The following is a 230,686-nucleotide window of genomic DNA, read 5'->3' on the forward strand; positions in this document are numbered from 1 at the left end:
AGCACTTTCGCCAGCGCTGCGCCATATAACGAATGGTTGGCGCGTTGCCAGACGCGTTTTCCTGCGGGGTTAAAGAGCGCGAGGGGTTCCCCCGTTGGGGCGCTGACCGCGTAGTGAGTTTCGACTTCGCCTACCTCGCCCTCACTGACTCGGCATTCCTGTTGCGCTATCAGCTCCCAGCCATTAAACACCCAATGTCGGATTTTTTGCAACTCGCCCTGTCGATAATCGCGAATTTCAGCAATAACATCACCGTCCCATAAATAGCTCACACGGATGCCTTGCTGTTCACAGGTTTTGCTGATACGGCGCCCAAAGGCATCGTAACGGTAGCGCCAGCTATCACCATTTTGTTTGCGCAATTCCACCAGCTGGTTCTGGCTATTCCAGATAAATCGCGTGTATTCCGGTCGGAAGCCTTCCTGTTGCGTACGGCGCGCCGTCATTCGGCCAGCGGCGTCATATTCATACAGCTGATTACCAAGACGATTTAAACGATGGCCGCGGTGATAAATTTCATCCTCTGCGCCGCACTGTTGATCGCCCACCCGTCTGGGTAGTGGATAGCCGCTGGCGTCATAACGGTAATGCTCGCGCAGTTGATTACGTTCGCTGACCGAAATCACCTGTCCGTTGCCATTGACAACATAATTCAGTCGTTCAACATCATCGTTGATCGCAACCAACTGCAAACCAGCGTCATACTGATATTCGCGATCCAGTTCGGCCAACGTAGGCTGAGGAATGTCACTCAGTTCTTCCTGTCGGAATACCCGCGTATTGCGGCCTGCGCGTTGATGGATAACCTGCCCCATCAGGTCGTATTGCTGACGCAGCATAAAACCCGCCGCCGCTTCGCGTCCCGCTTCCTGCCCCGCGGCATCCCGCTGTAGCTGTAAACTTTGTCCGGCTGGCAATTCCAGCTGAATAAGCTCACCGGTGCGGTTTACGCCAATACGAGTCAGCCAACTGCCCGACTCGTGCCCAACACTGGTAATTTCTCGTTCCAACGTCTGGTTATCCGGATAACGACGCAGAATTTCACCGGCTACCTGAATCTCGCGAATCGGTCTATCCTGTTCGTCATACTCAAAGTGCAAAGTACTATCCGGTGCGGTAACGCTCAGCAAACGCCCCATCATATCGTATTGATACTGCGTCGCTCCTTCCGGGTTGCTCTGGGTCAGTAAGCGCCCGCAAGGGTCGTAGCTATAATGCGTGATATTCCCTAGCGCATCCTGCTTCTGGCTACAATTTCCCTCGGCATCGTAGCGGTAATACCACACCGCATCGGCGTAATCCCGTTCCTCTATGACCCGCCCTTCGCTATCCAACGTATAGCGGTAGGATTCGCCTTGGGGATTAGTCACTGCTATCAGTTGTAGCGTGTCAGCATCGTAGCGATAGCGCCAGATATGGCCTTCACCGTCGCGGCGGGAAATCGGTAGGTCAAAAGCGCCGTATTCCACCGTCCAACTAACCCCGTTGGCATCATGATATTGGGTCAGATTACCGTGACGATCGTGGGTAAAGTGCTCCTGACTGTTGTTCGGGCGATCGCTTACCGCCAGCCGTTGATGCCTGTCATAGCGCCAGCGCCATAAGGCTCCGCCAGGGGTGCTGAGAGTTTGCAGATTATCCCGGCTGTCGTAACGCAGATTCATCACCCGCTGTTCTTCATCGAAAATGCGGAACAGACGCTGGTGATGATCGTATTCCATTCTGCGCTGGCTACCGTCGCTGTGAATTTGCGTAGTCACCAACCCAAATTCATTACGTTCCAACGTGATACTGCTGCCGTCTGGTGCGGTAAAACTTTGGGGGTTCCCTTTTTCATCATACTGTTGCAGCCAGGTACGCTCTAACGGATCGGTAATGCCGAACAGTCTTTGGCTATCGTCATAACTGTATTGCCAGCAGGCGCCCATAGCGTTAGTAAATGAAGTCACCAGACCGGTATCTTTAAGGTAGCTCAGGGTAATTTGATGGCCTGAAGGAGTGATCTGCGACAACAGATTGCCGTAACTGTCGTACTCGTATCGGGTGATATTTCCGGTGGGAGAACGAACCTCGGTCACCTGATTCATCGGAGTAAAATAAAACTCGGTGGTTGCTCCTTGCGGGTTACTGACTCGCGTCAGCCCCGGCAAATAGTCAAAGTGCACCGGGTAATAACCGTCTGCGCCTATGCTGTCGGTACAACGTCCTTGCGCATCATAATGATATGCCGTCCAGGTTTGATCATTATCATGCCAGCGACTGATCCAACCCTGCGCGTTATATTCATAGAAAAGATGGTAGAACTCGGTGCTATCCGCTTCCGCCATAAAACCGCTGTCGTGATAGCGATAACTCGCCAGAACATCATATAAACCTTCGTCGGTGCGGCGAATTTCGGTCAGTTGCTGCGACGCATTCCAGATCAGCGTCAGTTCCGAACCGTCGCTGTGACAAATGCGTGTGAGCTGTTGCCTTTCGTCATAACAAAAATCGATATGATTGCCGTTAATGTCCTGATGAGCGCTAAGCAGAAATTTATTCCGATCCTTTTGCCCGACTAAGGCGAAATGACGCTGAATACCGCTGCGGCGATCCGTCAGGATGACACCCTTGTTGCCGCGCGTCACAGTGAAATCAGGGTGATCCGGATTAAAACTGAACGCATAGCCATCCGGTAGCGAAAAGTTCAGAGAACTGCCTTCCTGAGTGAAAATCTCAATACTGTCATTTTCAGGATCGATAACCGCGTATTCGCTGAAGCTATCCGCCCAATTAGCCCCTAATACCCCAAAACAGCCCTCAGCCCAGGTTCGGGTAAACGCCAGCGACAAGGTTTGGCCTAACATCAGATCGGTACGCTGCTCGACCAATTGACCAGTGACCACGTCAATAGGGTCACCCTTGACGAATTTCTTACCCGCTTCAGTAAAGCGTGCTATGCCTTTATGACTTTTAAATGCGGCAGTTACGCAAGATAAGGTTTTACCCGCGCATATTTTCGCAGCCTGTTTAGCACCCATGATTGCGCCTTTGGCTGCGGCTTTACTCCCCGCTTTGGTAAACAGTTTTGCTGTGCCGGTTAATAGACCTTTACTCGGTGGAACCAAGAATTCTACGGCGACCAGAATGGCTTTTTCCAGCATAGAAAATTCTTCGGCCACTTCTAGATAGCCACCCTGACCGGAACCGATAAATACCGTAGATGCGCCGGATTTAATGGTTGGACCGCAGGTCAATTTGTCCCCCACCCGCGCCGAGGGCATACCGTTGATGGCAACGCTTTCGCTGCCTTGGGCGATAGTCGCCGGCGCGCTGTGTTTGCTACACATAGCGGTATCGCCGGTTGCACGGGCAGCCGCTTTACCTTCGATAAATACATCGCCAGAGCCGCTGAGTAGAACGCCGTCCGTCGGGCCAACGCTGTCTACCATCGCGCTGACCGCCGAACTGGCCTTACTGATTATCCCTCCCATAGCAAAAGTCCCAGCTGTGCCTAACGCCAGTACTGCCACGGTCGCCAACCCACCGGTGCCCACCACCACCGCAGCAGCCACCGCAAAAATAGCTACGCTAATGAGTGCCCCAACCACGGCTCCGGCTAATGCACCGAGAAAACTGGCATGCTTGATAGGATCGCCCAATCGCGCCGCAGCCGGTCCGGGCGCGCCGGAACTGACCGGTTTGGGGCTGGCATGAATGGCCCCAACTCGGGCAATTCGCTGCACAATATCATCTGTTAACGACATGAAACGCCTCCCGCGTTACACACTTTTACGCAGCCTGGTAGCTATAAATAATCGCCAGCAACGCTGTTTTTTGGCTCTCCGCCAGTACTTTTGGTGAGGTGATGGTGAAGGTCAGTAACTTGGTGCCACGCACCTGCATCACCACGCTTTGGTGCATTTCCCCTTCGGGGCTTTTCCAAAAATATTCCAGCAAACGAGCCGGTTGTTCGCTCAACGTGACGGTCGTAAGGCTGCGCTCTTTATAACCGGGCAGACTGGTTTGAAATTGCTCGATAACCTGCGCGTAGTAACTTTCGTTATCCAGCCCGACCGGAACCGCCATACGGCTTACCACTAAATTGATTCCGCTGTCGTCGGGGGCAATAAACACATTCATGGTTTCATCGCGCCAGTTGGCTGGAATGGCTAAAGTGCCTTCATTGATTAGGTAAGCAGGGTGAGTCATATAGTCGCTCCGTGGCTTATAATTATTTGGTGAAGAATGTTCGTTAATTGAGGTTTATCGGGTTGCCTTTCAGCGTAATACTGGCGCCCTCAATGGTGATATTGCCTGCATTATCCAAAGTAATACTGGCACCGGCGGTGCCGATCTGAATCCCCTCGGCCGAAGACTGGATCATGATGCTGCCGGTGACTTCCAGACTGCTACTACCCTGAACCATGATGCGGCGCTGCTTGGTGATAGAAGTCACTTCGTTACCCGCAACTTCTTTATGACGATCGTTACGCACAGAAATCACCTGATCGTGACCGACGCTTTCGGTGTGATCGTGAACCACGGTGGTCACCCGATCGTTAAGCACATTGGTCGTCATATCTTTCTGCGCATGCATAAACAGCCCTTCACTGTTTTTCTCATCTTCGAAACGCAGTTCGTTAAAACCGTCCCCTTTGTGGGTTTTGGATCGGAACGCCATTTGGGTTTTACTGCCCGGCAGGGTTCCCGGCGGGATGTTATTGGCGTGATAAGTGCGCCCCGTCACGATAGGCTGATCCGGATCGCCATGAAGGAAATCCACCACCACTTCCTGACCAATACGCGGAATGGCTAACATCCCCCAACCTTGTCCGGCCCACGGCTGCGTTACCCGAATCCAGCAGGAACTGTTATCGTTGGATTTGCCATAGCGATCCCACAAGAATTGCAGACGAATTCGCCCGTATTGATCGCAGTAAATCTCCTCTCCCGGCGGCCCTACTACCATGGCGATTTGCGGGCCATCAACTACCGGTTTTGGCAACGGCGTTGGCCGCCAGCTTTGACTGGCCGGAATAAAGCTAAAGCTGTTAAACAGCACCGTCCCCTGATCGCCAGATTCCTGTTCCAGTGCCTGCATCTGCTTGCCGTGATGCTGAATGCTGACCAACTGCCATTTACGATTGAGATCGGCCCGAGGGTGGCTAGTCAGGGTAAAGAGCTGACCCGGTTGCAGCCGGAAATCATTACTTTCTCCCTGCCCAAGGTTGGCATCATTACGCAGGGCCTCCAACCGATAGCGAGTGAAATCCTGCCCGTGCTGTTCGTCTTTAAAACGACCGGGAAAATCGAAGTGCTCGTAGTCTGGACGCTGATTTTCCAGCTCTCGTGCCTGTTCGTTGAATTCCGCCGCCCAGTTTGGATTTTTAAAGGTGTAATCCTTTAACTGCACGCTGGCAGTCCGCACCTGCGCGCTGCGTTTAAAAGTGTTGATGCTGAGTTCTTTGGCCTGCGCCGCTTTGGTCGGGTTGTAAGGCAAAACGGCTCCCGGCGGTAGAGAGCCGACGTCATCGGCAAAAATCAGCGTGTTCTTACCGTTGGCGAATTCAAAGTAGTAAAACATCCCTTCTTCGGCGGTAAGTCTCTGAATAAAATGGAAATCAGACTCTTGATACTGCACGCAGAATTCGCGTTCTGGGTGCGGATTACGCAAAGCGAAGGCGAAGTCATTGATACCGTTCTCTTTCAGAAGCGAAGAAACGATGGTCTGAATGGATTGCTGCTGGAAAATACGGGAGTTATGACGTAGAGAAGTACGCCAAAAATCGGGGCGAATCACCATGCTGTAGCGCGTCTGACGAAAACCGGTATCGCCCTGTTCAAAGCTGGAGACCATACCGGTAATGCTGCGTTGCAGCTCGCCTTCACGCCAGATAAACAGGGTGGCCACTTCGTCTAGCACCGCGTCAAACGCGATGGCAGGATCGGCGCTGGCCAGACCAACGTGTAAAATAAAAGGTGATGACAATCCTTCGCTCAGGCTGAAATCCACCACCACGAAAGTCTGCTCCGGCAAACCACCGGCGGTTAGCGTAAATTGCAGCCCCGAAGGCTGTTTTATCCCGCCCAGTAAACCCGCTGCGCCGCTGAGGCCAGCTGCCGAGCCAGCCATCGCCGCCGCACGCCCGACGGTATTTTTGGCGCTATTCATCGCGCCGGTCGCTTGTGATGCTGCACCCTGTACGGTTTTCATCGCTTTAGATGCTGGGCCAGCAACGATATTTTGGGCAGTATCCAAAGCTCCGCTGGCGCTTCCACCGATATTTTTCGCCGCATCTACGCCTTTTGAGGCCATGCCCGCCATATTTTTCGCGGTATCCATCGCTTTCGAAGCCATACCGGAGGCATTTTTCGCGGTATCTACGGCTTTGCTAGCGGTTCCTGCCACTTTGGATACTTTCTCTGCCGCACGCCCCACGCTGCAACCGGCGACGCTGGCCACCATGCCAGCGCCGTCCGCCAGACCGGAAACGCCATCAACGGCTGCGGCTCCTAATGCATCGCTTGCGCCGGTTTTATCTTTTTTCTCATCACGACTAAACATGGTTATCCCTTCTCGTCGGCGTTAATGGGCTGGCTCAGTTTGAACCGTCAGTTGGTGGTAGCGGCTTAGTAAGGCATCGAAGCGGTCATCAATTTGTTTGATCAATACCGGCGAGACGCCTTTCTTCTGCTCCCGTTGCGCAGAGAACTGGCGCAATAGCTCTTCCAGCGGGATTTCGCTGTTAAGGTTGTTTTGAATGCGATAGAGCGCAGTTTTTAAATAAGAAATGGTCAGGCTGCCTTTCTGTTTTTCCTGCTCTAACAGTTTTTCAGAAAGCTGCTGAACGCCCATTTTGGCCTGATAGTAATGAGCGGAATCCTGATTGCTGCCCATTCTGGCTTGCAGTTGCTCCTGCCAGCGTTGGCTGACCCCGGTTTGCCGGGCATCTGCAGGCCATAGCTGCTGGGCGGTTTTCATTAGCGCATCTGGCCCACCTAACACTTCCAGCGGAGAACGTTTAGCCAGCCGATCCATTTGCTCGCCATAGGTCTCCAGCTCCGGCTGGTGTAGCCACAGTAAGGCTGAACCTTCAGGCTCAGCGGCCACAGCAGCCAGCTGTTGCGCCATTGGCCGCACTTGCATCAGATAGACCCCTGCGGCGATCAATAGCGAAAAACCAATGCCCAAATTGAAACCTCGCAGCGCCGACATACGCTTGGTCGGCACAAAGCGCACCTGCACTCGTGCATGTTCCAAATCGTCATGCTGTGGCTGGGGTGGCGCGGGTGGCACTTCCCGCGATGACGGGGCATCATCCGAAGCGGTCAGATACACCAACGGCGGCATTTGATAGGCCTGGATGGACGGCGCGGCGGCTTCAGTGGCTCGCTCCAGTTTTTTCGCGGTGTTTTGCATCAGATACAACATATTTTCGATGCGCGGCACTCGGCTCAGTTGCACCTGCTGCAGCTTATCGATCATGAGCTGCAAGGCACGTTCGGCGCGATAAATCAGTCGTAAATCTTCACTGCTGAACACCTGCTGACGCAACAAGTGACACAGTCGCGCGGTGAACCATTCCAGCATTTCAATACGTGCCAGCGGTTTTTCCGGCCACAGACGATCCCATTCGCTGACAATCAGGCTGGCCAACAGCTCGCAGCCTTCGGTGAAACCTGTCAGCCCATTCAGTTGAGTACGCGCCAGGGTGTAATACACGCCGGTTTGCAGATCGACGCCGTTACTGCGAAACAGCGTTAAGGCTAAAGACTCAATTAGCCGCCAATTAACCTGTGGCTGCGAGGGATGATTGGCTTTGTTAATTTCTTCACGGATCGCGGTGAATTCCGGCCATTGGCGCGGATCGCCACCGGTGCGGATAACCAATCCCTGTTTATTGTCGCTCACTAAAACTCTTCCTTAAAAAAAGCCCGACGACGCGCGTCGGGCATACTCATTAATAGAGCGTGTCCGGTAATTTGAATTTACTAAACAGTCCGCCAGCAAAGGGGTTATCCGACTCATCAACGGTAATGCGATAGGTCATATGGCCGCCGTCAACGTTAAAGCGCACATCGAAGGAATCTTCCCGTACATTGGTCAGTTCACCGGCGTTAATCAGCCGTAACTGTGCCCATGGGCCGCTAAAGGCGATGCTGCGCGGCGATTTACCAGAAGCATCCGGCACCAGAGTGATTTTGCTTTCCACACCCGAGCGCATGGAGTTAGGCCACACCAAATGCACCTTACTGCTGCGGCCGTGGGCGTAATCCAGCAATTGCCCGTCTAGATTCAGCACGCTGCGCCGTTTATTGACCGCCAGCGCCACCGGTTCAATAGCGAACTGCGTGCCTAACCCGTTCTGGCTGCTAAAGAAAGTCTCACGAATTTTCTGCGCTACCTGTAACTGTTGCAGGACGTCATCACGGATCAGCAACTCGCCGTCGCTGCCGTTGGTCAGATTGTTTTCGACGAAAGGTTTGAGGTTTTGCTGATAGAAGTTGTCCAGCACACCTTTTGGCGCGAAGAAACGTTCAAACTCGCTCAGCGGCACATCCTGTGTCGATTCAGGATTAAACGGATAGCGGCCCGCCAGATAGGTGCGATACTGTTTCACTACCGTGTCGTTCCATTCCACTTCCAGCGATTGAATCGCTTCCATCATAACAACATGCCAGGCTTGCTCCGCCAGATCGCCCACCCAACGATTCAGCGGCTCAGGGAGGTTTTTGGCCAATTGCTGTACTTCAAAAATCGGGTCGCTGTTATTTTGATCCAACCGAAGCTGAACCGCTTTCAACGCCGCTTTCCCCGGTACCGGCGAGTTCTGAATCGCCAGCATGTAGCGATGCAAATCCGTCAGTTTTTGATAGACGCTTTGCAACGTACTGCCTTTATCACCGTGTTCAATCAGCGCAGCAGTTTCCGGCGCAAACTCGCGGTTAATCCGCGACATCAGGCGGTAATCCGGCTGTTCCAGCAGATCTTTGGCATCAGCTTCGCCGCTGGCGGCAGGTAATTGCGTGTTGTTGCTCAGGGTTTGTAGCGCTCGACGGATCGGCTGTTCACCGCTGATCACTTGCTCAATGGCAGCGATCGCCTGTGGCAGATCCTCAAACTGACGGATCTCCAGGTTGTTGATCGCCGCACGCCATGCGGCGGTGTAATCGCCCAGATACTGCTCGGTAATCTGCCGCTGAATTTCTTTGCGATCGGTATCGCTGTATTCCACGTTTTTCGACAAACTCAAAACCCAGCTATCCATACTGGTCAGATCGATCAACTGGTCATTTTGCTTTACGAAGTAGCTTTGCAAGCCCTGACGCGTCAGGAACTGCGGTACCATCAGCAGATCTTCGTTATTGGCTACAAAAATGCCATCGAAGCTGGCACCGATTTGATCGCGTAGATTCAACGCAGGCGGTAAAACATCCTGCCCTTTGATACGTAGGTTTTGGTACACCCGCTGATACAGAGACAGTTTACTGAGTTCCTGCTGCGCGGCTTTTACCGCCGGAACATATGGCGCGAAATTCTGAATCGACAGCACATCGCCGTTATCCCGGCTGCGTTTCCAGTCGGTATGCTCCAACGCGTAATCCAGATGATCCATCAGCTGATTTTGCAGATTACGCTGGCCGTTAAACTTCTCGCTCCAGCGGTTACGCATATACTGCTCCACCAGCCCTTTATTACGACCGCTGCCGTCTTCCAACATGCGCATCACGCGCAGGATTTCCAGTTTCTGCTCACTGCCCGCCGGCGCAGCTTTTAGCTGAACCAATAACCCGCTCATCAGCGATGGCAAGAAGCGCTGCTCCAACAATTGCAGATAGGTATTTTCGACGTAAGGCCCAATTTTGCTGCCTTGATACAACCCCAGATCCGCTAACAGGCTATTGCGCTCATGGTAGTTACCGTAGGCCAGTGTTGCCTGCCGAATCGGGTCAAGCAGCGGTAACTGTAGGTTGCCATATTGGTCTTCACCTTGCGGAGGCGGAATTTCCAAGAAGGTTTTAGCCTGAGTCAACACCACTTGTCCGGCCCGATAGTTACTTTGATAATACTGATGCCAACCGAATAGCAACCCGACAATCGCCACCGCTCCGCAGGCGCTGAATACCATCATGCGGCGACGAGAATTGCGCAGCCATTGGCGACTTTCACCGGCCAGATTTGGCTCGGCCAGCAGGACATTATTAAATAATCCTTTGGCGAAATAAGAAGAAGTGTCACCCACCGGCCAGGTCGGGAATGCCTGCGGCCCAAGGTGATACTGCACCGCCGCCGATTGGGTAAACAGGTCGTCCATTTGTCCACGCTGCTGAGCCGAGGTCAGATAAACCCCGCGGAGCAGCGCCGGTTTGCTATCGCCGCTAAACAGCATACGATCGAGCATTTGCAGCACGTAATCATGCAAACCGTGAATCTGACGGGTAAAACTGAATAGCTGCGGGCGCTGATCGCTATCCACACCGTTAAACATCATCTCCGGCATGGCGTTGTTTAGTTGTGCCATCCACTGTTGCCAGAATTGATTCAACTCGCTGCGCCAGTGATCTTCATCCTGCGTATTCAGAGTGAAAGTCACGCCTAAAATCGCTTCGCGCTGGGTTTTATCCAACGACTGATACATCGCCTCAAAGCCGTACAGCAAATCCAGCTTGGTCAGCACCAAATAGACTGGAATCTGGCTGTGCAGCGTCATTTGCACATCGTGCAGACGCTGGCGCATATGGTCGATATAACTTTCCCGCCGATCTTTATTGGCGGTCAGCAACTGATAAACATCGACTGTAACGATGATGCCGTTGAGCGGTTGACGCTTACGGTTATGTTGCAGCCAGCCCAGCAGTTCCTGCCACAAGCGAGAATAAAGCTGAGGTTTGCCTTCCGCTCCTTCATCCGGTTGCTCGATAAGCTTTCCGGTCGGATCGACAACCACCGCTTTTTCACCGGCCCAGCAGCGCACCTGTAGCTGTGCGGCGTCATCGCCTTTGCTGGCGTCGGGGCTGTAGATTTCCGTCAGTTTATAACCTTCCCGCAGCAGCGTAGTTTTACCGCTCTGTTCGGTACCCAACATCAGATACCACGGCAGCTGATACAAATAGCGTGGCGTGTTGAGATAGCGCTGTAGCTGCTGCAACCAGCGAGACAGATAACCGTTCTGCCGATCCAAATCGATTTGCACCGGATCTTCTTCCCGCTGCTGTTGATCCAGTTGGAGTTTTTCTAATTCTTGCAGCCGTCGCGTAACTCGCCACGTCAGCCAGCACACCGCAACCAATACCAGCACAGCCGTCACCAGCCAACGACTCAGCTGTGATTCTAGCGGATGCTGTTCCCCCATTTGCCACAGTGGCCCCCACAGCCAAATCACTACCAAAGCGATGCACCAGAGCAGCCCCAGCAATATCGGTATTGAAGACTTAAAACGCGGAATAATGGGCTTCAATAAACGTAAAAATGAAGGCATCTTTGGCATTTTGGGTATTGAAGGCATTTTCATTGATTAACATTCCTGTGTCGCATCGTGGCTGTCATGAGTTCTGCCGCCGCTGTTTTTCTGATAACCCGGCAAAGAGCGAAGGCTCCCACTCCGGTAATGACAACTGTTTCCCTGCCAAATAAAGGCTCTGATACTGCTGTTGCGCCATTGCCGCCAGCCCGGCCTTTTCCAATAATTGCGCACTAAGCAACTGGCTATAGAAACGATCCCGAGGTTCAGTTTGTTGCTGTTGCTGTTGATCAACCGCAGCCAGAGCCGCTTCCAATCCCTGTTGCTCATAGCACTGCCAGATATCATTCTGATCCTCACGGGCGCTACCGGTAGTTACCGTCGTTTCCTGCGGTTGCAACCAAGCGGCGGTTTCCACAGAGAGAAACGGGGTTTTATCGGTAAAGCTCAGTTCCCGCAGGGCAGGCAGGCGAGCCAGGAAAGCGCGAAGCTCGCTTTGAATCGCCTGCGCCACCAGCGGATAACCCAAACGTTCAGCCACCTGCGCCGACAGAAAATGCCCGTCCAGCCAATAAGGAGCCAGCGTCAGGCTTTGCTCGATTTGCTGCCACAGCGCTAAATCGGCTGCCGGTAACGCAGCCTGATAGCTGGCGGTGCGATCCGCTGAAACGGCGGCCAGCGGCGTGCGGCCATCGCTCTGAGACTGAGGCGGCGTGGTGATAGTGCTAAAGACCGCGTGGCGTCGGAGTCGGTAGCCGCTGTCGCTGTCCGGATGGCGTTCACACAGCAAATCCGCCACTTTCAGCAGCGTTTGCCGCCACGCACGATCGCTGGAACTGTCCACCGTGACGCTGGCAATCGGCGCTTCCGTAACCGGCGCATCGACAGAAGAAACCGGCGCGCTGCCGCTGGATAAAGACGGGCTGCTGGTCTGCGGTGTATCCGCAACCTGAGGTTCTGGCTGATAGCGATAGGGGAAACTCAGCTCATCCACTTCTTTCGCCAATTGAGGCTCACTGTCGTGCCAACACTGTGCCAGTCGCGCCAGTTGCCCTAAAGCTTCCAGCCGTTGTTCACCGGTGGCTCGTTGGCTAAAAAGACTGGCTGCGGCGTCGAAACGTTTAACGATCTGCTGTGCCAAACGGCGTTTATGCAAACCATTGTGCGGCCAGGCTTCGGCCCAAAAATGGCTGACGTAATCACAAAGCAATTGCATCGCCAGCAAGATATTCTGCGGTTCGCCACCGTGCTGCAAAGTACGCAACAGGTGGGTCAGTAAGCGCATGTCTTTGCTTTCTTCGGACAGCAGCGTCATCGCCTGCTGCTGCAATTCAGCAATATTCAGACTGGCGTGGGTAAGCGAACCCAGCTTCACCATTTCGCCGTCGATAAACTCCCAGCGCGGGTTATCGTCTTTGAGCGCCAGCGCTGCGCGCCCGTCGGCTAACGGGGCTAGCAGCAAATTCCGCCAGGGATGTTGGGCGATAGCATTCATATCAACTTCACCAATGACAAGCGCTGCGCAGTGGCTTGATCGCCTCTGCCAGCGAGGAAATGTTGAAGGTCAGCCGCACTGCCGCCCCTTGTTTTGAGCTGATGGCCAAGGTTTCTCCATCCAGCAGTCGTTTGATTTCATCAATACCGGCCAGCCCGCGACTGGCTTCCAGCAGGAAACCCTCTTCGCGAACAAACCATTCGGTATCGAATTTAGTGCGGTCGGTAACAAAGGTGAGCGCGCCTTCGCCTTCCTTTTGCGGCGCAACCAGTGCCACCTGCATGCGGGTGATGTTATCGATACAGCTAAACATCAGAACCGGACGCGGAGGCGGCATTCCTATCGCCGGCGTGGTGATAATCACGGTCGGATTGTTGCCAGCGGACTGGCGGGTCAGAAAAGCCAGGGAATGTGCCTCCCGCCCTTTTTCCTGCACCATGGCACGACGCCAACCCGGCCCCATCATTCGGTCATCGGTTACGCCAACCGGACTGCTGGCCTGATCGTAACAAGCCAGTCGAACCAAGGGAGACGGCTCATTGCGACACTGAGTCAGCGCCGATAACTGAGGTGATTGTTGGGTAACGGTAGGTACATCTTCTGCAGCCATCAGACTGTGGCTGCAAGCCAATATCAATGTGGCTGTTAATATCAACTTTTTCATAACTGAAACCGATACTTAGCCAACTTATAGGCGAGCGTGCGTGGTGCCATATTCAGGCTGGCGGCGATGCGTTTTTTATCCGTGCCGTACATGCGCTGACGCTGACGCAAAATGGTGCATTCAAACTCTTCCACCGCTTCGGTCAGATCGTCTATTTTGCTGTAATCGTTAGATAAACCTGCCGGAGACAGGTTGTTATCCGATGTGCTGAGGGAGACCAGCAACTCATCCAGCTGCTTTTGTCGTTGCTGCTGCGCTTTGAATACTTCGCGAATCTGTCGCAGTTGCGCTCGCTGCTGTTCCAGTTCCTGCAATTTATTCAAACGATGCTGGAAAATATGGCAGTAAATGCTAAACATGCCGTTGGCGAGGGTGTAGTGCTCAATGTTTTCGGCAAATACCGCCACCACGCCGCAGGCCTGACCGTTGCAGTTGAACAACGGCAGCGCGTACAAACCACAGGCGCTGGGCAGTTCTTGCACAAAACCGCGAAAATCGGCGTTTTCGATACGCACACCGCGCTGTAAGGAATCCCACACTGCGGGGACGCCGTTACGTAAAACCTGTACCAGCGGATGGTTGATTTCATCAATTTGAACGTCGAGTTTCAGCGTCGCGCGCTCGTCCTGCCGAGGTAGGCTGTAACAATCGAGACGACTTTCATTGACGTTCAGCATGGTAACCAGCAAAGCATCGAAACGTTGCCGACGATGATTAACCTGCAAAAAGTGGTGTATCAGTTGCTCAATGGTGTCGTTATCCAATAGCGCCAATACGCTTTTTAGCCGCTGTTTCATACCTTGTCCTCTACCTCTGCAACAAAGCTGTGTCCGTCTACTGCGATACGAATAAAGCCAATGTCACTTCCCGCCGCCATTTTTTGCAGTAATAACAAAGAGACCGGCGGTAGCAGGACGCCATCAATAATGGACTCCAACATGCGCGCACCGTTTTCGGCGCGAGTGGTCCGCAGCAAGATTTCTTCCGTAACCGCATCGTCAATCACGACTTCGGCGTTAAATCGTTGACGCAACAAGTTATCCAACCGCTGCAATTTACTGGCAATAATCGCCAGCAGGGTTTCACGTCCCAGCGGCAAATACGGAATCACTTCCATACGCGCCAGCAGCGCCGGTTTAAAGAAAGCAGCCAGTTCGGGATACAGCAGATCGTTGATGGAATCCGCATCAGCGACGTTATCGACGATGGTTTGATAGCCGAGATTGGAAGTCAGGAAGAACACCACGTTTTTGCAATCAATAATCCGCCCTTCGCCGTCGGCCAGCTCACCTTTATCGAAAGCCTGATAGAACAGATTGAGAACGTCTGGATGCGCTTTTTCCACTTCATCCAGCAACACAACCGAATAAGGTTTCTGACGAATGGCTTCGGTCAATACGCCGCCTTCGCCATAGCCCACGTAGCCTGGAGGAGAACCAATCAGGCGGGATACGGTGTGTTTTTCCTGAAACTCAGACATATTGATGGTGGTCAGATAACGCTGGCCACCGAACAATAAGTCTGAAATTTGCAGTACGGTTTCGGTTTTACCTACCCCACTTGGCCCAACCAACAGGAAAGCGCCCAGAGGACGGCCGGGGCGGCGTAAATCGGCGCGAGCGGTCAACAAATGACGATGCAAATAAGCAATGGCGGTATCCTGCCCTTTGATCTGCTTTTCCAGATAAAGTGGCAGCTCAGTCACAACCGCCAGCTCACTTTGGGACAAACGATTCAGCGGCACGCCGGTCCATTCGGCAATCACCGCCGCAACCTGGGATTTGCTGACATGAGGAGAAACCAGCGACTGCACCTGTTGCAATGAATCCAGTTCATGACCCAAACGCACTAATTCCGCTCGTTCATCGGCGGTAATATCGTCTTGTTCCAGTAGAATGCTGCGCAGTGCAACAATTTGCTCAACCAACTGTTGCTGCTGCTGCCAGCTTGCCATCAGCGCCAATCGACGGGCGTCAATCTCTTCCCGCTGAGTCAGTAACGTTGCCAGGCGTTCACTATCGTCACTCAGCCCAATATGCAGCTCGCGCTCCAGCATCTGGATTTCCATAGCTAGCTGGTGCAATTCAGTCTGTAAAGCCGAAACCTCTCGCGGCGCACTGGTCAAATTGATCGCTACGCGGGCACAGGCTGTATCCAGCACATCAATGGCCTTATCCGGTAACTGGCGGCCAGATAAATAACGATCGCTGAGCGTAGAAGCCGCCTGTAGCGCTTCGTCGTCAATCAGTACGCCGTGGGCTTTTTCATAAATGGTGCGTAAACCGCGCAGAATCACGGTGGCCTCGGCGGCGCTCGGTTCGGAAACTTTAACCAGCTGAAAACGGCGAGACAGCGCGGCATCTTTCTCAAAATACTTTTTGTATTCGCTCCAGGTCGTAGCGGCGATGGTTTTCAATTCACCGCGCGCTAGCGCCGGTTTCAGCAGGTTGGAAATATCCAGACCACCTTGCTGATTACCTGCGCCAATCAAGGTATGGGCTTCATCAATAAACAGAATAATGGGCGTTTCAGACTGCCTAACTTCCGCCATAATGCCTTTGAAGCGTTTCTCAAACTCCCCTTTCACCGCCGCGCCCGCTTGCAGCGCGCCCAGATCCAGCGTCATCAATTCCGCACTCAACAATTTTTGCGGCACTTGCTCGGCCACAATTCGCAGCGCCAGTCCTTCGATCAACGCGCTTTTCCCTACGCCGGCTTCCCCTACCACAATCGGGTTGTTTTTGCGGCGACGGCACAGAATATCGATCATCAGATCGATTTCTTCATCGCGACACAGCACCGGATCAAGCTTGCCGCTGCGCGCCTGTTCGGTCATGTTGCTGGCGTAACGGGCTAACAAACTTTCACCGTTAGGTTGAACGGCAGAGGTTTGGCCTGCCGCAAGAGAAACAACCTGAGTTTCTGCGGAATCCGTCGTCCACTGACTAAAGTTTTGCCTTAATAACTCGCGGTTTACCGGAGCCAATAATTGAGCGGCACGTGCGGAAAGATAGCGCGCCGGGCTCATCAGCAAAGTCATCAGCATGACCCCGCTGCGCATTTCGCCGTGATCCATTTCCGTGGAGGACAGCAGCCAGCTATCCTGCAACCACTCGATCAATAGCGGTGAAAAGCTTGGGTAAGACTGAGTCACTACCTGATGACTGGGAACGCGGGTGTCCAACTGTTCCCTCAAGCTATCTTGGTCGATTTCAGCTTTATTGATAATTAAACGCACATCACTCAACGGCGTATTCAGCAATTGCAGCAACACCTGAGAAACCGTAATTTCGATTTCCTGCTCGCTGACACAGTGGGCGGCGGCCGTTTCCAGCGCATGTTTCGCGATGGGATTGAGGCGATTAACTAATGTGGGTAAATCTATGCGGATCATTTGGCCTTCCTTAGCTCAATAAGTTGTTTAGCTGCTGCAAGATATCTTGGGTTTGATCGTGTAAACGAATCAGATAAAACCCGTAGACCAGCGCTAACAGCCCTAATCCGCCCCACAGTAAATGTTTGATAGTTAAGCGCTTGCTTAACCGATAACGGCCGGAAGACTCTCCGGCGTTGAGGTGTAATACCGTCGGCGGCGCATCGCCGCGCATTTCATGCAATTGGTGATGTAACCGTCTGAATAAACGTTCAAATTCATCCCCCTGCGGCGCACTGACCTTATAGCGCCCTCGGTAGCCAAGACAGAAACACAGATAGATGAATTCCAACAAATCCTTGTAACGCTGCGGTTCGCCCATCAGGCGTTCCAGCAACACATAGATTTTTTCTCCCCCCCAGGTTTCGTTGTGAAACTGCACCAACAGCGATTGCTGTAACCAACCGTTTTGACTATTCCAGCCGTGTCCCAAAGCGGTTTCATCGATGAAGGTACACAGCATGTAGCGGAAAGAGACAATGGCACCCGGCTCATAGCCTTTGGTCTGTAAAAACTGTTCGATGGCGCGAATATCCGTCACCACCTGCTGATAAAGCTGCTCCGGCAACGCCTGATTAGCCATATTTTTCAGGCGCATCACCATACCCAGCAGTGGCGTAGCGGCATCTACCATCGGGTTCAAACTTTCGCCGCGCAGCTCCAATTGGTACTGGCGAGTCGTCGGCGCGGCTTCCGGCTCATCAAATAATGACGCAATATTCGGTGCGATTTCGCTCATGGTTAGCTGCTCCTGATCGCCCAGAACTGCATATCCAGCTCTGGGAAGTCGCCGGATACGTGGAACGCAATGGCATTACTTTGCTGAATGTCTTTCCAGGCCTGACTTTGCTGATCCAGCATGAAATAGGTGTATCCAGAATGGTAAGGCAACTGACGCGGCGCAGCAGATAACGCCACCAGCGGCACGCCCGGAAGCTGGACGCTGACCAGATCGCGGATTTTTTCCAGGGAAGTGATTTTAGTTTGCTGAATAAACTGGCGACGCAGTTGTTCCTGTGGAATCTGTGCCCGAATAGCCAACACGAAATCGGCGCTACGCAGCAGATCGCGGTCGTTAATCGTTGCCACCCGAATGCCGTGAGCCTGCACCATCAGTTGAATTGATATGGCGCGCGGCGTCAGAACGGTACTGAGCGCCTGACGCATCGCCAACATCAGCGGAACAAAACTGTCCGTCAGATTATCGTGGTTATACACCGGGAAAATACCGGCCAGACGCGACTCATCGGTAAAGGTTCTCAGCTCGCCGCAGGTTTGCACCAATTGGCAGTAGAACTCTTGCGGATGTAACGTGGAGAGATAGGCACTGTGGGTGAACAATGGCTGCACGCGGTTAAACAATTGCAGCATCATAAATTCGGCCACGTCCGCAATCCCTTGCTGGCCGGGGGAACCGATACGCTTAGCCAATAGTTTGGCGCGTTCTACCAGCGTTCCCTCAACTTCATCCATAAAGCGTTTGAGTTCAGGAGAAACCGAAATCGAAGTGCAGGTTGGAATAAACTCCGCGTCTAAAACAATGGCTCCGTCTGGACGCCTTTCCTTGATGCGACACAGCGGCAAAACGGTAAAAGCGCTGAGATCTTCGGAACCTTGCATCAAACGTGGCGCTAACTGCGCTAATGCCAGGTCGCTCACATCGCCGCCCTGAGTATGCAAGTCTCGCACGCTATCGCTGCGCTCTTGATATCGAACAGCGCCTACTCCGCTGCTTTGCGCGTTGGCCACTTCGTTTATTGCGTCGTTTTGCATCGGCAACGCCAGATAAATATCACGACTGGCGGCGTCATTCAGATTGTTCACATCCAAAGGTTTTGGGGTGTGATCCTGATTCGGAATATCAAATACCGAGCCGTCCGGCAGCGTACCGCTGGCTGAAGTAATGCCCACGCGCCCCAGTTTTAATAATTCGTGATTCAATACTAACGACCGAAATCCGTAGCCATAGTCCATTAATGAAGATAAAAGACTGTGCAACACATAGTCGTTATGGCGCTGTTGCTGCTGGAAATGCTGCGGCTTGATAAATAGCCCTTCTCGCCAAATCACGCGATTCTTGGTTGGCATCGCTATTCTTCCTCTTTCCTGAGATCAATTTCGTTCGCCCGAACATGCACTAACACCTGGTAGTTGTGCCCAACGCCGTCGATACGAATAATTTTTTTCCATTCGGCTTTTTCCGCGTCGGTGTAATGACCGACAACGCCGAGATAACGGTTCTCTGCTTTCAACTTAATCGGCGGCAAAGGTTTGTACTGACCGGGCAACAGGGTGTAGTCCTGATGGTCGATGTAGTTTTTGCCCAACACTTTTTCTAATTCTTCGCTGGTTAGCTGATCGTCATCGGCGGCCAATAATTTGGAATCTTCGCTCAGATAAATCACCTGAATCTCCAGCGGCGCAGCTTCGCCACTGTCATTGGGGTTAATATCCGCTTCGGCCAGCAGAGTGATTTGCACCGTTGAAGGCTGATCGTCCTTCACACCCACGGGAATACTGGGATCCCACATCACCTGACCAACTTTTTTCGTCGCTTCCCAAGTGCTACTGCATCCCGGCAATAACAGAACCAGCAACAACACGGCCAGTGAATGACTCGCGATGCGTGTCATTGCGCGCTCTCCTGCAATCCCTGACGTAAGGCGCGGTCATAAGATTGCGCATAAACTTCCCAAAACAGTTTCTCAAAGCCTTGCTGACGGCTGGAGGCCAATTCCTGGTAATAGCTGTTGTACATCTCCCACGCCCAGGCGGCGTCCATTTCCTGCCGTTCATTGCTGCGACGATAATGCGCAAAACGCGCCAACAAATGCTGCGGTGAAAACGCGTCCAGCATGGTTGCCAACGCCGCTCCAATTGCCGCCTGATTAGCCTGATGGTGTAAACGGACATTATTCAGGCTCTCCGCCACCGCCGCCGGTGCGGCCAGATGCACCGGGCTTTTCTGATCGGCAAACAGCACATTCATCGTGGTGTCGTAATCCAGATTCAGCCGTAGCGGGTTATCCTCAATCGGACGCAAATGTTTATCCGATAATCCGTGCTGCACCTGCTGTAACGCCAATAAGCCGTCGATGGCCGCTTTCATTGTTTTGCCGATTTCCTCCAGAAAATCATGGGCTTCCTGGCTATTATTAATCGGCAATTGCGCATCAATGCCACGCATCAGCGGAGTCATAGCGACGTGCTGTTGCTCACGCATTTCCAACGTTTCTGATTGATCAATGGCGGTAAGGCGGTTGATATGAGGCAGGTCGATAAATTCCTGATCCATGGCACTGTCCTTGGCGGTATCTGATAGCGGTGAAGAAAACAGAGGGCTGCTGTAGCGATCCTGCTGTAGGGATTGACTGGCATCGGGGTCGGTCGCGGGCGACTGAGTTAACGTCGTCAGGCTCTCACTTTGTAAAATACGCAGCGGATCCTGACTAAAGTCGTTGGAAACGGTCGCGGCCAGATTACCCTGATAAGGCGCTTCTGCACCGCGCGGCGGTTCGCCTCCTTCCATCATCGCCTCCAGCGGATTGCTATAGCTGGAAACCAATGATTCAGGAGATAACGTCAGCGGATCTTGCCGATCGGCCAGCGTATGACCGATGTGACAGCTCATGGCTAACATGCCAACGTTAATTTTGTCCCCCGCCTGTAGGCGGATAAAACCAGCATCGCGGGTTAAGCTGGCCTGATTAACCATGACCGGTTGCCCCAAAACGCGCAGGCAGAACGCGCCATCCTGCCATTCCACGGCAAACTGAGCGCCATCAACCGAGGACATTTGATCCTGAATCGACCACAAATTGCTGCTGCCACTGCCGACTCGGCCCCCCTGAATATCGAACAGGCAGCTGGCCGCTTTACCACTTTCCAATTTGTCGCTGTTTAGCACCCGCAGTGTGAGGGTTGGCTGTTGTTTTTCCATTTTCTCTATTCCTGAATGCGGGTTGTCATTCCATGACGCAGATGGTTACGTCGGGTTTCTCTTCCGGATCGCCTAAAAAACTGGTCCAACCGAGTAAATTATTTTGGTCTGCCCCAAGTACCATGCCACTGACCTGCTTGCTGGCGAGCCCGAGACGCAAATCCCACGCGAACTGATCGCGCATCACGAACGAAACAAACATCACTAATGGCTGATAGTTTTCGCCGTTAGGTAAAAAGGAAAGGAAGCGCTCGCGAGATAAATTGTTGATGCAAAGCATGAACTTGCCGCTGCGATCCGCGACGCGAGAACCGATAGTGAAATTGCTGCCCAGCACTGATTTTTCCAGATACTTTTTGCCGCGAATCTTCTCCCGTCCGCCCAAGCGATTTTGCTGAGACGGGTCGATATTGACCTGACGCAATTGCCAGCTGTGCAGTTCTACATCGGGTAAATCGAAACAGTGGGAAACCAGCCCGCAGATAACCTCCGGCGAACGCCCCGGACTGGCCAGCAAACCGGCGTAAGCCAGCATTTTGCTGTGATTAATTTGAAGTTTGTTGCGAATAACCTCACTACCCAGCCCCACCAGCGCAAACATGCGTTGAGAGAAATCATCCACACCGCCGTCTTCGAAACAGATGTGATAGCGGTATTTCCGCCACACCTGATGTAATAAAGTGATCAGGCGATGATTGAATACATTAAGGAAATCCGTCAGGCGGTTTTCATTCTGTGCATCTTCCCAGGCCAGTGAATCCAGGTAATAACCGGGCATCGGCGACTGACTGCCGTGCAAACCGAGAAAGGACACTTCCAACTGATATTGACCACGCTCCGACTTTTCCAGCGCCACCACATCCCGCGTTGGGAAAGCCAGGCTGGCGCTGGATCTGAAGCGAATACTCTCGCCCGCCGGGTAGGCTACCGCCTCCCCCTGCGAGGATAGTTTTTTACCCGAGAGCTGATTAAGCAGTTCTACCAGCTGAAAAAAGTTATAGCGGGAGACGTCTAGAGACTCGTCTCCGGGCACTACATCAACGCATGTTGACCTATCTGAACCGGCCATTCATAACATTCCTGATTATCGGTATTGACCACTTTCAAAATGTGAAAGGCATTGACGCTGGCATAGAGTGAGAAAAAGTGAGCCAGAATGGTGCTGAACAAATACAGCTCGCCTTCGGAGTTAAAGGCGCTTTGCGCCAGATACAGCGTGGATTGCAGCCCGCGTACCGGCACACCAGCAAACAGACGGTCCACCGGTTTGGTATCGATTCGCTGAATAGCATCCAGTTTTTTCTGCGAAACCCGTGCTGCTTGGCGGTTGTTCATACTGGGTAAATCGTAGGTGCGCAGAATCTGCTTCAGCGCATCTTTCTCCAGCAGAGACATATAGTTAAGAGACATATTTGACAGCAAAGACCAATGCAGGCTGCCGTCCAGTACCGGATAAAGCGGCACAGAAGGCCGGGTAATATTGCGGAATGAAGCAAATGACGGGTTATCTTTGGTCGGCTGATTGATATCCCCCACCCGCAGTAGCATCGGCAACTCACGGTTGGTACAGGTCATGCTGACGGAGACATTTTCTTCGGCGTGTAAAAGCTGAGATTCGTCTCCGCGAACAAAGGCGATGTAATGTTCGAAGCCTTTGCGGAATAAGGATTTTTTCACTCGTAGGTGGTAATAAAGAGCATGGCGTTCACCCACATGCTCGATTTGGTGATCGAAGCTTTCAAACGGCGTGTAGTTTCGCGCTCTTCCGCGGGAACGCCCTTTGCCGTCGCCCTTCTCACTTAGCCAGCTATCCACTTTATCGATGGAGAAAATATCGTAGCGATCGGGATGGTGATAACTGGCACGCAGCGGGTATTCGGCCTGAGTGCCATCCAGCGCAATGGCTTCACTATCATGCTGGAACAGGTTCACCGCCGGCGTACAGTGCATACGGAAGGTCGTTGGCCGCACCTTGACATCAGGCGGCAACGCCTGAGAAAAATGCAGATTAAGCGTAAATTCGCTGGCTTTCAGATGCCCCGGCAAATCCGGAATACCGCAAACATCAAAGAACAGAAAACCTTCCTGAAAACAGAAGTATTCCTGCAAAATTCGGTAGCCCATATAGGCATTTTTTGGGTACGGCAGCAGCGCATCCTGACGATCAAAACCCACCGGAACAAAGTCAAAATCCGGCATCGGGATAGTAATATCGTTAACCACCAGCTCCGCGCGCTCAAAATAGTGGCTGATCCACAGGTAGATTTGCGTACTGGTATAAGCTTCTTCGCCTAAATAGAAACGCAGCTTATTCAACTGTAAGTGTTGGAAATTTAGCTCGTTTTTAGCCTGGAAATTAATGCCAATAATGCCTTGCTCGTTACTATTGTTCACCGTGATATCGCGAATCGCCATCGGGAACAACCAGATGTCGCGACACAAAGTAAACACGCATTGCGCCCCAGATTTCGGGGAAGTGCTGACAAAATCCTCATCGGCAATCGGATTGCTGAGAATCTGCGTGCCACGTTTGACCAACGCCGCCTCGGTCACCACATTCTCATCAGGGGTGTATTCGATAATGGTCATGCTAGGCGTGGGCCGTAAATAGTTCGGCCACAGCATATTCAGCAAACCGTGGGTCAACTCAGGGAACTGATCGTCGATCTTAGCCCGTAAGTTCCCGGTCAGGAAGGCAAAACCCTCTAATAACCGTTCGACATCAGGGTCCGAACCCTGCTCAGATAAAAAGGTCGCCAGATGCGGTCTTTCAACGGCGGCATCTCGTCCCAGCTGTCTGAGATAGTCCAGTTCATCTCTGAAATATTTTTCGAACGACATTATAAATCCTGATCAAAACGGTAGTGCCGGTTGTTATCCAACTGAATATTGAACTCCACCAGATCGCCGATGTTGTCAAAGCTCACCTGCGCGCTGATACGGAAATTCAACAGCAGCGGATCGCCATCATTGGTTTCTGCATGCACGGATACGGATGAGATACGGGGTTCGTAACTCTCAATACAGTTTTTGATGGCGTGCTCAATGCTGCGCCGAAAATCCGTTGCCGTTGAGGTAGCATCATTGAGATCAATAACGCCTAGCTCTACCGAACTCTGGCAACCACCGGGGCGGGCATTGAGGACTTTGTTCAAATGTCCTTTTATTGAGACCAGCAAATCGTCTGCCCGCGCACGACGGGAAAGGCCGGAGCCTTCCCCCTGTATACGCTCAAACAAGCTGGAGGAGCTTCCTCGCTCCCAACTTAACAGCGCTGCCATGTCGGATTATTCCTTATCCAGACGGCCTACCAATGACAGCTCAAAACTTGCCCCCATATACTTGAAGTGAGGGCGCACTGACATCGCAACCTGATACCAGCCTGGATCCCCTTCAACATCCAAGACCTGGATTTGAGCGGAACGCAGCGGGCGACGGCTACGAACATCAGTCGGTGGGTTTTCCTGATCGGCGATGTACTGTTTCAACCAGATATTCAGTTCACGCTCCAGATCCTGACGCTCTTTCCATGACCCTATCTGCTCGCGCTGAAGCACTTTAATGTAGTGCGCCAAGCGGTTGATAATGAACATGTATGGCAATTGGGTCCCCAACTTGTAGTTGGTTTCTGCCATTTTTCCTTCGCGGGTATTTGGATAGTTCTTTGGTTTCTGCACTGAGTTAGCAGAGAAGAACGCGGCGTTATCGCTGCCTTTACGCATGGTTAGCGTAATAAAACCTTCTTCTGCCAGTTCAAATTCCCGGCGATCGGTAATCAGAATTTCGGTAGGAATTTTTGCCTGAATCTGACCCATTGCTTCGTACAGATGCACTGGCAAATCTTTCACTGCGCCGCCGCTTTGTGGGCCGATAATATTCGGACACCAGCGATATTTGGCAAAGCTATCTGTCAGGCAAGATGCCAGCAAATAAGCGGTGTTGCCCCACAGGAAATGCTCGTGATTTTTACTGACATCTTCGTGGTAGTTGAAGTTTTTAATCGGGTTTTCAACGGTTGAATACGGCAGACGCAGCAGGAAACGCGGTGTTGTCAGGCCAAGATAGCGAGAGTCTTCGGACTCACGCAGCGCACGCCATTTGGTGTGAGCCGGGCCTTCAAATACGGATTTCAGATCTTTAATGCCCGGCAGCTCGGTAAAACTACTTACACCGAAGAAATCGGGAGCCACAGACGACAGGAATGGCGCATGAGCCATAGCGCCCACGGCACTGACGTACTGCAACAGCTTCATATCAGGGGAAGAATTGCTGAACGCATAGTTACCGATTACCGCAGCGGTAGGTTCCCCACCGAACTGACCATAACCTGAAGAGTAAACATGCTTATAGAAACCGGATTGAACAATCTCTGGTGAAAATTCAAAATCTTCCAGCAACTCATCTTTGGTCGCATGCATAATATTGATTTTGATGTTTTCACGGAAATCAGTGCGATCCACCAACAGTTTCAGCGCGCGCCACGAGGCTTCCAGCTCACGGAATGCTTCTGCGTGAAGAATTTCATCCATTTGAGCGCTGAGTTTCTTATCCAGCTCAACGATCATTTTATCCACTAACAGCTTATTGATTGGCTCTTCATTAACGCCGGTATCAAGAATACTGGAGATAAATGCCGCCACGCCCTGTTTCGCAATATCATAACCGTCGTTTTCCGGTGCCATGCGTGCTTGAGACATAATCTCATCAAGCAAGGAAGTGGTACTCGCTGCCGGTGCAAGCGTGGCTGCGTTCTCTTCATGTACAGACATACTTAAAATTCCTTGTATCCAGACCAATTACTTTTGGTTAAGTATTTCCAGCTCTTTCAGAAGCTGTTCACGGACGCTTTGATTAGAAAGCAAGTCTTGCAGACGTGAACGGAATGCAGGGATGTTTCCAAGCGGGCCTTTTAACGCCACTAATGCTTCACGTAGTTCTAATAACTTATTCAGTTCAGGAACTTTCTTGGCCACATTATCCGGCGAGAAATCGCTAAGTGAATTAATAGGCAATGTCACCGGCATATCTTCTTCGCCGTTACCATCTAAACGATTCGGAACGTTAAAAGTAAGATTAATCCCAGCTTCATTCATTACGGAATTGAAGTTATTTTTGTTAATAGAAACAACCTGCCGTTCTTCAATTGGCGTATCTTCTCTAACCCCTTTCAGATCGCCGACTACCATCAGATTTAACGGTAATTCAACTTCCGCAACCTGGTCACCGGTATTCGGGACATATTTAATGTTGATCCTTTCCTTAGGAGCGACACTACTCGAATTATCCTTACTCATATCCACATTACCTTTCGGTTATAAATCCAAGAATTATCCTAAGAATTTAAGAAATAACTTATTTTTCTCAAGATGAGTCAATGCGACGCACAGGAATACTTAACCAAAATTTTCTTGGATATTCCTTAATCTCAGCGCTGATCGGGTCAGGCAGGTTATTTCCACATGATGCAAAAATTAATTAAATGATTGGGAAAAAATGCATCTCCAAGGGATTTTCCCTTATTTCACCGCAAAAAGTCCATAGAAAAAATAACTAGGTAACTATCCATCATTATTTATTTGAAGTTCGTCTCAATACACACATGATCAAATATTTTTTTAAATTTAATTTACAAAAAACATCAATAACAATGAGTTATAAATTATTTATTTTTTTGAATAAATAAGTTCGCACAAAATTAGATCTAAAAAAATAGACCATAAAGATGATTATTCTGATTTTGCAATTATTTTAATTTTTTAAACTAATGGTGTTTTTACTAATTAACTATCCTCATTGTGAGGTTTGGAGATTTGCTTTTGGCTGATTATAGTGGCGTCGACGATAAGGTCTTGCTCTGTGTATACAATGCAATAACCGGCACCTGGAATATTCAATTACAGGTTATTAGCGTCATTTAGGGTTCAATACCAACTCACTTTTATAGGATATTCTCAATGCCAACTCCATGCTATATCTCCATTACCGGTAAGACACAAGGCAACATTACAGCAGGTTCATTCACTGCTGAATCTGTTGGTAATATATTTGTACAGGGTCATGAAGATGAAATGCTGGTACAGGAATTTGAACACGTTGTTACCGTGCCTACAGATCCACAATCTGGACAGCCGTCCGGTCAACGTGCTCATAAACCATTCCGTTTTACAGTTGCATTAAACAAGGCTGTTCCTTTGCTTTATAACGCACTGGCTTCAGGTGAAATGTTGCCTAAAGTAGAATTAAAATGGTACCGCACTTCTGTGGAAGGTAAACAAGAGCACTTCTTCACAACTGAATTAGAAGATGCCACTATTATTGATATCGATTGCAAAATGCCACATTGCCAAGACAGCACTAAAACCGAGTTTACTCAATTAGTGCGCGTATCTCTGTCATATCGTAAAATCAACTGGGAACACACTACCGCTGGCACTTCAGGTGCTGACGACTGGCGTGCGCCAATCGAAGCTTAATATATATTTAAGTTTCAATGCAGGACGGAAGTTGCTTTCGTCCTGCAACGTAGCCGATCTCCCCAACGCCTCAGCTTTAACCGTCTTTTCCTCCCTAGAATTCATGCTTTAAACCTCTTCTAATAAAAATCTTATCCAATACAATGGAATTATGCATGTGTACCCGTAGACGATCGTTTATACCGGACAATTTCAAGGCGTAAAAAAACCCACAACAAAGTGTGGGTTAAGATCCTCGAGCAACATTTAGCGGAAAGGTGAATCGAGCGGTACTTCCGCATCAGGCTCATGGGTTATCCGGTTTCTTAAATCACGGCGGATCATTTCAATAGCCCAGAACCAGAAAATATGCCCAACTAATTCTGAGAGATATTCATCAAAAGGTAGACCTGATAGCGGTGGAGTTAATCCCAATAGAGGGAAACTAATCCAGTGCACGGCAACCGTTGCAATAATACCCGCCATTACCCCCTGCCATAATTTAACTTTAGGAAAGACTTCGGCGACCAAACAATAACCGATCGCAAAAACCAGAGAGAAAATGATATGAGTTACATGCACCGGATTAATGATGTGCTCAGAGAAATGATAGACAGCCTGAGTTGGGTCAATACCGAGATAATCTCTCAGAAATAAATAAGGGGGGTTAAATTCGTCTCGTCCGCCGGAGAATGTACGAGGTGGCAACGGGACCTCTGCGCCCCACTTTACAAAAGCTGACATTATGCCAGCAATAATACCAACAAAGAAAGCGACACCATATCGACGTCTTGAAGGCGTGCTCATAACAAAAAAGTCTTTAATTTTCATATAACACCCTGCGTTAAATTGATAACACAAAGATGATATTTTTGGTGTTCCAAGTATTTGATCTCGATCGCGTTTTTATTTATTTGTAAAGAAACCTAAATATTTTCTAATTATAAGATATACCATTATTAAAACTCATTCGCATTACCATAGTGAGCAATCCCCACACTTCATCCCATTATTTAAGCGCTAAATATGCCCCCCAACACCGCAACTGAAATTGATGTGTTGGGGCGAGGCTGGAGCCTGTTCTGGGAGAGTGAACTGCGGCAGGTGGAAGACGGTGTTCTGTGGCGTAACACCTATGGCGACTTCATTCCCTTCCCGGATATGCCCGCAGGCCACCAGACGCTCTGCCCTGACCAGCAGTGCTGGCTCACGCATCATGAGGAGTTAGTACATTTCTAGGATTATCTGATGAGAACACTGAACGAATCAGGGTTCAAAGTGATTGGGGGTAACAACAATCAGACGCTACCCCATGAGCCATGCTTCAGGCATTGCTGGTAAAAAAGGTTCTGTAGCATTAACAGAGCAGAGTCAGCAAAAGTTGCGCTGCCGATATTTTAGGCTGCCAACAAATAAAATTATTCCGCCGGTGATAAATGCGCACCCGCGGGATGCTGAAGTTGCTCTTTACGTATCATCTGTACCAACTCGATGCCTCTGCGCCCGCCGAAATGATTTAAATCCCAGCATCGGCCGTGTTCGGCGTTTGATATTCCGGTGATCCTACTCCATTAGGTTATTCAGATACTTGCTCTGCCTGATAGTCATCCTTTCTTCTTCTGGTTTGTTGGCGTTGAGTGTGGTCAGGGGTACCTGTAACATCCAGTTCCTGTTGACAGCACTGGAACTGGGCGCTGGTATATTGTGCCCTTTGAACGCTATAGAGCACCACAGACCCTGTGGGTCGTCGTTTATTGACCGCCAGCCTTAAGGCCCGAACAGTCAAGTCGCTGTCCGGCTTGTCTGAGAAGGGCCAACTCACTATTTTTCTTGAACATAGGTCCATCACGATAGCCCAATATAACCAACCCTGAGCGGTACGCAGATAGGTGATATCACCTGACCACCAAGTATTCAATGTTTCTGGATTACACTGCCGGTTCAACAGATTAGCGGCCACGACAGCGGATTTTCCGCCGCGTGAATAGCGATGACGCCCGGGGCATTTAGCAATCAGTAATAAGGTTTTCATTATCTGCCGAACGCGGTATCTGCCCACGTTAAAACCCTGCTCCCGTAACTCGATGCACATGCGCCGGCTGCCATATGTGGCATCCATTTCAGTGTGAACATGCTTAGCCGCCGCGTGCAACATCAGAACATCGGGCTTGATCACTGGCCGACGACTACGGGCATAAAACACGCTGCGCGTGAGCGATAAGCAGCGGCATACCTGTTGGATGTTTGCGCCGGCCTTCTTCAGTTTCACCGCGACTTTTTGTCGTTGTTCATTTCCATGGCGAAGAAGGCCGAAGCCTTTTTTAACAGGTCATTGTCGCTCTGCAACTGCCGTACCTGCTTTTCAAGTTCTTGTATTCGCCGTTGTTCCGGTGTTATAGCACTGGCTATCGGTGTGTTTCCGCGGATCTCTCCGCGATACTGCCTTAGCCAGCGTTGTAAGGTTGTAAGGTTGTAAGGTTGAAAGGTTGAAAGGTTGAAAGGCCAATATTCATTGTTTCGGCAGGCTGATTCACCGGGTACTTATGTTGAAGAACCAGATTGACGCACTCTTGTTTAAACTCATGAGTAAATGATTTTTTTCGCATTCTCACCTCGTTAGTGTTGCTCATTATATCTCTAACAAAGTGTCCGGAATGATTAGACCATTACGATGAGCCCACTCAAAGGCCCCCAGATACCACTTGATTTGGGTATAACTGAGTTGACCTCGGTAGAGTTCGGGACAGAAAAATCCAGTAATTTCAGGGAGTATAAAGGAGAAGAAGCGAATTCAGTAGAGGTGTGTTGACTTGAAAATGGTACGCCCTACAGGGCTCGAACCTGTGACCTACGGCTTAGAAGGCCGTTGCTCTATCCAACTGAGCTAAGGGCGCGTTGTTGATTTTCCACAGAATACTTGCTGCGGATGGTCAGTTGCGGAGTTGGATTATACGGGCAGACACCCGCGAGTCAATGGGTTTTCGCCTTACAACCACTCACCTGTACATTTATTCGTTATTCTACGCCTGACAGCACGCCTCGCTTCTGACAAAATAGAGGGATTCCCGCTTTTTTAATTGATGGACTCCTCCACTGATGTCAGCAAAAATTATTGACGGTAAAACGATTGCGCAGCAAGTTAGAACTGAAGTTGCTGCACTGGTTCAACAGCGTTTGGCGGCAGGTAAACGCGCCCCAGGCCTTGCGGTAGTGTTGGTTGGTGAAAACCCGGCCTCACAGATTTATGTCGGCAGTAAGCGCAAAGCCTGTGAAGAAGTGGGATTCCTTTCTCGTTCATACGATATGCCCGCCAGCACTTCAGAAGCCGAACTGCTGGCTTTGATTGATAAGCTGAACCAAGATCCAGAGATTGACGGCATTTTGGTTCAATTGCCGTTGCCTGCCGGTATCGACAACGTAAAAGTACTGGAACGCATAAATCCTGATAAGGACGTGGACGGATTCCATCCTTACAACGTAGGCCGCCTGTGCCAGCGTGCGCCAAAACTCCGCCCTTGTACGCCACGCGGCATCGTTACTCTGCTTGAGCGTAGCGGCATCAACACCTACGGCCTGAATGCCGTTGTAGTTGGCGCATCCAACATCGTCGGTCGTCCTATGAGCCTGGAGCTACTGCTGGCGGGCTGTACCACTACCGTCACTCACCGCTTTACTCAGGATCTGCGTTCACACGTCGAACGTGCCGATTTGCTGGTGGTTGCGGTCGGTAAACCGGGCTTTATTCCGGGTGACTGGATTAAACCGGGCGCAATCGTCATTGATGTCGGTATCAACCGTCTGGAAAGTGGTAAAGTAGTGGGTGACGTAGAGTTTGATGTTGCCGTTGAACGCGCTGGCTGGATCACTCCGGTTCCCGGCGGTGTCGGGCCAATGACCGTAGCAACTCTGATTCAAAATACCTTGCAAGCCTGCGAGGAATATCACGACATCAACACAAATTGATTTAAAGGATAGTCATGGAAATTTTTCAGTTGGAAAATCACCCTCATGTTGAACTGTGCGATCTGCTGAAGTTTCAAGGGTGGAACGACAGCGGCGCATCAGCAAAAATGGTGATTGCCGATGGTCTGGTCAAAGTTGACGGAAAAGTAGAAACGCGCAAGCGCTGCAAAATTCTGGCAGACCAAATCGTGGAGTTTCAGGGGATGACCGTACAGGTTAAAGCCTAAGCTTCATAAAGAGCATTGCGGTTACTGATAGCTATCAGCACCGCAATGTTTTCTTTGATATTTTTATTACCGCCACTCAAGGTTATTCAGCAAGATTCCACATCTTCAAAGATGGGAACCCACCGTTTACATCAAATCAAAACCACTTATCTGCTACTTACGACGCCAACTGGTGCCCTGCGGCCCATCTTCCAGCACGATACCCATTTCGTTGAGCTGATCGCGAGCTGAATCTGCCATTGCCCAGTCTTTACTGGCACGAGCATCGTTCCGTTGTTTAATCAGCGCTTCAATTTTGGTCACTTCATCATCATCAGCCTGTGCGCCACTTTGCAGGAATTGCTCCGGATCTTGCTCCAATAATCCGAGAACGTGCGCCAGTTTGCGTAGCTCTGCCGCCAAGCCGTTGGCCGCTGCCATATCTTCCGCTTTCAGACGATTGACTTCACGAGCTATATCAAACAGAACAGAATAGGCTTCCGGTGTATTAAAATCATCGTCCATAGCTTCACGGAAACGGGCTTCAAACTCAGCTCCGCCGGCTGGCGTAGCGTTTGCATCGGTGCCACGCAAAGCGGTGTACAAACGCTCCAGAGAGGCGCGAGCCTGTTTCAGATTTTCTTCGCTGTAGTTCAATTGGCTGCGATAGTGTCCAGACATCAGGAAGTAGCGCACGGTTTCCGCATCGTAATACGCCAAAACATCGCGAATAGTGAAGAAGTTGTTCAACGATTTCGACATTTTTTCTTTGTCGATCATCACCATACCGGAATGCATCCAGTAGTTGACGTAAGGGCCATCATGGGCGCAGGTAGACTGAGCAATTTCATTTTCATGGTGCGGGAACATCAGATCAGAACCGCCGCCGTGAATATCAAAATGCGCGCCCAACTGCTTGCCGTTCATCGCGGAACATTCAATGTGCCAGCCCGGACGCCCCGGCCCCCAAGGTGATTCCCAGCTTGGCTCACCCGGCTTGGACATTTTCCACAGCACGAAATCCATTGGATTACGTTTCACATCGGCAATTTCGACCCGTGCGCCAGCCTGAAGCTGTTCCAAATCCTGACGAGACAACAAACCGTAATCCGGATCGCTATCTACCGCGAACATCACATCGCCGTTTGACGCTACGTAGGCATGGTCACGCTCGATCAGGCGCTGCGCCAGTTCAATGATTTCAGTGATATGGTGAGTGGCTCGCGGCTCCAAATCCGGGCGCTGAAGGTTCAGCGCATCAAAATCTTTATGCATTTCAGCCAACATGCGGGAAGTCAGCTGATCGCAGGTTTCATTATTTTCTGCCGCGCGTTTAATGATTTTGTCGTCAACGTCGGTGACATTCCGGACATAAGTCAGAGAATAGCCTAAATAACGCAGATAACGCGCAACAACATCGAAGGCAACAAAAGTACGACCATGCCCAATGTGACACAGGTCATAGATGGTGATCCCGCACACGTACATGCCAACTTTCCCGGCATGAATAGGCTTGAATTCCTCTTTTTGGCGACTCAGTGTATTAAAAATCTTTAGCATCGGGACATTCCGTGGTTTTTTGCTAGGCGCGTACGCGTGAATATAAACAGGATATTACCAAAAATGGGCGCTTAAATAACCCAAGGATATATTGAAACGCGATCCTTATTGCATTGCAAGGTCAGCCATCGGTAAAACCTACTGAATAACGCAATTTTAAGCGGTTTGACGTTTAAAGGTGATGATAAAAAGCGCGGATGAAAGCGGTGAATTTATTGGGTTATAAATAGCTTTATTAATCAGCCACATTGCCCCACTAATGCTTTTCTGCCTCTCCTGGCCAGAGCGGGTTGGAAAGGCGCGAATACTGACTCAATCCGGCAGATGTGTTATAAGAGCCGTCTAAAGAGTAGCGACTCACTTTGTGATTCCACATATTACACTAGCAGGAATATTATTATGGTTACTTTTCATACTAATCACGGCGACATCGTCATCAATACTTTCGCTGACAAAGCGCCGGCTACCGTTGAAAACTTCCTGAATTACTGCCGTAAAGGTTTCTACGACAACACTATTTTCCACCGTGTTATCGATGGTTTCATGATTCAGGGCGGCGGTTTTGAGCCTGGCATGAACCAGAAAGAAACAGGTGCGCAAATCAAGAACGAAGCGAACAACGGCCTGAAAAACACCCGTGGTACTTTGGCAATGGCGCGGACTAACGATCCGCACTCTGCTACCGCTCAATTCTTCATTAACGTAGCTGACAACGACTTCCTGAACTTCCGTTCAGAGCGCGCTGACGGCTGGGGCTACTGCGTATTCGCTGAAGTGGTCGAAGGCATGGACGTTGTTGATAAAATCAAAAGCGTTGCAACCGGCCGTAGCGGCATGCATCAGGACGTTCCAAAAGAAGATGTGATCATCAAAAGCGTTACCGTTAGCGAGTAATTGCGACGGAATGCGCACGCTTTTTATAGCAGATTTGCATCTTAGCGTTCAGGAACCGGCAATTACTGCCGGTTTTCTGCGTTTTTTACAGCGCGAAGCCATTCATGCCAACGCTTTATATATCCTAGGCGATCTATTTGAAGCGTGGATTGGTGATGACGATCCGCTGCCGCTGTATCGTCAGGTCGCCAGTGCCCTGAAAGACTTGCACCATCGGGGAATTCCCTGCTACTTCATTCACGGCAACCGTGATTTTTTAGTTGGAAAACGTTTTGCTGCCGAAAGCGGTATGATGCTGCTGCCAGAAGAACAAACTCTCGAACTGTATGGTCGCAAAATTTTAATCCTGCATGGCGATACGTTATGCACAGATGATGCGGATTATCAGCATTTTCGTCGCCGGGTTCACAATCCCATTATCCAATGGTTATTCCTGTCCTTACCTCTTTCCTGGCGTTTACGCATTGCCGCTTCGATGCGGAAAAACAGCCAACAGAATAATAAAGACAAATCCGAAGCCATTATGGATGTGAATAACGCAGCTGTGATTGATGCTTTCCAACGCAATGGCGTGGAGTGGATGATTCACGGTCATACACATCGTCCAGCGATTCATCCCCTTAAACTGGCAGATAAAACCGTACATCGCGCCGTATTGGGTGCCTGGCATGTGGAAGGATCGATGATTTGCGTCACTCCTGAAGCTATCGAGCTGATCGAATTCCCGTTTTAAACCTTACTGCCAAATCCTGAAAAATCCTGCTTTTTCGTACAAAAACCAGCTACGCAACCGTTTTCCTTGCCTGTGGCTCATGGTATGCTCTACGCCCTCTTCGCCAGACACAATTCGCTCTGGCCGACGTTTGCACAATCACAGGAGCTTTACACCCATGGGAGCCAACCTCGATTCGGCTATCACAGCCGGGGTTAAAATCGCAATAGTTATGGGGTCTAAAAGTGACTGGGCCACCCTGCAGTTCGCTGCTGACGTGCTCACCGAATTGGATGTCCCTTTCCATGTGGAAGTGGTTTCCGCTCATCGTACCCCGGATAAATTATTCAGTTTTGCCGAACAGGCAGACGCTAATGGACTGGATGTGATCATTGCCGGTGCCGGTGGCGCAGCGCACCTTCCGGGTATGCTGGCGGCGAAAACGCTGGTGCCGGTGCTGGGCGTGCCGGTACAAAGCGCAGCGCTGAGCGGCGTAGACAGCCTTTATTCCATTGTGCAAATGCCGCGCGGTATCCCTGTGGGGACGCTGGCGATTGGCAAAGCAGGCGCAGCCAACGCGGCGCTGCTGGCAGCACAGATTTTAGCGCTGCACGATAAAGCTCTCGCAGGGCGTCTGGCTGCGTGGCGTCAAAACCAAACTGATGAAGTGCTGAATAATCCCGATCCGCGGGAGGATGCATGAAGCCGGTTTGCGTATTAGGTAACGGGCAGTTGGGGCGCATGCTGCGTCAGGCCGGAGAGCCGCTGGGAATCGCCGTTTATCCAGTAGGATTGGACGCAGAACCCGAAGCCGTGCCTTATCAGAATAGTGTGATTACCGCTGAAATTGAGCGCTGGCCGGAAACCGCACTGACCCGCGAATTGGCTACTCACAACGCCTTCGTTAACCGAGATATTTTCCCGCGTTTGGCCGATCGCCTGACGCAAAAGCAATTGTTGGATAGCCTGAATTTAGCCACCGCGCCTTGGCAATTACTCGCTAATGCCGAACAGTGGCCGCAGGTGTTTGCTTCTCTGGGTGAGCTGGCGATTGTTAAACGTCGCGTCGGCGGTTATGACGGACGTGGGCAGTGGCGTTTACGTCCCGGCGAGCAAGATAGCCTGCCTGCGGACGCCTACGGTGAGTGCATCGTCGAGCAAGGCATTCATTTTTCTGGCGAAGTTTCTCTGATTGGCGCACGTAGCCATGATGGGGAAACGGTATTTTATCCGCTAACCCATAATCTGCATGAAGACGGCATTTTACGTATCAGCGTAGCGTTACCGCAGCCAGATGCCAAATTGCAGGCTCAGGCAGAAAGCATGTTGTCCGCCATTATGAATGAGCTGGGTTATGTCGGCGTGATGGCGATGGAATGCTTTATCGTCGGCGACAACCTGCTGATCAACGAACTGGCTCCCCGCGTACACAACAGCGGTCACTGGACGCAAAATGGCGCGTCCATCAGCCAGTTCGAATTGCATCTGCGCGCTATTCTGGATTTACCACTGCCAAAACCGGTGGTTAGCACCCCTTCGGTCATGGTGAATCTCATCGGCACTGCGGTTAATTTGGCATGGCTTTCACAGCCTCTGGTTCATCTGCATTGGTACGAAAAAGAAGTGCGCGATGGGCGTAAAGTCGGGCATTTGAATCTCACCGATCCGGCGGAAAAACAATTGGCCGAAACGTTGAACGAGTTGTCACCCTTGCTACCAAATGAATATCAAAGCGCCCTGCGCTGGGCGCAGAAAAAACTGGGATAAGCAATAACGGAGATGCCATAAACGCCTCGGTTTTATCGCAGAGTCAGTTAGTAGAATCAGGGCAGCCAATGGCTGCCCTTTTCTTTATCATCTAACCAATGCTGATAACCGATATTTAGCCTTGGTTGTTAACCTTCGTAGCTGCGGAACAAAGCCTTTCCGCGCAGCAGACGAGCGCCCAGCCAACTGCCACATAAAGACAATAACAGTGCGCCAAGCAACGGCAACATCCACCACAATATCCAATTAGGCTGCCACGGGAAATCAAATACCAGCCGTTGCAACGCCCACAGTGAAGCTTCGGCACCTATAGCGGCGGCCATGCCCGCCACCAGCCCTAGCAGGGCAAATTCGCACCATAACGTCCCCCATAGCAAGCGCTTCCCCGCGCCTAAAGTCCGATAAACCATCAGTTCCTGGCGCCGCTGGCGCATTCCCACCTGCACCTGCGCTAATAACAGCAAAGTGCCACAGATCATGACCAGCACCACCATAACTTCCAACGCCCGACTCACCTGCTGCAATACCTGACCGACCTGTTTCAACATCGAGCCTATATCCAGCAGGCTTAACGTAGGGAACTGGCGGTTCAATTGAGTCAATAACTGCTCGTTACCGTTATAACGGAAGCTGGTTAGCCAGGTTTGCGGCTGTTTATCCAAGGCTCCCGGCGGGAAAATAAAGTAGAAGTTAGGCCGCAAACTTTCCCAATCTACTTTGCGAATACTGCTCACTTTGGCCGAAAACGACTGCGTATCGCCGCTGAAGGTTAAGGTGTCGCCCAGCTTGATACCAAGCCGCTCGGCTACGCCCTGCTCCATCGATACTTCATCCGCTTTTGGCGGCCACTTCCCGTCAGTTAACTGATTATGAGCCGGTAAATCCGGTAACCAGGTCAGATTAAGCTCCCGGTTGACCGCCTCTCCTCCCGGATCGTTTTCATGCACCCGCTCGGTCGCTTGCTGCTGGTTAATTTCCGTCATGCGCACCCGCACAATCGGATAGAACGTGGTTGGCATAATCTGGTGTTGATTGAGGAAAGTACTGACCTGCGGCACCTGCTCCTTGGTCATATTCAACAGGAAATAGTTGGGGCTGTCCGGCGGTAATTGCTGCTGCCAGCGATCCAGCAGATCACCGCGCAGGACCAATAGCAGCGCCAGCAACATAAACGACAGCGAAAATGCTGCCAGTTGGGTCAATGTCATCCAAGGCTGACGCAGTAGACGATTGATCGCCAAACGCAGTGGCAAGCGCGTCACCGTCAGTCGACGCAGCAATAATAGGCTGCCCCAGCCGATACAGCCCAATAACAGTGACAGCACCAGCAAGCCGCCCAAAATCGCCCACAGCAAGGTATTGCCGCCCATTAACAGCGCCAGAACTCCGATCACCGCTAATAACATTAACGGGATGAAATAGCGCAGCGGCCAGACATTTGCCGCCACATCCCGGCGCAACACTCGTAACGGCTGAGTCGCTAATAACTGACGATAGGGGCGCAATCCCACCAGCAGGGAAATCAGAATCAGGGAGCCGATGGACCACAGCCACGGCCAGAGTCCGGCGGCGGGTAATGCAGCAGGCAGCACTGGCGCCAACATGGAAATCAGCAGTCGTTCAAATAGCAGCCCTATCGCGCTACCGCACAATGCCGCCAGCGTCAGTACCGATATCCATTGGCCGACAATCAGCTTTCTCAGCGCGGCCTTGCCCGCCCCCAACGTTTTCAGCACCGCCACCAAATCATAGCGGCTACGGCAATAATGCCCCATGGCAACCGCAACGGCGGCAATGGAAAGTAACAGCGTCAGCAACGCCGATAACAGTAAAAATTGCTGCGAGCGCTGCAAGGATTTCCCCAGTGCGCCACCCGATTCCTGCAAACCGTACCAGCGTTGATCGGGCTGTAATTCCGGTTTTATCTGATCGCCGAAGCGCTGAATGTTATCCGGCGAGCCGGCAAACATATAGCGATAGGTCAAACGGCTACCCGGCTGCACTGCGCCGGTTTTTTCCACATCGGCCAGATTAATCAGAATGCGCGGCGCAGTCTGGAAAGGATTGAATCCGGCGTCTGGTTCCTCCAGCACTTCCCCGACAATACGCAGCGACGCATCCCCCACCTCCAGCCTATCGCCAACGTTAACACCCAATAAAGTTAGCAGCCGCGGAGCCACCAACACGGTGCCCGGTTCCAGCCGCGCATTCTCCGGCCGGGTTTTCAGCGTTCCGTACAACGGATAAGCGCTGTCAGTAGCTTTTACATCCGCCAATTGCGGTCTATCACCGGCGTAAGTCATGGTGGTAAACGACAGTTGGCGACTGAGAGTTAGCCCTTGCTGTTCCGCATCTAACAACCATCCCTCTGATACCGGACGAGAAGCGCTCAATACCCGATCACCCGCCAGAAAATCACGGCTTTGCTGGCTGAGGCCCTTCTCCATTCGGTCGCTGATGCTGCCCAACGCCAATACGCAGGCGACGGCCAGAGTCAACGCTAACCAGACAATTAATAAGGATGGCGAGCGCCATTCCCGCCAAAACCAACGCCAAATCATGCTTCCTCCCACAGCTTGCCATCCCGCAAGCGCAAACGCCGCTGGCAGCGCGCCGCCAGTTGTTCATCATGCGTGACCAGAATCAGCGTGGTGTCGTAATCTCGATTCAGAGAAAACAACAGATCGGCGATGCGGTCGCCGGTTTGACGATCCAGATTTCCCGTGGGTTCATCGGCAAACAATACCCGCGGACGACCGCTAAATGCCCGAGCCAGTGCGACGCGTTGCTGCTCTCCACCGGAAAGCTGAGCAGGCAGATGATGCAGACGTTCCCCCAGCCCCAATTGCTGCAATAATTCCGTGGCTTGAGCTTTGCTCTGACGATCGCTTTCCCCACGCAATAACGCAGGCAACTGAACGTTTTCCAGCGTGTTCAGCGTTGGCACTAGCATAAATGACTGGAAAACAAATCCGACGTTTTTCGCCCGTACTTGCGCGCGCCCTTCCTCATCCATTGCTGTCAAAGACTGCCCCAACAGGCTGACTTCGCCGCTGCTGCCATCATCCAAACCTGCCAGAATCCCTAGCAGGGTCGATTTACCGGAGCCAGACTCACCAATCAGGGCAATTGTCTGTGCGGGTTTGACAACCAGCTCAACTCCAGTAAGGATGGAAAGCTGATGCTCACCCTGACCAACGTGTTTATTAAGATGATGAACTTCAAGAACGTTTTCCGCTGGCATCTTCCCTTCCTTCTACTGTTGGGATTATTCAGTCTGCGCGCTGCTGCAAACGATACATTATTGATTTTGGGCGACAGTTTAAGCGCCGGTTATCGCCTACCCATTGCCGAAGCCTGGGCTACCCGTCTGGACAAGCAATGGCAAACGCTGCCTGCTCATCCTAAAGTCGTCAACGCCAGTATCAGTGGCGACACCGCCGCGCAAGGCCTGGCAAGGCTTCCCGCACTGTTGGCACAACATCAGCCCCGCTGGGTATTGATTGAATTAGGTGCCAATGACGGGCTGCGCGGATTTCCCCCGCAGGATATTCAGCGGGATTTGGCGCAAATCATCAGTCTGGTTAAAGAGGCCGAGGCACAACCATTGTTAATGCAAATCCGCATTCCACCTAATTATGGTCGCCGCTATACCGAGTCATTCGCCGCACTGTATCCGCCATTGGCACAGCAGGCCGAAATTCCGCTACTGCCTTTCTTTATGGAGCAGGTAGCGGTAAAACCTGAATGGATGCAGGACGATAGCTTGCATCCTAACGCCGAGGCGCAGCCGTTTATTGCCGACTGGATGTCAAAGCAACTCACGCCTTTTATCCAAAAAGGCAAGTCAGAATAACGCTGCACTTATTAATATAAGATATTAGCTATCTGATAATATAAGTTCTTAGTAAACCATTAGTCTGAGCAAATAGGTTCATTCAGTAGGTAAAGTTATGCAAAAAGCGGTTTTAATCACCGGATGCTCGAGCGGAATTGGTTTGGTAGCGGCGCAGGATCTGCGTAACAGAGGCTATCGGGTTTTGGCTGCCTGTCGGAAACCTGAGGACGTAGAAAACATGTCCCAATTGGGGCTGGAAGGTATTGAGCTGGATCTGGATGACAGCACCAGCGTCGAGCGCGCCGCGGCACAGGTTATCGAGCTAACCGGCGGGCGACTGTACGGTTTATTCAACAACGGCGGCTATGGCTTATACGGCCCGCTAGACACCATTTCGCGCCAACAAATGGAACGGCAGTTTTCCACCAATCTATTTGGCACCCACCAACTCACCCAATTACTGCTGCCTGCCATGTTGCCCCACGGCGAAGGCCGGATTATTCAAACCAGTTCGGTGATGGGGTTGATTTCAACGCCGGGTCGGGGCGCTTATGCCGCCAGCAAATATGCGCTGGAAGCCTGGTCAGATGCCTTACGGATGGAGCTAAACGGCAGCGGGATTTTTGTCAGTTTGATTGAACCGGGGCCGATTAGCACTCATTTCACACAAAACGTTAATCAGACCCAGGCTGACAAACCAGTGAATAATCCGGGTATCGCCAAACGCTTCACCCTGCCACCTGAAGCGATTTTGCCCAAATTACGTCATGCATTAGAAGCGCCGCGGCCAAAGTTGCGCTATCCGGTCACACTGGTGGCACACGCTGTTACCGTGCTGCGTCGCATTTTACCGGGCCGCTTGCTGGATTGCGTCTTGCGGGGCAACGCCTGATAACCGATAAACCGCGATAGAGGGTTGAAGCCGGATATTCTGCCCCCATCTATCGCTAAAACGGATGAGAGAATAAAGTCATGCTAGCACCAACAGTTATCGATATTACCGAAGCTAACCTACATCAAACCCTGGAACAGTCCATGGCGCAGCCGGTTCTGTTCTATTTCTGGTCGGAACGTAGCCAGCACTGCCTGCAATTAACGCCGGTTTTAGACAAATTAGCCGCCGAATACGCCGGTCAGTTCATTCTGGCCAAAGTAGATTGTGACGCTCAACAAATGGTTGCCTCACAATTCGGCCTGCGGTCTATTCCTGCGGTCTATCTGTTTAAAGACGGCCAGCCGGTTGACGGCTTCCAGGGACCTCAACCGGAAGAAGTTATCCGCGAACTGTTACAACGCGTATTACCTAAACCGGAAGAACTAAAAGCAGCAGAAGCGGCGCAGCTTATCGCCGATGGCAAAGCGCAAGAAGCCCTTCCGCTACTGAAAGATGCCTGGCAGCTTAGCCAATACAACGGCGAAATCGGCTTGCAGCTGGCTGAAGTACAAATTCAACTGAATCGTAGTGACGATGCGGAAGCGGTATTAGAAACTATCCCACTGCAAGATCGGGACACTCGCTATCAGGGCCTGATTGCACAGATAGAATTACTCAAGCAGGCGGCAGATACGCCGGAAATTCAGCAATTACAGCAACAGCTGGCCGAGCAGCCTGAAAACGTCGAGCTGGCGGTACAGCTAGCACTGCAACTGCATCAGGTTGGCCGTAACGAAGAAGCACTGGAACTGTTGATGAGCCATCTGAAAAAAGATCTGGCAGCAGCGAACGGCAACGCTCGCAAAACCTTGATGGATATTCTGGCCGCCCTTGGCACCGGCGATACTCTGGCCGGTAAATACCGCCGCCAGCTCTACTCTCTGCTGTACTAAGCCCATTTTAGCTACTATGCGCGGGATCTTTCCCGCGCCCTTTCTTATTCACTTTTCAGGTTTTTTTCTGCTTTTTCGATAGCAGAATGATTCCTTACATGTATTTACCTCCCTTTAGTTAGTCTTTTAGCCTGTCGTCGCGTAATATTATGAAACAATATTCATTGACCGACAGGAAGTTAACTATGTTTACGGTTATCCCGATTATTATCGTCGTTGCGCTGGTTGTGGTGTTCTCCGCAATCAAAATTGTCCCACAGGGTTTCCAGTGGACGGTTGAGCGCTTTGGCCGCTATACCAAAACTCTGATGCCGGGCCTGAACATCGTCGTCCCGTTTATGGACCGCATTGGCCGTAAAATCAACATGATGGAACAAGTTCTGGATATTCCTTCACAGGAAATCATTTCCCGCGATAACGCCAACGTTGCCATTGATGCAGTCTGCTTTATTCAGGTTATTGACCCGGTCAAAGCGGCTTATGAGGTCAGCAACCTGGAACTGGCGATTGTTAACCTGACCATGACCAACTTCCGTACCGTGCTTGGCTCTATGGAATTGGATGAAATGCTGTCCCAGCGCGATAACATCAACAGCCGTTTACTCCATATTGTTGATGAAGCCACCAACCCTTGGGGCATCAAAATTACCCGTATTGAAATCCGCGATGTACGTCCGCCGACCGAACTAATTTCGGCCATGAACGCCCAGATGAAAGCCGAGCGAACCAAGCGTGCGGATATTTTGGAAGCCGAAGGCGTGCGTCAGGCAGCAATTCTGCGTGCAGAAGGTGAAAAACAATCTCAGATTCTGAAAGCCGAGGGGGAACGTCAATCCGCCTTCCTGCAAGCAGAAGCCCGTGAACGTGCCGCAGAAGCCGAAGCTCAGGCAACTAAAATGGTTTCTGAAGCTATCGCCGCCGGTGATATTCAGGCGATTAACTACTTTGTGGCGCAGAAATACACCGATGCGCTGCAACACATCGGCTCAGCCAACAACAGTAAAGTCGTGATGATGCCACTGGATGCCAGCAGCCTGATGGGCGCGATTGGCGGTATCGCTGAACTGATTGGCGAGAGCAAAACCAGCCGAGGTAAATAACCATGCTTAAACAGATTGCAGCAAACCCAAATTGGTTTTGGCTATCACTCGGCGGCTTGTTATTAGCCGCGGAAATGTTGGGTGCCAGCGGTTATCTGTTATGGAGTGGAATTGCCGCTGTACTGGTTGGCCTGTTGGTCTGGATGTTGCCGTTAAGCTGGGAATGGCAAGGCGTACTCTTTGCCGTTCTCACCGTCATCGCCGCCATTTTGTGGTGGTATTGGCTGAGTAAACGAGTCAAACCGCAGCCTGCCATGCTTAACCAGCGGGATCATCAAATGGTTGGCCTGCGGGCAACGCTGACGGAACCGACACTGGATGGCTATGGTCGGATGAAAGTCGGCGACAGCAGCTGGCGTATCCATAGTTCTGAAGAATTAAGCGTGGGCACGGAAGTCGAAGTGGTCTCCATTGAAGGTAACACCTTGAATGTCCGTGCAATAATACGCTAGTTTATCGCCCACGTTCGGTTTGCGACCGTGGGCTTCTTATCTCTATCCTTTCTCCTCGCGGTGACAACAACCCGCCAGATTATTGATAATCGGGCAATCCGCCCCCTCGTCGCCGGGGCATTCTGCCGCTAGCGCCAGTAAGCGTAAACGCATCTGATTCAAATCCTGAATATGCCGTTCTATTTCAGCCACTTTCTGTAACGTCGCGGCTTTGACGTCCGCACTATGGCGATCCGGATTATGGAACAGCGCCAATAATTCACGACATTCATCCAGAGTAAATCCCACCTGGCGCGCCTGTCGCAGCAAAGTCAATTCTTCAATATGACGGGCATCATAGCTGCGATAACCGTTATCGGTACGGATAGGCGGAGTTACAAGCTTTTTTTCTTCGTAAAAGCGAATCGCTTTGCTGGTCAAACCGGTCTTTTTGGCCACATCGCTGATATTCATATTTCTCCCTTGACCTTACCCTTGCTGGAAGGTTTAACCTCCATAAGTAGTTAAAATAGTCACGTCGGTCAAGAGAAATTCACCTTGTTGCCTGCCAGAAGATCGGCATCAAGGTAAAGGGCTTAATACCGACTAAACTTATCCCCGCAGTCAAAAGGATAAGTTTTTACTCTTTAAGGAGTTAATCATGTCACACACTACGCTGCTTGCTTTGCAGGGTTTAACCTGCATGAAATGTGCCGGACGGGTGCAAAAAGCGCTGGAAGACCGGCCTGACGTCGAACAGGCTCAGGTTAACGTTCACTATGCGAAAGTGGTCGGTGAGGCCGACATACAGGCACTGATCGAAACGGTAAAACAGGCAGGCTATCAGTCGGAGCCAGTACAACAACCGGACGTAGAGCTACAGCTTTCCGGCTTAACCTGTATGCACTGTGCGGCAACGACACGTCAAGCGCTGGAAGCCGTTCCGGGAGTCATCGCCGCCGATGTATCCACCTCCAACGCCAAAGTTTACGGTCGAGTCGACGCAAACGCACTGATTGCCGCCGTGGAAAATGCCGGTTATCAGGCCACGCTGGCGCAGGAAAACGCCGTCCCAAAAACTGAGCCGCTGGCACATGCTACGCAATCTGCGCCGGAATCTTTGGCAGCGGCCTCTTCTCTTCCGGCAACTGAAAATACTCCCGCAACCGCTCCGTCAGACGGCGACGATCCGGATAGCGTGCAGCTATTGTTAACCGGGATGAGCTGCGCCAGCTGCGTTTCTAAAGTACAAAAAGCGTTGCAAAGCGTGGATGGCGTGCAGATCGCGCGAGTGAATCTAGCTGAACGTAGCGCACTGGTGACCGGTTCTCCGGATAATAGCGCGCTGATCGCCGCAGTAGAAAAAGCGGGCTATGGCGCTGAGATTATCGAAGACGAAGCTAAACGGCGGGAACGCCAGCAGGAAATGTCTCAGGCCAATATGAAACGTTTCCAATGGCAGGCCGCGCTGGGGCTATTATTAGGTATTCCATTGATGGCATGGGGCTTATTCGGCGGCAGTATGACGCTCACGCCGGAAACCCAAACCCCGTGGCTGGTGATCGGTGTATTGACGCTGTTGGTCATGATCTTTGCCGGCGGACATTTCTATCGCAACGCTTGGGTCAGCCTGAAAAACGGCAGCGCCACTATGGATACGCTGGTGGCATTAGGCACCGGTGCCGCCTGGATTTACTCGATTACCGTCAATATCTGGCCCGATGTATTCCCGATGGAGGCCCGGCATCTTTATTACGAAGCCAGCGCCATGATTATCGGTTTAATCAATCTGGGACATGCGATGGAACAGCGCGCCAGACAACGTTCGTCCAATGCGTTGGAACGTTTGCTGGATCTGGCACCGCCAACCGCGCGGGTTGTGACTGAGGACGGTGAGAAACAAATCCCGCTGGCTGACGTACAGCTGGGAATGACCCTCCGTTTGACCACCGGTGACCGGGTTCCCGTTGACGGCGAAATTGTGCAGGGGGAAGTGTGGATGGACGAAGCCATGCTCACCGGCGAACCGATTCCGCAGCAGAAATCCGCTGGAGATAAAGTACACGCCGGAACCTCAGTGCAGGATGGATCGGTTCTGTTCCGCGCTAACGCCATTGGCAGCCAGACTACGCTGGCGCGGATTATCAAGCTAGTACGTCAGGCGCAAAGTAGTAAGCCGGAAATTGGCCAGTTAGCCGATAGAATCTCTGCAGTATTTGTTCCAACCGTCGTGGCTATCGCCTTGATTGCCGGTGTGATTTGGTACTTCTTCGGCCCTCAGCCCCAAATTGTATATACCTTGGTGGTGGCCACCACGGTGCTGATCATCGCTTGCCCTTGCGCGCTGGGATTAGCCACGCCGATGTCGATCATTTCTGGCGTTGGTCGTGCCGCTGAGTTTGGTGTACTGGTGCGAGATGCCGATGCGCTTCAGCAGGCCAGCGGCTTGAATACGTTGGTATTTGATAAAACCGGTACATTGACCGAAGGCCGTCCGCAGGTTGTCGCTATCCATACCTTTAACGGGATTACGGAACAACAGGCGCTTGGCTGGGCGGCTGCGCTGGAAACAGGCTCAAACCATCCGTTAGCGCAGGCAATTTTGCAACGTGCCAAAGGCCTGACTCTGCCTGCCACCAGCCAGTTCCGTACCCTGCGCGGTTTAGGCGTCAGCGGTGATGTTGAAGGAGCATCACTGCTATTAGGGAACAATGCACTACTGAAACAACAAGAGATTGATACCCTTGAGTTAAGCGACTTAATGCGGCAACAGGCGGAAACGGGTGCCACGCCGGTTATTCTGGCGGCCAATGGTCAAGTCGCGGCGCTGTTCTCCATCCGCGATCCGTTACGCAGCGATAGTGTCTCAGCATTGCAACGTCTGCATCAACAAGGCTACAAATTAGTGATGCTGACAGGTGATAACCCGATTACTGCTAATGCTATTGCCAAAGAGGCCGGTATTGATCAAGTGATTGCCGGAGTGCTGCCCGATGGCAAAGCCGATGCGATTAAGCAGTTACAGGCTGCGGGTAACAAAGTCGCGATGGTCGGAGATGGTATTAACGATGCGCCCGCGCTGGCTCAGGCCGATGTAGGTATTGCTATGGGCGGCGGCAGCGATATTGCGATAGAAACTGCGGCAATTACGCTTATGCGCCATAGTCTGCACGGCGTTGCCGATGCCGTAGAGCTATCCAAAGCCACATTACGCAATATGAAACAAAACCTGCTCGGCGCATTTTTCTATAACGCGCTGGGGATTCCAATCGCGGCAGGTATTTTGTATCCGTTCACCGGAACGTTGTTAAGCCCGGTGGTCGCGGGGGCTGCAATGGCGTTGTCCTCAATCACCGTTGTCAGTAATGCCAACCGTTTGTTACGTTTTAAACCTAAACAATAAACGAAGTCCTAACCCAGTGGCGCACAACCCTTTCTTGTGCGCCATTTAGCGTTTAGCATGGGAGAAATGCTAAATCAGGACGCACACCGGTATGGGTCAACTTTTACGTCAGCTAGCCACCTTTCTTGGCATCCTTTCTCCGCCGAGTTATCCGTATCCGGGTATCGATTTACAACTGCCCGGCTCACGTCACTTCCATCTGGTAGGGAGTATCCATATGGGAACCGAAGGCATGTTCCCGCTACCGGATATTCTGTTGGATCGCCTGATAAAAGCCGATGCGTTAATCGTTGAGGCCGATATTACCCAAGGTGGATCCCCTTTCGCTCACTATCCCGATGAGCTCCCGTTGGTCGACCGACTCTCTGAAACAGATTACCAACAGCTCGTTCAGCGCTGTGAAGAATTAAAAACCGACCCGTTGGCTCTGGCCACCCTTCCGGCCTGGCAAATCGCGCTGATGCTACAGGCGCGTCAGGCGCAAAATCTAGGGCTGCGCGGGGAATACGGTATTGATTACCAATTATTGAATGCAGCCAAAGCGCAGCGGAAAAATATTATCGAACTCGAAGGCTCGCAAATGCAGCTTTCCCTACTGGAAACCCTGCCTGACAGCGGAATGGGGCTGTTAAAAGATACTCTGGCTCACTGGCACACCAACGCCCGCATGTTACAAACCATGATCAGTTGGTGGTTAGAGCGACAACCCTGCGGTAGCCTGGCTAAACTGACAACGACTTTTAGCGATGATTTATATGAGCTATTAATGGTGCAACGTAACCAGCAATGGCAAAAACAACTGTCTGCCTTACCGGCGGGGCATTATCTGGTTGCTGTGGGCGCTTTACATTTATATGGCGACGGAAATTTACCGGCTTTAATGCAGCCAGCTCATGGATAAAAAAATGGCCAATATCGCTATTGGCCAGTCAAAGAGGAATTTTCATTGTTTTAGTTATTACGTAGCAAGCCGGCTTTCCTGACGGTCAACCAATTTGCCATATCAGGGTAGCAACCCGCGGATCCTATAAGCAACTGGGATTCATTATTATTGAGGAATACAATTTCATAATTTTGATTCTATTAAGTTAATTTTTTTCTTACTAAGCTGCATTAAGCGTAAGATACTAAAAAGATAAGGATTAGCTGCAACGATAGTCCTGTTATGATTAACTGGTATTATTTTTATAGTGGACGAAAATCATGACTCCTGCCGTCATTCTGCTGGAAAAGCAAAAAATCGCCTTTACTCTTCACCCTTACGAACACGACAGTGCAGAAACGAATTTTGGTGATGAAGCTGTCAGAAAATTAGGGCTAGATGCCCGGCAAGTTTATAAAACTCTGCTGGTTTGCCTGAATGGAGAAGCCAAAAACTTAGCCGTTGCCGTCACTCCGGTCGCCACTCAATTGGATTTAAAAAAAGTTGCCCGAGCCTTAGGAGCGAAAAAAGCAGATATGGCCGATCCACAGCTGGCGCAGCGAGTAACCGGTTATTTAGTCGGAGGAATTAGCCCGTTAGGACAGAAAAAACGTTTACCCACGGTCATCGACAGTCAGGCGCAGCAATATGCCACTATGTTCGTTTCCGGCGGCAAACGCGGGCTGGATATAGAGCTAGCTCCAGCAGATTTAGGCCAGTTGCTCAATGCGGTATTCGCGGATATAGCCAAACGGGATTAATCCTCGCTTCTCTCTGCCACAGAATGCCACTGAGCCAAAAATGGGGAATACGCATAGACGCATTAGCGCTACCCGTACTCCCCGTTCAGATAAAAAGTCCCTAAGGTATTTTCACCTCATCTCAACTCAACTCATTACTTGTAAACAATCTCACCCTTCGGCTCATAGGCCGCAGCATCTAGCGGAGAGTGTTTTTCAATATATTGCTTCAAGACTTCCGCATCGATGAAACCGGTATTAACGTAGCTTGGCAAAGTATCCACCTTCGGATAACCATCACCACCTAGCGCGTTGAAATTCAGCGTTGCCATGCGGTAGGTTTTATTCGCATCCAGCGGTTTACCTTGAATTTTAACATCACTGACACCTGTGCCATCGGCAACCAGGCTGACGTTGGCGAATTGAGCGTAGGCGCCTGAATCCACTTTTTTATTAGCGACGACGGCCAAATACTTCTCAACTTCACTGCCCTTCATATCCACATAAACCAGCGTATTACCGAATGGCTGCACTTTCAGCACATCTTTATAAGTAATATCGCCAGCATCGATAGAGTCACGTACGCCGCCGCCGCTCATCACGGCAAAATCAGCGCCAGCACGCTCCATTTGCGCCGCTAATAGCATCCGCGCCATATTAGTTTGCTGGAAGCGAACTTTGCTACGATCGCCCTCTAGCTTGCCATTAACGCTACCGACTTTAATTTCCAGCTGCGCTTTGCCTTTATCTTCAAACGGCGTGAGTAATTTCAGCATTGCCGGATTTTCAGCGATCTCTTCGGTATAGAAAACGCGCTCACTGGTACCGTCGGCTTTCTCTACTTTCTTCTTCAGATTAACCGGAATCAGCTGATAGTTAACCAACGTCAGCTCGCCATTGCGGAATTTAAAATCTGCACGCCCGACGTATTTACCCCATTCATGCGCCTGAACGATCCAGGTTCCATTTTGACGATCGGGTGCGCAAGCCGTACCCGGAACGTAATCTACCTGCTTATGATTCTCGCTGGACATACAAACCGGATCCTGCGAATGTCCACCCACAATCATGTCCAGATAACCTGCAGGCAGGCTACGAGCCATTTCTACATCACCTGGCGCATTAGAACCGTGATTACCGTTGTCATAATGCCCCATATGGGTGGCTGCGATGATAATGTCCGGTTTTTCATCCTGACGCAGTTTTTCGACGACCTCTTTGGCTTCCACCGCCGGTACACGGAATTCAATATCAGTGAAATACTCAGGATTGCCAATTTTAGCCGTATCGTCAGTGGTTAACCCAATAACCGCAATTTTAATCCCTTGCTTATCAAACAGGGCATAAGGTTTAAATAAGCGCTGCTGGGTACTCTTCTGATAAATATTGGCAGAGAGCAGCGGGAAAGTGGCCCATTTTTCTTGCTGACGTAATACGCTAAGCGGGTTATCAAATTCATGGTTTCCGATCGCCATAGCATCGTATCCCACTAAATTCATACCGCGAAAATCGGGTTCCGCATCCTGTAAATCAGACTCAGGTACACCGGTATTAATATCTCCGCCGGAAAGCAACAATAGGCTGCCCCCTTCTGCTGCCACTTGTTGGCGAATATTATCCACCAAGGTTTTTTGCGCCGCCAGGCCATATTCACCGTGATCGTTTTGCCAGAAATGGCCGTGATGATCGTTAGTGTGCAGTACAGTAATGTCGTAAGTTTTATCTTTTTCCCAAGCGCTGGCCCATCCGGGGGCAAAGGCCAATGTTACGGCCAACGCGCATGCTGTGGTATTTAATGAAAAACGCATGGCAAATCTCCATGTAATCGCCAAAAGCGGGTCGAGTAAAAGTCAGTCTGATGAATACAGATCGCGTAAGAGTTCAGGATTTCTGTGAGAATCAAGGTGATACCTCGATGCAGTTTGCATTGTAACTCGATTAGATACACCTGAATTTCACATTTTTGCGATATCCGTCAAATAATGTTGGATATAGTAAAAATCATACGATATGCATAATATGTATCCATTACCGCGCTACCTTTCGCAATAAAAACAATTAGGCTGATACTCATCATGACCGATCGCATCGTCCCTCCAACCTCCCAAAATAAGGGAAATGCCTTAAAGCGAACTTCGTTTTCTATTTTAGGGGCGATAAGCGTCTCTCATTTACTAAACGATATGATTCAATCGCTGATTTTAGCTATCTATCCTTTATTACAGGCAGAGTTCAGCCTGAGCTTCACTCAAATCGGCTTAATTACATTGACCTATCAGATGACTGCCTCAATGCTGCAACCGCTGATTGGCCTCTACACAGACAAACACCCACAGCCTTATTCTCTACCTATTGGTATGGGATTCACTCTTTCGGGCATCTTATTATTGGCCGCCGCGACTACTTTTCCGGTGGTGTTGCTGGCGGCGGCGCTGGTTGGTACCGGTTCCTCCGTGTTTCATCCTGAATCTTCCCGCGTGGCACGCATGGCGTCTGGCGGACGTCACGGGCTGGCGCAATCGCTGTTTCAGGTGGGAGGGAATTTTGGTAGTGCGTTAGGCCCATTACTGGCGGCGATGTTTATCGCGCCCTACGGCAAAGGGAATGTTGGCTGGTTCTCACTGGCGGCATTACTGGCCATTGTAGTGCTATTACAGGTCAGTAAATGGTATCAAATGCAAAATCGCGCGGTCGCCGGTAAGCCGATAAAAGCGGCACCGGTACAAACACTGCCTAAAAAGACCATAATTGCCACTTTAGCGATTCTGCTAGTACTGATTTTTTCCAAGTATTTCTACTTAACTAGTATAAGTAGCTACTACACCTTCTATCTAATCCATAAGTTTGGTGTTTCAGTACAAAATGCCCAAATACATCTGTTTATATTCTTATTTGCCGTAGCCGCAGGCACCATCATTGGCGGGCCCTTGGGGGACAGAGTCGGGAGAAAATACGTTATTTGGGGCTCAATCCTCGGTGTTGCACCATTTACCCTTATTTTACCCTACGTATCTCTGCAATGGATTGGCATTTTGACAGTGATCATTGGTGTCATACTGGCATCAGCGTTTTCTGCCATTCTGGTTTATGCCCAAGAGCTGATCCCTGGAAAGGTAGGCATGGTTTCCGGATTATTCTTCGGTTTAGCTTTCGGTATGGGCGGGTTAGGTGCGGCTGTACTTGGTTATGTTGCTGATTTAACCAGTATCGAGTTAGTTTACCAAATCTGCGCATTCCTGCCACTCCTTGGCATATTTACTGCCTTACTGCCTAATATTGAAGAAAAGTAGTCAGTATTACTAACTTAAGCCGGATGAGATAGCAGTATTATCTGGCTTAACTACCTATATCTATTAGGTCTAAATGAGATATCACTCATAAATAACCACCTTACGCAATTTACAGGCCAACCTTCAGTTTCATTGACAAAATATGAATTTTTATCGGGTAAAGTTCGCACAAATGCAATAAACTAGTGCTATTGCTGTGAATGAACACTGCCCGCATAACAAGAAGGAGTCTGGATGCACCACTCAACACCCCTGATTACAACGATTGTAGGAGGCCTGGTTCTCGCCTTCCTCCTCGGTACACTGGCACACCGCCTGCGCATCTCCCCATTAGTGGGATATCTCGCCGCAGGGGTGTTAGCCGGGCCATTCACGCCGGGTTTCGTCGCCGATACGTCATTAGCGCCAGAACTGGCTGAAATCGGTGTTATCCTGTTAATGTTCGGTGTTGGGCTGCATTTCTCTCTTAAAGACCTCCTCGCTGTAAAATCCATTGCCATTCCCGGTGCCATAGCGCAAATCGCAGTTGCCACATTGTTGGGTATCGGCCTTTCGAGCATGCTGGGCTGGGATCTGGTCACAGGCTTGGTGTTCGGTCTTTGCTTGTCTACCGCCAGTACCGTGGTATTGCTGCGAGCACTGGAAGAACGGCAGTTGATCGACAGCCAGCGTGGGCAAATAGCCATTGGCTGGCTGATAGTTGAAGATCTGGCGATGGTACTAACATTGGTGTTATTACCAGCATTCGCTGGCGTTATGGGTAGCGAAAATACCAGTTTGAGCCAATTATTCACCGAACTGGCCATAACTATTGGTAAAGTCATCGCCTTCATCACCTTGATGATAGTGGTTGGCCGCCGCCTCGTCCCATGGATATTGGCAAAAACCGCCAGTACCGGCTCCAGAGAGCTATTTACCTTGGCCGTGCTGGTCTTAGCGCTGGGTATCGCTTACGGTGCTGTAGGGCTGTTTGACGTCTCATTCGCCCTAGGCGCCTTCTTTGCCGGTATGGTGTTAAACGAATCCGAACTTAGCCACCGCGCGGCTCAGGATACTTTACCGCTGCGTGATGCCTTTGCCGTCCTGTTTTTTGTTTCGGTCGGCATGCTATTCGACCCGATGATTCTGGTTCGTGAGCCTTTAGCGGTTATCGCCTCACTGGCTATCATTATCTTCGGTAAATCTGCCGCAGCCTTCTTGTTAGTTCGTATGTTTGGCCACTCTAAACGCACTGCACTGACTATTTCAGTCAGTTTGGCGCAAATCGGTGAGTTTGCCTTTATTTTAGCAGGTTTAGGGATCTCCCTTGGTTTGATGTCGGAGCATGGCCGCAATCTGGTTTTAGCCAGTGCCATTCTTTCTATCATGCTGAATCCATTGCTATTTAGCCTGTTGGATCGCTATCTAATTAAAACCGAAACCATGGAAGATCAAATTCTGGAAGAAGCAGTAGAAGAAGAAAAACAAATTCCAGTGGATCTATGTAACCACGCTTTATTAGTCGGTTATGGTCGCGTAGGTAGCCTGCTCGGTTCAAAACTCAATGCAGCGGGTGTTCCATTAGTGGTCATCGAAAACTCCCGAACCCGAGTCGAAGCCTTGCGTGAGCAAGGAATTAACGCGGTGCTGGGCAACGCAGCCAATGCAGAAATCATGTCATTGGCTCGACTAGACTGCGCACGCTGGCTGTTACTAACCATTCCAAATGGCTATGAGGCGGGTGAAATTGTCGCTGCGGCGCGCCTCAAACGCCCAGACCTTGAGATTATTGCCAGAGCGCATTATGACGATGAGGTGGTTTATATTTCCGACCGCGGTGCCGATCAGGTCGTTATGGGTGAACGCGAGATTGCCGGCAGCATGCTAAATATGCTGAAAATCGATACGTTGACTGAAGAAGTCAAAAGCTCAGCTTGCCCGATCTGACTAGACCGAAATTAAAATACAAAAGGCCAGCAATGCTGGCCTTTTGTTGTCTAGCGATTGGATTAACGTTCCCAGTAAGACTCTTCCAGACTATCCTCTCGCTCAGGTAAACCGCGCGTCAGACGAGGAGAGTGCTGATTCAACACCTGATAGCTCACTCGATTAGCATATTTACAAACCTGCGCCAAAGACGAATAGCTCAGGTAACTACGCACATGTTTACTTGAATTAGGAACATTATTACGATGATAACCGTTGGCCGCTATATCATGTAACACTGCGGACAATGCCCCATCCCCTGCCCCATTAGTATTCATAATTTTCTCAGGCCCTCCCATATAAGGAGCGATGTGTGAGTAAATCTTGAATGGCATATCACAATGCTCTTTTCTCATTGCGCGGCTAAATTCATACATATTAAATTCAGCAATAGTACCCGGCAGTAAAGGATGTTGAGTCTGGCGTTTGCCAGCTTCTTCCGTATAGCCAGCCATATAAAGGCCATTTGGCCCGGCGGTACATAGCACCAAATCTACCCAATCCAGCGCCATATCCGCGGCCATCAATGGATCGCTGATCCCCGTAAGCTCCAGTGCTTCATCTTCATTCATCGCTAAAATAGAGACGTTTTCTTTAAGGAAATCTCGCCACCATTGAGGATTATCTGCAATGACGTATTTTGTACCCAACGTCAGCACCACTGGCACATGATATTTTTTAGCGTACGCGATAGCCTGCATAGTTGCATCTGGCATTGGCTCACCGGGTTTACAACGTACTAAATAAGCAGTGAGAACTAAAGCGGAGGCACCTGCAATCACTTCTTCAGGAATGCTATCTGGGCGTAGCTGATTCATTTGACCAGGACTGATAGCGAAAGTCCGCTCTCCGTTCTCAGTAATCAAGGTAAAACAGCGGCCAATAGCGCCATCCACGGCCTGCAAATAATTTAAATCGGTACGACTTGAGGTATTACACAGATAACGATAGGCATAGCTACCAATCTTTATATTGCTGCACATAGTTCCAAGTAAAACAGAACGGTCATCAGCCAGAACCGAGTAATTATGCAATGTATTACCGATGGTGCCACCTGCAAACTCATGGGTAATCAAACCGTTGCTGGTTAACTCCTGATAAAGAGCCTCAGCCACATCATCTTCAATAACTAAAGAATGTCCCTGGCTCAAACCGTAGCGCTGAATAAATCCCTCATCAACTTTGGCCTCAATATCGACTAGGGTTTGGTCGATACCGACGATATAAGAGGTGCTGACCTCATTTTCAGCCTGAACCTGCGTTTGTTGTAATAACGGATCGCGGGCATTAACCGGAAAATAATGTTTGGATTTACGTTTACCAGGAAATTTCATTGTTTTGATTGGCAGTGTGAAGATGAAAAGGAACAGGATTTTAGCATAAGCTCAAGCTGGAAACATAATTAGGGGAAAGGTATGAGGTCGATTTAACGCGGTCAAACAACAAGGATGAATGCTAACCTCAGAATTTTTATCAAAAAAAAACCGGACAAGCAGCGCTAATCCGGCAATGTAAAATATCAATTAGTATTGGTTCGTTATTCTTTATCGGTATTCGCCAGTTTTAGCATCTCTTCTTCACGCTCGCGTTCACGCATGAAATGATCAACTAACACAAAACCGACAGACCCCACCAAACCTGCAAGTGCGAACAGGATCATAATCAGCCCACGTTTAGGCGCATCTCTTTTGGTTGGCTCGGTTGGCTGTTGCAGATATTTAAATGGCACCACTTCCACTTTAGGAATTTCCAGCGCATTTAGCTTATCAAGATATAGTCTACGGTTAAGAATTTCAGCATTGATAGAAGCCAGGTCAGTCACCGATTTCTCAATTTCCAATTTACGATTCAGCGCATCGGATCCCATAGTAATAGGGAAATCCGGATCATCACTAATAGCGGAACCACTGCTGTAAACTGGCTTTTTTATACCCGCCGCATCAGCAATTGAAGTCGCGTACTTCAAACGTTCAATTTTAACTTCCTGATTATTCTTGGCACGCAATAGATCCAAAGTATATTTATCAGTACCAATACCTTTAGCTAAATCAACAGCACGCTGTATTTTTCTAGATACATCAGCATTAACTATACTGTTAACGTAGTTAATATACCCCTGCAATAAATCACGCGCATCTGTAGCCGTCATGGCGCTGTATGATAATTTGTAGTATCGATATTCCTTATCATTATCGCCTTTATCTCTCAGCGGGCTGACTGATGTGATATTCTCATTCACTATCCGTTCAATTAACGCTCTTTTCTCCAGACCATCTTCAGGATTATCTCGCATTAATCTCTTGAAATACTCAGTATTCACTAAATATTGCTCACGGAGATCTTGAGAATCAAAGTTTTGTTTAAAAGTAGAAAATAAATAATCTGAATTGATATCAAGCTTAATATCAAGCACAGATAAATTAGTTGTTATCTTATCTAACACTTGAATTTGTTCATCGCCAGGCGAGACGATGACCGCTGTGCTCGTCCACTTCTGGGGAAGCACATAAGAAATCAAAGCACCGCATATTATAAAAATAGTCGTTGAAAATAAAATAATCTTCTTTGAATTTATTAAAATCTCAGAAATATCCATTAAGTCTATTTCTTTTTTTAACACTGCTGACTTAGTTATAGGTCTATCATCTATCATTTAAACCACCTACGTTTTAACCTCACATCCTAAAATAAGTTAAAAGGGAACCCCTTTATACCTATCAAGAATAGCAATCACTCAAAAATTCAACTTGAGATATATTTAGTGAAAAATGGTATAAATTAATAAAAAAATCATAAGGAAATGATTTTTTACAAACTCTCATTTTTAACAAATTCATTTAAAATAGTATTATTAATTCCTTGAGATAAAGACACTGGTGCTTTAAAACCAGTATTATCTATATTATTCGATTTAAACTGAGTACGAGCACAGAATTTTTTTATTCTGATACTACTGACAGAAAACTCTTTTCCTGTAACTTTAGATAATAGATCAAATAAATAGCCACCAGCCAAACCGATAAGGTATGGGACTTTGATTACCTTGTTATCTTTGCCTAAAGACGAATAGATAATACTTGTTAGTTCATTCATGGTATAATCAGGTTTATCTATGTAATTATAAACATGATGGCCTTCAGGAAGTTTTATAGCGTGTTCGAGAAAAGCTGCCATATTTTCAACATAAGCCATTGATTTTTTATTGTTGCCAGATCCTATCATCAAGAATCGACCTGAGGCTATTTGTTTGAACAAGTTGTAAACATTACCTCTGTTATTCTCACCAAAAACAACCGTTGGTCTAACAGTGACTAATTTTCTATCTGAACTAACTTGCACCCACTGATTATAAACTTCCTCAGCCTTTAGTTTTGACTTCCCGTAGTCATTGAAGGGATTAAAGTCTCCGTCCTCCCCTGTTTCGGTTTCGACAAATCCATAAACCGCGACTGATGATGTGAAAACAATATTAGTAATTCCTAACCGCTCAGCAGCAGCGCAAATATTTTTGGCACCAGTAACATTTACATCATAATAAAGGCTGATCGGATGTACATTATCTTTATGCTCGGCAGCCAAGTTAATAATTGTATTAACACCTTTCAACGCAGGATCTATTGTTTCTGGTTTTGTTATATCCGCGTACACCCAGTCATTTGGAAATAGCTCACTTTCCTTTATATCTAGAATACAGAAGTCTATGCCTTGTAACTTTAATCTTTTACATAAACGAGAACCAATGAAACCTGAACCACCTAAAACAGCAACTTTATTATGAATTTCCATCTTTACGACTCTCTTTATAAACATAAGATAAAAGTTTGGTTGGTAGCAACCTAACAACACTCCTCATGACAAATATCATGAAAGAAGATACATAGGGTTGAATACCTAAACTAGATTTTAGCATCGCAAGCTTCCACTCACTTTTAATGTACTTAAACCCGCGACGCCTAGATATCATTTCATGTCCAGCAGAAACATTAACCAATATATCCGGTATATTTGCGACCTGATAGCCTCCGGAGATAACTCGAAGCCATAGGTTATAGTCCTCCATAAAATGGTGATGTTTATAGCCACCAACTTTTTCTATGATATCTTTACGAAATACGACACTCATATGATTAAATGGATTTTTTTTACATGAGTACTTAACAATCTCATTGTGTAGTAAAGGAACTGCTCTTACCCCAAGAATATTGTCCTCACTCCCAGAAAACTCAGAAATATAACCACCTAATAGAGCAACATCTGGTTTTTTTGATAAATATGACAATTGTTTCTCGAATCTATATGCATAACAGACATCATCGGTATCCATTCTAAAAACAATATTATTTTTACAGTGACTTAGACCTATATTTAGTGCATTTCCAAGCCCAACATTTTTTGCGAGTTTGATTTCTATAATTGGCAGTAAAAAACGCCATTTATCAAGAACAGATGCTAAAAAAGGATTAACTGGTCCATCAAGAACAATGACAATTTCATCAGCCAGAAAAGTTTGCTTACTTAAACTAAGTAAACAACGGTCTAATCGGTCAGGTTTTTCTTTATCATAAAGTGACATTAAAACACTAAATATCATAATAGTTACTCATTCTGGTTTACTGGCTAAAAGCTCTACATATAGTGCACGATATTTTTCAGCCATGATATTCGAAGAGAAATGATTGAGGTAAGCCTGTCGAGAATAATAAGATGATATTTCAATATCAAGCATCGTTAATAACTCAAACCCTTTAACAAAATCTTCAACCGTATTATCAACAATAATACCAGTACTAGGTTCACACAAATCAACAACTTCTTGATGAGGTGGAATATTCGAACAAATGAATTGCTTTCCCAAACATATTGCTTCCAGTAATGCTAAAGGCAACCCTTCAGCTTTAGAAGATGACACAAAACAATCCATGTTTATAATAAGTGACAAAGGGTTAGAAACATTACCATAAAATATAATATTTTCATTTTTATATGCAGTCCTATATTTTTCTAACTCGTCACCTCCACCAATAATATGTAATGAGTGAATGTTTTTTACATTCCATTTAACAAATGATTCTAATAAAATAGAGGGATTTTTTCTTTTATTAATCACACCTAAATAGAAGAAATTTATTTTCTCTCTACCTTCTAAATATCGGCCATCAAAATTATCCAAAACACCATTTCTTATATATGTAATTTTTTTTATATGATAAAGTTTAGAACAATAATCAGCAACTGACTTTGAACACCCAACAGCCATATCCATTCGATTCAAAGAAAACCTATTAATTAGCCCCATCATTCTGCCAATTACTCTACCTTTACTATATATGTAATCAATATCAATAAAATTATGTATAGTCGATATCTTTACACATTTAATTTTCAATACCGCTAGAATAAAGTCAGGAATCAAACAATGGCTATGAATTACGTCAAATTCCTCAGCTTTTATTTTTCTTATCATTGCCAGTATTGAACGTAATGGAAAAACCTCGGTAACGCAGCCAACTGCATTAAAATCATGTTTCTTATTTCCTGACTTTAATGCATATACATGGATGTTATCATTGCTAACCTGGCTTAGTTCCTGTACCAGAGTAAAACAAACATTGACAGGTCCTGCATTCAAAAAACTTGGGATAATATATAAAATTTTCACTTCTAACTCCTGAAAGATAACAGTAACACTAACATTTTAACTAATTATATTAATAGTATTATATTCATTCAGGTAATTCTGAACATCTATATTCGAATATAACATCGCCAAGCTCATGCCTATAGTTAATATAAAAACAAAGAATGCAACTAATGGCCTATTATTAACAAATAAAGTTTTTATCGCATACGGTATTAATATCAATTCAGAAACAGCTAGCGCATTAGAAACTCTGGCTGCTAATATTGCCATATCACTAAATGTTATCCACCAACATATTGATAACACGTATGCAAAGAGAAATACATCCAATGACTTTTCCCAGTTATATTTAGATCTTATATAAAAGAAGATTAAAACATAAAAAACTCGTCTTAAAAAAACAGGACTATACAATGTTAGCGAATAGTTAAACTCATTTATCTTCATGTAGTTAGATATTTGTTCGACAATAGAAAACCCCGACGGAAGGGAATTAAATAGCGGCACCCAAAAGTAAAAAAATATAAATGAAAGTAAAATAACACACACAATCCTTTTATTACTCTTCATCACCTTATCATAAAAAACAAATAGAAATGCTGGCAAACTTGATGAGTGAGCCAAGAAAGAAGAAAATATAGTCACAATGCTAGCAACTAATTTACTTCTACTTAACAGGCAGAGAGAAAAAAGAATAAGTGCAGATGCCAAACCAGCCCTTATTTGAGTCATTTCTTTAGTAATAAACCCATGACAGTAATATATAAATAATGATAAGAATGGATAAACTGAAAATTTCGAAAAACACCAAGAATAGATAGTTATGGATAATAATGAAAAAGTAAGAAAAAGCAGATATACATCTAGATTAAAAGATTTAACGATTGATGACACAAGAAAGAATAATGGGTCACCATGGATATTACTTAGATCAGAAGAAAAGAGGTTTGAGAAAACTGGAATTTTCTGAAAAATACCCACATATTCTACATAATCACGATCTACACCTTCTGCCCTCAAACCACAGAACAGAACCAAAAATAAACAAAATAGTAGGAATATATATGTATACCCATATGTTCTTATTTTTGGAAATGAAACATCAAAGATGCTCATAATAAGCAGCATAAAGGCAAAAATATAATAAATCATTACTTATCACCGCTTCTGACATCCTATATTAATCTCACAAATGCAATATACTAGAATTAATGATAAAATTTATAAATAAAATTTAAAACCCTTATTTTGTAGCACATCAGAAATAGGCCTATTCCGAATTATTTTAAAAATCCCACCTAGTATCTTTAAGTATAACCTAGGATACTTAATCATTTTCTTTAACAAAAAGGCCCTAACAGAAAGATTTAACCCACCATAATTTATATATATGTTCATTATGGTATTGGCATAAGAGTCAATTTTATCACTAGACGACGGGTCATTTATTTTATTAAAAGCCAATTGGGCTATTAATGCTTCTGGTTTTGGTAATCCTCTTAATAAGGCTTTAATCGCTTTAGATCTTAACATTGATGAAGTTAAAATATCGGGTAAAAACAAAATATTATAAACACCAGATGCATTCCAAGTGTCATGTATATCTGGTTTATTCCATTTTACAACGCTTTTACCTGAAAGTATTAATCTCGCATTTACATTGTTTTCAAGCGCATAAAATACAGGAGCAATATGAGGAGCATTAACATAACATCCCCAATACAAAAACTTCATATACGGGCGAATCATGTTCATTCGGTAAAGATTATTTGATATCAACAAATGATTCCCAAAATTACAATTTATTGATGATAAATATGTAGAAAAACTATCGCAGAATATATCAACACCATTAGAAGTCCCTAAATCCGTTGTGAAAGTAACAAAATCAGCGACTCCAGAAGTAATATAACATCTAATTGTGTCTAATGCGTTAGGCAATACATCATCGTCATCACTTAATAACCACATCCATTCTGTATTCACTCTTTCAAAGCATTTAACTATATTAGCAGTAAGCCCAATATTATTTTCATTCTTATGTAAGATAATTCTAGGATCATCAACAAGTGGTTTCAAAACATCACTCAGTGATTCAGGGGTTGCATTATCCGATATAAGTAATAAATCACTCTCCCCCATTTGCTGAAGCAATCTAATAATTTGTTTTTTTAACTTTTCAATTCTATTATAAGTCGGAATGGCAATTGTGAGACTAGATTGTTTCATATTTCTTCCATAACATTAGACAAATAAAAAATTATTTTTTCGAAAAATACCGTCTAAAAAGAGCGAAACACCACGGAAAGCAAATAAAAGTCATTACAGCACCATAACTTGCAATGGTGTAAAATGAGCTTATTTTAGAAAAATAAAAAATAAGTGGCAATGAAATAACTCCAACCACAACAGAGTTCCATAGCAATGGCTCTTCTTTATGCGCTCTCATATATACAGCCATAGAAAGAACGGAATGGTTAATTATCGATATGAAAGATAAAACAAGTAATATATTAAAATCTGAAATTCTTTGTGAAAGATTAAAAAAATAAAATTTTATGAAAAACACTAAAAACAAAAAAACAACAGACATCAGAATATTTAACACTGATGATTTAATAAACAAAGAGATGAACAAATTATTTAGTTCCACCTTTTTTTTATCTGCAATCAAATTTGCCATCACAGGGCTTTTAGCATTAATCCAACTTAATGACACTGATAGCATTGCACCATATATAGCCAATGATAATCCGACTCGTCCCGCCTCCACTGCACCTTGGTGCGCAAATAACATTGGATTAAATAATTGGAATATAAAATAACCGCTTAACCAGCTCAGTGCAATCCTCCATTGAAATGGAACAATTTCTTTCAACCATGAAATACTATTATTTCCAGAAAAATCAATCACACCATAATTAAAGAGCAATTCTTTATTCCGTATCATTATCCAATATATCGAACATATAGCCATAACTCCACTTATAGCGGGAATCGCTACTAGCCCAACATTACTCATAAGCAAGCCAAATAACAAAAAATAGCCTAATAACGATTGAATCAATCTTAGCTTTGCTATCTGTCCAACAAACCCCATCCCTTCGTGCATTGCTAGGAAGGGGCTTATAAATAGATTAATTGCTGAAAATAAAACCACCAGAGCCCATGCTGGCAGCCACTCCATTAATGGAAGATGACCGTTACGCTCAAAGAAGTATATTCCTATCGAAAAGACGGAAATAAAAAAAACAATAGAAATCAAACTATACCATTTTTTTAACATCGGAACTAATGAATATATCCGATTAACGTTCGTTAGATTTCCAGAAAGCTTCCCATGGCTGTTAATATAAACATTTGCCATTTCGTGACCGACAACTTGGACAATAACATAATTAAAACCAAGTTCAAAAAAAACTTGCAATCCGATTAAGCTTGAGAATGTAAAATAATACCCTTGCTCTGCACTAGAAAACTTGAAGGGAATCATCAAAATCAGTAGTCCACCCAATATGATTGAGCTCATCCTAAAGAGTAATGTAAATCCTATATGGTAATCGATAGATGTTAAGCTCATTAATTTAGAAAAAAAAACGTTAATACATCTCATAAAAATCTCATCCAGCAAAATGCCCAGTGCTCAGTGCTCAGTGCTCAGTGCTCAGTGCTTTTTATATTACATTGAGATAAGAGCCCATAATTTATACTCAATGATTTTTCACATTTTTAAAAAATATAACACATGGAAGAGTTTGTGATAAATAAAAGCCACATCTTCATTACTTACGCTATTCGTTTGCATAGCTATGTTAATCATACTTTTTCAATAATCAGATAAATGTAGCCGCTATTATATTGAGCATAGTTTAAACCCGAATTTTTAACTATATTTTCTTAGTGGTAAGGATAACCATTAAAGTGCATTAGAATTAATAAACATCATCTAACTTGATTACATTGGAATAACAATACATTCACCTAACTACAAGCCATAAATAACCATCTGCTATTTCTATATTTTAAAGCGTCTTTCCAAAAAATGCTATTCACAATGAAAAGTTGAATGGTTATCTCATCACATTAGCCTAATAGCATACCTTATCATTAAATTAAATTAAATTAAATTAAATTAAATTTTTATAGAAATAACACTAAAAATTATACAAAGCAGAGTTAGTATGTATATTATTCATTTTTAATTTTGGTCTAGGGTTCGTGTTGCTTAGGGATAATAATTATTTACTTCAAATGAATTTTCATTCTGATTGCATCAAATACCATCTAAACACTGTATTATATAAGACTCTAATTTATCCTGTACTAGTCCAATATTTTCAAATTTATATTCTGGTTTTAGCACTTCATCTTCTCTATATCCATAAAAACCGAAATCAACAAGTAATTCTCTTCTATTACTATTTTTATTAACTAATTCCACAATATCTTTTACTGAATACTCATGTGGATTAAATATAGAAAGTGTATTGTTTTGATAATTTTCACTCTCAGAACAAACAACATCCATGATTGCATTCACCACATCTTCTATATAAACAAGATTCAGTTTTTGTTCTCCAGGCGATAATTTAAGGGTCATCTCATCTTTTGCACTGTTAATAATAGCATCTAGTATTTTCCCCCTATTATCATTTTCTCCATAGGTTCCATATAACATAATATTAGTATATTTTACATTGTAACTAGAATAATACTTTAACAAATCCCTTAAAACTGATTTAATGATTCCATAAGGATTCACGCCCTCAACATTTCGGATTGAATGACTAAACTCCCAATAGCTACCAATATTGACAAATCGACCATTACCTCGTTTTTTAAAATATTCCAATAAGATAAATGGGATTTTAAGATTACCATCAATCACATTAAGATCTGGTATTTCTCCGGGTTTGTAATAACCCGCAGCTAAATTTACAATAAGATCAGGAGATAATTCATTTAAGATAAAGGTTAGCGAATCTATAGAAAATTTCGCATATTCAATTTCTCCATCGGCTGATATCGATGTTATTTTATCTCTGCCTATATTATAAATAACCCCATATTTTTCTATAAGTTTCGGAATTAAGAAACTACCTATATAACCTGTCCCGCCAGTCAAAGCTATTTTCATTTAATATTTGGCCAGTACAATACTGGCCAGCTCCTATTAGAAATTCAAACCAAAGAATTCTTCAAACTTACTAACTACGTAATCCAGATGATCATGTGTCAGGCCTGGATAAATACCGATCCAGAAGGTTTGATTCATAATACGGTCTGTATTAGTCAACTCACCGACAACACGATACTTCACGTCGTGGAAATACGGCTGGCGCGTTAAGTTTCCAGCGAACAGTAAACGTGTACCAATTTTGGCTTCATCTAAGAATTTAACCAAATCGATACGGGTTACACCGCTGTCTTCTTTAAGCGTTATTGGGAAACCGAACCAAGATGGATCTGAGTTTGGTGTGGCTTCCGGCAGCTCGAGGAATTGCTCACAAGACTGCAAAGCACTTTTTAGGTATTTAAAATTGGCTTTACGCTTTTCTACAAATTCTTCTACGCTTTCAAGCTGAGCTAAACCACAGGCAGCCTGCATATCCGTAATTTTAAGGTTATAACCTAAGTGAGAATAGGTATATTTATGGTCATAACCGAATGGTAGAGAACCTAGTTGTTGGCCAAAGCGTTTTTTACAGGTGTTATCACAGCCTGGTGCGCAATAGCAGTCACGGCCCCAGTCACGGAAGGATTCAATAATACTCTTCAGTTCTGCTGATTTGGTAAATACCGCCCCACCCTCACCCATAGTAATATGGTGAGCAGGGTAGAAACTAACGGTACCAATATCACCAAATGTACCCGCCATTTTGCCATCATAGGTTGAACCTAATGCATCACAGCAATCTTCAATAAGCCAAAGGTTATATTTATCCGCTACACGGCGAACTTCAGCCAGATCAAATAAATTACCCAGCGTATGAGCAATCATAATGGCTTTAGTTTTATCACTGACAGCTGCTTCGATCAGGCTGGCGTTCACATTATAAGTTGGAATATCAACATCAACGAAGACAGGAATTAAGCCATTCTGAATGGTAGGGTTAACTGTAGTAGGGAAACCAGCAGCAACAGTAATCACTTCATCGCCTGGCTTCAACGCTCGTGCACCAAGTTTTGGCGAGGTCAGCGCAGTAAGCGCTAGCAGGTTAGCCGAAGATCCTGACGTGGTTGTCAGTACATAAGGAACACCGAGATATTCCCCCAGTTTTTTCTCAAAAGCATCATTAAAACGACCGGTGGTTAACCACCCATCCAAAGATGCTTCAACCATCAGCTGAAGTTCTTTAGCACCAATAACTTTACCTGAAGGTGGAACGACACTTTTACCTGCTTCAAATGGCTTAGGGGCCATAGCCGTTTCAGCGTACTGAGCAACTAGCCCAGCAATCTGTTGACGTAATTCTTCTTGACTCATTTTCTATGACCTCAAATCATCTAGTTTTCATGTAATTATTAATTTCAGTAACACTATATTCATGCATGTCTTTGCCGGCTAGCCAGGCTTTATGCCAGGCCACAATATATTCCAGCGTGGTGTTAAGGCTCCAACGTGGGTGCCAGCCAAGTTGCATTTTAGCTTTTGAACAATCTAACTTTAAATAGTGAGCTTCGTGCGGATGTTCATTACCATCCAATTGCCAACTTGCATCATCACCCCAAAATTCGACCATTTTTTCAACAATATTTTGAACCGGAGTAGCATCTGCTTCATTCGGACCAAAGTTCCAGCCTTCGGCATATTCTACGCCGCCGTTGTACAACTTTTGCGCCAGTAAAATATAACCGGACAACGGTTCAAGCACATGCTGCCAAGGGCGAATGGCGTGAGGATTGCGGATAATAACAGGTTTTGACTCTTCGAAAGCACGTAAAATGTCCGGAACAATACGGTCCAAAGCCCAATCGCCGCCGCCGATAACATTGCCGGCGCGGACAGTAGCCAGTGCTGTACCATGCTGATCGTACTTGGCTGGATTAAAGAAAGAGTTACGATAAGAAGATGTGACTAGCTCAGCGCAACCTTTACTGTTGGAATATGGGTCATATCCACCCATAGCTTCATTTTCGCGATAGCCCCATATCCATTCTTTATTGTCATAGCATTTATCGCTGGTGATATTAACCACAGCTTTGATGCCACCAACTTGACGGATTGCTTCCAGTAAATAGACGGTGCCCATAACATTAGTTGAATATGTTTCAACGGGTTCCGAGTAGGATAGTCTTACCAGCGGTTGAGCCGCCATATGGAAAACGATTTCTGGCTGAAATTCACGAATTGAGTTTAATAGTTTTTGTTGATCGCGAATATCACCGATTTCTGATTCCATCCCGTCAGCTACGCGGGCAGTTTCAAATAGGCTAGGTTCAGTTGGCGCAGCCAGAGAATAACCTTTAACCGTTGCCCCCATGTTCTGCAACCACAAACTCAGCCATCCACCTTTAAACCCGGTATGACCTGTTACAAAAACACGTTTACCTTGCCAGAAGCTTGCATCAATCATTTTTTATTCCCATACCTTCCAAGGTGCGCGTCCTTCTTCCCACAGTTCATGTAGGTAGAGCTTGTCACGCAGTGTATCCATTGGCTGCCAGAAACCTGTATGCTCAAAAGCCATCAGTTCGCCCTGCTCAGCCAGGGTCATTAATGGTTCTTGCTCCCAAGTTGAGTTATCGCCATCAATTAGATCAATAACTTTAGGAGACAGGACAAAGTAGCCACCGTTAATTAAAGCGCCGTCACCTTTAGGCTTCTCTTTAAAGCTACGAACCTGTTTATCTTTGATGTCTAAAGCACCGAAACGGCCTGGCGGATAAGTGGCAGTTAAGGTCGCTTGCTTACCGTGATTTTTATGGAATTTAATCAATTCCGCGATATTCACGTCGCTGACACCATCACCATAGGTGAAGCAAAAGGCTTCATCGTCTTTAACGTAATCTTTTACTCGACGTAAGCGGCCACCGGTCATTGAATTCTCACCGGTATCAACCAAAGTAACATTCCAAGGCTCGACGCGTTTTTGGTGCACCGTCATTTCATTATCACGCATGCAGAATGTAATATCGGACATATGCATAAAGTAGTTCGCAAAATACTCTTTAATGACATAGCCTTTATAACCACAGCAAATAACAAAATCATTTATTCCGTAGGATGAATAAAGTTTCATAATGTGCCAGAGGATCGGTTTCCCCCCAATTTCTACCATTGGTTTTGGCTTAACTACGGTTTCTTCACTAAGACGGGTCCCAAGACCACCGGCAAGAATGACTGCTTTCACTAGAATCTCCATTACGTATTACTTTGACAAATCAAAGCTATTTTGATGGCACAAAGGCATCAGAGAAAAATTTATTTTCGTTTAATCCATTCTTTATAAAATCAGCGCGCGCAGCAGATATCATAGCTAAGGAACCGCAGGCATAAACATTAAATAGACTGAGATCGGCGATATCGTTAAGAACAGACTGATGTACAAATCCAGTTGCACCAGTCCAACTTTCATCATGACCTGAGACTACAGGAACATAATGAATATTGGGGTACTGAATTGCCCATTCCCTTGCGATATCGGAATAAAAACTATTCCCTGTCGGCATTCCCCAATAAATATACATTTCACGTTGATCATTTTTAGAAATTAATGCTTCAACCATAGACTTAACGGGAGCAAAACCTGTACCACCGGCAAGGAATATAATAGGTTCATTATTCTTACGCACAAAGAAAGTTCCCTGAGGCCCTTCAATACGTAAGAGTTGCTGTGGTTTTAATTCGTTAAAAATGATATGACTGAAAAGTCCATTAGCAACTTTCCGTATATGCAGCTCAACATTCCCGCCGGGCGCGTTAGCAATAGAATAACTACGGCGTTGCCCATTAATTATTAAATCAATATATTGCCCAGCCAAATACTCCATATTGGCGCTAGGTGGAAGCCTTAGCGACAAAATGGCAATGTCTTCGCCAAGATACTCAATATTGTCAACTTTGCAGGGATAAGTTTTTTTCTTTATGTGGCTAAGTTCAGGATAATAATGTACGTCTAACTCAACATTAGACTTTGCTTTAGAACAACAAGTTAGTATTGAACCATTAGCAATATCTTCTTCGGATAAGAATGTATTCTCTCCTTGCTCAACCTCGCCTGATAGCACAACAGCCTTACAAGCGCCGCAGGTTCCGTCCTTGCAGCTGTACTCAATATTGATATTATTTTCAAGTGCCGCATCCAGAATGGTTTCAGTACCATCAGAAGTAAAAATAACACCGGATGGATGCAATTTAATTTCTAAAGACATATATAAATCCGAATTAAATAAATTTAAATAAGTAAATTAATTCGCCTGACTGATTTTTATCTTTTTAAGAATTAATCTTAGCGAATGATTTTAACAAAATGCATGGAGTAGCGATCTCTTCATCCATGAAAGGCATCGTCGTATAAATAGAATAAAATCCCCACGCTACCGCCCTTGGCTTGCAGCTACCAATGCACTGATTCGAAGGTTTAGGTCTGTGGCCCCGCAGGGGGCTTGAGGGTACGCGCTTTGGCCTTAAATCGGTCTCAGAGCATTCCTAAACAGCAGACACATTTTAAGTTAAACATTCATTTAATTAAGGCATTAAAATTTTGTGCCAATTCTCGTACTAATACCCCGCTATTACAAGAAAAACGTGATTTATGCCACGCTTTAATTGACTAAGATAATACGAGAAAATCCGGAGAATGCCCTTTGCACAATAAATCGTAACCGAATGTATTCACTTGATTTTCTTCATGTCTTCGAGTATTTAAAAATCAAACTTTCAGCTAAACATAAGCCGCTCTATATATAGAGCGCTTATATTTAGCAAGGCACTACATGTGCCGTTTAACTAATAACTCAAGCAAGTCAATATGCGCAATATCATCATTCAATGCAGGGATATATTCAAACTTCTCGCCGCCTGCATGTAGGAAAATCTCACGATTTTGTTCTTTAATTTCCTCTAGCGTTTCAAGACAATCAGCGGAAAAGCCAGGGCAGATCAGCTGTATATGCTTAACACCTTGAGAAGGTAAGCTTTTTAAGGTTTCATCAGTATAAGGAGTGAGCCAGGGTTCGCGGCCAAATCGTGACTGGTAGGTCATCATGATCTGTTCTGCGGGCAGCGGCACAACCGCCGTAAGCGCGCGGGCTGTATCTTCACAACGCAGCGGATAGTCGTCACCAAGCTGTGCGTAACGTTTAGGGATTCCGTGGAAAGAGAGCACCAGACGGTCAGGTTGACCATGCTGCTCAAAAGACCGTTCTACGCTTTGTTTTAATGCGGCAATGTAAGCAGGATGCTCTGCATAGTCACGAATAAAGCTGATAGAAGGTAAACGACGATAATTTTTTAGAATACGTGCAACGCTATCCCATACGGCAGCGCTGGTCGAACAGGAATATTGAGGATAAAGCGGTAACACAACCAGTTTAGTTACGCCTTGTGCCAACAGTTTTTCTATGGCATCGGATAAATTGGGTGAGCCATAGCTCATTCCAAGCTCTACCGGTGTGTCCGGCATTCGGGCCGCTAGCGCCTGCTGCTGCCGACGACTAAAAACCAATAGCGGCGAGCCTTCGTCCATCCAAACTGATTGATACAGTTTAGCCACTCGCGGAGAGCGGATTGGCAGTATGACACCGCGTAATAAAGGCCACCAAAGCAAAGGGGAAGTATCAACTACTCGGCGATCGCTGAGAAACTCAGCCAGGTAACGCTTAATCGCTGGAGTCGTTGGGGCATCAGGCGTTCCCAGATTGACCATCAGAACGCCAAGTTTGCTTTGCATGAGTCAGTTCCCTTCCTTTACTAATAAGCTGCAATGTATTTAAACCCACGACACACAGCGCGTTTATTTACTGCCATTATAGCGAGGCGGCCATAAATATAAACTCCCTGCTACTTCACCTCTGCAATACATAAATAAGAAAGGCGACCCAAGGCCGCCTTCTTTGTCTACTCAGTATATTAGCCCAAAATAGTAGCTAATTCAGCGCTTACTTCAGAAACTTTGCGAGTTCCGTCTAATTTAAAGTACTGGGTGTTGCCTGCATCAGCTTCTTTACGATAGTAAGAAACCAGCGGAGCCGTCTGCTGATGGTACTCAACCAAACGTTTGCGAACCGTGGCTTCCTGATCGTCTTTACGAATGGTTAACTCTTCACCGGTAATATCATCTTTATCTTCAACCTTAGGCGGGTTGAATTTGATGTGATAAACACGGCCAGATGGAGCATGGACACGACGACCAACGATGCGATCAACGATCAGTTCGTCTGGCACGTCAAATTCCAGGACGTAGTCAACCTTAATACCGGCTTCTTTCATGGCATCAGCTTGAGGAATGGTACGAGGGAAACCATCAAGCAGGAAGCCGTCGCGGCAATCGTCTTGAGTGATACGCTCTTTTACCAGTGCGATAACCAGCTCATCGGTCACCAGCTTGCCAGCATCCATAATTTCTTTTGCTTTTAAGCCCAATTCTGAACCGGCTTTAACAGCTGCGCGCAACATATCGCCAGTGGAAATTTGCGGAATACCGTACTTCTCCATGATGAATTGCGCTTGAGTTCCTTTACCAGCGCCCGGAGCGCCCAGCAGAATGATACGCATTGCGTAAATCCCCTTGCTATGTAGTTTTTCTATGTGTTTTTACTAGAATGAAATCGAAAATGCAGAAAACGCGTAACCATACCATTTCCACGGGTGATCGCTCAAGGCACCTTGCCGGAGGAGGTAATTGAAGAAATGAGACTAACTGAATTGATTTGGCAGAGAAAAGCCGTGATTGTGCGGTTAAAATGCCCCTAACCGAGCTTTTGGTCAGGGGCAATCGCATTGCAAATTAGGCTGTCAGTAACTGATTCATACGGCGAATGAACTGGTTTGGATCATCCAAAGTCCCGCGCTCTGCCAACAGAGCCTGATCGAGCAGCAGCTCAACCCACTCCGCAAACAGGCTTTCATCACTGACTTCTGCGGCGCGTTTTACCAACGCGTGTTCTGGGTTCAGCTCGAAGATGTATTTCACTTCAGGTGCTTGCTGACCCGCAGCGGCAAACAATTTTGCCATTTGTGTGCTCATTTCATCGGCACCTGTGGTGACGATGGCTGGCGTGTCGGTCAAACGATGAGTCAAGCGTACGTCTTTAACTCGGTCATTCAGCAGCGTTTTAACGCGCTCAACGAAAGGCTCCAGTGCTTTTTCCGCTTCTTGCTGCTCCGGAGTTTCTGCATCAACCAGTTTATCCAAGGATTCATCGGCCTTACTCACTGACTGGAAGGCTTTGCCATCGAATTCAGTCAGGTAGCTCATCATCCATTCGTCAATACGATCGGATAACAGCAGAACCTCAATGCCTTTCTTACGGAACAGTTCCAGATGTGGGCTGTTCTTCGCAGCGGCATAGCTGTCGGCAGTAATGTAGTAAATCTTCTCCTGACCTTCAGCCATACGGCTAACATAATCTTCCAGCGAAACGGTCTGCGCCGAGCTGTCGGTATGGGTTGAAGCAAAGCGCAACAGTTTAGCAATGGTTTCTTTGTTGCTGCCATCTTCTGCCGGGCCTTCTTTCAGTACCATACCGAACTGTTGCCAGAACTTCTGGTACTGTTCCACATCGTCTTTCGCCAGTTTTTCCAGCATTTGCAGTACGCGTTTGCTCAGAGCGCTACGCAAATTCTGGGTAATACGACTGTCCTGCAAAATCTCACGAGATACGTTCAGCGGCAGATCGTTAGAATCTATCAGGCCGCGAACGAACCGCAGATAGTTCGGCATAAACTGTTCGGCGTCGTCCATGATAAACACGCGCTGCACATAAAGTTTCAAGCCGTGTTTATGATCGCGGTTCCACAGATCCCAAGGCGCCTGCGCTGGGATATACAGCAGACTGGTATATTCCTGCTTACCTTCTACGCGGTTGTGGCTCCAGATTAATGGATCGGTAAAATCATGGGCGATGTGTTTGTAGAACGCTTTATATTCGTCATCGCTAACATCGGCTTTACTCCGCGTCCACAGCGCCTGAGCTTTGTTAATTTTTTCCCAGCTAACGGTGCCGTCTTCTTCGTTTTTACTTTCGATTTCCACCGGCAGAGCGATGTGATCGGAATACTTGCTGATAATTGAGCGCAAACGCCAATCGTCCAGATACTCATCTTCCCCTTCACGCAGGTGCAGGGTGATTTCAGTACCGCGATCTTCTTTGGTGATGTCAGCGATAGTGTAATCGCCCTCGCCTTCTGATTCCCAGAACACACCAGCATCCGCCGGTGCACCTGCGGCACGAGTGCGAACGGTGACTTTATCTGCCACGATAAAAGCAGAGTAGAAGCCAACGCCGAACTGACCAATCAGTTGGCTATCTTTAGCCTGATCGGAACCAATAGATTCCAGGAATGCTTTGGTGCCGGACTTAGCGATAGTACCGAGGTTTTCAATCACCTCGTCGCGGCTCATACCGATACCGTTATCACTCAGTGTCAGAGTGCGTTTTTCTTTATCGCAAGACAAACGGACGCGCAGTTCACCGTCACCTTCATATAATTCAGGGGCAGAAAGCGCACGGAAACGCAGCTTATCGGCCGCATCCGAAGCATTTGAGATCAGCTCGCGCAGGAAAATTTCTTTATTGGAGTAAAGCGAGTGAATCATCAAATGAAGCAGTTGTTTTACTTCAGACTGAAAACCACGGGTTTCTTGACCTTTCATACTCATTAGTTACCTCAATGCAAATTACTGTGCAGGCGGATATAGCCGAATGATGGAGATCAGATGGGGGTTGTAAGGAGGTGTTTCAAGTCTGAAAAGTGATGTTTGAGAGAAAAAAAGCATAAGCAGGGGCGACGGCCAGATTATCTCAAATGATATTATTCATATGATAATCAATAATAAACCGCCGCCTGACCTGAAAAAGGATCAATATTTGATCGGATGTCGCCCAGCCAGAGAGTGAGACAGCGTGGTGCCGTCCACCATTTCCAACTCGCCGCCCACCGGCACGCCATGCGCTATTCGGCTAGCCAATACGCCATACTGGCCGCACATCTGGCCGATATAGTTAGCCGTTGCGTCACCTTCCACCGTTGGGTTAGTGGCCAGAATGACTTCGCTGATACTTTCGCTGGCGAGGCGTTGTTCCAACAGATCCAGACCAATATCCGCAGGGCCGATACCGTCCAACGGCGATAAATGCCCCATCAGGACAAAATAACGCCCGCCAAACTGCCCGGTTTGTTCGATGGCGTGAATATCCGCCGGGCTTTCCACCACGCAAATCTGCCCGTTTTGTTGACGGCGAGGATTAGCGCAAATGGTACAGCTTTCTTGCTCAGTAAAAGTACGGCAATCGACGCAGTGGCCAATTTCCGACATCGCGCGGGTGAGCGCCTGAGCCAGACGCATTCCACCGCTACGATCCCGCTGTAGCAGGTGGAAAGCCATACGCTGCGCCGATTTTGGGCCTACGCCCGGTAAACAGCGCAGCGACTCCATTAATGTTTCAAGGAGTGGGCTGGTTTGCATCAGAACGGCATCTTAAAGCCCGGTGGCAGTTGCATACCACTGGATACGGAGGCCATTTTCTCTTTTTGCGTTTCATCAATGCGGCGTGCGGCGTCGTTCAATGCGGCCGCAATCAAATCTTCCAGCATTTCTTTATCGTCTTCCACCAGCAGGCTTGGATCGATTTCAACGCGGCGGCAGTTATGCGCACCGTTGATAGTCACTTTAACCAAGCCCGCGCCAGCTTCACCGGTAACTTCCAATTTGGCGACTTCTTCCTGCATCTGCTGCATTTTTTCCTGCATCTGCTGGGCTTGTTTCATTAAATTGCCAATACCGCCTTTACCAAACATAGTCTTCTCTCACAGCAAGGGCCGCGTCTGTGCACCATGCACGTACCGCAGCGATTAAATAGGTCGGATACTTTCTTCATCCAGCTCGGCATCAAAGAATCGACGCAGAGTCTGAATGTTCTTATCCGTAAGAATCGACTGACGCGCCTGCGCCAGCTTCTCTTCATAAATTGCCTGTCGCCATTCCAGCGGCGTTAGCTCCGCCGGATTGTCGTCTTCAATCACGCTTAGTTCAACCGGGCTGCCGTACAACCCACTTAACGCTTCCGTCAACACTTTCTGCGCGGACGGCGAATTCAGATGGCGCTGAGACGAACGCAGGTGAAGGCAAATATTACCCGGTTCTATCTGTTGTTTAAATGCATTCAGCGCCAACTGCTGAACCAATTTAGGGATCTGAAGCTGATTTATCTCCGCCGCCCAAGGGTCGCGAAGAATCGCCTCTTCCGCTAATTTTGCCGATAGCTCCGGCGTTTTCTCATGTTCTAGCGCCGAACGTAACGCTTTAGGCGTAGCAACTGGCTCCGGCGGCGTTTCAGGTTCGTTTTGCGCTTTCCAGCGATACGCCTCTTTCTTGCCCGGTTTCGCCTCGGTGGCTTTGGCAGCCTGACGCTGCTGACTACGCTCGGTTACTGAAGCCAATCGCTCCAGAGCCGAGATTGCCGGCCGCGCTTTGTCAGGCGCTGCCGGCTCATTCTTTTTTGGGCTGGATGTCCCATGCTGTCGTAAAAGCTGGGTTCGCGCCTGCAATAGCTGAGCGGTAGATTCCGGCACCGATGCTGGCGGCATTGGCTCTGACCGAGCTGGTGTAGACGTTACCGGCTGCGGCGCGGCGTGACGCTGCGGTATAGCATGAGTCGGCGCACCGATCGGAGAGGGAATCTGCGGAACAACTTCCGGCTCCGCGATAACCGCTTTTGGGTGGAAAGCCAGAGCGCGTAACAGCGTCATTTCAACACCCATACGGCGATCCGGCGCATAAGCTAGCTCTTTACGCCCCACCAGCAATGTCTGGTAATACAGCTGAATATCCGTTGGCGGCAAAGTACGCGCCAGTTCACGTAAACGCGGTTCTATTTCTGCGTAATGATTATCCAGCATGGATGGCAGCAATTGAATCATTGCAATGCGATGTAACAGACTGAGCGTTTCAACCAACAGGTTTTCCCAATCTACACCGCGTGACGCCGCCTGTTCTATCTGCGCCATCACCCGCGCACCATCGGCGCTCACCAGCGCTTCGATGATCGCCAGCGGCTGTTCATCATCCAAGGTTCCCAGCATCTGGCTGACCGTCGCGGTGGTCACCTGACCCTGGCCCATAGAGACCGCCTGATCGGTCAGGCTCAGAGCATCACGCATACTGCCATCGGCCGCACGCGCCAGTAGTTGTAACGCGCGAGCATCGCTGTCGATTTGCTCAGCCTGAAGCACTTTTTCAAGCTGAGCACGAATTTGTTCCACATCCAGCGCTTTCAGATGAAATTGCAGGCAGCGGGAAAGAATTGTCACCGGTAATTTCTGCGGGTCCGTCGTCGCCAGCAGGAATTTTACGTGTGAAGGCGGCTCTTCCAGCGTTTTCAACAGGGCGTTGAAACTGTGGCGGGAAAGCATGTGCACTTCATCGATTAGATAAACTTTAAAGCGGCCACGCGCTGGCGCATATTGCACGTTATCCAGCAGTTCGCGCGTATCTTCCACTTTGGTGCGCGAAGCGGCATCGATCTCGATCAGATCGACGAAACGCCCCTGCTCAATTTCCAGGCAGTTGGCGCATTTGCCACATGGCGTGGCGGTAATACCGGTTTCGCAGTTCAGCCCTTTTGCCAATAAACGAGCAATAGAGGTCTTACCGACACCGCGAGTACCGGAGAAAAGATAGGCGTGATGAATCCGTCCTAACGAAAGGCCATTAGCCAGCGCTGTCAGAACATGTTCCTGACCAACAACTTCAGCAAAAGTTTGGGGACGCCACTTGCGGGCAAGGACCTGATAGCTCATTAATACTTCATCGCTGAGATTGAGAAGACCATTTATACAGAAAAAACAAAAACACCGTTACCGCTTATATTTCATACTGGATTGTTTTCATTCACCTTTACTACCAAGATATAACCTATCGACACCATCAAAGTTATACCCATATCATCTATCACTATACTGTACCAGTACGTTGATTGTCATTCCTATTACTTTGAACATCATATTTCAGCGATTTAAGCCTGACTGAGCTGCACACCCTTCTCCGCTCGCAGCACACAGTTATTGAAAGCCTGATACAGCGATTTTATTAATCATTAGGCTTACCAATAGATTGAGCCAATAAATGAAAACGGATACGTACCAGCAGTCCGCCCAGATTTCCCCCGGTCAGAAGCTCCGGATGGCTTTGATGGTAGATGGCAATATCTTTGACTAACGCTAACCCCAGACCGGCTCCGGACTGTTCGCCAACGTTATCCAAACGGTGAAATGGGATAAGCGCCTGTTCAGTTTCGTTATCGGCAATACCGGGGCCACTGTCCTCAATTTCCAAAATACAGTGATCAATATGCTGATCCTGATGCAAGCGTGCAGTGACCGTTCCACCGTCTGGCGTGTATTTCAAGGCGTTATCCAACAGGTTATCGCATAGTTCGGCCAGCAGCAGCCCATCCCCTGCAATTCGGTACTCCCCATCACTTTCATAACCCAAATCAATATGCTTGCTACGCGCCTGCGGCAAACGGGCAAAACAAGCGTCCCGCAATAATTGAGAGAGATTAACAGGTTGCAGAGTTCGCTCTACCACTTTAACGCGGGAAAGCTGCAACAGACGGTCAGTTAGCGCCACCGTGTTATCTAGAGTGTGTTTCATCGCCTGTAGGCTTTCACGCCACTGAGCCGGTTCGTTGCTAGCCAGAGCCACCGCAGCCTGCGTTTTCAGCACCGCCAGAGGCGTGCGCAGCTGGTGAGAAGCATCGGCGCTGAATCGTCCCTGCCGCTCAACCATTTCCCGCAGCCGCTGGATATAGCGGTTAAATGCCAGCAGCAACGGCGCCATTTCAGACCAGGGGAGAATTTTAGGCAGTGGCGTTAACTCACCGGGATCGCGCAGTAACATCAGGCTGGAGAGTTTACGTAGCGGCTTAAGAATTCGCTTCAACAGCAGATAAGCCATAGCCAGCGTGAATAACACTAAAGCCCCCTGAGTGAGCACCGCAGAGACCATAATTTGCTGCGCCAGATTATGCCGCGATGCCAGCGTTTCGGCCACGAGCACCATCACCATCCCCATTACGCCCTCTTCGTTAACCGGCTGATACAGCGCAGCCACACGAATCGGCTTTCCGTCATAATGAGCATCATAAAAATGTACCAATGCGGGATAAAGATTCGAGCGCGGCGTATTGGGCGGTAGCGGCGGTAAATCATCGTAACCGGCAATGCTTTTGCCTTCCGGCGTAATGACCTGATAATAAAGCTGATCATTCATGTTACGTTCGAAACTATCCAGGACAATGTAAGGCACATCCACTTCCAAACGGCCGTTTCTCACTACCAGCCGTTCCGCGACGGTTCTGGCCGAGGCTAACAGCGAGCGATCGTAAGCCAGCGTTGCCGCATTCATCGCACTGATATAATGGGTATAAATCGAAAGGCCGCCGAGAATCAGTAAAGGTAGAGCGAAAAACACCAATAATTGATGGAATAACGAACGAGACGTTGTCAGGCCAGCGCCTTTAGCCCTGCCCATGTTCGCATTCCAGACTGTATCCTAACCCGCGCAATGTCATGATCGACACATCGCTCCCCAGCAACTTTTTACGCACTCGATGAACATACAGCTCAATACTTTCCGGGTTAGCTTCCTCCGACAAGGTAAAAACCTGCTCAAATAATTGCTGTTTTGCCACTGGCCGCCCACGGCGATGCATCAGTGTGGTCAATACCGCAAGCTCTCGAGGCGTCAGCGCCAAGGGTTTATCGTCCAGTAAAAAATATCCCTCATCGTGATAAGTCAGAGAACCAAATTGCAGAGCTTGCTGAGTCACGCCCACGCTGCGACGCAGTAAAGCGCGAATGCGAGCCTCCAGTTCGTCGAGTTCAAAAGGCTTGGTGAGATAATCATCTGCGCCCAGATTGAGACCTTTTACCCGATCCGCTACCTCGGTGCGCGCCGTCAGCAATAATACTGGCAAAGTTTGTCCACGTTTACGTAACCGGGCCAAGACCTCTAATCCATTCAAGCGCGGCAAGGCCACGTCCAAAACGACTAAAGCGTAGCTTTCGTTTTGCAGCAAATGCTCGGCTTCAATTCCATCATGGGCGATATCCACGGCAAACCCCGCGTGAGTCAAAGCCTTCTGTAACCAATGGGATAATTCGGGATGATCTTCTACCAACAAGAGACGCATATCACATCCTGTACTTTTTCCTGACCGTTGAAAGGTAACTGAAAGGTTATTGTTTTAACAATTCAGCAACCTCGCAATCGCGGGAAGGCTCACAGTTTGTAAGAAAATAACTTAGGAATCGCTATGAAAAATATAATTACCCGTGCTCTCACCGCTTCCGTCCTGATGTTAGCCGCACAACAAGTTTTGGCGATAGATCCACCGAAGCGCACCGAATGTATTGCTCCCGCCAAGCCCGGCGGCGGCTTTGATTTAACCTGTAAATTGATTCAGGTTTCCCTACAGGAAACCAAAGCCATTGACCGCCCAATGCGCGTCACCTACATGCCTGGCGGTGTTGGCGCTGTGGCCTATAACGCCATAGTGGCGCAGCGTCCGGCGGAATTCGGCACCGTCGTGGCATTTTCCGGCGGCTCGCTGCTGAATCTGTCGCAAAACAAATTCGGCCGTTATAACGCGAATGACGTGAAGTGGCTGGCCGCGGTTGGCACCGATTACGGCATGATCGCGGTACGCAGCGACTCTCCATATAAAACGCTGAAAGATCTGATGGATGCGTTCAAGAAAGATCCAAACAGCGTGGTATTTGGTGCCGGAGCATCCATAGGAAGTCAGGATTGGATGAAAACCGCGTTGCTGGCGCGCGAAGTCGGCGTTGATCCTCACAAAATGCGCTACGTCGCTTTTGAAGGCGGCGGCGAGCCGGTAACGGCGCTGCTGGGTAACCATATTCAGGCAGTTTCCGGCGATTTAAGCGAAATGGTGCCTTATTTAAGCGGTGACAAACTGCGCGTGCTGGCGGTGTATTCCGAACAGCGTCTGCCCGGCCAACTGGCTGATATTCCTACGGCAAAAGAGCAAGGCTTCAATCTGGTGTGGCCAATTATTCGCGGTTTCTATTTAGGGCCAAAAGTGACTGAAGAAGAATACCAATGGTGGATTAACACCTTTAACACCTTGACTCAAACCGAAGAGTTTAAAAAGCAGCGCGACTTGCGTGGGCTGTTTGAATTCAATCTAAGCGGCAAAGCATTGGATACTTACGTCAAAAATCAGGTTGAACAATATCGTGAACAAGCCAAAGCCTTTGGTTTAGCTAAGTAATCGGAGGTAGATGATGAGCGACCGCATTTTTGCCGGTATCTGGATTCTGCTGTGCGTCAGCGGCTTGTTTATCGGCTGGGGAATTCAAAGCGAATACAGCTATGAACCACTGGGGCCAAGGCCTTTCCCTATCGCTATTCTGGCGTTAATGACCCTGTGTGCAGTGCTATTACTGCTGCGCAAGCCGGAAACCGTTTCCTGGCCGCACAGTAAAGTATTACAGCGTTTGCTGGTGATGATCATTACGCTGGTGCTGTATGGCTGGGGTTTTGAATGGCTCGGATTTCCACTCGCTACGGCTTTGTTGACCTTCAGCATAGCGCTGTTGTTCCAGGCCAGCCTGATTCAGGCGCTGCTATCGGCGGTGGTTATCGGTATTGCTTTATTTTATGCCTTTGACCACTTACTGGATGTCACCCTACCGCTCGGCGTTTGGCTGAACTAACGAGGCAATAATGGAAACTTGGATGTATTTATCCCAAGGGTTTGAAGTGGCATTAGTGCCACAAAACCTGATGATTGCCCTGATTGGTTGCTTTATCGGCACCATCGTTGGCCTGCTACCCGGTCTTGGGCCAATCAATGGCGTGGCGATTTTACTGCCGCTGGCGTTTGCCTTAAAGCTGCCAGCAGAATCTGCCCTGATTTTACTGGCAACGGTTTATATCGGCTGTGAATACGGCGGACGTATCTCCTCGATATTGCTGAATGTCCCCGGCGATGCGGCGGCGATTATGACCGCGCTCGACGGCTATCCCATGGCGCAGCAAGGGCGCGCAGGCATTGCACTGTCTATCTCAGCGGTAAGTTCCTTCGTCGGTTCAATCATTGCCATTGGTGGCATTATTCTATTTGCACCGTTGCTGGCGCAATGGTCGCTCTCATTCGGTCCGGCAGAGTATTTTGCACTGATGGTGTTCGCCATCGCTTGCCTGGGCAGCATGATGAGCCAGAATCCGATTAAATCACTATTGGCAGCATTAATCGGTTTGGGGCTGGCAACGGTGGGCGTCGATGCCAACACCGGGGTATATCGATTCACCTTTGACAGCGTCCATCTCTCTGACGGCATTCAGTTTATCGTGGTGGTGATTGGTCTGTTCTCGGTCAGCGAAATTTTGCTGATGCTAGAAGGCACCAGTACCGGGCAAAAACTGGTGCGAAAAACCGGCCGTCTGTTATTTAACCGTAAAGAGGCGGCGGAATGCGTGGGGCCAACCCTGCGTTCTTCAGTGATTGGTTTCTTCGTGGGGATCCTGCCCGGAGCCGGTGCTACCATTGCCAGCGCGCTGACTTACATGACGGAGAAAAAAATCAGCGGCAATAGCGAAAGCTTCGGCAAAGGAGATATTCGCGGCGTGGCGGCACCGGAAGCGGCCAACAATGCCTCGGCCTGCGGTTCGTTTATCCCAATGCTGACGCTAGGCGTGCCCGGTTCAGGCACCACGGCGGTGATGATGGGCGCATTGACGCTGTATAACATCACGCCGGGGCCAGCCATGTTTACCGAGCAGCCGGACATCGTCTGGGGATTGATTGCTTCGCTACTGATTGCCAACGTGATGTTGCTGTTGATGAATCTGCCATTGGTCGGTTTTTTCACCCGAATGCTCACCATTCCCCTATGGTTTCTAGTGCCGGCGATCGCCGCCGTTTCTGCAGTCGGGGTCTATGCGGTACACAGCACCACATTTGATCTGGTCTTGATGGTTGGACTGGGCGTCTTTGGCTATCTGCTGCGAAAAATGAACTTCCCGATGTCACCGCTGATTTTAGGCTTTGTTCTGGGAGAAATGCTTGAGCAGAATTTACGGCGCGCGCTTTCCATCAGTAACGGAGATTTCAGTATCTTATGGCAGGGTGCAATCGCCCAAACCTTACTCGGTCTGGCTGTGGCAGTATTGATATTGCCTTTTATATTAAGGCGTTGGCGTAAACGTCGACAGAAATCACCGGCAAATGCCAATGTGTAATCGTCAGATGCAGTATTATTCGCAGCGAGTATTGTTAACAGAAAATATGGTTAGCTGAAAGTGCAGTCAGACTGTGATCATTCAGACAGCAATAGAGAATTAACTGGGCCTCGTGCTATTTCAGTAACGAGGCCTTTTTTTACCGATTGCCAAAAGGCATGGTCAAATTAATGACCGTCGAAAGAGACCAGACTGTAGCAATCAATACCTTGTTCCGTCAGGCGTTTTTCACCGCCCAGCTCTGGAAGATTGATAATAAATGCCGCAGCAACCACTTCACCTTTCAAACGGTGAATCAATTTAGCCGTCGCTTCAATGGTTCCGCCGGTCGCTAACAGATCGTCGATAACCAGAACTTTATCACCTGGTTTAATGCTATCGGTGTGAATTTCCAGCTTATCGGTGCCGTATTCCAGTTCATAGCTTTCGCTAATGGTTTCGCGCGGCAGCTTGCCGGGCTTACGGACTGGAACAAAACCTACGCCCAGAGCCAATGCAACCGGCGCGCCGAACAGGAAGCCACGGGCTTCGGTACCTACAACTTTGGTCACGCCAGCGTCCAGATAGCGTTCTACCAGCAGTTCGATACTGGAAGCGTAAGCCAAAGGATTATCCAACAGGCTGGTAACATCGCGGAACAGTATGCCCGGTTTTGGATAGTCAGGGATGGTTTCAATACTGTCTTTAATATACTGAAGCTGTTGTGCTGTATTAGGTGCGGTAGCGGTCATAATTTGTGCCTGATAAAACTGCTGAACATACTAAAACGCGGCCACCCGATGTCGATCAAACACCGCCGGGACAGAACACATCCACCCCTTTTAACGCCCTAAACAGGGACTATGGGGCAATCCGCGCACGAAAACGCTCAAATCTATTCAAACTGATGGAAAAATGCAACCGGAGCCAGATAATCAGCGCTTTTTTTGTTGCGTTAGGTCAATAACCGGCATCCGCAGCATGAAAATCAATAAAACGATAAGCATAATTGCTAACAGCATTCTTACCCACCAGATTTTAACCAGCCACAGGGATATGGAAAAAGTGATAAGCGTCACCAGTACCGCTTTCCACTTGGCTCCCGGTGGCAGCGCCCGATGTTGCTGCCAGTTGCGAATATAGCTGCCAAACCATGAACGATAGAGTAGCCACTGATGAAAACGCGGCGATGAGCGAGCGAAACACCAAGCGGCTAATAGCAAAAATGGTGTGGTGGGTAACAACGGTAATACCACGCCTAAGGTAGCCAAGACCACGGCGGTCCATCCCAGGATGATTAACAACCAACGAGACATAAGCTCCCTTTATTTATTCTCACCATCATTGAAAAAGATACTAACCGGTACTTTATCATTAACCAGATTCACCACCAGTCGATTCATGATTCAATTTACCCAAACCAGTCCTTATTCCTTGTTTCCCGGCGGGTTCAAAGGCAAGCTAGCCCCAAGAATATCAGGAGAGAATTCCATGAGCACAGAAAAATTGTTACAGGTGCTTGAAAGCCAGGTTGAAGCACTGTCGGCTGAAATCGCCCCACAGGCGCACACGCCTACGGCTCAGGCTCGTTTTGATCAGCTTCTTTTCAGTAACCACGGCACGCGTTTGCGGGATTATCTGCTGGAGGTTCGCAAGAATCTGACACAATTGAAGCAAGTCGTCGCCGAACAGCGCTCCGAACAGGTGGCTTTTTTGGCAGAAAAGCTGGTGGCGCAGATTTCAGCTTTACAGCGAGAGCTCGCGACTCAAACCCTACGTAAAAATCAGCCCAAACCACGACAGGTTAGCCAGGATCCGTACCATAAACTGGCAGAGCATCAGGATTATGAAAGACGGATCATCACTATGATTCAAGATCGTGAAAGTCAGTTGGGACAACAAACCCGTCTGGTGGATCAGCAGCGAATCCAGAAGGAACTGGCGGCGCTGGAAGGCCGATTAATGCGTTGTCGTCAGGCTTTGACGCGAATCGAGCGCAGTATCGAGAGAAAAGATAATGGTTTTTGAAGGCGGGTCACATTTGCATAAATGATGATTATTTGGTTTAAATTTATTATCTATAATAATATTCTGATTAGCTAGCATGCATTCAAAGTTGATTCATTACGCATATATTTACGTCTCTGAGGCTGGCCGGCTTCCTCACTATGCCACCGGATTATGCGGGATAATGCAGCTTATCGATTTGTCAGTTCTGCCGGCATTCGCATTGACGGCACGGATATAACTGCACCAGATTGTTTTTGGTGTCACGTTGGATTTTCTTCACTCAAACTGAAACCCTAATGTTGGCTCATATGTCAGTTGAACACGCCCCACCAGAATTGCAGCTAGCGGTAGATTTGATTTACCTGCTGGAATGCAACGAAATTGCGCCAGAAACGGCGCTGGCAGCGCTGGAAATTGTTAAGCGTGACTATCAGCAAAAGCTGAGTCATCACCGTCAGGAATAATTCCCTGCCTGACTACGGCTTACAACGCTGCCCCAAAAAGGGCGAAACCTCTCCGGCTTCGCCCTCAGCATTTATGGGTTTTCCAATTAGTTTTTCCGATCCAAAACCCGTTTCAAACTAAGGCTGCAGTTGTTTCCGCTCGTTATCCGGCATCAAATTAATAGGACGGCTGACTTCCTGCACTTCTGCCCCATCTTCTTTATGCAGATAAACCTCAAGCTGATTGAACGCAATATTGATGTCGTTTTCGCGACAAAGCTTATCAATCGCGCGGTTTAACTCATCCACGGTGTAACTACGATCGCGCAGTTCACGTACATACAACCGCAATTCATGATCGAGTGTACTGGCACCGAAATTGAGGAAAAACACCTGCGGTTCCGGATCGGACATAACTCTCGGATTATCATGAGCGGCTTTCAGAAGAACTTCTTTAACTTTATCTAAATCAGAGCCATAGGCCACGCCAACTTTAATCAGAATACGGGTAATCGTATCCGACAGCGACCAGTTGATTAAGCGCTCGGTAACAAAGGCTTTGTTTGGGATGATCACTTCTTTCCGATCAAAATCGGTGATGGTGGTGGCGCGGATACGAATTTTGCTAACCGTACCGGAGAAAGTGCCGATAGTCACCGTATCACCGATACGCACCGGACGTTCGAACAAGATAATGATACCGGACACAAAGTTAGCGAAGATTTCCTGCAAACCAAATCCCAGACCCACCGTTAGCGCCGCGACCAGAAATTGCAGCTTATCCCACGAAACGCCGAGAGAACTTAAGGCGGTAATAGCCCCGACCGAGGTAATCAGATAAGTGAGCATAGTGGTTATGGCGTAGGACGTGCCCTGACGCAGCTGCAGGCGAGATAATACCAGCACTTCCAGCAATCCTGGCAGGTTGCGGGTCATGACATAAGCCACCACCAGCGCCATAATCCCCACCAGAATATTACCCAGCGTCACCGCCTGCTGCACATTGGCACCGGCAACCGTGCTGTTGTAATGCCACAGAGTGATACTGTCCAGATAGGAGATAACCGTGACTAAATCCGACCATATCCAGTAAAACGCCGTAGCAAAAATCAGGAACAGCACCATCGTGGTCAAACGTAATGACTGCTGGTTAATTTGATCCAACGCCAGCGGCGGCTCCTCTACCGGCTCACTCCCTTCCGCCCCTTCTTTCGCCAAACTCTGGCGACGAGCAATGGCGCGTCGGTAAGCCAAACGGCGGGCGGCAACGCCTAAGCCTCGAATCGCGGTCAGATAAACGATATTCCACAGGAAGAATAGATAGATACTGTCAATCCAACGCCCGGCCAGACGCAGCGTAGTATAGAAATAACCCGCAGCCATCAGGCCAATCAGAATCACCGGCGTCACCGCAATGGCAGTCACTATCACCAATCGCACCGCGTGGCTGTTTTTCTCACGCCAGCTATCACGACAGAATGGGAAAACAAATACCGCTAGCAGCGCTAACGCAATCACCACTACCACCTGACCGATAACATCATCCACCAGCCGTAGAGGACTTTTCTCGCCCAATACCGACCAGAAAATCACCGGCAGCAGCGCTACGCCCAAACGTACCATTTGCCGACGGTAATGCGCGCAGCGCTCAGCGGCAATATTGAAGTGACGTTCGGTAATCCCCCCTGGGGACAACATGCGGTAGGTCAAATCGAATATCAGCCAGAACAAGGCCAATTGCTGGAAGAAGCTCCAGAGGAAATCACTAATCGCCATCTCCGATTGCAGGCACCAATAGCCTACAAGCAGAATCAGCACCACACCCGGCAATACCTTTAATAAAATGAGCAAAATCGCCTTCGGCGTATGCATCTGCGTATCGTGTTTTAGCTGACCAACATCGTTCGCCAGACTATCCAGATGGTTATCTATGATTTTATAGCGCCAGCGAATCACGCCGACCAGCAGCAACCCCGGAATCACAAAAATCAAAGATTTCAGTAATCCCGCCAGAATATCGCTAGGGGAAAATTTGAAATGAAGATTGCTCAACTCACTGTGAATCGCCTCGGGCAAGCTTTTCAACCACGACCAATCCATCGGTTTATTGCTACTCACCCAAAAGATTTGTTGCGTTAAAGTATGTTGCAGTGAGCTGTTGACGCTGAGTAATTGCTGCTGATTTATTTGCAGGTTAATCGCCAATGTCAGTTGGTTACCCAACTGTTTATTCAATTGATCCAACAGCTCACGGCGAATATCGACAATTTGCCCCAGCGCATCTTCCACTTCGCCACTGACTTTTTCTTTACTGTCGCTCATCACCTTTTGAATATAATCATCGCCCTGGAAGAGCTGATCCCGCTGTTGATTAATTTCAAACTGTTCCAAACGCAGGTCAGCAATGCGCGTCCCCATATCGCTAATCAGGCCATCGGTCGGTAAGCTAAGCTGTTGTTGATACAAAATACGTGATAACAGCAGGCTACCGCGCAATACGGTAATTTGTTCTTTTAAATTGCGTTCAGACTGCAATGCACGATCCAGCCAGTTTTTCACACGAATATTTTGCTGAACCAGCGTATTGCCTTCTTTGGTGGCATTGATCAAACGCTGGCTTAAATCGCGATTAATCGCCAGTTCGCGGCTGACCAGCGGATCGTTTTGAATGTCGGTAGAATCATCCGGAACCTGGGCTTCTTTAGCCGTTTTTTCGGAAAGAATCAGCCGCTTACCACTGACAACCTCTTGAAGCGTTTGGATGTTACGTTCCAGTTGGCCAATATGAGCATTGGTATAATCCCGCTGCTTTTGCAGTAAATCCTGCAACGTAGTGTTGGCTTCCAGATTTCTACGTTGTAAGTCCAACTGCGCATTCAACAACACCTGTTCAGTTAACAGCATTTGCTGTTGCGTAGGACGTAAACCATCCTGTCCCGGCGCTAATCCATTGAGTAAATTACGGATTTGCTGTAGCCGCTGGGAAGCGCTATACATGGCGCTTTGTACACGTTCAGGTTGGGTTTGTAGGGAAATCAATTGGCTATTGTAAGTGGAAAGATCTTCCTGAGCCGCCTGTAGGTCATCCAGCGTTTCATTTAGCCGGGATTCCAATTGACGTAAAGAATAGTTCGCTAGTGATTCACGAGTCAGCGAATCGGAGGAGTTGCTTTTCAGCACTTCCAGCGCATCGGTCGCCTGGCGCAGTTTAGCCGGTGCCTGAGCCAATTGCTGCTTAAGCTGGTTGGTTTCCTGCTTAACCCGCTCAATGGCGTCGAGGTATTCCAGCGTTTGCACCAAATCTTGCTGAGCCAGTTTGTCGGCTGGCGTCGGAGTTTTCAGCTTCGCCAGAACATCGAGCTGATTTTGTACTTCACTACGGCTCGGCACGTCGCCATTTAAGTTCGCCGCGTTAGCCGCAGGCAAACACACCAGCGCCAGAATAAGCAGACTAAAAAGCATCCAGACACGAAGCAAGGGTGCGCTGTTGGTATTGCTGTCGGTATTATTGAAAAGCAGAGACGATTGGGTATTGAACCAGCGAATCATGATCTAACTTCATATCAGCGGAGATAATAGAAATCCTACCACGTTCGGCCAACGCCGATCATAAGAAAAATTCTTCATTGCATAAAAAACGGCCTACGGGGCTGAAAACCGCCCTATCAGCCTGAGAATTAGAAGGTTAACACTTTCTCTGCCGCCAGCGTCCACTGCGCCAGTTCGACCAAAGTCCCAATTTCAATGCCTTCAATAAGCGTCAACGCGCTAATTCCGCGCGCATCAGCACAGGTTTTACACAGTTTGATAGGAACCAACTGGGCGCTGAGAATCTCCAGCATCTGCTGAATGTTGTATCCCTCATGTGGCTTTTGTCCGGTCATAGCGGCAGTTACCGCATCGGACATCAGAAATAACCGAAGATCTAAATCGGGCTGCTGATCTTTTAGCGCAATGGATAAGCGTAGTGCGTTAAATAATGACTCATGACCATAGGCAGCACCGTTGGCAATAACGACCAAAGAACTCATATTTACCTCACGTTAATCTTATTTCGCTGAAGCGCCTTCCCCTCGCAGGGTTTGGCACCGTGAAATCATTTCCAGATAGGTATCAATTAATACCGCTGCATCCTGTTGGATATCAAAACATTCTGGGGTAAATAACCAATTTTCCATCAGGCCGGTAATATAGGCGCGCATAATGATCGCCGCACAGCGGGTATTCAAATCGGCAGGTAGCTGTTTTGCTGCGATACAGTCTTGCAAAACGGCTTCAATTCGCTCATAACTTGCCAGATAGAGGACTTTTCTTGCGTCATGGACTGAGGTCATCTCCCCGACAAATTCGCATTTGTGGAACACAATTTCCATCAAAGCACGACGTCGGCAGTCTTCTTTCGTAGCGACCAGAATATAAATCAGGATTTCTCGTAGGATACGCAGTGGATTATCGGGATATTTTGCCTGATACTCTAGTTCGAGTTCATCGATGTCAAATTCCGATAACGACCAGACTTCATTAAACAGATCGACCTTGTTTTTGAAATGCCAATAAATAGCACCACGGGTAACACCCGCAGCGTCAGCAATATCCGCGAGTGAGGTTCCTGAAACACCATGTTCAGAAAATTCTCTCACGGCGGCATCAAGAATTTGTTGCCGGGTCTCAAGGGCCTGCTGTTTGGTTTTTCGTGCCATGGCGTTGTTTTTTCGGGGGGCTGTGATTTACATACATTTGCGAATGTATGTACCATAGCACGCACATATCATTTTCGCAGCAATGGGTTTTAGAGCTTGTGATCCATTGGTTAATTAAAAATCGGACACTTGAGGTTTATCTATGAGCAAAAACAGAGGGGTAATGCCTCTGGCTGCAATTCTGGTACTTTCAGGCAGCTTAGTACTTATAGGATGTAATGATAAAGATGCAGCGCAAGGCGCCCAGGCACAACAAGCCCCTGAAGTTGGTATCGTGACATTGAAAGCTCAACCTCTCAATATTACTACTGAGCTTCCGGGGCGGACGTCTGCTTTCCGTATTGCTGAGGTTCGTCCTCAAGTTAGTGGCATTATTCTTAAACGTAATTATGTTGAAGGCAGTGACGTTACCGCCGGAACATCGCTATATCAAATTGACCCGGCGACCTATCAGGCCGCTTATGACAGCGCCAAAGGCGATTTAGCCAAAGCACAGGCCAGCGCGGAAATTGCGCGTTTGACCGTTAACCGTTACAAACCTCTGTTAGGCACCAACTACATCAGTAAACAAGATTACGATACCGCGACCTCTAACCTGATGCAGGCCAATGCGGCAGTACAAAGCGCAAAAGCTGCGCTGGAAAGCGCACGTATTAATCTGGCTTACACCAAGGTAACTTCGCCAATTTCAGGTCGTACCGGTAAATCTTCGGTAACCGAAGGCGCTCTGGTTAGCAGCGCTCAGGCCACCGCATTAACCACCGTTCAGCAGCTCGATCCAATGTATGTGGACGTGACGCAGTCCAGTGATGAATTCCTGCGCCTGAAGAAAGAACTGGCCAGCGGCGTCATGAAACAGGAAAACGGCAAAGCGAAAGTGCGCCTGTTATTGGAAAACGGCACTGAATATTCTGAAACCGGGACGCTGGAATTCTCCGGCGTAACCGTGGATGAAACCACAGGTTCCATTACGATTCGTGCCATCTTCCCTAACCCGAACGAGTCATTGTTACCGGGAATGTTCGTCCGCGCCCGTCTTGATGAAGGTGTGAGAGCAGATGCGCTGCTGGTTCCTCAGCAGGGTATTACCCGTAACCCGCGTGGTGAAGCCACCGCGATGGTCGTGGGCGAAGGTGACAAAGTAGAACTGCGCACGGTAACTGCGGCTCAGGCAATCGGCGATAAATGGCTGATTACCGACGGCTTGAAACCGGGCGATCGCGTGATTGTAACCGGCTTACAGAAAATCAAACCGGGCGTGCAGGTGAAGGTGCAGGAAGTCTCTGACGCCGCACCGGCAGCAGCACCGGCTGAACAAGCGAAGAAGTCTTAAAAGGAGCCGGTAATTCATGGCTAAGTACTTTATAGATCGCCCCATATTCGCATGGGTTATCGCCATTATCATTATGTTGGCGGGCGCACTTGCGATAATGAAACTGCCCGTAGCGCAATATCCGACCATTGCGCCACCGGCAATTTCGATCTCTGCCAACTATCCAGGCGCCGATGCGACCACGGTTCAGAATACGGTAACTCAGGTTATCGAACAGAACATGAACGGCATCGATGGCTTGCTGTATATGTCTTCCAGCAGCGACTCGTCCGGTAGCGTACAGATCACTCTGACCTTTAACGAAGGTACCGATCCGGATATCGCGCAGGTTCAGGTGCAGAACAAACTGCAACTGGCCATGCCGCTGTTACCGCAAGAAGTACAACAGCAAGGCGTTAGCGTCGAGAAATCCAGCAGCAGCTTCTTAATGGTTGCCGGCTTTATTTCCGAAGATGGCACCATGCAGCAGGAAGATATCGCCGACTACGTAGGTTCGAACATTAAAGATCCTATCAGCCGTACCTCCGGCGTGGGTGACGTTCAGCTGTTCGGTTCCCAATATGCGATGCGTATTTGGATGGATCCACACAAGCTGAACAACTACAAGCTGACGCCGGTTGACGTTATCAATGCGATTAAAGTGCAGAATAATCAGGTGGCAGCAGGCCAGCTTGGTGGTACACCGCCAGTGCCGGGCCAGCAGCTTAACTCGTCTATTATTGCGCAAACCCGTTTGACCTCTGCGGAAGAATTCAGCCAGATCTTGCTGAAAGTGAACACCGACGGCTCTCAGGTTCGCCTGAAAGACGTCGCAATCGTCAAATTGGGAGCGGAAAGCTACAGCGTTATCGCTCGTTTCAACGGTAAACCTGCGGCAGGTATCGGTATCAAACTGGCTACCGGGGCTAACGCCCTGAACACTTCGGCGGCAGTAAAAGCCGAACTGGCCAAGCTGCAACCGTTCTTCCCAGCCGGTCTAAAAGTAGTTTACCCGTACGACACCACGCCATTCGTTAAGATTTCCATCAACGAAGTGGTGAAAACGCTGGTCGAAGCGATCATTCTGGTATTCCTGGTTATGTATCTGTTCCTACAGAACTTCCGGGCTACCCTGATCCCAACCATCGCCGTACCTGTGGTGCTGTTGGGGACGTTCGCCATTCTTTCCGCCTTTGGCTATTCGATAAACACGCTAACGATGTTCGGGATGGTGTTGGCGATAGGGCTATTGGTGGATGACGCCATCGTTGTAGTAGAGAACGTCGAACGTGTGATGCAAGAGGAAGGGCTACCGCCGAAAGAAGCCACCAAGAAATCCATGGAGCAGATCCAGGGCGCATTGGTGGGGATCGCGATGGTGCTTTCTGCGGTATTCATCCCGATGGCCTTCTTCGGTGGTTCTACCGGTGCGATTTACCGTCAGTTCTCTATTACCATCGTTTCTGCCATGGTGCTGTCGGTTCTGGTGGCGTTGATTCTGACACCGGCACTGTGCGCCACTATGTTGAAACCTATTCCTAAAGGTTCACACGGCCCGAAAACCGGTTTCTTCGGTTGGTTTAACCGGATGTTCGAAAAGAGCACCCACCATTACACCGACAGCGTAGCTAATATCCTGCGCAGTACCGGCCGTTATCTGGTGATCTATCTGGCGATTGTTATCGGTATGGGCGTGTTGTTCCTGCGCCTGCCAACATCATTCCTACCGGAAGAAGATCAGGGCGTATTCCTGACCATGGTTCAGCTACCGGCAGGTGCTACGCAAGAGCGTACCCAGAAAGTGCTAGACCACGTGACGGATTACTATCTGGACAAAGAAAAAGACGTAGTTAACTCGGTCTTTACCGTTAACGGCTTCGGTTTCAGCGGACAGGGGCAAAATACCGGTTTGGCGTTCGTCAGCCTGAAAAACTGGGACGAACGTCAGGGCGAGGAGAATAAGGTACCGGCTATCGTTGGCCGCGCATCTCACGCCTTCTCGCAAATCAAAGACGGTTTGGTATTCGCCTTTAACCTACCGGCGATTGTCGAGTTAGGTACTGCGACCGGCTTTGACTTCCAACTGATTGACCAGGGTAACCTGGGGCATGAAAAACTGACTGCGGCACGTAACCAGCTGTTAGGTATGGCGGCTCAGCATTCAGACATGCTGGTAGGCATGCGTCCAAATGGTTTAGAAGATACACCTCAGTTCAAAGTGGAAGTTGATCAGGAAAAAGCACAGGCCCTCGGCGTGGCTATTTCCGACATCAATACCACACTCGGTTCCGCCATGGGGGGGAGCTACGTGAACGACTTTATCGACCGCGGTCGTGTGAAGAAAGTTTACGTACAGGCAGATGCGCCGTTCCGTATGTTACCGAGCGATATCGATAAGTGGTATGTCCGCAACAACGCGGGTGAAATGGTGTCGTTTGCCACCTTCTCTACTGCGAAGTGGGAGTATGGTTCACCGCGTCTGGAACGTTATAACGGTTTGCCATCAATGGAAATTTTGGGTCAGGCTGCACCGGGTAAAAGTACCGGTGAAGCGATGGATCTGATGGAGCAACTGGCGTCTAAATTGCCAAGCGGTATCGGCTATGACTGGACCGGTATGTCCTATCAGGAACGTCTGTCTGGTAACCAGGCTCCGGCGCTGTATGCCATCTCACTGATTGTGGTATTCCTGTGTCTGGCCGCACTATACGAGAGCTGGTCAATTCCGTTCTCCGTTATGCTGGTGGTTCCGCTGGGCGTAGTCGGGGCGTTACTCGCCGCTTCTCTGCGTGGATTAAACAACGACGTTTACTTCCAGGTGGGCCTGTTGACAACCATAGGCTTGTCGGCCAAAAACGCCATCTTGATCGTTGAGTTCGCCAAGGACTTAATGGAGAAAGAAGGTAAAGGGCTGATCGAATCTACGTTGGAAGCGGTTCGTATGCGTCTGCGTCCGATTCTGATGACCTCACTGGCCTTTATCCTCGGGGTAATGCCGCTGGTTATCAGCAGTGGTGCAGGTTCAGGCGCTCAGAACGCGGTAGGTACTGGCGTAATGGGCGGGATGGTAACCGCAACCGTACTGGCGATCTTCTTTGTTCCAGTGTTCTTCGTGGTGGTTCGCCGCCGTTTCAGCAAGAAGAATGAGGATATTGAACATAGTCATTCGGTTGATCATCAGGTTAAGTAATGCTTAACCTGCGATAACACTCTGTAAAAGGCCGCGCAAGCGGCCTTTTTCTTGCCTGGCATTTCACTAAATTTTCATCGATCCCCTTCTTAAGCACAGGTCTGACGATCGCCTCATCCATCATCATTTTTCCATTGTTTGCATTTTTGGCTTGAAACCGCTTATTTCTCGGCGCATAATTATTGTTATATTATAACATTACATAGAGGTTATTATGAGAGCCGGTATTCACCCTACCTATCGCACCGTAGTCTTTCACGACACCAGCGCCAACGTTTACTTCACCGTAGGTTCGACCATAGCCACCGAACGCACGATCGAATTCGAAGGCCAAACCTATCCTTACGTCACTTTGGATATCTCTTCCGCTTCCCATCCTTATTACACAGGGAAACAAAAAGAATTCTCCAAAGAAGGTAGCACCGCGCGCTTCCAGCAGCGTTTTGGCCATTTTTTCAAAAAAAATAACTGATCTGGGAATGCATCATGCAAGTGCTTAGTTCATTACGTTCAGCAAAAAACCGTCATCCAGACTGCAAGATTGTCCGTCGCCACGGACGAGTCTTTGTTATTTGTAAAAGCAATCCGCGCTTCAAAGCGGTTCAGGGAGGAACTAAAAAGAAACGTTAAGTCCGATTTACCAACTTGTATTTTGCTTGTTGCCTGTAGATAAAAAGCCTCGTTGCTGCCCAACGGGGCTTTTTCTTTACCGTAAAACTCACTATGCCGTGCTTTTAGAAGTGTTGTCGCCCCCCTGCCCGTTGCAGACAGGGGAAAATAGTTATTTCATACTGGCGACGATAGTATCGACATTATGTTTGAACGCTTCCGCATAGGTAGCTGCCGGGCCAGTTTTCTGAGATAGCGCTTCAGGAAACAATTCGCCTCCGGCCTCCGCCCCGCTGGCTGCAGCAATCTGCTTCACTAAACGCGGATCGGTTTGATTCTCAATAAAATAGGTTTTTACCTTTTCCTGTTTGATTTGCTTAATCAAATTGGCCACGTCGCTGGCGCTGGCCTCGGCTTCAGTGGAAAAACCAACGGGTGCCAAAAAGGTGACGCCATATTCCTGTCCAAAATAACCAAAAGCATCATGGCTGGTCAGTACTTTGCGTTTTTCAACGGGAATACTGGCAAACTGGGCTTTAGCATAGGCATCCAGTTTTTCCAATTTCTGGATATATTCTGCACCATGTTTACGGTAATAATCCGCGTCCTCAGGATCGGCAACGATTAAAGCATTCATCACATGCGTGGCATATTGAATACCATTTTGCATACTGTTCCAGGCGTGAGGGTCGGTCACTTTTTTCCCCTCCTCCTCCATTTTCCGTGAATGAATACCCTCTGAAAGCGTCACCACCGGCCCTTTATAGCCAGAGGCCGCAATAAGACGATTCAACCAACCTTCCAGACCCAGCCCGCTGACAAATACCACGTCAGCCTGAGAAATCTGTTTGCTATCTTTAGGCGAGGGGGAAAAACTGTGCGGATCGCCGTCCGGCCCCACTAGCGTGGTGACTTTCACATGCTCACCACCGATTTGCTGCACAATATCTCCTAGAATAGAAAAACTGGCGACGGCTTCGATAGTTTTGGCCATAGCCAGCGGGCTGGACAGCAGGGCAGCGACCGCCAACGCGATAGGTAAACGCTTCATTTAATTCTCCTTTAAAGCACACACTTCTAATCCCGCGCCACGGCCCAAATGCCGCCGCGCGAGCCAAACAAAATCGAAATAAAGAAAATAATACTGGCGCTAAGCACAATAGCCGGCCCGGCGGGCAGTGAAGCGTAGTAAGACCAAATCAAGCCTACAACGCTGGAAATCATGCCGATCAGCACCGAAAAAGCTAAAGTATGAGGTAAATCCTTGGCCCAAAAACGCGCACTGGCCGCAGGTAACATCATCAACCCTACCGACATCAAGGTGCCTAAAATCTGGAAACCGGCGACCAGATTGACCACGACCAAAGCAAGAAAAATGCCATGCACCACCATCAGCCAACGCCCCATACTGACGCGCAGAAAGACAGGGTCGAATGATTCAATCACCAGGGCTCGATAAATCAACGCCAGTACTAACAGCGAAAGGGTCGCGATAGCGCCCACCATGGTCATCGCGGCGGAATCAATAGCCAGAATCGAACCGAATAACACATGCAATAAATCCATGCTGGAGCCGCGTAATGAAACCAAAGTGACGCCAAGTGCTAGAGAACCCAAATAAAAACCGGCGAAACTGGCGTCCTCTTTTAACGGTGTTTTACGGCTGACTAGCCCTGATAGCATGGCCACCGCCAGTCCAGCGATAAATCCACCGATGCCCATCGCAACCAGCGATACGCCAGAAATCAGGTAGCCAATAGCCGCACCGGGTAATACCGCGTGGGAAAGCGCATCCCCCACCAGACTCATTCGTCGTAGCAATAGAAAAACGCCAAGCGGCGCGGCGCTCAAAGACAAAGCCAGACAAGCCACCAACGCTCGTCGCATAAAACCGAAATCGACAAAAGGGTCGGCTAATAGATGAAACAAATTCATGGCTGGGCTTCCACAGACAGATTATTTTGATTGGAAAGGTTTCGGCCTGCTTCAGCGCACTCGGCAAACAAGCGTTTAGATTCATCCCAGCGACAATATTCAGCGGTGAGCTGTAATACTCGTGGAAAATGCTGCGCTACCATCGACATATCATGCAAAACGGCAATAATGGTTCGCCCTTCCTGATGGAGCTGCTGGATAACGTTTAATAGCAAGCAGAGAGTCTGATTATCAATGCCGGTAAAAGGCTCATCGAGCAGTAATAAAGGAGCCTGCTGTACCAACAACCGGGCGAAAAGTACCCGCTGCAACTGCCCGCCGGATAACACCCCAACCGGACATCTGGCCATATCCAGCATGCCGACGGTGTCCAAAGCCTGCTTGATGCGTTGTACCGATTGTCGATTCAGGCCACCAAACATCCCACTTTGTGGCCAGCATCCCATTGCTACTACATCGAACACGATAATAGGGAATTGGCGATCCAATTCGGCTTGCTGCGGTAAATAAGCCATTCTGGGAATCTTCTTGTCGCCAAAGACTATTTTGCCGCCTAACGCTGGCTGTAATCCGGCCAATGTCTTAAGTAAGGTGGATTTGCCGGCACCATTTGCGCCAATCACTGCGGTGAGCGAGCCGCGGGCAAAAGAGCCGGTAAGAGGAGCGGTGACCGGCTGCTGCCCATAACCAACCTGTAGCTGTTGCAAAGTGATCATGGCAGTGCATTCGCCCAATAAATGGCTGACCACAATAAGATCAGCACGGTTATCATGCCGAACGCGCGCAGCCATGAAGAAATTGAAAATAGCGTTCGATTCGGTACAGAAAGCGACGCTTTATGGTGATGGGATTGGCACATAGGAAGATATCAGTGAGTCATTATTGATACAATATAACATCACATCAAGTTGTCAGATTCAATACTCAAGATGATATTGATGCATAATTTAGGTAACAAAGAGTGAGATAACGCGGAGAAAGGAGAATCAGGGAGAAGAGTCTAGAGTGGGAGGCCTATGGCAATAGCAGGCAAAAAATTATGGTTTAAACTGTAAATGGCATCTAATTTAATTTAAAATAATTCGTAACAGTAAATTAAATTATCTTTACCAAATGACACCGGGTTAGCCAGCTATACTGTTTCGTATTCGGAAGGGTAATGATAGCAATATCGAATGATCTTTAGTTGCCCATGTGTAAGGCTGCGTCCCTCCATCATGGGCTTCCCTTCACATTAACCGCTCAACAGATGAATTTAGTCTTAAATTTTTCTTCTACTCACAGTGCAATAATCGGGAAATATTAGGAAGCCATGACTCTCACTCGTCAAGATTAAACAATATTAAGTCTCTTCTGACGTATTACACTACATTGCTAAGCTGTTTATTTGATTAATAATATTACTTATTCGAATTATTCAAAAACCACTTAAATCTCATGGACAACAGGCTGTATCAGCAGGTTCACTCCCTGCCCTTGAGTTTTGATACATTAAATAAATTAATTAGCCCATAAGCGAACAATTAATGAACAAGGAAATCCGAGGAGACTTCTCCCGCTGCCTCAGCTCTGTTTCACAACTGAGTGAGGTAATAAAAGATAATATCAGCACGATTGAAGAAAACCTGACGTCTGGGCTAATGTATTATTCCGAAGATGCACGCTACGCTGCAGGCTCATTAGAAATTCTTGAGATTAAAAACATTCAGCTTAACGATTATTCAATGACTTACCGTTATCAATGGTATATTTTTAACGCCTGTCTTGATATCAACACCCAAGATTACATTACTAACGCTGTAACATTTATTGTACATCCTGAAAAAATAATCTTTGATATAATAGATTACGACAAACCCTCTACCGCTGATGAATTGTAAGATTAAGTAATAAAGATAGAGCAGTGACTGAAAAAATGATTTATATTTGTATACGACAGACTTATTTACTTTCTGGCTGTTTACCTGTTCGTATAATGATTATCAGTCTACTCACTATGTGTTATCGCACCGATTAAGCGTTAACGGAGGGGATGATATGGATGAGTACTCACCTAAGCGACATGATATTGCTCAGTTGAAATTCTTATGTGAGAATTTGTATGATGAAGGTATTGCCACATTAGGCGATAGTCACCACGGCTGGGTAAACGATCCGACTTCTGCGATAAATTTACAGTTAAATGATTTGATCGAGCATATAGCTTCATTTGTGATGAGTTTTAAAATAAAATACGCGGAAGAAGCGGACCTCTCCGAGTTAGTGGAGGAATATCTAGACGACACTTATACACTGTTTAGTAGTTACGGAATTAATGACCCGGAATTGCGTCGCTGGCAGAAAACAAAAGACCGATTATTCAGACTATTCTCAGGGGAATACGTCTGTACCCTGATGAAAAATTAAGGGATAGTGCCCTATAATTTCTTTATTCATATTTTATTCATATATTGAGAAGAATTTCCATTATGACCAAAACTGACTATCTGATGCGTTTAAGAAAATGCACAACAATTGACACTTTAGAACGTGTTATTGAAAAAAATACGTATGAACTATCTGATGACGAACTGGAATTATTCTACTCCGCCGCAGATCATCGCCTGGCTGAGCTAACTATGAATAAACTGTATGATAAGATTCCTATGGGTGTTTGGAAGTATGTAAGGTAAATCGCTTAGCGCTGGTTAAGACGAACAACGTTGAGCCGATAACCCTATCGGCTTCAATGGGGTAATGATTTAACGGTTATCATAAACTATGTAAAAACTCTTTTCTGTCTGTACGGTTATTTACGTAACCCGGTACAACACCCCTTTACGCCAATATTTTAATCTAATTTTGTCAAATCCAGTTAAAAATAGCCTTTTATCCAAAACAATAATGGTTAGCTTCAAGGTTTAGGTATTATGGTTAGTGGCTAAAAATTCAATTCTTATAAGAAACACCCCAACGCTTTTTCCCCGTAGTTTTTTAAAAATATCCATTTTTGCCATTGATAAACTATGGGGATGACAAAGAGAGATATCTAAATACAAAATGTATTGAGCATATTGTGCCTTTGTCTCGGTTAAACGATACAGGCTAAAAGGATAACTACGGGGAGAGAGCAAACGTTGGTGAAATCGCTGCAACAGCCTAAAGAAAGCGATTAAATCATCTGGGTAGTGAGGTAGGAGTAGTCAGGTATAAGTCGTTGGGTGTAAATGGCGATATATGAGAAACAGGAGAGATTTAGGCTAGGCCAGAATTGGTGGAGGCCCTGCCAGCTACATCCCGGCACACACCTCGCCTGCTGCGGCTGCTTCCTTCCGGACCTGACCGAGTTCACAAGTTAGTGTTGCGGGAGAACCAACAGAGCCTCCATTGACAGCTCCTGATACTCCGAAGCGGTGGGCATTATTGACCATACCCCGCTAAATAGCAAGACAACCCGCATCAACTGGTGGTTTCTTGCCCAACAAATGGCTAGTGGCCGTCAGAAATATGTTTCTCGCAGCTCCGGGGATATTGCATGATAATAATTCCAGGCACTCGCATTCATTTAAAAAGAGCTCCGCAGAGTATGGAACAGGAAGAAGATAGTTTCCGTCAGCGCGTATTTCATGTGGTATCCGCCATTCCTTATGGTCAGGTGACCACCTATGGCACCATCGCGCGTCTGTGCGGCTCGCCACGGGCAGCCAGACAGGTCGGTGGAGTACTGAAACGCCTGCCGGAAGGCACTAGCCTACCCTGGCATCGTGTCGTCAATCGCCACGGTGAAATCTCACTAAGCGGCGAAGATTATTTGCGTCAGCAAAAAGCCTTACTAGCGGAAGGTGTCACTTTTGAAGTTCAAGGATATATCGACCTTAAACGATTTGCCTGGCGTTGGTAATAGCGGAAAATTAAAACAGAAAGATAAAAGCAGTATGGGAAAATACGCCTTGGCATCTATTCCATCCTGCTTTTATGTCATTCTCAAAGGTGATTAAGGTGTAGTCTGAATTGGCGCGGAGGTTACCGGTACTAATACCAGATCCGCATTTGTCCCCTGACCACGGTTAATCACTTCCTGAATGGTATCAGTGATAAATAATAACTGGCCATTCTGAGTTATCGCCGCGCTAAGGATAATCCGAGCGTTAGGCGTAATTTCCGCAGGATTAAACGGCAGCACGAAAGTAAAAGGTGCCTGCTTGCCGTCGGTTCGCACTGCACGCTGAGCAATCACTTTGGAAGGAGCATCGGCCAAAGAAGCATCAGACAAGGTTACCGTAATGACTGCGTCAGGTGGCAATGCCACACGTTCGCGAATATTTACGGTACCTCTGACTGATGGCTGCGCGATAGCGGCCGAGGTCGCTGCGGCGCTTGCTGCCGTCTGGGTAGGAACTTCTGCGCCGTGATTCGCGCAACCCGCCAAGGTTACCGTTAATGCTGCGCCGCCAACTATCTGCCATAGTTTCATAGGGTCGTCTCCTTCTTATTATCCCAATGCCGGTGACTCATCGAAAATCCGGCGCTTAATAAGTGGCTTCAACCACCTAGACAGGTAATTATAGCATAAAACGCTACCTGGCGTTTCTGACATCCAGCCTAATCATTCAGTTAGCAATTAGTTTCTCTACAAACAATAGTTTGTATAGTGAATTAATAGCAATACATTGACGAGCTACCTAATAATTCAGCACACTATGCTGAAAGAAAACACAGAGGGCCACACCATGGGTCAGGCACTGCAAAAGCTCCTCAACTTGATTAATCTGGAAAAGATCGAAGAAGGTCTTTATCGTGGCCAAAGTGAAGACTTAGGGCTGCGTCAGGTATTTGGCGGACAGGTTGTCGGCCAGGCAATTTATGCTGCGAAACAGACCGCACCAGCCGATCGTTACATTCACTCTTTCCATAGCTATTTTCTTCGCCCCGGCGACAGCAGCAAACCTATCGTTTACGATGTGGAAAACCTGCGAGATGGCACCAGCTTTAGCGCACGCCGCGTCAGCGCTATTCAAAATGGCAAACCGATCTTCTTTATGACCGCGTCATTCCAAACGCCTGAAGAGGGATTTGAGCATCAGAATGACATGCCGGATGTGCCACCGCCGGAAGGTTTGGTATCGGAAGCCGAAATCGCCAAAAATCTGGCGCACCTGATTCCAGAAAAACTGCGGGATAAGTTTATTGGCCACCAGCCGATTGAAATGCGACCGGTTAAATTCCATAACCCGTTGAAAGGTCATAAAGAAGAACCGCTGCGTCACGTATGGTTCCGCGCTAACGGCCAGATGCCGGACGATTTGGATATCCACCAATATTTGCTGGGCTACGCGTCTGATTTTAACTTCTTGCCGACGGCTCTTCAGCCTCATGGCATCGGTTTTCTCGAGCCGGGAGTACAGATTGCTACCATCGATCATTCTATGTGGTTCCACCGCCCATTCCGCCTGGATGAATGGCTGTTGTATACGGTAGAAAGTACTTCAGCATCCGGCGCTCGTGGCTTTGTTCGTGGTCAGATTTACAATCGCCAGGGTGTGCTCGTCGCCTCTACGGTGCAAGAAGGGGTTATTCGTTTACGCGGCTGATGGGTACTTGTGCCGCTGATTCATTCGGTTTTACTTCTTTCTAATCTCTTTAATCAACAAAGGGGCGAAATCAATATCGCCCCTTCGCTAAATATTACTTATTTCGAACTCAAATTCTTACTGGTTATAAGCATTTTCACCGTGGCTGTTAACATCCAAACCTTCGCGTTCCTGCTCTTCTGGCACTCTCAGGCCAACGATAACATCGGCAATTTTGAAAGCGATAAAGGCAACAACGCCAGACCAGACAACACACACGCCAATACTGAAGAGCTGTACGCCGACCTGATGCCCCATGGTGACACCAGCCGCATAACCGGTGCCTCCCAGTGAAGATGCGGTAAACACGCCGGTAAGTATGCAACCTACGATACCGCAGACGCCGTGTACGCCAAATACATCACAAGTATCATCAACACGTAGCCATTTCTTCAGTAATACAACGCCCCACAACCCAGCAACGCCACCGACTAAACCAATAATCAGCGCGCCACCAACGCCCACGGTGCCCGCAGCCGGCGTAATAGCAACCAGACCCGCGATACAGCCGGAACAAGCGCCGAGCAACGATGGTTTCCCACGTAAAATCCACTCGGCAAATACCCAGGATAAAATAGCGCCAGCTGTTGCCACCACGGTATTAATAAAGGCCAATGCGGCAATTTCATTCGCTGAACTGGCAGAACCTGCGTTAAAGCCAAACCAGCCGATATACAGAATAGCGGTACCGGTAAAGACCATAGGCAAGTTGTGAGGTTTAAAGGCTTCTTTCCCAAAGCCTGCTCGTTTACCCAGCATATAGGCACCGACCAAACCGGCTACCGCGGCGTTAATATGCACCACGGTGCCACCGGCAAAGTCCAGCGCGCCATCCTGTGCCAGAAAACCGCCGCCCCACACCATATGCGCCATAGGTAAATAAGAGAAAGTCAGCCAGATCAGAGTGAAAATGAGCACCGCAGAGAAGCGGATACGTTCAGCAAAGGCACCGACAATCAACGCCACGGTAATACAGGCGAATGAAGCCTGAAACGCAACGTGAATCAATTGATAGAAAGTGCCGCTCAGGTTGGTCAAGCCAATGCCTTTCAGCATTGCCATTTCGAAACCACCGAAGAATGCGTTACCTGTGCCGAAAGCCAGACTGTAGCCGTAGATAATCCACAGTACGCAGACCAGAGCGAAAGTGACCATCACCTGTGTCATTAGCGACAGCACGTTTTTCGAACGAATCAAGCCACCGTAAAACAAAGCGATGCCTGGGATAGTCATGAACAACACCAACGCAGTGCAGATCATCATAAAGGCGTTATCGGCTTTATCAGCGACCGCAGGCGCGGCGGCCATAGCCATCGAAGGCAACATGGCTGCTGCGCTCAGGCCCCACACGGATAAACGTTTTTTCATTATCAACCCATCCCTAATCACTAAATTTGAGCCTAGAATCAGAGCGCTGCTTCGTCTGTTTCACCGGTACGAATGCGAATAACCCGTTGCAATTCGGCAACGAAAATTTTGCCATCACCGATCTTGCCGGTGTAGGCCGCTTTGCTGATGACATCAATGACTTCATCCAATTGATCATCGGCAATAGCAATGTCTATTTTGACTTTGGGCAGGAAATTAACGCTATATTCAGCCCCACGATAAAGTTCAGCATGTCCTTTCTGGCGACCAAATCCTTTCACTTCGGTTACGGTCAGCCCCTGAATACCTATGGAGGATAAGGCTTCGCGCACATCCTCAAGTTTGAATGGTTTTATTACCACGGTAACCAGCTTCATATTTGCCCCTTCTCGAATTAAGTCCGAATAACGTCTGCCGCATCAGGGATAAAGCAAAGGATGTGCCATAAATAAACTAGCGAAGAATTTATTGATAAAAAGAGGCTTGAGGATGGATTATCGACTTCAGTATAGGTGTGAATCTCACCGCAGCAGCGAGCAGTACGTTTTTTGTGCACCAAAATAGTGCCACACGCGTCACAAAAGTGCATTTCCACGAACAAGGCGGCGCAAGACGCCAGATTTTAGTGCGGGGAAGAAAATAAGCGGGCATGAATTGAATTTCAGGGGGAAAGCTCCCCCTGACAATCTGAGCTAGCTAATAGCGGCTTCTTCCGGTTCGACGGTCTCCAGTTCTTCGCTAACTAACTGCAATTGATACATTTGATAATAGCGGCCCTGTTGCGCAAGGAGTTCCTGATGCTTGCCTTGCTCCACCGCTTGTCCACGATGCAGAACTAAAATACTGTCGGCATCCACAATGGTCGACAAACGATGAGCAATCACCACCAGCGTGGTATTTTTTCGGATTAAGTGCAAAGCTTTCTGAATAGCCTGTTCCGTGCCGGAGTCAATATTGGCCGTTGCCTCGTCCAGAATCAGAATTTGCGGCGTTTGTACCAATACACGAGCCATAGCCAGTAGCTGTTTTTGTCCAACCGACAGCGTATTGCCCTGCTCCCCCAAACGAGTGTGTAATCCTTCCGGCAAGGCGCGGACCAAAGGTGCCAGTTGAACGGTTTCCAGCGTCTGCCAAACCTGTTCCTCACTGATATCACGCCCCAGTGTAATATTGGCAAAGAAAGAATCAGCCAGCACCACCGGATCTTGCTGCACCATGGAGACACCCTGTCGCAGCACTTGATGAGAGAGTGTGTCAAGCGGGCGCCCATCCAGCAGAATCTCTCCCTGCTGTACCGGGTAATAGCCCATCAGCAAGTTGGCTAGCGTACTTTTCCCACTGCCGGTATGCCCGACCAATGCGACAAAGCCTCGCGACGGCACATCCAGATTGATGTGGTTTAGCACTGTTTTATCCGAACGATAAGAGAAGGAAACGTCTCGCATCCGGATATGACCGCTGGTCAGTGGATTATTATCCTGACCGTAACCTTGCTGAGCGCGATCCATCAGTTCGAATATACGTTCCCCAGCCACCACCGCCTGCTGCATGATTGATTGCTGAGAAGTTAGCTCGATTAAAGGTTCATTCAGGCGACCAAGGTAGTTAATAAACGCGTACAGTACCCCCACACCCACCGAGCCTTCTGGGCTCAACCCAAACAGTAACAACAGCCCGCAAAGTACCAATGCCGAAAACAAGCTGAGTAATGGCCGTAGCAGGAAGCCTTCTAGACGCAGAGTTTGCATTCGCGCCCTATAGTGCGCCCGATTAACGGCAGACATTCGCTCGCCAAAACGAACCTGCTGGCGGAATTGCTGAATGACCCCCATGCCGTTGATAACTTCGTTAAAACCATCGTTAATATCTGCCAGATAGGCGCGTACTCGCCGTACCACCGGCGTGCTGTAGCGTTGATAAAGCGCCATGACCACCAAAACCGCCGGAAAAATACAGATGGCAATCCACGCCATACGCCAATCGAGGCTAAACATCGCCACCAGCATCGCGCCAATTAACGCCGCACTTTTCAGCACGGTAGAAACCACCATCACATATAAATCTTTAATGACTTCGGTATCGTTAGTAACGCGAGAAATTAATTGACCGACCGGCTGAGTATCAAATGCGCTAAGCGGCTGGCGTAGTGCGGCATCCATGACTTCAATACGCAACTGTTGCACCACACCCACGGCAGCCCGGTTAAACAGAATCGTCTGAAAATAATGCAGCGCCGCCGCCAAGAGTTGCAGCAGCAAATAGGCCAGCGCCAAGCCACTCACTACAGCCAAGGGCAAATTGCCTTTTGCGACCATATTATCGATGAAATAGCTGATCAGCAGTGGGCCACTTACCTCCGCCGCTGCCGCAATCCACAGCATGACTATCGCGATAGACAAGGGTCTTTTGTAGGCTGAACCATAAGCCAGCAGACGTTTTAACGTCGGCCAAAGTTGTCGAGCTTTACTCATCGGATACGACCTCCAGCCCTTCATCGCTATCTAAAGCTGCTTCAATTTGCTGATAACGATACATTTCCCGATACCATCCCGACTGATTCAGTAACTGCTCATGATCGCCACGCTGCACCACGCCCCCCTGTTGCATGACCAGAATTTCATTTGCCTCAGTCAATGCAGAGAGACGATGAGCGCTAATAATAACGGTGCGATGTGCTCCCCACTGACGCAGGTTCTTCAGGATTTGATGCTCCGTCTGCCCATCAACCGCCGACAGAGCATCGTCCAGAATCAATATTTCGCTATTAAGCAACAGGGCGCGAGCAATAGAAATACGCTGCTTTTGTCCACCGGAAAGCATCACGCCCCGCTCTCCCACTTCGGTTTCGTATCCCTGTGGTAACCGCAGAATATCTTCGTGAACGCTGGCTAAACGAGCCGCTTGTTCAATTTCCTGCTGCGTGGCGTCAGGCTTACCCAATGCAATATTGCCTGCAACGGTATCCGAGAATAAAAATGGCGTTTGGCTGACCACCGACAGGCGGCTACGCCAATCGTCCAAACGAATAGCCGTCAGAGGTTGCCCCTGATAGCAAATGTCACCTTCGTCTATATCAAACTGTCGTTGAATCAAGGCCAGCAAGGTACTTTTCCCCGAACCGGTTGGGCCGCATAGCCCCAGCATCTCTCCTGGCTCCAGCTTCAGCTTGACGTCTTGTAAAGCGGGCTTATCACTTCCGGGATAATCAAAGCGGCGAATATCAATCGTCAAAGTACTGCGTTCCGCCTGTAATGGCGTTTGTCCATCGACAACAACCGGAGCCTCTTCCAACAAACTACGGATACGGCCGTAAGCGGCACTGCCACGCTCAACGATATTAAACATCCACGCCAGCGCCAGCATTGGCCAAATCATCAACCCTAAATACATAATAAAACTGGTTAATTGCCCTAACGTAATGCTGCCATTCACAACCATCCAGCTACCGCCACCGATGGCCAGTAAATTGGCTACGCCGATAGCGATATAAATCGTAGGATCAAAACAGGCATCAACCTTGGCTACGTGCATATTTTTCGCACCGGCCTCGGTTGCTACACGGGAAAACTGCTCAGACTGATGATTTTCAAGGCCAAATGCCTTAATCATGCGAATGCTGGTCAGGCTCTCTTGCGCCTGATTATTTAACGCCGAGAAAGCCCCTTGCGCAGATTTAAAACGTTGGTGCAATAAATCACCGAAATAATTGATTACAATCGCCATTATCGGCATCGGTAACAACGACAGCAGCGTCAGCTGCCAGCTGATTTGTGTGCTCATCACAATCAGCACCGCACAGCCCATCACCAATGAGTCCACCAGCGTCAATACCCCTTCACCGGCGGCGAAAACCACTCGATCGACATCATTGGTGGCGCGAGCCATCAGATCGCCTGTGCGGTGACGCAAGTAAAAACCAGGATTCTGCCGGCTAAGCTGACGGTAGAAATTAGAGCGTAATTCCACCGCTAATTGATAGGATGCGCCGAAGAGTAATACGCGCCAGACGTAGCGTAGCAGATACACTATTATCGCGGTCACTACCATTACGCCAATCCATGTCCACAACATATTGGCGGACATGGTTTTTTCCGTCATACCATCCACGATGACCCCAACCAGTTTGGGTGGCAACAGCTGTAAAATGGCGATAATGATCAGCAGTACTACCGCACCCAAATAGCGACGCCATTCGCGACGAAAGTACCAGCCTAGTTGAGCAAACAATCTCACGCAGTTTTATTCCATGATATGAAGGGAAATAGTATGGAGGCGAATCGAATAATGTCAGACTCTCTCGCCACGGCTCATGCGGCATAGAATAACATCGATAAAGTTGTTATTTAGTGAATTATTCACTCAGGAACCGGTAGTACCGTTGTGTACTTAATTTTCTCCATTGCGAAGCTGGAAGTTACATCTATCAACCCCGGAACACCATTCACCATACGCTTATAGAAACTATCGTAGCTTTTCATATCCGCAACTTCGACCTGCATCAGATAGTCATATTCTCCGGCCATACGGTAGAAAGCCAGTACCTCCGGCATCTGCTTAGTGAATTGCACAAACTCCTGATACCAGCCGCTATTATGCTGTTGGGTTTTTATCAGTACGAAAGCCGTTAATCCCAGCCCCAGTTTTTCGCTATCCAAGAGCGCCACCCGGCCACGGATATAACCTTCATCCTCCAGACGCTTTAGCCTTTTCCAGCAAGGCGTTGACGTCAGATTGACTGCCTCTGCCAAAACCTGAAGAGAGAGCGTGCAATCCTCCTGCAACATACGCAGTAGTTTTCGGTCTGTTTTATCTAACATATCGCCACTCCAGAGAATAAATTTCTCTCATTAGGAGATAAAGAAGTAAAAATGGCAACAATTTTTTCCCAAAATACCGTTAACCTAGTCATAATTTGATACCCCCGACATCGCAGGCCACTACATGACCAATACTTGGGTAAAAAACGCCATCAGTGAAATAGAGGCGGATTTTCAACGCTCAGCTGATACACACTTAATTCGCTTAAATTTGCCTGAGTTTCCTGGCATTTACCTGTATCTGAAAGACGAAAGCACCCATCCAACCGGAAGTCTGAAACACCGGCTGGCGCGCTCTCTGTTTCTTTACGGCCTGTGTAACGGCTGGATAAAGGAAGGGACAACTATTATTGAGGCCTCTTCCGGCAGCACTGCGGTTTCTGAAGCTTACTTTGCCCGCCTGATTGGGTTGCCGTTTATTGCAGTTATGCCAAGCTGCACCGCGCGCAAAAAAGTCGAACAAATTGCCTTTTACGGTGGTCGCTGCCACTTTGTCGATCATGCGGGGCAAATTTATGCCGCGTCCGAGCAGTTGGCAAAAGAATTAAACGGCCATTATATGGACCAATTCACCTACGCTGAGCGAGCTACCGATTGGCGCGGAAATAATAATATTGCCGATAGTATCTATCGCCAGATGGCCCGCGAACCCTTTACCGTTCCCAATTACATTGTGATGAGCGCTGGTACCGGTGGCACTTCGGCGACGCTGGGCCGTTATATTCGTTATCAGGGGCATAATACTCAATTGATGGTAGTCGATCCGGAAAATTCGGTCTTTTACGATTGCTTCTGCAATCGGGATCGCAGCGTAACCGGCACCTGCGGCAGCCGCATCGAAGGGATTGGCCGCCCGCGCGCCGAACCCTCTTTTATTCCTGAGGTGATCGATAGCATGCTACGCGTTCCCGACGCGGCCAGCGTTGCTACGGCACATTGGTTAGAAGGCGTTTTGGGTCGTAAAGTGGGCGCCTCCACCGGCACTAACGTATGGGGTGCTTTACAGTTAGCCCGACAAATGCGTGAAAAAGGCGAGTCAGGAGCTATTGTCACTCTGCTCTGCGACAGCGGAGAACGCTATCTGGATACTTATTACAACCCTGAATGGGTGAGCGCTAACATTGGGGATTTAACCAGTTTTAAGGCGGAGTTGGAAAACCTGTAATCATCCAGTTCATCGGCCAATTTATTTAAAGTTGGTCGATAATAAGCAAAAAAAAAGCCGGATAAATATCCGGCTGGCTAATAGCAATCACCTCAGAATTCGGGGGAATAGGTGAGGTGTGGTGAACTTAGCCAATGTTGCAAATAGTGAGCTACGGCCTGTTGTTCACAATGGCCAATAACCTGAAGCTGCGGCAATGCTGATTTAAGCTGAGGCAATGCGTTACCCATTACCATTCCGCGCCCAACCTGATCAAGCATTTCTTTATCATTCATTGCATCGCCAAATGCCATGCAATCGACCATTTCAACACCCAATAGTTCTGTCAACGAAGCCAGAGCAGCACCTTTATTACAGTGACGAGGTAAAACTTCCAGACAGTCCCTGGCAGAAAAACACAAATCCACCTCTTGCCCCATCCGCGCAGCTAACCTGTCCTTCAGCGGCAACAGCTCTTCGTGAGGCGCGCAGAAACAGATTTTGTGTGTTCCTGCCAAAGGTAACTGATTAAATTCAGTGAGTTGGTATTTAAACCCGCTCAGTTTATGCGCCGTTAACTGCGCCGGATCGTCACGATTGGTAAACCAGCCTTCATCGCGAAAAATATGCATGCTGGCGTTGGTAGACCAGGTTGTTCCCAGAACGAACTGCACTAATTCCGCGGGTAAATCTGTACCCTGCAATTTATTGCCGTCAATATCATGAATACGGGTTCCATTACCGGTAATCAGATAACCTTTAATTCCTAAACTGGATAAAATCCCTTTCATATCGAGGTAATGACGTCCGGTAGCAAAAGTGACAATTATCTGTCGCTGGTGCAATTGATGCAGCGCTTCCAAAGTCGCCTCACCGATCTGATGGTTACGCATTAATAAAGTTCCATCCATATCGAAAGCGGCTAAGCGGTACATACTTACCTCATAAAATTGTGAGCCTGCTGGCAGTGACAAAAGTATGGCGTAGTATTTAGGGAACTAATAGTGAACAATTAATACAAACCCTTCCGGATTTAACTATGCGCATATTTCACCGATTGGCTCAATATCAGCGTTTATATCAAGAATTTGGCCAGCAGGCTGGTAACACGACGGTTAGTGAATTAGCCAAGCTGTTTTTTTGTAGCGATCGGCATACCAGAACCCTTATCCAAAAATTTGAGGAACAGGGCTGGCTCAGTTGGGATGCGCAAGTTGGCAGAGGCAAACGAGCACGAATTCACTGCCTGAAAACACCGGATGAATTGCGAGCAACCTATCTACGCCAGTTATTACAACAAGGGGATCATCAGGGTGCATTTCAATTAGCCCAGTTGGAACCCCAGCGTCTGCATGCATTACTTAGCCCACATATGGGCGGGCAATGGCAAGCGGATAGCCCGGTACTACGAATTCCTTATTATCGAGAGCTGGAACCGCTAATTCCGCTAGAAACCAACGGGCGCGCGGAACAGCATTTGATATATACGCTACATGCGGGTCTGACCCGCTTTCAGACCGGTGATCCTCTGCCAAAGCCCGATCTGGCCCATCACTGGCACATTAGTGATGATGGCCTAACCTGGCAATTTTTCTTACGCAGCCAGCTTCGCTGGCATAATGGCGATCCCATTAGCGGAGCACAGTTACTGGAAACCTTCCATATACTGCGTCACCATCCTCGCGGTCAGCCGGGGCTGGAAAATGTTAAATCTATAACTCTGCCGCATGCGTTATGCGTCCAGTTTACCCTTGAATATCCCGATTACTGGTTGGCTCACCGTATGGCCGATTTGCCCTATCGTTTGTTTCACCCTGACTCTCCATCGGTAGGCGCCGGGCCGTTTAAAGTAGCCGACTTTGAAAAACACTTGATAAGGCTCGAACAACATGAGTTTTATCATTTGCAGCATCCCTATCTCGACAGTATCGAATACTGGATCTCCCCACAGCCTCCGGATGTTGTGGTTAACGGCAGCAGCCAGCATCCGGTCAGCATCACCATTGGGCAAAGCGAAGATATGCCCTTGGCAAAACCTGTTCAACGCAGTACCAGCCTAGGTTTTTGCTATTTAGCCATGAACCTGAAACGAGGCCAGCTCAATTCCCAGCAAGCCAGAAAAATGATGATGCTGATTCAGGCATCCGGTTTTCTGGCAAATTTATCCATTCAAAGGGGAATTATCATTCCCAGCGAAGAAATGTTGCCCGGCTGGCCTATCCCTCGGTTCCCAGAAGATAAAAGCATCACGCTACCTAAACGGCTAATTTTGCTCTACCAGCAACCAGCAGAGTTGACCATGGTTGCCAGCGAGTTGAAAAAATTACTCGCCGAACACGGCTGCGAGCTTGAAGTTCAATTTTGCGCCAACAAACACTGGCAAAGCGTTAACCAATGTGAACAAGCAGACCTCTTAATGTCAGACCATCTTGTTGGAGAATCCCGCGAAGCCACCATGGAAAGTTGGTTACGCCATGATTTTTTATGGCAGGGTATTCTTCCGGCAGACTTACTGCTTTGGCAACAGCAGTCATTACTGCAAATTCAACAGGTTAAAGCACCAAGTGAACGTTATGCATTATTGCGGGAACACTATCTACAGCTGATGTCCACCGGGTTGGTTCTGCCGCTATTAAATTATCAATATCAGGTTAGTGCGCCACCGAGAATCAAAGGCGTTACGCTCACCGCCTACGGTTGGTTTGATTTTTGTCAGGCCTGGTTGCCCCCTACCCCAGATTCATCGCTGGATAACGCCATATTAGATAATTAAAGCGAACTATCCTTGGATAGCGCTTATTGCAGGTACAGTAATTATCAATGGCTTCACTGATTCAATTCGGCCTGTTATTACCTTTTAGCCAGCTAACTGAGTTAACATAGCCACAGTATTTAATTTCCGGCTCAAGGTTATTGTTATATCGACCTTAAGCCTACGAGGGAGCGATTAATGAAACGCGCAGTCGTAGTATTTAGCGGTGGGCAGGACTCCACCACCTGTCTGATTCAGGCATTGCAGCAATATGATGAAGTTCACTGTGTGACTTTTGATTATGGTCAGCGCCATCGTGAAGAGATCGACGTAGCCCGCGAACTTGTCATTCAATTAGGCGCCAAAGCGCACAAAGTGCTGGATGTCTGCATGCTAAACGAGCTGGCGGTCAGTAGCCTAACTCGCGACAGTATTCCCGTGCCGACTTATGAAGAAAGCAGCGAAAATGCCATTCCCAACACCTTCGTTCCCGGCCGCAATATCCTGTTTCTGACTCTGGCGGCAATCTACGCTTATCAGGTACAAGCAGAAGCGGTCATTACCGGTGTATGCGAAACGGATTTCTCTGGCTACCCAGATTGCCGCGATGAATTTGTTAAAGCCCTCAACCATGCCATTAATCTCGGCATCGCGCGGGATATCGCTTTCATCACTCCGCTAATGTGGCTAGACAAAGCTGAGACCTGGGCATTAGCCGATTATTACCAACAGCTAGACCTTATTCGCCACCACACGCTGACCTGCTATAACGGCATTAAAGGCGATGGCTGCGGCGAATGTGCAGCCTGCCACTTACGGGCTAATGGGCTGAATAATTACCTAACTAATAAGTCTGCTGTCACGACCAGCCTTAAAAAGAAAATCGGTCTACTTTAATTTCAGTTTCCCCAGTTTGGTTCAGCCCTAATCGGTTCAACCTAAACAGGCCTATGCAGTCTGTGATACATAAATTCACAGGCTGCTTGCTATAGAGCTATAGAGCAATGCAAAATATTATTCGAACAAACTGAACCCAAATAGCCGCAACGATTTTCAAAGTAAGCTAATTAAAGCACCATTGCTCATCAGGACGACTACTGCCCTTGCGTCGGCTCTTCTAACGCACTCAATCTTTCCCGAAGCTCGCCGTCTATTGGCACAGCTTTTTGTGTTCTCAGATCAATACAAACAAAAGTCAGTGCGGCATCAGCCACCAGCGAACCATCGGACTCTAAGGTCACAATCTGATTAAGCACCCCGCTTTTACCACTGAGTTTTACCAAATGGCTATCTATGCGTAGCACATCACCTAACACCGCGGGTTTACGGTAACTAATATTGACGTTCACCACGATAAAAGCGATATGGTTGCGGGTCATCCACTGAAATGCTTCCTCCCCATCCAGCCATTCCCAGCGCGCTTGCTCAAGAAACTCAAGATAACGGGCATTATTAACATGCTGATAAACGTCAATATGAAAACCACGAACTGTTATATGGGTGCGCATAGAAAACCTCAGCTACGGGATAAAATCGAATGCAGGTAAGCATCTGCCAGAACTGTAAACCAAACTGGTATGACCTCATCGATAATAGCAGAGCCACCCAAGCACATAGCAGACTCACTATATAACTTAGATTTAGATCACAGTTAGTTAACCAATTATTTACATTTTCGCTCTCTGCGAACAGCCTTACACCAACTCCACTATTGCAGAATAAAATAGCTGAACTGAACGCACCCCATTAGCTCAGCTATAGTAAAAAATATACCAATAAGTTAGTTACCTAATAATTCCAATTTGTGTTTTAACTCCCCTTCCATAGGCAGCGCTTTTTGTATTCCCATATCTATGCAGACAAACGTCATATCAGCGTCTGCGATAACCGCGCCGTCCGATAACCTTTTCATGACCTGCTTGAATTTCCCGCAGCGCCCTTCCAGGGAATACACCAGACTCTCAATTCGTAGCAGATCTCCCTCAACGGCCCCTTTACGATAATTAATATTGATATTTACCATATAGAAACCAATATTCCGTTCTTTCAACCATTCCAGCCGATTCTCTCGATCAAGCCAACGCCAGCGCCCCTCCTCAAAGAACTCCAAATAACGTGAATTATTGACATGTAAATAACCATCAACATGATAGCTTCTAACCAAAACTTCATGATGCATGCTAATCAACGCCCCTTTCATCATTTATGAATTTTTCAAATACATACGCCACAGAACTGGTATGACCTGATGAAAGGTTAGCAGCCAATGTTATAAACCACTAACTAAATGATTAAATATCATTCAACTTACATTTTTATTTTCTGCCGATTGCGCTCAATAAATATCGGCCCAATACCTGAAACCTCTTGCAGTTGCTCTATTTGACTAAAGAAGCCAAATTCCTCTCGATAGCGAACAATGGCCTGGGCTTTTTTCAAACCAATACCGCTCAGCGCAGCAGCCAGCTCTTCTGCCGTGGCTTTATTAACATTTATCAGTCCGTCTTCTGCCTCATTTTTCCCGGCTGAAGGCTTATTGGTGTTTGCTCCGTCAGCTTTCAAGTTATTTTCTTTCGACCTATTCCACGACTTCTCTGAGGTTTGAGCCGATGCTTTTGATGAGTTGGTTTGCACGGATTCTTTCGTTTGATTAGGAGCCGCTAGCGTTACCGGAGCTGATAACCAGGCCAGTAGCAATGCCAGTGCTAAGGATTTTCCATTATTTTTCATGCTGTATCCTCCATGTATTTGACAGCATCTGTACCTTGCCTCAAGCGTTTTTTTTCGGCAAATCACGGATTCCAGATATGCGAAAGGCCGCTAAAGCGGCCTTTCATTGTTACATCGGTTTGCAGAGGTTTGCGATGTTTACTGCGGCTGTTGTTGTTCCGCAGCACCCATTTTAATCGTTGCCTGTTTGTGCAAGTTAGCCATCAGCGCATCCAGAGTCACCCCGCCGATACCCTCTTCCATTTTAGCAATGAAGTTTGCCATTTCACCCTCTGGTAATTTACCCGGCGTCACGGAAAGCAATTCGATCAATACAATATTGTCCTGACGATCCTGAGATAAACCGTAAACCGGTTTGTCCGCCTGCGGATGAGGCAGCGCAAATACGGTTTGAACTAACTGATCGTCATCCGGCGCACGAGCGATGGACTTCTTCTCGCCAAAGCTCAGACCAGCGGCTTTCATCGCTTCTTCGCCTTTATCTTGCTTCAGCGCAGCCAGAATTTTTTCACCGTCAACGCGAGCCTGCTGCTCTGCTTTCTGGCGTTTAACCAGTTCAGCAACCTGATCGCGTACCTGATCAAATGGCTGTACGCCTTCTGGTTTATGACCATCGATACGAATCACGAATGCGCGATCGCCATCAACGGTAATGACATCAGAGTTACTGCCAGGAGCACCATTCTCACCAACCAAAGCGCCATCAAAGATAGCCTGAACTACGGGTTTGAAATTCACTTCGGCAGGTACAGAATCACGAGTAAACCAACCGGTTTGCTTCGCTTTGGCACCAGCAGCTTCTTCAGCTGAAGCCAGAGACTCATTATCACTGGTTGCCGCCTCGCTCACTTTCTGCTGCAACGCATAATAAGCATCAACCGCTTTTTCCTGCTTAACTTTGGCTGCCAGCGAATCATGCACTTCAGACAGCGGCTTAACCTGCTCTGGCTTGACGTCGTTCAAGCGAACGATCAAATAACCCACAGAAGACTTCACCACGCCAGACAGCTGGCCTTTTTCGGTCAGATTCGCTTCTTTCAGCTCATCGGCGGTTGTCTCAGGTTCTAACCAACCCAGTTCACCGCCATTTTTACGAGAAATAATGTCGGTGGATTTTTCTTTCGCCAACGTAGCGAAATCAGCACCTTTTTTCAGTTCATCCAAAGCAGCCTTGGCATCTGCCTCGGTTTTAAATTGAATAACGCTGTAATTTCTGCGCTCCGGCTGAGTAAAACTGGATTTGTGCTGATCGTAATAAGCAGCAATATCTTCTTCAGTCACGGTGATTGTATCTTGCATCGCTGCCGCATCCATGGCGATGAAACTCACTTTCATCTCTTCAGGCGCGATAAAGCTGTTTTTGTTCTGATCGTAATAGGCTTTCAGCTCTTCATCAGTGACTTTCTGCTGAGCCTGTAACGCTTTCAGATCCAAGGTTGCCAGTCGCACTTCACGCTGTTGCAAAATCAGCTCGGACATAGCGGTAGCTTCTGCCGGCAGTGCAAAACCGCTGTCGTTAAAGGCCTGTAGCAATTGCTGATTAATCAACTGCTGACGTTGTACCTGCGCGAACTGATCGAGGCTGTAGCCCATACGGTTTACTAGCTCGAGATATTTGCTGTTATCGAACTGACCGTTAGTCTGGAAATAAGGAATCTGGCGAATAGATTCTTTTACCTGATCGACACTGGCAGTCAGGCCGAGTTGTTTAGCATATTGGTCGAGCAACATGTTGTTGACCAGTTGCCCCAACACCTGCTGACGCAGCTGCTGCATATAACCTTCATTACCAGCCAGCACGGAGAACTGCTCGCCTAGCTGTTGCTGTAAACGACTACGTTCACTTTGCATTGCCTGTTCAAGCTGGGCACGGCTTATCTCTTGGCCATTAACCTTAGCTGCATAGTCGTTGGAGCCACCGATCAGATAGCCGCCCACGCCGGTCAGGATAAAGGACAACATAATCAGGGCCAGGATGATTTTGAGCACGACGTTATTTGCAGCCGCGCGTAAATTGTCCATCATAATGTGACAATACTCCGCTGTAATGTGGATAAAAACTCTTGCTCAGGTATGAAGACCCAGCGTTCCTTGCGTCAGCCCAAAATCGTTGCTGCGCGATAAAACTTCTCACAGTGGCCAACGCCGCCATTGCCTTACGGCTAAGTCAGCATTTTACGCCAGTTCAACTGCCAAGCGAAAAAAAAGCGCATCAGTTACGATGCGCCTTATATCTTACCTTACCAACTCAACTGCGTCAGGTTATTGTTTATCACAAACAATATTTGGCACCGAAGAGATCTGAGGTAGTCATCAGTTAACTGCGTCTTTCAGGCCTTTACCAGCACGGAAGCCTGGTACTTTTGCAGCTGGAATACTGATTTCTTTACCGGTCTGAGGGTTACGGCCAGTACGGGCAGAGCGCTCACGTACTGCAAAAGTACCGAAACCAACCAGAGCTACATCATCCCCTTCTTTCAAGGATTCAGTAACAGAAGCAATAATTGCATCTAACGCGCGCCCAGCGGCCGCTTTAGAAATATCAGCACCTGCGGCAATTTTGTCGATCAGTTGTGACTTATTCACTCTTTCATCCCCTTTAGAATTCTATCGTCGCGCCGAAAATCCCTACGGACAACACGACAGCGCAGCTGTTATATCAATCCTGTCTAGCCTTGGCAAGCAACCTAAAGGCGAATGCTTTCGTCAGACAGCCGATCTAACTTAGCGGCACAAAAAATAGCTGGCAAGTAGGATTTCGCTTACCAGCATTAGTTTTATCAATACTTCTTGCTATCCGTCACTATTTTGACGCAACAGGCTGTGCGCCAAAGGCCGGATTTTGCAACGCAATGGCTAAAACATCATCAATGCGCTTAACCGGATGAATCTCCAGATCGGCGATAACGTTGTCTGGAATCTCTTCCAAATCACGTTTGTTCTCATCTGGGATCAGTACCACTTTGATACCACCACGATGAGCTGCCAGCAGTTTTTCTTTCAATCCACCGATAGGCAATACCAAACCACGCAGCGTAATTTCACCCGTCATGGCGACGTCGGCGCGCACAGGGTTACCCGTCAGGCAGGAGACCAACGCAGTACACATTGCGATACCTGCACTTGGGCCATCTTTCGGCGTAGCGCCTTCAGGTACGTGAACGTGAATATCACGTTTTTCGTAGAAATCAGGGTTAATCCCCAATTTATCCGCACGAGCACGAACGACTGTCAGCGCAGCCTGAATGGATTCCTGCATGACTTCACCCAGAGAGCCGGTATAGGTCAATTTGCCTTTACCCGGAACACAGGCGGTTTCAATAGTCAGCAGATCGCCACCCACTTCGGTCCATGCCAGACCCGTTACCTGACCAACGCGGTTTTCAGTATCGGCGCGACCATAGTCAACCTTCTGAACACCCAAGAAATCCTTCAGGTTATCCCCGTTGATTTCGATGTGTTTAACCGTTTTATCCATTAGCAGATTTTTTACTGCTTTGCGGCACAGTTTGGAAATTTCACGTTCCAGACTACGTACCCCAGCTTCGCGGGTGTAATAACGGATAATGCTAATAATCGCGCTGTCATCAATAGTCAGCTCGCCTTTCTTAATGGCATTACGCTCGAACTGTTTTGGTAGCAGGTGCTGTTTAGCAATGTTGAGTTTTTCATCTTCGGTATAACCAGACAGACGAATCACTTCCATACGATCCAGCAACGGTGCTGGGATATTCATGGAGTTGGAGGTCGCCACAAACATCACATCGGACAAATCGTAGTCCACTTCCAGATAGTGGTCGTTAAACGCCACGTTTTGCTCTGGATCCAGCACCTCCAGCAACGCTGACGCCGGATCGCCGCGCATATCGGACGCCATTTTATCGATCTCATCCAACAGGAAGAGTGGGTTTTTCACACCCACCTTCGCCATTTTCTGGATCAATTTACCTGGCATAGAACCGATATAGGTACGACGGTGGCCACGAATTTCCGCTTCGTCACGCACGCCGCCCAACGCCATACGGACGTACTGACGCCCGGTCGCTTTGGCAATAGATTGCCCCAGAGAGGTTTTACCCACGCCCGGAGGCCCTACCAGGCACAGGATTGGGCCTTTGATTTTGCTGACTCGGCTCTGAACCGCAAGATACTCAAGGATGCGGTCTTTCACGCGCTCCAAACCATAATGGTCGGTATCCAACACTTCCTGCGCCTTGACCAAGTCTTTTTTAACTTTGCTACGGCTGTTCCACGGAACCTGCAACATCCAATCGATATAACCGCGCACTACGGTAGCTTCCGCAGACATCGGCGACATCATTTTCAGTTTTTGCAGCTCAGCTTCGGTTTTTTCACGCGCGTCTTTCGGCATTTTCGCCGCTTCGATTTTGCGTTTCAGCGCTTCGTGTTCATCCGGCGCATCGTCCATTTCACCCAGTTCTTTCTGAATAGCTTTCATTTGCTCATTCAGATAGTACTCACGCTGGCTCTTTTCCATCTGCTTTTTAACGCGGTTACGGATACGCTTCTCAACCTGTAACAGATCGATTTCCGACTCCATCATTGCCATCAGATATTCAAGACGTTCGGTAATGTCGAACATTTCCAACACTGCTTGTTTATCATTCAATTTCAATGGCATATGTGCAGCAATGGTATCCGCCAGACGTGCAGCGTCTTCAATGCTATGCAGGGAGGTCAGGACTTCCGGTGGGATTTTTTTATTCAGTTTGATATAGCCTTCAAACTGATTAATTGCCGTGCGCACCAGTACTTCCTGCTCACGCTCATCGATTGCAGGTGATTCCAGGTATTCGGCCTGGGCAGCGAAATGCTCTCCGCTGTCAGACAGAGTGGTAATGCGCACACGCTGTAACCCTTCGACCAGTACTTTGACTGTGCCATCAGGCAATTTCAGCATTTGCAAAATAGAGGCAACGGTGCCAACAGAAAACAGATCGTTGATACCAGGCTCATCCGTCGACGCTTCTTTCTGTGCAACCAACATGATTTTTTTATCATGTTCCATTGCAGCTTCCAGGCACCGAATCGACTTCTCCCGGCCAACAAACAGTGGGATCACCATATGCGGGTAAACCACTACATCGCGCAGAGGCAATACAGGGATTTCTATGCGTTCGGAACGCTCAGGGTTCATAGAGCTCTCTCTTATGTTTAGCTTCCGCCAGATTTCAGGAAATCTCGTGAAACACGGGAGGTCACGAGTTTCACTAAATAGGTTATTGAGTATATGGGGACGAATGTCTTACATTCAACGATAACAATGCGAGGAAAAAGAAATGGGGGATAAAATCCCCCATTATCTTACTAACTGTCTGGATTATTTGGCTAATTATTCGCCAGAAGCTTGCGCTTCAGGCTGGCCGTAAATCAGCAGCGGTGCAGATTGACCGGCGATAACTGATTCATCAACAACCACTTTATCCACACTTTCCAAAGATGGCAGATCGTACATGGTGTCCAGTAAAGCCGCTTCTACGATAGAACGCAGGCCACGAGCACCGGTTTTACGCGCCATTGCCTTTTTAGCAATCGCCGTCAGAGCTTCATCGCGGAATTCCAGCTCAACGCCTTCCAGATTGAACAACGCCTGATACTGCTTGGTCAGGGCGTTTTTCGGCTCTTTCAGAATCTGAATCAGGGCGTCTTCGCTCAATTCACTCAAGGTAGCAACAACGGGCAAACGACCAATGAATTCAGGAATTAACCCGAACTTGATCAAATCTTCTGGCTCAGCCTGTCTTAGCAATTCGCCTTCGGTTGCTTTCTCGGATTTTCCTTTTACCGTTGCGCCAAAACCAATACCGGTACCGGTATTCAGACGCTGCCCGATAACTTTATCCAGACCAGCAAATGCGCCGCCACAGATAAACAGAATCTTCGAGGTATCAACCTGCAGGAACTCCTGCTGCGGATGTTTGCGTCCACCCTGTGGCGGTACGGCAGCAATAGTACCTTCGATCAGTTTCAGCAAGGCTTGCTGTACGCCTTCACCTGATACGTCACGGGTAATTGACGGGTTGTCCGATTTACGAGAAATTTTATCAATTTCATCGATATAGACAATACCGCGCTGCGCTTTCTGCACATCGTAATCGCATTTCTGCAACAGTTTCTGGATGATGTTTTCGACGTCTTCACCCACGTAACCGGCTTCGGTTAGCGTCGTCGCATCGGCCATGGTGAATGGCACATCCAGGAAACGAGCCAGCGTTTCCGCCAACAGTGTTTTACCGCTACCCGTTGGACCGATTAGCAAAATGTTACTTTTGCCCAGCTCAATGCCGTTGCTGGTATCACCGTTACGCAGACGCTTGTAATGGTTATAAACCGCAACCGCCAACACTTTTTTCGCTGGTTCCTGCCCGATGACATAATCATCCAGATGGCGACGGATTTCATGCGGTGTTGGCAATGAGCTACGCTCCCGATGCGGGGCGACCTCTTTAATCTCTTCGCGAATAATGTCGTTGCACAAATCGACACATTCATCGCAGATATACACTGACGGCCCGGCAATCAGCTTACGCACTTCATGCTGGCTTTTGCCGCAGAAAGAGCAATACAGCAGCTTTCCTGAACCGTCTTTGCGCTTATCTGTCATCAGTAAACCTCTTCTTTAGTATCTGCCGTCACTAACAACAGGACGGCAGGGAGACTATTCTCGTTACTTCTGGACGTCACGTCTTTATCAAACGGACTGCCGGCACCTTAGCGTGCTAAAAGACTAAACTTTTCCAATTATAGTCTATCGGCGCACAGAAATACGCTGTTAGTCACGGCGGTTGAATATCTCATCGACCAATCCATATTCTACAGCCTCGGCCGCAGACAGGAAACGGTCACGCTCCGTGTCTCTCTCTATTTCTTCGAGAGGTTTCCCCGTATGTTTCGCCATCAGTTCGTTCATACGGGATTTCACTTTCAGGATTTCTTTCGCATGAATCTCGATGTCGGTCGCTTGCCCCTGGAATCCGCCCAGCGGCTGGTGAATCATCACCCGCGAGTTTGGCAGACAGAAACGCTTCCCTTTCGCACCAGCGGTCAGCAAGAATGCGCCCATGGAACATGCCTGGCCCATACAAATGGTGCTGACATCCGGTTTGATGAACTGCATGGTGTCATAGATAGACATACCCGCAGTGATCACCCCGCCCGGTGAGTTAATATAAAGGAAGATATCTTTTTCCGGGTTTTCGGCTTCCAAAAACAGCATTTGTGCCGTAATCAGGTTGGCCATGTGATCTTCAACCTGGCCGGTTAGGAAGATAATGCGCTCTTTCAGCAGACGGGAGAAGATATCGTAAGAACGTTCCCCACGTGAAGTCTGCTCAATCACCATCGGCACCAGAGCCATGTTAGGTGCAAATTGATCTCGTTCGCCACTGTATGACATTACCATCTCCTAATAGAATTTACTTTGGCGCCATTAATAACCGATTCTACTTGAGATAAGCAATGATGACCATGATAAGCAGTAGGTCGTCCCAGACATATCCAGCGGTGATAATCAGCCAACGCAAGGAAAGATAGAACATAAAGTCTGTAATAGTAATTGGGGGAAGGATACTGTTTTTCAAGCCCCATACCTTTTATTGTCTCAACGCCCCTTTCTCACCTCACGCGTTTTTTAGACGCTCGCTACGGATTTAATTCAGCACTTTCTTTTATTTTTTTAATATAGCCCAGTTTGACGGGAACCATAGCCGAGAATTTGTTGTTTTTATCGTGTAAATCAAGAAGAAAAAAGCCCGTAGCCAAAGGCGACGGGCTTGAGAAGTCAAAACGCCAAGTCAAAGATACTTAACGTTATGCGCTAAAAAACATTACGCTGCAGTGGTCTGATTCATCAGCTCGCTGAAGGTAGTTGGTTTTTCGGTTACCTTGGCTTTAGCCAGCAGTGTTTCTACCGCTTGTTCTTCCAGAGCAACGTTACGCATGTTGTTCATCAGCTCTTTGTTTTTGCTGTAGAACTCGATAACTTCTTGCGGATCTTCGTAGGCAGAAGCCATTTCTTCGATCAGCGCTTTAACGCGGTCTTCGTCAGCTTTCAGCTCGTGCTGGCTGATCACTTCGCCCAACAGTAGGCCAACAACAACGCGACGTTTAGCTTGTTCTTCGAACAGTTCACGTGGCAGTTCAGCAGCTTGTTTCTCGTTGCCACCGAAACGCTGTGCAGCCTGGCGACGCAGAACGTCGATTTCGCTGTCGATCAAAGCAACTGGAACGTCGATTTCGTTAGCGCTAACTAAACCGTCGATTGCCTGAGTTTTAACACGGTTACGCACTGCGCCTTTCAGCTCGCGTTCCATGTTTTTACGTACTTCAGCGCGCAGACCTTCGATAGAACCATCAGCCACGCCGAAACGTTTGATGAATTCTTCAGTCAGTTCTGGCAGTTCACGTTCTTCAACTTTCTTCAGAACGATAGCGAACTTGGCTGATTTACCTTTCAGGTTTTCAGCGTGGTAATCTTCTGGGAAGTTCACGTCGATAGTGAATTCTTCGCCCGCTTTATGGCCCACAACGCCTTCTTCAAAGCCTGGGATCATGCGGTTCTGGCCCATAGCCAGTACGAAATCAGTTGCTTTGCCGCCTTCAAACTCTTCGCCGTCGATAGAACCGGTGAAGTCCAGAGTCACGCGATCTTCTGCTGTAGCAGCGCCATCGGTGTCTTTCCAGGTAGCTTGTTGCTTACGCAGGGTGTCCAGCATCGCATCAACGTCGGCGTCATTAACTTCAACAACCGGTTTCTCTACTTCGATTTTTTCCAGATCTTTCAGTTCAACTTCTGGATAAACTTCGAATTCAACAGAGAAAGTGAAATCTTCGCCTTCTTTGTATTCGCCCGGTGCGTAGCTTGGTGCGCCAGCCGGGTTGATTTTTTCTTTGATGATCGCGTCAACAAAGTTGCGTTGCATCAGATCGCCCAGTACATCCTGACGAACGGACGCGCCGTAACGCTGTTCAACGATGTTCATCGGCACGTGGCCTTTACGGAAACCGTCAATGCGAACATTTTTAGCCGCTTTCAACAGCTCGCTTTTTACTGCTTTCTCAATGCTATCAGCAGCAACAGTGATAGTTACACGGCGGCCAAGGCCTTGGGTGGTTTCAACAGAAACTTGCATCTTGTTACCTCAAAAAAATCACAGTGCTCGGTCAACTCCAGAAGCCGCTATCAAAACCCTGCCATTGTAGGAATGACACTGGCCCTGAAAACACCCTCTAAGAACCGGGACGGCCGCATTACAGAACCGAGTATCCCAGATGTCAGAAGCGTCCCGAAACCATTCCGGAAAAATAAGACGCGACATTATAGCGGTGCATAGGTTTCGAGTCGAGGAAAGCGAGTGAATGTCAGCGCGCGAAAATTTACGCGGACGTCGATCCCTCGACAAAAACGCTGGCAGCGCTGTGCTAAAAATAGTGTTGTCGCCAGTTAAAAAACAAACGGCCCAAAGGCCGCCTGTGGATTTCTCTATTACTAATACCTTAAATCAGCAGAAAAGTTCCACGGAAATCAGGCAAATACCATATTTATGCCAAGGTTCCGGCACCGCGGCATGATGGAGAGTCAGGCAAGGTGTCTTGCAGACTCTCCCATTCTTTGACCGTGTAGGTATGTAATGCCAGCGCGTGGACTTCACCGGCTAATTCTTCGGACAATACGCCATAAATGGCACGATGGCGGTTTAAAAAGCGCTCACCGGCAAATTTATCGCTAACAATCACAACCTTAAAGTGGCTCTCCGAGCCTGCGGGCACATTGTGTCTGTAGCTTTCGTTTATCACTTCCAGGTGAACAGGTTCAAATGCCGCCCTGAGTTTTTCTTCTATCTTTTCGCGAATCAGAATCATAAAGATCTCCTTACTGCACCGGCAGAGAACTGCACACCTTCTTACAGCAATATTAGTCGGTTTTGGCTGTTTTATAACATTCCTTTGACAATAATTCTCGGTTAAATACGCCTAACGCCGACGAAACGGCCAGAGGTTGAGGATAATCCGATTGTCACGGCAAAAGGTTATTTGTAGGGTTCCAGTATGAAAATCCGTATTTGTGGCGAATTTGTCACCATTGGGATCTTCCCCCTATCTGCGGCAGTGCTATGATGTCGCAATAATATTGCAGCTATCCCGCTCAGTTTATTAAAAATTCCATAACTCTCGAGAAAGTGAACATGCTAAAGAAAATTCTTTTCCCGCTGCTGGCCGCGTTGATGCTGGCGGGTTGCGCCACCAACAGCAATACGCTTGAAGTCACGCCGAAAATCGTATTGCCACCGCAAGATCCCACCTTGATGGGAATTACCATCAGTATCAACGGTGCCGATCAGCGTCAGGATTCCGCGCTGGCCAAAGTCAACCGCGATGGCAAATTGGTGGTATTAACGCCATCTCGCGACCTGCGCTTCCTGTTGCAGGAAGTGCTGGAAAAACAAATGACTGCCCGTGGCTATATGATTGGTACCGGCGGCCCGGTTGATCTGCAAATCGTAGTTAACCAACTGTTCGCCAACGTGCAGGAAGGTAATCTGCGCTACAACATCACGACCAAGGCTGATATCTCCATCACAGCTCAGGCGCAAAATGGTAACAAACAGGTTAAGAACTACCGTTCTACCTATAATGTCCAGGGCGCATTTACCGCAACCAATGCCAAAATAACTGAAGCAGTGAATACCGTGCTCAGTGACGTTATTGCGGATATGGCTCAAGACACCAGCGTTAACAGCTTTATCAAACAAAACGCACGTTAATCTGTTGTTTGCTTAACTTTGCTCTGCCCTGAATCGGGGCAGAGCACGTAGGTTTCTTATGTCCAGTCGCTATTCAAACCTGTTTACACAGCGTAATTCGCTCATTCTTTTATTACTGGGGTTTGCCTCCGGTCTTCCTTTGGCTCTGACGTCCGGCACGCTGCAAGCCTGGATGACGGTGGAGCAAGTTGATCTGAAAACCATCGGTATTTTCTCTCTGGTCGGTCAGGCTTACGTCTTCAAGTTCTTGTGGTCCCCATTGATGGACCGCTACACCCCTTCTTTCCTTGGTCGTCGCCGCGGTTGGTTACTGGTGAGCCAGCTATTATTAATAGTGGCTATCATCGTAATGGGCTTTATGGAGCCGGCGAAGCATTTATGGTGGCTGGCAGCGATTGCGGTATTGGTCGCCTTCTGCTCGGCGTCTCAAGACATTGTTTTTGATGCCTATAAAACCGATTTGCTTAGTGCAGAAGAACGGGGAACCGGCGCCGCAGTTTCGGTTTTGGGTTATCGGCTGGCCATGTTGGTTTCCGGCGGTTTGGCGCTATGGATTGCGGACCGTTATCTCGGCTGGCAGTCAACCTATTGGTTAATGGCTGGTTTGATGGTTATCGGGGTGGTTGCTACTCTGATGGCTCCTGAACCGGATGCCCCCGCCGCCGCACCTAAAACGCTGGAACAGGCAATTGTTGCCCCGCTGCGCGATTTCTTTGGCCGTAATAACGCTTGGCTGATTTTACTGCTGATCGTGCTTTATAAAATGGGCGATGCTTTCGCCGCTAGCCTGAGTACGCCGTTTCTGATTCGTGGGCTAGGTTTCAACGCCGGTGACGTCGGCCTGGTCAATAAAACCCTAGGTCTGTTAGCGACGATTATCGGTGCTTTGTATGGCGGTTTGCTTATGCAACGCCTCAGCTTATTCCGCGCCCTGATGATTTTCGGCATCTTGCAGGCGGTTTCCAATCTGGGCTATTGGATTCTATCGGTGACAGACAAGAATATCTTCACCATGGGGAGCGCCATTTTTCTGGAGAACATCTGTGGCGGCATGGGTACCGCAGCCTTTGTGGCGCTTTTGATGACGCTGTGCAATAAGTCGTTTTCCGCCACTCAGTTTGCCTTATTGTCAGCACTGTCTGCGGTTGGTCGCGTGTATGTCGGCCCGGTTGCAGGCTGGTTTGTAGAAACTAACGGCTGGTCGATATTTTATCTGTTCTCCATCGCCGCCGCCGTTCCGGGCCTGATATTACTCTATATCTGCCGCCATACCCTTGAATTCACGCAAAAAACCGATGAATTCATGCCTCGAACCGAATTTAAAAATGGTTATCGCTGGGCCTTACGCTTTTTAACCATCGGTTGTTTATTATTGGCCGCGTGGCTGGTGCTATTAATCAGCAATGCCTGGGGATGGACCGCAGCGCCAGAAGTGGCCGATGTGCTGCTATTACGAGGGATTCAACTCAGTATTGTTGGAATGATACTGGGTGGAGCGCTGGATTATCTGGCACTGCGTCGCGCCCGCTTGACTTAAGACGACACGTTGCTTCACCAATAGCCGGTATTCTATTACCGGCTTTTTTATACGTAAAAGTTAGTCAACTGGGTATACACCCGACAAAACCACAATCATGATCACATTATTAAGCAACTAATCAGAAATATTATTCTTAAAATGAGATTCAAATCACCCTCAGGTCTTTAACCTTTTGTGCTGTCAGACTATGATGTGCGCACTTTTTATTAAGGACATATGTCCTTTTATTTCCCCTGACACCTTTTAACAATAATTGAGGCTTTTATGCGTAAAATTCTCGTTGGCGCCATCGCGCTAACTGCGGTCACTCTGGCACCTTCTGCGCAAGCTGAATACCAATGGGGTTTCGGCAATATCAGCATGAACTACCTGGATTGGACGAAGAGCACTACGCATAAATCCGGTGGTTCATCTCATAAAGATGACTTTGCCTATATTGAATTAGAGGGCGGCGCAGGTTTTAGCTGGGGTGAAGTTTACGGCTTCTTCGATTTAGAAAACCCGTTCAACTCCAAAACTGCTCAGCCGGGCGATAACCAGCGTTACACCTTTAAAACCACTGGCCGCTACTATTTAGGCGACACCGGTTTTAACCTATACGGCCACGTTTATGGCACCTACTCTCTGCCAGCTGCTGAAGGCAACAACTACAGCAACTTCCACGAAGTGAATACCCTGTACGGTATCGGCTATAACACCACCATTGCTGGCGTATGGATGAAGCCTTTCGTTGCGCTGCACTACGTTGACCAAACTTATTACTCAGGTAATAACGGTTATGTTGTTGGTTGGGTTGCTGGCTACGATTTCACCGCTTTCGATGAGAAATTCAGCATTACTAACTGGAACGAGCTGGAATTTAACCGTGCAGAACGCTATGCGGCAGGTAACGGCGGTCGTAACGGGGTGAACGGTGCTATTGCACTGTGGTGGACACCAATGAAACAATTCACCACTGGTATTCAGTATCGTTATGCTTATAACAAGCTGGGCGAAGACTTTTTACAAGACGGTATCGTTTACTCAATTAAATATAATTTCTAACTAAATGATTCCGGGGAAACCATTTTGGTTACCCCGGAATATATTTTAATTCACTTTTAAGATACATATTATTTACATAAAATCGTAAATAAACTCCTCCCAAATCTGTATTTCCCGACAATAAAATCCTGCTTGGCATTGTTTTTCCTTAATATAGTTAGCTTTTAGTTACGCTTGTTAATTAACTCTTGCGCCAACATATTGTTGCAATTAGAAAATTATCAAAGAGAGCAACATCTGTGACCCCCTTAACATAAAGTGTCAACAAGCCGCTGACACAACCTTAAGCGTGTTTACAGTCCTGCAACCTTCCCGTAAAATGCCCGCACACCTGAAACGACAATAGAGCCCTTTGTAATTGAGGTCGTTAGATGAGACTTAAGAAATACATTAAAAATATTGGGATGTTGTCTTTATTTGCAGCCACGGTAACACTCGCTGGTTGCGATATGGTATTGATGAACCCTAAAGGCACAATCGGACTCGAACAAAAAACGCTGATACTCACCGCTATCGGTTTAATGTTGATCGTAGTAGTTCCGGTTATTTTTATGGCGTTTGCCTTTGCGTGGAAGTTCCGTGCTTCCAACAAAAATGCAACCTATACCCCGAACTGGTCCCACTCCAACAAAATTGAGCTTGTTGTATGGGCTGTACCAATCATTATCATTGCTATTCTGGCAACGATAACCTGGAAAACTTCTCACGAACTTGATCCGTTCAAACCTTTGGTTGTCGAAGGTAAAGAACCGATCACTATTGAAGTGGTTTCTTTGGACTGGAAGTGGCTGTTTATCTATCCAGAACAAGGTATTGCCACCGTCAATGAAATCGCCTTCCCTACTGATGTTCCCGTGAACTTTAAGATCACATCCAACTCAGTGATGAATTCGTTCTTTATTCCTCAGTTAGGCGGACAAATTTACGCGATGGCCGGGATGCAAACCAAACTGCATCTGATTGCCAATGAAGCCGGTAAATACAACGGTATTTCCAGTAGTTTCAGCGGTAAAGGCTTCTCTGGTATGAAATTCACTGCGATCGCTACGCCGACTCAGGGTGATTTCGATCAGTGGGTCGCGCAGGTGAAAAAATCGCCAAACACCCTGAATACCACTGCTGATTTCGATAAATTGGCTGAGCCGAGCGAAAATAACCCGGTTGAGTATTTCTCCAGCGTTAAGCCGGAGCTGTTTAAAGAAACGATTGGCAAATTTATGGGCGATATGAACATGCACAAGAGCGATGACATGCATAAAGGCATGGACATGAGCAAAGGCATGGAAATGGGCGACCACTCTCACGCCGGAGCCGAGGAATAAACGATGTTGGGAAAATTAACACTTGATGCGGTTCCGTTACACGAACCAATCATAATGGTTACCGTTGCTGCAATTATTCTAGGCGGTCTGGCATTAGTTGCCGCCCTGACTTATTTCGGCAAATGGAAATGGTTGTGGAGCGAATGGTTGACCTCCGTTGACCATAAGAAAATCGGTATCATGTACATTCTGGTAGCGATGGTCATGCTGTTGCGTGGCTTTGCCGATGCCATCATGATGCGAAGCCAGCAAGCGCTTGCTTCGGCTGGCGAGGCAGGATTCCTGCCACCTCATCACTATGACCAGATATTTACCGCCCACGGCGTAATCATGATCTTCTTCATGGCGATGCCTTTCGTGGTGGGTCTGATGAACATCGTCGTACCATTGCAAATTGGTGCTCGCGACGTTGCCTTCCCGTTCCTGAACTCCCTAAGTTTCTGGTTCTTCGTCGTCGGGGTGGTGTTGATCAACATCTCTCTGGGAGTCGGTGAATTTGCTCAGACTGGCTGGTTGGCGTATCCGCCGCTGTCAGGCATTGAGTACAATCCGGGCGTTGGCGTCGATTACTGGATATGGAGTCTACAGATTTCAGGTCTGGGTACCTTGTTGACCGGTGTTAACTTCTTCGCGACTATTCTTAAGATGCGTGCTCCTGGCATGTCCATGATGAAGATGCCTGTCTTCACCTGGGCGGCTTTCTGTACCAACATCTTGATTATCGTTTCTTTCCCGATTTTGACCGTAACCGTTGCGTTACTGACTCTTGATCGTTACATGGGCACCCATTTCTTTACCAATGATATGGGCGGCAACATGATGATGTACATTAACCTGATTTGGGCTTGGGGCCATCCGGAAGTGTATATCCTGGTTCTGCCGGTATTCGGTGTGTTCTCCGAAGTCACGGCGACCTTCTCGAAGAAACGTCTGTTCGGTTATACCTCATTAGTATGGGCAACCATTGCCATTACCGTTCTGTCGTTTATCGTTTGGCTGCACCATTTCTTTACCATGGGTTCAGGTGCCAACGTAAACGCCTTCTTCGGTATTGCTACCATGATTATTTCCATCCCGACCGGGGTGAAAATCTTCAACTGGCTGTTCACCATGTATCAAGGCCGTATCCAGTTCAACTCTGCGATGCTGTGGACCGTTGGCTTTATCATCACCTTCTCCATCGGTGGGATGACCGGCGTTCTGTTAGCCGTACCGGGTGCGAACTTCGTACTGCATAACAGTCTGTTCCTGATTGCTCACTTCCATAACGTGATCATCGGCGGCGTAGTATTCGGTTGCTTCGCAGGTCTGACTTACTGGTTCCCTAAATCTTTCGGCTTCACGCTGAATGAAACCTGGGGCAAACGTGCGTTCTGGTTCTGGATTATCGGTTTCTTCGTAGCCTTTATGCCGCTGTACGTTCTGGGCTTTATGGGTATGACCCGTCGTTTAAGCCAGGATATTAACCCTGAATTCCACCCGATGTTGATGGTGGCAGCAGGCGGTGCAGTACTGATTGCCTGCGGTATTCTGTGTCAGGTTATTCAGGTCTTCGTCAGTGTGCGTGACCGTGAACAAAACCGCGATCTGACCGGTGACCCGTGGGATGCACGTACGCTGGAATGGTCTACCTCTTCCCCACCTCCGTTCTATAACTTCGCCGTAGTGCCTGAAGTTGTTGACCGTGATGAATTCTGGGACATGAAAGAGAAAGGCGAAGCTTACAAGCGTCCGGCTAAATATGAAGAGATCCACATGCCGAAGAATACCGGCGCGGGTGTCATCATTGCAGCTTTCAGTCTGATCTTTGGCTTCGCCATGGTCTGGCACATCTGGTGGATGGCTATCGCCGGCTTCGTTGGCATGATCGTCACCTGGATCGTGAAAAGCTTCGACGAAGATGTGGATTACTATGTGCCGGCAGAAGAAGTTGAGCGCATTGAAAATCTTCACCATGAACAAATCAGAAAAGCAGGCGTGAATCATGTCAACTGAAACTCTGACTAACCACAACGTAGCCCATGCAGAGCATGGGCACCACGATGCGGGAGCCACCAAGGTCTTTGGCTTCTGGGTCTACCTGATGAGCGACTGTATTCTGTTTGCGACTTTGTTCGCAACCTATGCAGTATTGGTAAACGGGACCGCTGGCGGCCCTACAGGTAAGGACATTTTTGACCTGAACTTCGTTTTGGTCGAAACCTTCCTGCTCCTGTTTAGTAGTATTACCTATGGCATGGCCATGCTGGGTATGAACAAAGGCAACAAAAATCAGGTAAATCTCTGGTTGGGTATGACCTTCCTGTTCGGCCTGGGCTTCGTGGCGATGGAAATCTATGAATTCCATCACCTGATCGCTGAAGGCTACGGCCCGGATCGCAGTGCGTTCCTGTCTAGCTTCTTTGCGTTGGTTGCCACTCACGGTATTCACGTAACAACTGGTTTGGTTTGGATTATCATTATGATGATTCAGGTAGCGAAACGCGGCCTGAACCCTACCAATCAAACGCGCCTGATGTGCCTGAGTCTGTTCTGGCACTTCCTGGACGTGGTGTGGATCTGCGTATTCACCGTTGTTTATCTGTTAGGAGCCATGTAAATGAGTCATTCAACTACTGGTCACGGTGGAGCAAGCCACGGCAGCCTGAAGTCCTATATAATCGGCTTCGTTCTGTCAGTAATTCTGACAGTCATTCCGTTTGTCATGGTTATGCAGGGCACCGCTTCTCATACCATGATTCTGGCAACGGTTGTGACCCTTGCCGTGGTGCAGATTATCGTACACCTGGTGTACTTCCTGCATATGAATGGTAAGTCAGAAGAGCGCTGGAACCTGGTGGCGTTCCTGTTCACCGTAATGATTATCGCGATCGTTGTTGTGGGCTCGCTGTGGATTATGTACAACCTCAACATCAATATGATGGTTGACTAAAGAGCTGCATGTGATGATTAAGCAATACCTGCAAGTAACTAAACCAGGAATTATTTTCGGCAATTTAATTTCTGTCGTTGGGGGATTCCTCCTCGCCTCTAAAGGCGATATTGATTACCCCCTTTTTCTCGCCACGCTAATCGGTGTTTCGTTAGTTGTTGCCTCCGGGTGTGTATTTAACAACTATATCGACCGTGATATCGACTGCATCATGGAGAGAACGAAGAACCGGGCCTTGGTAAAAGGCCTTATCGAACCGAAGATAACCCTGATTTATGCATCGGTACTGGGTATTGCGGGCATGCTGTTGCTTTATGTGGCGGCCAATGTGTTAGCAATGGCACTGGCCGTCATAGGTTTCATTATCTATGTCGGGGTTTACAGCCTCTACATGAAGCGTAAGTCGGTATACGGCACTTTGATAGGCAGCTTGTCCGGTGCGGCTCCGCCGGTTATCGGCTACTGCGCGGTGACAGGCCAGTTTGATACCGGCGCATTGATCCTGTTATTGATCTTCAGCATCTGGCAGATGCCGCATTCATACGCGATCGCCATATTCCGCTTTAAAGATTACCAAGCGGCGAATATTCCGGTATTGCCAGTTATAAAAGGGATATCGGTCACCAAAAACCATATCACCCTGTATATTCTGGCATTTATGGTAGCAACACTGATGCTGACTCTCAGCGGCTACGCCGGATATAAATATCTGGTAGTCGCAGCGGCAGTCAGCGTCTGGTGGTTGGGAATGGCTCTGCGTGGCTACAAAGCAACGAATGACAGCGTATGGGCGAGAAAACTCTTCGTATTCTCAATCATTGCGATTACTTCATTGAGTGTAATGATGTCTGTAGACTTCAACGTTCCGTCATCTGCTGCATTACTGACTTACGTCGGGTAAGCACACCGAAAGTTCCATGAAGCGGCCTCGCTGGTTTCCAGCCGGTCGCTTCCTCTTTTCTACCCTACCCTGTTTTATTCATACCTGATTTTGCCATCAGACTGTATATTCCTCTCGTTTTGAATACACCTATCAACCGTCTGATAAACTCTATTTTTCCGGAAGATACCCACTCTGGCTGTAATATATTCTAAACATCAATAGATTTACCGGTTGGCACTAAAATCATTACAATAGTGCAATAAGTTTTTTTGAGGTGGTAATGAACGATAACAAAATGACTCCGTTAGAGCTCCGGGCAACCTGGGGGCTGGGAACGGTTTTTTCACTGCGCATGCTCGGGATGTTCATGGTGCTGCCGGTGATCACCACCTATGGCATGGCTTTGGCCGGAGCCAGTGAAGCACTGATCGGTATTGCTATCGGTATCTACGGTCTGGCTCAGGCAATATTCCAGATTCCTTTCGGATTAATATCCGACCGTATTGGCCGTAAGCCTTTGATCGTTGGCGGGTTACTGATTTTTGCGCTGGGTAGCGTGATTGCTGCCATGAGCGATTCTATTTGGGGCATTATCCTCGGCAGGGCATTACAAGGTTCTGGTGCTATTGCCGCCGCAGTGATGGCTTTGCTTTCGGATCTGACTCGCGAACAAAATCGTACTAAAGCCATGGCATTTATTGGCGTTAGCTTCGGTATTACTTTCGCTATTGCGATGGTCCTGGGTCCAATCGTCACTCACGCCTATGGCCTGAATGCACTATTTTGGGGCATAGCGGTACTGGCGTTACTGGGCATCGTTATCACGTTGGCAGTGGTGCCTTCTGCGGATACCCATGTATTAAATCGCGAATCCAGCATAGTAAAAGGCAGCGTCAGTAAAGTATTGAAAAACAGCCGGTTGCTAAAACTTAATTTCGGCATTATGTGCCTGCATATTCTGTTGATGTCGAGCTTTGTCGCCCTGCCTCAGGCCATGGCCAAAGCGGGCTTACTGCCCGAACAGCATTGGAAGGTTTATCTGGTGACAATGCTGGTTTCCTTCGCGGCGGTAGTACCATTTATTATTTATGCCGAAGTCAAACGCCGGATGAAACAGGTGTTTATGGGCTGTGTGGCCGTATTGCTGATCGCCGAAGTAGTGATGTGGGCATCCGGTGAACACCTGTGGGGCATTATCGCTGGTGTGCAACTCTTCTTTATTGCCTTCAATGTGATGGAGGCAATTTTGCCTTCGTTGATTAGCAAGGAGTCTCCCGCTGGCTATAAAGGTACGGCGATGGGAATTTACTCTACCAGCCAGTTTATCGGCGTAGCCATTGGCGGCAGTTTGGGCGGTTGGTTATTCGGGCTCGACGGTGCGGGAGTGGTGTTTATCGCCGGTTCGGTCATTGCTTTGGTGTGGTTTGCCGTTAGCGCAACGATGCAGGAACCGCCTTATGTCAGTAGCTTACGCATCACGCTGTCCGAATTAGCGGCTAAAGATTCGGCCTTGGAACATAAAATTAAAGCGCAGCCAGGCGTGACCGAAGCGATAGTCGTAGCGGTAGAACGCAGCGCTTATGTGAAAGTAGATATCAAGAAAACGAACCGATATCAGTTAGAACAACTGGTTAACGCTGTGTAAGAAGCATCGATGATGAGATGAGGAACAAAAGCTGTAAATGGGCATTTGTTCCTCTTTATCAATCAGCAGCCTTTATTACTGTTATCAGCAATCAGACTTTGAGCTTAGTCGCGGAAGTTATTGAACTGGAACGGTTGCCCCAAATCTGCACCGCGAACCAGTGCCATTACGCTTTGCAGATCGTCACGCGCTTTACCGGTTACGCGAACCTGTTCACCCTGAATCTGCGCCTGCACTTTCAGCTTGCTGTCTTTGATCAACTTAACCAGCTTCTTGGCCTGCGCGCTTTCAATGCCCTGCTTCAGCTTGGCATCCACGCTGTAGGTTTTGCCGCTGCGATCCATTTCTTCCGGAATCTCCAGCGCCGCACCTTCGATGCCACGTTTGCTCAGTTGCGCCCGTAGAATATCGAGCAACTGCTCCACCTGAAAATCAGATTCGCTGGCAACTTTAATACTTTCGTTTTTCTCATTTAATTCAAAACTAGCTGGGACGTTACGAAAATCCCAACGGTTTGCCAGATCGCGGGTGGCGTTTTCTACTGCGTTACGCACTTCCTGCATATCAATTTCAGAAACGATGTCGAAAGATGGCATATTCCCTCCTCCATATAAGATGAATGGCAAGCATAATAACCGCTTTATCGTCGTAGACAAAATCAAGCCGCTGGCTGTTCGCATTTTCGCCACAGAACGTAGCTAACTCAGCGTTTAATGAAGAAAAAGTCTATAATCCAAGCATAACACTTATAAATATTTAGCGCGTTTTCCGTTTACACCAGGGAGAGAGTTATGAAGATTACGGTTCTTGGTTGCGGTGCGCTCGGGCAGCTTTGGTTATCGGCTCTGTACCAACAAGGCCATGATGTTCAGGGTTGGTTGCGAGTGCCTCAACCCTACTGTTCGGTGAATGTCATCACCCTTGAAGGTGACGAATTCAATCAAAATCTGCCCACCAACGATCCGCAGCATTTAGCAGAAAGCGAGTTACTGCTGGTATGTTTGAAAGCTTGGCAAGTTTCCAGCGCGGTAACCACCCTACTGCCTAAACTCAATCCGGATTGCACGGTTTTGCTCTTGCATAACGGAATGGGTACGCAGGAAGAGTTACCGGACGCGGTAAATACTTTCCTGCACGGCGTAACGACTCATGCAGCGCGACCTGACGGCAATACCATTATCCACGTTGCCGGCGGCATATCTCATATTGGCCCCGCGATTGCCCCCGGCAAAGATGTCAGTTATCTGGCGGATATACTGCACCACGCCCTGCCGGACGTCGCATGGCACAATGATATTTCCTCCGCCTGCTGGCATAAGCTGGCGGTCAACTGCGTTATCAATCCTCTTACCGGCCTGTATGAGTGCCGAAACGGTGACCTACAGCGTTATCCTGAGCTGGTAACGCGATTATGCGCAGAAATTGCCGATGTAATGGAAATGGAAGGTTTCCATACCTCCACCGAAAGCCTGCTTTATTATGTGCAGGAAGTGATTCAAAGTACGGCTGATAACGTCTCCTCCATGCTTCAGGATTTACGTGCGCAGAGACATACAGAGATCGACTATATCACCGGCTATTTACTACGTCGGGCGCGCAGTCACGGCATGACGCTGCCGGAAAATTCACGCCTGTACGATTCGATTAAACGAAAGGAAAATGTGTATGAGCGTATCGGCACTGGTTTGCCTGGCACCTGGGAGTGAAGAAACCGAAGCGGTCACCACCATTGATGTGCTGGTACGTGGCGGCTTTGAAGTGACGACCGCAAGCGTAGCCGGTGATGGAGAGTTAGTAATTACTTGCTCTCGCGGTGTAAAACTGGTGGCAGATACGCGTCTGGTCGATGTGGCCGATCAACAATTTGACGTAGTGGTATTACCCGGCGGAATAAAAGGGGCAGAATGTTTCCGTGATAGCCCGCTGCTGGTCGAAAAAGTGCGGCAAACTCATAATGAAGGCCATCTGGTCGCAGCCATTTGCGCGGCACCGGCTTTGGTGTTAGAACACCATAACCTATTCCCCATCGGGAATATGACCGGTTATCCCGGCTTGAAAGATAAAATTTCACCGAATAAATGGATGGATCAGCGAGTGGTCTACGATCGTAGAGTCAATCTGGTTACGAGCCAAGGGCCGGCAACCTCTATCGACTTTGCATTAAAAATCATCTTTTTATTATTGGGAAGGGAAAAAGCTGAGGAAGTCGCCCGTCAGCTTATTCTGCCGCCGGGCATCTTTAATTACCGTAACTGATTCATATCGCAGCCGTTCGACGCTGAACGGCTGTTTTAACCCTAAGATTAAGCTAATGCTTCTTTATCTAAACGTACCTGCTGATCTTTGCGTTCCCGCTCCAGTTCCAGCACGCCGCGATGGGACAGATAGCAGAAGATAATGCAGCAAATAATCCCCCCCATCAGCAAGTAGAACCCGCCGTGCCAACCCACTCTATCGACCATTACGCCAAACAGGCTGGTACCCAAACTGGCTCCAAGGATATAGCTCATAAAGCCGCGTAAGCCCACCGCTGACCCTACGGCGAAGCTCGGTACGATTTCCATGGTCTGCACTGAAGCCAGGAACTGAGGCACATAAATCAGACAACCGACGATAGCCGCAAAGAAAGTCACCATCAGTAGGGAATCACACTGCCAGTAACCGATCAGGCAGATAAAGATCATCACCATACAAATCATCGCCAACGGCATTCTACGGCCGCGGAAGAATTTATCCGATAACCAACCGGCCAATAACGTAGAAGGGATTGCCGCCCATTCAAAGAACAGGAAAGCCACGCTCATTTCGCCCTTGGTGAAGTGTTTTTCAGTCAACAGATAAATCGGTAGCCAACTGATCATACCGAAACGCACCATATAAACGAAAACATCTACGAAAGACACGTACCAGGCATGCTTGTTTTTCAGTACATAAGTACAGAAAATCTGGAATGCAGACATATTTTCCGGTGCTTTCTGCCCGGCTTTAACTGGCTCAATCACCAAGGCTTCCGGCATGATTTCCTGTAACGGAGGTAAGCCTTCACTAACCGGAGAACCTTTGCCCAACAGCAATACCATTGACCCCAAAATCACCGCAATAATGGCAGGCACGATATAGCTAGCGGTTTGCCAGTGCTCACTGCCTAAAATTGCGAATGCGCCGCCGACGATAGGTGCGACCACGCCGCCGCCTACATTATGGGAAATATTCCAGATAGCCCCCACCCGGCCACGCTCACGACGCGGGAACCAGTTGGCGATAGTAATAAAGGAAGGCCCGACTCCCATTCCCTGGAAGAAACCGTTAAAGATGACTAATACGGCAAACAGCCAGAATGCGCCGCTAAACCCCAATCCTACATTGACCAAGGCGCACAGTAGCAAACCCATTGCCATATAAACTTTGGGATTGGCCTTATCCGCCAAACTACTCATGATGCCTTTACTAATACCGTAGGCAATTAACATACAGCTACTTAGCATGCCAATTTCCGTGGCGCTTAAGTGCAATTGTTCTTTTAAATAAGGTGTAGAAAGCGTGAAGTTATTCCGCACAATATAGTAGGAAAGGTAACCAATAAATATACTGAACAACGCCTGAACCCGATAACGATTATATGTAGCTATTACTTTATCGTCGGGAACTTTATGGGTTGCTATCTTGGGTTTCATAAATGAGAGCATAGTTCACCTTAAAGATTTATTATTAAATTGTTATTTAGAAAAATGGATTTCCCTGGCGTTGAAGCCAATAAGTCTGTTATCGCAGACATTGTCTGAATAAAATAAAGTGTCTGATACTACAAAGCAGTTGATAATCCCAGCGCCACTGCGTCATTATGTTTCGCAGTCAGCATGCAGCGACTGACGAATTGGTGCAACCTAAGGGATATGTTTCAAAATTGACACAACAACCCAAAATTTATGAGTCAAAATTAACTCATTTTTGTCTTTCTTTATTTTTACGCGTTAAAAAAGACAAAAATGGGACAAATTGGAACAATCCGGCCATCGCTATAAATATATTTATTTGTTATTTATTTGATATTAATCACACATTAACCGGGGCGAATAAATAGATGCAAAGTTTACGCAACATTCTCTTGAACCTAATTATTGCCCTGAGTTTAGCTCCCGCGAGTTACGCTAATGAATTGGTTATTGCCACCACCTTCTCCCCCGAAGCTACCGCGCATATCATTGCGCAATGGCATAAACAGCCGCAGGCAGTTTCTATTCGAACGCTAAATCGCACTAGCTCTTCCCTAGAGCGTTTACTGGATACGCCAATGGGGGAAAATATCGATTTGGTGCTGACCTCATCCCCGATGTTGATGCAGCATTTGCAGGATCATCAGCGTTTGGCTACCTTGCCTACGCTGGCAGTACATAATCAGCAACGCGTTCCAGAATCCATCCGCAGCTCCACGGCGGCGGTAGCCATTTCCGGCTATGGCATTCTGGCCAATAGCGCACGCTTAAAAGAAAAGCATTTACCCACGCCGGTCACCTGGGACGGATTAAAAGACGCCCGCTATCAAGGGATGATTTTAATGAGCAGCCCTTCTCGCTCCGACACTAACCATTTGATGATAGAAACATTGCTACAGCAACGGGGCTGGCAGCAAGGCTGGGAAACCCTGCTGGAAATTTCCGGTAATCTGGCCACAATTTCTTCCCGCAGTTTTGGCGTTTCCAATAAAATCAAAACCGGACTCGGCCTTGCCGGCCCCATTATCGATAATTACGCCACTCTGTTGCTAAAAGACCCGCAGCTCAGTTTCAGTTACTTTCCTGAAAGCGGCGCTTCACCGACTTTTATCGCCATGACGAAAGGCAGCTCGCGCCAAACCGACGCCGCCCGTTTCATCAATTTTCTACTGAGTGACAGCGGGCAAAAAGCACTTTCAGATACCGATACCGGCAAGTATCCAGTTTCCCCGTTACCCGTTGAAGATCCGCGCGCCAAACAGCAACAGCGCTTATTACAGCAAACGCCGCTGGATTATCGCCAGATCCTGCAACGGCAGAAACTCGTGCAGCAATTGTTTGATACCGCGATCACTTTCCGCCTGCACCAGCTACAGGATGCGTGGAAAGCTTTGCACAGCGCCGAAGCTCGTCTAAAACGCCCTCTGCCGGAAATCCGGGCATTGCTGACCGCCGTACCCGTCACTCCGCAACAGGCTGTGGATATGGATTATCTGCAACGCTTTAACCAGGGGCCGGATAACGCAATGGAGTCAGAGCTAATGATTTGGCAACAGTTCTTCCAAAAACAGCAGCATTTGGCGATCCAACAGTTGGAATCGCTGAAATGAACCCGCTTTTCTATCGCATCACTATCAGCTCTATTTTGCGCTGGGCATTTGCCTTTGGTGCAATACTGACTCTGTTTGTCAGCGCCGTCAGTTTGTATTCATGGCACGCCCAAAGTAGCCAGATTCGCTATGCGCTGGATGATTACTTTCCTAAAATTCAGGCGTCCTTTCAGCTGGAAGAAAATCTGAATGCACTCATTCAGGAATTGAATGAATTCCAGCATGCCCCCAACACAACGGCGCGTATTCAAATGCGCGATCAGATTGCTCATCGGCTGGATACCATCGAAATGGCCAGCCGACGTCTGACACCGGACAGCCAGCGCCAGTTGGCAACGACGTTGACCCGAAGTCGGGAACTGCTTTCTCGATTGGATAGTGCGCTATACAGTAATTTCCTCGCCAGAGAAAAGATCACCGAGCTCGCAGCACGGATTAACTGGCTTCACGATGATTTCAATACCGAGCTAACGTCGCTTTCTCAGGATATTAGCTGGCAGCAAGGCTCGCTCATCGATCAATTAACGCAGAAAACCAGTCTGGAAAAAAATCACCAGTTGCAAAGTACGCTGCGCAATGTTCAGGATGAATTACAGCTGGTTTACGCCCTTGCGCACATTGAAACTCAGGTGGTTGACGATCTGCGCGAACAGCTGGCCAATCCGAATATTGATAGCCTGAATAATCACATTCGTTACCTGAGCTACCTAAAGCAAACTGCGGAATCCAACATGCAATCGTTGGCAAAACATCCCAGCACCATCACTCTGCGCCAGACTATCGATGAATTGCTCAATTTAGGCACCGCAGAGCTAAAAATGCCGGCTATTTTGCAAGAACGGGCAACGGCGCTGGCATTGCTGGAGGAAACCGTGAATGCGAAAGAGCAAACCCTCACTCGCTTTCGCAGTCAGATTGAAAACCAGTTGGGCAACAGCCACCAGCAGTTACAAACCTTCAATCAACGCCTCGGCGATATTATGGGCATCAGCGGCCTGCTGATTATTGTCGCAACCCTCCTGGCTCTGCTGTTTGCCTTTACGCTCAATCATTTCTATATTCGCTCACGCTTGATCAAACGCTTTACCCTGTTAAATCAATCGGTAGCGCGTTTAGGCTGCGGCGAACTGGATACAACTATTCCGGTCTACGGAGGGGACGAACTGGGGCGAATTGCTGGATTACTGCGCCGCACCATCGGCCAGATTAATCAGCAAAAAAATCAGCTTAAACAAGAGATTGATGAAAGACGGCTCATTGAGAAGGATTTACGTACTGCGCAAGATGAACTGATTCAGGCGGCTAAACTGGCGGTAGTCGGGCAGACGATGACCACCCTTGCTCATGAGGTAAATCAGCCTCTCAATGCCCTGTCGCTGTATTTATTCAGCAGTGAAAAAGCGCTTAAAAACGGCGATAACGCCATGCTGGAGGCCAATCTGGATAAAATGCGCGGTTTGATTCTGCGTATTGTGAATATTATTAAGCAGCTACGACAATTCTCCCGTCGCAGCGATGCACATCAACAGTTACACCCCATCGATCTACGAGCCAATCTGGATGCGGCCTGGGATCTTTTATCCTTGCGTCATCGTCCACTCAAGGCGCGGTTCATCCAGCCAGAAAGTTTCCCTTTGGTATACGGCGACGATATTCGTATTCAGCAAGTGTTGGTCAACTTATTGACCAACGCGCTAGAAGCCAGCGCTCAACATCCGCCAATCATTGAGGTTTCTTTCGAACAACAGGCAGAAAATCTATTGCTGACTCTGCGAGATAATGGTCAGGGCTGGCCGCTAGCGCTGGCGGATCGATTGCTTAAACCTTTTACGACCAGCAAAGAAGTGGGACTGGGTATCGGTCTATCGATTAGCCAGTCCATTATGGAGCAGTGCGCAGGAGAGCTGCGGTTGGCGTCAACATTAGACCACCACGGAATGGTGATATTGCAATTCAGGAGTCTGAGCCATGTTAACTGATGAACAGCAAATTTTACTGATTGATGACGATATTGATGTGCTGGACGCCTATTGCCAGATCCTGACGCAAGAAGGTTATCAGGTAGCGGCATACAGCTCACCGCAGGCGGCAGCAGAACTTATTACCACCGATTGGCAGGGTATGGTCATCAGCGATGTCTGTATGCCAAACCTTTCCGGCATGGCTCTGCTGGAAATTTTGCTCGCCAAAGATCGTCATCTGCCGATATTGCTGATCTCCGGCCACGGCGATGTTCCCATGGCGGTGGAGGCGGTGAAAAAAGGTGCCTATAACTTTCTGGAAAAACCAGTCAATCCGGAAAAATTACTGCAATGCGTTCAGCTGGCGCTGGCAGATAGACAGGCTCTGATTGCTCGTCGTCACTGGCAGCGGGAGCAGCTTAGCGAACATCTGTTGGGCAACAGCGGTTGGGTTCGGCAACTAAGAGAACGCCTGCAGATGCTGGCCGATATTGATGTGCCGGTATTTTTTTACGGTGAGCTGGGAACCGGCCGCTCTCTGGCGGCACGCTATCTGCACCAACTGAGCCAACGCCGCAATAATCCGTTGATCATCATCGATCCTACCAGCGATGAGAATATCGACCTCAATAGTTACATCAATCAGGTACAGAACGGTACATTGGTAGTAAAAAACATTGAACGGCTCGCCAGCCAGCAACAGCGTGCTTTGGCGCAACTGCAAAACCCTGAAGAATGTCATTTCCGTTTAATTGCTTTGAGCAACTCCTTACCTGCACAGTTGGCCGCTCAGCAATTGCTGGTTCCCGAACTCTACTATCGATTTTCTCTTAGCCATATTGAGTGTTTACCCTTGGCAAAGCGCCCTGGCGATATTGAGGTACTATTCCGCCATTATCTGGAAAATGCCTGTAAACGTCTGGATCGCCAGCAGCCACAGCTGAGTGAGGCTTTCGTAAAAAGGTTGTGTCGCCGTCCGTGGCCGGGAAATATTCGAGAGTTATTAAACGCGGCAGAATTATTTGCCGTTGGCGTGATGCCATTGACCGAAACCAGCATGGAATGGGTGACTGAAACTGACTGTGGCCCGTTGGATGAACGAATTGAACAGTATGAGCTGAAGATAATTAATGAGGCGCTAAATATCCATCAGGGAAGAATTAACGACGTAGCAGAGTATTTGCAAGTACCGCGCAAAAAGCTCTATCTACGGATGAAGAAATACGGCATCGATAAAAAAGACTATCGCTATTAGCTTTCGGAAATAACAAAGGGCGCATTAGCGCCCTTTCAGAATCAGATACCGTCTCAGTTATGGACGATAAACTTTTACGTTCTTGTAGCCCTGCTCACGCAGATATAGCGCCTGCAAACGGCTCATCACGCCACGCTCACAGTACAGCAAATAGGTTTTGCTCTGATCCAGATCGCCAAACTGAGTGCTTAACTTATAGAAAGGCAAGGTCCGTACTTCTACCGGAGCCAAAACCAACGGCTTCTCTTCCTGCTCATCCGGCGCGCGAATATCCAGCACCACATCGGTATCAGCCAGTTCTGCTACGGTTTCTACTTCAGCCACCTGTTCGCGGCTTTGCTCGGCGATAGTGCGGATATCCACGTTTTTCGCTTCGCTCACTACACGATCGAGAATTGAGAAATCAAAGTGCGACTCTTCTTCCTCTATTTTAGCTTTCACCGCTTTAACCGTTGGGCTTTTAGAAATCACACCACAGTATTCCGGCATGGTTTTGGCAAAGTCTTCGGTACCGATCTCGCGCGCCAAATTGATAATGTGTTCTTTATCATGGGAAATCAGCGGGCGCAGAATCAGCGTGTCAGATGCGTTATCGATCAACCGCAGGTTGGTCAACGTCTGGCTGGAAACCTGCCCCAGCGCCTCACCGGTTACCAACGCCTGCACGCCATAGCGCTCCGCGACCTGAGAAGCCGCTCGCACCATCATGCGCTTCAGCACTACGCCCATCTGACCGTCTTCGACTTTCTCCAGGATTTCCCCAACCACAGGTTCAAAATCGATCGCCACAAAACGAACTTTGTGAGAGCTACCGAAGCGGTTCCACAGATAATGAGCCACCTGTTTTACGCCAATTTCATGAGCTGAACCGCCAAGATTGAAGAAGCAGTAATGTACCCGACAGCCGCGGCGCATCAACATATAGCTGGACACGCCGGAATCAAAACCGCCAGAAATCAGTGATAAAACATCTTCCTGCGTACCAATAGGGAAACCGCCCAAACCTTCGTGACGAGCTTTGATCAGCACCAGTTTATCTTGATCGATTTCCAGATTGACCGTGACCTGAGGCGCAGTCAGTTTCACTTTAGCCGTCTCAATATGCTGGTTCAGACCGCCGCCGACGTAGCGCTCTGCTTCGCCGGAACTGAACTCGTGCTTACCACGGCGTTTTACCCGCACGCAGAAGGTCTTGCCCACCAGCGTGTCACGATAAGCTTCCAGCGTTTGCTCGAAAATATCGTGTAGATCGGTGTAACTACGGTCTTCCACTTCCAAAATATGGTGAATACCGGGAATTCGGGTTAGAGCGTCACAGATCGCGGGGCCAAGATTTTCATCTTTGGTACGCACTTCAATATGATCCCAGTGACGAACCACCGCCAGCGAGTCATCAAGGTGTTTCAACACGTTGCGAATATTGGTAGTAAGAATCTTAATGAAGCGCAAACGCACAGTTTGACTCTTGATGGTGATTTCTGGGAACAATTTAATGATAAACTTCATGGCGGTCTTTAGTTGTCTAGTATGATGAGTGAATTAGGTTGCTATCGAAAGAACAATACTGTTGAGTCAAAATGACCGGACGACGCAGCGGTAAATAGCGAGTCACTGAGTAAATGGACGATGTTATCGTTAAGGCTAACTCCGGGCTGTCTGCCTTACCAATAATATTCAAGGCGCGGAGTATATCACCATATAGTGGATATCTGCTTAATAAAACCCGAAGCAAACGCCACGATTTGCTCGGCATAATTCGTTACAATAGCCCAAAACCGAGAGTGGCCCACCGGCCCCATGACGCCAACTTAACGTTGAAAATAAAATATGCCTAGAAAAGCTGCATCACCAGAAGCTACGGATAAGCCAGAGGCTACCGTAAAAAGTAGCGCCAGTTTTGAGACTTCACTCAGCGAGCTGGAGCAAATTGTGACCCGCCTGGAGTCAGGTGAACTGCCGTTGGAAGATGCGCTTAACGAATTCGAACGCGGCATACAGTTGGCTCGTCAAGGCCAGCAAACGCTGTTGCAGGCAGAACAACGGGTTCAGATATTGCTCAGTGATGACGCCGATGCGCCGCTGACGCCTTTTACGCCGGATACCGAATAAACATGTCCCATCAGAACGAAATGAACCAACCCGTTGTTTTTACAGAGCAGTTGGCGATATATCAACAACGAGCTAATGATGCATTACTGAGTTTTATTGCACCGCTGCCGTTTAACGACAGCGAGCTAGTGCAAGCAATGCGTTATGGCGCGTTGTTGGGCGGTAAACGACTGCGCCCTTATCTGGTGTACGCCACCGGCCAAATGTTCGGTTTGTCGCTCTCGACGCTGGATGCGCCAGCGGCAGCGGTAGAATGTATACACGCCTATTCTTTGATACATGACGATTTGCCGGCGATGGACAATGACGATCTGCGCCGTGGTCAGCCAACTTGTCATATCAAATTTGGCGAAGCCTGCGCGATTTTAGCCGGCGATGCCCTGCAAACGCTGGCATTTAGCATTTTAGCCGATGCGCCAATGCCGGACGTCGCCATGCAGGATCGCGTCAGCATGCTGTCCGAACTGGCAAAATCCAGCGGCGTAGCCGGAATGTGTGGCGGACAGGCCTTGGATCTGGCAGCAGAAGAGCGCCATATTTCACTGACGGAGCTGGAGCAAATTCATCGTCATAAAACCGGCGCGCTGATCCGTACCGCGGTGCGCATGGGCTCATTGGCTGCGGGAAAACCCGGCCATCGGGCTTTGGAACAGTTAGATCGCTACGCCGATGCCATTGGCCTCGCCTTCCAGGTTCAGGATGATATTTTAGACGTTATCGGTGATACCGCTACAATAGGCAAACGCCAGGGTTCAGACCAACAGTTAGGCAAAAGCACCTATCCGGCCCTACTGGGTCTGGAAGCAGCCCAAACCAAAGCCAGAGATCTTTATCTCGAAGCTCTGGCGGCGCTGGATGCTTTGGCTGAAATGTCGTATGACACCGCCTCACTGCGGGCGCTAGCGAGTTTTATAATTGAACGCGATAATTAGAAACAATTAATCCAGTAGGCGTTACTCGTGCAGAATAATATTCTGCCGCCAGCGCACCGGTGTTCAGACGATTTCTGATCCCGGCACTGCCCTGCCGGGAATGGTAATGCAGCAGCCTACGTAAACACCTCTGATATGAGCATCGAATGAGTCTTGATATAGCCAAATACCCGACACTGGCACTTGCGGAGAACCCCGAGGAACTGCGTTTACTGCCAAAAGAAAGCCTGCCCAAGCTATGCGATGAGCTGCGACAGTATTTACTCGACTCTGTTAGCCGTTCTAGCGGCCACTTTGCGTCAGGGTTGGGAACGGTTGAGCTGACCGTGGCCTTGCACTATGTCTATAACACGCCGTTCGACCATCTGGTGTGGGATGTCGGTCATCAGGCGTATCCTCATAAGATTCTAACCGGTCGACGCGATCGTATTGCCACCATTCGTCAAAAAGAGGGTTTACATCCTTTCCCTTGGCGTGATGAAAGCGAATATGACGTGTTATCCGTCGGGCATTCATCCACGTCTATCAGTGCCGGCTTAGGTATGGCCGTGGCCGCCGAACGTGAGGGTAAAGGCCGCCGTACCGTCTGTGTGATTGGCGATGGCGCGATTACCGCAGGTATGGCGTTTGAAGCCATGAACCACGCCGGTGATATCAATCCGGATATGCTGGTCGTGCTCAACGACAATGAGATGTCGATCTCTGAAAACGTCGGCGCGCTGAATAATCATTTGGCCCAATTATTATCCGGAAAACTGTATTCCACGCTGCGCGAAGGAGGAAAAAGAGCCTTCTCCGGCCTGCCGCCGATTAAAGAACTACTCAAACGTACTGAAGAACATCTGAAAGGTATGGTGGTTCCGGGTACGCTGTTTGAAGAGCTCGGCTTTAATTATATCGGCCCGGTTGATGGCCACGACGTACAAGCTTTAACCCAAACGCTGAAAAATATGCGTAGCCTCAAAGGGCCGCAACTTCTGCATATTATGACCAAAAAGGGCAAAGGCTACGCACCAGCGGAGAAAGATCCTATCGGCTGGCATGCGGTACCTAAGTTCGATCCTGCGCTAGGTACTTTGCCAAAAAGCAAAAGCGATTTACCCACCTATTCCAAAATATTCGGCGATTGGCTGTGTGAAACGGCTGAAAAAGACAGCCAACTGATGGCCGTTACCCCTGCTATGCGCGAAGGCTCTGGTATGGTGCGGTTCTCCCGTGAATTCCCGCAGCAGTACTTCGATGTGGCCATAGCAGAACAACACGCGGTGACCTTCGCTGCCGGTCTGGCGATTGGTGGCTATAAACCGGTTGTAGCGATCTACTCGACTTTCTTGCAGCGAGCTTACGATCAGCTGATTCACGATGTGGCCATTCCTAATCTACCGGTACTCTTCGCTATCGATCGCGGCGGTATCGTCGGCGCTGATGGACAAACCCATCAGGGCGCTTTCGATCTATCATTTATGCGCTGCATTCCTAATATGGTCATCATGGCGCCAAGCAATGAAAATGAATGCCGTCAGATGTTATTTACCGGCTACCACTACGACGGTCCAGCGGCGGTACGCTACCCTCGCGGGAATGGTACTGGCGCAGTTTTAGAGCCATTACAGGCTCTTCCTATCGGCAAAGGTATTGTGCGTCGTCAGGGTGAAAAAGTCGCAATTCTGAGCTTCGGTACATTGCTTTCTGAAGCGCAGCAGGTGGCAGAAAATCTGAATGCTACATTAGTGGATATGCGCTTTATCAAGCCGTTAGATGAAGAGCTGGTATTAGAAATGGCAGCCCGTCACGATTTACTGGTTACGCTGGAAGAGAATGCAATCATGGGTGGCGCTGGCAGTGGTATTAACGAGCTGTTAATGGCAAAACGCCAGCAAGTTCCGGTACTCAATATCGGTTTACCCGATCGCTTTATTCCGCAAGGTGAGCAGGATGAAATGCGCGCCGAATTTGGTTTAAGCGCAGCGGGTATTCAGAAGACAATTGAAGACTGGCTAGCTTAATCGGCCATTACCCATAATTGGGGCTGATATCACGCAAAAGGGCACAGCTTAAACGCTATGCCCTTTTCTATTTAGCATATTCTCATCAGATAAACCTAACCCACACCACGGAAAGAAAGCTAAATTTTTTAGTGACTTGCCATGCTATGAGTTGTTCTGGTATTAGCCAAAAAGCGCTAAAGGCCATTGGTGCCCGATAAAATAAATCACTGCCGCCGCCCCCACGCCAGCAATGATATCGTCGACCATAATACCCATACCGCCATGAAGATTTCGGTCAAACCAACGGATTGGCCAAGGTTTCCAGATATCCAGAATACGGAAAACGACAAACCCCGCCAGCACCCACTGCCAGTCATTCACCGGTAATGCCATCAACGTGATCCACATTCCGACAAACTCATCCCAGACGATACTGCCGTGATCGTGAACTTTCATATCTTTAGCGGTTCGATGACAAACATAAACGCCAATGCAAATGCTAAACATCACGACCAGAGAGTAAAGTTGCCAAGGCAATTGGATCAACAGCAACCAAAATGGAATGGCGGCAATCGACCCCATAGTGCCCGGTGCCCACGGCGATAAACCGCTACCAAAACCAGTCGCCAGCAGATGCCAGGGATTGGTTAATCGCAGACGTTTCTTCGCCTCATCCATGGTTAGCCTTGGCTGGTAAAGTGATCGAAACCGCGCAAACCGACGTCAACAGGTTTGCCATCGCTAAAGAACTTCACCCCTTCGGATAAAGGAGCTATCTGACCAATACAAGTATAGCCCGCTCCGGCGTGGCTGAGCGCCACATCTAACGCCCCACGATTGATTTCAGGGACGGTGAAGCACAGTTCGTAATCTTCACCGCCGCTGAGTGCCCAAATCAGCGCTTGCTCAGGATCAACCTGATTTTTCATCGCATCTGAATAAGGTAGGGCGTCCAGCTCGATACGTGCACCGCAGTTGCTGGCTTTCAAAATATGCTGTAGATCGGAAACCAACCCATCGGAAATATCGATGGCTGAATTAGCCAAATCCCGCAATGCCTGCCCTTGCAGAACCCGTGGCTGTGGCCGCAGATGACGATTGATCAGTTCAGCCCGATCCTTCGCATCTTCAACCCGCAGCTGATTTTGCAGAATGGCTAAGCCAGCCGCGCTATCACCCAAGGTGCCACTGACATAAATCCAGTCGCCAATTCTGGCGCCGGATCGGGTCAACGCCCTGCCCGCAGGAATAAGCCCTTGAATAGTCAGCGTCATACTTAACGGCCCACTGGTGGTATCACCGCCGATAAGCTGCATGCCATAGTAATTGAGTTGGTCAAACAGACTGTCACTGAATGCCTGTAGCCAGGATTCGTTCACATCAGGGAGGGTAAGTGCTAAAGAAAGCCAGGCAGGGTCCGCGCCCATCGCTGCCAAATCACTGAGGTTTACCGCTAAAGCCTTGTAGCCCAAGTCTGCCGGGTCAATATCCGGTAAGAAATGGACGCCTGACACTAAGGTGTCTGTGCTGACCGCTAACAGTTGTCGTTCACCGACTGTTAGTAGCGCACAGTCATCGCCAATGCCCAACTCCACGTCCCGGCGGTTACTCCTGAACCGGTCAAAGTAGCGAGCAATGAGGTCAAATTCGCCACATGCCATAATACAATTCCAGAAAGGTTAGCCGATATATAAATTAAGGCCGGAAACCGGCCTTAATTTATATCGTTGATGTAATGCGATTATTTTCGTTTACGCACGACTGGAGCAACTTTGTCCAGCACGCCGTTAACGAATTTATGGCTATCTTCAGCGCCGAAAATTTTGGCCAGTTCGATCGCTTCATTGATTGCCACTTTATAAGGGACATCATCACGTTTGCTCAGTTCAAAAATCGCAAGACGCAGAATCGCTTTTTCAACCTGACCTAATTCTTCGAGTTGGCGTGACAGATACGGCGCCATTGCAGCATCCAGCGCGGTTACATTCACCGCAACGCCGGACAGCAACTCGCGAAAATAGGAGATGTCTACATCTTTGACATCCTGCTCCGACAGGAACTGTAATTCAACATCAGCGATGTCGTTTTTAGACAACTGCCATGAGTAGATCGCTTGAACAGCGCACTCACGAGCGCGGCGACGAGCAGCAGGTTTCACAGAATTCCCCTTAACTTAACTAAATTCAGCCTTTAATAGCTTTGATTACATTAATCATTTCAAGTGCGGTCAGGGCAGCTTCTGCACCTTTATTACCCGCTTTAGTACCAGCGCGCTCAATAGCCTGCTCAATGCTTTCAGTGGTTAAAACACCGAAAGCCACAGGGATATCGCTGTTCATGGCAACGCTTGCCAAGCCAGAACTTGCTTCACCAGCAACAAACTCAAAGTGCGCAGTGCCCCCACGGATCACAGTACCCAGAGCGATAACCGCGTCATAACGATTGGTTTTTGCCAACACATTAACAGCCAACGGCAACTCATAGGCACCCGGCACCCAAACAACGGTAATGTTGTCGTCGGAGACCTGACCAATGCGCTTCAGGGCATCAATTGCGCCTTCCAGCAGACTGTCATTGATAAAGTTGTTAAAACGCGCAATCGCAATCGCCACGCGGGCAGTAGGAGTAGCAACAACACCTTCGATAACGTTCATAGCTTTCCTCAATATCGGTTCATACCCCGCAGGGGGGCGGATTCTATCATATTCTTTCGCTGCCTGCGCCTGCGCATTTGTAAAACGCCCGACAAGACGGCCACCGGTAGGAAAATCTCCTACCATAAATTGGGGTTAATACCTCGGTTTTAGGCGTAATCGTAAATCAGGGCCTATCTGCCGCACTTCACTAAAGCTGAACTCGGGGGCCTGGGAAAGTTGCTCCATTCCGGGCAAATGGCATAAACCACGGGCGCTATCACCGAGTAATTTGGGCGCGACATAGAGGATAAGTTCGTCGACCAAGCCAGCCTGCAATAATGCGCCGGCCAGCTGTGGCCCGGCTTCCACCCAGACCGAGTTAATTTGGCGTTTGCCAAGTAGCATCATCAGCAAGACCAAATCGATGCCGTTACCGTGATGTGGGAGCAATACCTGCTCGACGCTATCCGGCCACGGCTGCTGATCGGCCTTGACTCTTGCCAGCCAGCAGTTTCCCTCCTGCTGCACCACCTGATGAGTTGGAGCAACGCGATTCTGGCTATCCAGAATAATACGAGTTGGCTGTCGTAGCGCCGATTGCGGGTAAATTCGTTGGGTTTCTGCATCCAGTTCCGACCAACGTACGGTCAGCGAAGGATCGTCAGCCAGCACCGTTGCGCTGGTGCTAAGAATCGCCGAACTTTGGGCTCGAAAACGCTGAACGTCTTGTCTGGCCTGCGGAGAAGTAATCCACTGACTTTCCCCGGATGCCATGGCGGTTTTACCGTCCAGCGACGCCCCCATTTTCAATTGAACATAAGGAAATCCGGTACGCATACGCTTCAGGAAACCAAGGTTAACCGCCTCGGCTTCGGCCAGCATCACCCCATCCACGACTTCGATACCCGCCTGTTTGAGCCTATACATTCCGCGCCCTGCGACCTGAGGATTCGGATCTTGCATCGCGGTAACAACCCGCCGAATCCCCGCAGCGACAAGCGCATCCGCGCAGGGAGGCGTGCGCCCGTGATGGCTGCAAGGTTCTAGCGTAACATAAGCGGTCGCACCTTTAGCGGCGTCTCCTGCCATGCGTAACGCATGTACTTCCGCATGAGGTTCACCGGCACGAAAATGGTAACCTTCTCCGACGATCTGACCATCCCGAACGATCACACAGCCAACGTTAGGGTTTGGCGAAGTCGTAAATCGCCCTAAACGCGCCAGTTCAAAAGCTCGGGCCATATAAATCTGGTCGGAATGCATGCTAATCCTTAAATTCTACGGAAAGAACCCACTCTGAAAGAATCAGTCCTGCAATCTGGCAATTTCTTCGCCAAACTCACGAATATCTTCAAAGCTACGATAAACCGATGCGAAGCGGATATAGGCGACTTTATCCAGTTTTTTCAACGCTTCCATCACCAGATTACCCACCATTTTGGTTGGCACTTCACGTTCGCCGGTGGCCCGCAGTTGGGATTTAATATGGCTAATGGCCATTTCAACGTCGTCCGAGCTAACGGGGCGTTTTTCCAACGCTTTCAACATCCCGCGTCGCAGCTTATCCTCGTTGAAAGGTTCGCGAACATCATCACTTTTGATCACGCGAGGCAACACCAACTCGGCGACCTCAAAAGTGGTAAAGCGCTCATTACAGTCCAGACACTGGCGGCGACGGCGAACCTGTGAGCCATCACCCACCAGACGGGAGTCAATCACTTTGGTATCAACGGCGGCACAAAATGGGCAATGCATAGCAGTTCCTGATAATTGTTCCCAAATTTGCCTACAGTTTACCGCGAAGTGCCACGACAACAAAGGCTCAAGCCCATTTGTTGCGTAGCGTTGCGCAGTTATTGGTGAAATTATGTGTAAGACCTCGACCTGGCAATGACTTTCCCATTTATCGGGGCTAAGCTAGATGATAGATATACTGAAAAGGAAATCATTATGATGACAACCAGTTATCCTCGAATTTGTTTATTGGCCGCAGTGATAGTACTGGCCGGTTGTGCGCAGGATCCAGAGATTCCCGCGCTGAAAAATCAGGTTGGCCAGCTAAGCCAAAAACTGCAAACCCTGACCAATCAAGCATTAGCCGTAGAGCAGCAAAACACGCTGAACCGCCGCTCGCTTAACGGCGTTTACCTGTTGCCGGCTGCCAATACGCCTGCGGTGTTGAACAGCAGCGTCGGCAAACTTGGGGTTTCACTGACCGATATCTCCAGTGAAGCGAATGGATCTCAGGCATTGCTGCATATCCGTAGCCTGACAGACCAACCGCTCCCAGCCATGAGCGCCAACGTTGAGTGGGGACAATTGGATCCAACGACAGGCCAGCCATTAACTGCGGACGTTTTGTCACAGCCCGTCGCTATTAGCGCTTCTCTTTTGCCAAAAACCGAACACACCATTGAGTTGCGACTGAGCGGTCTCACACCGGAACAGCTAGGTTATATTCGTTTTCATCAGGTGGTTAACGCCGCTGATGCCGAAAGAGACGCGGTAAGCGAGTCTTTACTTCCTGCTCAATAAAGGTTTCTAGCCACTAAAACGCCAGTGCTCAGACCAGCCCCCGCTCAGCCTCAACTTGGCCAGCTTCACGAGTTCCAGATGTCAGGAACCAGTGCTACCGTCTTTCACTGTGGTTTAAAAGCAAAAAGCCCCGAAATTTTGGACTACAGTCCACGATTCTCGGGGCTTTTTATTACGCCGGAGTTAACCCAAAGATTAACTCTAACGCCTTTGGTTAAGGAAGAATAGAAGGCTGGTCAGCCCCTTCTTTCTCAACTTTCTGCTGTAGCATATGCTCGCGTTTCATACCCAATTTCAGCGCCAATGCAGAGGCGACATAAATGGATGAGACAGTACCGATAGATACACCGATCAACATGGTCAGTGAGAAGCCTTGCAGCATCGCACCACCGAAGATGAACAGCATCAGTACCACCATCAGGGTAGTTGCCGAGGTCATAATAGTACGGCTCAACGTCTGGGTCAGTGACACGTTCATGATTTCGTAAGGCGTTCCGCGACGAATCTTACGGAAGTTCTCACGAATACGGTCCGATACCACGATGCTATCGTTCAGTGAGTAACCAATAACCGACATTAATGAAGCAATGATGGTCAGGTCAATCTCTATCTGGAACAACGACAGAATTCCCATAGTGATGACCACATCATGGGCCAGAGCGATAACCGCCCCCAGCGCCAGTCGCCATTCAAAACGGAAGCCGACGTAAACCAGGATAGACAGCAAAGCCACCAGAAGCGCCATCCCGCCAGCCTGAGCCAAATCACTGCCCACGCTTGGTCCGACGAATTCGATGCGTTTTACCGTTGCATTCTTATCAACAGATTCATTGATAACCGAAATAACACGGTTACCTAATTCCTGACCCGCAGTACCAGTCGCAGGCGGCATACGTACCATCACATCACGGGTACTACCGAAGTTCTGCAGAATTGGCGACTCAAAGCCCGCTTTTTCCAAAGTGTCACGCATTTGATCAAGATCTGCTGGTTTTTCCAGGTTGATTTCAATCACCGTACCACCGGTGAAATCCAATCCCCAGTTAAACCCCTTTACAGAAATAACCGCAATGGATGCCACTAACAGCAACAACGAAATGCCAAAGGCCACGTTGTCCCAGCGCATAAAGTCATAGACTTTACGGCCATAGTTCAGTTGCTCAACAGTATAATCCTGTGCCACAACGTACTCCTTAAATAGACAGCTTGTTAACGCGCTTGCCGCCGTAAAGCAGGTTGACGATGGCACGAGTACCCACTATTGCGGTGAACATTGACGTAATAACGCCGATTGCTGTCGTAATAGCAAAGCCTTTAATCGAACCGGTACCCACAGCATACAGAATAATCGCTGTGATCAACGTCGTGACGTTCGCATCGATGATACTGGAGAAAGCACCTTTGTACCCTTCGTGTATCGCCTGCTGAATCGACCGCCCGTTTTTAAACTCTTCTTTAATACGCTCGTTAATCAGTACGTTAGCATCAACCGCAACCGCAAGGGTTAACACGATCCCGGCAATACCCGGCATGGTTAATGTCGCCCCCGGTAGCAGAGACATCACGCCGACGATTAACACCAGGTTGGCGAGCAGCGCGGTACTAGCAATCACACCAAATTTACGGTAGTAAACCACCATGAACAGGATAGATACCGCCAGACCCCACAGGCAGGCTTCCAGACCCTGGGCAATATTTTGTGAACCCAAAGTTGGGCCGATAGTTCGCTCTTCCACAATCTGGATTGGCGCAATCAAGGCACCGGCACGCAGCAACAGAGACAGTTGGCGAGCTTCGTTCGGGTTATCAATACCGGTAATACGGAAGCTGTTACCAAGGCGAGACTGAATGGTCGCGACGTTGATAACTTCTTCTTGTTTAACCAGAATGGCGCGACCGTTGGCATCTTTCTTACCGCTGTCTTTATATTCCACAAACAAAGTTGCCATCGGCTTGCCGATGTTGTCTTTGGTGAAATTGGACATGGTAGAGCCACCGGCGCTATCAAGTGAAATATTCACCTGAGCCTGATTGTATTCGTCGGTACTGGAAGTAGAGTCAGTGATATGGTCGCCGGTCAGGATAACGCGCTTGTACAATACAACCGGGCGTCCTTCACGGGTATTTTTCACTTCTGAATCGCCCGGCACACGGCCAGAGGCGGCAACAGAACCATCAACGTTGGTATTAACCAAACGGAATTCCAGCGTTGCCGTGGCACCAAGAATCTCTTTGGCACGGGCTGTATCCTGAATCCCCGGCAATTCAACCACAATACGATCGGCACCCTGACGCTGAACCAATGGCTCAGCCACACCTAATTGGTTAACACGGTTACGCAGAATCGTAATGTTTTGCTGAACAGCATATTCCCGAGCTTCACGCAGGCGATCGTCACTCATCACGGCTTTTAATGTATTGCTGCCGTTAGAGTTGATGACTAAATCACGGTGACGGGAAGAAAGATAGCTAATGGCTTCATCGCGGGCTTTGTCATCGCGAAAACGCACTTCAACGCCGTAATTATCGAGTTTACGCACCGCAGCGTAAGGAATACCTTTTTCACGCAAATCGCTGCGCAGGGTATCCATTGTCTGCTCTTGCAGCTTGCCTAACGCCGTGTCCATATCCACTTCCATCAGGAAGTGCACACCGCCACGCAGGTCAAGGCCCAGCTTCATCGGCTCAGCGCCCAGTCTGGCCAGCCAGCTCGGTGTTGCCGGTGCCAGGTTCAGCGCAATCACGTATTTGTCGCCCAGCGCTGTCATTAATGCCTCACGGGCACGCAGCTGAACATCAGGATCTTTAAAGCGAGCCAGAATTGCACCGTTTTCCAGGGCAATAGACTTGCTCGCTATGTTGTCTTTTTCCAAGACAGTACGGACTTGGTCCAGCGTTGTTTCACTGGCGGCGATACCTCGCGCGCCAGTGATTTGAACAGCCGGATCCTCACCATAAAGGTTGGGAAGCGCATACAACAGACCGACGAGAATCACGACGATCAGCATGACGTACTTCCACAAAGGATAACGGTTCAACACGGTAGTTCCCTTAGGGAAAATCGAAAATTACAGAGCCTTCATTGTACCTTTCGGCAAAACGGCAGCCACGAAGTCACGCTTGATCATTACTTCAGTGGTGTCATTCAGTGCGATAACGATATAGCCAGTTTCCGCAACTTTAGTAACACGACCGATCAAACCGCCAGTGGTCAAAACTTCGTCACCCTTACCGATAGAGTCCATCAGCTTTTTATGTTCTTTAGAACGTTTTTGCTGTGGGCGCAGGATCATGAAGTAGAAGATCAGACCAAAGACCACCAGCATAATTACCAGGGAGTACGGGCTTCCTTGAGCCGGAGCCCCTGCAGATGCGACAGCATCAGAAATGAAAAGACTCATTAAAATTCCCTCATTGTTATCAATATCAGTAGTGTGACATCAGTGTGTTAAAATTAGTAACCGCAAAATCCTAACCGTTCAATCTATAATTACAAGTTAATAATTTCTAAATCAAACGTTTAATGGTGGAACAGGTTTCCCGATCCGACCATAGAAATCTTCAACGAAGCTCTCTAATTTACCGTCTTCAATAGCCTGACGTAAACCCGCCATCAAGCGTTGATAATAACGCAGATTATGAATGGTATTGAGTCTGGCACCCAGTATTTCGTTGCAACGATCCAGATGATGCAAGTAGGCGCGACTATAATTGCGACAAGTGTAGCAATCACATTCAGCATCCAGGGTCGACGTATCATCTTTATGCTTGGCGTTACGGATTTTCACCACGCCATCGGTAACAAACAGATGTCCGTTACGGGCATTTCGCGTTGGCATCACGCAGTCAAACATATCAATACCGCGGCGTACACCTTCAACCAAATCTTCCGGCTTGCCGACGCCCATTAAATAGCGTGGTTTATCCGCTGGAATCTGTGGGCAAACGTGCTCAAGAATCCGGTGCATATCTTCTTTTGGCTCACCTACCGCCAGGCCGCCCACAGCGTAACCATCAAAGCCGATATCTACCAGTCCTTTTACCGATACATCACGTAAATCTTCGTAAACGCCGCCCTGAATAATACCAAATAAGGCATTTTTATTATTCAGCTCATCAAAGCGTTGACGACTGCGGGCTGCCCAACGCAATGACATTTCCATTGAACGCTTGGCATAATCCCAATCGGCTGGATAAGGCGTACATTCGTCAAAAATCATGACGATGTCTGAACCTAAATCGTATTGAATTTCCATCGATTTTTCTGGGCTAAGGAACACGGAATCGCCGTTGATCGGGTTTTTGAAATGCACCCCCTCCTCTTTGATTTTCCGCATTGCGCCCAGGCTGAATACCTGGAAACCGCCGGAGTCGGTCAGAATCGGCCCGTGCCATTGCATAAAATCATGCAAATCGCCGTGCAGCTTCATGATTTCCTGCCCAGGACGCAGCCACAGGTGGAAAGTATTGCCCAGCAGGATTTGCGCGCCGGTTTCTTTCACTTCTTCCGGCGTCATGCCTTTAACGGTGCCGTAGGTGCCCACGGGCATAAAAGCCGGGGTTTCCACTACGCCGCGCTCAAAGACCAAACGGCCACGACGAGCACGCCCATCGGTTTTTTGTAATTCGTACTTCACAGAACCTCCAGCATCAGATAAACAGTCTGATGTTGCTATTGCCTGACCACACAAAGTATGTGGCCTGTAAATTACTGGTTAACCGTCTCTTGCGGTGCCAGTGGGTTACGGCTGATAAACATCGCATCGCCGTAACTAAAGAATCGATATTGCTCCGCCACGGCCTGCTGATAGGCATTCATGGTGTTTTTATATCCTGCAAATGCAGAAACCAGCATGATGAGCGTGGACTCAGGTAAATGGAAGTTAGTAACCAACGCATCCACAACCTGATACTGATATCCTGGATAAATAAAGATACGCGTATCACCGAAGAAAGGAGCAATTAAGCCATTCTCACAGGCTTTGGCTGCACTTTCCAGAGAACGAACCGAAGTCGTTCCCACCGCGACCACTCTTTTACCCCGTGCTTTACATGCCAATACCGCGTCCACAACCTCTGGCGGTACTTCGGCATATTCGGAATGCATAATATGTTCTTCGATGCTTTCTACTCGCACTGGCTGGAAGGTCCCCGCGCCAACGTGCAGAGTGACGAAGGCCATTTCGATGCCTTTTTCTCGTAGCGCAGCCAGCAGAGGCTCGTCAAAATGCAGCCCTGCTGTCGGCGCAGCCACCGCGCCCGGACGCTCACTGTATACGGTTTGATACAGTTCGCGATCGGCATCTTCATCAGGGCGATCTATATAAGGAGGCAATGGCATATGGCCAATCGCATTCAAAATACTGAAAACGTCCTGTTCTTCATCAAAACGCAACTCGAACAGCGTATCGTGGCGCGCCAGCATGGTGGCGCGGATACTTTCATTGTCGCCCAGAAGCAGCTCAGCGCCCGGTTTCGGCGCTTTTGACGCCCTAACGTGCGCCAGTACCCGATGATCGTCCAACACTCGCTCGACCAACACTTCCAGCTTGCCGCCGCTGGCCTTACGACCAAAAAGGCGTGCCGGTATCACGCGGGTATTGTTGAAAACCAGCAGGTCGCCCGCTTCCAGCTTATCCAGCAAATCGGTAAAAATGCCGTGGGTTAACTCCCCACTCGGGCCATCCAACGATAGCAAACGACAGCCACTACGCTGGGGCTGTGGATAATGAGCAATCAGTGACTCTGGCAGCTCAAAAGAAAAATCGGCAACACGCATGGTTTTCCACTTTAGACGACAAAAACAGGCCGCCTAGTCTAGAGCCGCCAAGGGTTGGCTGCAAGAATTAAGCAAGATAACCTGCTATTTGGATTATACTCTGCGGATGAATTTTCTAGCTCACCTTCATTTAGCCAGTTTGTCCGATAGCTCGCTACTGGGCAATCTGATGGCCGACTTCGTTCGCGGCAATCCGCAGCATGATTATAGCCAAGAGGTTGTGGCTGGCATCATGATGCATCGCCGTGTCGATGTGATGACTGACACGCTACCGCAGGTTAAGCAAGCGCGGCTCTACTTTAGCACTGATTTTCGCCGGGTTGCGCCAATCACGCTGGATGTCCTGTGGGATCATTTTCTGGCACGTCACTGGGATGAATTGGTGCCAGACATCGCTCTGCCAGCGTTTATTTTGCAGGCTCAGCAGCAAATCATTCCGCAGCTCCCGCATACGCCTGAACGTTTCCAGAATCTGAATGCTTATCTGTGGCCCGAACGTTGGCTGGAACGCTATGCCGAGCTGCCTTTTATCGCGAATGTGTTACAAGGCATGGCGAATCGTCGTCCTAAACTGTCTGCACTGGCTGGCTCGTTTTACGATATTGAGCAACATTATCAACCGCTGGAGCAGGTATTCTGGCAGTTCTACCCACAAATGATGCACAAAGCGCAGCATAAACAGATTTAGCCTATCGGTAAGTCTGGTATGGCTTATTTGATTTAAGTCACTTGCTCTTTATGTCAAAGTGGGTATCTTAACAAGACAAAAGATACAAAATTAAGTTATTGATAGATAGAAACTATCACAGCAATTGGTATATAGACCTTTATTGATTGTGGCTAACTCCCTATGCTGTGACGAAAGTTTTATCCCAACTCGTTAATCCATCCCTATTAACAGGAGTAATTTATGGTTCTGGTAACTCGTCAAGCCCCTGACTTTACTGCGGCTGCTGTACTTGGTAACGGCGAAATCGTTGAAAACTTCAACCTGAAAAAGCACCTGAACGGCAAACCAGCCGTCCTGTTCTTCTGGCCAATGGACTTTACTTTCGTTTGCCCTTCAGAGCTGATTGCTTTCGATCACCGTTACGAAGAATTCCAGAAACGCGGCGTTGAAGTTGTTGGTGTTTCTTTTGACTCAGAATTTGTTCACAACGCATGGCGTAAAACCCCAATCGAAAACGGCGGCATCGGCGAAGTTAAATACGCGATGGTTGCTGATATCAAACGTGAAATCCAACAAGCCTACGGTATCGAGCATCCAGATGCTGGCGTAGCGCTGCGCGGTTCATTCCTGATCGACAAAAACGGTGTTGTTCGTCACCAGGTAGTTAACGACCTGCCACTGGGCCGTAACATCGACGAAATGATCCGTATGGTTGACGCGCTGCAATTCCACGAAGAACACGGTGATGTTTGCCCTGCACAGTGGGAAAAAGGCCAGGAAGGTATGGGCGCTTCTCCAGACGGCGTAGCAAAATACCTGTCTAAAAACGCTTCAAAGCTGTAATCAAGCCGAAGTGAAATTGGGTTAAATCCTGATTTAATCGAATAATATCAACCAGTCGGTTCACGCTGACTGGTTTTTTTATGCCCATACCTTTCCCAGCACCATCGCCTCTCTCCTTTTCTTGTTACTGCCCCTTATTAGTGCAACGTGATCCCACCGACATTTTTCTACGTCACTTTTAATTGTCCTGCTCTCCGCGCTGCAAAACGGCTCGCACCGAGCTAATCTGTAACCGGTTAGTTAATAAACAAATCATTTGTTATTAAATAAATAATTGGCGTGATGTTTGCACCAAAAGGTGTTGTGAATACTCGGCAACACCAGGGACTTAACCCGTAGATATGTCAGAGATTTATGAAAAATAACTCATTACAGGAGTCAGTATGCTTTTAAAAAAATGGACGATGCCTTTGACTGTCGTAGCCTTGTTAGTTAGCGGTAACTTACATGCAGCCTCTATGCCAGCAGTGGAAGCTAAAAATGGCATGGTTGTTTCCTCTCAGCATCTCGCTTCTCAGGTTGGCGTTGATATTCTGAAAATGGGCGGTAATGCAGTCGATGCGGCAGTGGCCGTGGGCTATGCTCAGGCGGTCGTTAATCCTTGTTGCGGGAATATCGGCGGCGGCGGCTTTATGACCATTCATTTAGCCGATGGTACAGACACCTTTATCAATTTCCGTGAAACGGCTCCAGCCGCCGCCAGCGCCGATATGTATCTGGATAAAGACGGTAAAGTGACTAAAGATGCCAGTCTGTACGGCTATCTGGCCTCCGGCGTTCCGGGAACCGTATTGGGCATGGACAGCGCACAGAAGAAATACGGTAAATTAACACGTAAGCAAGTGATGGAACCGGCGATTCGTCTGGCGCGGGAAGGTTTTATCCTAACGCGTGCTGATACAGACATTCTCGATACCACCACCAAGCGTTTTCGTGAAGATCCTGAATCTGCTCGTATTTTCCTGCGTAAAGACGGTTCGCCCTTTGAACCGGGAGATAGACTGGTACAGACCGATTTAGCCAATACGCTAGAAGCTATCGCAGAAAAAGGGCCTGACGCTTTCTATCAGGGGAAAATTCCACAGGCAGTGGAAGATGCATCGAAAAAAGGCGGTGGCATTCTGACCGCGGCAGATTTTGCCAACTATAGAATTACCGAAACCGCACCTGTTACCTGTAGCTATCGTGGCTATAAATTTGTTTCAGCCCCGCCTCCTAGCTCTGGCGGCGTAACCCTGTGCGAAACGCTGAATATTCTCGAAGGTTACGATGTGAAAAGCATGGGCTTTAACTCAGCGGCCTATATTCATACACTGACCGAAGCCATGCGCCACGCCTATATGGACCGCAACACCTTCCTCGGCGATCCTGAATTTGTTAAAAATCCTATCGATCGCCTGCTCAGTAAAAGCTACGCCGATGAGATTCGTAAACAAATCGTGCCGGGCAAAGCCACGCCATCAGAAAATGTTCAGCCCGGTAGGCAACCTCATGAAAAACCGGAAACGACTCACTATTCGATTGTCGATCATGAAGGTAACGCCGTTTCAACCACTTATACCGTGAACGGCCGCTTTGGTGCAGTCGTCATCGCACCAGGTACCGGTTTCTTCCTCAATGATGAAATGGATGATTTTACCGTCAAAGTCGGCGAACAGAACCTGTATGGATTGGTTCAGGGAGCGACTAACGCCATTGCCCCCGGTAAGCGCCCACTATCGTCTATGAGCCCGACGTTAGTGACCAAAGATGGTCAGATCTATATGGTTCTGGGTTCACCAGGCGGTTCGCGTATCATCACTATCACACTACAAACTGCGCTGAATATTATCGATCACGGTATGGCTCCGCAGGAAGCGGTTGATGCGCCACGCATTCATCACCAATGGTTACCGGATGAGGTGTATTACGAGCAACGCGGTGTGTCTGCTGACAGCCTGAAAATCCTGAAGGAAATGGGCTATAAAATGGTTGAACAAAGCCCGTGGGGAGCCGCCGAGTTAATTCTGGTGGGCTTGCCGAACGTGGCGGGCGTGTCGCCGGCTAATTCAGGCAATGACTCTGCGGTTTCAGGCAAAGTTCGGGAAGGTTATCTCTACGGTGCCAACGATGTTCGGCGCCCGGCAGGTTCAGCCATAGGTTATTGATAAATTAGATTTATTTATATCTTTCGATTTAGATAATGAAATAAAGTCCCACATCTGAACGACTGTTCGATAAAACACCCCATCCGTTATGGATGGGGTTTATGGTTACCAAGGCAATGCGCGCCCCTGATAATCGATAAAAGCATGGCCGCCCTTACCTGCTAACTTCTCAACCTGATCCACCACGCCACGCACGCTAGTGCTAATGGTTAAAGGTGCAGCATCACCGCCCATATCGGTTTTTACCCAGCCCGGATGGAAGGACAATACCGTTAATGAATTATCCGCCGTTTCTGCCACTAAATGACGTGTCATCATATTGAGCGCAGCTTTACTGGCTGAATACAAAGGCTTATGCCCGCTCTCATTGCTAGTAATACTACCAAGCTGCGAGGACATAAACGCCAATACGCTGTTATGTGGCTTGCGATAAGGCAATAAATGCTCGGCAATACGGATAGGAGAAACGGTATTAGTTTGGAATAAGGCCAGAATTTCTTCCGGTGTCGCCTTGAGAGCAGATTCATGCTCTGGGCCTGCTACACCCGCGTTCACAAAAATCAGATCAAATTGCTGCCCTGCAATCTGTGGCAAAAATGCCTCAATGCTGGCCGGCTGATTAATATCCAATACCAGCCAGCGAGAGTGATTGGCACCGGTTTCTTTGGCGTGCTGACGAGTCGTGGCTGTCACCGACCAGCCGCGCTGGTTAAGTTCATCCACTAGACCTAAGCCCAGCCCACGAGATGCCCCGATAATTAATGCCGTTTTCTTAGTTGCGCTCATTGTTTATCCTTTTCCACTCGTATTGCCGCATTGACGCTTAATGATTAGCAGCGGGAATATTCACCATAGGACAAAAACGGCAAGGAAAAAAGTGGAGAAATCAGTCGCTGTAATTCAATTATTTTGAATCCACGGCATTTTTCGCTGTGGATTATGGGCTTTAGTTTCATGTCAGACTCATAGAGTCAGTACTTACCCACTCCGCGCCACAGGCTGAAGCTTTCTCCAGCCAATTGCAGATTTACATTCTGCGCATTCAACATGAGCTGGCTATCACCTTCCTCACGCCGCCAGTTTTCTACATTAAGCAGCGGCGACTCCGGTAAACTAATTTCAGCGCCCTGACCGCGCTGCAACGCGATCAATACTCGCTCCTGTCGGTAAGTGCGCACAAACACCAGTGAATCACCACTGGCGAACACCACCTGACAGCCACCGCGCCGTAGCGCTATACTTTCTCGCCGCAGGGCAATCATGCGCTGACTCAACTCAAGCAGTTGTCGATCCCACTGATTTTCATCCCACGGGAAGGTTTTACGGCAGAACGGATCGTTTTCACCGTCTAATCCCACTTCATCGCCGTAATACAGGCAAGGCACGCCGATCCAGCTAAACAACCAGCCTAAGGCCATTTTCATGCGGGATTGATCGCCTTTCAGCAAACTCATAAAACGAGCGGTATCATGGCTATCCAACTGATTAAATAAGCGTAGCTGGCAGTTATGGGATAAACCGGTGCGGTAGCCGTCCATCCATTGAACGCACTCAGCCGCATCCAGCGTTATCGGGTGAGCAGCAACGTCAACTCCGGCCAAAAATGCCCGAACCGGTAACGCAAACCCCATATAATTCATCGCCGAATCTTCAACGCCTGCCTGTAGCCAGTTACGCGCATCACCAAAATGCTCACCCAAAATATAAGCTTGGGGATTTTCTTGTTTAGCCGCCTGATAAATTCCCGCTAAATGGCGCAGATTCCCCTTGGCCCCCCCCTGCTCTCCAAGCATATGAACCACATCCAACCGCCAGCCATCGATACTGTACGGCGGGCGTAGCCAATGGCGCACTACGCTATCATCAGCCTGGTAAATCTGATTCACCACGCCATCAGCGGCAAAATTCAGCTTCGGCAAGCTACGGTTGCCTTTCCAGTCCAACGCCTGCCCGTCGGGATAGAAGTTAAACCAGTCGCGATAAACCGATTCGACATCGTGGCAGGCGCCACCGGTTCCCTGTTGATGCCGGTCAAACCAGATATGGGAATCACCGGTGTGATTAAAGACGCCGTCCAGTACCAGCTTGATGCCTGCGCTATGGGTTTTTTCCCGTAGTTGCAGAAAAGCCTCATTACCACCTAAATAGGGATCGACCTGATAATAATCTTGCGTGTCGTATTTATGTACGCTGGGGGCGGTAAAAATTGGGTTCAGATACAGCGCCGTCACCCCTAAATTTTGCAGATAAGGCAACTTTTGGCAGATACCGGCTAAATCCCCGCCGTAAAATGTGGAAGACGCATGAATGTCTTCCAGCGGCTCATCCCACTCTCGCCGCGCCACCGGACAATCGGCCGCATAGTGGAAATAGCTACCGTTTTGCACGCAGTGACTGCCCTGACTACTGGCGAAACGATCGGGAAATATTTGATAAAAAATCTGATCGGCAACCCAATCCGGCCCCGAGTCAGGTACATCAACGGCAAACTGCGCCAGCTGAGCCGGAGGCACCACCGAAAAACCCAGCGGACTAAACCATTGCTGGCGATCGGCCCAGAGCAATTTAAAACAATAGCGGCGAGTCGGCTGCCCTTCACGCAGTGGCAAAGTCCCGCGATAACGGCGAAAACCATCGTGATCGCGACCTTTCATCGTCAGCAGCCACTCTTCATTATCCGGCTCACAGCGCAAAAAAACCTGCTCCGGTAAGTCATCACCCTGTAACCATAGACTGATGTGTAATGTGTCATCACGTAAATGTATGTAAGGGGGAACCGGTAAATGCCAACCACTAAGCATATAACTCTCCACTATTCAGCATAATTATCGCGCGATCTGACCCAAGAGCGCCTATAGCATCGATAAAGTGACCCAATATCTCAATATGCCAACGATGCCATGTTGCTGGTGCAATCCCCTCATCTGTCAGCATAAATATCAGGGAGGAGCCGGGGGGAGGAGGAAGCAGAAACAAGCTTTACCTCAGGTATACTGCCCGCTGATGACAAAATAAATAACAGGGAGAATGCCATGGGCGTAGCGGATTATCTGGATAAGATTATTGACTGGGCCAATAAGCGCTCAGATATTACCGCACTGATTCTGACCGGTTCGCTGGCGCGTCAGGATCGGATGATCGACGAACTTTCGGATATCGATATTGAAATCATTGCCGAACGACCGCAGGATCTCCTGAAAAACAGCGACTGGATCGGCGAGATCGGAGACATACTGACCTATCTCCCGCTCGATCCCGATGAAAATCAGGCGTGGGCAACCCGGCTGGTGTTCTACCGCGATGGAACCAAGGTGGATTTTACCCTCGCAGATAGTACGCGGCTGCAAACCATGATCGATGCCGCAACGCTGGACTCGCTGTACCAGCGGGGCTATCGGGCGTTACTGGATAAAAATGGCGTTGCTTCTCAGTTACCTGCCGCCAGCGGAATAAGCCAGCAACCCCCATTGCCCACTCAAAAACAGTTTCAGGCCAGCGTCGAGGAATTCTGGTTTGAAGCCGCTCATATTCCTAAGTATCTGTACCGTGGGGAGTTATGGACGGTCAAACTACGAGACTGGACCATGAAGGAGCTATTACTACAGATGATGGAATGGCAAGCACTGGCAAAATCAACATCGGACGTAGATACCTGGCATCAAGGTAGCCATATGCCGCAGTGGCTGGCACCACACATATGGCAAGAGCTGCACCAAACCTTTGGTCAATTTGATGCGGACAGCGCCCGCCAAGCCTTTTACGCCAGTATTCAGCTTTATAGCCAGCTGGCGCGTAAAGTGGCTGAATCACTCAGCTTAAAGTATCCGCAGCAGGTCGAAGATGGGGTTTTGTCTCTTTGTAAAAAAATCGAAAAACTGCCTAAAACTAACCGAACGCATTAAAACGTCACCCATAAAAAAACCGGGTTATTAGCCCGGTTTTCTGGATGTATTCAATCGGCAAATATTATTTAGATAATGCTACCGACGCAGCCTGTTTTTTCTGAAAACGCACTTTCAGGTAGTAGCCCGCCAACAGCAAGGCCACCCATATCAGGCCGACATACAGCGAAATGCGCGTCGTTGGGAAATAACCAATCAGGCCGATAATAAATAGCAGGAAAATAATCCCAGCAACCGAGGTAAACACCCCGCCGCGCAGAGGGAAATCCAATGCTTTAACCTGATCTTTGGTCAATGAACGGCGGAAAGCGATTTGGGAACACAGAATCATGATCCACACCCAAACGGTCGCGAAGGTCGCAAGTGATGCAATCACCAAAAAGACATTTTCCGGCATGATGTAGTTAAGATAAACGGCAATCAGCATTGCCCCCATCATCACCAACACCGTCACCCAAGGCACACCGCGCTTAGAAATCGCACCGAAGACTTTGGGCGCGTGGCCTTGTTCAGCCATACCGTTCAGCATACGGCCCACGCCGAATACATCGCTGTTAATCGCCGATAAAGACGCGGTAATAACCACAAAATTCAGGATACCTGCAGCAATAGTAATACCCAAATGCTGGAACGTCAGTACAAATGGGCTACCGTGAGTGCCGACCTGATTCCACGGATAAATCGACATAATCACAAACAGGGTGCCCACATAAAACACCAGAATTCGCCACGGCACTGAGTTAATCGCTTTAGGAATCGATTTTTTCGGATCTTCTGCTTCACCGGCGGTAATACCGATGATTTCAATACCGCCGTAGGCAAACATGACCAGCTGCAGCGACAGCATCATGCCGACAAAACCGTTACTGAAGAAGCCGCCGTTCGTCCACAGGTTATGAATTCCCGTCGGTTGCCCGCCGTTGCCTATCCCCCAGACAATAATGCCGATACCGGCCAAAATCATGATGATGATGGTGGCAACTTTGAAGAAGGAGAACCAGAACTCCAGTTCGCCAAAGACCTTCACGCTCATCATATTGATCGCACCGATAATCAATACCACGCTCAGCACCCATATCCAATGAGGCACGTCAGGGAACCAGACGCCCATATAGATACCAAAGGCGGTCACATCGGCGATAGCGACAATCAAAATCTCAAAGCAGTATGTCCAACCGGTGATATAGCCGGCCATCGGCCCCAGATAATCCTGCGCATAACGGGAAAAGGAGCTGGCCTGTGGGTTATTCACCGACATCTCACCCAGTGCGCGCATGATGATAAAGGCGACGATGCCGCCAATCAGATAAGCCAGCAACACGCTTGGACCCGCCATTTTGATGGCGTCCGCCGAGCCGTAAAACAGGCCGGTACCAATTGCTGAACCCAAGGCCATAAAACGGATATGGCGAGTAGTCAGCCCGCGTTTTAGCTTATTTTTGACTGGTAATTCCATAACAATATCCCGTCTTCTTTCAGCAAAAAGCCACGAGCAAAGGCGCGTGGCTAAAGATACTCTCTTCTGCGGCAATTACTGTTTGGCAGTAACTCGTTGACGTCCACAAATGCGATCGTAGACCGCTACCACCACCAGAATCAACAAGGAAGGTGGCAACCAAGACAGGCCTTGGCCCGCCAACGGTAACTGTTCAGTCCAAGCAGGCAGGAAATGCGCAAAGGTCGATGTCTTGATTCCACCCAAAATACCGAACAACAGGCTGACCAACATAGTTGGAGCCACGATACGGCTGGCATTACGCCACCAACGCAGAGTGAAGCTCAGAATCACCAGCACAATACACGGAGGATAAATCGCCGTCATTACTGGAATGGAAATTTGAATCAAATGGCTCAGCCCCAAATTGGATACCAACATGGAGAAAATGCCCAGAATGAATACCAGCGCTCGGTAAGACAACGGCAGATATTGGCTAAAGAATTCGGCTAAAGCACAGGTCAGGCCAACCGCAGTGACCATACAGGCGATGAAGATGAGCGCCGCCAGGAACATACTGCCCAAACCGCCGAAGGTATGCTGTACGTAAGCATGCAGAATCACTGCGCCGTTTTGCGCATCAGGTACCAACGTACCGCTGCTGCCACCCAGTTTGAACAGGCTCAGGTAAACCAGCGTCAGACCCACACCAGCGATTAAGCCAGCCCAAATGGTGTAGCGAGTCAGCAAGCCGGAAGAAACTACACCGCGAGAACGCGCAGCATTCACGATAACAATACCGAATACCATTGCTCCCAGCGTATCCATGGTCAGATAACCATTAACGAAACCGGAAGAGAAAGGCACTTGCTGATAGATTTCGGTTGCAGGAATCTGCGGGCCAGCAGGCCACAGAACCGCAGCAACGCCCAAAATAGCCAGTGCAGCAATTTTCAGCGGAGCCAGAATATGCCCGACGGTGTCCAGTAGACGGCCTGGGTAAAGCGAAATACCAATAACCAGCGCGAAATAGATCAGGCTATAAATAAACAACGGCAATGGGCCATCGCCAGTCAACGGAGCAATACCAATTTCGAAAGAAACGGTCGCAGTACGCGGAGTAGCAAACAGTGGGCCGACGGCCAGATAACAGACGGTCGCCAAAACCAGGCCCGCAGTACGACCAATTGGCGAACTCAGCGCATCAATACCGCCACCAACGCGCGCCAATGCAATAACGGTGATGACCGGCAGACCCACGGCAGTGATCAGGAAGCCAAGTGCGGCTATCCAAACGTGCTCGCCAGACTGAAGGCCAACCATAGGCGGGAAAATGATGTTGCCCGCGCCGACGAATAAGGCAAAGGTCATAAAACCTAATGCCAGTATGTCTTTAGATGATAAACGATGACTCATAGTGGTTGTCGTGTTGCCTAGTTAAAAGGACCAAAAAGGAAAACCCTGGGTTGTTGTCTTTCCGGCTCGATCGAAAACGCTATAACGCTTCACAGAGAGCGCTAATTTCCGACTAATCGGTTTCGATGATTTGCAGTGTTTTTGAAGTTATATGCAGATGGAATAAACCAACAACGGGGGCTAAGTAGAACGTTTATAGCGGAGAAAGGCAAGTCTGGATCGGAAAAGCAGAGTCATCAACCAGATAATTCTTCAATACTAGTTAAACATGTCGGTTATTGAGAAATACACGCCATATGATTTGTATCATTTTTAATCAATTATTAGCATTGGGCGGCCTTCACCGCCCAAAAACTCACCAAATGTCGTTAGCAATATCGACTACCAGCCTGAGTTTTTTCCACTGATCCTGCTCCGTCAGGCTATTCCCTTCTTCCGTCGAAGCGAAGCCACACTGTGGGCTAAGGCAGAGTTGTTCAATATCGACAAATTTGGCCGCCTCGGCGATACGTTCTTTCACCGCCTGCGGTTGTTCCAAGGTGCCATTTTTCGAGGTAATCAGCCCCAAAACCACCTGTTGCTGCCCCGGTTTGATAAAGCGCAGAGGTTCGAAACCACCGGCACGTTCCGTGTCATATTCAAGGAAAAAAGCGTCGACGTTAACTGTGCCAAACAATATTTTCGCTACTGGCTCATAACCGCCCTCTGAAATCCAGGTCGAGCGGAAATTACCGCGGCACACATGTAAACCAATAGTCAAATCCGCCGGCTTGCCTGCCAGTGCCTTATTGAGCACCTGAGCATAGATCTGCGCCAACTGCTCTGGATCTTCACCACGCTCTCTGATCTGACGCTGCTGATCGTCCGAACACAGATAAGCCCACACAGTATCGTCCAACTGTAAATAACGGCAGCCCGCATCATAAAAGGCCTGAATAGCATCACGATAGGTCTGGGCTAAATCGTCAAAATACGCGGTCAGATCGGGATAAACCTGCTTATCTATAGCGTTACGGCCTCCGCGAAAATGAAGCACGCTCGGGCTGGGGATAGTCATTTTAGCCACGGAGTTTCCGGCAATACTTTGTAAAAAACGAAAATCCTCCAGCATTGGATGGGATTTAAAGCCCAGTTTGCCAACCACTTTGATACTGCGAGCGCGCGTCTGAACGCCGTTAAACTGAATGCCCTGCTCGACATCGTAACCTTCAACTCCTTCCAAACCTTCGAAGAAATCGAAATGCCACCAGGCCCGACGAAATTCGCCATCGGTCACCAATTGCAGCCCCGCCTCCTGCTGCTTTGCCACTATGTACCTGATTTCGTTATCTTCAATTTCGCGTAACTGGCTAGCGCTGATATCACCGTTCAGGCGCTGCTGGCGCGCCTGTTTCAACGCCGCAGGACGCAGCAAACTGCCGACAACATCGGCGCGAAAAGCAGGGGTCGTTCTTTGCATAACAGGCTCCAGATCCTATACCGCCGACTAAAGCCGCCACGGCACAAATAATTTACCGAATGGATAGTTTCTTTGAGTTACAAATAGACATCCAGACGTCCAAATAAATTGACTGGAGAGTGTCATCTCATCTATTTTGATTCAATAGAGGAATTTTCACTGCATATGAAATAAATTCATATCCAACTAAATTAGTGGGTAAATCCCAGCGCTGAACGGGCCTTTTTCAAGCTTTCTTGCGATAAGGGGAGATAGCCGTCACGACTCACCAGTTCTTGCCCTTCTGGAGATAGAATTCGCTGCAAGAACGCCGCCGTTAGCGGTTCTAGAGGTTTATCAGGCGCTTTATTGACGTAGATATAAAGATAGCGGGACAAGGGGTAACGGCCATTTCGAACATTTTCGGCGGTTGGCATGACGTAATCCTGCCCTGATACCGACAAAGGTAATAATCTGACGCCGCTGGCGCGAAAACCAATGCTGGCATAACCGATACTGTTCAGCGAGGTTGCTACAGCCTGAACCACCGAGGCTGAACCAGGTAATTCATTGACCTGGCTGCGAAAATCGCCGCCGCACAAAGCACGCTGTTTGAAATAACCGTAGGTGCCGGAAGCTGAGTTCCGACTATAACGCTGGAGAGAACGCCCAGCCCACGGGCCTTTCAGCCCAAGATCAGCCCATAAGTTTACTGGCTTATTATCACCACATAATTGATTTTGCGAATAAATGGCGTCCAGCTGTGACAAACTCAGCCCCACCAGCGGATTATCCTGATGCACCAGAACCACCAACGCATCCACCGCCACTGGCACGGCTAAAGGAGGATAGCCATAGCGTTGAACAAAAGCGGCAATCTCGGCGGCTTTCATCGGACGACTCATCGGGCCAAGTTGAGCTGCACCTGCGGCCAGAGCCGTCGGTGCGGTTGACGAACCGGCGGCCTGAATTTGCAGATTAATACTCGGATACTGATGATTGAAATCTTCCGCCCACAGAGACATCAGATTCGCCAGCGTATCAGAGCCTACGCTGGAAAGATTACCGGAAAGCATCCCAACCGGTGCCTGAGCAAAAACCGGAGTGCTGACCCATAACATTGCACTCAGTAACGCCGTTTGGCTCCATTTCATCATCAGAATATCGTCCGTAAAGCCTAGGTTTTGACCGCATTCTCAGCTAAAACCGTGGGAACAATCAATCGCTTCGGTAAGGTGAAGACAAAACGCGTCCCCAAACCAATTTCACTCATGACCTCTAAACGCGCATCGTGGTGACTCAGCGCATGTTTAACAATCGCCAGCCCAAGCCCACTTCCGCCGGTTTGCCGCGAACGAGCTTTATCTACCCGATAGAAGCGCTCGGTAAGACGAGGAACGTGCTCCGGCCCAATGCCCGGCCCGTTATCACTGACCTGAAACTGAGCGCCCTGCGGCGTCAATTGCCAGCACACTTCGATTTTTGTACCAGTTGGCGTGTGATTTACCGCGTTATACACCAGATTGGATACGGCACTGCGCAACTGGTCTTCATTACCAAACACTTTAAGCTGTTCATTCACGCGGAAAGTAATCTCATGGCGACCGCTGCTTAACGCCTGAACCTCATGCTGTAGTAGCTTCAGCATCAGTGGAATATCCACTCGCTCATTCATATCCACATTTGGTGCTGCTTCGATTTTTGATAACGTCAATAATTGCTTCACCAAACCGTCCATCCGTTTGGTCTGCTCTTGCATGGTATTCAAGGCTTTACCGCGCAATGCCGCGTCCAGTTCCTGATCGTGCATCATTTCCAGATAGCCTTGCAGTACAGTTAACGGCGTCCGTAATTCATGGCTAACGTTGGCAAAGAAATTTCGCCGCGCGCCTTCCAGTTGACGCATTTGCGTGACATCTCGCGCCACCATCAGTAATTGCCCTTCTGAATAAGGCATAACGCGAAACTCAACGTAATGGCCATTATTAAGCTGCACGGTCAATGGGCGGCTGAATTCCTGCTGTTGCAGATAATGGGTAAATTCCGGGTAACGCAGCAGGTTAAGAATGTGCTGGCCGTTATCTTCCGGCCAACGAAAGCCCAGTAAATTCTGCGCTAATCCATTACACCAAAAGATATTTCCCTCTACGGTCGTCATAACCACCGCATCGGGCAAGGATTCAGCGCCGCTGCGGAAACGTTTTATCAACAGCGCCAGCTCACGCCGCCGCCGCCGATTACGCAGTTGCATCTGATAAAGACCATAAAACAGCGGCTCCCAGCTCCAGCGTCCGGCCGGCGGCGTCATGCTTCGGTCTAACCATAGCCAATGAGAAAGTTTTAGCTGGTTATAAAAATTCCAGATCAGCGCTGCCAATACTGAAACCAGTAATAGCCAAGGGAGATAACCAATGAAAAGCCCGAGCAATAGCGCGGGCAGACAAAAAAGTGCCAGCTCAATAGCCAGCCTTTTCCATGATAAGCGTTCTAGCACGACACATTCTCCGGCACTACATACTTAATAGCGCGTTGAGAAACGGTATCCGGTGCCCCGGACGGTTTGCACCATTTTGTCATGCCCTTCGGATTCAAGCGCCTTGCGTAAACGGCGGATATGGACATCAACAGTGCGGTCTTCCACATAAACGTTAGTGCCCCAAACATAATTTAGCAACTGCTCGCGGCTGTAAACCCGCTCCGGGTGAGTCATAAAGAAATGCAGTAATTTAAACTCGGTTGGCCCCATGTCTAACGCTTTCTCGTTAGCCATGACCCGATGAGAAGAAGGATCGAGACTTAACCCTTGCATTTCAATCACCTCTTCCACGGCCATCGGTGAAATTCGGCGCATCACCGCTTTGATTCTGGCAACAAGCTCTTTGGGAGAAAAAGGCTTGGTAATGTAATCGTCGGCTCCCACTTCCAGCCCGCGCACCCGATCCTCTTCTTCACCGCGGGCGGTCAGCATCATCACCGGAATATCCCGGGTCATGGCTTCACGTTTCATATGCTTGATAAACTGAATCCCAGAGCCGCCTGGCAACATCCAGTCTAGCAGTACCAAATCAGGGAAAGGCTCGGACAAGCGCGTAACCGCGCTGTCATAATCTTCGGCTTCTAACGGTTGGTAGCCGTTTTGCTCCAGCACAAAACACACCATCTCGCGAATCGGCGCTTCGTCTTCCACCACCAGTATGCGTCTTGCCATCGTCAATCCTGCCAATATGTTAGCGGTTGCTATTTGATTTCCGCGCCATTATGCGTCAGTTTTATGACAGTTTTATGAAAAAACCATCCCTTTGCAGCCAATAAGCATAGCGGCTAACCGAAAGGGTGTTGCAAGGTTATTTCAGCAACTTTGCGAAGCCGTTCTGGGATTTCAACCAATCCTCCTTTTTAACCGCGACATCCCCTTCTCAACGTTTATAATCAGCGCCATTGATAACCTGCCCTAGCGGGAGTTTTATGCGCATTATACATACCTCAGACTGGCACTTAGGCCAGTATTTCTTCACCAAAAGCCGGGCGGCGGAGCATCAGGCTTTTTTACGCTGGCTAATCCAAAAAGTTGAAGAACATCAGGTTGATGCGTTAATTGTTGCCGGCGATATCTTCGACACAGGTTCGCCACCGAGCTACGCCCGCGAGTTATATAACCGGTTTGTGGTCGATCTTCAGCCGACGGGCTGTCAGTTAGTGGTTCTTGGCGGTAACCATGATTCTGTCGCAACCTTAAATGAGTCACGCGAACTGTTGGCCTATCTCAATACCAAGGTGATTGCCCACGCCAGCAACGATCTGGAACAACAGGTTTTCATTCTACACGATCGTGAAGATCAGCCCGGAGCCATTCTGTGTGCGATCCCTTTTCTACGCCCAAGAGATCTGATCGCCAGTCAGGCGGGAGAATCCGGATCGCAAAAACAATTAGCACTACAAGAAGCCATCGCGGCACATTATCAGCAGCTTTATCAAACGGCGGTCAACCTGCGCAAGCGGCTAGCATTACCCTTGCCCATTATCGCCACGGGTCACTTAACGACCGTAGGCGTCAGCACCTCCGACTCAGTTCGAGACATTTATATCGGCACGCTTGACGCCTTCCCTGCTCAGGCTTTCCCCCCCGCTGATTATATCGCTCTGGGCCATATCCACCGCGCTCAGCAGGTAGCAAAGTCGGAGCATATTCGCTATAGCGGCTCCCCGATTCCTCTCAGTTTTGATGAACTGAATAAAGAGAAGAGCGTATTTTTGGTGGAGTTCTCAGGGCAAAGCCTTGCCGGGGTGGAGACTCTGACTGTCCCGCAGTGGCAACCGATGCAATTAATCAAAGGGGATTTACGGCAGATAGAGCAGCAGCTCGCTGCCTTTAGCCAACTTTCCGGCCCACCGGTATGGCTGGATATTGAAGTCGCCACCCAAGACTATCTCAGCGATATTCAGCGACGCATTCAGGCATTGACGGAGAATCTCCCGGTTGAAGTGGTACTCCTGCGCCGCAGTAAAGAGCAGCGCCAAAACAGTATTCATCAGCAAGAGAAAGAAACGTTGAATGAGCTAAGCGTCAGCGACGTATTCGAACGTCGCCTCGCGTTAGAAACGGAGCTGACCGAACAACGGCAGCAGAAAATGCGGGAAATGTTTCAACAAGTTGTCGATGAAGTCACGCTGAATGCCGATGCAAGAGAAGAATAAGTATGAAAATTTTAAGCCTGCGCCTAAAAAACATTAACTCATTACAAGGCGAGTGGAAGATTGATTTTACCGCCGAGCCTTTTGCCAGTAACGGTCTTTTCGCCATTACTGGCTCAACCGGTGCCGGAAAAACAACGTTATTAGACGCGATCTGCTTGGCGCTGTATCACCAAACGCCACGGATAAAAGTCTCACCCAGCCAAAATGAGCTCATGACACGCCACACCGCTGAGTCACTGGCGGAAGTGGAATTTGAGGTAAAAGGCGTCAGCTATCGCGCATTCTGGAGCCAACGACGAGCAAAAAACTCTCCTGAAGGCAATCTGCAAGCTCCTAAAGTCGAGTTAGCCCTATGCGCGGACGGTAAAATACTGGCGGATAAAGTCGGTGATAAATTGTCACTTATCGCCTCGATTACCGGGTTGGATTTTGGCCGTTTCACTAAATCCATGATGCTATCTCAAGGGCAGTTTGCCGCCTTTTTGAACGCCGATGCTAACGATCGCGCCGAGCTGCTGGAGGAATTAACCGGCACAGAAATTTACGGTCGCTTATCCGAGCAGGTCTTTGAAAAGCATAAACAGGCTAAAGCCGAGCTAGATGCCTTATATTTACGAGCCAATGGCATTGAGCTGATGAATGAAGAACAGCGGCAGGATTTACAACAACAGTTAGACGCGCTGCATCAGCAGGAACAACAGTTCAGCGTCGAATTGCTCAATCTGCAAAATCAGGTCGCCTGGATTACGGTTTTGCGCCAGTTGCAACATAATGTGCAGCAATACGCTCAACAACATCTGCAGGTGGAAGAAGAGTATCAACGGGTTCAGCCCGATCTCCAGCGTTTGGCGCGCAGTGAACCCGCAGAAAAACTGCGTCCATTGCAACAAGAACGGGATCGCTGCCTGCAAGATTGGCAGCAAGCGCAGCAACATATCGCAACCTTAAAACAGCTGCAACAGCAACAACAGCTACAGCTCTCGCCGCTGACGCTAGCCTTGGAGCAGGCCACCAGCGCCCAGTTACAGCACGCTGAACGACAGCGCGAGAAGGAAACACTGATTGAACAGCATATAATTCCGTTAGACAACCATATTGCCGCTCAACGGAAAACCTTGTCGCAACTCGATGAGGATAAACTTCAACAGCAGAATAAAACGCAGAAAAGCCAGCAACAGCTTGAACAAGATGAACGCCTGCTAATGGAAACTCATCAGGGGCTGCAACAGTTAGCTGACTACATTCAGCAAAATACTCATCATCAACATTGGGAAAAGCATCTGCCGCTCTGGAAAGAACAGTTCCGTCAACAGCACAGCCAACGCCAACAACTCGCTGATAATCAGCAAATTTTGCAACAACAAGCGGCGCAGATTGTTGAGCTGCAACAGAAATTCGCCGTACTAAGCGCTCAAGGCGTACAGCAGCAGGCTGCATTGGCGCAAGCCACAATGCAGGCTGACGCCAGCAAACAACAGCTGGAGGCGCTAGAAAAACAGCAACCTCAGGCACAATTGCGTCAACGGCTTGCTGAACTTGGCGAGCAAAGAAATACCCGTCAACGGCTCGCAGCCTTATCGCCGCTGGCTCTACAGCTACAGGCCCAACATCAGAAAAACCAACAATATCTGCTCGATCAAAACCAGAAACTGGTACAACTCGAGCAGCAGCTGATAGAAAAAAGACAGCAATACGCCCAACAAAAACAGCACCTTGCTGATTTGGAAACGCTATGGGATCGCGAAAAACAGATTGTGACGTTGGCGGCAGAAAGAGCCAAATTGCAGTCAGGAAAAGCCTGCCCACTGTGCGGATCCCTAGAACACCCGGCTATAGCCGAATATCAAGCGGTAAAACCGTCTGAAACTGCGCTGCGCGTGGAGGCACTACGTGCGCAGGTTGATGAGCTGTCTAAGACGGGCAGCGGATTAAAAGCCGAAAAAGAAAATCTGCAGCAGCAGAAATCACGTCTGGAACAAGAATTACGACAAAGTGGTCTGCAGTTAGCTGAACATCAGCAAAACTGGCTGGCGCTGACCGCGCGGCTAGCTCTGAATTTCACTCTGGATGAACCGGCTCAGTTAACTGCGTGGCTAGAGCAACAGGAGCAGGAAGAGCAAGAATATCAGCAGAAACTGTCCGAATTTGAGCGACTCAACCAACAATATCAGCGAGCTAAAGACGCATTGGTTCAAGCCGAGCAGAATCAGCAGAAGAACCTGAGTGAAGTCGGCCTGCAACAACAACGCCTGCAAAACATTCAGCAATCTCAGCAGCAGTTACAGCAGACCGACCAGCGTCAGCAGGACGAATATCGACTGCAGCAACAGGATTTCCTCAATACATTAATCAATCTCGATCTACAGCAGCCGGAGCCAGAGCAGCAAACTGAGTGGCTAGATCTGCGGGAATATGAATGGCTGCGCTGGAAGCAGAATCAGCAGAATCAGCAACAGCTGGTATTACAACAAAAAACGCTGGAAACGCGGATAGAAAGCGAACGCCAGCGCCAAAAAGAATACCGCGACCAATTATTGAATATTGAGCAAAAGCTCAGCCAGGCAAACCGTGCGTTGCAGCAATATATTCATCAACGTCAAGAGCTGTTTGGCGATAAGGTTGTTGCCGACGAACGACAAAAACTGCGAACAGAGCAACAGCAAATCGAGCTAGCGCAAAAGGCCGCCAACGAAGCACTGCAACAGTTGCAGTCTCAGTTGAGCCGATTGGGCGGTGAATTAGCTCAACTGGAACAGCAGTTGCAGCAATATCAGCAGAAGGCCACCCAAACTCAGGCCGAATTCCAACAGGCTCTTGCCGCCAGCGAGTTTGATACTGAAGTCGCTTTTGCAGCAGCTTTATTAGATGAAGGCCAACGCCACTCTTTACTTCAACTGCAACAGCAGTTGAATGAACGCTTGCAAGAAGCAGTAATCCGCTTGCAGCAAGCGAATGACAGCCTCAACCAACACCTGAAACATTGTCCGTCAGGTATCTCCCCACACAGCGATTTATCCGAACGGCAAGGAATTGCAGAGCAGATGGCTCTGCAGCTAAAAGCTAACACCCTGCGTCAGGGGGAACTGCGTAATCAGTTAGAGAGCGATACACATCGACGTGCCAGCCAATCAGCCCTGTTCGAGCAGATAGAACATAACCAGCAGCAATACGATGACTGGAGCTACCTCAATCAACTTATTGGTTCAAAGGAAGGGGATAAATTCCGTAAGTTTGCTCAGGGCTTGACTCTCGATCATCTGGTTTATCTGGCTAATAACCAGCTTAACCGACTGCATGGCCGCTATTTACTCCAACGGAAAACCAATGATGCACTGGAGTTACTGGTCGTAGACACCTGGCAGGCCGATGCCATTCGGGATACCCGCACGCTTTCAGGAGGTGAAAGCTTCCTGGTCAGCCTGTCTCTGGCATTAGCACTTTCCGATCTGGTCAGCCATAAAACCAGTATCGACTCGTTGTTCCTTGATGAAGGCTTCGGTACTTTGGATGCCGAAACGCTGGATACCGCGCTGGATGCTCTCGACAGCCTGAATGCGACGGGCAAAACCATCGGTGTGATCAGCCACGTCGAGGCAATGAAAGAACGCATACCGGTGCAAATCAAAGTTAAGAAAATTAATGGATTAGGCATTAGCAGGCTTGATAATGCTTTTGCAGTTAATTAAGCGCAGAGTTATGGAAAGATGAAGCAAGAAGCAGCCAAAATCCAAGCTCAGACCGTAAGATTACTTCATATCAACTCGTGAATGCCTAGTGAACGTTGAATCTAGAGTTTGTGGCATTAGGTAAATTAGCACCCTTTGCTATTAATCTAATGCCGCTTTCGCCAACCAATAGCCGCTTATTACAGGTTGAGAAAAGCGGCTATTCATATTCTCTAATACATAATGAAATTAAGCGTCACATAGAGATCTAGCATGTATTGGGTATTGGGTATTGGGTATTGGGTATTGGGTATTGGGTATTGGGTATTGGGTATTGGGTATTGGGTATTGGGTATTGGGTATTGGGTATTGGGTATTGGGTATTGGGTATTGCGCATAAATATAGCCATTGATGGACAAAGGCAACGGACGAGGCTATTAGCCGCCAAACTGCCCTGATAAGATTCCTGATATGCCTGTAGCCGCCCGAAGGAGCGACAGTCAGGCAATCACACTATTGCTGTGGCCACAGCCATGCAGCACCACGCACGCCGCTGGAGTCACCGTGTATCGCCTTGTGAATCGGCGTTTCACACTCCCCGCCGAATACCCACGGACGTATCAAATCAGGCAATGTACGATACAAACGATCGACATTACTCATACCGCCGCCCAATACAATCACATCCGGATCGAACAGGTTAATCACGTGAGCCAGTGATTTCGCGAATCGTTGCTCATAGCGTTGCATCGCCTGCTCGGCAATAACATCGCCTTGTTCCACCAGAGTAATGATTTCATGTCCTTTCAAGAGATTGCCGCTTAAACGAAAATAATCCATAGCAAAGCCCGTACCTGACACAAAGGTTTCGATACAGCCCTTCTTACCGCAATAGCAGGGAACCTCTAATTGATAACGTTGTTCATCCTCATCCTGCCACGGCAACGGATTATGCCCCCATTCACCGGCGATACCGTTTCCACCAGAATGAACACGCCCGCCAATAGCGATACCCGACCCACAGCCAGTACCAATAATTGCCGCAAAGACCAAATGTTTCCCTGCTCCGGCACCGTCTGTCGCTTCGGAAACAGCCAGACAGTTAGCATCATTAGCCAGTCTGACCGGACGGGCAAGCAAGTCAGATAAATCGCGATCCAACGTCTGCCCATTCAACCATACCGAATTGGCATTTTTTACTTTCCCACTAAAGGGGGACAAAGTGCCCGGAATACCTACGCCAACGCTTCCTTTTTCGCCAGTAGCTACCTCCGCATCCGTAACCAAACCGGCAATAGCCGATAACGTTTGATGATAGTCATGACGAGGCGTTTCAATCCGCTTACGAAAAAGCTCTCGCCCATCATTCGCCAGTGCAATGACTTCTATCTTAGTACCACCCAAATCTATACCAATGCGCATTGCGCCTCACCTCATTGAGCTGATGACTTTATTTTCAGCGAAATTTTTTAACGGAGTCACGCATCATTCCGCAAATTCAGACGTGCCGATTATTAGCTATTGCATACTAGTTTGGACAATCATTAGGTATCTCACAATCTTTGCATTTATCTATTTGACGCTACCGACAATTTAAATAATTCATCACCCTCAGCGAGCCATGCGTTGTAGTACTTTTTCACGCAATATTTCGATTCAGCCCCCAATTCATCACGCTATTTTGCTAGGGACTGCGGCTTCAATTCGTTATCATGCCGCCCTGCGTTTGATTAACACGCGTGCTTTAAGCGCGCCCGAGCTTGGGATAACACTATGCTGTGGTTTAAAAATTTAATGGTTTACCGTTTGAGCCGGGAAGTTTCACTGTCTGCGGACGAAATGGAAAAACAGTTAAGCGCCCTTTCTTTCACCCCTTGCGGTAGCCAGGATATGGCCAAGACCGGTTGGGTGCCTCCGATGGGCTCTCACAGCGATGCTTTAACCCATACAGTTAATGGGCAAATCATTATTTGTGCGCGTAAAGAAGAAAAAATCCTGCCTTCACCGGTGATTAAGCAAGAGCTACAGGCCAAAATCGAGCGTTTGGAAGGTGAACAGCACCGCAAACTAAAGAAAACGGAAAAAGACTCGTTAAAAGACGAAGTTCTGCATAGCCTGTTACCGCGCGCTTTCAGCCGTTTTAACCAAACATTCCTATGGATTGATACGGTTAACGATTTGATTATGGTCGATGCGGCCAGTGCCAAACGCGCCGAAGACACGCTGGCGTTGCTGCGTAAAAGCCTGGGTTCGCTGCCTGTCGTACCTTTAACTTTAGAAAACCCTATCGAACTAACATTGACCGAATGGGTTCGCTCCGGTGAATTACCTGCCGGTTTCGCGTTGATGGACGAAGCAGAGCTGAAGGCTATTCTGGAAGAAGGCGGCATTATCCGCTGCAAGAAGCAGGCTTTAGTCAGCGATGAAATTGCGGTACATATCGAAGCGGGTAAATTAGTCACCAAATTGGCACTTGACTGGCAAGAACGCGTGCAATTGGTGCTGTCTGACGACGGTTCGCTCAAGCGCCTGAAATTCTCAGATACACTGCGCGAACAAAATGATGATATCGATCGGGATGATTTCGCCCAGCGTTTCGACGCCGATTTTATTCTGATGACCAGCGAACTGGCAGCATTGATCAAAAACCTGATTGAAGCTCTGGGTGGCGAAGCGCAACGCTAAGTTTGCCGCGCATTTGAAGACGTTGCCCCCTCTGGCATGGAGAGGGCAATATTTTGATTAGCTTAGGTATTTACACAGATAAGCAGAGGCTTCTGCAACTTGCAGGTTAAATTCACTCTGTCCAGGAATGTAAAAAGTTTCTCCCGGCATAAACACCTGCCAGTCAGGAGAGCCTGGGATCAAGACTTTCAATGCCCCAGTAATTACCGTCATTTCCTCGGGTTGGGCGGTACTAAAAGTGTATTCCCCTTCTTCCATTACCCCAACGCTCGCGCGCCCAATGCTGCTACTGTCATAACCGATGGACTTCACTTTCCCGGTAAAATATTCATTAAATTTCAGCATAGTTTGGCACCCGCATCCTAATCATTGATGAGATTTCATATTAGGGTCACAGCATTGATTCTGTCACTGATTATTACGACAAAATGCGATCGCAAGCCGATTCACTGGGGTGGTTGCTGATAAAGCGTACAATAGAGGCAAAAAAACCGGGGCAATCGACCCCGGTGATGATAACAACAGAAGAATTATCTAATCACAGCGTTACATAATCAGTTCAGCAGCCAGCTTCGCCACCAGCACGTTCGATAACAAAACCGGTATTTCGAGCCGACGCTGTAAAAAATCGCGATGTTTTTGGTGATAGCCAATGCAATCCAACACAACAACCTGTGCCCCCTGTTGCAGCAGCGTTTGCGCAGCTTGCTCAAGTGCCTGCTCATCGGCCAAATAAGGGCTGGCGATGGCAAAACAGGGAGGTGACGCCAGCATTTCCCACTTGGCGGCCTGCTGTTCGATTTGCTCTGAGAGTGGCACTACGATCCCGACCTGATGATCGCTGACAATCGCCGCGATCAAAGGCGGAATGATGCGATCCGGCTCCAGCAGCAGTGCCTCTCGGGTTTTCAAATGATGAAACTGCCCGGTGCATAGCAGTAAAATAATGCGACATCCCTGCGCTTCAAGTTGCTCAATTTTCTGCTGTAAACCGCGTTCCACTTTGCTTGCAGCCAAAGAAACCTGAGTGCCATCGCTCAAACGCGAAACCAGCACATGGTCGCCGCGCTCAATTGGCTGATATTGTTCCTCTACCTGTTTCCAATCCAGCCCATCCAGCAGGCCAATATGCATAACCTCATCCGACGGTAGGTATTGGGATAACAGCGGCATAATATCGCTGCGCGGTGCCTGACCTAGGGTTAATGTTGCCAATGACGCATTCATAGCGCGGCTTCGCCATGTTCGGGATGGCGTTGTTGTAGATGTATCAAAGAGCCATAAAGTGCAATAAGCCGTGCATATTCGGATTCGTCATAAAACTGACAGGTTCCACGGCCAAACTCTTTCGCTACTTCTACGGCAAATTTTACCGCGAGCGCGATATCTGTCTCATGGCTGGCACCGGTTCCACAGCCGGGTACTACCGACTGAGTACAAATGGCGACGCCAACCACCGGCGCTGAAGTGGCCGTTGAGGGCTGCATAATACTGTTTAGGTGATGCACACCGTTACCATAAGGAGTGATATCTGGAATAGTAATAGGGAATGTAACGGCATGGCTTCCGCTGGTCATCTCCATAATACGTAGCAAATCTTCGGCAACGCGCAGGATATAACCTTGCTTAACTGTAGGGGATAACGCATAGCCTTTATAATTGATGATGCGATTACCTTTAGTGGTATCAATCGATAAAATCGCATCGGCTTCCAGCATCACCTCGTTATCATTCATGGTGATGTCATCAATAGGGGAATCCATAAAATCGACGGGATCGTGTGGCCGAGTTGGCGCATTGGGGCAAATGTGAGTGGTTATCACCACATCACCGGCCAAAATATCGCCTTTACTACGCATTTCCGCCAGTTTAAGCGCGCTGGCAATGGCTGCAATGGCACCGTCAGCATCAGAAACCACACCAATGCGTTCAGGCCGCGCACCAATACCGCCCAAACGGCCGATAATGCCCAGCGTTGGCGCCGTGCCACCCAGTGTTTTACCCGCACTTCCCGCAATCTCTATTCGTACAAAATCCGTGCTGCCTTTTGGCCCAGTGGCGCGGACCGTGCTGGCCTTAACTCCTGAATAATCAACAAACAGTTCCACGATATCCTGACCAGAAACATGGGCACTATCAATCATTTCAAAAACGCGTAATGTTTGTTGCAAGCTCATCAGGACTATCCTTCATCATTAGGTCTCAGCAGGCAGCGGCATAGCTATTTGCCCTTACTGGATAAAATGGAGCTAAAGAAGTTGTACAATGCGTCGCCGGCAATAAAACCTGCCGCCATAATTTGCATTGGTGTACGCCCCTTTTCACCCCAACATTTAGTAATCAAAATGCGCAAAGCAATTCCTAGCACCACAGCCCAACCGGCTAGCGCGTTATTGATCAGTAATCCCGTCGCCAGCAGTATCCCAAGTTGACGTTTTGGGCCGCCAATCAACTGAATAATTGCGCCTGGAATAGCCCAAATCATCAGGCTAAACGCAATGCCTGGCTGCGCACCGGCCTCAATGGTTTTGGCATAAACGCGCGCCATCGGCGGCACTAAATCCTGTGCGAAATACCCCATATGAGTGAACCACACCACCGGAATGGCGATAACAAAAGCAATCAGCGCCGCAAATAACTGGATTTTCCGCCCTATCAGCTCCTGCTTCAGATCTTTACCGTATCCTCGCAGAATAAATCCGGCTTTCAGATCAAAGCCCATATCAGCAAAAGCAGGCCCAGTTGCAGCTGTAAAACCGGTTAAGATGCATAATGCCAACGGCGGAAAGCCGATCAAAATACCGACGATCAGTGTGATCAAAGCAACGGCAAAAGCTGGGAACCAACCGGAGTGCATAGCTGCAATGCCAACGATCAGTTCGTGAATAAAAGCGGCAAAAGCGGCATAAAAAATAAAACCGATCAACATGCCGGTAGACATATCGCTGTAAAGCCCACCAGCCAGCGCCAGCAAGGCCGCAATCACGACATAACCCACGGCACCTATACCGAGCGCTTTACGAACCTCCGTTGCCGGTTGGGTATAGTTCTTTTTATCCGATACTTTCTTGCTACGAATCACCTGGATGACCTGAATCAGAGCCACAAATCCTGCTCCGACCATCACTCCGTGGGGAATATAATTGGCATTAATATCAAATCCGATAAGCGGTTCAATATAGGCACGAATCAATAATCCCACGCCAAACATGCTTAATGCCCAAATATTACCGATAAAGGCGGTGCCAAAAGCGGCCATCGGAATTTTGAATATGGCCCCGACGACGCCAATTCCCACGCCGACGACCAACAGCCAGGCATGACGGCCCCCTTTGTCACCGGCTTTAATCGCTTCTGCTGCTGCAACGCCCGGCGGCCAGGCATTCTCTGCTGGAAAAATTTTGGTATCGAATAATCGATAGAGTAAATAGGCATCCAGTAACATCGCGGCGGCGACGCCACAAAACATCGGTAAAATTAGCTCTGGCTGCCCCATAACATAAGGAACAGCAATAGGCATCAACAGACTATTTGCAGCACCAAAGGTTGCCGACGAAATAACAGTTTGTGCCAGGTTTTGTGTATGAATGGATCGATAGCGTTGAAAAAACTTTAGAGGGATACGAGCCAATAACATGGCAAATAATGCACCAATGATTGAAGTATTGGGTGTCACCCCTAAAGTTGTAATCAATTGGACGCCAATAATTGCGCCAATACTAGAAAGAAATATCATCACTACCAGCGTGCCGATATCCCTTAGTTGATTCCCTGATGTTTGCTCCATTTTTATCTCCCTGAGTTCCGCTGGTGTTAGCGCTAGCTATCAAATAACACGATAATATTAGTTCCCTGGTGAGGCGCTAATTAGGTTATTATTAATGGCCAAACTCCTATCAATGGAGTTTATTTGGCTCACAGGTCTTCCCATGGAGAAATAAAGCAAATAAAAAATATTTTTTAAATAAAGTTAAAATTTGCAAATCTTAGCTAGCTATAAATTATTATTTTTCAACCAGTAATCATCATTTAATTTCTCAGCTAATAATCTGGTTGTAGAAATTAATGCTTCAACATATTCACTGGGGTAAAACGGGGGTTCATCCGAACTCGGAAAAGACAAACATAGCCCAATCGTTTCACTGCGATGCTTATTGCTGATATTAGTCGCTATTGAGCTAACGCCTTGTAAAGTCTCATTACGAGCAAAAGTCCAGCCGACCTGGCGCGCCGTTGCCAACTTATCTAATAATGCTGCCAGATTCTGCGGAGCATTGGCAGAGCGTGGTTTATAAGAGCCAAAATGTTCACGAACCTCATCGTCACTCTGGCGAGCCAAAATAGCCCGACCCACTGAGGTTTCCGCGGCAGGAGAACGGGTACCAACCGGCGTAACCACCGGTAAAAATTGTTGCCCCTGAAACATTCGCAAAACCATAATTTCCTGCCCATCCAACGCAGAAATATAACCGGTGCAGCGCGTTATTTGACTCAATTTAATCATCATTGAAGCCGCCATATCGACTAAAGGCGTAGAGAGATATTGGCTGGATATTGATAATAATAAACGACCAATATGATACAACCGCGTATCCGGATCTCGCTCTAATAAACCTTCCGATTCCATCGTCATTAATAAACGTGACGTCGTACTTTTTGCCAATCCTAATTGGTTAATAACATCGCTAAAGGAAATACCCGGATGAGCATGCATGACGTTTTGTTTGGAAAATAACTTTAGTACTGCCGAAGCATTTTCTAATGTGCTCATTTTAAATGAGTTCCAATATATGAAACTAAGTTCCCGATTGAATGAAATAAAACTAGAATCCTTCTGTCATATCGTCAAGTTTTTTATTTAATTTAAAATACAATAATTAGCTAACACACATACTTTATAATGAAAAATTGAAATTTTTATCGAAGTAAAACGAAAAAATACAAGTTTAATTCTCATTAATTAATTAGTGGCAGGATAAAGCTCTGATAACTACAAAGATGTAATTACTCAAAATTATGAAAATAATGCTCTGATATTTAATTACCTGTAGAAACTAAATAACGCCTCTCTTACAGAGTCTTTGCTGAAAATATGGGCTTTGCTGAAAATATTGACTGAAACCCTGTTCACATTTTCAGTACAACCGAAAGTCAGGCGGATAAGTTAGAGATTACGTAAGATATAAACGGCCAGTGAAGCTTCAAATACAATGATGGAGATCGACCAGAAAGCCGGCATGAAGTTACGGTGTTGACGGAGATAAAGCTTGATATGTCTCATCAGCCTCGCCTTAATTGGCATCCGATGCAGGTAAACAGAGGATTTACACTGAAATTATTACGTGGGATATAATTGTACTCTTGCTATACAATTCAGACAATAATGACGAGAAAAGTCACGACAAAAACATGCCACTCCCCTGACTGACGACTCTAGTGAGGAAACACCGTTGATAGAAATGAAAAACGGCGATAAATCGCCGTTTTAACTCAGATTTTCACCTGTAGTAAATTATTTCACCGTGGCATCAGCCAATAATTCCAGAATTTGTTGTACCACTGACTGTGGGGCCTGACTGGCATTAAGAACATAATGGGCAACCTCTTGATACATCGCCTCCCGAACAGCCAGCACATCCTGTATTTCTTCAGCAATAGGTTTACCAGTCAAACTCGGCCGCTGCGCGTCTTCAGGCTCCTCGGCTAATCTTTCGGCCAGAATATCCGCCGGCGCACGCAGGTAAATCACTATCCCCTGACGACGCATAAATGCCCGATTCTCTGCCGCGAGTACCGCGCCGCCTCCGGTAGCCACCACGGTTTTAGGTACGGTAACTTCCTGTAATACCAAACTTTCCCGCAGCCTGAACCCTTTCCAACCCTCTTTGGCTACCACTTCTGCCACCGTGAGCTGGCTGCTTTGCTGCATAAATAAATCTGTGTCGATAAATTGATATCCCAACGCCTGCGCCAACGCTTTCCCTATCGTTGTTTTACCCGCACCGCGTGCACCTACCATAAAGATAGTTCGAGTCATTGCCTGATCGTCCTTTTGCATCAAATTCTCTGGATAAGGTTTATGCATTAAAAAACCGGTCACCACCATGGACCGGTTCCACAGAAAGTAAACATTTGCTGGCTTATCGACAGCCAAAGCGAATCATACCTGTAATTAGGAGTAGTGCAAACTTTACGAAACCGTAAATTATACGATACACCCTATTTCCAATTACCCCTCAATAACCTGAGGGGCATTTTGTATCAAAAATCTACGCTGGCTCTCAACACAAACTGCCGAGGCTCGCCTATCGCCACGCGATAACGGTTACCGCTGGAAGGATAGTAGGTTGTATCGAACAGATTTTTCACATTAAGTTGCCATTTCACTCGGTAATCCTGAATTGGCAAGGTGTAAGCGATAAAGGCATCGGCTACGGTATAGTCGTCCAGAGTAAAGCTGTTTGCTGCATCTCCCGCCCGCTTTCCGACATAACGCACACCTGCGCCAACCCGTAAGTCGTCCCCACCATACAGTCCGGTCGAACCCATTTCTTTGGTCAGGAACAAGGAAGCGCTGTTGCGTGCCACGTTCGCCATCTGATTGCCTTTATTTTTCGGATCTTCCGTCACCCGCGCATCGGTGTAGGCGTAGGTAGCAACGGCGCTGACGCTATCGGTCAATTGCCCCGCCACGTCCAGCTCTACGCCCTGCGAGCGAACGCGACCTGCGGTTCGGGTCACAGTTTCAGTGCCGATAAGCTCATTCACCATGACATTACGTTTGGCAATATCAAACAGTGCCAGAGTTCCGGTCACTCCGTTGGCCATTTCGACCTTGCTACCCACTTCCCAGGATTGTCCTTGCTCCGGCGGCAATTCACCGATCTGGGTCGCAATGGATGAGTTGGGTTTGAAGGATTCGCTGTAACTACCGTACAAAGACACTTCTGGCGTCAGCTTGTACACCACGCCAGTGCGTGGAATCAATTTGCTATCCGAACTCTGTGTATTGATGATAAACGGACGCCCTTTGCCAGCAAAAACGTCAAAGCTGTCATAACGCAGCCCGGCTAACAAAATCCATTTATCACCCAATTCAATAGAATCCTGCGCAAACCAGCCATAACTTTTAAGATTTTCACGCTGATCGCTGTCTTTAGCACTCACCTGCGTAGAAGGCTGCATCAAGCCGTAAATCGGATCGTAAATATTAAAATCGGAGTTTTTCTTACCGCGAATCATATCGCCGCGATAGGTACGGTTATCTTCATAATCAAACCCGACCAATACTTGATGACTCACGCTTCCCCAAATCAAATCTCCGTTCAAAGTTGCCTGCACCGCTTGTGCACGGCTTACTGCGCTGGCGGTGGCGTCAGCCTGACGGGTTAGTACGCCGGTATTTTCATTCAGAGACAGTGCCCGAGCCTGATTATCGCTATAGCGATTGCGGTTATAAGCATAGGTCAGGGAGCCTTTCCAGCTATCATTCAACACCTGATCTATCTGTAGCGTAATATTGTCCTGATCGCCGCGCGTAGCGTTAAAAGGCTCGTCGAAACGGCGTTTACGTGTCGTATCGACCGGTTTGCCTGTGCGTGAGTCAATAATTGTGCCGCGATCGAAAGGCGTGAGGTATTCCATATGTTCGTAGGCCAAACGCACGGTTGTCGTTTCGCCATACCACATCAGTGACGGGGCGATAACCGTTTGACGATTACGGCCAAAGTTACGCCAATAATCGGTTTCATCGTGATCGACAATCATACGGTAAGCAAAACCGGATTGCCCCAGCGGGCCGGTCACATCTAACTGACCGCCACCACCGTTAAAACTGCTGCCCCAACCTTCTACATGAGTACGCTGCGCCAGCTGCGGTTTCTTGGTGATAACGTTGATGACGCCACCCGGCTCTCCCATGCCATACAACATTGAGGCGGGCCCTTTCAACACTTCTACCCGCTCGGTAGTCGGAGTGAAATTACGAGCCTGCGCCGACCGTACGCCATCCCGTAAAATCGATCCGTCGCGGTTATCGCCAAAGCCGCGTTTCATCAGCGCATCCTGCGTACCGCCCAACGTATTGGACTGAGTGATACCACTGACGTTATATAACGCTTCATCAATATTTCTCACCGCCTGATCGCGCAATACCTGCGGAGCGACCACATTGACAGCCTGCGGAACATTCAACAAGTTGGTTGAGGTTCGCGTTCCGGTCGTTGATGTGGTGGGCTGATAGCTGTCGGAATCTTCTTCGCTAAGCTGGCCAATCACCACCATTTTGGTTTTTTCACTGTGCGGCGCAGTTTCAGCTTGAGCGGCTGGCATCGCCACCAGCAAAGGCAGACCGAGCCAAGGCAAGCGACGAATATCACTGATTTTCATTGTTGAGGTTACTCCAATAAGTCCCTGAAAAAGTTAACGGCAAAAATTGTTCATATAATTGTTGGAATGTTTTTTGTGGGTCGATATCGGCAAAAAGATCGGGGTAAAACGCTTTGGCAAACATCTCCACCGCCACAACGTGGTAAGGGCTGAGATAAAAGTTGTGCCACATGCTGTAGGCACGGTGCTGCTGAACGGCATTCAAGTGAGAAATGATGGGCTGCCCGGCCATTAATTGCTGAAAACTGTGTTGAGCCTGACTGGCGCTCACCATCGGCCCTAATTGCAGGCTGGAAAGACGCTTACCCGTTGGGCCAGCCATACCGGTTGCAATATAAACGTCTGGGTTGGCCATCAGAATGGTTTCAGGATTCAGCTCGCCATAGACAGTTTTAATTCGCGAGCGAGCAATATTGTCCCCACCAGCGAAATCAATTAAATCGCCCAAGCTACCGCGGGAAGCGGTGGTACAGCAGCTTTCTCTACGCCCCAGATGCAACTGAAGCATCACCGTGGGCTTCGGACCCTGATGTTGTGCCAGCCGTTGTTGGATAACCTGCATATGTTGCTGATAAAAAGTGATGAACTGCTCGGCTCTAGCCTGACGGTTCAGTAACTCCCCCAATAATCGGATGCTGGGAACCGTGTTATTCAGCATATCGACGCGTAAATCGACGTACACCACCGGAATACCGGCTTTCGATAATCCGCTAAGCATGACTTCTTCATCGGCATCATTTTTGGCATAGCGCGGCAACACCACCACGTCGGGATGAAGCTCTATGATTTTCTCGACATTTATCTGACGGATATTCCCCTGCGCGATAATTGGGACTTTTTCAATATCAGGGAATTTCTCAACGTACTGCTGCCAACTTTGAGCATCGTAATAGGCTAAATCCCCCGGCCAGCCGATAATTCGCTGAGCCGGATTGCCCTCTTCAAGTAACGCTAAGGTATAGAGCATTCGGCTCTCGCCTAAGATGATGCGCTGGGGATTCTCAGGTACTACAACCTGACGCCCCATAATATCCTTGAGTTTTTTTGCCTGAGCGTTAAATGACATTAATAACAGGCAGGTTATTAATATTCTTGAAATTATTCCCATGATGTTTCACTAAAAACAAACAATCGCGCATGATAATAGTTCTCACTTGCATTTTCAAATTATTTGAAATTAATAAAACGCAAAAAGAGGAATGCACGGTGAAGCATTCCTCTAAACTATTTTATATTTCTGTTTGACCATTTATCTGTATTCCATACTGCACCACCTTTGATTAACAAGGTTCGCGCGGCTGGCAGATATAAACCAAGGCGGGAGGGAAATTTCGGACTACGCGCATTTTCTTCCAGGTAAAATAGCGAGATAACAAAGGCTCGGACAAATGACTATATTGAAACAGTATCAATGAGCCATTGCGTTGCCGTAACCTTTGTTGAGTTTGCTGCAATATTTTCATGCTGATTTTGGTTGGAATAGACAGTAAAGGCAGGCAACAGAAAATGGCGTCGTAATGTAAATCCAACAGCTCTGCCGAACGCGCCGCAACCTGTAAACGCGGATCGTCAATTTTATTTAATTCATCAATAAAGTGAGATTGAATTTCATAGGCCTGTAGCCTGGCATCCTTTTCCATTCGCGATAAAATCCGCCGGGTCAAAACACCATCCGCAGCCCCTAATTCCGCGATTGTCATCGCCGGTATCCACTCAACCTGATTTAGCATGGTTTGGCACAGCCAAGGAGATGAAGGCGCCAAAGTGCCAACAGTACGCGGAGAGGCAATAAACCGCTGAATATATGAGAACTGACTTTTAAAATTACGTCGCACGGTGTTTAACATAGCCTGTCCCATTAAGTCCGGATAGACCACCATAACACCTTAAAAACCTGAATATCTCTTTAAGATTGTTCTAAGAGTCAGGTATTTTTTTCGTAAAAAAAATAGCCTATTACCGTCATACAAAGCGCTTCCCTCCTGGTTAAAATATTATTCGGCTAATCTTAGATAATAAAAATTGGCAAATAAAAAGAGCCCCAATTGGAAGCTACAGCCTGCTAGAGCTATAACTTTCAATCAGAACCCTTACGCCCTCAGCGAAATTTGAGGGATATTTTAAGCGCTAGGAATTTATTGATTAGCGATAAATTTCAGCACTGGCCGTATAGTAACTTGAATCACCTGGGGAACTGATGCCAATGACACGATAGTGGCTGGCGCCGTCAGCAACGGCCTTGGCATTCAATGCGGCCTCAACATCGCTTGGTGAGCCGCTGATGCCGGATACGGAAACTACGCCCATTGCCTGCAATTGGCTCGCCTGTTCGCGATTAACTTCTTGGGCTGCCAGGCTTGAAAAAGAAGCGCTGGCGATAAACGCTGCGGTAATAAAGGTTAATAGTTTCATTTTAGCTCCAACTTTCTGATTATTCTCAGTGTTCAGTGAGATTAATTATGCGAAGAATAACGAAAGCGGACGTAATGCTGAGTAAATAAACTCAATCATTGTGGGGAAACTAAGGAGGAATTGAGTTAAGTTATTTCGCCAAAGGAATGGCTAATAACGGTAGCTATATAGCCAACTTTGCCCTCTAATAAAACAACCTTTGGGGTTGGCTTAAATCAAAGGGTAAACAGCGTCAGCGAATGATTGTATACATGCACAGAAATGCAATTGGCGATTTTGCTGCCATTACCGAACGTCATGAATAGAGGGAAAAATGGTAATATTAAGAGAGTTGGCTTCAGAAGAACTGGATGCCTACCGACATTTCTTTATTGGGGAGTACGCTGAAGATCTGAGCGCTAATTGCGGCTACAGTCAGGATAAAGCACGACATCAAGCTCACTTATCCTTCGTTCAATCGCTACCAGACGGTATTAATACGATAGGAAATAAAATTTACCGGATTGAAAATAACTATAGGCTAGTGGGTTATCTTTGGTACGGATTAAATGACGGCGGCGCTTCGGTTTATATTAAGGATTTTTGCATATTGCCTGAATTTCAGCGGCAAGGATTTGGAAAAGCCAGCCTGCAAGCTTTAGAAGCAGAACTCGTCACTCAGGGAATTTTTGAAATTAAGCTACGGGTAGCGGCAGATAACCCACGAGCCAAAAAACTGTATGAACAATTAGAATTCACCGTTACCGGATTCAATATGGTTAAAACACTAAACAAACCATAGCTTGTTGTTCACCCTGGCAACGGCTCATCATAAAATAATTGCTCTTCACTGCGAGGCAAAGACGCCAGTAGCTTTGAAGCTATTTTTAGCAATACCTATCATACTGACTCGATACAGTCTGAACGCTGGGAGTGGTTAAGCCAGGACTGATTTCATGCAGGCAGGATTAACTGCATGAAATATGATGGTCGTTATTCACCATCCAAATGCTGTAATTGATTTCGATAAGATTTTACTTTTTGGCGCTTCTTAAACCAGATGGTAAATGACACCACAAAAATACCGCCAGCCAGCGTCAAAACGCCCATTTCTTGCTGATAAAACAGCATGATAATAAAATAAACGGCAGAAATAATTGCAATCCACTTCGCCGTATGACCAACAGAGTTTTTTTCATTAGTCAGACGGCGGATATGCTCTTCCTCGCTAATTCCCATCATTTATTCCCTCTGTGAGTGAACTTATAATATTGGGCCAGACGTATGATAATACAACATAATTTTCTGTTTTAATTTTCATCGCTCAGGAAGAATCTGATTGACCTTTTTCAATCAAAAGAGTTTACGAGAATGCGCCTTCAGTTATCGCCGCTAGATTCCATCCTGAAATTTTCTGGACTTGAAGCTTTGCTGCTTTTCCAGCTCAAAGATAGCTCGCTGCAACCCCTTTTCCTGCATTGGAGACAGTTTGGGAAATTTAAAACTCAGGCGCGTCATTGTGACGGTTTCGCCTTTGTTACTAATCACTTTTTTATCTACTGCACGTATGAATTGCAGGTCCAGATCAAAAGAGCCAAACTCACCGAGATCCAATAAAGAGCCGCGAAGAATCTCACACCCTTCCAACGGCAACTCACTGTCTTTATTGGAAAACATGCCTACACCGCCCAAAGAGATATCCGTGAGTGTGTGCTTAAAAGCGGTGCCATTAGGAAACTTGCCAGTACAATAAAAAGGTGGCCATTGTGGGATGTTGATTCGAAAATATTCGCGCCGTTGAATAAAGTACAAAGAATCGGGAATTGGGCTGCTAAACGCGGGTAGACCGAAATAGGTGATCTCTGTTTGTGTGGTGCAGGAGAATTCAATTTTGGCACCAGCAGGTTCGGCAATAAAAGTTAGCTGTTCGGAATCCTGTGCTAACAGATTTTCACGTTCAACGCTGCCAAAATCAAAAATGAATTGATTAGCATCTGGATGAACTTCCAAAATGCGGCTGATAAATTGCCCACGGGAGTGCGTCACCATTATAGCGGTATTATTTTTTTTCAGATCCCGCAAAATTGCGCAAATAGCTAATCGATTCTTTTTAACATACTGTTCTTTCGATATCTCACTCACCTGCCGATCCCCACCAAGAATTTTTGATTGAATTACCCTAGAGAACACCGCAAAGAGTATAACCGTCAATCAAATTATCGGCAGAAGTTAGGAAACATTTATTGACTCTTATCCGATATGGCACAAATTTCTGCAATTGGCTGCAAATGAAAACGGGCACCTGAATAAGTGCCCGCTTGATACTATTTCAATCCGCTAGCTACGAATTAAATCATCGCCGTAACCTATCCACTTATAGGTGGTCAGAGCTTCTAACCCCATAGGCCCTCGGGCATGCAGTTTCTGCGTACTGACGGCAACCTCAGCCCCCAGACCAAACTGCCCGCCGTCGGTGAAACGAGTGCTGGCATTAACGTAAACGGCTGAGGAATCCACTTCCCGGACAAAATGCTCTGCACTGCTGAGCAAACGGGTAAGAATAGCGTCTGAATGGCGGGTTCCGTGCTGGCGAATATGCTCAATCGCGGCGTCAATATCCGCCACCACGTGTACATTCAGATCCAGAGCGAGCCACTCATCGTCATAATTCGCCTCTTCTACCGGAACGACCTTCGCAGGCCCGGCCAGCAAATACGGCATCGCTTGCTCGCTGGCATGCAAAGTGACACCCGCACTTTCCATTTTGCTGCTTAACGCGGCTAAAAAGGCGGCGGCGATATCCCGATGAACCAACAGAGTTTCCAGTGAGTTACAGGCGCTAGGACGTTGCGCCTTCGCATTTTCAATCACCGTCAATGCTTTGGCAAAATCAACGTCGGCATCCACAAAGGTATGGCAGACCCCAATACCTCCGGTGATCACCGGAATAGTAGATTGCTCACGACACAATTTATGCAGGCCAGCGCCGCCTCGCGGAATCAACATATCGACGTAGCGATCCAAACGCAGTAAAGCATTCACCAGTGCGCGATCCGGGCTTTCAATCGCCTGTACCGCCGCCGCCGGTAAACCGCTTTGTTCCAGCGCTCGCTGAATCACTTTAACCATCGCCTGATTGGTATGATGCGTTTCCTTACCGCCGCGCAGGATCACCGCATTACCGGTTTTCAGACACAGGCTGGCAACGTCGATAGTGACGTTGGGACGAGCTTCATAAATCACGCCAATTACGCCTAATGGCACCCGGCGACGCTCTAGCTTCAGGCCGCTATCCAGCAACCGGCCATCCATAATCTGCCCTACCGGATCGCTTAGACGGCAAACATCGCGCACATCGTTAGCGATCGCAGCTAAACGCGCAGGCGTAAGTAGCAAACGATCGAGCAAAGCTTCGCTCATTCCGCTGGCGCGCGCTGCAGCCATATCTTGCTCATTTGCCTGAAGGATTTCGTCGCTTTCCGTCTCCAGCAACGCCGCCATTGCCATCAGGGCTTTATTTTTTTGCGCAGTACTCAATACGCCCAATTGCCAAGAGGCCTGTTTAGCCGCTTTTCCCATCTCTTCCAGCATGCTAGCTCCTTAGCTGATAATCATAAACTGATGATCATATCGTCACGGTGAACAGCGACCGGGCCGTATTCATACCCGAGTATTTCACTGATTTGCTGAGAATGATGTCCCGCCAACATACGCAATGCATCGCTGTTATAACGTGAGACACCGTGAGCCAGATCGCGGCCGCTCAGGTTACGAATACGGATCACTTCCCCGCGGGAGAAATCCCCTTTCACGCTACGGATACCTTTCGGCAATAGCGAGCTGCCCCGCGCCATAATGGCGGCTACCGCGCCATCGTCCACGGTAATTTCACCGGCTGGCGGCGCACCAAAGATCCAGCGTTTACGGTTTTCCAGCGGCGTTTCTAATGCATGGAAACGCGTGCCCACCGGCGTGCCGTCAATCACATCTCGGATAACATCAGGTTGAGCACCCGCGGCAATAATCACGTCGATACCCGCTCGGCACGCGACGTCTGCGGCCTGTAGCTTGGTCGCCATCCCGCCGGTTCCCAAACCTGAAACGCTATCACCGGCGATTTCACGCAGCGCGTCATCAATGCCATGAACGTCCCGAATCAACTCTGCGGCAGGGTTATTGCGCGGATCGGCGGTATATAACCCAGCCTGATCGGTCAGCAGCAATAATTTATCCGCACCGGCCAGAATAGCCGCCAGCGCCGAGAGATTGTCGTTATCGCCCACTTTGATTTCAGCCGTAGCGACGGCGTCGTTTTCATTAATAACCGGAACAATGCGGTTATCCAGCAAAGCATTCATGGTATCGCGGGCGTTTAAGAACCGTTCGCGGTCTTCCAGATCGGCGCGAGTAAGCAACATCTGCCCGACGTGGATGCCATAAATAGAGAACAACTGCTCCCATAGCTGAATCAGACGGCTCTGGCCGACCGCAGCCAGCAATTGCTTCGATGCAATGGTCGCTGGCAATTCAGGATAACCCAGGTGCTCACGCCCGGCGGCAATCGCGCCGGAGGTAACGATAACAATGCGATGACCTTTTGCGTGTTGCTGGGCGCACTGGCGCACCAATTCAACAATATGGGCACGGTTAAGACGGCGAGAGCCGCCGGTCAGCACGCTGGTGCCCAATTTCACAACCAAAGTCTGGCTGCCACTCATAATTTTTCTGCCATTGGGATCAATAAAAAGGAATGATACAGCAGACTTTGTAGCAGGAGACAGGCGTTATGCCAACAGGCATAACGCGAAATCACCGCTTTATTGAGCAGAAAGGGGTTTATGCAGAGAGTTTGATGGGCTGTTCGCCGAAATCCTTTGCCGGTTCTAGCGTCAGATCCATCGTCTTCAGCATTTCATGGAGGCGTTTATGGAAACCACGGAGCGTAGTTTCCAATTTTTCCTGAACCTCAGGATCTTTGATTTTTTGTTCTTTCCAACTTCCCTCGGTATTAAACAAGCCGAGTTGGTATACATAAGTAAAACAGCTGTCTTTCGACTCCAGCTCTATCCACCACCCCCAGAACTCACGTTTTTCGGGAGCAAGTTTCACATTGACGCACACGGCTAGACAATCAAAGAAAAAGCGGTCGTTCTGGCACTGCCCTTCACGTAGATATGGCCCTAAAGCTGCAAAACGTTTCATCAGTTTGCTTTTCGGGTGAGCGCTGGATATCGTCATGCTTCAATCTCCTTAAGTAGACGCACACCTTTTTAGCAAACTGTTAAATTTTAGCAACTAATTAACGCATTTTATCTTTTAGCCAATCGCAAGTTTGCAACAGAGCTCTATGAAAACTGTCATACAGCGGCGTTGAAGGGATGCTTAACAGCTTGCCGTCAACGGAAGAGGACACGATCAGTTTCGCATCTTCTTTCGGACTAAAAGGATCGTTTTCCCAATATCCGGCCAGCATTGGCGTATGGCAACGCCGTCCCAACAACCCTTGGGTTTTGAGAGAAAAACGGTTCAGCTCAGTTTTTAACGTATCATCCGATGCATCCGCCATACCTAACCGGCTGGCCAGCACATCCATATACATATCCGGCACCCGACTCTGGCTGTTACTGTCGCAAAGCAGGTGATGGACGATAGGGCCTACGCAGGCCACGCCGCGTAAACGCTGCGGCTCCAAATAGCCCAAACGCACTGCGACGTTGGCACCGAAACGGAAACCAAATAGCGAAACACGCTGATGATCGACCCAGGGAATCGTCGGCAAAGCCTGTAGCACCTGCTGATGCAGATAGCTGGTGTCCTGCGTTAATTTCCAGCGCGAAGATGAGCCGACGGAAGGCATGTCGATAGTCAACATCGCGATACCCGCCGGTGCAAGATAATCGCGGAAGAGACGGTGGTAATCGCTCTGCAACATATCCAGGCCACCACACATCAGCACCGTTGGGAAAGGCGCACTGCCAATTGTCGGCATATGCAGAAAGCCGGTCAGCGTTCCGCCATCCTGAATGGGGAAACTCAGCTCTTTTAAAGTGAAAGGCAGATATTTTGCCGCTTCTTCATAGGCTCGATTAGACAAAATTTCCGCCTGCTCGGCCAATTCATCACCACGCAAATGAGGATAACCGGCGATGCTGTACATGTTGGCTGCATTCAGCCAATACTGCCCGGCGGCCAGAGGATCGGTTTCTTCCATGGCTTTTTGCTGCCACATCATGCCCTGGTGAGACCACTCGTAAATCCAGTTGCCGTTGCGGTAACCCACCACGGTATCCAGTAATTCATTATCACTGTGTTCTGCATTAGACATCGCAATCCGCGCCAGCACCTCTTCGATTTCCAGAGGATCCACTCCGCGCCAGGTCCACATCAAGCGATTGATCATACGATACCAATGACAGGTAGTATCGCCGTCCAATGCGGAGTGAATATTCATGGTTTGGTTGCAATGAGCATGCCTGACCAAAGTCGAGGTCTCAGGATGCTTGAACTTGGGTTTAAACAGGATTTCAGAAAGGTTGGCTTGTGCCATGGTTACAATAGCCTCCATAAGCCGCGATCCCGCCTTGGTTTAGGCTGGGGAATATGGGGTTAGTGTACTCATACCGAGGAAGAAATGAAACGTCCGACAGCGTCGGACGTTTAAAGCTGCGTAAATTATTTGCCGCCTAGCGGTTCCACGAAGGTCACAGCCATATCCCACGGCTGCTCAATCCATGTATCCTGAGGAATATCAACCACATAGTCATCAACCAAAGGACGACCTGCCGGTTTAGCGAAAATAGTCACAAAGTGCGCTTTCGGATACATTTCGCGAATGGCTTTCGCAGTACCGCCGGTATCGACCAGATCGTCAATCACAATGAAGCCTTCGCCATCGCCTTCGGCACGTTTGAGCACGGTCAGCTCACGCTGGTTATTGTGGTCGTAGCTGGAGATGCACACAGTATCAACATGACGAATACCCAATTCGCGCGCCAGAATTGCACCGGGAACCAGTCCACCGCGGCTAACCGCGATGATGCCTTTCCACTGTTCCGCAGGAAGTAAACGCTGTGCCAGCTTGCGGGCTTGTATTTGCAACATATCCCAAGTTACGACGTATTTTTCGCTCATAAAATGTAGTCCCAGCCGTATTAAAGTGGCTTGTCATGTATCGAAGGGGAAAAAAGGTTGCGCGAGATTATAGTGAGGCAACAAGATAAAAACCAGCAATTATCCCGGTAATTCCGCGAATCGAATGCGGTATTTGTGCGGCCAAACGCGCGCAACGCAAATGAAAGTGATATTCTCGATAAATCGCGCCATAGCAATGGCGGTTAGTCCTTAACCCTAAAACCTACAGTATCTCAGACGCCTCCGCATTAATCTGGTGTCTGTATAAGCATGCTGTTAAAGGAGACTTACAGTGTCTGAACTGTCTAAACTTTCGCCTCAGCCGTTGTGGGATATTTTCGCTAAAATTTGTTCTATCCCTCACCCTTCTTATCACGAAGAAGAATTGGCGCAATACATTGTTGCCTGGGCAAAAGAAAAAGGTTTACACGCCGAACGCGATCAAGTGGGTAATATCCTGCTGCGCAAACCGGCGACCAAAGGCATGGAAAACCGTAAACCTGTGGCGCTGCAAGCCCACTTGGATATGGTTCCGCAAAAGAACAATGACACTGTTCACGATTTCACTAAAGACCCGATTCAGCCTTATATCGACGGCGAATGGGTGAAAGCTCGCGGCACCACGCTGGGCGCAGATAATGGCATTGGTATGGCTTCCGCGCTGGCGGTACTGTCTGACGACAGCGTAGAACACGGCCCACTGGAAGTTCTGCTGACCATGACCGAAGAAGCCGGTATGGACGGTGCTTTTGGCCTGCAACCAAACTGGCTGAACGCTGACATTCTGATTAATACCGATTCCGAGCAGGAAGGCGAAATCTACATGGGTTGCGCCGGCGGCATTGATTTCATCACCACTTTACCGTTACAGCGTGAGGCGGTTCCCGCAGGCTATCAAACGCTGAAACTGATCGTCAAAGGTCTAAAAGGCGGTCATTCCGGCGCAGATATTCATTTAGGTTTGGGAAATGCCAACAAGCTGCTGGCTCGTTTCCTATTTGAACATGAAGCGGAGCTCGGCCTACGGGTTCTGGATCTGAACGGTGGTACGCTACGCAACGCGATTCCGCGCGAAGGTTTCGCTATTTTGGCGGTTGCAGCCGATAAAGTAGATCATTTGAAAACCCTGACTCAGGACTATTTAGACATCCTGAAAAACGAGCTATCTGCGGTAGAAAAAAATCTCACCGTGGTGCTGGAACCCGTCAGTAGCGCAGCGAAAGCTTTGACCGCTGATACCCAGCACCGTCTGCTGGCATTGCTGAATGCGACGCCAAACGGCGTAATCCGTATGAGTGATGAAGTGAAAGGCGTGGTTGAAACCTCACTGAACGTGGGCGTCGTGACCATGGAAGAAGATAAGGCCGAAATTATGTGCCTGATTCGTTCCCTGATCGACAGCGGCAAAGACTATGTTGTTAGCATGCTAACCGCCGTTGGCCAACTGGCTGGCGCGCAGACTACGCCTAAAGGCGGCTATCCTGGCTGGCAGCCTGACGCAAACTCTCCGGTCATGCATTTAGTTCGCGAAACCTATGAGAAACTGTTTAACAAAACGCCAAATATCATGGTAATCCACGCCGGTCTGGAATGTGGTTTGTTCAAAAAACCTTACCCAGAAATGGATATGGTTTCCATCGGCCCAACCATGACAGGCCCACATTCTCCGGATGAACAAGTACATATCGAAAGCGTTGGTCAATACTGGCAATTACTGACCGCATTGCTGAAAGCCATTCCAAAACGCGCTTAAGCGAGTACCGCACTATCATTACGAACGGCGCCGCCTGCGGTAGCGCCGTTTTTTATGGCAAATTTGCTGCTAGAAAACCCAGAACCTGGCATCTATCCCAGCGCTATTCCCAATTCAGCAATAATTGCCGTTCAATCTGCGGATCCAGCAGGCTGACATGCAATCCCACCAGTCGCACACCTCTGTCCGCCCGTCGCTCATCCCAAACTTGCTTGGCAATACGCAATAAATCGACCTTGTTCAATTCTGGCCAAACGTGTTCCTGAGTCGTTTGCTGAAAATCCTGAAATTTAAGCTTTACGCCCTGACGAGCAATTTGCAGATCCGGCCTGACCTTAGCCAAGCGGGCTTCCAGTTCGGGGAAAAGTTTTTCAATAATCTCAACGCATTCTTCCCAGTGATGAATATCCTGCGCCAGCGTCCTTTCTACGCCAACGGATTTACGCAACCGATCGGGAGATATACTTCGCTCATCAATACCATGGCAGCGCTCCCATAATACCCGCCCAAATTTACCAAAGGTTTTCAGTAAATCAGCCAAAGGATAATTTTGGACATCAACACAATGAGTTAAACCCAATTCCTGTAAACGCTTAGCCGTTACTTTTCCCACGCCCGGAATTTTGTTAAGCGGCAAAGTTTGTAGAAAAGGTTGAATTTGATCCGGTGTAATAACGTATTGTCCGTTGGGCTTATTGATATCTGAAGCGATCTTGGCTAAGAATTTGATCGGGGCGATTCCGGCGGATGCAGTTAAACCTAATTCCTCATGAATTGACTGGCGGATCTGTTGAGCAATTAAGGTTGCTGAACCGCTAAAAACCTGACTTTCGGAGACATCCAGATACGCTTCATCCAGCGATAATGGCTCGATAAGCAAAGTGTAACGGGCAAATATTTCGCGAATATGTAAAGAAGCTTCTTTATATGCCGCCATACGCCCCGGAATCACTTTTAAATGCGGGCAAAGCTTCAATGCCATCGCAGTGGACATCGCACTATGGACACCGTAACGTCTGGCAGGATAATTGGCCGTGCTGATAACGCCACGACGATCTGCGCTACCGCCAATGGCCAAAGGGATATCGCGTAAACTGGGGTCATCCCGCATCTCTACGGCTGCAAAAAAGCAGTCCATATCAACATGGATAATCTTGCGCACTCTCACTCCCATCGGCAATAGACAACTGTATAAGTATACAGTAAAAAAGCCATGTTCAAGATTGTCCTAATTTAAATGCCGCTAAATATTTCTAATTTCCAGATCGAATACTGTTATTTACATTTAAGCGATTTTTTCATTTATTTTTAATAAAAAAGTACTACATTCGATAAAGTCGTAGAGTAATGTTTTTTTATAAAGTAAAACACATGTATAGAGAAATTCAATTTAAATGGGTTATACGGGGTATATATTATGCGGAATTATATTATGGCAAGTATATTAATCTTATTTTCATTACAAGTTATGTCATCTCCTTCAGCTAATGAACCGCCGAAAATAGTGGCGCACCGGGCTGGTACCGGAGACGCACCAGAAAATACGCTCCCTGCAATTAAGAAATCGTTGGAAAATGGAGCTGATGCTATTTGGATTACCCTACAGTTAACAAAAGATGATGTACCGGTACTTTATCGACCTTCCGATTTAAAAGAACTAACCAATGTTTCAGGAAAAGTCAGAGACTATACGAACAAACAGCTTTCAACAGTTAATGCTGCTAAATTCTATAATGAAAAAAATAAAACCGCATTTTCAGCCAATATTCCAACGTTAGAAGAAGTCCTAAAGTTGAAATATGTGCTGGAAGATTATCCTAACGTCATGTTCTATCTAGATATTAAATCCCCAGATGCCGAAAATCTGGCTCAGCCTTTTGCTCAGGCTCTACAAAAAGTGCTGAAGGAAACCAACAGTTTTGAACGTACCCGGGTTTATTCAACCGACAAACTGTATCTGAACGCTATAGATCAGATGAATAAGGACGCGGGGCGAAAAGAGCAAATTCAACGTTTTGAAAGTCGAGATGAAACTCGTGATGCTTTGGTCGATATAACCTTAGGCCATCAATGTAAGCTGCCGGTAGACAAAAAGGAGCGCTGGTACGGATTGGAGATGAAGCGAAACGTTGAGTTAGTCGTTGTGGAAAAATTCACTCTTGGCGAAGGCCGTTCTCACTCAAACACCGTATTAACATGGGATAAAAGCGCTATCGATTGTTTCCGCTCCAAAGGGAAAGCCTATATTATTTTCTTTGGTATCAATACAGCGCAGGATTATGAAAAAGCAAAAGAGCTAGGTGCAGATGCCGTGATGGTTAACTCACCGAAAGAATTTAAAAAAATAGTGAATGAAAAAAAGTAATCGATTAAATATATCCTTGTAGACAAAAAGCCCGGCAGTTAATTAGCCGGGCCTTTAATGCTATAGGATACGAAACTGATCCAGTTTCTTCTGCCGGGCCGCTTCTTTTTCCATTCGCTTTTTACGGGAATCACAAGGCTCAGGACAGTCGCAGACTTTCTCCATCCCCAGCGTAGCAATACCGCCGCAGCTCCCCTGTAAGGTTTTGCGCTTCACTACATAGCCAATAGACATTCCGCCAATAACCAGCAGGAAGAAGACGAAAGACGCGAGAAAAACTGTCAGCATAACTCCTCCTAAGATCGATTTTGCAGATAGGGTTCGAAGGCTTCCGAATAGCGTTCTTCAAATCCCTTATCTGTTTTAACGATCATAAATACCGGTATACCAAGTAGATTAGCCAGTGCCAGCCCTTTTTCCGGCCCCAACACATCCAGCCCGGTAGACAAACCATCAGCGGTCATACAGCTAGGATTCAGCACGGTAATGGAAACCAATCTATGGTTGATTGGCCGCCCCGTCGCGGGATCAATGGTATGAGAATAGCGTACGCCATTTTCTTCAAAATAGTTACGATAATCACCAGAGGTTGCGAGCGACATTCTCCCTGGTTCAATAATCTCCTGCGCACTTTGATCGACACCAGCACCCGGTTTTTCGATCGCTATACGCCAGGGCTTATTTTCGCCATTATTCCCACGGGTGCGAACTTCTCCGCCAATATCAACCATGAAATTTTTGATGTTCTGAGATTGCAGATATTCCGCAACCACATCAACACCGTAGCCTTTGGCGATGGAAGAAAGATCGACGTACAGCTCAGGCACTCGCTTCATTAGTGCGTTGCCTTCAACGGCGAGTTTATCTATTCCCACCCAGCCACGACGTTTCTCTAATTCTTCGGCAGAAGGCACTTTATCAGGACGTCCTTCAGGGCCAAAACCCCATAAGTTAACCAAAGGCCCGACGGTGACGTCCAGCGCACCGTCGGTTAACCGGTTGATACGAATCGCTTCCTGCACCACTTTGGCCGTAGCAGCGGACACCGGGAAAGGTTTATTAATTTCCCGACTCTGATTAAAACGGCTTAATTCAGAATCTGGCCGGTAAGTCGACATCTGGTTATTAACCACTTCCAAAATCCTATCGACTTCTTTTTGCAGTTGTTCCGGAGAAGACCGGGACGTATCACTCACATATTTTATCGAGTAATAGGTGCCCATGGTTTTACCGGTGAGATTCACCTGCTCAGGGCCGCAGCCCGCTAGCAACAGCACTCCCATCAGGAGTGCCAGCCAAAGTATTATTTTCCTATGCACAATAATCCTATTATTGTAAAACGCCCGTCAGGCATGACATCAGCCACCGAAGTCATCAAGCATAATATTGTCGTCCTCAACGCCAAGATCCTTCAGCATTTTGATCACTGCTGCGTTCATCATTGGCGGACCACACATATAGAACTCACAGTCTTCCGGCGCAGGATGGTTTTTCAAATAATTTTCCAGCAACACATTGTGAATGAACCCAGTGTATCCCGTCCAATTGTCTTCAGGCTGAGGATCGGACAAAGCAACGTGCCAGGTAAAGTTTTCATTCTCTTCCTGTAGCTGGTTGAAATCCTCTTCATAGAACATTTCACGTTTAGATCGAGCACCGTACCAAAAGCTGATTTTACGCTTAGAATGCAAACGCTTAAGCTGATCGAAAATATGCGAGCGCATCGGTGCCATACCGGCACCACCGCCAATAAACACCATTTCCGCATCGGTATCTTTCGCAAAGAATTCACCGAATGGCCCGGAAATAACCACTTTATCACCCGGCTTCAACGACCAGATATACGAAGACATGATGCCCGGAGGCGCGTCCGGCATATTCGGCGGCGGCGTTGCAATACGCACGTTCAGCATAATAATGCCATGCTCTTCCGGATAGTTCGCCATGGAATAGGCGCGCACCGTTGGCTCGGTCACTACGGATTCAAAACGGAACAGATTAAACTTATCCCAATCGCCGCGATATTCTTCCGGCACGTCAAAATCAGCATATTTGACGGTATGAGGTTCAGCTTCAATCTGAATAAAGCCACCCGCGCGGAAGGGAACTACGTCCCCATCAGGAATTTTAAGTTTCAACTCTTTAATGAACGTCGCTTTGTTGTCATTTGAAATGACTTCGCAAGTCCATTTTTTCACGCCGAATATTTCTTCCGGCAAATCGATTTTCAAGTTTTGCTTCACGCTAACCTGACAGGCCAGACGGCAACCTTCTTTAGCTTCACGCTTAGAGATATGAGAAAGCTCGGTCGGTAAAATATCGCCGCCGCCTTCTTTGATCGTCACCCGACACTGCCCGCACGAACCACCGCCACCACATGCGGAGGAGACAAAAATGCCGTGGCCAGAAAGCACATTCAGCAATTTATCACCGGCCGGTGCAGTAAAGCTTTTTTCCATATCACCGTTGATTTCAACCTGAATATCACCGGTATTCACCAACTTCGATTTGGCGACAAGAATCATCACCGTCAACGCTAGCACGATGAGGGTGAACATAACTACGCCTAGAATTATTTCCATGAGTTCTTCCTGCCTTTATAGATGCACACCGGAGAAGGACATAAAGCCCAGTGCCATCAGCCCGGTGGTGACAAAGGTAATTCCCAGCCCCTTCAAACCACCCGGAACATCGGCGTATTTCATTTTTTCCCGAATACCTGCCAGCGCCACAATAGCCAGCATCCAGCCGATTCCCGAACCAATACCGTACACAATGGATTCTGGGAAGTTGTAATCACGCTGCGCCATAAAGGACACGCCACCAAAGATGGCGCAGTTCACGGTGATCAACGGCAAGAAGATGCCCAATGCGTTATAAAGCGCCGGGAAGTAGCGATCGAGAATCATCTCCAACACCTGCACAATCGCCGCAATCACGCCGATAAAAGTGATGAAGTTAAGGAAGCTCAGATCAACTCCTTCCACCAGCGCTCCATCGCGCAGCACCAGGTTATAAACCAGGTTGTTGGCGGGAACCGCAATACCCAGCACTACGGTTACGGCAATGCCTAGACCGAAGGCGGTGGACACTTTCTTAGAAACCGCCAGGAAAGTACACATCCCGAGGAAGAAGGCTAACGCCATGTTCTCTACAAACACCGCGCGGACAAACAGACTGATGTAATGTTCCACCGTCAATTACTCCTTTTCAATCTGCGCAGGTTTCAGGGTACGTAAGCCCCAAATCAGCATGCCAATGATAAAGAACGCACTAGGCGCTAACAGGAACAATCCGTTCGGCTGATACCAGCCGCCGTTTTGTACCGTTTCCAGCACGGTGACGCCAAACAGTTTGCCAGAACCAATCAGCTCACGAACAAAGCCCACCAGCACCAGAATCACGCCGTAGCCCAAGCCGTTACCGATACCATCCATAAAGCTTTCGATCGGCGGTGACTTCATGGCGTAGGCTTCCGCGCGCCCCATGACGATACAGTTGGTAATAATCAAACCAACGAATACCGAAAGCTGCTTCGAAATCTCATAGGCGTAGGCACGCAAAATCTGATCTACCACAATCACCAGAGAAGCGATGATCACCATCTGCACGATGATACGCACGCTGTTAGGGATATGGTTACGGATCAGCGAGATAAAGAAGCTGGAAAATGCCGTTACCAAGGTTACCGCCAGCGTCATTACCAGTGCGGTTTCCAGTTTGGTGGTTACCGCCAGCGCCGAGCAGACCCCGAGGATTTGTAATGCAATCGGGTTGTTGTCAAACAACGGGCCGAATAAAACCCGCTTAATCTCTTTGCTATCAGCCATTTTTTAACGCTCCTTCGCGCACTTTTTTCAGGAACGGGCCAAAGCCGTTTTCACCCAACCAAAAATCAAAGGTATTCTGTACCCCGTTGGAGGTCAGCGTTGCACCGGACAAACCGTCCACGGCGTAAGGATCGTTCGCATCTGCGCGTCCTTTCACTACGCGAATAGCCGGTTCCCCTTGTTCATTGAACAAACGCTTACCGACCCATTGGCTACGCCAGATTGGGTTTTCAACTTCACCACCCAGCCCTGGGGTTTCACCCTGATCGTAATAGCTGATGCCACGTACGGTTTTCCCGTCGTTATCTACCGCGACGAAGGCGTACATCATCGACCATAAACCGGAGCCGTAGACCGGCAGCACAATTTTACTGGTCTGGCCCTCCTCATTACGCACCAGATAGATTTCCACCAGATTAGCCCGACGTTTAATTCCGGCTTTATCTTGCGCAGCGGTCAGAGCGATGCTTTGGCTATCATCACGTAAAGCCTGAGAACGATCGAAGCTGGTCGGATCGGTTTTAACGAAATCACCGCTTTGCAAATCCAACAGACGCGGTTCAATACGAGCGGAAAACTCTTGTTTGACCTGCTCTGCATCCATTTTTGGCTGGAGTAAACCGGCCACGTCCAGAATGTTGCGTTGCTTATCCAGTAAGCGCTGTTCCTGCTGTTTGGATTTCAAGCCAACCGCTGCGCCGGAGACCACTACGGAGCACACCAGACACAGCAAGACCACTACCATCAGCGTTTTGCCGATAGTATCGTTATTTCTTGGTTTATCACTCGCCACGGGCTTTCCTCCGCTTGATGTTGGCCTGAACAACCACATAGTCGAACAGTGGCGCAAACAGGTTGGCGAACAGAATCGCCAGCATCATTCCCTCCGGATAAGCCGGATTCACGACACGGATTAAGACGCACATCACGCCGATCAGACCGCCGTACCACCACTTACCTTTATTGGTAAAGGAAGCCGATACCGGATCGGTAGCCATAAAGATCATACCGAAAGCAAAGCCACCCAATACCAGATGCCAGTACCAAGGCATAGCAAACAGCGGGTTAGTGGTAGAACCAATCCAGTTGAACAGGAAGGCCGTCGCAATCATGCCGATCATCACACCAGCAACAATGCGCCAGGATGCCACGCGGCCAAACATAATGATGGCACCACCGATCAGAATCATCAGGGTAGAAACTTCACCAATAGAGCCTGGAATGTTGCCCATAAAAGCATCCATCCAGCTGATTGGTTGGCCGGTGACCACGTTCATCAGACTGTGGCTGCCGTTAACGCTCCACTGGGACAACGGCGTTGCGCCAGAGAATCCGTCGGCCGCGTTCCAGACCAGATCGCCGGAGATCTGTGCCGGATAAGCGAAGAACAGGAAAGCTCTCCCAGCCAGCGCCGGGTTCAGGAAGTTACGTCCAGTGCCGCCAAAGATTTCCTTACCAATCACTACGCCAAATGAAATCCCCAGTGCCGCCTGCCAGAGTGGCAAAGTTGGCGGAACGATCAGGGAAAACAGAATGGAAGTAACGAAGAAACCTTCGTTGATTTCATGACGGCGAATAATGGCGAACAGAACTTCCCAGAAGCCCCCAACCAAAAACACCACCGCATAAATCGGCACAAAATAGACCGCGCCCAGCGTCATCATGCTGATCCAACTGGCATCCGGTGCCAGCGAGGCGCCAAGCATCTCCGCCAGTCGATAATGCCAGTCGGCGGCAATCACCTGTTGCAGCTCCGCGCCGCTATACAGGTGGTTCAGCGCAGGAATAGCCTGCTGACCAACGTTGTACATCCCCCAGAACATCGCTGGGAATACCGCCAGCCATACCAAAATCATCATCCGTTTCAGGTCGATAGCGTCACGCACGTGGGAGGCACCCGGCGTCACTTTACCCTGAGTGTAGAAAATACTGGCCGTGGCTTCGTATAGCGGATAATACTTTTCCAGCTTTCCGCCGGACTCAAAATGATGCTCTATTTTCTCAAAAAAACTTTTCAGGCCCATGAGTTATCCTTCCTGCTCAATCTTGGTCAAAATGTCGCGCAGTACCGGACCGTATTCATATTTACCGGGGCAGACAAAAGTACAGAGCGCCAAATCTTCTTCATCCAGCTCCAAAGCCCCCAGCGCCTGAGCGCTGTCGGTATCGCCGGCTAACAGATCGCGCAGCAAATGCGTCGCCAGAATATCCAGCGGCATCACTCGCTCGTAGTTGCCAATTGGCACCATAGAACGTTCGCCACCGTTCAATCCAGTAGAAAAAGCAAAGCGCTTGCGCTTGAAGAAATGGCCGAGGGTGGTGCGGGTAATAGAGAATTTATCTTTACCCGGCATAATCCAGCCGAACAGCTCCTTGTCTCGCCCTTCCAGCACTACGGAAACCTGCTGATGGAAACGACCAAGATAGCCATGTGTCGCAGAGGCCGCGGTTCCGCTCAGTACCGAACCGGAGATAATACGGTTATCCCCTGCTTTCAGTTTACCGGCGGTCAGTTCGGTCAGGCTGGCGCCTAAACGCGTGCGCAGCAGGCCAGGTTCTTTTACCTGCGGCCCCGCCAGCGCAATAACTCTATCAGTGTAAAGCTCACCTTCGACAAACAGTTTGCCAATGGCGATCACATCCTGATAACCAATGTGCCAGACGGTTTTCGTCATACTGACCGGTTCGAGGAAGTGAATGTGGGTGCCCACCAACCCAGCAGGATGGGGACCGGAAAATTCGTTATAGGTTATTTGCCCGTTATTCTGGCCGCGAATGATTTCCCCGGCGCCGTAACAAACGTGCACTTTACCTTCGGTTAAGCGCGTCAATACGCTCAAACCGTGGTTAAAGGCATCAATTTGCGTGGCAATAATGGCCTGAGGATCGGCAGCCAGCGGTTGGGTATCCATCGCCGTGACAAAAATAGCGCGTGGCTTTGTGCCCGGCTGCGGAGTTTTACTGAATGGACGAGTGCGTAGCGCAGTCCACAGACCTGAGGCCAGCAAATTTTGCTGAACCTGCTCCGCGCTCAGCTGGTTGAGCTCGGCGGCGTCGTAACGATCGAAGGAAACGCTGTCGTCTCCCTCTATTTCAATCACGACAGATTGCAGCACACGCCGTTCACCGCGATTAATCGCAGAAATCTTGCCTGCTGCTGGAGAGGTGAAAAACACGCCGGGGTTCTTTTTATCTTCAAAAAGCGCCTGGCCTTTTTTGACCCTCTCCCCTTCTTGCACCAACATTGAAGGACGCATGCCCACATACTCTTCACCGAGCAGTGCAACATGATGAATAACCGGACCTTCCTGTATGACCTGAGCCGGAGCCCCGGCAATAGGTAGGTCGAGTCCTTTTTTTATTTTAATCATAAGGTTTGCACGATTCTGTCAGGTGTATCAAATGCTGTACGTCATCCAGAGGAGCACAGCAACGCGATGATTAGTTATTTTTAACAGTTCAGTTAATATAATGAGGTATTAACCGGCAGCGCAATTAGCGTGCATTTTACTTGCAGGCATTTACTGATTTAAATAACAACATTAATTTCTGCTAATGTGACAGCGTTGGAAGATACAAAAATTGCGTTTCATTGCTCAACAAAACAACTCAATATCTTTAACACCAATATGCCTTCAGTAGCCGAGGATTTTAGCATTTTAGCCTGTTGCTGTCTGATAAAAGCAGTGACCTGGCTCAAGCAAACGACATTATATTGATCAAGAATCGCCTCTGCACTCGGTAAAAACGTAAGGTTAATTCGCTTTTACCGATCACAGTTTCTTTTTTATACAAATCTATTATTGATAAAAATATTCTGACTGATAATCTGCAAACCTATACTAACAAAAGCAGTGGCTCACCGATCGGCAGATACGATCGGTTCCCAGTAAGAGAAGTAGGAATAATTAATGGGCAAAATCGCTCTGTTACTTGCGATGATCATTTGTTTGCCTGCGGTATCCTTAACCAGCTCAGCCAGTGAGCCCGTTGCGGTTACCAATGCGCTTAAACAGCAATTACTCGGTTCTCCGGTCTATATCCAAATATTTAAAGAAGAGCGAACGTTGGAATTATATGCCCGTTTACAGGGCGAATATCGATTGGTACGAAGTTATCAGATTTGTAATTTCTCTGGCGGTCTTGGCCCCAAACGCCGCGAGGGAGATTTTAAAAGCCCGGAGGGATTTTACAGCATAGATACGCGTCATTTAAAACCCGATAGTAAGTTTTATCGGGCGATCAATATCGGCTTCCCAAATGACTTTGATAAGTCTCAGGGATACTCGGGGAAATATCTGATGATCCACGGTGATTGTAAATCCATTGGCTGTTACGCCATGACCGACAATTACATGGATGAGATATTTAACTACGTGCAAACCGCATTTATGAATGGCCAGAGCAAAGTGGATATTAGTATTTATCCGTTCCGTATGACCGAGCAAAATATGCAGCGCCATCGTAACTCGTCAGATATTAACTTCTGGCGTCAATTACAACCAGGTTATGCCTACTTTGCAAAAAATCGTATGCCGCCTTTGGTCGGTGTCATTAACGGACAATATGTGATTAATCGTCCGTTAATGTCCAGTGCGCCAGCCTCAGAGTACGCGCTCACCAAAACAGAATAGAGCAAACTCGCCTGGCGCTATTTTGTGCCAGGTTTCATTGCCGGTCAGCGGCTGAGTGGCAATGACGCTGACCACATCATTGGGTGTGGTTTGCTGCTGAAAATCTATCTCCACATCCTGATCCAGCAAAGTGGCTTTACCGAAAGGTGCCCGACGCGTAATCCAATAAAGATTGGTTGAGCAATAGGCCATCACAAAACGCCCATCCGATAACAGCATATTAAATACGCCCTTGGCGCGCAGTTGCTCAGACAATGTCGCAATAAAGCGAAATACCGCAGGCCAGTTACCCGGTGTGCGCGGATACCGCTTGGCCAATTGATTTAACAGCCAGCAAAACGCATATTCGCTGTCAGTCTGGCCTATGGGGCGGAAAGTGCCGGTCTCCAACTGACGATACCCTTTCAATTGTCCGTTATGCGCATAAGTCCAATTGCGCCCCCACATTTCCCGAGTAAAAGGATGGGTATTTTCCAACGCCACTTCGCCACGGTTTGCCTGACGAATATGGGAAATCACCGCGCAAGACTTGATCGGGTAATCCTGGACCAGGCGGGCTATCGGGGAGTTAAAACTGGGTTGCGGGTCTTTAAAGGTACGGCAACCGTGACCTTCATAAAACGTTATACCCCAACCGTCTTTATGCGGCCCTGTGCCCCCTCCGCGCTGAACCAGCCCGGTAAAACTGAAACAGATATCAGTGGGCACATTCGCGCTCATCCCGAGCAATTCGCACATCACCAACCTCCTCTACTGCCTGTGCAGTAGCAATAAAAAGCCAAAACCAATCAGGGCGAAGAAACCGGAGGTAAAGCGTGCGATAAGGAGGCCATGATAGCCTCCGGTGCAGAGCGGTGAACACCCCGAGGCGCGGGAAACTCCACGGCGACCTCAGGTTATTCCATACCAGCCAGTTATTAGGCCTTAACCATCTCTTTTTCAATCAGCTGAATCAAGATATGAATCGCTTTGATATGTATTTCCTGAATACGATCGGCGTAACCGAAATGAGGCACCCGAATTTCGATATCTGCAGTACCCGCCATTTTACCGCCGTCTTTGCCAGTCAGGGTGATCACTTTCATCCCTTTGGCTCTTGCAGCTTCGATCGCCTTAATGATGTTGCCAGAATTTCCTGAAGTGGAAATGCCCAGTAAAACATCACCTTCACGGCCTACGGCTTCCACATAGCGGGAGAAAACATAGTCGTAACCAAAATCATTACTGACGCAAGACATATGGCTGACATCAGAGATGGCGATCGCCGGATAGCCAGGGCGGTTTTCACGATAGCGGCCAGTTAATTCTTCGGCAAAATGCATAGCATCGCAATGGGAGCCGCCGTTACCGCAGGAAAGCACTTTCCCACCGGCTTTAAATGAGTCAGCCAGCAAGATAGCTGCCCGCTGAATGGCGTCGATATTGGCATCATCACTCAGGAAATTAGCCAAAGTATCAGCCGCTTCATTAAGTTCACTTCGAATTAAATCGTGGTACATGGGAGCCTCTTTATATGTCCTGTGGCATCAATAATCTTCCGCAGGCAGTGTACCGGATAGCGCAAACTGCGAGAAGCGCCGTGATGAACTGTTGCAACGGCTTTTGACCTTAAATGCTACGAATTTGTGAACCAAGTTGTAATTGATATGTAATGGCATTGATAAAAACAATGAGATGAACTAAAACCAATACATCACTCAACAGGTCAGACCTCCTACAACTCAGGAGCTTCATTATGATGGTTCTTAGCATTGTTGCCTTGCTGGTTCTTATTGGTGTGTTGTTCTATCACCGGGTGAACCTACACCTTAGTAGTCTGCTTCTTCTGGTATACACCGCCGCCTTGGGTGCGCTGCAAGTATGGTCATTCTGGGCGTTGCTTCCTTTGGTGATTGTGTTGCTGCCACTGAACTTAACGCCGCTGCGCCGCTCTCTGTTCTCAGCTCCTGCGCTGCGTACCTTCAGTAAAATCATGCCAGCCATGTCACGCACCGAAAAAGAAGCGATCGATGCGGGAACCACCTGGTGGGAAGGTGATTTATTCCAAGGCAAGCCAGACTGGAAAAAACTACATAACTATCCAAAACCACAGCTAACCGCTGAAGAACAAGCCTTTATTGATGGTCCAGTGGAAGAAGCCTGTCGTTTAGCAAATGATTTTCAGATTACGCATGAACTGGCTGATTTGCCGCCGGAGCTGTGGGCCTATCTGAAAGAACACCGCTTCTTCGCCATGATCATTAAGAAAGAATACGGCGGGCTGGAATTCTCCGCTTATGCTCAAGCGCGCGTATTGCAGAAGTTATCCGGTGTTTCCGGCATTCTCGCCATTACCGTGGGCGTTCCTAACTCCCTCGGCCCCGGCGAACTGCTGCAACATTACGGCACTACCGAACAAAAAGATCATTATCTGCCACGATTGGCGCGCGGCGAGGAAATTCCTTGCTTCGCACTGACCAGCCCCGAAGCGGGTTCCGACGCCGGTGCAATTCCGGATACCGGCACCGTTTGTATGGGTGAATGGCAAGGTAAGCAAGTGTTGGGTATGCGCCTGACCTGGAACAAACGCTATATCACGCTGGCACCGATCGCGACCGTGCTGGGTTTGGCGTTTAAACTGTCCGATCCCCAGCATTTACTCGGTGAAACCGTAGATTTGGGTATTACCTGCGCCCTGATCCCAACTAACACTCCTGGGGTAGAAATCGGTCACCGTCACTTCCCGCTGAACGTGCCATTCCAGAATGGCCCAACTCGCGGTAACGACATCTTTGTGCCGATCGATTACATCATTGGCGGGCCAAAAATGGCCGGTCAGGGCTGGCGTATGCTGGTTGAATGTCTGTCCGTCGGACGTGGTATTACCCTGCCATCCAATGCAACCGGTAGCCTGAAAAGTGTGGCAATGGGTATTGGCGCTTACGCCTACATTCGCCGTCAGTTCAAAATCTCTATCGGTAAGATGGAAGGGATCGAAGAACCTTTGGCGCGAATCGCTGGCAACGCCTACGTGATGGACGCCGCCGCCACCTTAATCACTAGCGGTATTATGCTGGGTGAAAAACCGGCGGTACTGTCTGCCATAGTGAAATATCACTGTACCCACAGGGGTCAGCGCGCAGTCATGGATGCGATGGATATTGCCGGGGGTAAAGGTATCTGTCTGGGTGAATCCAACTTCGTCGCCCGTTCTTATCAAGGCGCGCCGATTGGTATCACCGTTGAAGGTGCCAACATTCTGACGCGTAGCATGATTATCTTCGGTCAGGGGGCTATCCGTTGCCATCCGTACGTTCTGGCAGAAATGGCCGCGGCACAAAGTAACGATGTTAACGCTTTTGATAGCGCCCTGTTTGGTCACCTTGGCCACGTAGGTAGCAATAAAGTTCGTAGCTTCTGGCTGGGTCTGACCAACGGCCGTACCAGTCATGCTCCGGTAAGCGACAGCACTCGCCGCTACTATCAGCAGCTTAACCGCTTAAGTGCCAACCTGGCGCTGATGTCCGATGTTTCCATGGGCGTTCTGGGCGGCAGCCTGAAACGTCGCGAGCGTATCTCTGCTCGTTTAGGAGATATTCTGAGCCAAATGTATCTGGCTACCGCAACGCTGAAACGTTATGAGGATGAAGGCCGTCAGAAAGAAGATTTACCGCTGGTTCACTGGGGCGTGCAGGATGCGCTGTATCAGGCAGAACAAGCACTGGATGACTTACTGCGAAACTTCCCGAATCGCTTTATTGCTGGCGTGATGCGTATTGGAATCTTCCCGTTTGGCTGCGTACATCGCGCGCCGTCAGATCGCTTGGATCACCAATTGGCTCAATTGCTGCAAGTGCCTTCGGCAACCCGTTCACGTATTGGGCGCGGTCAGTACCTGACGCCGAGTGAATTCAACCCGGTCGGCTTGCTGGAAGCCGCACTGCAAGACGTTATCGCCGCAGAGCCAATCCACAAACGCCTGAGTAAAGAAGCCGGTAAGAATCTGCCGTTCACCCGTTTGGATCAGTTAGCCAAACGCGCACTGGCGGAAGGGAAAATCAGCGCGGAAGAAGCTAACGTGCTGATTAAGGCAGAAGCCAGCCGCCTGCGCTCGATTAACGTAGATGAATTTGAACCGGAGGCGCTGGCTACCCAGTCCCCGGTAAAGCAGCCAGATCGGCCACGTCAAACGGAAGCGGCGTAACTGATAGTACTCATTGATAATTCATGTGTCTAAAACAAAGTCCCGGTCTAATGCCGGGACTTTTTTATCGCTGATTTTTGATAGCGAACTAGCGCTGAACCTGAAAATAGCGAGCAGCCAAGCGCTCAATTATCCGTTTTGACGAATACGGGCAATTAATTCACCCACATTATCAATATGCACCGCTGCCAGTATTAATGTGCGCCCCAGACTCAGAGCCTGACGCTGACAGGCTAAACGCATCCCGTCATCTTCAATGCTGTCCAAATCCGCGACGTGTGCCAACCCGATGGTGCGCCTAATCAATTCGGTTCCACAGTACCCCACGGCATCATTCCACACCTGCCGGAGGAAATACTCGGCATAACCAGCAGTTTTCAACGCTTGATCCTGAGTTTTCTCTGCGCATAGCGTCAGAAAACGCGTGGCAAAAGCCTGCCAAATTTCACGAATGTCATCTAAACGCTGTTCACGGCCTGCCGCTGCGTCTCTCGGCCCGGTCAACCCCGGCAAACCGCAGTAATTTAGCAATACATTTCCTAAAGCCGTACCGATATCAAAACCAATCGGGCCATAAAAACCGAATTCTGCGTCAATAGCTTTCAATTTACCTTCGGCCACAAAAATCGAGCCACTATGGATATCACCGTGTAGCAAAGCTTCCGCTTTACTCAAAAACCGATGTTTAAGGGAAGCTACCGCCAGTTTCAGCCCGTTATCCTGACGCAGCGCCAGCACCTCCGGCAGTAACGCGGCGTCAAAATTATTGCGTTCATGATCGTGATAAGGATCGGTAAAAAACAGATCTTCAGTGATCTGGCACAGTTCGGGATTGGTATAACGGATCACCGCCGCCTTCTTACTTTGTGCCGACTGATAAAAATCTGAGGTGTGGAATAAAGTCTGCCCCAGATATTCACCCAACTGGCTGGCCGCCTGCGGATAATGGCGGCCTTTCACCAATTCATGCCGCCAGATGTGATGATCGGAAAGATCCTCCTGCACCATCACCGCCAACTCCGCGTCATGGTGCAGTATTTTAACCGTGTGTTCAGGGCAGAACTGGCTGTGAGTTAGCAGGGTTTCCGCTTCGATGCGCGCTCGATCCAAGGTCAAAGGCCAAGATTCTCCTACGCAACGAACGTAAGGCAATGCCTGTTTCACCACCACCCGGCTTCGCCCCGTTTCATCACGGATCTTAAACACCAGATTCAGATTGCCGTCGCCAATTTCATCCGCCGAAACCAACGTGTGCGGTTCAGCAATCCGGCCATATTGACGCGCATATGCAACGGCATCAGCAGCAGTAAACGTGTGATAACCTGACATCTCCCACCCCTTCTCAATTCTCTGGTCGCCCACGGCGCATTAATTATTTAGGCGTAAAAACATGTAGACGTCTATACATCTGTAAAGCATGTTGGCAGAATAAGAACCCAGATGCAATAACGCAACATGGATTTAACTGACGATGCCGACGCTTAACACCACCAGCCTGAAAATACGCGATAACCAGCTTTGGATTCTCGATCAGCAAGCCCTGCCCCAACGCCAAATCTGGCGTTTGGCTGATGACGTAGAATCTTTGGTCGAACATATTCTGACGTTACGCGTACGCGGTGCGCCGCTGATTGGTCTCTCTGCCAGTCTGTTACTGGCGCTGCTGGCGGAGCGAGGTTTATCTCAGGCGCAGTTGGAGCAAGCGCTCATCACGCTAAGAGAATCACGGCCAACGGCAGTTAACCTGATGAATAATCTGGCACGGATGCAGCAAGCGTTACTGCGGCCAGATTGGGTAAATTCCATGATGAAAGAGGCGCTACGTTTGCTGGACGAGGATCGGATTCTGTGCGATAGCATTGCCAATCACGGCGCAGCGTTGGTTAAATCCGGTAGCAGACTTCTTACCCACTGTAATACCGGCGGCTTAGCCACTGTGGGCGTGGGAACGGCAATAGGCGTAATATTACGCGCTCATCAGCAGGGAAAAATAGATAACGTTTGGGTCGATGAAACCCGGCCATTACTACAAGGTGGGCGTTTAACCGCGTGGGAGTTGGGCGAGTTGGGTATTCCCTATCGGTTAATTTGTGATTCCATGGCTGCGACCTTAATGGCTCAGGGCCAGGTAGACTCCATTTGGGTCGGCGCAGATCGTATTGCCGCTAACGGCGACGTAGCGAATAAAATCGGCACCTACAGCCTGGCGGTACTGGCACATTATCACCATATTCCGTTTTATGTTGCGGCACCTCACACCACCGTGGATCCGCAATGTCCAAACGGAGCCGCCATTCCTATCGAACAGCGCGCAACTAGCGAAGTCACCGGCGTATCCGGCAGCTTTGGCGAATGTCACTGGGCACCTCAAGACGCGCAGGTGTATAACCCGGCCTTTGACGTCACGCCGGCAACCCTGATCAGCGGTTGGGTTCTGGACAGCGGCGTAATCACGCCACAGCAGGTTCAGGCCGGATTTTTCCAGCCTGAATAATGTAAATGCACAAGCGACCTTACTGAGCCGCCTGCATTTACATTAATCTAAACGAGGATAAGCATCGGCTATCTTATCGCCGGTAAAATGCGCCACCCAACCTTCCGGGTTATCAAATACCCGAATAGCGGTGAAATTCGGTGCCGATCCCATATCAAACCAGTGACGTGTATCCGCCGGAACGGAAATCAAATCGTTTTTTTCGCAGAGAATCTGAAAGATTTTCCCCTCTAAATGCAGACAAAACAGCCCCGCGCCTTCGACAAAGAAACGCACTTCGTCTTCGCCGTGAGTATGTTCGGATAAAAACTTCTGTCGCAGAGTTTCTCGCTGAGCGTTATCCGGACGCATACTGATCACATCCCAACTTTGATAGCCTTTTTCTGCCACCAGCCGGTCTATTTCATGTTGATACGCCGCAATTACTGCTTCCGGCGACGGATTTCCCCCCAACGCCCGATCCGCACGCCAACGCTCAAAACGCACGCCAATACTTGCCAACTGCTTCTGAATAGCCGTTGCATCAGTGCTTTGCCAGATAGGCTGTTCCGGCTGCTCATCGCTGAAAATAGTCAAGGCACTCATGATGCAAACTCCTCTAAAACGATCTGATAGAAACAGTTAACCTGCCGATGATGGCTTTCTGCATCCGGCAAATCGCGAATCAGCTGGCAAGTCTGCCAACCAGCCTGCTGAGCGGCGTCCAGCTCCTGACGAATATCGGATAAAAACAGGATATCGTGCGGTGCAACGGCTAAGTGCTCAGTAATATTCTGATAAGCGGAGACTTCGCGCTTCGCGCCAACGCGAGTATCAAAATACCCGCTGAATAACGGCTGTAAATCTCCCGCATCACTATAGCCAAACAGCAGTTGTTGCGCCTCAACTGAACCAGAGGAATAAACATATAGCTTTACCCCTTGATGCTGCCAATTAGCCAGCTGCGGAGCCACGTCCGGGTAAAGGTGACCGCGAAAATCTCCGTTTTGATAACCAGTACGCCAGATAATGCCTTGCAGAGCTTTTAGCGCGGTAGACTTACGATCCTCATCCATAAAACCGAATAGTACGCTAATAAGGGTTTCTATATCCGCATCCGGCTGACCAATTTCACGGCGTAAATCTGCCAGCAGAACGGTCACGTCTTCTTCGCTGGCGTGCTGACGCAAAAAATCCGCTAATCGGGCGCGAGCGTAAGGAAAAAGTACCTGATGCACAAAGCGAATATCGCTGGTCGTACCTTCAATATCAGTAACAATAGCCTGAATCATTTGACCTCCAGCAGGCGGCGTTGTAATTCGCACTGGAACAGGAATTCTAATCCTTCCAGATGACGGCGCGCTTCTGCCACTGAGTTTCCCCAGCAATAAAGCCCGTGACCTCGTACCAGAAAACCGTAGCGTAACGGTGCCAACGCTGCGCGGGCTGCCACTCGCTCAGCCAATGCGCTAATATCCTGATCGTTATCAAAAATAGGAATAACCACGGTATCCAAATGGGATTTCTGACCCGACAGGGACTTCTGCATTTCATAACCCTGTAAAACCAATCCATCACTTTTTTCCACGCGAGAAAGTACCGTGGCGTTCACCGAATGAGTGTGTAAAACCACGCTAACATCAGGATATAACCGATACAGCAAAGTATGCAGGCCGGTTTCCGCCGAAGGCGTACGCCCGCTGGGCACGTGATTGGTGGCAATATCTACGCTCAGGAAATCTTTCGCCGTGAGGCGACCTTTATCTTTGCCAGATTCACTGACCAACGCGTATTCACTGTCGGCACGCAGTGACATATTACCGCCAGTCGCCGGACACCAGCCTTTGCCGCCAATCCAGTGGCAGGCCGCAAGTAACGCCTCAAGTTGTGTCTGTTTTGCCATTTCCCTACCTCTGCAATTGTTATTTTCGCCGTGCAACAGGGGAATATTCCACGCTGCCCCCCTATGAGCTGACATTAACACAAAAAATCATTTAGCCGTTTAAACATCTAAGCGTCTTGATTGCCAAATCTTAACATCGTGTTATATTGACAGCAACATCAGCGCCAGGAGTTTCAGCCCAGAATGAGCACTTTATCATTGATTCCAGACAGTAAATTGCCTGCCCAAGGCACCACCATCTTTACGCAAATGAGTGCGCTGGCGCACCAGCATCAGGCAATCAATCTGTCTCAGGGATTCCCTGATTTTGCTGGCCCGGAATATCTAAAGCAGCGTCTGGCTTATCATGTTAATCAGGGAGCGAATCAATATGCTCCAATGACTGGCGTTGCAGCGCTGCGAGAAGCAATTGCAGATAAAACCGCCGCCGTTTACGGCTGGCGTCCTCATGCTGATAGTGAAGTGACGGTGACCACCGGTGCCAGCGAAGCGCTGTTTGCTGCTATTACCGCTCTGGTGCGCACCGGCGATGAAGTTATTTGCTTTGATCCCAGCTACGACAGCTATGCGCCAGCCATTAAACTGGCGGGTGGCGAAGTCAAACGCATCGCCCTGCAGCCTCCGGCGTTCAATACTCACTGGGCTGAATTCTCCGATTTGCTGACCGAACGCACGCGGTTGGTGATCGTTAACACTCCGCACAATCCGTCAGCAACCCTATGGCGCGCGGCTGATTTTGAGCAATTATGGCAAGCCATAGCCGATCGCAATATTTACGTCATTAGCGATGAAGTATATGAACATATTTGTTTCGCCGCTGAAGGCCACGCTAGCGTGCTGGCTCACCCTCAATTGCGTCAGCGGGCCGTTGCCGTATCTTCATTCGGTAAAACCTTTCACATGACCGGTTGGAAAGTCGGTTATTGCATAGCGCCCGCCGCCATCAGCGCGGAAGTGCGTAAGATCCACCAATACCTGACCTTTTCCGTTTGTACGCCAATTCAATTGGCCCTGGCCGATATGCTGAACGCCGAGCCTGAGCACTGGCAGCAACTGCCCGATTTCTACCGCGCTCGTCGGGATCGCTTCGTACAGGCGCTGGCCGCCAGCCGCCTCAAAATATTACCCAGTGAAGGAACCTACTTCCTACTGGTCGATTACAGCGCCGTTTCCGATTTGAACGACGTAGATTTTTGCCTGTGGCTGACGGAAAAAATCGGCGTTGCGGCTATTCCGTTGTCAGTATTCTGTGAGGCTCCTTTTCCTCATCAATTGATTCGGCTGTGCTTCGCTAAGCAGGAAGCCACGCTGGACGCCGCAGCGGAGCGCCTATGTCAACTTTAAAACTGACTCTACTACAACAACCGTTAGTCTGGCTGGATGCCGAAGCGAATTTACGCCATTTTGCGAAGCTGCTCGAAGATATCCACCAGCGAGATGTCATTATTCTGCCGGAGATGTTTGTCAGCGGCTTCGCCATGAACGCCGCCGAGTTCGCGCTACCGGAGGCGGAAATCCTCGATTGGCTCCGCCATTGGGCAGGGAAAACCAATGCATTACTCGGTGGAAGCGTAGCGCTGCAAACGCCAGAAGGCGCGGTGAACCGCTTTCTGCTGGTTAAACCCAGTGGCGAAATACATTTTTATGATAAGCGCCATCTGTTCCGCATTGCCGGTGAGCACCATCATTATCAGGCTGGAAAACGACGTAAAGTGGTGGAGTGGCGTGGCTGGCGTATTTTGCCGCAGATCTGCTACGACCTGCGCTTCCCCGTCTGGTCGCGTAACCAGCAAGACTATGATTTAGCAATTTATGTTGCCAACTGGCCAGCAGCGCGAGCCAAACATTGGCAAAAGCTATTGCCTGCCAGAGCCATTGAAAATCAGGTATTTGTCGCAGGATGTAATCGGGTAGGTGAAGATGATAACGGCCATAGTTATCAGGGAGATAGCGTGATTATCGATCCGCAGGGCGAGATTCTGAGCAGCGCGCCTTTGCATGAAAGAGCCAGACTGGACGCCACACTCTCTCTGGCAGCGCTAAGCGACTATCGCGAGCGTTTTCCTGCCTGGCGCGATGCCGATGATTTTCTACTGCACCACTGATATTGAGTCGAAATAGCTACCGAAAAATAGCGATGTTAAAGCGCGTCTCTCACGGCGCGTTTTTTATTAGCTTCATCGTTGGAATAGACAGAAAACAGTGGTTGGGATGACGAAAACGACAAAGCCCTGAGTTATTGCTAACTCAGGGCTTCTGAATATTGGCGGTGCGGACGGGACTCGAACCCGCGACCCCCGGCGTGACAGGCCGGTATTCTAACCGACTGAACTACCGCACCGCGCTGTTGTTCCGGTTAAGAACGGGTTGAATATTACGGTTACCCCGCTATTTCGTCAACACTTTTTCCTGAAAAATAAACCGGTTGCACAGATTTTCACCCAAACGATGAATTATCCCGCATTGACTGCCGTTTCATCTTCAGCAGAAGCCCGCCACAGGCAGCTTCCACCTTTCTTCTGAACCAAATCCAAACGCTGGTTATGAGCTTCCAATTCTTCATCACTGGCGTAAATAATTTTCAGCCCGCTGGCCGGACGGACGATACGTTGAATATCATCGGTAGAATCTGATTGATTCTGATCCCCTTCCATTGAGAAAGACAGCGAGGTTTGCCCGCCGGTCATCGCCAGATAGACTTCAGCCAAAATCTCGGCATCGAGCAATGCGCCGTGCAGCGTTCGCTTAGTATTGTCTATCAGATAACGGTCACATAACGCATCGAGATTGTTCCTCTTACCGGGGAACAGACGGCGCGCCAATAAAAGACTATCGGTTATGGTACAGAAGGTATCCGTATTCGGAATTCCCTGCTGTAGCATTCGAAATTCATAGTCCATAAAGCCGATATCGAACGCCGCGTTATGAATAACCAGCTCGGCTCCGCGAATAAACTCGAGGAATTCCGGGGCAATATCGGCAAAAGTTGGCTTATCTGCGAGAAACTCATCGCTAATACCGTGGACACCGTAAGCTTCTGGATCAACCAGACGATCCGGTTTGACATAGACGTGGAAATTCCGTCCAGTTAACCGGCGGTTGATCACTTCAACAGCACCGATCTCAATAATACGATGGCCTTCATAGTGAACGCCCAGCTTATTCATACCGGTGGTTTCAGTATCGAGAACTATCTGTCTGGTAGGTGTTGGGATCATATTGCAGTGCTCATAGCGCTCGTTTATGTCAGACTTAAGGTTTAAAACTCATTAGGAAGAGTCTACCAGAGATGACCAAACAGGTAGAAATTTTCACCGACGGATCTTGCCTAGGCAATCCGGGTCCCGGTGGTTATGGCGCGATTTTGCGTTACAAACAGCACGAAAAAACTTTCAGTGAAGGCTATCGTCTCACTACCAATAACCGTATGGAATTGATGGCAGCCATCGTTGCTCTAGAAGCATTGACATCACCCTGTGAAGTCACGCTCAGTACCGACAGTCAATATGTGCGTCAGGGCATTACTCAGTGGATTCATAACTGGAAAAAACGCGGCTGGAAAACGGCCGACCGCAAGCCGGTCCGCAATGTGGATTTGTGGAAACGGTTGGACGCGGCAATTTCGGATCATAAAGTGCAGTGGGAGTGGGTTAAAGGCCACGCAGGGCACCCGGAAAACGAACGTTGCGACGTATTGGCGCGCGATGCAGCCAACGCTCCCACTCAGGAAGATACCGGCTATAATCCGGACTAATTCCGAGTCTTAAGGGCGATTACGGTAACTTTTCGTTGCGCCCACGGTTCGGCTTAACCAGGGTTTTCGCGATCCCATTTTCATTGGGTTGAACGTCAGTGGAATCGTGCGTTTTCTGGCCACAATCAGACTGATGCAACCTAATGCATGTAGATGGGTGCTGATAAAGCGCCCGCCTTGTTTATGCCACGGCAGTACGTGGAAACTGGATTCATGCATCACTTCATAGTTCAGCAGGCTGAGCCAATCCAGTAAACGCATTTGCGTAAACATTCTGCTCGCGTAAGGTTGGCGTCGACGTATCACCGGCAGTAATTTTCCAACCCCAAGTAAACTCAACGGATTGAAAGTGCTGATTACCAGCCAACCATCGTTGATCAACACGCGATCCGCCTCGCGTAAAATTCGATGAGGATCGGTTGAATAAGCCAGCGTATGAGATAACAGACAGGCGTCCACCGATTTTTCAGCAAAAGGAAGCTGGTAAGGACTGGCCAGTACCTGCATATTGCTGCCCTTATCCCCAACGTTAACCTGATGGGAAACAGCGCAGCTTTCACTGGCAATCTCCGCACTGAGTTGCCCAATTTTAAGCAGATGAAAACCGAAAATCTTTGGCCACCAGGGCTGTAGCTGTTGCTCAATAGCGGCCCGATAATACTCTCCCCAAGGTAGCTCGGCCCAGGAAGCTGGGGCAGGAATCTTTTGGCGTGTTTGCGCTGGTTTCATGTTTTATTATCTTCTATCAAGCTGTTGCCAACGAGAGGTATCCGATGAATCTTATCAGCATTCCTGCATTTCAAGACAATTACATTTGGCTATTGGTTAACCCGCTGCAGCGCTGCCTGATCGTCGATCCGGGAGAAGCCGCGCCGGTACTGAGCGAACTAAAAGAAAAAGGCTGGATTCCCGAAGGAATTCTGTTGACTCACCACCATCACGATCACGTCGGCGGAGTGACCGAAATACTCCAGAACTTCCCCAATATTCCGGTTTATGGCCCGCAGGAAACGGCACATAAAGGGGCTACGAATATCGTAAAAGACGGCGATAGCCTGTCTTTGTGTGGACAAATTTTCAGCGTAATTGCCGTTCCCGGACACACTCTCGGCCATATCGCATACTACAGCGCACCTTATCTTTTTTGCGGTGATACGTTATTTTCCGGCGGCTGCGGAAGGCTGTTTGAAGGTTCGCCCCAACAAATGTACGCATCAATTCAACGACTCGCACAGTTGGCCGATGAAACCTTAATTTGCAGCGCGCATGAATATACTCTTTCGAATCTTAACTTTGCCCGTGCAGTTTTACCACAAGATCGAGATATTGAAACATATCAACAACAAATCAAGCAATTAAGAGCAAAAAACCACTCAAGCTTACCCTCAAAATTGCAATTAGAGCGTAAAATTAATGTTTTTTTACGCTGTGATGACATTGATTTACAAAGGAATTTAGGTATAGACCTCCCACCTAATGACCTCTCCCTGATTTTTGCTGAATTACGTGCCCGTAAAGATAGCTTCTGAAGCTTTTAGTTGTGTTATTTGTCGAAGCAAAGTATGATTGCTCGTCTTTTAAGCAACTAACATTGACACACACATGAAGACCAAAGCGATATTTCTCGCCTCAGTCTTGCTTGTAGGGTGCCAAGCGTCCAGGCAGGACGTGCAGGTTCCCGTGCAGCATGCACAGAGTTTGTCTTCGGCAGGTCAAGAAAGTGAAGCAGGAAAGTACACGGATAGTGCCCGAGAGGGCTCCGCGCGATGGCTGGAAAGTGATACCGGCGTCGCGCAGAACGATCTGTGGAACTTCATTAGCGACGAGCTGAAGATGAAGGTTCAGGATAATGCCCTGATCCGTGAACAAAAACGAAAGTATTTAAAAAATAAGAGCTATCTCCACGATGTAACATTACGGGCAGAGCCGTACATGTACCTGATAGTCGAGCAAATTAAGCAACGTAAGATGCCGATGGAGCTGGTACTGCTACCCATAGTGGAGAGCGCTTTTGACCCACACGCTACTTCCTCCGCCAACGCCGCAGGGCTATGGCAGATAGTACCGAGTACCGGTCGAAATTATGGATTAAAGCAAAACCAATGGTATGACGGCCGCCGCGATGTGGTTGCCTCGACCAAGGCAGCGCTTGATATGATGGAACGCCTGAACAAAATGTTTAACGGTGACTGGTTATTAACCATCGCCGCTTATAACAGTGGTGAAGGCCGAGTCATGCAGGCAGTGAAAGCCAATAAAGCCAAGGGTAAACCGACCAATTTCTGGGCATTGTCGCTTCCGCGTGAAACGTCAATTTATGTCCCTAAAATGCTGGCCTTGAGTGACATTATCAAGAACAGCAAGAAATACGGTATCAAGTTACCTGAAACCAACGAAAACCGTGCATTAGCGCGTGTGGACGTCGGTCAGCAGATAGAGCTAACTCAGGCGGCTGAGATGGCAGGAATGTCGCTGACCAAGCTGAAAGCTTATAATTCAGGGTATAAGCGCAATGTAACGGCACCTAACGGCCCTCATTACATTATGTTGCCGAAAACCCATGCAGAGCAGTTTAAAGACTCACTGGCTGACACTGATATTGTTGTGTCCAAATCCACTCAAGTGGCTAATAACACAAAAACATCAGCATCAGGTTCGCAGTATAAAGTTCGCCCTGGCGACACTTTATCTACGATAGCCAAGCGACTGAATATCAAGACCAGCGATTTGCAGAGTTGGAACAACTTACGTACCTCGAGTACCTTAAAAGTTGGGCAAACCCTGCAATTGGCAAGCAATACGGCCAGCAAAAGCATCACCTATCAGGTTCGTAAAGGTGATTCATTTGCCAGTATTGCCAAGCGTCACGGTGTAAACACCAACGATGTGATGCGATGGAATTCGGTAGTCAGCAAGGCCAACAGTTTGCAACCTGGTTTAAAATTGACCCTATATGTCAACGGTCAAAAAGCGCCAGATGCGTAATGCATTAAGGTTATAACGGCTAAAAAGCACCCTTCGGGGTGCTTTTTTTATGTCTGCAATTTGTCATTAATGAAGGTTGACGCGAGCGAATTAAGGTTTGAATTCAACCAGTAAGGGATTGTGATCGGAGGCTCTGGTCACCATCACTTCGGCATCAGCAACTTTTAATTCGCGGTAAAAAACATAGTCCAACGGCCGGCCAAAAGCTCGGCTACGATTATCGGCCTGAAACTCGACTTCCTGTAAACCCAGGCTTCTGGCGAATTTCAGTAATGCTCTAATTCGCTGACGGCTCCAGGCATTAAAATCGCCAGCCAGAATCACCGGGCCACGATGCATTGAGATTTGTTCACCAATGGGTTCCAACTGCTTGCTGTAAACGTCTACGCCCAAGCTAAAATTCACAGCATGAATATTGGCCACCATCAGCAATCGGCCATCATGAATGGGATAAACTGTTACCAATGCTGATTTAGCCAAGCGTAGCAGGGGTTCACGCTCTCGCAGCGGGCAGCAGTAGACTGGGTGAGCGGCAGCAAGCGTCATTACGCCAGAGGGATGCTGAGGCAGCGCAAAGGCAGGCACCTGATCGGCTGCCTGAAAATTAGACGTCGCAAATCTCACCAGTTCAGGGGTGGTTTGTGCTTCTTGCAACAGCATCAGTTGAGCATCTCTGCCAAAACCTCTCAGCACAGAGAGCCAATCTGGCCGCTGCTGCTTAAAGATATTCCATACCATAATCCGCAGACGCTCAGAAGTCGGTAACGGAACGCCCGGAGGTAGTCCCTGCCCTAGCTGACTGGCAGAGCCCGGAAAGATTTGCTCGACTGGTTGCCCTGCAACATAGCGCATGGCATAGGTTTTTTTCGGCACGCTCTTGCCCATTCCCGTTAAAAACAAACTGGCCAGATGGACCAGCCTGTAATTGAGTATTATACGCTCAGATATTCTTCAGCCAGACATTTCTTTTGCTGGCTATCAACACGTCCAATTGAGGAATACTGTCTGATAGCGCGAACGGACTCAAGTCCGAATAGGCAACGAGGATGATTTACATCATAAAAGAACACGCTTTTCGCGGGCTTAGAGCACGTATAAATTATTTGAATAACATGGTTTGGCCAATCGTTTCAGCTTCCCATGAGTTCTATCCGTGTTGATGATAAATCAGCTGGCTATCGCTGGGCGAAAATGCCGTTTATCCAACCGGCCGCTAACCCTAATCAGCGCCAACGCTCCAATCACTATCACACCGCCAACCCAGGGGGTTTGAGCTAATTCCCATTGGGAAACGATCTGTCCACCGATAAGCGATCCCAAGGCGATCCCCACGTTAAAAGCGGCGATATTCAACCCTGAAGCAATATCCACCGCATGTGGCGTATATTCCTCGGCTTTCTGTACCACATATACCTGCAAGCCAGGCACGTTGCCAAATGCAAAGATTCCCATAGCCATTAAAGTAATTAGAGCGGCAATGTTGTGGCTCGCCGTAAACTGAAAAATAAACAGTAGCGCAGCCAACGCAGTGAAAATAAAGCTCAGTGCCGGTACCGCACCGTACCGATCCGCTAATTTACCGCCCCAAATATTCCCAATCGCGACTGAAACTCCGTATGCCAGCAAGATCCAGCTCACCGCTGGCGCAGAGAAACCGGCCAATTCCTGCATCATCGGTGCCAGGAAAGTGAACATAGTGAAAACGCCGCCGTACCCCAGCGCAGTAATGGCATAAATCAGTAATAAACGCGGATGAGTTAATACCTGCAACTGCTGCTTTAAACCGGCACTGGCTTTATTGGGAATATTACTGGGAATCAAAATAACGCTGGCAACGATCGCCACTGCACCAATCAATGAGACAGCTAAAAAGGTTTCACGCCAGCCAAAATGCTGCCCGATAAAGGTACCTAGAGGCACGCCAGTGACTAAGGCTACCGTCAACCCACCAAACATAATTGCAATTGCCGATGCGGCTTTCTCTTTCGGCACCAGACCGGTTGCGATGGTAGAACCGATTGAGAAGAACACGCCGTGAGCCAGCCCGGTCAGCAGCCGAGCCACTATCAACGATTCATAACCCGGAGCCTGCCATGCCAGCACATTGCCCAGAGTAAATAGTATCATCAGACCAATCAGCAAGGTTTTCCGAGGAATACGCCCTGTTAATGCGGTCAATACTGGTGCGCCAATTGCTACGCCCAGCGCGTAAATAGAAACCAGTAAACCAGCTGATGGTACCGAAACATTTAGCTGTTCAGCAATCGTGGGCACTAGCCCAACAATCACAAACTCGGTGGTACCAATAGCAAAAGCGCTAATGGTCAATGCTAGTAAGGCTAAAGGCATCGTTGACTCCAGATAAAATAAGTATCGACTTGATAAGCCGCATTATGAGCTTCTCTCTGGATGACAAAAATGATAAAAATTTCAAAATATTTTTGCTGGATTAGCAATAATGAAAGCTAACTCTGATGAGCTAATTACCTTTGTAACCGTGGTTGAATGCGGCAGTTTCAGCCGAGCTGCCGAGCAGCTTGAACAAGCTAACTCCGTGGTCAGCAGAACCGTTAAGAAGCTAGAAACCAAACTGGGCGTAACATTGCT

General features: G+C 48.5%; 202 protein-coding genes, 2 tRNA genes, 1 other RNA gene, 2 pseudogenes and 1 other annotated feature (1 of these 208 cut by a window edge). Of the genes and pseudogenes, 73 read left to right on the plus strand and 134 right to left on the minus strand.

Annotated elements, in window-relative coordinates; translation table 11 throughout:
• The 18 genes from ACQ4OC_RS09860 to tssB form a co-directional block, all read right to left on the minus strand.
• Nucleotides 1-3,746, minus strand: a 3,746-nt coding sequence (locus ACQ4OC_RS09860) for a PAAR domain-containing protein (RefSeq protein ID WP_430971136.1), incomplete at its 3' end; no start/stop codon positions are given.
• A gap of 25 nt (nucleotides 3,747-3,771) precedes the next feature.
• Nucleotides 3,772-4,191: a DUF1795 domain-containing protein gene (locus tag ACQ4OC_RS09865; RefSeq protein WP_064512400.1), complete on the minus strand. Its 420-nt coding sequence runs from the start codon at nucleotides 4,189-4,191 to the stop codon at nucleotides 3,772-3,774.
• 43 nt (nucleotides 4,192-4,234) lie between these two features.
• The gene (locus ACQ4OC_RS09870) at nucleotides 4,235-6,115 is read right to left on the minus strand and encodes a type VI secretion system tip protein VgrG (RefSeq protein WP_064518188.1); all 1,881 of its coding nucleotides are present in this window, start codon (nucleotides 6,113-6,115) and stop codon (nucleotides 4,235-4,237) included.
• Nucleotides 6,116-6,568: 453 nt separating this feature from the next.
• A complete protein-coding gene (locus ACQ4OC_RS09875) occupies nucleotides 6,569-7,894 on the minus strand; it encodes a VasL domain-containing protein (protein ID WP_064512398.1) in 1,326 nt (441 codons plus the stop codon).
• Between the two features lie 49 nt (nucleotides 7,895-7,943).
• The gene (gene tssM, locus ACQ4OC_RS09880) at nucleotides 7,944-11,489 is read right to left on the minus strand and encodes a type VI secretion system membrane subunit TssM (RefSeq protein ID WP_430971164.1); all 3,546 of its coding nucleotides are present in this window, start codon (nucleotides 11,487-11,489) and stop codon (nucleotides 7,944-7,946) included.
• Nucleotides 11,490-11,526: 37 nt separating this feature from the next.
• Nucleotides 11,527-12,939 (minus strand): type VI secretion system protein TssA, encoded by a 1,413-nt coding sequence (gene tssA / locus ACQ4OC_RS09885; RefSeq protein ID WP_430971137.1) that lies wholly within the window; start codon nucleotides 12,937-12,939, stop codon nucleotides 11,527-11,529.
• A 7-nt stretch (nucleotides 12,940-12,946) separates the two neighbouring features.
• Nucleotides 12,947-13,603 (minus strand): type VI secretion system-associated protein VasI, encoded by a 657-nt coding sequence (gene vasI / locus ACQ4OC_RS09890; RefSeq protein WP_064512393.1) that lies wholly within the window; start codon nucleotides 13,601-13,603, stop codon nucleotides 12,947-12,949.
• Complete coding sequence (locus ACQ4OC_RS09895; protein WP_064512391.1) at nucleotides 13,600-14,400, minus strand: hypothetical protein; 801 nt, start codon at nucleotides 14,398-14,400, stop codon at nucleotides 13,600-13,602. The genes vasI and ACQ4OC_RS09895 overlap by 4 nt, the downstream gene beginning before the upstream one ends.
• The gene (tssH, locus tag ACQ4OC_RS09900; RefSeq protein WP_064512388.1) at nucleotides 14,397-16,997 is read right to left on the minus strand and encodes a type VI secretion system ATPase TssH; all 2,601 of its coding nucleotides are present in this window, start codon (nucleotides 16,995-16,997) and stop codon (nucleotides 14,397-14,399) included. Before tssH ends, ACQ4OC_RS09895 begins: the two co-directional genes overlap by 4 nt.
• 10 nt (nucleotides 16,998-17,007) lie before the next feature.
• Entirely contained in the window at nucleotides 17,008-17,775 is a 768-nt protein-coding gene (gene icmH, locus ACQ4OC_RS09905; protein ID WP_084414261.1) for a type IVB secretion system protein IcmH/DotU, read from the minus strand.
• Nucleotides 17,776-17,777: 2 nt separating this feature from the next.
• Complete coding sequence (gene tssK, locus ACQ4OC_RS09910; protein ID WP_064512386.1) at nucleotides 17,778-19,124, minus strand: type VI secretion system baseplate subunit TssK; 1,347 nt, start codon at nucleotides 19,122-19,124, stop codon at nucleotides 17,778-17,780.
• A 2-nt stretch (nucleotides 19,125-19,126) separates the two neighbouring features.
• A complete protein-coding gene (tssJ, locus tag ACQ4OC_RS09915; RefSeq protein ID WP_064512384.1) occupies nucleotides 19,127-19,669 on the minus strand; it encodes a type VI secretion system lipoprotein TssJ in 543 nt (180 codons plus the stop codon).
• Complete coding sequence (gene tagH, locus ACQ4OC_RS09920; RefSeq protein WP_064512382.1) at nucleotides 19,666-20,976, minus strand: type VI secretion system-associated FHA domain protein TagH; 1,311 nt, start codon at nucleotides 20,974-20,976, stop codon at nucleotides 19,666-19,668. The genes tssJ and tagH overlap by 4 nt, the downstream gene beginning before the upstream one ends.
• Nucleotides 20,977-21,001: 25 nt before the next feature.
• Nucleotides 21,002-22,045, minus strand: a complete 1,044-nt coding sequence (gene tssG / locus ACQ4OC_RS09925) for a type VI secretion system baseplate subunit TssG (protein ID WP_049602054.1) — start codon at nucleotides 22,043-22,045, stop codon at nucleotides 21,002-21,004.
• Complete coding sequence (gene tssF / locus ACQ4OC_RS09930) at nucleotides 22,009-23,817, minus strand: type VI secretion system baseplate subunit TssF (protein ID WP_064512380.1); 1,809 nt, start codon at nucleotides 23,815-23,817, stop codon at nucleotides 22,009-22,011. Before tssF ends, tssG begins: the two co-directional genes overlap by 37 nt.
• Nucleotides 23,817-24,257, minus strand: a complete 441-nt coding sequence (tssE, locus tag ACQ4OC_RS09935) for a type VI secretion system baseplate subunit TssE (protein WP_064512378.1) — start codon at nucleotides 24,255-24,257, stop codon at nucleotides 23,817-23,819. Before tssE ends, tssF begins: the two co-directional genes overlap by 1 nt.
• A 6-nt stretch (nucleotides 24,258-24,263) precedes the next feature.
• The gene (gene tssC, locus ACQ4OC_RS09940; RefSeq protein ID WP_049602045.1) at nucleotides 24,264-25,745 is read right to left on the minus strand and encodes a type VI secretion system contractile sheath large subunit; all 1,482 of its coding nucleotides are present in this window, start codon (nucleotides 25,743-25,745) and stop codon (nucleotides 24,264-24,266) included.
• A 27-nt stretch (nucleotides 25,746-25,772) separates the two neighbouring features.
• Nucleotides 25,773-26,270, minus strand: coding sequence for a type VI secretion system contractile sheath small subunit (gene tssB / locus ACQ4OC_RS09945; RefSeq protein WP_064512376.1), 498 nt, complete (start codon nucleotides 26,268-26,270; stop codon nucleotides 25,773-25,775).
• Nucleotides 26,271-26,930: 660 nt separating this feature from the next.
• Here tssB and ACQ4OC_RS09950 point away from each other — a divergent pair.
• Nucleotides 26,931-27,449, plus strand: a complete 519-nt coding sequence (locus ACQ4OC_RS09950) for an Hcp family type VI secretion system effector (protein ID WP_049602039.1) — start codon at nucleotides 26,931-26,933, stop codon at nucleotides 27,447-27,449.
• 246 nt (nucleotides 27,450-27,695) lie between these two features.
• On the opposite strand, the gene ACQ4OC_RS09955 is transcribed toward ACQ4OC_RS09950, so the two are convergent.
• Complete coding sequence (locus tag ACQ4OC_RS09955) at nucleotides 27,696-28,259, minus strand: YagU family protein (RefSeq protein WP_430971138.1); 564 nt, start codon at nucleotides 28,257-28,259, stop codon at nucleotides 27,696-27,698.
• 195 nt (nucleotides 28,260-28,454) lie between these two features.
• Between ACQ4OC_RS09955 and ACQ4OC_RS09960 the strand changes: the two genes are divergently transcribed.
• The gene (locus ACQ4OC_RS09960) at nucleotides 28,455-28,667 is read left to right on the plus strand and encodes a hypothetical protein (RefSeq protein ID WP_430971139.1); all 213 of its coding nucleotides are present in this window, start codon (nucleotides 28,455-28,457) and stop codon (nucleotides 28,665-28,667) included.
• Between the two features lie 179 nt (nucleotides 28,668-28,846).
• Here ACQ4OC_RS09960 and ACQ4OC_RS09965 read toward each other — a convergent pair.
• The 3 genes and pseudogenes from ACQ4OC_RS09965 to ACQ4OC_RS09975 form a co-directional block, all read right to left on the minus strand.
• Nucleotides 28,847-29,075, minus strand: a pseudogene (locus ACQ4OC_RS09965) (DDE-type integrase/transposase/recombinase); the annotation flags it as partial.
• Nucleotides 29,005-29,736 (minus strand): annotated as a pseudogene (locus ACQ4OC_RS09970) (IS3 family transposase); the annotation flags it as partial. The pseudogenes ACQ4OC_RS09965 and ACQ4OC_RS09970, both read right to left, overlap by 71 nt.
• 509 nt (nucleotides 29,737-30,245) lie before the next feature.
• Nucleotides 30,246-30,322 (minus strand) — tRNA-Arg (locus tag ACQ4OC_RS09975).
• 202 nt (nucleotides 30,323-30,524) lie between these two features.
• On the opposite strand from ACQ4OC_RS09975, the gene folD reads away from it, so the two are divergent.
• Nucleotides 30,525-31,391: a bifunctional methylenetetrahydrofolate dehydrogenase/methenyltetrahydrofolate cyclohydrolase FolD gene (gene folD / locus ACQ4OC_RS09980; RefSeq protein WP_064512370.1), complete on the plus strand. Its 867-nt coding sequence runs from the start codon at nucleotides 30,525-30,527 to the stop codon at nucleotides 31,389-31,391.
• A 14-nt stretch (nucleotides 31,392-31,405) separates the two neighbouring features.
• Nucleotides 31,406-31,618 (plus strand): ribosome-associated protein YbcJ, encoded by a 213-nt coding sequence (ybcJ, locus tag ACQ4OC_RS09985; protein ID WP_064512368.1) that lies wholly within the window; start codon nucleotides 31,406-31,408, stop codon nucleotides 31,616-31,618.
• A 153-nt stretch (nucleotides 31,619-31,771) separates the two neighbouring features.
• On the opposite strand, the gene cysS is transcribed toward ybcJ, so the two are convergent.
• Nucleotides 31,772-33,157 carry a cysteine--tRNA ligase gene (gene cysS, locus ACQ4OC_RS09990; protein WP_064512366.1) on the minus strand — a complete coding sequence of 462 codons (1,386 nt, stop codon included), beginning with the start codon at nucleotides 33,155-33,157 and terminating at the stop codon, nucleotides 31,772-31,774.
• 399 nt (nucleotides 33,158-33,556) lie between these two features.
• On the opposite strand from cysS, the gene ppiB reads away from it, so the two are divergent.
• From ppiB to purK, 4 genes are all read left to right on the plus strand, one after another.
• Entirely contained in the window at nucleotides 33,557-34,051 is a 495-nt protein-coding gene (gene ppiB, locus ACQ4OC_RS09995) for a peptidylprolyl isomerase B (RefSeq protein ID WP_049598676.1), read from the plus strand.
• A 10-nt stretch (nucleotides 34,052-34,061) separates the two neighbouring features.
• Complete coding sequence (locus ACQ4OC_RS10000; protein WP_064512364.1) at nucleotides 34,062-34,784, plus strand: UDP-2,3-diacylglucosamine diphosphatase; 723 nt, start codon at nucleotides 34,062-34,064, stop codon at nucleotides 34,782-34,784.
• Nucleotides 34,785-34,941: 157 nt separating this feature from the next.
• Nucleotides 34,942-35,466, plus strand: a complete 525-nt coding sequence (gene purE, locus ACQ4OC_RS10005; RefSeq protein ID WP_430971140.1) for a 5-(carboxyamino)imidazole ribonucleotide mutase — start codon at nucleotides 34,942-34,944, stop codon at nucleotides 35,464-35,466.
• Entirely contained in the window at nucleotides 35,463-36,530 is a 1,068-nt protein-coding gene (purK, locus tag ACQ4OC_RS10010) for a 5-(carboxyamino)imidazole ribonucleotide synthase (protein WP_064512361.1), read from the plus strand. The genes purE and purK overlap by 4 nt, the downstream gene beginning before the upstream one ends.
• A 128-nt stretch (nucleotides 36,531-36,658) precedes the next feature.
• On the opposite strand, the gene ybbP is transcribed toward purK, so the two are convergent.
• Together ybbP and ybbA are read right to left on the minus strand one after the other, a co-directional pair.
• The gene (ybbP, locus tag ACQ4OC_RS10015) at nucleotides 36,659-39,091 is read right to left on the minus strand and encodes a putative ABC transporter permease subunit YbbP (RefSeq protein ID WP_064512359.1); all 2,433 of its coding nucleotides are present in this window, start codon (nucleotides 39,089-39,091) and stop codon (nucleotides 36,659-36,661) included.
• Nucleotides 39,088-39,774, minus strand: a complete 687-nt coding sequence (gene ybbA / locus ACQ4OC_RS10020) for a putative ABC transporter ATP-binding protein YbbA (RefSeq protein ID WP_064512356.1) — start codon at nucleotides 39,772-39,774, stop codon at nucleotides 39,088-39,090. The genes ybbP and ybbA overlap by 4 nt, the downstream gene beginning before the upstream one ends.
• Between ybbA and tesA the strand changes: the two genes are divergently transcribed.
• The 5 genes from tesA (at nucleotide 39,745) to ACQ4OC_RS10045 (ending at nucleotide 43,747) form a co-directional block, all read left to right on the plus strand.
• On the plus strand, nucleotides 39,745-40,386 hold the full coding sequence (gene tesA / locus ACQ4OC_RS10025; protein ID WP_430971165.1) for a multifunctional acyl-CoA thioesterase I/protease I/lysophospholipase L1: 642 nt from the start codon (nucleotides 39,745-39,747) through the stop codon (nucleotides 40,384-40,386). The two genes, ybbA and tesA, sit on opposite strands and share 30 nt — an antisense overlap.
• A 97-nt stretch (nucleotides 40,387-40,483) precedes the next feature.
• Entirely contained in the window at nucleotides 40,484-41,260 is a 777-nt protein-coding gene (locus tag ACQ4OC_RS10030) for an SDR family oxidoreductase (RefSeq protein WP_064512352.1), read from the plus strand.
• 80 nt (nucleotides 41,261-41,340) lie between these two features.
• Nucleotides 41,341-42,195 (plus strand): co-chaperone YbbN, encoded by an 855-nt coding sequence (locus ACQ4OC_RS10035; protein WP_064512350.1) that lies wholly within the window; start codon nucleotides 41,341-41,343, stop codon nucleotides 42,193-42,195.
• A 185-nt stretch (nucleotides 42,196-42,380) separates the two neighbouring features.
• The gene (locus tag ACQ4OC_RS10040) at nucleotides 42,381-43,295 is read left to right on the plus strand and encodes an SPFH domain-containing protein (protein ID WP_064512348.1); all 915 of its coding nucleotides are present in this window, start codon (nucleotides 42,381-42,383) and stop codon (nucleotides 43,293-43,295) included.
• 2 nt (nucleotides 43,296-43,297) lie between these two features.
• On the plus strand, nucleotides 43,298-43,747 hold the full coding sequence (locus tag ACQ4OC_RS10045) for an NfeD family protein (protein ID WP_064512346.1): 450 nt from the start codon (nucleotides 43,298-43,300) through the stop codon (nucleotides 43,745-43,747).
• A gap of 42 nt (nucleotides 43,748-43,789) precedes the next feature.
• Here the strand turns inward: ACQ4OC_RS10045 and cueR are convergent, their stop codons facing one another.
• Nucleotides 43,790-44,200: a Cu(I)-responsive transcriptional regulator gene (cueR, locus tag ACQ4OC_RS10050; RefSeq protein ID WP_064512344.1), complete on the minus strand. Its 411-nt coding sequence runs from the start codon at nucleotides 44,198-44,200 to the stop codon at nucleotides 43,790-43,792.
• A 187-nt stretch (nucleotides 44,201-44,387) separates the two neighbouring features.
• On the opposite strand from cueR, the gene copA reads away from it, so the two are divergent.
• The 3 genes from copA to ybaK all read left to right on the plus strand — a co-directional run bounded on the left by copA (nucleotide 44,388) and on the right by ybaK (nucleotide 48,812).
• A complete protein-coding gene (gene copA, locus ACQ4OC_RS10055; RefSeq protein ID WP_064512342.1) occupies nucleotides 44,388-47,129 on the plus strand; it encodes a copper-exporting P-type ATPase CopA in 2,742 nt (913 codons plus the stop codon).
• Nucleotides 47,130-47,220: 91 nt separating this feature from the next.
• On the plus strand, nucleotides 47,221-48,030 hold the full coding sequence (locus tag ACQ4OC_RS10060) for a TraB/GumN family protein (protein WP_120806427.1): 810 nt from the start codon (nucleotides 47,221-47,223) through the stop codon (nucleotides 48,028-48,030).
• Between the two features lie 302 nt (nucleotides 48,031-48,332).
• Complete coding sequence (gene ybaK / locus ACQ4OC_RS10065) at nucleotides 48,333-48,812, plus strand: Cys-tRNA(Pro)/Cys-tRNA(Cys) deacylase YbaK (RefSeq protein ID WP_064512339.1); 480 nt, start codon at nucleotides 48,333-48,335, stop codon at nucleotides 48,810-48,812.
• A gap of 134 nt (nucleotides 48,813-48,946) precedes the next feature.
• Here the strand turns inward: ybaK and ushA are convergent, their stop codons facing one another.
• Entirely contained in the window at nucleotides 48,947-50,599 is a 1,653-nt protein-coding gene (gene ushA / locus ACQ4OC_RS10070; protein ID WP_120806425.1) for a bifunctional UDP-sugar hydrolase/5'-nucleotidase UshA, read from the minus strand.
• 267 nt (nucleotides 50,600-50,866) lie between these two features.
• On the opposite strand from ushA, the gene ACQ4OC_RS10075 reads away from it, so the two are divergent.
• Entirely contained in the window at nucleotides 50,867-52,081 is a 1,215-nt protein-coding gene (locus ACQ4OC_RS10075) for an MFS transporter (RefSeq protein ID WP_064512336.1), read from the plus strand.
• Between the two features lie 234 nt (nucleotides 52,082-52,315).
• Nucleotides 52,316-54,007: a YbaL family putative K(+) efflux transporter gene (ybaL, locus tag ACQ4OC_RS10080; protein WP_120806423.1), complete on the plus strand. Its 1,692-nt coding sequence runs from the start codon at nucleotides 52,316-52,318 to the stop codon at nucleotides 54,005-54,007.
• Nucleotides 54,008-54,069: 62 nt separating this feature from the next.
• Here ybaL and ACQ4OC_RS10085 read toward each other — a convergent pair whose 3' ends face one another.
• From ACQ4OC_RS10085 to tctD, 21 genes are all read right to left on the minus strand, one after another.
• Nucleotides 54,070-55,380 carry an inosine/guanosine kinase gene (locus ACQ4OC_RS10085; RefSeq protein ID WP_064512332.1) on the minus strand — a complete coding sequence of 437 codons (1,311 nt, stop codon included), beginning with the start codon at nucleotides 55,378-55,380 and terminating at the stop codon, nucleotides 54,070-54,072.
• A gap of 203 nt (nucleotides 55,381-55,583) precedes the next feature.
• Entirely contained in the window at nucleotides 55,584-56,699 is a 1,116-nt protein-coding gene (gene wzz(fepE), locus ACQ4OC_RS10090) for an LPS O-antigen length regulator Wzz(fepE) (RefSeq protein WP_430971141.1), read from the minus strand.
• A 155-nt stretch (nucleotides 56,700-56,854) separates the two neighbouring features.
• Nucleotides 56,855-57,832 (minus strand): NAD-dependent epimerase/dehydratase family protein, encoded by a 978-nt coding sequence (locus ACQ4OC_RS10095; RefSeq protein WP_430971142.1) that lies wholly within the window; start codon nucleotides 57,830-57,832, stop codon nucleotides 56,855-56,857.
• A complete protein-coding gene (locus ACQ4OC_RS10100; protein WP_430971143.1) occupies nucleotides 57,819-58,619 on the minus strand; it encodes a glycosyltransferase in 801 nt (266 codons plus the stop codon). The genes ACQ4OC_RS10095 and ACQ4OC_RS10100 overlap by 14 nt, the downstream gene beginning before the upstream one ends.
• A gap of 27 nt (nucleotides 58,620-58,646) precedes the next feature.
• Nucleotides 58,647-59,705, minus strand: coding sequence for a glycosyltransferase family 4 protein (locus tag ACQ4OC_RS10105; protein ID WP_430971144.1), 1,059 nt, complete (start codon nucleotides 59,703-59,705; stop codon nucleotides 58,647-58,649).
• Between the two features lie 36 nt (nucleotides 59,706-59,741).
• Entirely contained in the window at nucleotides 59,742-60,839 is a 1,098-nt protein-coding gene (locus ACQ4OC_RS10110) for an EpsG family protein (protein ID WP_430971145.1), read from the minus strand.
• Nucleotides 60,840-60,908: 69 nt separating this feature from the next.
• Nucleotides 60,909-61,916: a glycosyltransferase family 2 protein gene (locus ACQ4OC_RS10115; RefSeq protein WP_430971146.1), complete on the minus strand. Its 1,008-nt coding sequence runs from the start codon at nucleotides 61,914-61,916 to the stop codon at nucleotides 60,909-60,911.
• Between the two features lie 31 nt (nucleotides 61,917-61,947).
• Nucleotides 61,948-63,300, minus strand: coding sequence for a hypothetical protein (locus ACQ4OC_RS10120; protein WP_430971147.1), 1,353 nt, complete (start codon nucleotides 63,298-63,300; stop codon nucleotides 61,948-61,950).
• A 660-nt stretch (nucleotides 63,301-63,960) separates the two neighbouring features.
• Entirely contained in the window at nucleotides 63,961-64,824 is an 864-nt protein-coding gene (locus tag ACQ4OC_RS10125) for an NAD-dependent epimerase/dehydratase family protein (protein WP_430971148.1), read from the minus strand.
• Nucleotides 64,825-64,860: 36 nt separating this feature from the next.
• Nucleotides 64,861-66,174, minus strand: a complete 1,314-nt coding sequence (gene rfbH, locus ACQ4OC_RS10130) for a lipopolysaccharide biosynthesis protein RfbH (RefSeq protein WP_064512316.1) — start codon at nucleotides 66,172-66,174, stop codon at nucleotides 64,861-64,863.
• Between the two features lie 16 nt (nucleotides 66,175-66,190).
• On the minus strand, nucleotides 66,191-67,264 hold the full coding sequence (gene rfbG, locus ACQ4OC_RS10135; protein ID WP_071889691.1) for a CDP-glucose 4,6-dehydratase: 1,074 nt from the start codon (nucleotides 67,262-67,264) through the stop codon (nucleotides 66,191-66,193).
• 3 nt (nucleotides 67,265-67,267) lie between these two features.
• Nucleotides 67,268-68,041, minus strand: a complete 774-nt coding sequence (rfbF, locus tag ACQ4OC_RS10140) for a glucose-1-phosphate cytidylyltransferase (protein WP_049598616.1) — start codon at nucleotides 68,039-68,041, stop codon at nucleotides 67,268-67,270.
• A gap of 37 nt (nucleotides 68,042-68,078) precedes the next feature.
• Nucleotides 68,079-69,062, minus strand: coding sequence for a CDP-6-deoxy-delta-3,4-glucoseen reductase (locus ACQ4OC_RS10145; protein ID WP_430971149.1), 984 nt, complete (start codon nucleotides 69,060-69,062; stop codon nucleotides 68,079-68,081).
• A gap of 560 nt (nucleotides 69,063-69,622) precedes the next feature.
• Nucleotides 69,623-70,582, minus strand: coding sequence for a ferrochelatase (gene hemH, locus ACQ4OC_RS10150; protein ID WP_064512312.1), 960 nt, complete (start codon nucleotides 70,580-70,582; stop codon nucleotides 69,623-69,625).
• A 179-nt stretch (nucleotides 70,583-70,761) separates the two neighbouring features.
• Nucleotides 70,762-71,406 carry an adenylate kinase gene (gene adk / locus ACQ4OC_RS10155; protein WP_120806402.1) on the minus strand — a complete coding sequence of 215 codons (645 nt, stop codon included), beginning with the start codon at nucleotides 71,404-71,406 and terminating at the stop codon, nucleotides 70,762-70,764.
• Between the two features lie 232 nt (nucleotides 71,407-71,638).
• On the minus strand, nucleotides 71,639-73,507 hold the full coding sequence (gene htpG, locus ACQ4OC_RS10160; protein ID WP_064518172.1) for a molecular chaperone HtpG: 1,869 nt from the start codon (nucleotides 73,505-73,507) through the stop codon (nucleotides 71,639-71,641).
• 207 nt (nucleotides 73,508-73,714) lie between these two features.
• Nucleotides 73,715-74,320: a recombination mediator RecR gene (gene recR, locus ACQ4OC_RS10165; protein ID WP_049598610.1), complete on the minus strand. Its 606-nt coding sequence runs from the start codon at nucleotides 74,318-74,320 to the stop codon at nucleotides 73,715-73,717.
• Complete coding sequence (locus ACQ4OC_RS10170) at nucleotides 74,320-74,652, minus strand: YbaB/EbfC family nucleoid-associated protein (RefSeq protein WP_049598609.1); 333 nt, start codon at nucleotides 74,650-74,652, stop codon at nucleotides 74,320-74,322. The genes recR and ACQ4OC_RS10170 overlap by 1 nt, the downstream gene beginning before the upstream one ends.
• A 54-nt stretch (nucleotides 74,653-74,706) precedes the next feature.
• Nucleotides 74,707-76,653, minus strand: coding sequence for a DNA polymerase III subunit gamma/tau (gene dnaX / locus ACQ4OC_RS10175; protein WP_120806400.1), 1,947 nt, complete (start codon nucleotides 76,651-76,653; stop codon nucleotides 74,707-74,709).
• Nucleotides 75,310-75,374 (minus strand) — a sequence feature (DnaX frameshifting element). It overlaps the preceding gene by 65 nt.
• Nucleotides 76,654-76,942: 289 nt before the next feature.
• The gene (locus ACQ4OC_RS10180) at nucleotides 76,943-78,388 is read right to left on the minus strand and encodes a sensor histidine kinase (protein WP_120806399.1); all 1,446 of its coding nucleotides are present in this window, start codon (nucleotides 78,386-78,388) and stop codon (nucleotides 76,943-76,945) included.
• Nucleotides 78,375-79,049: a transcriptional regulator TctD gene (tctD, locus tag ACQ4OC_RS10185; RefSeq protein WP_064512302.1), complete on the minus strand. Its 675-nt coding sequence runs from the start codon at nucleotides 79,047-79,049 to the stop codon at nucleotides 78,375-78,377. Before tctD ends, ACQ4OC_RS10180 begins: the two co-directional genes overlap by 14 nt.
• Nucleotides 79,050-79,172: 123 nt before the next feature.
• On the opposite strand from tctD, the gene ACQ4OC_RS10190 reads away from it, so the two are divergent.
• From ACQ4OC_RS10190 to ACQ4OC_RS10200, 3 genes are read left to right on the plus strand one after another with little or no spacing between them, the layout of a single operon-like run.
• Nucleotides 79,173-80,153: a Bug family tripartite tricarboxylate transporter substrate binding protein gene (locus ACQ4OC_RS10190; RefSeq protein ID WP_064512300.1), complete on the plus strand. Its 981-nt coding sequence runs from the start codon at nucleotides 79,173-79,175 to the stop codon at nucleotides 80,151-80,153.
• 13 nt (nucleotides 80,154-80,166) lie between these two features.
• The gene (locus ACQ4OC_RS10195; RefSeq protein WP_064512299.1) at nucleotides 80,167-80,598 is read left to right on the plus strand and encodes a tripartite tricarboxylate transporter TctB family protein; all 432 of its coding nucleotides are present in this window, start codon (nucleotides 80,167-80,169) and stop codon (nucleotides 80,596-80,598) included.
• A gap of 10 nt (nucleotides 80,599-80,608) precedes the next feature.
• On the plus strand, nucleotides 80,609-82,126 hold the full coding sequence (locus tag ACQ4OC_RS10200; protein ID WP_064512297.1) for a tripartite tricarboxylate transporter permease: 1,518 nt from the start codon (nucleotides 80,609-80,611) through the stop codon (nucleotides 82,124-82,126).
• Between the two features lie 167 nt (nucleotides 82,127-82,293).
• Here the strand turns inward: ACQ4OC_RS10200 and apt are convergent, their stop codons facing one another.
• Entirely contained in the window at nucleotides 82,294-82,857 is a 564-nt protein-coding gene (gene apt, locus ACQ4OC_RS10205) for an adenine phosphoribosyltransferase (RefSeq protein WP_064512296.1), read from the minus strand.
• 183 nt (nucleotides 82,858-83,040) lie between these two features.
• Nucleotides 83,041-83,421, minus strand: coding sequence for a DUF454 family protein (locus ACQ4OC_RS10210; RefSeq protein WP_064512295.1), 381 nt, complete (start codon nucleotides 83,419-83,421; stop codon nucleotides 83,041-83,043).
• Between the two features lie 175 nt (nucleotides 83,422-83,596).
• On the opposite strand from ACQ4OC_RS10210, the gene priC reads away from it, so the two are divergent.
• Nucleotides 83,597-84,133 (plus strand): primosomal replication protein PriC, encoded by a 537-nt coding sequence (priC, locus tag ACQ4OC_RS10215; RefSeq protein WP_064512293.1) that lies wholly within the window; start codon nucleotides 83,597-83,599, stop codon nucleotides 84,131-84,133.
• Nucleotides 84,134-84,423: 290 nt separating this feature from the next.
• Nucleotides 84,424-84,579, plus strand: a complete 156-nt coding sequence (gene rsmS / locus ACQ4OC_RS10220) for a pleiotropic regulatory protein RsmS (RefSeq protein ID WP_064518170.1) — start codon at nucleotides 84,424-84,426, stop codon at nucleotides 84,577-84,579.
• 117 nt (nucleotides 84,580-84,696) lie between these two features.
• On the opposite strand, the gene mscK is transcribed toward rsmS, so the two are convergent.
• From mscK to acrR, 3 genes are all read right to left on the minus strand, one after another.
• Nucleotides 84,697-88,107 carry a mechanosensitive channel MscK gene (mscK, locus tag ACQ4OC_RS10225; RefSeq protein ID WP_064512290.1) on the minus strand — a complete coding sequence of 1,137 codons (3,411 nt, stop codon included), beginning with the start codon at nucleotides 88,105-88,107 and terminating at the stop codon, nucleotides 84,697-84,699.
• A 128-nt stretch (nucleotides 88,108-88,235) separates the two neighbouring features.
• Nucleotides 88,236-88,589 (minus strand): DsrE/DsrF/TusD sulfur relay family protein, encoded by a 354-nt coding sequence (locus ACQ4OC_RS10230; RefSeq protein WP_064512288.1) that lies wholly within the window; start codon nucleotides 88,587-88,589, stop codon nucleotides 88,236-88,238.
• 18 nt (nucleotides 88,590-88,607) lie between these two features.
• Nucleotides 88,608-89,258 carry a multidrug efflux transporter transcriptional repressor AcrR gene (acrR, locus tag ACQ4OC_RS10235; protein ID WP_064512286.1) on the minus strand — a complete coding sequence of 217 codons (651 nt, stop codon included), beginning with the start codon at nucleotides 89,256-89,258 and terminating at the stop codon, nucleotides 88,608-88,610.
• A 142-nt stretch (nucleotides 89,259-89,400) separates the two neighbouring features.
• Between acrR and ACQ4OC_RS10240 the strand changes: the two genes are divergently transcribed.
• From ACQ4OC_RS10240 to ykgO, 4 genes are all read left to right on the plus strand, one after another.
• Nucleotides 89,401-90,591, plus strand: a complete 1,191-nt coding sequence (locus ACQ4OC_RS10240) for an efflux RND transporter periplasmic adaptor subunit (RefSeq protein WP_430971151.1) — start codon at nucleotides 89,401-89,403, stop codon at nucleotides 90,589-90,591.
• Between the two features lie 16 nt (nucleotides 90,592-90,607).
• The gene (gene acrB, locus ACQ4OC_RS10245; RefSeq protein WP_064512282.1) at nucleotides 90,608-93,760 is read left to right on the plus strand and encodes an efflux RND transporter permease AcrB; all 3,153 of its coding nucleotides are present in this window, start codon (nucleotides 90,608-90,610) and stop codon (nucleotides 93,758-93,760) included.
• 214 nt (nucleotides 93,761-93,974) lie between these two features.
• Complete coding sequence (locus tag ACQ4OC_RS10250; RefSeq protein WP_064512281.1) at nucleotides 93,975-94,232, plus strand: type B 50S ribosomal protein L31; 258 nt, start codon at nucleotides 93,975-93,977, stop codon at nucleotides 94,230-94,232.
• A gap of 14 nt (nucleotides 94,233-94,246) precedes the next feature.
• Nucleotides 94,247-94,390, plus strand: coding sequence for a type B 50S ribosomal protein L36 (ykgO, locus tag ACQ4OC_RS10255; RefSeq protein WP_071889688.1), 144 nt, complete (start codon nucleotides 94,247-94,249; stop codon nucleotides 94,388-94,390).
• Between the two features lie 151 nt (nucleotides 94,391-94,541).
• On the opposite strand, the gene ACQ4OC_RS10260 is transcribed toward ykgO, so the two are convergent.
• Genes ACQ4OC_RS10260 through ACQ4OC_RS10270 form a run of 3 tightly spaced genes read right to left on the minus strand, consistent with a single transcriptional unit; the run spans nucleotide 94,542 to nucleotide 97,020 of the window.
• Nucleotides 94,542-95,420 (minus strand): metal ABC transporter substrate-binding protein, encoded by an 879-nt coding sequence (locus ACQ4OC_RS10260; RefSeq protein ID WP_064512279.1) that lies wholly within the window; start codon nucleotides 95,418-95,420, stop codon nucleotides 94,542-94,544.
• A gap of 26 nt (nucleotides 95,421-95,446) precedes the next feature.
• The gene (locus ACQ4OC_RS10265; protein WP_064512277.1) at nucleotides 95,447-96,304 is read right to left on the minus strand and encodes a metal ABC transporter permease; all 858 of its coding nucleotides are present in this window, start codon (nucleotides 96,302-96,304) and stop codon (nucleotides 95,447-95,449) included.
• On the minus strand, nucleotides 96,301-97,020 hold the full coding sequence (locus tag ACQ4OC_RS10270) for a metal ABC transporter ATP-binding protein (RefSeq protein WP_064518168.1): 720 nt from the start codon (nucleotides 97,018-97,020) through the stop codon (nucleotides 96,301-96,303). Before ACQ4OC_RS10270 ends, ACQ4OC_RS10265 begins: the two co-directional genes overlap by 4 nt.
• An 810-nt stretch (nucleotides 97,021-97,830) precedes the next feature.
• Here ACQ4OC_RS10270 and ACQ4OC_RS10275 point away from each other — a divergent pair.
• The 3 genes from ACQ4OC_RS10275 (at nucleotide 97,831) to ACQ4OC_RS10285 (ending at nucleotide 98,976) form a co-directional block, all read left to right on the plus strand.
• Nucleotides 97,831-98,184, plus strand: coding sequence for a hypothetical protein (locus ACQ4OC_RS10275; protein WP_064512275.1), 354 nt, complete (start codon nucleotides 97,831-97,833; stop codon nucleotides 98,182-98,184).
• Nucleotides 98,185-98,341: 157 nt separating this feature from the next.
• Complete coding sequence (tomB, locus tag ACQ4OC_RS10280) at nucleotides 98,342-98,710, plus strand: Hha toxicity modulator TomB (protein ID WP_064512273.1); 369 nt, start codon at nucleotides 98,342-98,344, stop codon at nucleotides 98,708-98,710.
• Between the two features lie 62 nt (nucleotides 98,711-98,772).
• Complete coding sequence (locus ACQ4OC_RS10285; protein WP_064512271.1) at nucleotides 98,773-98,976, plus strand: HHA domain-containing protein; 204 nt, start codon at nucleotides 98,773-98,775, stop codon at nucleotides 98,974-98,976.
• A 588-nt stretch (nucleotides 98,977-99,564) separates the two neighbouring features.
• Here ACQ4OC_RS10285 and ffs read toward each other — a convergent pair.
• An RNA gene (gene ffs, locus ACQ4OC_RS10290) (signal recognition particle sRNA small type) lies at nucleotides 99,565-99,661 on the minus strand.
• A 157-nt stretch (nucleotides 99,662-99,818) separates the two neighbouring features.
• On the opposite strand from ffs, the gene ACQ4OC_RS10295 reads away from it, so the two are divergent.
• Nucleotides 99,819-100,184: an MGMT family protein gene (locus ACQ4OC_RS10295; RefSeq protein ID WP_084414258.1), complete on the plus strand. Its 366-nt coding sequence runs from the start codon at nucleotides 99,819-99,821 to the stop codon at nucleotides 100,182-100,184.
• Between the two features lie 93 nt (nucleotides 100,185-100,277).
• Here ACQ4OC_RS10295 and ACQ4OC_RS10300 read toward each other — a convergent pair whose 3' ends face one another.
• A complete protein-coding gene (locus ACQ4OC_RS10300; RefSeq protein ID WP_120806396.1) occupies nucleotides 100,278-100,757 on the minus strand; it encodes a YbaY family lipoprotein in 480 nt (159 codons plus the stop codon).
• 256 nt (nucleotides 100,758-101,013) lie between these two features.
• Between ACQ4OC_RS10300 and tesB the strand changes: the two genes are divergently transcribed.
• Nucleotides 101,014-101,874 (plus strand): acyl-CoA thioesterase II, encoded by an 861-nt coding sequence (gene tesB / locus ACQ4OC_RS10305; RefSeq protein WP_064512267.1) that lies wholly within the window; start codon nucleotides 101,014-101,016, stop codon nucleotides 101,872-101,874.
• Between the two features lie 117 nt (nucleotides 101,875-101,991).
• On the opposite strand, the gene amtB is transcribed toward tesB, so the two are convergent.
• From amtB to ACQ4OC_RS10330, 5 genes are all read right to left on the minus strand, one after another.
• Nucleotides 101,992-103,281: an ammonium transporter AmtB gene (gene amtB, locus ACQ4OC_RS10310; RefSeq protein ID WP_064512266.1), complete on the minus strand. Its 1,290-nt coding sequence runs from the start codon at nucleotides 103,279-103,281 to the stop codon at nucleotides 101,992-101,994.
• Nucleotides 103,282-103,319: 38 nt separating this feature from the next.
• Complete coding sequence (gene glnK / locus ACQ4OC_RS10315) at nucleotides 103,320-103,658, minus strand: P-II family nitrogen regulator (protein WP_009114005.1); 339 nt, start codon at nucleotides 103,656-103,658, stop codon at nucleotides 103,320-103,322.
• A gap of 315 nt (nucleotides 103,659-103,973) precedes the next feature.
• The gene (locus tag ACQ4OC_RS10320) at nucleotides 103,974-105,752 is read right to left on the minus strand and encodes a SmdB family multidrug efflux ABC transporter permease/ATP-binding protein (protein WP_064512264.1); all 1,779 of its coding nucleotides are present in this window, start codon (nucleotides 105,750-105,752) and stop codon (nucleotides 103,974-103,976) included.
• Nucleotides 105,745-107,514 carry a SmdA family multidrug ABC transporter permease/ATP-binding protein gene (locus ACQ4OC_RS10325; protein ID WP_064512262.1) on the minus strand — a complete coding sequence of 590 codons (1,770 nt, stop codon included), beginning with the start codon at nucleotides 107,512-107,514 and terminating at the stop codon, nucleotides 105,745-105,747. The genes ACQ4OC_RS10320 and ACQ4OC_RS10325 overlap by 8 nt, the downstream gene beginning before the upstream one ends.
• Before the next feature lie 122 nt (nucleotides 107,515-107,636).
• Nucleotides 107,637-108,098: an Lrp/AsnC family transcriptional regulator gene (locus ACQ4OC_RS10330; protein WP_049598560.1), complete on the minus strand. Its 462-nt coding sequence runs from the start codon at nucleotides 108,096-108,098 to the stop codon at nucleotides 107,637-107,639.
• A 124-nt stretch (nucleotides 108,099-108,222) separates the two neighbouring features.
• On the opposite strand from ACQ4OC_RS10330, the gene ACQ4OC_RS10335 reads away from it, so the two are divergent.
• Nucleotides 108,223-109,263: a PLP-dependent cysteine synthase family protein gene (locus ACQ4OC_RS10335; RefSeq protein WP_064512260.1), complete on the plus strand. Its 1,041-nt coding sequence runs from the start codon at nucleotides 108,223-108,225 to the stop codon at nucleotides 109,261-109,263.
• A gap of 92 nt (nucleotides 109,264-109,355) precedes the next feature.
• On the opposite strand, the gene cof is transcribed toward ACQ4OC_RS10335, so the two are convergent.
• Nucleotides 109,356-110,177 (minus strand): HMP-PP phosphatase, encoded by an 822-nt coding sequence (cof, locus tag ACQ4OC_RS10340; RefSeq protein WP_430971152.1) that lies wholly within the window; start codon nucleotides 110,175-110,177, stop codon nucleotides 109,356-109,358.
• A 104-nt stretch (nucleotides 110,178-110,281) separates the two neighbouring features.
• Here cof and ACQ4OC_RS10345 point away from each other — a divergent pair, with 104 nt between their 5' ends.
• Nucleotides 110,282-112,015, plus strand: a complete 1,734-nt coding sequence (locus tag ACQ4OC_RS10345; protein WP_120806387.1) for an SgrR family transcriptional regulator — start codon at nucleotides 110,282-110,284, stop codon at nucleotides 112,013-112,015.
• A gap of 177 nt (nucleotides 112,016-112,192) precedes the next feature.
• A complete protein-coding gene (queC, locus tag ACQ4OC_RS10350; RefSeq protein WP_120806385.1) occupies nucleotides 112,193-112,891 on the plus strand; it encodes a 7-cyano-7-deazaguanine synthase QueC in 699 nt (232 codons plus the stop codon).
• A 197-nt stretch (nucleotides 112,892-113,088) separates the two neighbouring features.
• On the opposite strand, the gene ACQ4OC_RS10355 is transcribed toward queC, so the two are convergent.
• From ACQ4OC_RS10355 to bolA, 10 genes are all read right to left on the minus strand, one after another.
• Nucleotides 113,089-113,502, minus strand: coding sequence for an acyl-CoA thioesterase (locus tag ACQ4OC_RS10355; protein WP_064512253.1), 414 nt, complete (start codon nucleotides 113,500-113,502; stop codon nucleotides 113,089-113,091).
• Nucleotides 113,503-113,774: 272 nt separating this feature from the next.
• Complete coding sequence (locus ACQ4OC_RS10360; protein WP_064512251.1) at nucleotides 113,775-114,173, minus strand: acyl-CoA thioesterase; 399 nt, start codon at nucleotides 114,171-114,173, stop codon at nucleotides 113,775-113,777.
• A 128-nt stretch (nucleotides 114,174-114,301) separates the two neighbouring features.
• Nucleotides 114,302-114,724, minus strand: a complete 423-nt coding sequence (locus ACQ4OC_RS10365) for a ComEA family DNA-binding protein (RefSeq protein WP_120806383.1) — start codon at nucleotides 114,722-114,724, stop codon at nucleotides 114,302-114,304.
• A gap of 138 nt (nucleotides 114,725-114,862) precedes the next feature.
• Nucleotides 114,863-116,749 (minus strand): peptidylprolyl isomerase, encoded by a 1,887-nt coding sequence (gene ppiD, locus ACQ4OC_RS10370; RefSeq protein WP_064512247.1) that lies wholly within the window; start codon nucleotides 116,747-116,749, stop codon nucleotides 114,863-114,865.
• A gap of 288 nt (nucleotides 116,750-117,037) precedes the next feature.
• On the minus strand, nucleotides 117,038-117,310 hold the full coding sequence (hupB, locus tag ACQ4OC_RS10375) for a nucleoid-associated protein HU-beta (RefSeq protein WP_004392663.1): 273 nt from the start codon (nucleotides 117,308-117,310) through the stop codon (nucleotides 117,038-117,040).
• Nucleotides 117,311-117,527: 217 nt separating this feature from the next.
• On the minus strand, nucleotides 117,528-119,882 hold the full coding sequence (lon, locus tag ACQ4OC_RS10380; RefSeq protein WP_049598546.1) for an endopeptidase La: 2,355 nt from the start codon (nucleotides 119,880-119,882) through the stop codon (nucleotides 117,528-117,530).
• Between the two features lie 195 nt (nucleotides 119,883-120,077).
• Nucleotides 120,078-121,349 (minus strand): ATP-dependent protease ATP-binding subunit ClpX, encoded by a 1,272-nt coding sequence (gene clpX / locus ACQ4OC_RS10385; protein ID WP_064512245.1) that lies wholly within the window; start codon nucleotides 121,347-121,349, stop codon nucleotides 120,078-120,080.
• 168 nt (nucleotides 121,350-121,517) lie between these two features.
• Nucleotides 121,518-122,141 (minus strand): ATP-dependent Clp endopeptidase proteolytic subunit ClpP, encoded by a 624-nt coding sequence (gene clpP / locus ACQ4OC_RS10390; RefSeq protein WP_049598543.1) that lies wholly within the window; start codon nucleotides 122,139-122,141, stop codon nucleotides 121,518-121,520.
• 430 nt (nucleotides 122,142-122,571) lie between these two features.
• On the minus strand, nucleotides 122,572-123,876 hold the full coding sequence (gene tig / locus ACQ4OC_RS10395) for a trigger factor (protein ID WP_049598542.1): 1,305 nt from the start codon (nucleotides 123,874-123,876) through the stop codon (nucleotides 122,572-122,574).
• A 409-nt stretch (nucleotides 123,877-124,285) separates the two neighbouring features.
• Nucleotides 124,286-124,606 carry a transcriptional regulator BolA gene (bolA, locus tag ACQ4OC_RS10400; RefSeq protein WP_120806381.1) on the minus strand — a complete coding sequence of 107 codons (321 nt, stop codon included), beginning with the start codon at nucleotides 124,604-124,606 and terminating at the stop codon, nucleotides 124,286-124,288.
• Nucleotides 124,607-124,929: 323 nt separating this feature from the next.
• Here bolA and ACQ4OC_RS10405 point away from each other — a divergent pair, with 323 nt between their 5' ends.
• From ACQ4OC_RS10405 to ACQ4OC_RS10445, 9 genes are all read left to right on the plus strand, one after another.
• Complete coding sequence (locus ACQ4OC_RS10405; RefSeq protein WP_064512240.1) at nucleotides 124,930-125,508, plus strand: lipoprotein; 579 nt, start codon at nucleotides 124,930-124,932, stop codon at nucleotides 125,506-125,508.
• Nucleotides 125,509-125,566: 58 nt separating this feature from the next.
• Nucleotides 125,567-127,045, plus strand: a complete 1,479-nt coding sequence (gene ampG, locus ACQ4OC_RS10410) for a muropeptide MFS transporter AmpG (protein ID WP_064512238.1) — start codon at nucleotides 125,567-125,569, stop codon at nucleotides 127,043-127,045.
• A 267-nt stretch (nucleotides 127,046-127,312) separates the two neighbouring features.
• Nucleotides 127,313-128,092 carry an outer membrane protein OmpK gene (locus tag ACQ4OC_RS10415; protein WP_064512237.1) on the plus strand — a complete coding sequence of 260 codons (780 nt, stop codon included), beginning with the start codon at nucleotides 127,313-127,315 and terminating at the stop codon, nucleotides 128,090-128,092.
• A 371-nt stretch (nucleotides 128,093-128,463) separates the two neighbouring features.
• Nucleotides 128,464-129,414, plus strand: a complete 951-nt coding sequence (gene cyoA, locus ACQ4OC_RS10420) for a cytochrome o ubiquinol oxidase subunit II (RefSeq protein WP_064512235.1) — start codon at nucleotides 128,464-128,466, stop codon at nucleotides 129,412-129,414.
• A 3-nt stretch (nucleotides 129,415-129,417) separates the two neighbouring features.
• Nucleotides 129,418-131,409 carry a cytochrome o ubiquinol oxidase subunit I gene (cyoB, locus tag ACQ4OC_RS10425; protein WP_064512233.1) on the plus strand — a complete coding sequence of 664 codons (1,992 nt, stop codon included), beginning with the start codon at nucleotides 129,418-129,420 and terminating at the stop codon, nucleotides 131,407-131,409.
• On the plus strand, nucleotides 131,399-132,013 hold the full coding sequence (locus ACQ4OC_RS10430; RefSeq protein WP_049598534.1) for a cytochrome o ubiquinol oxidase subunit III: 615 nt from the start codon (nucleotides 131,399-131,401) through the stop codon (nucleotides 132,011-132,013). The genes cyoB and ACQ4OC_RS10430 overlap by 11 nt, the downstream gene beginning before the upstream one ends.
• Entirely contained in the window at nucleotides 132,014-132,346 is a 333-nt protein-coding gene (locus tag ACQ4OC_RS10435; RefSeq protein ID WP_049598532.1) for a cytochrome o ubiquinol oxidase subunit IV, read from the plus strand.
• A 13-nt stretch (nucleotides 132,347-132,359) separates the two neighbouring features.
• On the plus strand, nucleotides 132,360-133,247 hold the full coding sequence (gene cyoE, locus ACQ4OC_RS10440; RefSeq protein ID WP_064512231.1) for a heme o synthase: 888 nt from the start codon (nucleotides 132,360-132,362) through the stop codon (nucleotides 133,245-133,247).
• Between the two features lie 262 nt (nucleotides 133,248-133,509).
• A complete protein-coding gene (locus ACQ4OC_RS10445; protein WP_430971153.1) occupies nucleotides 133,510-134,874 on the plus strand; it encodes an MFS transporter in 1,365 nt (454 codons plus the stop codon).
• Between the two features lie 104 nt (nucleotides 134,875-134,978).
• Here ACQ4OC_RS10445 and ACQ4OC_RS10450 read toward each other — a convergent pair whose 3' ends face one another.
• Nucleotides 134,979-135,470, minus strand: coding sequence for a YajQ family cyclic di-GMP-binding protein (locus ACQ4OC_RS10450; RefSeq protein ID WP_064512227.1), 492 nt, complete (start codon nucleotides 135,468-135,470; stop codon nucleotides 134,979-134,981).
• Nucleotides 135,471-135,665: 195 nt separating this feature from the next.
• Between ACQ4OC_RS10450 and panE the strand changes: the two genes are divergently transcribed.
• Both panE and yajL read left to right on the plus strand, forming a co-directional pair.
• Nucleotides 135,666-136,580 (plus strand): 2-dehydropantoate 2-reductase, encoded by a 915-nt coding sequence (gene panE, locus ACQ4OC_RS10455; protein WP_064512225.1) that lies wholly within the window; start codon nucleotides 135,666-135,668, stop codon nucleotides 136,578-136,580.
• Entirely contained in the window at nucleotides 136,540-137,130 is a 591-nt protein-coding gene (gene yajL / locus ACQ4OC_RS10460) for a protein deglycase YajL (RefSeq protein ID WP_064512224.1), read from the plus strand. The genes panE and yajL overlap by 41 nt, the downstream gene beginning before the upstream one ends.
• A 47-nt stretch (nucleotides 137,131-137,177) precedes the next feature.
• Here the strand turns inward: yajL and pgtP are convergent, their stop codons facing one another.
• On the minus strand, nucleotides 137,178-138,560 hold the full coding sequence (gene pgtP / locus ACQ4OC_RS10465; RefSeq protein WP_064512222.1) for a phosphoglycerate transporter PgtP: 1,383 nt from the start codon (nucleotides 138,558-138,560) through the stop codon (nucleotides 137,178-137,180).
• 395 nt (nucleotides 138,561-138,955) lie between these two features.
• On the opposite strand from pgtP, the gene ACQ4OC_RS10470 reads away from it, so the two are divergent.
• The 3 genes from ACQ4OC_RS10470 to pgtA are packed head-to-tail and all read left to right on the plus strand — an operon-like array spanning nucleotide 138,956 to nucleotide 143,413.
• Nucleotides 138,956-140,197, plus strand: coding sequence for an ABC transporter substrate-binding protein (locus ACQ4OC_RS10470; RefSeq protein WP_084414257.1), 1,242 nt, complete (start codon nucleotides 138,956-138,958; stop codon nucleotides 140,195-140,197).
• Nucleotides 140,194-142,176: a two-component system sensor histidine kinase PgtB gene (pgtB, locus tag ACQ4OC_RS10475; RefSeq protein ID WP_064512217.1), complete on the plus strand. Its 1,983-nt coding sequence runs from the start codon at nucleotides 140,194-140,196 to the stop codon at nucleotides 142,174-142,176. The genes ACQ4OC_RS10470 and pgtB overlap by 4 nt, the downstream gene beginning before the upstream one ends.
• A complete protein-coding gene (gene pgtA / locus ACQ4OC_RS10480; protein WP_120806374.1) occupies nucleotides 142,166-143,413 on the plus strand; it encodes a two-component system response regulator PgtA in 1,248 nt (415 codons plus the stop codon). The genes pgtB and pgtA overlap by 11 nt, the downstream gene beginning before the upstream one ends.
• Nucleotides 143,414-143,470: 57 nt before the next feature.
• On the opposite strand, the gene thiI is transcribed toward pgtA, so the two are convergent.
• The gene (gene thiI / locus ACQ4OC_RS10485; RefSeq protein ID WP_064512213.1) at nucleotides 143,471-144,919 is read right to left on the minus strand and encodes a tRNA uracil 4-sulfurtransferase ThiI; all 1,449 of its coding nucleotides are present in this window, start codon (nucleotides 144,917-144,919) and stop codon (nucleotides 143,471-143,473) included.
• A gap of 321 nt (nucleotides 144,920-145,240) precedes the next feature.
• On the opposite strand from thiI, the gene xseB reads away from it, so the two are divergent.
• From xseB to dxs, 3 genes are all read left to right on the plus strand, one after another.
• A complete protein-coding gene (gene xseB / locus ACQ4OC_RS10490) occupies nucleotides 145,241-145,522 on the plus strand; it encodes an exodeoxyribonuclease VII small subunit (protein WP_430971154.1) in 282 nt (93 codons plus the stop codon).
• 20 nt (nucleotides 145,523-145,542) lie between these two features.
• Nucleotides 145,543-146,454 (plus strand): (2E,6E)-farnesyl diphosphate synthase, encoded by a 912-nt coding sequence (gene ispA / locus ACQ4OC_RS10495; RefSeq protein ID WP_430971166.1) that lies wholly within the window; start codon nucleotides 145,543-145,545, stop codon nucleotides 146,452-146,454.
• Nucleotides 146,455-146,600: 146 nt separating this feature from the next.
• Nucleotides 146,601-148,460, plus strand: a complete 1,860-nt coding sequence (dxs, locus tag ACQ4OC_RS10500) for a 1-deoxy-D-xylulose-5-phosphate synthase (RefSeq protein ID WP_064512208.1) — start codon at nucleotides 146,601-146,603, stop codon at nucleotides 148,458-148,460.
• Between the two features lie 162 nt (nucleotides 148,461-148,622).
• Here dxs and pgpA read toward each other — a convergent pair whose 3' ends face one another.
• The 6 genes from pgpA to nrdR all read right to left on the minus strand — a co-directional run bounded on the left by pgpA (nucleotide 148,623) and on the right by nrdR (nucleotide 152,833).
• Nucleotides 148,623-149,120 (minus strand): phosphatidylglycerophosphatase A, encoded by a 498-nt coding sequence (pgpA, locus tag ACQ4OC_RS10505; protein ID WP_120806370.1) that lies wholly within the window; start codon nucleotides 149,118-149,120, stop codon nucleotides 148,623-148,625.
• A gap of 2 nt (nucleotides 149,121-149,122) precedes the next feature.
• Complete coding sequence (gene thiL, locus ACQ4OC_RS10510) at nucleotides 149,123-150,103, minus strand: thiamine-phosphate kinase (RefSeq protein WP_120806369.1); 981 nt, start codon at nucleotides 150,101-150,103, stop codon at nucleotides 149,123-149,125.
• A gap of 80 nt (nucleotides 150,104-150,183) precedes the next feature.
• The gene (gene nusB / locus ACQ4OC_RS10515; RefSeq protein ID WP_049598505.1) at nucleotides 150,184-150,600 is read right to left on the minus strand and encodes a transcription antitermination factor NusB; all 417 of its coding nucleotides are present in this window, start codon (nucleotides 150,598-150,600) and stop codon (nucleotides 150,184-150,186) included.
• Nucleotides 150,601-150,625: 25 nt separating this feature from the next.
• Complete coding sequence (ribH, locus tag ACQ4OC_RS10520) at nucleotides 150,626-151,096, minus strand: 6,7-dimethyl-8-ribityllumazine synthase (protein WP_064512201.1); 471 nt, start codon at nucleotides 151,094-151,096, stop codon at nucleotides 150,626-150,628.
• A 135-nt stretch (nucleotides 151,097-151,231) separates the two neighbouring features.
• A complete protein-coding gene (gene ribD, locus ACQ4OC_RS10525) occupies nucleotides 151,232-152,341 on the minus strand; it encodes a bifunctional diaminohydroxyphosphoribosylaminopyrimidine deaminase/5-amino-6-(5-phosphoribosylamino)uracil reductase RibD (RefSeq protein ID WP_430971155.1) in 1,110 nt (369 codons plus the stop codon).
• Nucleotides 152,342-152,383: 42 nt separating this feature from the next.
• Nucleotides 152,384-152,833, minus strand: a complete 450-nt coding sequence (gene nrdR / locus ACQ4OC_RS10530) for a transcriptional regulator NrdR (RefSeq protein ID WP_049598500.1) — start codon at nucleotides 152,831-152,833, stop codon at nucleotides 152,384-152,386.
• A gap of 198 nt (nucleotides 152,834-153,031) precedes the next feature.
• On the opposite strand from nrdR, the gene ACQ4OC_RS10535 reads away from it, so the two are divergent.
• Nucleotides 153,032-153,613 (plus strand): DUF3251 domain-containing protein, encoded by a 582-nt coding sequence (locus tag ACQ4OC_RS10535; RefSeq protein WP_064518162.1) that lies wholly within the window; start codon nucleotides 153,032-153,034, stop codon nucleotides 153,611-153,613.
• 214 nt (nucleotides 153,614-153,827) lie between these two features.
• Here the strand turns inward: ACQ4OC_RS10535 and secF are convergent, their stop codons facing one another.
• The 5 genes from secF to queA all read right to left on the minus strand — a co-directional run bounded on the left by secF (nucleotide 153,828) and on the right by queA (nucleotide 159,392).
• On the minus strand, nucleotides 153,828-154,796 hold the full coding sequence (gene secF, locus ACQ4OC_RS10540) for a protein translocase subunit SecF (RefSeq protein ID WP_049598498.1): 969 nt from the start codon (nucleotides 154,794-154,796) through the stop codon (nucleotides 153,828-153,830).
• A 10-nt stretch (nucleotides 154,797-154,806) separates the two neighbouring features.
• The gene (gene secD, locus ACQ4OC_RS10545; RefSeq protein ID WP_071889681.1) at nucleotides 154,807-156,654 is read right to left on the minus strand and encodes a protein translocase subunit SecD; all 1,848 of its coding nucleotides are present in this window, start codon (nucleotides 156,652-156,654) and stop codon (nucleotides 154,807-154,809) included.
• 27 nt (nucleotides 156,655-156,681) lie between these two features.
• On the minus strand, nucleotides 156,682-157,014 hold the full coding sequence (gene yajC / locus ACQ4OC_RS10550) for a preprotein translocase subunit YajC (protein WP_042527720.1): 333 nt from the start codon (nucleotides 157,012-157,014) through the stop codon (nucleotides 156,682-156,684).
• Between the two features lie 111 nt (nucleotides 157,015-157,125).
• Nucleotides 157,126-158,250: a tRNA guanosine(34) transglycosylase Tgt gene (gene tgt / locus ACQ4OC_RS10555; RefSeq protein WP_049598493.1), complete on the minus strand. Its 1,125-nt coding sequence runs from the start codon at nucleotides 158,248-158,250 to the stop codon at nucleotides 157,126-157,128.
• Nucleotides 158,251-158,321: 71 nt separating this feature from the next.
• Complete coding sequence (gene queA, locus ACQ4OC_RS10560; protein WP_064514114.1) at nucleotides 158,322-159,392, minus strand: tRNA preQ1(34) S-adenosylmethionine ribosyltransferase-isomerase QueA; 1,071 nt, start codon at nucleotides 159,390-159,392, stop codon at nucleotides 158,322-158,324.
• Nucleotides 159,393-159,498: 106 nt separating this feature from the next.
• Between queA and ACQ4OC_RS10565 the strand changes: the two genes are divergently transcribed.
• From ACQ4OC_RS10565 to ggt, 3 genes are all read left to right on the plus strand, one after another.
• Nucleotides 159,499-160,080, plus strand: coding sequence for an ACP phosphodiesterase (locus tag ACQ4OC_RS10565; protein WP_064514116.1), 582 nt, complete (start codon nucleotides 159,499-159,501; stop codon nucleotides 160,078-160,080).
• Nucleotides 160,081-160,302: 222 nt separating this feature from the next.
• The gene (locus ACQ4OC_RS10570) at nucleotides 160,303-160,905 is read left to right on the plus strand and encodes a peroxiredoxin C (RefSeq protein WP_064514118.1); all 603 of its coding nucleotides are present in this window, start codon (nucleotides 160,303-160,305) and stop codon (nucleotides 160,903-160,905) included.
• Nucleotides 160,906-161,288: 383 nt separating this feature from the next.
• Nucleotides 161,289-163,052, plus strand: coding sequence for a gamma-glutamyltransferase (gene ggt / locus ACQ4OC_RS10575; protein ID WP_430971156.1), 1,764 nt, complete (start codon nucleotides 161,289-161,291; stop codon nucleotides 163,050-163,052).
• Nucleotides 163,053-163,157: 105 nt separating this feature from the next.
• Here ggt and ACQ4OC_RS10580 read toward each other — a convergent pair whose 3' ends face one another.
• Both ACQ4OC_RS10580 and malZ read right to left on the minus strand, forming a co-directional pair.
• Nucleotides 163,158-163,838 (minus strand): SDR family oxidoreductase, encoded by a 681-nt coding sequence (locus tag ACQ4OC_RS10580; RefSeq protein WP_064514122.1) that lies wholly within the window; start codon nucleotides 163,836-163,838, stop codon nucleotides 163,158-163,160.
• Nucleotides 163,839-164,023: 185 nt separating this feature from the next.
• Nucleotides 164,024-165,853: a maltodextrin glucosidase gene (gene malZ / locus ACQ4OC_RS10585; protein WP_120806678.1), complete on the minus strand. Its 1,830-nt coding sequence runs from the start codon at nucleotides 165,851-165,853 to the stop codon at nucleotides 164,024-164,026.
• Between the two features lie 231 nt (nucleotides 165,854-166,084).
• Here malZ and ACQ4OC_RS10590 point away from each other — a divergent pair, with 231 nt between their 5' ends.
• Complete coding sequence (locus ACQ4OC_RS10590; protein WP_064514125.1) at nucleotides 166,085-166,954, plus strand: aminoglycoside 6-adenylyltransferase; 870 nt, start codon at nucleotides 166,085-166,087, stop codon at nucleotides 166,952-166,954.
• A 64-nt stretch (nucleotides 166,955-167,018) separates the two neighbouring features.
• Here ACQ4OC_RS10590 and proY read toward each other — a convergent pair whose 3' ends face one another.
• The 6 genes from proY to phoB all read right to left on the minus strand — a co-directional run bounded on the left by proY (nucleotide 167,019) and on the right by phoB (nucleotide 174,451).
• Nucleotides 167,019-168,410 (minus strand): proline-specific permease ProY, encoded by a 1,392-nt coding sequence (gene proY, locus ACQ4OC_RS10595; protein ID WP_064514127.1) that lies wholly within the window; start codon nucleotides 168,408-168,410, stop codon nucleotides 167,019-167,021.
• 75 nt (nucleotides 168,411-168,485) lie between these two features.
• Nucleotides 168,486-169,805, minus strand: a complete 1,320-nt coding sequence (brnQ, locus tag ACQ4OC_RS10600) for a branched-chain amino acid transport system II carrier protein (RefSeq protein ID WP_064514129.1) — start codon at nucleotides 169,803-169,805, stop codon at nucleotides 168,486-168,488.
• A 355-nt stretch (nucleotides 169,806-170,160) separates the two neighbouring features.
• Nucleotides 170,161-171,264: a cobalamin-independent methionine synthase II family protein gene (locus ACQ4OC_RS10605; protein ID WP_430971157.1), complete on the minus strand. Its 1,104-nt coding sequence runs from the start codon at nucleotides 171,262-171,264 to the stop codon at nucleotides 170,161-170,163.
• Nucleotides 171,265-171,455: 191 nt separating this feature from the next.
• Nucleotides 171,456-172,397: a PstS family phosphate ABC transporter substrate-binding protein gene (locus tag ACQ4OC_RS10610; RefSeq protein WP_120806682.1), complete on the minus strand. Its 942-nt coding sequence runs from the start codon at nucleotides 172,395-172,397 to the stop codon at nucleotides 171,456-171,458.
• 23 nt (nucleotides 172,398-172,420) lie between these two features.
• Nucleotides 172,421-173,737: a phosphate regulon sensor histidine kinase PhoR gene (gene phoR / locus ACQ4OC_RS10615; protein WP_064514133.1), complete on the minus strand. Its 1,317-nt coding sequence runs from the start codon at nucleotides 173,735-173,737 to the stop codon at nucleotides 172,421-172,423.
• Between the two features lie 24 nt (nucleotides 173,738-173,761).
• A complete protein-coding gene (phoB, locus tag ACQ4OC_RS10620) occupies nucleotides 173,762-174,451 on the minus strand; it encodes a phosphate response regulator transcription factor PhoB (protein ID WP_049598476.1) in 690 nt (229 codons plus the stop codon).
• Between the two features lie 257 nt (nucleotides 174,452-174,708).
• On the opposite strand from phoB, the gene sbcD reads away from it, so the two are divergent.
• The 3 genes from sbcD (at nucleotide 174,709) to ACQ4OC_RS10635 (ending at nucleotide 180,062) form a co-directional block, all read left to right on the plus strand.
• Nucleotides 174,709-175,938, plus strand: coding sequence for an exonuclease subunit SbcD (gene sbcD, locus ACQ4OC_RS10625; protein WP_064514135.1), 1,230 nt, complete (start codon nucleotides 174,709-174,711; stop codon nucleotides 175,936-175,938).
• A 2-nt stretch (nucleotides 175,939-175,940) separates the two neighbouring features.
• Entirely contained in the window at nucleotides 175,941-179,624 is a 3,684-nt protein-coding gene (locus ACQ4OC_RS10630; protein WP_120806676.1) for an AAA family ATPase, read from the plus strand.
• A 252-nt stretch (nucleotides 179,625-179,876) separates the two neighbouring features.
• Nucleotides 179,877-180,062 carry a hypothetical protein gene (locus ACQ4OC_RS10635; RefSeq protein WP_430971158.1) on the plus strand — a complete coding sequence of 62 codons (186 nt, stop codon included), beginning with the start codon at nucleotides 179,877-179,879 and terminating at the stop codon, nucleotides 180,060-180,062.
• 55 nt (nucleotides 180,063-180,117) lie between these two features.
• On the opposite strand, the gene mak is transcribed toward ACQ4OC_RS10635, so the two are convergent.
• Entirely contained in the window at nucleotides 180,118-181,026 is a 909-nt protein-coding gene (mak, locus tag ACQ4OC_RS10640) for a fructokinase (RefSeq protein ID WP_064514138.1), read from the minus strand.
• Between the two features lie 351 nt (nucleotides 181,027-181,377).
• On the opposite strand from mak, the gene rdgC reads away from it, so the two are divergent.
• Complete coding sequence (gene rdgC / locus ACQ4OC_RS10645) at nucleotides 181,378-182,289, plus strand: recombination-associated protein RdgC (RefSeq protein ID WP_064514140.1); 912 nt, start codon at nucleotides 181,378-181,380, stop codon at nucleotides 182,287-182,289.
• Nucleotides 182,290-182,346: 57 nt separating this feature from the next.
• On the opposite strand, the gene ppnP is transcribed toward rdgC, so the two are convergent.
• The 10 genes from ppnP to ACQ4OC_RS10695 form a co-directional block, all read right to left on the minus strand.
• Complete coding sequence (ppnP, locus tag ACQ4OC_RS10650) at nucleotides 182,347-182,634, minus strand: pyrimidine/purine nucleoside phosphorylase (protein ID WP_049598469.1); 288 nt, start codon at nucleotides 182,632-182,634, stop codon at nucleotides 182,347-182,349.
• A gap of 201 nt (nucleotides 182,635-182,835) precedes the next feature.
• Nucleotides 182,836-183,516: an AroM family protein gene (locus ACQ4OC_RS10655; RefSeq protein ID WP_120806675.1), complete on the minus strand. Its 681-nt coding sequence runs from the start codon at nucleotides 183,514-183,516 to the stop codon at nucleotides 182,836-182,838.
• Nucleotides 183,513-184,466 carry a DUF1177 domain-containing protein gene (locus ACQ4OC_RS10660; protein ID WP_064514144.1) on the minus strand — a complete coding sequence of 318 codons (954 nt, stop codon included), beginning with the start codon at nucleotides 184,464-184,466 and terminating at the stop codon, nucleotides 183,513-183,515. The genes ACQ4OC_RS10655 and ACQ4OC_RS10660 overlap by 4 nt, the downstream gene beginning before the upstream one ends.
• A 44-nt stretch (nucleotides 184,467-184,510) precedes the next feature.
• Complete coding sequence (locus ACQ4OC_RS10665; RefSeq protein WP_064514147.1) at nucleotides 184,511-186,076, minus strand: OPT/YSL family transporter; 1,566 nt, start codon at nucleotides 186,074-186,076, stop codon at nucleotides 184,511-184,513.
• A gap of 207 nt (nucleotides 186,077-186,283) precedes the next feature.
• The gene (locus ACQ4OC_RS10670; RefSeq protein ID WP_064514149.1) at nucleotides 186,284-187,060 is read right to left on the minus strand and encodes an IclR family transcriptional regulator; all 777 of its coding nucleotides are present in this window, start codon (nucleotides 187,058-187,060) and stop codon (nucleotides 186,284-186,286) included.
• Nucleotides 187,061-187,801: 741 nt separating this feature from the next.
• The gene (gene aroL / locus ACQ4OC_RS10675) at nucleotides 187,802-188,326 is read right to left on the minus strand and encodes a shikimate kinase AroL (RefSeq protein ID WP_064518297.1); all 525 of its coding nucleotides are present in this window, start codon (nucleotides 188,324-188,326) and stop codon (nucleotides 187,802-187,804) included.
• Nucleotides 188,327-188,550: 224 nt separating this feature from the next.
• Nucleotides 188,551-190,677, minus strand: a complete 2,127-nt coding sequence (locus tag ACQ4OC_RS10680; RefSeq protein WP_430971159.1) for a TonB-dependent siderophore receptor — start codon at nucleotides 190,675-190,677, stop codon at nucleotides 188,551-188,553.
• Nucleotides 190,664-191,785: an ABC transporter substrate-binding protein gene (locus tag ACQ4OC_RS10685; RefSeq protein WP_064514151.1), complete on the minus strand. Its 1,122-nt coding sequence runs from the start codon at nucleotides 191,783-191,785 to the stop codon at nucleotides 190,664-190,666. The genes ACQ4OC_RS10680 and ACQ4OC_RS10685 overlap by 14 nt, the downstream gene beginning before the upstream one ends.
• Nucleotides 191,786-191,957: 172 nt before the next feature.
• On the minus strand, nucleotides 191,958-192,524 hold the full coding sequence (locus tag ACQ4OC_RS10690; protein WP_120806681.1) for a class I SAM-dependent methyltransferase: 567 nt from the start codon (nucleotides 192,522-192,524) through the stop codon (nucleotides 191,958-191,960).
• A gap of 295 nt (nucleotides 192,525-192,819) precedes the next feature.
• Nucleotides 192,820-193,089 carry a DUF1471 domain-containing protein gene (locus tag ACQ4OC_RS10695; protein WP_064514153.1) on the minus strand — a complete coding sequence of 90 codons (270 nt, stop codon included), beginning with the start codon at nucleotides 193,087-193,089 and terminating at the stop codon, nucleotides 192,820-192,822.
• Between the two features lie 313 nt (nucleotides 193,090-193,402).
• On the opposite strand from ACQ4OC_RS10695, the gene ACQ4OC_RS10700 reads away from it, so the two are divergent.
• Entirely contained in the window at nucleotides 193,403-193,870 is a 468-nt protein-coding gene (locus ACQ4OC_RS10700; RefSeq protein ID WP_064514155.1) for a GNAT family N-acetyltransferase, read from the plus strand.
• Between the two features lie 191 nt (nucleotides 193,871-194,061).
• Here the strand turns inward: ACQ4OC_RS10700 and ACQ4OC_RS10705 are convergent, their stop codons facing one another.
• The 7 genes from ACQ4OC_RS10705 to gpt all read right to left on the minus strand — a co-directional run bounded on the left by ACQ4OC_RS10705 (nucleotide 194,062) and on the right by gpt (nucleotide 200,199).
• Nucleotides 194,062-194,307, minus strand: a complete 246-nt coding sequence (locus ACQ4OC_RS10705) for a hypothetical protein (protein ID WP_064514157.1) — start codon at nucleotides 194,305-194,307, stop codon at nucleotides 194,062-194,064.
• Between the two features lie 153 nt (nucleotides 194,308-194,460).
• Nucleotides 194,461-195,210 (minus strand): flagellar brake protein, encoded by a 750-nt coding sequence (locus ACQ4OC_RS10710; RefSeq protein ID WP_064514159.1) that lies wholly within the window; start codon nucleotides 195,208-195,210, stop codon nucleotides 194,461-194,463.
• A 195-nt stretch (nucleotides 195,211-195,405) separates the two neighbouring features.
• On the minus strand, nucleotides 195,406-196,659 hold the full coding sequence (proA, locus tag ACQ4OC_RS10715) for a glutamate-5-semialdehyde dehydrogenase (RefSeq protein ID WP_064514161.1): 1,254 nt from the start codon (nucleotides 196,657-196,659) through the stop codon (nucleotides 195,406-195,408).
• A 20-nt stretch (nucleotides 196,660-196,679) separates the two neighbouring features.
• Nucleotides 196,680-197,786, minus strand: coding sequence for a glutamate 5-kinase (proB, locus tag ACQ4OC_RS10720; protein ID WP_064514163.1), 1,107 nt, complete (start codon nucleotides 197,784-197,786; stop codon nucleotides 196,680-196,682).
• A gap of 118 nt (nucleotides 197,787-197,904) precedes the next feature.
• Nucleotides 197,905-198,306: a sigma factor-binding protein Crl gene (gene crl / locus ACQ4OC_RS10725; protein WP_064514165.1), complete on the minus strand. Its 402-nt coding sequence runs from the start codon at nucleotides 198,304-198,306 to the stop codon at nucleotides 197,905-197,907.
• A gap of 61 nt (nucleotides 198,307-198,367) precedes the next feature.
• Entirely contained in the window at nucleotides 198,368-199,615 is a 1,248-nt protein-coding gene (frsA, locus tag ACQ4OC_RS10730) for an esterase FrsA (protein WP_064518302.1), read from the minus strand.
• A gap of 125 nt (nucleotides 199,616-199,740) precedes the next feature.
• Complete coding sequence (gpt, locus tag ACQ4OC_RS10735) at nucleotides 199,741-200,199, minus strand: xanthine phosphoribosyltransferase (protein WP_064514166.1); 459 nt, start codon at nucleotides 200,197-200,199, stop codon at nucleotides 199,741-199,743.
• A gap of 292 nt (nucleotides 200,200-200,491) precedes the next feature.
• Between gpt and pepD the strand changes: the two genes are divergently transcribed.
• Complete coding sequence (gene pepD, locus ACQ4OC_RS10740; protein ID WP_064514168.1) at nucleotides 200,492-201,952, plus strand: beta-Ala-His dipeptidase; 1,461 nt, start codon at nucleotides 200,492-200,494, stop codon at nucleotides 201,950-201,952.
• Nucleotides 201,953-202,055: 103 nt separating this feature from the next.
• Here pepD and dinB read toward each other — a convergent pair whose 3' ends face one another.
• Nucleotides 202,056-203,114, minus strand: coding sequence for a DNA polymerase IV (dinB, locus tag ACQ4OC_RS10745; protein WP_064514170.1), 1,059 nt, complete (start codon nucleotides 203,112-203,114; stop codon nucleotides 202,056-202,058).
• Nucleotides 203,115-203,369: 255 nt separating this feature from the next.
• On the opposite strand from dinB, the gene ACQ4OC_RS10750 reads away from it, so the two are divergent.
• On the plus strand, nucleotides 203,370-204,317 hold the full coding sequence (locus ACQ4OC_RS10750; RefSeq protein ID WP_064514172.1) for a glycerophosphodiester phosphodiesterase family protein: 948 nt from the start codon (nucleotides 203,370-203,372) through the stop codon (nucleotides 204,315-204,317).
• 60 nt (nucleotides 204,318-204,377) lie between these two features.
• On the opposite strand, the gene nqrM is transcribed toward ACQ4OC_RS10750, so the two are convergent.
• The 8 genes from nqrM to ACQ4OC_RS10790 form a co-directional block, all read right to left on the minus strand.
• Nucleotides 204,378-204,605, minus strand: a complete 228-nt coding sequence (gene nqrM / locus ACQ4OC_RS10755) for a (Na+)-NQR maturation NqrM (protein ID WP_049598442.1) — start codon at nucleotides 204,603-204,605, stop codon at nucleotides 204,378-204,380.
• Between the two features lie 8 nt (nucleotides 204,606-204,613).
• Nucleotides 204,614-205,600: an FAD:protein FMN transferase gene (locus tag ACQ4OC_RS10760; RefSeq protein ID WP_205582779.1), complete on the minus strand. Its 987-nt coding sequence runs from the start codon at nucleotides 205,598-205,600 to the stop codon at nucleotides 204,614-204,616.
• A gap of 75 nt (nucleotides 205,601-205,675) precedes the next feature.
• Nucleotides 205,676-206,899 carry an NADH:ubiquinone reductase (Na(+)-transporting) subunit F gene (gene nqrF, locus ACQ4OC_RS10765; RefSeq protein ID WP_064514175.1) on the minus strand — a complete coding sequence of 408 codons (1,224 nt, stop codon included), beginning with the start codon at nucleotides 206,897-206,899 and terminating at the stop codon, nucleotides 205,676-205,678.
• Between the two features lie 15 nt (nucleotides 206,900-206,914).
• Nucleotides 206,915-207,511: an NADH:ubiquinone reductase (Na(+)-transporting) subunit E gene (gene nqrE / locus ACQ4OC_RS10770; RefSeq protein ID WP_064518304.1), complete on the minus strand. Its 597-nt coding sequence runs from the start codon at nucleotides 207,509-207,511 to the stop codon at nucleotides 206,915-206,917.
• A gap of 6 nt (nucleotides 207,512-207,517) precedes the next feature.
• A complete protein-coding gene (locus ACQ4OC_RS10775) occupies nucleotides 207,518-208,147 on the minus strand; it encodes an NADH:ubiquinone reductase (Na(+)-transporting) subunit D (protein ID WP_049598434.1) in 630 nt (209 codons plus the stop codon).
• A complete protein-coding gene (locus tag ACQ4OC_RS10780) occupies nucleotides 208,140-208,940 on the minus strand; it encodes a Na(+)-translocating NADH-quinone reductase subunit C (protein WP_064514178.1) in 801 nt (266 codons plus the stop codon). Before ACQ4OC_RS10780 ends, ACQ4OC_RS10775 begins: the two co-directional genes overlap by 8 nt.
• A complete protein-coding gene (locus ACQ4OC_RS10785; RefSeq protein ID WP_120806670.1) occupies nucleotides 208,930-210,171 on the minus strand; it encodes an NADH:ubiquinone reductase (Na(+)-transporting) subunit B in 1,242 nt (413 codons plus the stop codon). Before ACQ4OC_RS10785 ends, ACQ4OC_RS10780 begins: the two co-directional genes overlap by 11 nt.
• 3 nt (nucleotides 210,172-210,174) lie before the next feature.
• Nucleotides 210,175-211,518: a Na(+)-translocating NADH-quinone reductase subunit A gene (locus ACQ4OC_RS10790; RefSeq protein ID WP_430971160.1), complete on the minus strand. Its 1,344-nt coding sequence runs from the start codon at nucleotides 211,516-211,518 to the stop codon at nucleotides 210,175-210,177.
• 540 nt (nucleotides 211,519-212,058) lie between these two features.
• On the opposite strand from ACQ4OC_RS10790, the gene dpaA reads away from it, so the two are divergent.
• The gene (dpaA, locus tag ACQ4OC_RS10795; protein WP_064514185.1) at nucleotides 212,059-212,781 is read left to right on the plus strand and encodes a peptidoglycan meso-diaminopimelic acid protein amidase; all 723 of its coding nucleotides are present in this window, start codon (nucleotides 212,059-212,061) and stop codon (nucleotides 212,779-212,781) included.
• Here dpaA and ACQ4OC_RS10800 read toward each other — a convergent pair.
• Nucleotides 212,752-213,519, minus strand: a complete 768-nt coding sequence (locus ACQ4OC_RS10800) for a class II glutamine amidotransferase (RefSeq protein WP_064514187.1) — start codon at nucleotides 213,517-213,519, stop codon at nucleotides 212,752-212,754. The two genes, dpaA and ACQ4OC_RS10800, sit on opposite strands and share 30 nt — an antisense overlap.
• A 179-nt stretch (nucleotides 213,520-213,698) precedes the next feature.
• Nucleotides 213,699-214,280: a D-sedoheptulose 7-phosphate isomerase gene (gene lpcA / locus ACQ4OC_RS10805; protein WP_064514188.1), complete on the minus strand. Its 582-nt coding sequence runs from the start codon at nucleotides 214,278-214,280 to the stop codon at nucleotides 213,699-213,701.
• A gap of 236 nt (nucleotides 214,281-214,516) precedes the next feature.
• Here lpcA and fadE point away from each other — a divergent pair, with 236 nt between their 5' ends.
• On the plus strand, nucleotides 214,517-216,964 hold the full coding sequence (fadE, locus tag ACQ4OC_RS10810) for an acyl-CoA dehydrogenase FadE (protein ID WP_064514190.1): 2,448 nt from the start codon (nucleotides 214,517-214,519) through the stop codon (nucleotides 216,962-216,964).
• Nucleotides 216,965-217,093: 129 nt separating this feature from the next.
• Here the strand turns inward: fadE and mtnK are convergent, their stop codons facing one another.
• A complete protein-coding gene (gene mtnK / locus ACQ4OC_RS10815; RefSeq protein WP_064514193.1) occupies nucleotides 217,094-218,293 on the minus strand; it encodes an S-methyl-5-thioribose kinase in 1,200 nt (399 codons plus the stop codon).
• A 142-nt stretch (nucleotides 218,294-218,435) separates the two neighbouring features.
• On the opposite strand from mtnK, the gene mtnA reads away from it, so the two are divergent.
• Nucleotides 218,436-219,458, plus strand: coding sequence for an S-methyl-5-thioribose-1-phosphate isomerase (mtnA, locus tag ACQ4OC_RS10820; protein WP_064514194.1), 1,023 nt, complete (start codon nucleotides 218,436-218,438; stop codon nucleotides 219,456-219,458).
• Between the two features lie 42 nt (nucleotides 219,459-219,500).
• Here mtnA and ACQ4OC_RS10825 read toward each other — a convergent pair whose 3' ends face one another.
• The 3 genes from ACQ4OC_RS10825 to ACQ4OC_RS10835 are packed head-to-tail and all read right to left on the minus strand — an operon-like array spanning nucleotide 219,501 to nucleotide 221,340.
• A complete protein-coding gene (locus tag ACQ4OC_RS10825; protein WP_064514196.1) occupies nucleotides 219,501-220,043 on the minus strand; it encodes a 1,2-dihydroxy-3-keto-5-methylthiopentene dioxygenase in 543 nt (180 codons plus the stop codon).
• Nucleotides 220,040-220,729, minus strand: coding sequence for an acireductone synthase (gene mtnC / locus ACQ4OC_RS10830; protein ID WP_120806668.1), 690 nt, complete (start codon nucleotides 220,727-220,729; stop codon nucleotides 220,040-220,042). The genes ACQ4OC_RS10825 and mtnC overlap by 4 nt, the downstream gene beginning before the upstream one ends.
• The gene (locus ACQ4OC_RS10835) at nucleotides 220,726-221,340 is read right to left on the minus strand and encodes a methylthioribulose 1-phosphate dehydratase (RefSeq protein ID WP_120806667.1); all 615 of its coding nucleotides are present in this window, start codon (nucleotides 221,338-221,340) and stop codon (nucleotides 220,726-220,728) included. Before ACQ4OC_RS10835 ends, mtnC begins: the two co-directional genes overlap by 4 nt.
• Nucleotides 221,341-221,523: 183 nt before the next feature.
• Here ACQ4OC_RS10835 and ACQ4OC_RS10840 point away from each other — a divergent pair, with 183 nt between their 5' ends.
• The gene (locus ACQ4OC_RS10840) at nucleotides 221,524-222,684 is read left to right on the plus strand and encodes a pyridoxal phosphate-dependent aminotransferase (RefSeq protein ID WP_064514202.1); all 1,161 of its coding nucleotides are present in this window, start codon (nucleotides 221,524-221,526) and stop codon (nucleotides 222,682-222,684) included.
• Nucleotides 222,672-223,445, plus strand: a complete 774-nt coding sequence (locus tag ACQ4OC_RS10845) for an amidohydrolase (RefSeq protein ID WP_064514204.1) — start codon at nucleotides 222,672-222,674, stop codon at nucleotides 223,443-223,445. The genes ACQ4OC_RS10840 and ACQ4OC_RS10845 overlap by 13 nt, the downstream gene beginning before the upstream one ends.
• Before the next feature lie 159 nt (nucleotides 223,446-223,604).
• Here ACQ4OC_RS10845 and ACQ4OC_RS10850 read toward each other — a convergent pair.
• Nucleotides 223,605-223,681: transfer RNA gene (locus ACQ4OC_RS10850), tRNA-Asp, on the minus strand.
• Between the two features lie 112 nt (nucleotides 223,682-223,793).
• Nucleotides 223,794-224,558, minus strand: coding sequence for a DNA polymerase III subunit epsilon (gene dnaQ / locus ACQ4OC_RS10855; protein ID WP_064514207.1), 765 nt, complete (start codon nucleotides 224,556-224,558; stop codon nucleotides 223,794-223,796).
• Nucleotides 224,559-224,629: 71 nt separating this feature from the next.
• Here dnaQ and rnhA point away from each other — a divergent pair, with 71 nt between their 5' ends.
• The gene (gene rnhA, locus ACQ4OC_RS10860; protein ID WP_049598416.1) at nucleotides 224,630-225,094 is read left to right on the plus strand and encodes a ribonuclease HI; all 465 of its coding nucleotides are present in this window, start codon (nucleotides 224,630-224,632) and stop codon (nucleotides 225,092-225,094) included.
• A 9-nt stretch (nucleotides 225,095-225,103) separates the two neighbouring features.
• Here rnhA and ACQ4OC_RS10865 read toward each other — a convergent pair whose 3' ends face one another.
• Entirely contained in the window at nucleotides 225,104-225,823 is a 720-nt protein-coding gene (locus tag ACQ4OC_RS10865; protein WP_064514209.1) for a class I SAM-dependent methyltransferase, read from the minus strand.
• A gap of 44 nt (nucleotides 225,824-225,867) precedes the next feature.
• Here ACQ4OC_RS10865 and gloB point away from each other — a divergent pair, with 44 nt between their 5' ends.
• Nucleotides 225,868-226,623 carry a hydroxyacylglutathione hydrolase gene (gloB, locus tag ACQ4OC_RS10870; protein WP_064518306.1) on the plus strand — a complete coding sequence of 252 codons (756 nt, stop codon included), beginning with the start codon at nucleotides 225,868-225,870 and terminating at the stop codon, nucleotides 226,621-226,623.
• A 73-nt stretch (nucleotides 226,624-226,696) separates the two neighbouring features.
• Nucleotides 226,697-228,079 carry a murein transglycosylase D gene (mltD, locus tag ACQ4OC_RS10875; RefSeq protein ID WP_064514212.1) on the plus strand — a complete coding sequence of 461 codons (1,383 nt, stop codon included), beginning with the start codon at nucleotides 226,697-226,699 and terminating at the stop codon, nucleotides 228,077-228,079.
• Between the two features lie 90 nt (nucleotides 228,080-228,169).
• Here mltD and ACQ4OC_RS10880 read toward each other — a convergent pair whose 3' ends face one another.
• Together ACQ4OC_RS10880 and ACQ4OC_RS10885 are read right to left on the minus strand one after the other, a co-directional pair.
• Complete coding sequence (locus ACQ4OC_RS10880; protein WP_430971161.1) at nucleotides 228,170-228,964, minus strand: endonuclease/exonuclease/phosphatase family protein; 795 nt, start codon at nucleotides 228,962-228,964, stop codon at nucleotides 228,170-228,172.
• A 282-nt stretch (nucleotides 228,965-229,246) separates the two neighbouring features.
• A complete protein-coding gene (locus tag ACQ4OC_RS10885; RefSeq protein ID WP_430971162.1) occupies nucleotides 229,247-230,428 on the minus strand; it encodes an MFS transporter in 1,182 nt (393 codons plus the stop codon).
• Between the two features lie 109 nt (nucleotides 230,429-230,537).
• Between ACQ4OC_RS10885 and yafC the strand changes: the two genes are divergently transcribed.
• Nucleotides 230,538-230,686, plus strand: partial view of a DNA-binding transcriptional regulator YafC gene (gene yafC, locus ACQ4OC_RS10890; RefSeq protein WP_064514216.1) — the start only. Its footprint extends 760 nt past the window's final position; the window shows 149 of its 909 coding nt (coding positions 1-149); the start codon lies at nucleotides 230,538-230,540; its stop codon lies off the right edge, out of view.

This window comes from Yersinia sp. J1 (genome assembly GCF_050586585.1).
Taxonomy (GTDB): Bacteria; Pseudomonadota; Gammaproteobacteria; order Enterobacterales; family Enterobacteriaceae; genus Yersinia; species Yersinia entomophaga.

Bases quoted from the DNA above. Each gene is read 5' to 3' on its own strand.
- ACQ4OC_RS09865 (WP_064512400.1), bottom strand. From the start codon at position 4,191: ATGACTCACCCTGCTTACCTAATCAATGAAGGCACTTTAGCCATTCCA.
- ACQ4OC_RS09870 (WP_064518188.1), bottom strand. From the start codon at position 6,115: ATGGCTGGCTCGGCAGCTGGCCTCAGCGGCGCAGCGGGTTTACTGGGC.
- tssM (WP_430971164.1), bottom strand. From the start codon at position 11,489: ATGCCTTCAATACCCAAAATGCCAAAGATGCCTTCATTTTTACGTTTA.
- tssA (WP_430971137.1), bottom strand. From the start codon at position 12,939: ATGAATGCTATCGCCCAACATCCCTGGCGGAATTTGCTGCTAGCCCCG.
- vasI (WP_064512393.1), bottom strand. From the start codon at position 13,603: ATGAAAAAGTTGATATTAACAGCCACATTGATATTGGCTTGCAGCCAC.
- ACQ4OC_RS09895 (WP_064512391.1), bottom strand. From the start codon at position 14,400: ATGAAACAGCGGCTAAAAAGCGTATTGGCGCTATTGGATAACGACACC.
- tssH (WP_064512388.1), bottom strand. From the start codon at position 16,997: ATGATCCGCATAGATTTACCCACATTAGTTAATCGCCTCAATCCCATC.
- icmH (WP_084414261.1), bottom strand. From the start codon at position 17,775: ATGAGCGAAATCGCACCGAATATTGCGTCATTATTTGATGAGCCGGAA.
- tssK (WP_064512386.1), bottom strand. From the start codon at position 19,124: ATGCCAACCAAGAATCGCGTGATTTGGCGAGAAGGGCTATTTATCAAG.
- tssJ (WP_064512384.1), bottom strand. From the start codon at position 19,669: ATGACACGCATCGCGAGTCATTCACTGGCCGTGTTGTTGCTGGTTCTG.
- tagH (WP_064512382.1), bottom strand. From the start codon at position 20,976: ATGGAAAAACAACAGCCAACCCTCACACTGCGGGTGCTAAACAGCGAC.
- tssG (WP_049602054.1), bottom strand. From the start codon at position 22,045: ATGGCCGGTTCAGATAGGTCAACATGCGTTGATGTAGTGCCCGGAGAC.
- tssF (WP_064512380.1), bottom strand. From the start codon at position 23,817: ATGTCGTTCGAAAAATATTTCAGAGATGAACTGGACTATCTCAGACAG.
- tssE (WP_064512378.1), bottom strand. From the start codon at position 24,257: ATGGCAGCGCTGTTAAGTTGGGAGCGAGGAAGCTCCTCCAGCTTGTTT.
- tssC (WP_049602045.1), bottom strand. From the start codon at position 25,745: ATGTCTGTACATGAAGAGAACGCAGCCACGCTTGCACCGGCAGCGAGT.
- tssB (WP_064512376.1), bottom strand. From the start codon at position 26,270: ATGAGTAAGGATAATTCGAGTAGTGTCGCTCCTAAGGAAAGGATCAAC.
- ACQ4OC_RS09950 (WP_049602039.1), top strand. From the start codon at position 26,931: ATGCCAACTCCATGCTATATCTCCATTACCGGTAAGACACAAGGCAAC.
- ACQ4OC_RS09955 (WP_430971138.1), bottom strand. From the start codon at position 28,259: ATGAAAATTAAAGACTTTTTTGTTATGAGCACGCCTTCAAGACGTCGA.
- ACQ4OC_RS09960 (WP_430971139.1), top strand. From the start codon at position 28,455: ATGCCCCCCAACACCGCAACTGAAATTGATGTGTTGGGGCGAGGCTGG.
- folD (WP_064512370.1), top strand. From the start codon at position 30,525: ATGTCAGCAAAAATTATTGACGGTAAAACGATTGCGCAGCAAGTTAGA.
- ybcJ (WP_064512368.1), top strand. From the start codon at position 31,406: ATGGAAATTTTTCAGTTGGAAAATCACCCTCATGTTGAACTGTGCGAT.
- cysS (WP_064512366.1), bottom strand. From the start codon at position 33,157: ATGCTAAAGATTTTTAATACACTGAGTCGCCAAAAAGAGGAATTCAAG.
- ppiB (WP_049598676.1), top strand. From the start codon at position 33,557: ATGGTTACTTTTCATACTAATCACGGCGACATCGTCATCAATACTTTC.
- ACQ4OC_RS10000 (WP_064512364.1), top strand. From the start codon at position 34,062: ATGCGCACGCTTTTTATAGCAGATTTGCATCTTAGCGTTCAGGAACCG.
- purE (WP_430971140.1), top strand. From the start codon at position 34,942: ATGGGAGCCAACCTCGATTCGGCTATCACAGCCGGGGTTAAAATCGCA.
- purK (WP_064512361.1), top strand. From the start codon at position 35,463: ATGAAGCCGGTTTGCGTATTAGGTAACGGGCAGTTGGGGCGCATGCTG.
- ybbP (WP_064512359.1), bottom strand. From the start codon at position 39,091: ATGATTTGGCGTTGGTTTTGGCGGGAATGGCGCTCGCCATCCTTATTA.
- tesA (WP_430971165.1), top strand. From the start codon at position 39,745: ATGAACTTCAAGAACGTTTTCCGCTGGCATCTTCCCTTCCTTCTACTG.
- ybbA (WP_064512356.1), bottom strand. From the start codon at position 39,774: ATGCCAGCGGAAAACGTTCTTGAAGTTCATCATCTTAATAAACACGTT.
- ACQ4OC_RS10030 (WP_064512352.1), top strand. From the start codon at position 40,484: ATGCAAAAAGCGGTTTTAATCACCGGATGCTCGAGCGGAATTGGTTTG.
- ACQ4OC_RS10035 (WP_064512350.1), top strand. From the start codon at position 41,341: ATGCTAGCACCAACAGTTATCGATATTACCGAAGCTAACCTACATCAA.
- ACQ4OC_RS10040 (WP_064512348.1), top strand. From the start codon at position 42,381: ATGTTTACGGTTATCCCGATTATTATCGTCGTTGCGCTGGTTGTGGTG.
- ACQ4OC_RS10045 (WP_064512346.1), top strand. From the start codon at position 43,298: ATGCTTAAACAGATTGCAGCAAACCCAAATTGGTTTTGGCTATCACTC.
- cueR (WP_064512344.1), bottom strand. From the start codon at position 44,200: ATGAATATCAGCGATGTGGCCAAAAAGACCGGTTTGACCAGCAAAGCG.
- copA (WP_064512342.1), top strand. From the start codon at position 44,388: ATGTCACACACTACGCTGCTTGCTTTGCAGGGTTTAACCTGCATGAAA.
- ACQ4OC_RS10060 (WP_120806427.1), top strand. From the start codon at position 47,221: ATGGGTCAACTTTTACGTCAGCTAGCCACCTTTCTTGGCATCCTTTCT.
- ybaK (WP_064512339.1), top strand. From the start codon at position 48,333: ATGACTCCTGCCGTCATTCTGCTGGAAAAGCAAAAAATCGCCTTTACT.
- ushA (WP_120806425.1), bottom strand. From the start codon at position 50,599: ATGCGTTTTTCATTAAATACCACAGCATGCGCGTTGGCCGTAACATTG.
- ACQ4OC_RS10075 (WP_064512336.1), top strand. From the start codon at position 50,867: ATGACCGATCGCATCGTCCCTCCAACCTCCCAAAATAAGGGAAATGCC.
- ybaL (WP_120806423.1), top strand. From the start codon at position 52,316: ATGCACCACTCAACACCCCTGATTACAACGATTGTAGGAGGCCTGGTT.
- ACQ4OC_RS10085 (WP_064512332.1), bottom strand. From the start codon at position 55,380: ATGAAATTTCCTGGTAAACGTAAATCCAAACATTATTTTCCGGTTAAT.
- ACQ4OC_RS10095 (WP_430971142.1), bottom strand. From the start codon at position 57,832: ATGGAAATTCATAATAAAGTTGCTGTTTTAGGTGGTTCAGGTTTCATT.
- ACQ4OC_RS10100 (WP_430971143.1), bottom strand. From the start codon at position 58,619: ATGTCACTTTATGATAAAGAAAAACCTGACCGATTAGACCGTTGTTTA.
- ACQ4OC_RS10110 (WP_430971145.1), bottom strand. From the start codon at position 60,839: ATGATTTATTATATTTTTGCCTTTATGCTGCTTATTATGAGCATCTTT.
- ACQ4OC_RS10115 (WP_430971146.1), bottom strand. From the start codon at position 61,916: ATGAAACAATCTAGTCTCACAATTGCCATTCCGACTTATAATAGAATT.
- ACQ4OC_RS10120 (WP_430971147.1), bottom strand. From the start codon at position 63,300: ATGAGATGTATTAACGTTTTTTTTTCTAAATTAATGAGCTTAACATCT.
- ACQ4OC_RS10125 (WP_430971148.1), bottom strand. From the start codon at position 64,824: ATGAAAATAGCTTTGACTGGCGGGACAGGTTATATAGGTAGTTTCTTA.
- rfbH (WP_064512316.1), bottom strand. From the start codon at position 66,174: ATGAGTCAAGAAGAATTACGTCAACAGATTGCTGGGCTAGTTGCTCAG.
- rfbG (WP_071889691.1), bottom strand. From the start codon at position 67,264: ATGATTGATGCAAGCTTCTGGCAAGGTAAACGTGTTTTTGTAACAGGT.
- ACQ4OC_RS10145 (WP_430971149.1), bottom strand. From the start codon at position 69,062: ATGTCTTTAGAAATTAAATTGCATCCATCCGGTGTTATTTTTACTTCT.
- hemH (WP_064512312.1), bottom strand. From the start codon at position 70,582: ATGCAAAGCAAACTTGGCGTTCTGATGGTCAATCTGGGAACGCCTGAT.
- adk (WP_120806402.1), bottom strand. From the start codon at position 71,406: ATGCGTATCATTCTGCTGGGCGCTCCGGGCGCTGGTAAAGGAACTCAA.
- htpG (WP_064518172.1), bottom strand. From the start codon at position 73,507: ATGAAAGGTCAAGAAACCCGTGGTTTTCAGTCTGAAGTAAAACAACTG.
- recR (WP_049598610.1), bottom strand. From the start codon at position 74,320: ATGCAAACCAGCCCACTCCTTGAAACATTAATGGAGTCGCTGCGCTGT.
- ACQ4OC_RS10170 (WP_049598609.1), bottom strand. From the start codon at position 74,652: ATGTTTGGTAAAGGCGGTATTGGCAATTTAATGAAACAAGCCCAGCAG.
- dnaX (WP_120806400.1), bottom strand. From the start codon at position 76,653: ATGAGCTATCAGGTCCTTGCCCGCAAGTGGCGTCCCCAAACTTTTGCT.
- ACQ4OC_RS10180 (WP_120806399.1), bottom strand. From the start codon at position 78,388: ATGGGCAGGGCTAAAGGCGCTGGCCTGACAACGTCTCGTTCGTTATTC.
- tctD (WP_064512302.1), bottom strand. From the start codon at position 79,049: ATGCGTCTCTTGTTGGTAGAAGATCATCCCGAATTATCCCATTGGTTA.
- ACQ4OC_RS10190 (WP_064512300.1), top strand. From the start codon at position 79,173: ATGAAAAATATAATTACCCGTGCTCTCACCGCTTCCGTCCTGATGTTA.
- ACQ4OC_RS10195 (WP_064512299.1), top strand. From the start codon at position 80,167: ATGAGCGACCGCATTTTTGCCGGTATCTGGATTCTGCTGTGCGTCAGC.
- ACQ4OC_RS10200 (WP_064512297.1), top strand. From the start codon at position 80,609: ATGGAAACTTGGATGTATTTATCCCAAGGGTTTGAAGTGGCATTAGTG.
- apt (WP_064512296.1), bottom strand. From the start codon at position 82,857: ATGACCGCTACCGCACCTAATACAGCACAACAGCTTCAGTATATTAAA.
- ACQ4OC_RS10210 (WP_064512295.1), bottom strand. From the start codon at position 83,421: ATGTCTCGTTGGTTGTTAATCATCCTGGGATGGACCGCCGTGGTCTTG.
- priC (WP_064512293.1), top strand. From the start codon at position 83,597: ATGAGCACAGAAAAATTGTTACAGGTGCTTGAAAGCCAGGTTGAAGCA.
- rsmS (WP_064518170.1), top strand. From the start codon at position 84,424: ATGTCAGTTGAACACGCCCCACCAGAATTGCAGCTAGCGGTAGATTTG.
- mscK (WP_064512290.1), bottom strand. From the start codon at position 88,107: ATGATTCGCTGGTTCAATACCCAATCGTCTCTGCTTTTCAATAATACC.
- ACQ4OC_RS10230 (WP_064512288.1), bottom strand. From the start codon at position 88,589: ATGAGTTCTTTGGTCGTTATTGCCAACGGTGCTGCCTATGGTCATGAG.
- acrR (WP_064512286.1), bottom strand. From the start codon at position 89,258: ATGGCACGAAAAACCAAACAGCAGGCCCTTGAGACCCGGCAACAAATT.
- ACQ4OC_RS10240 (WP_430971151.1), top strand. From the start codon at position 89,401: ATGAGCAAAAACAGAGGGGTAATGCCTCTGGCTGCAATTCTGGTACTT.
- acrB (WP_064512282.1), top strand. From the start codon at position 90,608: ATGGCTAAGTACTTTATAGATCGCCCCATATTCGCATGGGTTATCGCC.
- ACQ4OC_RS10250 (WP_064512281.1), top strand. From the start codon at position 93,975: ATGAGAGCCGGTATTCACCCTACCTATCGCACCGTAGTCTTTCACGAC.
- ykgO (WP_071889688.1), top strand. From the start codon at position 94,247: ATGCAAGTGCTTAGTTCATTACGTTCAGCAAAAAACCGTCATCCAGAC.
- ACQ4OC_RS10260 (WP_064512279.1), bottom strand. From the start codon at position 95,420: ATGAAGCGTTTACCTATCGCGTTGGCGGTCGCTGCCCTGCTGTCCAGC.
- ACQ4OC_RS10265 (WP_064512277.1), bottom strand. From the start codon at position 96,304: ATGAATTTGTTTCATCTATTAGCCGACCCTTTTGTCGATTTCGGTTTT.
- ACQ4OC_RS10270 (WP_064518168.1), bottom strand. From the start codon at position 97,020: ATGATCACTTTGCAACAGCTACAGGTTGGTTATGGGCAGCAGCCGGTC.
- ACQ4OC_RS10275 (WP_064512275.1), top strand. From the start codon at position 97,831: ATGAACAAGGAAATCCGAGGAGACTTCTCCCGCTGCCTCAGCTCTGTT.
- tomB (WP_064512273.1), top strand. From the start codon at position 98,342: ATGGATGAGTACTCACCTAAGCGACATGATATTGCTCAGTTGAAATTC.
- ACQ4OC_RS10285 (WP_064512271.1), top strand. From the start codon at position 98,773: ATGACCAAAACTGACTATCTGATGCGTTTAAGAAAATGCACAACAATT.
- ACQ4OC_RS10295 (WP_084414258.1), top strand. From the start codon at position 99,819: ATGATAATAATTCCAGGCACTCGCATTCATTTAAAAAGAGCTCCGCAG.
- ACQ4OC_RS10300 (WP_120806396.1), bottom strand. From the start codon at position 100,757: ATGAAACTATGGCAGATAGTTGGCGGCGCAGCATTAACGGTAACCTTG.
- tesB (WP_064512267.1), top strand. From the start codon at position 101,014: ATGGGTCAGGCACTGCAAAAGCTCCTCAACTTGATTAATCTGGAAAAG.
- amtB (WP_064512266.1), bottom strand. From the start codon at position 103,281: ATGAAAAAACGTTTATCCGTGTGGGGCCTGAGCGCAGCAGCCATGTTG.
- glnK (WP_009114005.1), bottom strand. From the start codon at position 103,658: ATGAAGCTGGTTACCGTGGTAATAAAACCATTCAAACTTGAGGATGTG.
- ACQ4OC_RS10320 (WP_064512264.1), bottom strand. From the start codon at position 105,752: ATGAGTAAAGCTCGACAACTTTGGCCGACGTTAAAACGTCTGCTGGCT.
- ACQ4OC_RS10330 (WP_049598560.1), bottom strand. From the start codon at position 108,098: ATGTTAGATAAAACAGACCGAAAACTACTGCGTATGTTGCAGGAGGAT.
- ACQ4OC_RS10335 (WP_064512260.1), top strand. From the start codon at position 108,223: ATGACCAATACTTGGGTAAAAAACGCCATCAGTGAAATAGAGGCGGAT.
- cof (WP_430971152.1), bottom strand. From the start codon at position 110,177: ATGTACCGCTTAGCCGCTTTCGATATGGATGGAACTTTATTAATGCGT.
- ACQ4OC_RS10345 (WP_120806387.1), top strand. From the start codon at position 110,282: ATGCGCATATTTCACCGATTGGCTCAATATCAGCGTTTATATCAAGAA.
- queC (WP_120806385.1), top strand. From the start codon at position 112,193: ATGAAACGCGCAGTCGTAGTATTTAGCGGTGGGCAGGACTCCACCACC.
- ACQ4OC_RS10355 (WP_064512253.1), bottom strand. From the start codon at position 113,502: ATGCGCACCCATATAACAGTTCGTGGTTTTCATATTGACGTTTATCAG.
- ACQ4OC_RS10360 (WP_064512251.1), bottom strand. From the start codon at position 114,173: ATGCATCATGAAGTTTTGGTTAGAAGCTATCATGTTGATGGTTATTTA.
- ACQ4OC_RS10365 (WP_120806383.1), bottom strand. From the start codon at position 114,724: ATGAAAAATAATGGAAAATCCTTAGCACTGGCATTGCTACTGGCCTGG.
- ppiD (WP_064512247.1), bottom strand. From the start codon at position 116,749: ATGATGGACAATTTACGCGCGGCTGCAAATAACGTCGTGCTCAAAATC.
- lon (WP_049598546.1), bottom strand. From the start codon at position 119,882: ATGAACCCTGAGCGTTCCGAACGCATAGAAATCCCTGTATTGCCTCTG.
- clpX (WP_064512245.1), bottom strand. From the start codon at position 121,349: ATGACAGATAAGCGCAAAGACGGTTCAGGAAAGCTGCTGTATTGCTCT.
- clpP (WP_049598543.1), bottom strand. From the start codon at position 122,141: ATGTCATACAGTGGCGAACGAGATCAATTTGCACCTAACATGGCTCTG.
- tig (WP_049598542.1), bottom strand. From the start codon at position 123,876: ATGCAAGTTTCTGTTGAAACCACCCAAGGCCTTGGCCGCCGTGTAACT.
- bolA (WP_120806381.1), bottom strand. From the start codon at position 124,606: ATGATTCTGATTCGCGAAAAGATAGAAGAAAAACTCAGGGCGGCATTT.
- ACQ4OC_RS10405 (WP_064512240.1), top strand. From the start codon at position 124,930: ATGCTAAAGAAAATTCTTTTCCCGCTGCTGGCCGCGTTGATGCTGGCG.
- ampG (WP_064512238.1), top strand. From the start codon at position 125,567: ATGTCCAGTCGCTATTCAAACCTGTTTACACAGCGTAATTCGCTCATT.
- ACQ4OC_RS10415 (WP_064512237.1), top strand. From the start codon at position 127,313: ATGCGTAAAATTCTCGTTGGCGCCATCGCGCTAACTGCGGTCACTCTG.
- cyoA (WP_064512235.1), top strand. From the start codon at position 128,464: ATGAGACTTAAGAAATACATTAAAAATATTGGGATGTTGTCTTTATTT.
- cyoB (WP_064512233.1), top strand. From the start codon at position 129,418: ATGTTGGGAAAATTAACACTTGATGCGGTTCCGTTACACGAACCAATC.
- ACQ4OC_RS10430 (WP_049598534.1), top strand. From the start codon at position 131,399: ATGTCAACTGAAACTCTGACTAACCACAACGTAGCCCATGCAGAGCAT.
- ACQ4OC_RS10435 (WP_049598532.1), top strand. From the start codon at position 132,014: ATGAGTCATTCAACTACTGGTCACGGTGGAGCAAGCCACGGCAGCCTG.
- cyoE (WP_064512231.1), top strand. From the start codon at position 132,360: ATGATTAAGCAATACCTGCAAGTAACTAAACCAGGAATTATTTTCGGC.
- ACQ4OC_RS10445 (WP_430971153.1), top strand. From the start codon at position 133,510: ATGAACGATAACAAAATGACTCCGTTAGAGCTCCGGGCAACCTGGGGG.
- ACQ4OC_RS10450 (WP_064512227.1), bottom strand. From the start codon at position 135,470: ATGCCATCTTTCGACATCGTTTCTGAAATTGATATGCAGGAAGTGCGT.
- panE (WP_064512225.1), top strand. From the start codon at position 135,666: ATGAAGATTACGGTTCTTGGTTGCGGTGCGCTCGGGCAGCTTTGGTTA.
- yajL (WP_064512224.1), top strand. From the start codon at position 136,540: ATGAGCGTATCGGCACTGGTTTGCCTGGCACCTGGGAGTGAAGAAACC.
- pgtP (WP_064512222.1), bottom strand. From the start codon at position 138,560: ATGCTCTCATTTATGAAACCCAAGATAGCAACCCATAAAGTTCCCGAC.
- ACQ4OC_RS10470 (WP_084414257.1), top strand. From the start codon at position 138,956: ATGCAAAGTTTACGCAACATTCTCTTGAACCTAATTATTGCCCTGAGT.
- pgtB (WP_064512217.1), top strand. From the start codon at position 140,194: ATGAACCCGCTTTTCTATCGCATCACTATCAGCTCTATTTTGCGCTGG.
- pgtA (WP_120806374.1), top strand. From the start codon at position 142,166: ATGTTAACTGATGAACAGCAAATTTTACTGATTGATGACGATATTGAT.
- thiI (WP_064512213.1), bottom strand. From the start codon at position 144,919: ATGAAGTTTATCATTAAATTGTTCCCAGAAATCACCATCAAGAGTCAA.
- xseB (WP_430971154.1), top strand. From the start codon at position 145,241: ATGCCTAGAAAAGCTGCATCACCAGAAGCTACGGATAAGCCAGAGGCT.
- ispA (WP_430971166.1), top strand. From the start codon at position 145,543: ATGAACCAACCCGTTGTTTTTACAGAGCAGTTGGCGATATATCAACAA.
- dxs (WP_064512208.1), top strand. From the start codon at position 146,601: ATGAGTCTTGATATAGCCAAATACCCGACACTGGCACTTGCGGAGAAC.
- pgpA (WP_120806370.1), bottom strand. From the start codon at position 149,120: ATGGATGAGGCGAAGAAACGTCTGCGATTAACCAATCCCTGGCATCTG.
- thiL (WP_120806369.1), bottom strand. From the start codon at position 150,103: ATGGCATGTGGCGAATTTGACCTCATTGCTCGCTACTTTGACCGGTTC.
- ribH (WP_064512201.1), bottom strand. From the start codon at position 151,096: ATGAACGTTATCGAAGGTGTTGTTGCTACTCCTACTGCCCGCGTGGCG.
- ribD (WP_430971155.1), bottom strand. From the start codon at position 152,341: ATGCATTCCGACCAGATTTATATGGCCCGAGCTTTTGAACTGGCGCGT.
- nrdR (WP_049598500.1), bottom strand. From the start codon at position 152,833: ATGCATTGCCCATTTTGTGCCGCCGTTGATACCAAAGTGATTGACTCC.
- ACQ4OC_RS10535 (WP_064518162.1), top strand. From the start codon at position 153,032: ATGACAACCAGTTATCCTCGAATTTGTTTATTGGCCGCAGTGATAGTA.
- yajC (WP_042527720.1), bottom strand. From the start codon at position 157,014: ATGAGTCTTTTCATTTCTGATGCTGTCGCATCTGCAGGGGCTCCGGCT.
- queA (WP_064514114.1), bottom strand. From the start codon at position 159,392: ATGCGTGTTGCCGATTTTTCTTTTGAGCTGCCAGAGTCACTGATTGCT.
- ACQ4OC_RS10565 (WP_064514116.1), top strand. From the start codon at position 159,499: ATGAATTTTCTAGCTCACCTTCATTTAGCCAGTTTGTCCGATAGCTCG.
- ACQ4OC_RS10570 (WP_064514118.1), top strand. From the start codon at position 160,303: ATGGTTCTGGTAACTCGTCAAGCCCCTGACTTTACTGCGGCTGCTGTA.
- ggt (WP_430971156.1), top strand. From the start codon at position 161,289: ATGCTTTTAAAAAAATGGACGATGCCTTTGACTGTCGTAGCCTTGTTA.
- ACQ4OC_RS10580 (WP_064514122.1), bottom strand. From the start codon at position 163,838: ATGAGCGCAACTAAGAAAACGGCATTAATTATCGGGGCATCTCGTGGG.
- malZ (WP_120806678.1), bottom strand. From the start codon at position 165,853: ATGCTTAGTGGTTGGCATTTACCGGTTCCCCCTTACATACATTTACGT.
- ACQ4OC_RS10590 (WP_064514125.1), top strand. From the start codon at position 166,085: ATGGGCGTAGCGGATTATCTGGATAAGATTATTGACTGGGCCAATAAG.
- proY (WP_064514127.1), bottom strand. From the start codon at position 168,410: ATGGAATTACCAGTCAAAAATAAGCTAAAACGCGGGCTGACTACTCGC.
- brnQ (WP_064514129.1), bottom strand. From the start codon at position 169,805: ATGAGTCATCGTTTATCATCTAAAGACATACTGGCATTAGGTTTTATG.
- ACQ4OC_RS10605 (WP_430971157.1), bottom strand. From the start codon at position 171,264: ATGCAAAGAACGACCCCTGCTTTTCGCGCCGATGTTGTCGGCAGTTTG.
- ACQ4OC_RS10610 (WP_120806682.1), bottom strand. From the start codon at position 172,397: ATGAAATGGAGCCAAACGGCGTTACTGAGTGCAATGTTATGGGTCAGC.
- phoB (WP_049598476.1), bottom strand. From the start codon at position 174,451: ATGGCAAGACGCATACTGGTGGTGGAAGACGAAGCGCCGATTCGCGAG.
- sbcD (WP_064514135.1), top strand. From the start codon at position 174,709: ATGCGCATTATACATACCTCAGACTGGCACTTAGGCCAGTATTTCTTC.
- ACQ4OC_RS10630 (WP_120806676.1), top strand. From the start codon at position 175,941: ATGAAAATTTTAAGCCTGCGCCTAAAAAACATTAACTCATTACAAGGC.
- ACQ4OC_RS10635 (WP_430971158.1), top strand. From the start codon at position 179,877: ATGTATTGGGTATTGGGTATTGGGTATTGGGTATTGGGTATTGGGTAT.
- mak (WP_064514138.1), bottom strand. From the start codon at position 181,026: ATGCGCATTGGTATAGATTTGGGTGGTACTAAGATAGAAGTCATTGCA.
- rdgC (WP_064514140.1), top strand. From the start codon at position 181,378: ATGCTGTGGTTTAAAAATTTAATGGTTTACCGTTTGAGCCGGGAAGTT.
- ppnP (WP_049598469.1), bottom strand. From the start codon at position 182,634: ATGCTGAAATTTAATGAATATTTTACCGGGAAAGTGAAGTCCATCGGT.
- ACQ4OC_RS10655 (WP_120806675.1), bottom strand. From the start codon at position 183,516: ATGAATGCGTCATTGGCAACATTAACCCTAGGTCAGGCACCGCGCAGC.
- ACQ4OC_RS10660 (WP_064514144.1), bottom strand. From the start codon at position 184,466: ATGAGCTTGCAACAAACATTACGCGTTTTTGAAATGATTGATAGTGCC.
- ACQ4OC_RS10665 (WP_064514147.1), bottom strand. From the start codon at position 186,076: ATGGAGCAAACATCAGGGAATCAACTAAGGGATATCGGCACGCTGGTA.
- ACQ4OC_RS10670 (WP_064514149.1), bottom strand. From the start codon at position 187,060: ATGAGCACATTAGAAAATGCTTCGGCAGTACTAAAGTTATTTTCCAAA.
- aroL (WP_064518297.1), bottom strand. From the start codon at position 188,326: ATGACTCGAACTATCTTTATGGTAGGTGCACGCGGTGCGGGTAAAACA.
- ACQ4OC_RS10680 (WP_430971159.1), bottom strand. From the start codon at position 190,677: ATGAAAATCAGTGATATTCGTCGCTTGCCTTGGCTCGGTCTGCCTTTG.
- ACQ4OC_RS10685 (WP_064514151.1), bottom strand. From the start codon at position 191,785: ATGGGAATAATTTCAAGAATATTAATAACCTGCCTGTTATTAATGTCA.
- ACQ4OC_RS10690 (WP_120806681.1), bottom strand. From the start codon at position 192,524: ATGTTAAACACCGTGCGACGTAATTTTAAAAGTCAGTTCTCATATATT.
- ACQ4OC_RS10695 (WP_064514153.1), bottom strand. From the start codon at position 193,089: ATGAAACTATTAACCTTTATTACCGCAGCGTTTATCGCCAGCGCTTCT.
- ACQ4OC_RS10700 (WP_064514155.1), top strand. From the start codon at position 193,403: ATGGTAATATTAAGAGAGTTGGCTTCAGAAGAACTGGATGCCTACCGA.
- ACQ4OC_RS10705 (WP_064514157.1), bottom strand. From the start codon at position 194,307: ATGGGAATTAGCGAGGAAGAGCATATCCGCCGTCTGACTAATGAAAAA.
- proA (WP_064514161.1), bottom strand. From the start codon at position 196,659: ATGCTGGAAGAGATGGGAAAAGCGGCTAAACAGGCCTCTTGGCAATTG.
- proB (WP_064514163.1), bottom strand. From the start codon at position 197,786: ATGAGTGGCAGCCAGACTTTGGTTGTGAAATTGGGCACCAGCGTGCTG.
- crl (WP_064514165.1), bottom strand. From the start codon at position 198,306: ATGACGATATCCAGCGCTCACCCGAAAAGCAAACTGATGAAACGTTTT.
- frsA (WP_064518302.1), bottom strand. From the start codon at position 199,615: ATGGCACAAGCCAACCTTTCTGAAATCCTGTTTAAACCCAAGTTCAAG.
- gpt (WP_064514166.1), bottom strand. From the start codon at position 200,199: ATGAGCGAAAAATACGTCGTAACTTGGGATATGTTGCAAATACAAGCC.
- ACQ4OC_RS10750 (WP_064514172.1), top strand. From the start codon at position 203,370: ATGCGGAATTATATTATGGCAAGTATATTAATCTTATTTTCATTACAA.
- nqrM (WP_049598442.1), bottom strand. From the start codon at position 204,605: ATGCTGACAGTTTTTCTCGCGTCTTTCGTCTTCTTCCTGCTGGTTATT.
- ACQ4OC_RS10760 (WP_205582779.1), bottom strand. From the start codon at position 205,600: ATGGGAGTGCTGTTGCTAGCGGGCTGCGGCCCTGAGCAGGTGAATCTC.
- nqrF (WP_064514175.1), bottom strand. From the start codon at position 206,899: ATGGAAATAATTCTAGGCGTAGTTATGTTCACCCTCATCGTGCTAGCG.
- ACQ4OC_RS10775 (WP_049598434.1), bottom strand. From the start codon at position 208,147: ATGGCTGATAGCAAAGAGATTAAGCGGGTTTTATTCGGCCCGTTGTTT.
- ACQ4OC_RS10785 (WP_120806670.1), bottom strand. From the start codon at position 210,171: ATGGGCCTGAAAAGTTTTTTTGAGAAAATAGAGCATCATTTTGAGTCC.
- ACQ4OC_RS10790 (WP_430971160.1), bottom strand. From the start codon at position 211,518: ATGATTAAAATAAAAAAAGGACTCGACCTACCTATTGCCGGGGCTCCG.
- dpaA (WP_064514185.1), top strand. From the start codon at position 212,059: ATGGGCAAAATCGCTCTGTTACTTGCGATGATCATTTGTTTGCCTGCG.
- ACQ4OC_RS10800 (WP_064514187.1), bottom strand. From the start codon at position 213,519: ATGTGCGAATTGCTCGGGATGAGCGCGAATGTGCCCACTGATATCTGT.
- lpcA (WP_064514188.1), bottom strand. From the start codon at position 214,280: ATGTACCACGATTTAATTCGAAGTGAACTTAATGAAGCGGCTGATACT.
- fadE (WP_064514190.1), top strand. From the start codon at position 214,517: ATGATGGTTCTTAGCATTGTTGCCTTGCTGGTTCTTATTGGTGTGTTG.
- mtnK (WP_064514193.1), bottom strand. From the start codon at position 218,293: ATGTCAGGTTATCACACGTTTACTGCTGCTGATGCCGTTGCATATGCG.
- mtnA (WP_064514194.1), top strand. From the start codon at position 218,436: ATGCCGACGCTTAACACCACCAGCCTGAAAATACGCGATAACCAGCTT.
- ACQ4OC_RS10825 (WP_064514196.1), bottom strand. From the start codon at position 220,043: ATGAGTGCCTTGACTATTTTCAGCGATGAGCAGCCGGAACAGCCTATC.
- mtnC (WP_120806668.1), bottom strand. From the start codon at position 220,729: ATGATTCAGGCTATTGTTACTGATATTGAAGGTACGACCAGCGATATT.
- ACQ4OC_RS10835 (WP_120806667.1), bottom strand. From the start codon at position 221,340: ATGGCAAAACAGACACAACTTGAGGCGTTACTTGCGGCCTGCCACTGG.
- ACQ4OC_RS10840 (WP_064514202.1), top strand. From the start codon at position 221,524: ATGAGCACTTTATCATTGATTCCAGACAGTAAATTGCCTGCCCAAGGC.
- ACQ4OC_RS10845 (WP_064514204.1), top strand. From the start codon at position 222,672: ATGTCAACTTTAAAACTGACTCTACTACAACAACCGTTAGTCTGGCTG.
- dnaQ (WP_064514207.1), bottom strand. From the start codon at position 224,558: ATGATCCCAACACCTACCAGACAGATAGTTCTCGATACTGAAACCACC.
- rnhA (WP_049598416.1), top strand. From the start codon at position 224,630: ATGACCAAACAGGTAGAAATTTTCACCGACGGATCTTGCCTAGGCAAT.
- ACQ4OC_RS10865 (WP_064514209.1), bottom strand. From the start codon at position 225,823: ATGAAACCAGCGCAAACACGCCAAAAGATTCCTGCCCCAGCTTCCTGG.
- gloB (WP_064518306.1), top strand. From the start codon at position 225,868: ATGAATCTTATCAGCATTCCTGCATTTCAAGACAATTACATTTGGCTA.
- mltD (WP_064514212.1), top strand. From the start codon at position 226,697: ATGAAGACCAAAGCGATATTTCTCGCCTCAGTCTTGCTTGTAGGGTGC.
- ACQ4OC_RS10880 (WP_430971161.1), bottom strand. From the start codon at position 228,964: ATGGGCAAGAGCGTGCCGAAAAAAACCTATGCCATGCGCTATGTTGCA.
- ACQ4OC_RS10885 (WP_430971162.1), bottom strand. From the start codon at position 230,428: ATGCCTTTAGCCTTACTAGCATTGACCATTAGCGCTTTTGCTATTGGT.